This window comes from Rhodoferax sp. GW821-FHT07F03, assembly GCF_059418745.1.
In genome coordinates, this window is the sequence record NZ_JBWKQM010000009.1 from 1 (window position 1) to 222,639 (window position 222,639).

Annotated in this window: 218 protein-coding genes and 1 riboswitch (1 of these 219 only partly in view); of the genes, 93 read left to right on the forward strand and 125 right to left on the reverse strand. The window is 61.9% G+C overall.

Annotated features, from left to right (window positions below):
* The coding region (locus AC07R0_RS14590; RefSeq protein WP_495105360.1) for a contractile injection system protein, VgrG/Pvc8 family at positions 1-515 on the reverse strand (515 nt) is incomplete at its 3' end.
* A gap of 253 nt (positions 516-768) precedes the next feature.
* Between AC07R0_RS14590 and AC07R0_RS14595 the strand changes: the two genes are divergently transcribed.
* Positions 769-2,199: a sensor histidine kinase gene (locus AC07R0_RS14595; RefSeq protein WP_495105361.1), complete on the forward strand. Its 1,431-nt coding sequence runs from the start codon at positions 769-771 to the stop codon at positions 2,197-2,199.
* A gap of 20 nt (positions 2,200-2,219) precedes the next feature.
* Here the strand turns inward: AC07R0_RS14595 and AC07R0_RS14600 are convergent, their stop codons facing one another.
* Together AC07R0_RS14600 and AC07R0_RS14605 are read right to left on the reverse strand one after the other, a co-directional pair.
* Positions 2,220-2,783 (reverse strand): cytochrome b, encoded by a 564-nt coding sequence (locus AC07R0_RS14600; RefSeq protein ID WP_495076912.1) that lies wholly within the window; start codon positions 2,781-2,783, stop codon positions 2,220-2,222.
* 183 nt (positions 2,784-2,966) lie between these two features.
* Positions 2,967-3,158: a hypothetical protein gene (locus tag AC07R0_RS14605; protein WP_495105362.1), complete on the reverse strand. Its 192-nt coding sequence runs from the start codon at positions 3,156-3,158 to the stop codon at positions 2,967-2,969.
* On the opposite strand from AC07R0_RS14605, the gene AC07R0_RS14610 reads away from it, so the two are divergent.
* The gene (locus AC07R0_RS14610; protein ID WP_495105363.1) at positions 3,157-3,846 is read left to right on the forward strand and encodes a VIT1/CCC1 transporter family protein; all 690 of its coding nucleotides are present in this window, start codon (positions 3,157-3,159) and stop codon (positions 3,844-3,846) included. The two genes, AC07R0_RS14605 and AC07R0_RS14610, sit on opposite strands and share 2 nt — an antisense overlap.
* 23 nt (positions 3,847-3,869) lie before the next feature.
* Here AC07R0_RS14610 and AC07R0_RS14615 read toward each other — a convergent pair whose 3' ends face one another.
* The 3 genes from AC07R0_RS14615 to AC07R0_RS14625 form a co-directional block, all read right to left on the reverse strand.
* Positions 3,870-4,838, reverse strand: coding sequence for a bifunctional helix-turn-helix transcriptional regulator/GNAT family N-acetyltransferase (locus AC07R0_RS14615; protein WP_495105364.1), 969 nt, complete (start codon positions 4,836-4,838; stop codon positions 3,870-3,872).
* A 54-nt stretch (positions 4,839-4,892) separates the two neighbouring features.
* Positions 4,893-5,498, reverse strand: a complete 606-nt coding sequence (locus AC07R0_RS14620) for a DUF4337 domain-containing protein (protein ID WP_495105365.1) — start codon at positions 5,496-5,498, stop codon at positions 4,893-4,895.
* Between the two features lie 162 nt (positions 5,499-5,660).
* A complete protein-coding gene (locus AC07R0_RS14625) occupies positions 5,661-6,143 on the reverse strand; it encodes an Lrp/AsnC family transcriptional regulator (protein ID WP_495105366.1) in 483 nt (160 codons plus the stop codon).
* A gap of 141 nt (positions 6,144-6,284) precedes the next feature.
* Here AC07R0_RS14625 and AC07R0_RS14630 point away from each other — a divergent pair, with 141 nt between their 5' ends.
* Positions 6,285-7,472 carry a pyridoxal phosphate-dependent aminotransferase gene (locus AC07R0_RS14630; protein WP_495105367.1) on the forward strand — a complete coding sequence of 396 codons (1,188 nt, stop codon included), beginning with the start codon at positions 6,285-6,287 and terminating at the stop codon, positions 7,470-7,472.
* A 64-nt stretch (positions 7,473-7,536) separates the two neighbouring features.
* Here the strand turns inward: AC07R0_RS14630 and AC07R0_RS14635 are convergent, their stop codons facing one another.
* Complete coding sequence (locus AC07R0_RS14635) at positions 7,537-8,427, reverse strand: LysR family transcriptional regulator (RefSeq protein WP_495105368.1); 891 nt, start codon at positions 8,425-8,427, stop codon at positions 7,537-7,539.
* 109 nt (positions 8,428-8,536) lie between these two features.
* On the opposite strand from AC07R0_RS14635, the gene AC07R0_RS14640 reads away from it, so the two are divergent.
* The gene (locus AC07R0_RS14640; RefSeq protein WP_495099789.1) at positions 8,537-9,136 is read left to right on the forward strand and encodes a short chain dehydrogenase; all 600 of its coding nucleotides are present in this window, start codon (positions 8,537-8,539) and stop codon (positions 9,134-9,136) included.
* A 96-nt stretch (positions 9,137-9,232) separates the two neighbouring features.
* On the opposite strand, the gene AC07R0_RS14645 is transcribed toward AC07R0_RS14640, so the two are convergent.
* From AC07R0_RS14645 to AC07R0_RS14670, 6 genes are all read right to left on the reverse strand, one after another.
* Positions 9,233-9,517, reverse strand: a complete 285-nt coding sequence (locus tag AC07R0_RS14645) for a DUF3297 family protein (protein WP_495076920.1) — start codon at positions 9,515-9,517, stop codon at positions 9,233-9,235.
* 58 nt (positions 9,518-9,575) lie between these two features.
* Complete coding sequence (locus AC07R0_RS14650) at positions 9,576-10,001, reverse strand: GNAT family N-acetyltransferase (protein ID WP_495105369.1); 426 nt, start codon at positions 9,999-10,001, stop codon at positions 9,576-9,578.
* Positions 10,002-10,214: 213 nt separating this feature from the next.
* The gene (locus tag AC07R0_RS14655; RefSeq protein WP_495105370.1) at positions 10,215-12,188 is read right to left on the reverse strand and encodes a DUF1266 domain-containing protein; all 1,974 of its coding nucleotides are present in this window, start codon (positions 12,186-12,188) and stop codon (positions 10,215-10,217) included.
* 387 nt (positions 12,189-12,575) lie between these two features.
* On the reverse strand, positions 12,576-13,244 hold the full coding sequence (locus AC07R0_RS14660) for an isochorismatase family protein (protein WP_495105371.1): 669 nt from the start codon (positions 13,242-13,244) through the stop codon (positions 12,576-12,578).
* An 18-nt stretch (positions 13,245-13,262) separates the two neighbouring features.
* Positions 13,263-14,426 carry an ABC transporter substrate-binding protein gene (locus tag AC07R0_RS14665; protein ID WP_495105372.1) on the reverse strand — a complete coding sequence of 388 codons (1,164 nt, stop codon included), beginning with the start codon at positions 14,424-14,426 and terminating at the stop codon, positions 13,263-13,265.
* 88 nt (positions 14,427-14,514) lie between these two features.
* On the reverse strand, positions 14,515-15,501 hold the full coding sequence (locus AC07R0_RS14670) for a LysR family transcriptional regulator (protein ID WP_495105373.1): 987 nt from the start codon (positions 15,499-15,501) through the stop codon (positions 14,515-14,517).
* A gap of 123 nt (positions 15,502-15,624) precedes the next feature.
* On the opposite strand from AC07R0_RS14670, the gene AC07R0_RS14675 reads away from it, so the two are divergent.
* From AC07R0_RS14675 to AC07R0_RS14695, 5 genes are all read left to right on the forward strand, one after another.
* Positions 15,625-16,476, forward strand: a complete 852-nt coding sequence (locus tag AC07R0_RS14675) for an aldo/keto reductase (RefSeq protein ID WP_495105374.1) — start codon at positions 15,625-15,627, stop codon at positions 16,474-16,476.
* Between the two features lie 61 nt (positions 16,477-16,537).
* Complete coding sequence (locus AC07R0_RS14680) at positions 16,538-17,737, forward strand: aldo/keto reductase (protein WP_495105375.1); 1,200 nt, start codon at positions 16,538-16,540, stop codon at positions 17,735-17,737.
* Positions 17,738-17,775: 38 nt separating this feature from the next.
* Positions 17,776-18,831, forward strand: a complete 1,056-nt coding sequence (locus AC07R0_RS14685) for an alpha/beta hydrolase (RefSeq protein WP_495105376.1) — start codon at positions 17,776-17,778, stop codon at positions 18,829-18,831.
* Complete coding sequence (locus AC07R0_RS14690; RefSeq protein WP_495105377.1) at positions 18,828-19,322, forward strand: cytochrome P460 family protein; 495 nt, start codon at positions 18,828-18,830, stop codon at positions 19,320-19,322. Before AC07R0_RS14685 ends, AC07R0_RS14690 begins: the two co-directional genes overlap by 4 nt.
* Before the next feature lie 25 nt (positions 19,323-19,347).
* The gene (locus tag AC07R0_RS14695; protein ID WP_495076930.1) at positions 19,348-20,031 is read left to right on the forward strand and encodes a DUF4405 domain-containing protein; all 684 of its coding nucleotides are present in this window, start codon (positions 19,348-19,350) and stop codon (positions 20,029-20,031) included.
* Positions 20,032-20,508: 477 nt separating this feature from the next.
* Here AC07R0_RS14695 and AC07R0_RS14700 read toward each other — a convergent pair whose 3' ends face one another.
* The 8 genes from AC07R0_RS14700 to AC07R0_RS14735 all read right to left on the reverse strand — a co-directional run bounded on the left by AC07R0_RS14700 (position 20,509) and on the right by AC07R0_RS14735 (position 25,431).
* The gene (locus AC07R0_RS14700; protein ID WP_495105378.1) at positions 20,509-20,826 is read right to left on the reverse strand and encodes a hypothetical protein; all 318 of its coding nucleotides are present in this window, start codon (positions 20,824-20,826) and stop codon (positions 20,509-20,511) included.
* Between the two features lie 124 nt (positions 20,827-20,950).
* Complete coding sequence (locus AC07R0_RS14705) at positions 20,951-21,295, reverse strand: hypothetical protein (protein ID WP_495105379.1); 345 nt, start codon at positions 21,293-21,295, stop codon at positions 20,951-20,953.
* A 363-nt stretch (positions 21,296-21,658) separates the two neighbouring features.
* Positions 21,659-22,057, reverse strand: coding sequence for a hypothetical protein (locus AC07R0_RS14710; protein ID WP_495105380.1), 399 nt, complete (start codon positions 22,055-22,057; stop codon positions 21,659-21,661).
* 101 nt (positions 22,058-22,158) lie between these two features.
* On the reverse strand, positions 22,159-22,587 hold the full coding sequence (locus AC07R0_RS14715; protein ID WP_495105381.1) for a hypothetical protein: 429 nt from the start codon (positions 22,585-22,587) through the stop codon (positions 22,159-22,161).
* A 190-nt stretch (positions 22,588-22,777) separates the two neighbouring features.
* Positions 22,778-23,140: a hypothetical protein gene (locus AC07R0_RS14720; RefSeq protein ID WP_495105382.1), complete on the reverse strand. Its 363-nt coding sequence runs from the start codon at positions 23,138-23,140 to the stop codon at positions 22,778-22,780.
* Positions 23,141-23,506: 366 nt separating this feature from the next.
* Positions 23,507-24,016, reverse strand: a complete 510-nt coding sequence (locus AC07R0_RS14725; RefSeq protein WP_495105383.1) for a GNAT family N-acetyltransferase — start codon at positions 24,014-24,016, stop codon at positions 23,507-23,509.
* A 52-nt stretch (positions 24,017-24,068) separates the two neighbouring features.
* A complete protein-coding gene (locus AC07R0_RS14730) occupies positions 24,069-24,992 on the reverse strand; it encodes an alpha/beta hydrolase family protein (RefSeq protein WP_495105384.1) in 924 nt (307 codons plus the stop codon).
* Positions 24,985-25,431 (reverse strand): MarR family winged helix-turn-helix transcriptional regulator, encoded by a 447-nt coding sequence (locus tag AC07R0_RS14735; protein ID WP_495105385.1) that lies wholly within the window; start codon positions 25,429-25,431, stop codon positions 24,985-24,987. Before AC07R0_RS14735 ends, AC07R0_RS14730 begins: the two co-directional genes overlap by 8 nt.
* Before the next feature lie 278 nt (positions 25,432-25,709).
* On the opposite strand from AC07R0_RS14735, the gene AC07R0_RS14740 reads away from it, so the two are divergent.
* Entirely contained in the window at positions 25,710-26,906 is a 1,197-nt protein-coding gene (locus tag AC07R0_RS14740; RefSeq protein ID WP_495105386.1) for a methyltransferase, read from the forward strand.
* A 4-nt stretch (positions 26,907-26,910) separates the two neighbouring features.
* On the opposite strand, the gene AC07R0_RS14745 is transcribed toward AC07R0_RS14740, so the two are convergent.
* The 5 genes from AC07R0_RS14745 to AC07R0_RS14765 are packed head-to-tail and all read right to left on the reverse strand — an operon-like array spanning position 26,911 to position 30,988.
* Entirely contained in the window at positions 26,911-27,663 is a 753-nt protein-coding gene (locus AC07R0_RS14745; protein ID WP_495105387.1) for a dienelactone hydrolase family protein, read from the reverse strand.
* A 10-nt stretch (positions 27,664-27,673) separates the two neighbouring features.
* Complete coding sequence (locus AC07R0_RS14750) at positions 27,674-28,990, reverse strand: voltage-gated chloride channel family protein (RefSeq protein WP_495105388.1); 1,317 nt, start codon at positions 28,988-28,990, stop codon at positions 27,674-27,676.
* 8 nt (positions 28,991-28,998) lie between these two features.
* The gene (locus tag AC07R0_RS14755; RefSeq protein WP_495105389.1) at positions 28,999-29,706 is read right to left on the reverse strand and encodes an SPOR domain-containing protein; all 708 of its coding nucleotides are present in this window, start codon (positions 29,704-29,706) and stop codon (positions 28,999-29,001) included.
* Between the two features lie 2 nt (positions 29,707-29,708).
* Positions 29,709-30,485: a biotin--[acetyl-CoA-carboxylase] ligase gene (locus tag AC07R0_RS14760; RefSeq protein WP_495105596.1), complete on the reverse strand. Its 777-nt coding sequence runs from the start codon at positions 30,483-30,485 to the stop codon at positions 29,709-29,711.
* Entirely contained in the window at positions 30,485-30,988 is a 504-nt protein-coding gene (locus AC07R0_RS14765) for an SET domain-containing protein (RefSeq protein WP_495105390.1), read from the reverse strand. Before AC07R0_RS14765 ends, AC07R0_RS14760 begins: the two co-directional genes overlap by 1 nt.
* A 146-nt stretch (positions 30,989-31,134) precedes the next feature.
* Between AC07R0_RS14765 and AC07R0_RS14770 the strand changes: the two genes are divergently transcribed.
* Positions 31,135-34,077, forward strand: coding sequence for a DNA topoisomerase III (locus AC07R0_RS14770; protein ID WP_495105391.1), 2,943 nt, complete (start codon positions 31,135-31,137; stop codon positions 34,075-34,077).
* Between the two features lie 95 nt (positions 34,078-34,172).
* On the opposite strand, the gene AC07R0_RS14775 is transcribed toward AC07R0_RS14770, so the two are convergent.
* Both AC07R0_RS14775 and AC07R0_RS14780 read right to left on the reverse strand, forming a co-directional pair.
* A complete protein-coding gene (locus AC07R0_RS14775; protein ID WP_495105392.1) occupies positions 34,173-35,069 on the reverse strand; it encodes an amidohydrolase family protein in 897 nt (298 codons plus the stop codon).
* Entirely contained in the window at positions 35,066-36,307 is a 1,242-nt protein-coding gene (locus AC07R0_RS14780) for an MFS transporter (protein WP_495105393.1), read from the reverse strand. Before AC07R0_RS14780 ends, AC07R0_RS14775 begins: the two co-directional genes overlap by 4 nt.
* 158 nt (positions 36,308-36,465) lie before the next feature.
* Here AC07R0_RS14780 and AC07R0_RS14785 point away from each other — a divergent pair, with 158 nt between their 5' ends.
* Complete coding sequence (locus AC07R0_RS14785) at positions 36,466-37,206, forward strand: GntR family transcriptional regulator (RefSeq protein WP_495105394.1); 741 nt, start codon at positions 36,466-36,468, stop codon at positions 37,204-37,206.
* A gap of 121 nt (positions 37,207-37,327) precedes the next feature.
* Positions 37,328-37,882, forward strand: a complete 555-nt coding sequence (locus AC07R0_RS14790) for a hypothetical protein (protein WP_495105395.1) — start codon at positions 37,328-37,330, stop codon at positions 37,880-37,882.
* A gap of 90 nt (positions 37,883-37,972) precedes the next feature.
* Here the strand turns inward: AC07R0_RS14790 and AC07R0_RS14795 are convergent, their stop codons facing one another.
* Entirely contained in the window at positions 37,973-39,241 is a 1,269-nt protein-coding gene (locus tag AC07R0_RS14795; protein WP_495105396.1) for an MFS transporter, read from the reverse strand.
* Between the two features lie 160 nt (positions 39,242-39,401).
* Between AC07R0_RS14795 and AC07R0_RS14800 the strand changes: the two genes are divergently transcribed.
* Complete coding sequence (locus tag AC07R0_RS14800; RefSeq protein ID WP_495105397.1) at positions 39,402-39,857, forward strand: MarR family winged helix-turn-helix transcriptional regulator; 456 nt, start codon at positions 39,402-39,404, stop codon at positions 39,855-39,857.
* Here the strand turns inward: AC07R0_RS14800 and AC07R0_RS14805 are convergent.
* Both AC07R0_RS14805 and AC07R0_RS14810 read right to left on the reverse strand, forming a co-directional pair.
* Positions 39,854-40,495: an HD domain-containing protein gene (locus tag AC07R0_RS14805; RefSeq protein WP_495105398.1), complete on the reverse strand. Its 642-nt coding sequence runs from the start codon at positions 40,493-40,495 to the stop codon at positions 39,854-39,856. The two genes, AC07R0_RS14800 and AC07R0_RS14805, sit on opposite strands and share 4 nt — an antisense overlap.
* A gap of 77 nt (positions 40,496-40,572) precedes the next feature.
* On the reverse strand, positions 40,573-40,926 hold the full coding sequence (locus AC07R0_RS14810; protein WP_495076952.1) for a RidA family protein: 354 nt from the start codon (positions 40,924-40,926) through the stop codon (positions 40,573-40,575).
* 155 nt (positions 40,927-41,081) lie between these two features.
* On the opposite strand from AC07R0_RS14810, the gene AC07R0_RS14815 reads away from it, so the two are divergent.
* On the forward strand, positions 41,082-41,774 hold the full coding sequence (locus tag AC07R0_RS14815; protein WP_495105399.1) for an acid phosphatase: 693 nt from the start codon (positions 41,082-41,084) through the stop codon (positions 41,772-41,774).
* Positions 41,775-41,871: 97 nt separating this feature from the next.
* Positions 41,872-42,318, forward strand: coding sequence for an SRPBCC family protein (locus AC07R0_RS14820; protein WP_495076954.1), 447 nt, complete (start codon positions 41,872-41,874; stop codon positions 42,316-42,318).
* An 87-nt stretch (positions 42,319-42,405) separates the two neighbouring features.
* Here AC07R0_RS14820 and pdxR read toward each other — a convergent pair whose 3' ends face one another.
* Positions 42,406-43,899, reverse strand: a complete 1,494-nt coding sequence (gene pdxR, locus AC07R0_RS14825; RefSeq protein WP_495105400.1) for a MocR-like pyridoxine biosynthesis transcription factor PdxR — start codon at positions 43,897-43,899, stop codon at positions 42,406-42,408.
* Positions 43,900-43,980: 81 nt separating this feature from the next.
* Between pdxR and AC07R0_RS14830 the strand changes: the two genes are divergently transcribed.
* Entirely contained in the window at positions 43,981-44,598 is a 618-nt protein-coding gene (locus tag AC07R0_RS14830) for an FMN-binding negative transcriptional regulator (protein WP_495105401.1), read from the forward strand.
* A 120-nt stretch (positions 44,599-44,718) separates the two neighbouring features.
* Positions 44,719-45,303, forward strand: a complete 585-nt coding sequence (locus AC07R0_RS14835; protein ID WP_495105402.1) for a hypothetical protein — start codon at positions 44,719-44,721, stop codon at positions 45,301-45,303.
* A gap of 7 nt (positions 45,304-45,310) precedes the next feature.
* On the opposite strand, the gene eutC is transcribed toward AC07R0_RS14835, so the two are convergent.
* Entirely contained in the window at positions 45,311-46,108 is a 798-nt protein-coding gene (gene eutC / locus AC07R0_RS14840) for an ethanolamine ammonia-lyase subunit EutC (protein ID WP_495105403.1), read from the reverse strand.
* A gap of 142 nt (positions 46,109-46,250) precedes the next feature.
* The gene (locus AC07R0_RS14845; RefSeq protein WP_495105404.1) at positions 46,251-47,642 is read right to left on the reverse strand and encodes an ethanolamine ammonia-lyase subunit EutB; all 1,392 of its coding nucleotides are present in this window, start codon (positions 47,640-47,642) and stop codon (positions 46,251-46,253) included.
* Between the two features lie 68 nt (positions 47,643-47,710).
* Between AC07R0_RS14845 and AC07R0_RS14850 the strand changes: the two genes are divergently transcribed.
* Genes AC07R0_RS14850 through AC07R0_RS14860 form a run of 3 tightly spaced genes read left to right on the forward strand, consistent with a single transcriptional unit; the run spans position 47,711 to position 51,566 of the window.
* The gene (locus AC07R0_RS14850) at positions 47,711-47,965 is read left to right on the forward strand and encodes a hypothetical protein (RefSeq protein ID WP_495076960.1); all 255 of its coding nucleotides are present in this window, start codon (positions 47,711-47,713) and stop codon (positions 47,963-47,965) included.
* Positions 47,965-49,200, forward strand: coding sequence for a tetratricopeptide repeat protein (locus AC07R0_RS14855; RefSeq protein WP_495105597.1), 1,236 nt, complete (start codon positions 47,965-47,967; stop codon positions 49,198-49,200). The genes AC07R0_RS14850 and AC07R0_RS14855 overlap by 1 nt, the downstream gene beginning before the upstream one ends.
* 35 nt (positions 49,201-49,235) lie before the next feature.
* Positions 49,236-51,566, forward strand: a complete 2,331-nt coding sequence (locus tag AC07R0_RS14860; protein ID WP_495105405.1) for a bifunctional diguanylate cyclase/phosphodiesterase — start codon at positions 49,236-49,238, stop codon at positions 51,564-51,566.
* A 15-nt stretch (positions 51,567-51,581) separates the two neighbouring features.
* Here the strand turns inward: AC07R0_RS14860 and AC07R0_RS14865 are convergent, their stop codons facing one another.
* Genes AC07R0_RS14865 through AC07R0_RS14880 form a run of 4 tightly spaced genes read right to left on the reverse strand, consistent with a single transcriptional unit; the run spans position 51,582 to position 56,277 of the window.
* Complete coding sequence (locus tag AC07R0_RS14865) at positions 51,582-52,949, reverse strand: aldehyde dehydrogenase family protein (protein WP_495105406.1); 1,368 nt, start codon at positions 52,947-52,949, stop codon at positions 51,582-51,584.
* Entirely contained in the window at positions 52,946-53,758 is an 813-nt protein-coding gene (locus tag AC07R0_RS14870; RefSeq protein ID WP_495105407.1) for a gamma-glutamyl-gamma-aminobutyrate hydrolase family protein, read from the reverse strand. The genes AC07R0_RS14865 and AC07R0_RS14870 overlap by 4 nt, the downstream gene beginning before the upstream one ends.
* Complete coding sequence (locus tag AC07R0_RS14875; RefSeq protein WP_495105408.1) at positions 53,758-54,891, reverse strand: iron-containing alcohol dehydrogenase; 1,134 nt, start codon at positions 54,889-54,891, stop codon at positions 53,758-53,760. The genes AC07R0_RS14870 and AC07R0_RS14875 overlap by 1 nt, the downstream gene beginning before the upstream one ends.
* Positions 54,892-54,894: 3 nt before the next feature.
* On the reverse strand, positions 54,895-56,277 hold the full coding sequence (locus tag AC07R0_RS14880; RefSeq protein WP_495099822.1) for a glutamine synthetase family protein: 1,383 nt from the start codon (positions 56,275-56,277) through the stop codon (positions 54,895-54,897).
* Positions 56,278-56,559: 282 nt separating this feature from the next.
* Between AC07R0_RS14880 and AC07R0_RS14885 the strand changes: the two genes are divergently transcribed.
* Together AC07R0_RS14885 and AC07R0_RS14890 are read left to right on the forward strand one after the other, a co-directional pair.
* Positions 56,560-58,038 (forward strand): amino acid permease, encoded by a 1,479-nt coding sequence (locus AC07R0_RS14885; RefSeq protein ID WP_495105409.1) that lies wholly within the window; start codon positions 56,560-56,562, stop codon positions 58,036-58,038.
* Between the two features lie 84 nt (positions 58,039-58,122).
* On the forward strand, positions 58,123-58,881 hold the full coding sequence (locus AC07R0_RS14890; RefSeq protein ID WP_495105410.1) for a phosphonate utilization associated transcriptional regulator: 759 nt from the start codon (positions 58,123-58,125) through the stop codon (positions 58,879-58,881).
* On the opposite strand, the gene AC07R0_RS14895 is transcribed toward AC07R0_RS14890, so the two are convergent.
* Complete coding sequence (locus AC07R0_RS14895; RefSeq protein ID WP_495105411.1) at positions 58,813-60,264, reverse strand: tetratricopeptide repeat protein; 1,452 nt, start codon at positions 60,262-60,264, stop codon at positions 58,813-58,815. The two genes, AC07R0_RS14890 and AC07R0_RS14895, sit on opposite strands and share 69 nt — an antisense overlap.
* A 228-nt stretch (positions 60,265-60,492) precedes the next feature.
* Between AC07R0_RS14895 and AC07R0_RS14900 the strand changes: the two genes are divergently transcribed.
* The 4 genes from AC07R0_RS14900 to AC07R0_RS14915 all read left to right on the forward strand — a co-directional run bounded on the left by AC07R0_RS14900 (position 60,493) and on the right by AC07R0_RS14915 (position 65,446).
* Entirely contained in the window at positions 60,493-61,107 is a 615-nt protein-coding gene (locus AC07R0_RS14900) for a 3'-5' exonuclease (protein WP_495105412.1), read from the forward strand.
* Between the two features lie 226 nt (positions 61,108-61,333).
* Positions 61,334-61,852: a PadR family transcriptional regulator gene (locus AC07R0_RS14905; RefSeq protein ID WP_495105413.1), complete on the forward strand. Its 519-nt coding sequence runs from the start codon at positions 61,334-61,336 to the stop codon at positions 61,850-61,852.
* On the forward strand, positions 61,853-62,671 hold the full coding sequence (locus AC07R0_RS14910) for a siderophore-interacting protein (protein ID WP_495105414.1): 819 nt from the start codon (positions 61,853-61,855) through the stop codon (positions 62,669-62,671). It begins immediately after the preceding gene.
* 153 nt (positions 62,672-62,824) lie between these two features.
* Positions 62,825-65,446 (forward strand): bifunctional diguanylate cyclase/phosphodiesterase, encoded by a 2,622-nt coding sequence (locus tag AC07R0_RS14915; protein ID WP_495105415.1) that lies wholly within the window; start codon positions 62,825-62,827, stop codon positions 65,444-65,446.
* A 369-nt stretch (positions 65,447-65,815) separates the two neighbouring features.
* On the opposite strand, the gene AC07R0_RS14920 is transcribed toward AC07R0_RS14915, so the two are convergent.
* Entirely contained in the window at positions 65,816-66,319 is a 504-nt protein-coding gene (locus AC07R0_RS14920) for a Spy/CpxP family protein refolding chaperone (protein ID WP_495105416.1), read from the reverse strand.
* 233 nt (positions 66,320-66,552) lie between these two features.
* On the opposite strand from AC07R0_RS14920, the gene AC07R0_RS14925 reads away from it, so the two are divergent.
* Positions 66,553-67,515, forward strand: coding sequence for a recombination-associated protein RdgC (locus AC07R0_RS14925; protein ID WP_495105417.1), 963 nt, complete (start codon positions 66,553-66,555; stop codon positions 67,513-67,515).
* 63 nt (positions 67,516-67,578) lie between these two features.
* On the opposite strand, the gene AC07R0_RS14930 is transcribed toward AC07R0_RS14925, so the two are convergent.
* From AC07R0_RS14930 to AC07R0_RS15060, 27 genes are all read right to left on the reverse strand, one after another.
* Complete coding sequence (locus AC07R0_RS14930; RefSeq protein WP_495105598.1) at positions 67,579-68,169, reverse strand: sterol desaturase family protein; 591 nt, start codon at positions 68,167-68,169, stop codon at positions 67,579-67,581.
* Between the two features lie 182 nt (positions 68,170-68,351).
* Positions 68,352-68,891 (reverse strand): hypothetical protein, encoded by a 540-nt coding sequence (locus AC07R0_RS14935; RefSeq protein WP_495105418.1) that lies wholly within the window; start codon positions 68,889-68,891, stop codon positions 68,352-68,354.
* A gap of 268 nt (positions 68,892-69,159) precedes the next feature.
* Positions 69,160-69,717 (reverse strand): hypothetical protein, encoded by a 558-nt coding sequence (locus AC07R0_RS14940; protein ID WP_495105419.1) that lies wholly within the window; start codon positions 69,715-69,717, stop codon positions 69,160-69,162.
* 38 nt (positions 69,718-69,755) lie between these two features.
* Complete coding sequence (locus AC07R0_RS14945) at positions 69,756-70,955, reverse strand: hypothetical protein (protein WP_495105420.1); 1,200 nt, start codon at positions 70,953-70,955, stop codon at positions 69,756-69,758.
* Positions 70,956-71,008: 53 nt separating this feature from the next.
* A complete protein-coding gene (locus AC07R0_RS14950; RefSeq protein ID WP_495105421.1) occupies positions 71,009-71,626 on the reverse strand; it encodes a DUF2345 domain-containing protein in 618 nt (205 codons plus the stop codon).
* A gap of 62 nt (positions 71,627-71,688) precedes the next feature.
* Positions 71,689-72,366: a hypothetical protein gene (locus AC07R0_RS14955; RefSeq protein WP_495105422.1), complete on the reverse strand. Its 678-nt coding sequence runs from the start codon at positions 72,364-72,366 to the stop codon at positions 71,689-71,691.
* On the reverse strand, positions 72,305-72,490 hold the full coding sequence (locus AC07R0_RS14960; RefSeq protein ID WP_495105423.1) for an N-acetylmuramidase domain-containing protein: 186 nt from the start codon (positions 72,488-72,490) through the stop codon (positions 72,305-72,307). The genes AC07R0_RS14955 and AC07R0_RS14960 overlap by 62 nt, the downstream gene beginning before the upstream one ends.
* Before the next feature lie 27 nt (positions 72,491-72,517).
* Positions 72,518-72,739, reverse strand: coding sequence for a phage baseplate assembly protein V (locus AC07R0_RS14965; protein ID WP_495105424.1), 222 nt, complete (start codon positions 72,737-72,739; stop codon positions 72,518-72,520).
* 75 nt (positions 72,740-72,814) lie between these two features.
* Positions 72,815-73,915 carry an Imm71 family immunity protein gene (locus tag AC07R0_RS14970; protein WP_495105425.1) on the reverse strand — a complete coding sequence of 367 codons (1,101 nt, stop codon included), beginning with the start codon at positions 73,913-73,915 and terminating at the stop codon, positions 72,815-72,817.
* Between the two features lie 17 nt (positions 73,916-73,932).
* The gene (locus tag AC07R0_RS14975) at positions 73,933-74,148 is read right to left on the reverse strand and encodes a hypothetical protein (RefSeq protein WP_495105426.1); all 216 of its coding nucleotides are present in this window, start codon (positions 74,146-74,148) and stop codon (positions 73,933-73,935) included.
* 181 nt (positions 74,149-74,329) lie between these two features.
* Positions 74,330-74,698, reverse strand: coding sequence for a hypothetical protein (locus AC07R0_RS14980; RefSeq protein WP_495105427.1), 369 nt, complete (start codon positions 74,696-74,698; stop codon positions 74,330-74,332).
* Positions 74,699-74,707: 9 nt separating this feature from the next.
* Complete coding sequence (locus AC07R0_RS14985) at positions 74,708-75,658, reverse strand: hypothetical protein (protein WP_495105428.1); 951 nt, start codon at positions 75,656-75,658, stop codon at positions 74,708-74,710.
* 2 nt (positions 75,659-75,660) lie between these two features.
* Positions 75,661-77,133 (reverse strand): hypothetical protein, encoded by a 1,473-nt coding sequence (locus AC07R0_RS14990; RefSeq protein WP_495105429.1) that lies wholly within the window; start codon positions 77,131-77,133, stop codon positions 75,661-75,663.
* Positions 77,134-77,141: 8 nt separating this feature from the next.
* Positions 77,142-80,045, reverse strand: coding sequence for a type VI secretion system Vgr family protein (locus tag AC07R0_RS14995; protein ID WP_495105430.1), 2,904 nt, complete (start codon positions 80,043-80,045; stop codon positions 77,142-77,144).
* Between the two features lie 241 nt (positions 80,046-80,286).
* Entirely contained in the window at positions 80,287-81,270 is a 984-nt protein-coding gene (locus AC07R0_RS15000) for a DUF6976 family protein (RefSeq protein WP_495105431.1), read from the reverse strand.
* 12 nt (positions 81,271-81,282) lie between these two features.
* On the reverse strand, positions 81,283-81,498 hold the full coding sequence (locus AC07R0_RS15005; protein WP_495076980.1) for a hypothetical protein: 216 nt from the start codon (positions 81,496-81,498) through the stop codon (positions 81,283-81,285).
* A gap of 372 nt (positions 81,499-81,870) precedes the next feature.
* Complete coding sequence (locus AC07R0_RS15010; protein ID WP_495105432.1) at positions 81,871-82,605, reverse strand: aspartate/glutamate racemase family protein; 735 nt, start codon at positions 82,603-82,605, stop codon at positions 81,871-81,873.
* Positions 82,606-82,768: 163 nt separating this feature from the next.
* Positions 82,769-83,515, reverse strand: coding sequence for a GntR family transcriptional regulator (locus tag AC07R0_RS15015; RefSeq protein ID WP_495105433.1), 747 nt, complete (start codon positions 83,513-83,515; stop codon positions 82,769-82,771).
* A 23-nt stretch (positions 83,516-83,538) separates the two neighbouring features.
* Positions 83,539-84,411, reverse strand: coding sequence for an ABC transporter permease (locus tag AC07R0_RS15020; RefSeq protein ID WP_495076982.1), 873 nt, complete (start codon positions 84,409-84,411; stop codon positions 83,539-83,541).
* A gap of 1 nt (position 84,412) precedes the next feature.
* Positions 84,413-85,324 (reverse strand): ABC transporter permease, encoded by a 912-nt coding sequence (locus AC07R0_RS15025; RefSeq protein ID WP_495105434.1) that lies wholly within the window; start codon positions 85,322-85,324, stop codon positions 84,413-84,415.
* 252 nt (positions 85,325-85,576) lie between these two features.
* A complete protein-coding gene (locus tag AC07R0_RS15030) occupies positions 85,577-86,860 on the reverse strand; it encodes an ABC transporter substrate-binding protein (RefSeq protein ID WP_495099476.1) in 1,284 nt (427 codons plus the stop codon).
* Positions 86,861-86,895: 35 nt separating this feature from the next.
* Positions 86,896-87,972 (reverse strand): ABC transporter ATP-binding protein, encoded by a 1,077-nt coding sequence (locus AC07R0_RS15035; RefSeq protein WP_495105435.1) that lies wholly within the window; start codon positions 87,970-87,972, stop codon positions 86,896-86,898.
* 256 nt (positions 87,973-88,228) lie between these two features.
* Positions 88,229-88,876, reverse strand: coding sequence for a DsbA family oxidoreductase (locus AC07R0_RS15040; protein WP_495105436.1), 648 nt, complete (start codon positions 88,874-88,876; stop codon positions 88,229-88,231).
* Between the two features lie 445 nt (positions 88,877-89,321).
* Positions 89,322-90,425, reverse strand: a complete 1,104-nt coding sequence (locus AC07R0_RS15045; RefSeq protein ID WP_495105437.1) for an alkene reductase — start codon at positions 90,423-90,425, stop codon at positions 89,322-89,324.
* 62 nt (positions 90,426-90,487) lie between these two features.
* Complete coding sequence (locus tag AC07R0_RS15050; protein ID WP_495105438.1) at positions 90,488-90,769, reverse strand: YkgJ family cysteine cluster protein; 282 nt, start codon at positions 90,767-90,769, stop codon at positions 90,488-90,490.
* 53 nt (positions 90,770-90,822) lie between these two features.
* Positions 90,823-91,401, reverse strand: coding sequence for an NADPH-dependent FMN reductase (locus AC07R0_RS15055; RefSeq protein WP_495105439.1), 579 nt, complete (start codon positions 91,399-91,401; stop codon positions 90,823-90,825).
* The gene (locus tag AC07R0_RS15060; RefSeq protein WP_495105440.1) at positions 91,398-92,336 is read right to left on the reverse strand and encodes a helix-turn-helix transcriptional regulator; all 939 of its coding nucleotides are present in this window, start codon (positions 92,334-92,336) and stop codon (positions 91,398-91,400) included. Before AC07R0_RS15060 ends, AC07R0_RS15055 begins: the two co-directional genes overlap by 4 nt.
* Before the next feature lie 124 nt (positions 92,337-92,460).
* On the opposite strand from AC07R0_RS15060, the gene AC07R0_RS15065 reads away from it, so the two are divergent.
* The 9 genes from AC07R0_RS15065 to AC07R0_RS15105 all read left to right on the forward strand — a co-directional run bounded on the left by AC07R0_RS15065 (position 92,461) and on the right by AC07R0_RS15105 (position 98,653).
* On the forward strand, positions 92,461-93,252 hold the full coding sequence (locus tag AC07R0_RS15065) for a ThuA domain-containing protein (protein ID WP_495105441.1): 792 nt from the start codon (positions 92,461-92,463) through the stop codon (positions 93,250-93,252).
* Positions 93,249-94,298 (forward strand): Gfo/Idh/MocA family protein, encoded by a 1,050-nt coding sequence (locus AC07R0_RS15070; protein WP_495105442.1) that lies wholly within the window; start codon positions 93,249-93,251, stop codon positions 94,296-94,298. Before AC07R0_RS15065 ends, AC07R0_RS15070 begins: the two co-directional genes overlap by 4 nt.
* A 39-nt stretch (positions 94,299-94,337) precedes the next feature.
* Complete coding sequence (locus tag AC07R0_RS15075) at positions 94,338-94,583, forward strand: hypothetical protein (RefSeq protein ID WP_495105443.1); 246 nt, start codon at positions 94,338-94,340, stop codon at positions 94,581-94,583.
* Between the two features lie 44 nt (positions 94,584-94,627).
* On the forward strand, positions 94,628-95,125 hold the full coding sequence (locus AC07R0_RS15080) for a C40 family peptidase (protein ID WP_495105444.1): 498 nt from the start codon (positions 94,628-94,630) through the stop codon (positions 95,123-95,125).
* 67 nt (positions 95,126-95,192) lie between these two features.
* The gene (gene fliD, locus AC07R0_RS15085; protein ID WP_495105445.1) at positions 95,193-95,948 is read left to right on the forward strand and encodes a flagellar filament capping protein FliD; all 756 of its coding nucleotides are present in this window, start codon (positions 95,193-95,195) and stop codon (positions 95,946-95,948) included.
* Between the two features lie 69 nt (positions 95,949-96,017).
* Positions 96,018-97,067, forward strand: coding sequence for an NAD(P)-dependent alcohol dehydrogenase (locus tag AC07R0_RS15090; protein WP_495105446.1), 1,050 nt, complete (start codon positions 96,018-96,020; stop codon positions 97,065-97,067).
* 82 nt (positions 97,068-97,149) lie between these two features.
* A complete protein-coding gene (locus AC07R0_RS15095) occupies positions 97,150-97,617 on the forward strand; it encodes a heme-degrading domain-containing protein (RefSeq protein ID WP_495099487.1) in 468 nt (155 codons plus the stop codon).
* 26 nt (positions 97,618-97,643) lie between these two features.
* Entirely contained in the window at positions 97,644-98,123 is a 480-nt protein-coding gene (locus tag AC07R0_RS15100) for a hypothetical protein (RefSeq protein WP_495105447.1), read from the forward strand.
* A 38-nt stretch (positions 98,124-98,161) separates the two neighbouring features.
* Positions 98,162-98,653 (forward strand): GNAT family N-acetyltransferase, encoded by a 492-nt coding sequence (locus AC07R0_RS15105; RefSeq protein WP_495105448.1) that lies wholly within the window; start codon positions 98,162-98,164, stop codon positions 98,651-98,653.
* Between the two features lie 30 nt (positions 98,654-98,683).
* On the opposite strand, the gene AC07R0_RS15110 is transcribed toward AC07R0_RS15105, so the two are convergent.
* From AC07R0_RS15110 to AC07R0_RS15140, 7 genes are all read right to left on the reverse strand, one after another.
* Complete coding sequence (locus AC07R0_RS15110; protein WP_495105449.1) at positions 98,684-99,340, reverse strand: peroxiredoxin; 657 nt, start codon at positions 99,338-99,340, stop codon at positions 98,684-98,686.
* A 195-nt stretch (positions 99,341-99,535) separates the two neighbouring features.
* Positions 99,536-100,543 carry a transporter gene (locus AC07R0_RS15115; protein ID WP_495077000.1) on the reverse strand — a complete coding sequence of 336 codons (1,008 nt, stop codon included), beginning with the start codon at positions 100,541-100,543 and terminating at the stop codon, positions 99,536-99,538.
* A gap of 12 nt (positions 100,544-100,555) precedes the next feature.
* On the reverse strand, positions 100,556-102,181 hold the full coding sequence (locus tag AC07R0_RS15120) for an inorganic phosphate transporter (protein ID WP_495105450.1): 1,626 nt from the start codon (positions 102,179-102,181) through the stop codon (positions 100,556-100,558).
* A 144-nt stretch (positions 102,182-102,325) separates the two neighbouring features.
* On the reverse strand, positions 102,326-103,249 hold the full coding sequence (locus AC07R0_RS15125; RefSeq protein ID WP_495105451.1) for a DUF808 domain-containing protein: 924 nt from the start codon (positions 103,247-103,249) through the stop codon (positions 102,326-102,328).
* A gap of 166 nt (positions 103,250-103,415) precedes the next feature.
* Positions 103,416-103,694 (reverse strand): DUF2164 domain-containing protein, encoded by a 279-nt coding sequence (locus AC07R0_RS15130; RefSeq protein WP_495105452.1) that lies wholly within the window; start codon positions 103,692-103,694, stop codon positions 103,416-103,418.
* Positions 103,695-103,721: 27 nt separating this feature from the next.
* Positions 103,722-104,474 carry a hypothetical protein gene (locus AC07R0_RS15135; protein WP_495105453.1) on the reverse strand — a complete coding sequence of 251 codons (753 nt, stop codon included), beginning with the start codon at positions 104,472-104,474 and terminating at the stop codon, positions 103,722-103,724.
* Between the two features lie 15 nt (positions 104,475-104,489).
* Entirely contained in the window at positions 104,490-105,047 is a 558-nt protein-coding gene (locus AC07R0_RS15140; RefSeq protein WP_495105454.1) for an NADPH-dependent FMN reductase, read from the reverse strand.
* Positions 105,048-105,198: 151 nt separating this feature from the next.
* Between AC07R0_RS15140 and mnmG the strand changes: the two genes are divergently transcribed.
* The 11 genes from mnmG to AC07R0_RS15195 all read left to right on the forward strand — a co-directional run bounded on the left by mnmG (position 105,199) and on the right by AC07R0_RS15195 (position 117,250).
* Positions 105,199-107,172: a tRNA uridine-5-carboxymethylaminomethyl(34) synthesis enzyme MnmG gene (gene mnmG, locus AC07R0_RS15145; RefSeq protein WP_495105455.1), complete on the forward strand. Its 1,974-nt coding sequence runs from the start codon at positions 105,199-105,201 to the stop codon at positions 107,170-107,172.
* Positions 107,169-107,825: a 16S rRNA (guanine(527)-N(7))-methyltransferase RsmG gene (gene rsmG, locus AC07R0_RS15150; protein ID WP_495105456.1), complete on the forward strand. Its 657-nt coding sequence runs from the start codon at positions 107,169-107,171 to the stop codon at positions 107,823-107,825. Before mnmG ends, rsmG begins: the two co-directional genes overlap by 4 nt.
* Positions 107,826-107,855: 30 nt before the next feature.
* Positions 107,856-108,470, forward strand: a complete 615-nt coding sequence (locus AC07R0_RS15155; RefSeq protein WP_310375105.1) for a LysE family transporter — start codon at positions 107,856-107,858, stop codon at positions 108,468-108,470.
* Between the two features lie 18 nt (positions 108,471-108,488).
* Positions 108,489-109,259, forward strand: a complete 771-nt coding sequence (locus AC07R0_RS15160; RefSeq protein ID WP_495105457.1) for a ParA family protein — start codon at positions 108,489-108,491, stop codon at positions 109,257-109,259.
* 57 nt (positions 109,260-109,316) lie between these two features.
* Entirely contained in the window at positions 109,317-109,850 is a 534-nt protein-coding gene (locus tag AC07R0_RS15165) for an RBBP9/YdeN family alpha/beta hydrolase (RefSeq protein WP_495105458.1), read from the forward strand.
* 13 nt (positions 109,851-109,863) lie between these two features.
* The gene (locus tag AC07R0_RS15170) at positions 109,864-110,784 is read left to right on the forward strand and encodes a ParB/RepB/Spo0J family partition protein (RefSeq protein ID WP_495105459.1); all 921 of its coding nucleotides are present in this window, start codon (positions 109,864-109,866) and stop codon (positions 110,782-110,784) included.
* A gap of 15 nt (positions 110,785-110,799) precedes the next feature.
* A complete protein-coding gene (locus AC07R0_RS15175; RefSeq protein ID WP_495105460.1) occupies positions 110,800-111,531 on the forward strand; it encodes a class I SAM-dependent methyltransferase in 732 nt (243 codons plus the stop codon).
* An 84-nt stretch (positions 111,532-111,615) separates the two neighbouring features.
* On the forward strand, positions 111,616-112,659 hold the full coding sequence (locus AC07R0_RS15180; RefSeq protein WP_495105461.1) for a peptidoglycan-binding protein: 1,044 nt from the start codon (positions 111,616-111,618) through the stop codon (positions 112,657-112,659).
* A gap of 98 nt (positions 112,660-112,757) precedes the next feature.
* A complete protein-coding gene (locus AC07R0_RS15185) occupies positions 112,758-114,437 on the forward strand; it encodes a phospholipase D-like domain-containing protein (RefSeq protein WP_495105462.1) in 1,680 nt (559 codons plus the stop codon).
* Between the two features lie 93 nt (positions 114,438-114,530).
* A complete protein-coding gene (locus AC07R0_RS15190; RefSeq protein WP_495105463.1) occupies positions 114,531-114,884 on the forward strand; it encodes a VOC family protein in 354 nt (117 codons plus the stop codon).
* Positions 114,885-115,255: 371 nt separating this feature from the next.
* A complete protein-coding gene (locus AC07R0_RS15195) occupies positions 115,256-117,250 on the forward strand; it encodes a GspE/PulE family protein (protein ID WP_495105464.1) in 1,995 nt (664 codons plus the stop codon).
* Between the two features lie 8 nt (positions 117,251-117,258).
* Here the strand turns inward: AC07R0_RS15195 and AC07R0_RS15200 are convergent, their stop codons facing one another.
* Positions 117,259-118,683 carry an FAD-binding oxidoreductase gene (locus AC07R0_RS15200; protein ID WP_495105465.1) on the reverse strand — a complete coding sequence of 475 codons (1,425 nt, stop codon included), beginning with the start codon at positions 118,681-118,683 and terminating at the stop codon, positions 117,259-117,261.
* 63 nt (positions 118,684-118,746) lie between these two features.
* On the opposite strand from AC07R0_RS15200, the gene AC07R0_RS15205 reads away from it, so the two are divergent.
* Entirely contained in the window at positions 118,747-119,319 is a 573-nt protein-coding gene (locus AC07R0_RS15205) for a cob(I)yrinic acid a,c-diamide adenosyltransferase (RefSeq protein ID WP_495105466.1), read from the forward strand.
* A gap of 50 nt (positions 119,320-119,369) precedes the next feature.
* Here AC07R0_RS15205 and AC07R0_RS15210 read toward each other — a convergent pair whose 3' ends face one another.
* Positions 119,370-119,792 (reverse strand): hotdog fold thioesterase, encoded by a 423-nt coding sequence (locus AC07R0_RS15210; protein ID WP_495077017.1) that lies wholly within the window; start codon positions 119,790-119,792, stop codon positions 119,370-119,372.
* 97 nt (positions 119,793-119,889) lie between these two features.
* Here AC07R0_RS15210 and AC07R0_RS15215 point away from each other — a divergent pair, with 97 nt between their 5' ends.
* Complete coding sequence (locus tag AC07R0_RS15215; protein WP_495105599.1) at positions 119,890-120,792, forward strand: DMT family transporter; 903 nt, start codon at positions 119,890-119,892, stop codon at positions 120,790-120,792.
* Between the two features lie 58 nt (positions 120,793-120,850).
* Here AC07R0_RS15215 and AC07R0_RS15220 read toward each other — a convergent pair whose 3' ends face one another.
* The 3 genes from AC07R0_RS15220 to aptA form a co-directional block, all read right to left on the reverse strand.
* Positions 120,851-124,147, reverse strand: coding sequence for an ATP-binding protein (locus AC07R0_RS15220; protein ID WP_495105467.1), 3,297 nt, complete (start codon positions 124,145-124,147; stop codon positions 120,851-120,853).
* A 193-nt stretch (positions 124,148-124,340) separates the two neighbouring features.
* A complete protein-coding gene (locus AC07R0_RS15225; protein ID WP_495105468.1) occupies positions 124,341-124,643 on the reverse strand; it encodes a cupin domain-containing protein in 303 nt (100 codons plus the stop codon).
* A 5-nt stretch (positions 124,644-124,648) separates the two neighbouring features.
* Complete coding sequence (gene aptA / locus AC07R0_RS15230; RefSeq protein ID WP_495105469.1) at positions 124,649-126,001, reverse strand: omega-aminotransferase AptA; 1,353 nt, start codon at positions 125,999-126,001, stop codon at positions 124,649-124,651.
* 88 nt (positions 126,002-126,089) lie between these two features.
* On the opposite strand from aptA, the gene AC07R0_RS15235 reads away from it, so the two are divergent.
* Entirely contained in the window at positions 126,090-127,016 is a 927-nt protein-coding gene (locus tag AC07R0_RS15235) for a LysR family transcriptional regulator (RefSeq protein ID WP_495105470.1), read from the forward strand.
* 74 nt (positions 127,017-127,090) lie between these two features.
* Here the strand turns inward: AC07R0_RS15235 and AC07R0_RS15240 are convergent, their stop codons facing one another.
* Positions 127,091-128,542, reverse strand: coding sequence for an aldehyde dehydrogenase family protein (locus AC07R0_RS15240; RefSeq protein WP_495105471.1), 1,452 nt, complete (start codon positions 128,540-128,542; stop codon positions 127,091-127,093).
* A gap of 157 nt (positions 128,543-128,699) precedes the next feature.
* Between AC07R0_RS15240 and AC07R0_RS15245 the strand changes: the two genes are divergently transcribed.
* Together AC07R0_RS15245 and AC07R0_RS15250 are read left to right on the forward strand one after the other, a co-directional pair.
* A complete protein-coding gene (locus tag AC07R0_RS15245) occupies positions 128,700-129,983 on the forward strand; it encodes a D-amino acid dehydrogenase (protein WP_495105472.1) in 1,284 nt (427 codons plus the stop codon).
* 24 nt (positions 129,984-130,007) lie between these two features.
* Positions 130,008-130,916: a LysR family transcriptional regulator ArgP gene (locus tag AC07R0_RS15250; protein ID WP_495077037.1), complete on the forward strand. Its 909-nt coding sequence runs from the start codon at positions 130,008-130,010 to the stop codon at positions 130,914-130,916.
* A gap of 56 nt (positions 130,917-130,972) precedes the next feature.
* Here AC07R0_RS15250 and AC07R0_RS15255 read toward each other — a convergent pair whose 3' ends face one another.
* From AC07R0_RS15255 to AC07R0_RS15265, 3 genes are all read right to left on the reverse strand, one after another.
* Positions 130,973-131,551, reverse strand: coding sequence for a flagellar basal body L-ring protein FlgH (locus AC07R0_RS15255; RefSeq protein ID WP_495077038.1), 579 nt, complete (start codon positions 131,549-131,551; stop codon positions 130,973-130,975).
* A gap of 145 nt (positions 131,552-131,696) precedes the next feature.
* Entirely contained in the window at positions 131,697-132,197 is a 501-nt protein-coding gene (locus tag AC07R0_RS15260; RefSeq protein ID WP_495077039.1) for a cell division protein FtsI, read from the reverse strand.
* 80 nt (positions 132,198-132,277) lie between these two features.
* Positions 132,278-132,766 carry a hypothetical protein gene (locus AC07R0_RS15265; protein ID WP_495105473.1) on the reverse strand — a complete coding sequence of 163 codons (489 nt, stop codon included), beginning with the start codon at positions 132,764-132,766 and terminating at the stop codon, positions 132,278-132,280.
* A gap of 302 nt (positions 132,767-133,068) precedes the next feature.
* On the opposite strand from AC07R0_RS15265, the gene AC07R0_RS15270 reads away from it, so the two are divergent.
* On the forward strand, positions 133,069-133,686 hold the full coding sequence (locus AC07R0_RS15270) for a TetR/AcrR family transcriptional regulator (RefSeq protein ID WP_495105474.1): 618 nt from the start codon (positions 133,069-133,071) through the stop codon (positions 133,684-133,686).
* A gap of 49 nt (positions 133,687-133,735) precedes the next feature.
* On the opposite strand, the gene AC07R0_RS15275 is transcribed toward AC07R0_RS15270, so the two are convergent.
* A complete protein-coding gene (locus AC07R0_RS15275; protein ID WP_495105475.1) occupies positions 133,736-134,560 on the reverse strand; it encodes a metallophosphoesterase in 825 nt (274 codons plus the stop codon).
* A 174-nt stretch (positions 134,561-134,734) separates the two neighbouring features.
* Between AC07R0_RS15275 and AC07R0_RS15280 the strand changes: the two genes are divergently transcribed.
* Positions 134,735-134,929 carry a hypothetical protein gene (locus AC07R0_RS15280; RefSeq protein WP_490591676.1) on the forward strand — a complete coding sequence of 65 codons (195 nt, stop codon included), beginning with the start codon at positions 134,735-134,737 and terminating at the stop codon, positions 134,927-134,929.
* 16 nt (positions 134,930-134,945) lie between these two features.
* Here AC07R0_RS15280 and AC07R0_RS15285 read toward each other — a convergent pair whose 3' ends face one another.
* Positions 134,946-135,902 (reverse strand): LysR family transcriptional regulator, encoded by a 957-nt coding sequence (locus AC07R0_RS15285; RefSeq protein ID WP_495105476.1) that lies wholly within the window; start codon positions 135,900-135,902, stop codon positions 134,946-134,948.
* A gap of 402 nt (positions 135,903-136,304) precedes the next feature.
* Here AC07R0_RS15285 and AC07R0_RS15290 point away from each other — a divergent pair, with 402 nt between their 5' ends.
* The gene (locus AC07R0_RS15290) at positions 136,305-136,844 is read left to right on the forward strand and encodes a hypothetical protein (protein ID WP_495077044.1); all 540 of its coding nucleotides are present in this window, start codon (positions 136,305-136,307) and stop codon (positions 136,842-136,844) included.
* A gap of 122 nt (positions 136,845-136,966) precedes the next feature.
* Here the strand turns inward: AC07R0_RS15290 and AC07R0_RS15295 are convergent, their stop codons facing one another.
* Both AC07R0_RS15295 and AC07R0_RS15300 read right to left on the reverse strand, forming a co-directional pair.
* Positions 136,967-138,832 carry a phosphoenolpyruvate carboxykinase (GTP) gene (locus tag AC07R0_RS15295; RefSeq protein ID WP_495105477.1) on the reverse strand — a complete coding sequence of 622 codons (1,866 nt, stop codon included), beginning with the start codon at positions 138,830-138,832 and terminating at the stop codon, positions 136,967-136,969.
* Between the two features lie 423 nt (positions 138,833-139,255).
* A complete protein-coding gene (locus AC07R0_RS15300; RefSeq protein ID WP_495077046.1) occupies positions 139,256-139,408 on the reverse strand; it encodes a hypothetical protein in 153 nt (50 codons plus the stop codon).
* A 204-nt stretch (positions 139,409-139,612) separates the two neighbouring features.
* Here AC07R0_RS15300 and AC07R0_RS15305 point away from each other — a divergent pair, with 204 nt between their 5' ends.
* Positions 139,613-141,928, forward strand: coding sequence for an ATP-binding protein (locus AC07R0_RS15305; RefSeq protein ID WP_495105478.1), 2,316 nt, complete (start codon positions 139,613-139,615; stop codon positions 141,926-141,928).
* A 72-nt stretch (positions 141,929-142,000) separates the two neighbouring features.
* On the opposite strand, the gene recQ is transcribed toward AC07R0_RS15305, so the two are convergent.
* Positions 142,001-143,872, reverse strand: coding sequence for a DNA helicase RecQ (recQ, locus tag AC07R0_RS15310; protein ID WP_495105479.1), 1,872 nt, complete (start codon positions 143,870-143,872; stop codon positions 142,001-142,003).
* 173 nt (positions 143,873-144,045) lie between these two features.
* On the opposite strand from recQ, the gene AC07R0_RS15315 reads away from it, so the two are divergent.
* On the forward strand, positions 144,046-144,732 hold the full coding sequence (locus AC07R0_RS15315) for a hypothetical protein (RefSeq protein ID WP_495105480.1): 687 nt from the start codon (positions 144,046-144,048) through the stop codon (positions 144,730-144,732).
* Positions 144,733-144,734: 2 nt separating this feature from the next.
* Here AC07R0_RS15315 and AC07R0_RS15320 read toward each other — a convergent pair whose 3' ends face one another.
* A complete protein-coding gene (locus AC07R0_RS15320; RefSeq protein ID WP_495105481.1) occupies positions 144,735-145,568 on the reverse strand; it encodes an oxidoreductase in 834 nt (277 codons plus the stop codon).
* Between the two features lie 92 nt (positions 145,569-145,660).
* Between AC07R0_RS15320 and AC07R0_RS15325 the strand changes: the two genes are divergently transcribed.
* The 3 genes from AC07R0_RS15325 to AC07R0_RS15335 are packed head-to-tail and all read left to right on the forward strand — an operon-like array spanning position 145,661 to position 148,658.
* Positions 145,661-146,569 carry an AraC family transcriptional regulator gene (locus AC07R0_RS15325; RefSeq protein WP_495105482.1) on the forward strand — a complete coding sequence of 303 codons (909 nt, stop codon included), beginning with the start codon at positions 145,661-145,663 and terminating at the stop codon, positions 146,567-146,569.
* A 36-nt stretch (positions 146,570-146,605) separates the two neighbouring features.
* The gene (locus AC07R0_RS15330; protein ID WP_116607580.1) at positions 146,606-147,649 is read left to right on the forward strand and encodes a homocysteine S-methyltransferase family protein; all 1,044 of its coding nucleotides are present in this window, start codon (positions 146,606-146,608) and stop codon (positions 147,647-147,649) included.
* A 1-nt stretch (position 147,650) separates the two neighbouring features.
* Positions 147,651-148,658, forward strand: a complete 1,008-nt coding sequence (locus AC07R0_RS15335; protein WP_495105483.1) for a Gfo/Idh/MocA family protein — start codon at positions 147,651-147,653, stop codon at positions 148,656-148,658.
* 61 nt (positions 148,659-148,719) lie between these two features.
* Here the strand turns inward: AC07R0_RS15335 and AC07R0_RS15340 are convergent, their stop codons facing one another.
* The 7 genes from AC07R0_RS15340 to AC07R0_RS15370 form a co-directional block, all read right to left on the reverse strand.
* Complete coding sequence (locus AC07R0_RS15340; RefSeq protein WP_116607578.1) at positions 148,720-149,496, reverse strand: IclR family transcriptional regulator; 777 nt, start codon at positions 149,494-149,496, stop codon at positions 148,720-148,722.
* A 25-nt stretch (positions 149,497-149,521) separates the two neighbouring features.
* Complete coding sequence (locus tag AC07R0_RS15345) at positions 149,522-149,920, reverse strand: RidA family protein (protein WP_495105600.1); 399 nt, start codon at positions 149,918-149,920, stop codon at positions 149,522-149,524.
* 21 nt (positions 149,921-149,941) lie between these two features.
* On the reverse strand, positions 149,942-150,712 hold the full coding sequence (locus AC07R0_RS15350; protein ID WP_495105484.1) for an amino acid ABC transporter ATP-binding protein: 771 nt from the start codon (positions 150,710-150,712) through the stop codon (positions 149,942-149,944).
* 10 nt (positions 150,713-150,722) lie between these two features.
* Positions 150,723-151,391 carry an amino acid ABC transporter permease gene (locus AC07R0_RS15355; protein WP_495105485.1) on the reverse strand — a complete coding sequence of 223 codons (669 nt, stop codon included), beginning with the start codon at positions 151,389-151,391 and terminating at the stop codon, positions 150,723-150,725.
* A gap of 5 nt (positions 151,392-151,396) precedes the next feature.
* The gene (locus AC07R0_RS15360) at positions 151,397-152,059 is read right to left on the reverse strand and encodes an amino acid ABC transporter permease (protein WP_495105486.1); all 663 of its coding nucleotides are present in this window, start codon (positions 152,057-152,059) and stop codon (positions 151,397-151,399) included.
* Between the two features lie 97 nt (positions 152,060-152,156).
* Positions 152,157-152,993, reverse strand: a complete 837-nt coding sequence (locus AC07R0_RS15365) for a transporter substrate-binding protein (protein ID WP_495099873.1) — start codon at positions 152,991-152,993, stop codon at positions 152,157-152,159.
* Between the two features lie 257 nt (positions 152,994-153,250).
* Positions 153,251-154,177 carry a LysR family transcriptional regulator gene (locus AC07R0_RS15370; protein ID WP_495105487.1) on the reverse strand — a complete coding sequence of 309 codons (927 nt, stop codon included), beginning with the start codon at positions 154,175-154,177 and terminating at the stop codon, positions 153,251-153,253.
* Positions 154,178-154,285: 108 nt separating this feature from the next.
* Here AC07R0_RS15370 and AC07R0_RS15375 point away from each other — a divergent pair, with 108 nt between their 5' ends.
* Entirely contained in the window at positions 154,286-154,723 is a 438-nt protein-coding gene (locus AC07R0_RS15375) for a PACE efflux transporter (protein WP_495105488.1), read from the forward strand.
* A gap of 95 nt (positions 154,724-154,818) precedes the next feature.
* Positions 154,819-155,898: a YncE family protein gene (locus AC07R0_RS15380; RefSeq protein ID WP_495105489.1), complete on the forward strand. Its 1,080-nt coding sequence runs from the start codon at positions 154,819-154,821 to the stop codon at positions 155,896-155,898.
* Positions 155,899-155,936: 38 nt separating this feature from the next.
* Here AC07R0_RS15380 and AC07R0_RS15385 read toward each other — a convergent pair whose 3' ends face one another.
* On the reverse strand, positions 155,937-156,545 hold the full coding sequence (locus AC07R0_RS15385) for a Crp/Fnr family transcriptional regulator (protein ID WP_495077459.1): 609 nt from the start codon (positions 156,543-156,545) through the stop codon (positions 155,937-155,939).
* A gap of 106 nt (positions 156,546-156,651) precedes the next feature.
* Positions 156,652-156,735: riboswitch (S-adenosyl-L-homocysteine riboswitch) on the forward strand.
* Positions 156,736-156,761: 26 nt separating this feature from the next.
* On the opposite strand from AC07R0_RS15385, the gene metH reads away from it, so the two are divergent.
* The 4 genes from metH (at position 156,762) to AC07R0_RS15405 (ending at position 165,278) form a co-directional block, all read left to right on the forward strand.
* Entirely contained in the window at positions 156,762-159,509 is a 2,748-nt protein-coding gene (gene metH, locus AC07R0_RS15390) for a methionine synthase (RefSeq protein ID WP_495105490.1), read from the forward strand.
* A 170-nt stretch (positions 159,510-159,679) separates the two neighbouring features.
* Entirely contained in the window at positions 159,680-161,911 is a 2,232-nt protein-coding gene (locus AC07R0_RS15395; protein ID WP_495105491.1) for a putative bifunctional diguanylate cyclase/phosphodiesterase, read from the forward strand.
* Positions 161,908-162,999 carry an ABC transporter substrate-binding protein gene (locus AC07R0_RS15400; protein ID WP_495105492.1) on the forward strand — a complete coding sequence of 364 codons (1,092 nt, stop codon included), beginning with the start codon at positions 161,908-161,910 and terminating at the stop codon, positions 162,997-162,999. The genes AC07R0_RS15395 and AC07R0_RS15400 overlap by 4 nt, the downstream gene beginning before the upstream one ends.
* Positions 162,996-165,278, forward strand: coding sequence for an ATP-binding protein (locus AC07R0_RS15405; protein ID WP_495105493.1), 2,283 nt, complete (start codon positions 162,996-162,998; stop codon positions 165,276-165,278). Before AC07R0_RS15400 ends, AC07R0_RS15405 begins: the two co-directional genes overlap by 4 nt.
* Before the next feature lie 75 nt (positions 165,279-165,353).
* On the opposite strand, the gene AC07R0_RS15410 is transcribed toward AC07R0_RS15405, so the two are convergent.
* Positions 165,354-166,883, reverse strand: coding sequence for a YifB family Mg chelatase-like AAA ATPase (locus tag AC07R0_RS15410; RefSeq protein ID WP_495105494.1), 1,530 nt, complete (start codon positions 166,881-166,883; stop codon positions 165,354-165,356).
* Between the two features lie 273 nt (positions 166,884-167,156).
* Here AC07R0_RS15410 and glnK point away from each other — a divergent pair, with 273 nt between their 5' ends.
* From glnK to AC07R0_RS15430, 4 genes are all read left to right on the forward strand, one after another.
* A complete protein-coding gene (glnK, locus tag AC07R0_RS15415) occupies positions 167,157-167,495 on the forward strand; it encodes a P-II family nitrogen regulator (protein ID WP_495077465.1) in 339 nt (112 codons plus the stop codon).
* A gap of 35 nt (positions 167,496-167,530) precedes the next feature.
* On the forward strand, positions 167,531-169,093 hold the full coding sequence (locus AC07R0_RS15420; protein WP_495105495.1) for an ammonium transporter: 1,563 nt from the start codon (positions 167,531-167,533) through the stop codon (positions 169,091-169,093).
* A 209-nt stretch (positions 169,094-169,302) separates the two neighbouring features.
* The gene (locus tag AC07R0_RS15425; RefSeq protein ID WP_495105496.1) at positions 169,303-170,202 is read left to right on the forward strand and encodes an SMP-30/gluconolactonase/LRE family protein; all 900 of its coding nucleotides are present in this window, start codon (positions 169,303-169,305) and stop codon (positions 170,200-170,202) included.
* A 71-nt stretch (positions 170,203-170,273) separates the two neighbouring features.
* Positions 170,274-171,020 (forward strand): YoaK family protein, encoded by a 747-nt coding sequence (locus AC07R0_RS15430; protein ID WP_495105497.1) that lies wholly within the window; start codon positions 170,274-170,276, stop codon positions 171,018-171,020.
* Here AC07R0_RS15430 and AC07R0_RS15435 read toward each other — a convergent pair.
* A complete protein-coding gene (locus tag AC07R0_RS15435) occupies positions 171,017-171,655 on the reverse strand; it encodes a glutathione S-transferase family protein (protein WP_495105498.1) in 639 nt (212 codons plus the stop codon). The two genes, AC07R0_RS15430 and AC07R0_RS15435, sit on opposite strands and share 4 nt — an antisense overlap.
* 306 nt (positions 171,656-171,961) lie before the next feature.
* On the opposite strand from AC07R0_RS15435, the gene xylF reads away from it, so the two are divergent.
* The 9 genes from xylF to AC07R0_RS15480 all read left to right on the forward strand — a co-directional run bounded on the left by xylF (position 171,962) and on the right by AC07R0_RS15480 (position 181,026).
* Entirely contained in the window at positions 171,962-172,984 is a 1,023-nt protein-coding gene (xylF, locus tag AC07R0_RS15440) for a D-xylose ABC transporter substrate-binding protein (protein ID WP_495105601.1), read from the forward strand.
* Positions 172,985-173,064: 80 nt separating this feature from the next.
* On the forward strand, positions 173,065-174,252 hold the full coding sequence (locus AC07R0_RS15445; protein WP_495105499.1) for a sugar ABC transporter permease: 1,188 nt from the start codon (positions 173,065-173,067) through the stop codon (positions 174,250-174,252).
* On the forward strand, positions 174,253-175,032 hold the full coding sequence (locus AC07R0_RS15450; protein ID WP_495105500.1) for an ATP-binding cassette domain-containing protein: 780 nt from the start codon (positions 174,253-174,255) through the stop codon (positions 175,030-175,032). It begins immediately after the preceding gene.
* Between the two features lie 188 nt (positions 175,033-175,220).
* Complete coding sequence (locus AC07R0_RS15455; protein WP_495100005.1) at positions 175,221-176,378, forward strand: ROK family transcriptional regulator; 1,158 nt, start codon at positions 175,221-175,223, stop codon at positions 176,376-176,378.
* Between the two features lie 17 nt (positions 176,379-176,395).
* The gene (xylA, locus tag AC07R0_RS15460; RefSeq protein ID WP_495100004.1) at positions 176,396-177,712 is read left to right on the forward strand and encodes a xylose isomerase; all 1,317 of its coding nucleotides are present in this window, start codon (positions 176,396-176,398) and stop codon (positions 177,710-177,712) included.
* Positions 177,713-178,219: 507 nt separating this feature from the next.
* Positions 178,220-178,378 (forward strand): hypothetical protein, encoded by a 159-nt coding sequence (locus AC07R0_RS15465; RefSeq protein ID WP_495105501.1) that lies wholly within the window; start codon positions 178,220-178,222, stop codon positions 178,376-178,378.
* A gap of 5 nt (positions 178,379-178,383) precedes the next feature.
* A complete protein-coding gene (locus AC07R0_RS15470) occupies positions 178,384-179,184 on the forward strand; it encodes an IS110 family transposase (RefSeq protein WP_495105502.1) in 801 nt (266 codons plus the stop codon).
* A gap of 436 nt (positions 179,185-179,620) precedes the next feature.
* Entirely contained in the window at positions 179,621-180,520 is a 900-nt protein-coding gene (locus AC07R0_RS15475; RefSeq protein WP_495105503.1) for a DapH/DapD/GlmU-related protein, read from the forward strand.
* A 71-nt stretch (positions 180,521-180,591) separates the two neighbouring features.
* On the forward strand, positions 180,592-181,026 hold the full coding sequence (locus AC07R0_RS15480) for a GNAT family N-acetyltransferase (protein WP_495105504.1): 435 nt from the start codon (positions 180,592-180,594) through the stop codon (positions 181,024-181,026).
* A 282-nt stretch (positions 181,027-181,308) separates the two neighbouring features.
* Here the strand turns inward: AC07R0_RS15480 and AC07R0_RS15485 are convergent, their stop codons facing one another.
* On the reverse strand, positions 181,309-182,319 hold the full coding sequence (locus AC07R0_RS15485; protein ID WP_495105505.1) for a zinc-dependent alcohol dehydrogenase family protein: 1,011 nt from the start codon (positions 182,317-182,319) through the stop codon (positions 181,309-181,311).
* A 98-nt stretch (positions 182,320-182,417) separates the two neighbouring features.
* On the opposite strand from AC07R0_RS15485, the gene AC07R0_RS15490 reads away from it, so the two are divergent.
* A complete protein-coding gene (locus AC07R0_RS15490; RefSeq protein WP_495105506.1) occupies positions 182,418-183,293 on the forward strand; it encodes a LysR family transcriptional regulator in 876 nt (291 codons plus the stop codon).
* Between the two features lie 93 nt (positions 183,294-183,386).
* On the opposite strand, the gene AC07R0_RS15495 is transcribed toward AC07R0_RS15490, so the two are convergent.
* Entirely contained in the window at positions 183,387-184,301 is a 915-nt protein-coding gene (locus AC07R0_RS15495; RefSeq protein WP_495105507.1) for a glutaminase, read from the reverse strand.
* A 288-nt stretch (positions 184,302-184,589) separates the two neighbouring features.
* Between AC07R0_RS15495 and AC07R0_RS15500 the strand changes: the two genes are divergently transcribed.
* Both AC07R0_RS15500 and AC07R0_RS15505 read left to right on the forward strand, forming a co-directional pair.
* Positions 184,590-185,234: a hypothetical protein gene (locus tag AC07R0_RS15500; RefSeq protein ID WP_495099734.1), complete on the forward strand. Its 645-nt coding sequence runs from the start codon at positions 184,590-184,592 to the stop codon at positions 185,232-185,234.
* An 85-nt stretch (positions 185,235-185,319) separates the two neighbouring features.
* Positions 185,320-186,351 (forward strand): hypothetical protein, encoded by a 1,032-nt coding sequence (locus tag AC07R0_RS15505; protein WP_495105508.1) that lies wholly within the window; start codon positions 185,320-185,322, stop codon positions 186,349-186,351.
* 55 nt (positions 186,352-186,406) lie between these two features.
* Here the strand turns inward: AC07R0_RS15505 and AC07R0_RS15510 are convergent, their stop codons facing one another.
* The 3 genes from AC07R0_RS15510 to lplT are packed head-to-tail and all read right to left on the reverse strand — an operon-like array spanning position 186,407 to position 189,123.
* Positions 186,407-186,895, reverse strand: coding sequence for a glutathione peroxidase (locus AC07R0_RS15510; RefSeq protein ID WP_495105509.1), 489 nt, complete (start codon positions 186,893-186,895; stop codon positions 186,407-186,409).
* 34 nt (positions 186,896-186,929) lie between these two features.
* Positions 186,930-187,805 (reverse strand): DMT family transporter, encoded by an 876-nt coding sequence (locus tag AC07R0_RS15515; protein WP_495105510.1) that lies wholly within the window; start codon positions 187,803-187,805, stop codon positions 186,930-186,932.
* A 37-nt stretch (positions 187,806-187,842) separates the two neighbouring features.
* Positions 187,843-189,123, reverse strand: coding sequence for a lysophospholipid transporter LplT (lplT, locus tag AC07R0_RS15520; protein ID WP_495105511.1), 1,281 nt, complete (start codon positions 189,121-189,123; stop codon positions 187,843-187,845).
* A 145-nt stretch (positions 189,124-189,268) separates the two neighbouring features.
* On the opposite strand from lplT, the gene alr reads away from it, so the two are divergent.
* Positions 189,269-190,390 (forward strand): alanine racemase, encoded by a 1,122-nt coding sequence (gene alr / locus AC07R0_RS15525; protein ID WP_495105512.1) that lies wholly within the window; start codon positions 189,269-189,271, stop codon positions 190,388-190,390.
* Positions 190,391-190,451: 61 nt separating this feature from the next.
* On the opposite strand, the gene AC07R0_RS15530 is transcribed toward alr, so the two are convergent.
* Positions 190,452-190,994 (reverse strand): gamma carbonic anhydrase family protein, encoded by a 543-nt coding sequence (locus AC07R0_RS15530; RefSeq protein ID WP_495105513.1) that lies wholly within the window; start codon positions 190,992-190,994, stop codon positions 190,452-190,454.
* 95 nt (positions 190,995-191,089) lie between these two features.
* On the opposite strand from AC07R0_RS15530, the gene AC07R0_RS15535 reads away from it, so the two are divergent.
* The 4 genes from AC07R0_RS15535 to AC07R0_RS15550 all read left to right on the forward strand — a co-directional run bounded on the left by AC07R0_RS15535 (position 191,090) and on the right by AC07R0_RS15550 (position 196,674).
* A complete protein-coding gene (locus AC07R0_RS15535; protein WP_495105514.1) occupies positions 191,090-192,103 on the forward strand; it encodes a glycosyltransferase family 2 protein in 1,014 nt (337 codons plus the stop codon).
* The gene (locus AC07R0_RS15540) at positions 192,100-193,011 is read left to right on the forward strand and encodes a glycosyltransferase (RefSeq protein WP_495105515.1); all 912 of its coding nucleotides are present in this window, start codon (positions 192,100-192,102) and stop codon (positions 193,009-193,011) included. The genes AC07R0_RS15535 and AC07R0_RS15540 overlap by 4 nt, the downstream gene beginning before the upstream one ends.
* Before the next feature lie 84 nt (positions 193,012-193,095).
* Complete coding sequence (locus AC07R0_RS15545) at positions 193,096-195,051, forward strand: acyltransferase family protein (protein WP_495105516.1); 1,956 nt, start codon at positions 193,096-193,098, stop codon at positions 195,049-195,051.
* A 186-nt stretch (positions 195,052-195,237) separates the two neighbouring features.
* Positions 195,238-196,674, forward strand: a complete 1,437-nt coding sequence (locus tag AC07R0_RS15550) for an oligosaccharide flippase family protein (protein WP_495105517.1) — start codon at positions 195,238-195,240, stop codon at positions 196,672-196,674.
* A gap of 13 nt (positions 196,675-196,687) precedes the next feature.
* Here the strand turns inward: AC07R0_RS15550 and AC07R0_RS15555 are convergent, their stop codons facing one another.
* Positions 196,688-198,607, reverse strand: coding sequence for an alpha-amylase family glycosyl hydrolase (locus AC07R0_RS15555; protein ID WP_495105518.1), 1,920 nt, complete (start codon positions 198,605-198,607; stop codon positions 196,688-196,690).
* Positions 198,608-198,778: 171 nt separating this feature from the next.
* Positions 198,779-199,207, reverse strand: a complete 429-nt coding sequence (locus AC07R0_RS15560; protein WP_495099746.1) for an Hsp20/alpha crystallin family protein — start codon at positions 199,205-199,207, stop codon at positions 198,779-198,781.
* A gap of 210 nt (positions 199,208-199,417) precedes the next feature.
* Between AC07R0_RS15560 and AC07R0_RS15565 the strand changes: the two genes are divergently transcribed.
* A complete protein-coding gene (locus tag AC07R0_RS15565; protein ID WP_495105519.1) occupies positions 199,418-200,383 on the forward strand; it encodes an AraC family transcriptional regulator in 966 nt (321 codons plus the stop codon).
* A 112-nt stretch (positions 200,384-200,495) separates the two neighbouring features.
* On the opposite strand, the gene AC07R0_RS15570 is transcribed toward AC07R0_RS15565, so the two are convergent.
* The 5 genes from AC07R0_RS15570 to AC07R0_RS15590 form a co-directional block, all read right to left on the reverse strand.
* A complete protein-coding gene (locus AC07R0_RS15570) occupies positions 200,496-201,557 on the reverse strand; it encodes an ABC transporter ATP-binding protein (protein WP_495105520.1) in 1,062 nt (353 codons plus the stop codon).
* A 12-nt stretch (positions 201,558-201,569) separates the two neighbouring features.
* Positions 201,570-203,660, reverse strand: coding sequence for a glycoside hydrolase family 36 protein (locus AC07R0_RS15575; protein WP_495105521.1), 2,091 nt, complete (start codon positions 203,658-203,660; stop codon positions 201,570-201,572).
* 5 nt (positions 203,661-203,665) lie between these two features.
* A complete protein-coding gene (locus tag AC07R0_RS15580; protein ID WP_495105522.1) occupies positions 203,666-204,511 on the reverse strand; it encodes a carbohydrate ABC transporter permease in 846 nt (281 codons plus the stop codon).
* Between the two features lies 1 nt (position 204,512).
* On the reverse strand, positions 204,513-205,433 hold the full coding sequence (locus tag AC07R0_RS15585; RefSeq protein ID WP_495105523.1) for a carbohydrate ABC transporter permease: 921 nt from the start codon (positions 205,431-205,433) through the stop codon (positions 204,513-204,515).
* A 115-nt stretch (positions 205,434-205,548) separates the two neighbouring features.
* Positions 205,549-206,802, reverse strand: a complete 1,254-nt coding sequence (locus AC07R0_RS15590) for an ABC transporter substrate-binding protein (protein ID WP_495105524.1) — start codon at positions 206,800-206,802, stop codon at positions 205,549-205,551.
* 328 nt (positions 206,803-207,130) lie between these two features.
* Between AC07R0_RS15590 and AC07R0_RS15595 the strand changes: the two genes are divergently transcribed.
* Positions 207,131-207,982, forward strand: coding sequence for a helix-turn-helix transcriptional regulator (locus AC07R0_RS15595; RefSeq protein ID WP_495105525.1), 852 nt, complete (start codon positions 207,131-207,133; stop codon positions 207,980-207,982).
* 114 nt (positions 207,983-208,096) lie between these two features.
* Entirely contained in the window at positions 208,097-209,413 is a 1,317-nt protein-coding gene (locus AC07R0_RS15600; protein WP_495105526.1) for an Nramp family divalent metal transporter, read from the forward strand.
* Positions 209,414-209,488: 75 nt separating this feature from the next.
* Here the strand turns inward: AC07R0_RS15600 and AC07R0_RS15605 are convergent, their stop codons facing one another.
* The 8 genes from AC07R0_RS15605 to AC07R0_RS15640 form a co-directional block, all read right to left on the reverse strand.
* The gene (locus AC07R0_RS15605; RefSeq protein WP_495105527.1) at positions 209,489-210,298 is read right to left on the reverse strand and encodes an oxidoreductase; all 810 of its coding nucleotides are present in this window, start codon (positions 210,296-210,298) and stop codon (positions 209,489-209,491) included.
* Between the two features lie 33 nt (positions 210,299-210,331).
* Positions 210,332-211,120, reverse strand: a complete 789-nt coding sequence (locus AC07R0_RS15610; RefSeq protein WP_495105528.1) for an SDR family NAD(P)-dependent oxidoreductase — start codon at positions 211,118-211,120, stop codon at positions 210,332-210,334.
* A 51-nt stretch (positions 211,121-211,171) separates the two neighbouring features.
* Positions 211,172-212,266, reverse strand: coding sequence for an alkene reductase (locus AC07R0_RS15615; protein WP_495105529.1), 1,095 nt, complete (start codon positions 212,264-212,266; stop codon positions 211,172-211,174).
* A 77-nt stretch (positions 212,267-212,343) separates the two neighbouring features.
* Positions 212,344-213,312, reverse strand: coding sequence for an alpha/beta fold hydrolase (locus AC07R0_RS15620; RefSeq protein ID WP_495099751.1), 969 nt, complete (start codon positions 213,310-213,312; stop codon positions 212,344-212,346).
* A 147-nt stretch (positions 213,313-213,459) separates the two neighbouring features.
* On the reverse strand, positions 213,460-214,164 hold the full coding sequence (locus tag AC07R0_RS15625) for an SDR family oxidoreductase (protein WP_495105530.1): 705 nt from the start codon (positions 214,162-214,164) through the stop codon (positions 213,460-213,462).
* A 24-nt stretch (positions 214,165-214,188) separates the two neighbouring features.
* Positions 214,189-215,196 (reverse strand): NADP-dependent oxidoreductase, encoded by a 1,008-nt coding sequence (locus tag AC07R0_RS15630; RefSeq protein ID WP_495105531.1) that lies wholly within the window; start codon positions 215,194-215,196, stop codon positions 214,189-214,191.
* Between the two features lie 92 nt (positions 215,197-215,288).
* Positions 215,289-215,663, reverse strand: coding sequence for a hypothetical protein (locus tag AC07R0_RS15635; protein ID WP_495105532.1), 375 nt, complete (start codon positions 215,661-215,663; stop codon positions 215,289-215,291).
* 83 nt (positions 215,664-215,746) lie between these two features.
* On the reverse strand, positions 215,747-216,346 hold the full coding sequence (locus AC07R0_RS15640; protein ID WP_495105533.1) for a TetR/AcrR family transcriptional regulator: 600 nt from the start codon (positions 216,344-216,346) through the stop codon (positions 215,747-215,749).
* 178 nt (positions 216,347-216,524) lie between these two features.
* Here AC07R0_RS15640 and AC07R0_RS15645 point away from each other — a divergent pair, with 178 nt between their 5' ends.
* Both AC07R0_RS15645 and AC07R0_RS15650 read left to right on the forward strand, forming a co-directional pair.
* On the forward strand, positions 216,525-216,929 hold the full coding sequence (locus AC07R0_RS15645) for a hypothetical protein (RefSeq protein ID WP_495105534.1): 405 nt from the start codon (positions 216,525-216,527) through the stop codon (positions 216,927-216,929).
* 18 nt (positions 216,930-216,947) lie between these two features.
* A complete protein-coding gene (locus tag AC07R0_RS15650) occupies positions 216,948-217,385 on the forward strand; it encodes a hypothetical protein (protein ID WP_495105535.1) in 438 nt (145 codons plus the stop codon).
* A gap of 18 nt (positions 217,386-217,403) precedes the next feature.
* Here AC07R0_RS15650 and AC07R0_RS15655 read toward each other — a convergent pair whose 3' ends face one another.
* The 5 genes from AC07R0_RS15655 to AC07R0_RS15675 all read right to left on the reverse strand — a co-directional run.
* Complete coding sequence (locus AC07R0_RS15655) at positions 217,404-218,366, reverse strand: threo-3-hydroxy-L-aspartate ammonia-lyase (RefSeq protein WP_495105536.1); 963 nt, start codon at positions 218,364-218,366, stop codon at positions 217,404-217,406.
* 22 nt (positions 218,367-218,388) lie between these two features.
* Entirely contained in the window at positions 218,389-219,378 is a 990-nt protein-coding gene (locus AC07R0_RS15660) for an ornithine cyclodeaminase family protein (protein ID WP_495105602.1), read from the reverse strand.
* Between the two features lie 16 nt (positions 219,379-219,394).
* Positions 219,395-220,024 carry a helix-turn-helix transcriptional regulator gene (locus tag AC07R0_RS15665; protein WP_495099758.1) on the reverse strand — a complete coding sequence of 210 codons (630 nt, stop codon included), beginning with the start codon at positions 220,022-220,024 and terminating at the stop codon, positions 219,395-219,397.
* A 134-nt stretch (positions 220,025-220,158) separates the two neighbouring features.
* Entirely contained in the window at positions 220,159-221,541 is a 1,383-nt protein-coding gene (locus AC07R0_RS15670) for a hypothetical protein (protein ID WP_495105537.1), read from the reverse strand.
* A 175-nt stretch (positions 221,542-221,716) separates the two neighbouring features.
* Positions 221,717-222,639: the 3' portion of an MBL fold metallo-hydrolase gene (locus tag AC07R0_RS15675; protein ID WP_495105538.1), read on the reverse strand. It continues 112 nt past the right edge of the window; 923 of the gene's 1,035 nt are visible here — the last part of the coding sequence; its start codon lies off the right edge, out of view; its stop codon occupies positions 221,717-221,719.

A 222,639-nucleotide genomic window follows, 5' to 3' on the forward strand; every position in this document is an offset into this window, starting at 1 on the left:
CAGTAGCTGCGCTGGGGGGTGTTGCCCTGGGTGTTGCGCAGGAAGGGGCCAACTTCGTCGCTCCAGCGCCAGGCGGCGACGGCCTGGTAGCTTTGGAAGACGGCGTCCACGATCTGGGTGGTGGACATGTCTTGCCAGACCCGGCTGCTGCGCGACTGGCCCAGCAGCCAGATCCAGGGTGCCACGCGCAGGTGGTAGCGGGCCAGGCCGCCGAAGCTGCCCAGCTGGGCGGCTTGCACCACCAGGCCGGTGAAGGGGGTGCGGCTGCCGTCGGACAGGCTGGTCTGCAGGCTGGCGCGTTGGCCCAGCAGTTGGTCGGTGGCGATGTCGGCCTGGGTGCTCAGGGCGATGATGTCGCGGCTGCCTACGCTGTGCAGCGACTCGCTGGCCGCGAAGGCTTCTACCAGCAGGCTGGGGGTCTTACTGGAGGCGGCTTCTGGCGCGCCCAGTGTCAACTCGTACAGGCGGCTCGTGCTGGTGAATGCTTGGAGCAGGGCGGTCAAATCGGTGGGCATGGGGTGGGCGTGGACCTTGTGGAGGGCCGCAGTTTGCCGCGAAATGCGCCCCTATCCCGTGCGCCTAGGCAATTTACGAAAGCAGCTGTAACCGCTTGTCCTGCAAATGAAGGAGATTTGTGTGCAACGGGCCGCATGCGGGCCGTTTCATACGCGGGTTAAACCACAAGCTGAGCACAGGGTGAACACGTAAGCTTGGCATAGGGCAGCGTCGCTAAGATGCGCAGGTGCCCCACCCGCTAACGCCATCGCCGTGAAAATCTTCCAGCGCGAACAACGCTCGCTTTTCGGCGAAATCCTGGACTGGATGCTCACGCCCTTGCTGTTGCTGTGGCCGGTCAGCCTGGCGCTGACCTGGCTGGTGGCCCAGGGCATTGCCGGCAAACCGTTTGACCGGGCGCTGGAATACAACGTGCAGGCGCTGTCGCAGCTGCTGGTGGTGGCCCAGCCCGACCACGCGCAGTTCAACCTACCGCTGCCGGCACGCGAAATCATGCGCGCCGACGACTCCGACCAGGTCTACTACCAGGTACGTGGCGTGCGTGGCGAACTGCTCAGCGGCGATACCGACCTACCGCTGCCGCCGGCCGATGAAAGGCCCGCTGAAGGCCCGGTGCATCTGCGCGACGACGAGATGCGCGGCCTGGACGTGCGCGTGGCCTATCTGTGGATCAAGCTGGACATTGCCGGTAGCCAGCTGGCCCTGGTGCAAGTGGCCGAAACGCGGGAAAAGCGCTCGGTGCTGGCGGCCGAAATTATCAAGGGCGTGATGCTGCCGCAGTTCGTCATCTTGCCGCTGGCCGTGCTGCTGGTGTGGCTGGCGCTGGCGCGCGGCATCCGCCCGCTAAAGCGCCTGGAGGACCGCATCCGCGCCCGCACCTCGGACGACCTGAGCCCGCTGGACGAAAAGGCCGTGCCACTGGAAGTGGCGCCACTGGTCTCGTCGGTGAACGACCTGCTGACCCGTCTGAAGGACTCCATCGCCACGCAAAAGCGCTTTCTGGCCGACGCCGCCCACCAGCTGAAAACCCCGCTAGCCGGGCTGCGCATGCAGGCCGACCTGGCGCAGCGCGAAGGCACCAGCACGGCCGAGCTGAAACGTTCGCTACAGCAGATCGGCCGCTCCAGCATCCGCGCCACCCACACCGTGAACCAGCTGCTGGCCCTGGCCCGGGCCGAGAACGGCGGCGTCAGCCTGACGCTGCAGGACTGCGACCTGGCCCGGCTGACCATGGAGGTAGTACGTGACTGCGTGCCCCGCGCGCTGGAAAAACGCATCGACCTGGGCTACGACGGCGCCGAAGCCGGTAGCCCCGGCCTGCAGATCCAGGGTAACCCCACGCTGCTGAAAGAGCTGGTGCGCAACCTGGTGGAAAACGCCATCCACTACACCCCGTCCAACGAACCGCACACCGGCATCATCACCGTGCGCGCTCTGGCCAACGCCGGCCAGGGTGCCGAGCTGCAGGTGGAGGACAACGGCCCCGGCATCCCCGCCGCAGAGCGTGCGCTGGTGTTCCAGCCCTTCTACCGCGCGCTAGGCAACGAGGCCGATGGCTCGGGCCTGGGCCTGTCCATCGTGCAGGAGATTGCGCGGCAGCACAACGCCGAGGTGCTGCTGGAAGATGTGCATCCAGATGCCGTGCCGCTAGGGCTGCGGGTGACGGTACGGTTTCAAACCTGAAAACGGGCCCGTACTGCGCATCACTTGCGTCCGGGCAACATCGCCAGCAAAACCCCGTCTTTCAAAAACACGTGGTGAAAGATGGCCGCAGCGGCATGCAGGCCGGCCAGCCACATGATGGCGTCGCCCAGGAACTGGTGCACATCGCCCCAGTCAGCCAGTCCGGCGATGGCGGAGTCGGCAATCCAGGGCATGTGATCGACGCGGATGCCGCCGAGCAGCGTCAGAGGGTGGTTCTCGCTGCCCAGGGCCAGGAGGGCCGTAACTGGCAGTGCCAGCAACAGCACCCACAAGGCAATGTGCCCGAGTTTGCTGGCCAGGTGCATGGCCCCGCTCATCTCGAACTGTGGCGCGGCCGGGCGAAAGGCAACCCACAGCAAGCGCAGCAGGGTGAGCACCAGCACCAGAATGCCCAGGGACTCGTGCCAGACGATATCGATTCGCGTTGCGGGATCGACACCCTGGCGCATCATGCGCCCGAAGCCGCCGGGGCCGAGAATGAACGCGATGGTCACGACGATAGCCGTGAGCCAATGGAAAGCCTGGCTGAGACGGTCGTAGCGAGGTGTGGCTTGTTGGATCATGTTGTTTTCCTCAAAGTGAGACTATGCGTCCAGGGGTAGGTCATAGTATGGGTTTGGATCAAATGTGTGTGAACCATGGATGGCGTTCCATGGCTTCGCCGAAGGTCCGGCCAAGGCGGCGGTGAAGTCCATCCCGGGCATCCCTTGTCAGTTGTACGGAGCCAAGCAGGCATTGGATACCCCTCACATGAAGATAAGCTGAAGAAAGTCGCCGTGGCCGTTTGGATTCAGGCTGCATTCATATTCACCGCTTGTAATCCATTGCCATCGCAAGCCCTGCGCAAAGCCAGCCAAGAAACCTGGTCCTAACCATGCTGCGCACCCGGCGGCCTTTTTTTGTTTGTAATGCTCCTCTTTCCACCCAAGGAATTTCATGCGGCATATTGAACGACACAGAACCCAGCACATTGGCTGGCTGCGGGCATCCGTGCTGGGTGCCAACGACGGCATCGTCTCCACCGCCAGCCTGATCGTCGGCATCGCCGCGGCGCAATCCAGCATTGGCAACATTCTGATGACCGGTGTGGCTGGCCTGGTCGCCGGAGCCATGTCCATGGCAGCAGGAGAGTATGTGTCGGTGCACTCCCAGGCAGATACCGAGCGGGCCGACCTGGCGCGGGAACGCGCTGAACTGGAAGCCGACCCTGTGGCCGAGCGGCGCGAGCTGACGGCCATCTACACCAGCCGAGGGTTGACACCCGAGCTGGCCCGCGAAGTTGCAGAGCAACTCATGGTGCACGATGCCATCGGCGCCCATGCGCGCGACGAACTTGGCATTTCGGAAATAGCCACGGCGCGGCCTCTGCTAGCGGCCTGGGCATCGGCGGGCAGCTTTGCCGTCGGCGCGGTACTGCCTCTGGCCGTCGCAGCACTGGCGCCTGCACAGGGGCTGACGTTATGGATCGCAGGCATGTCGCTGCTCTTCCTGGCCGTGCTCGGAGCGGTGGCGGCCCGCGTGGGCGGGGCCCATCCCTGGCTGGGCGCATGGCGTGTCACTTTTTGGGGTGCGCTGGCCATGGCGGTGACGGCCGGGGTGGGTAGCCTGTTTGGTGCGGCGGTGTAGCGCCTACCAAAACCAGCAGCGCTTTAAGTAGCTGGCAGGGTGCGCACGAAGCGCTGCTCCACCACCGGCGTGCCCCATTGCTGCCCGGACCATTGCTCGGCCAATGCAAAACCAAAGGTCTCGTACAGCTTGCGCGCAGCGTCCAGCCCCTGGAAGGTCCATAAATGGGTTTCGGTAAAAGCCTGGCGGTCACAGAAGGCCATGGCTTCGGCCAGCAGTTGCCGGCCCGCGCCCAGGCCGCGTAAGCCGTCGTCGACGATGAACCAGCGCAAATGCGCCTTGTTCGACCCCAGGTCTTCACCATCCACCGCTACCGAACCCACGATGCGCCCCGCCTGCAAGGCCAACCACAGGCCGTTGCGCGGCTGCTCCAGGCGGGCACTGAACTCGGCCAGGCCACTGGCCACCCGGGCTTCGAAATAGGCGCCAAAACCCACGCTGCGGCTGTAATAGCGGGCGTGCATTTCCGTGATACGGCCTATCGCGCCGGGCTGGTAGCCCTGCACGATCTGCAAAGCCGAACCCGCTACCACCGGTATGCCCGTGCGCCGCGCCTGCAAGGCCTGGGCATAGGCCGCCAGGCCCTCGGCCACCGCCTGCTGCTGGGCTTCGGTGAGTTGCGCCAGCGCGCCCAAGACCTGCTTGCGGCCGTAGGCATGGATGGACTTGAGGCTGCGTTTGCCCTGTGCCGTCAGCGCCAGGTATTTCACCCGGCCATCGTCACCGCTGGCGGACTCCTGCAGCTCGCCCGCATCCACCAGCTTGCGCACCATGCGGCTGACGCTGGACTTCTCCAGACCCAGCACCTCGCCCAGCTGCACCGCCGTCAGCGTGCGCTGGGCACCAATCTCCAAAATAGCGTGCACTGCCGACGGTGGGTAATCCGTGGCCGCCAGAGTGGACTGCATGAAGCCGAGTTCGCGCACCATCAGGCGCGCAGCGCTGCGGATATGGTCAACGAGAGAAGCGGGGGTGCTGGATGTGGCGGGCATGGCTCAAGTTCGCTATTTCAATATAGTTGCATCATACAACCACATTAAAGCCACTCAACTTAGCAGCTTGATCAGCGCGTCCGGGTGGATACCCAACCCCACCAGGCCCGACACGCCCATCAACACACCGAACCCCGCCGGCACCAGGCTGAGCAAATACAGGCTGCTGAGCTGCGTGAGCGAGGCCACGGCCAGCATGGAGATGGCGATGGCAATCAGCGCGTCACACAGGTCGAACTGGTCGTCGCGGAAATTCAGCGCGTCGTAGCTCTTCTGGTCTTGCTCGGCCTGGGTTTTGAGCTCGTCCTTCTTCTGGTTTTCTTTCTGCGCCAGCGCCGCATAGGCGCTGATCTGCTGCTGGTAGGCGGCCTGCTGGGCAGGCGCGGTCACGGCCATGGCCTGCAGGCGCAGCTGGGCCAGCGTGGCGTTGGCAATCTCTTCGCGCATATTGCGCGCCTGGTAGAACTGCCAGTGGTCCAGCTTGTCGGCCTGGGCCTGCTGCATGCCCTGCACGATGTTGTCGTCCTTGACCTTGCAGATGCCTAAAAAGGTGGCCAGCAGCGCCACGGTGATAGCCACCGCCGGGTTCAGCCAGCGGCGCTTGGTAGGCCTTCTGGCGGGTTTGGCGTGGTCAACGATGTCTAGCGGGTCCAGTTCCATGGCGATACTCCTGTAGCGTGCCCGCCACCGAAGGGTGGCCAGGCGATACAGGCTTGTAACAGCTAAGCCCTTCGGTTTCTTAGCGCAGGCTTAAAGCTCCAGCCCCACGGCAAACGCCAGCGGCATAGCCCGCGCCAGCCAGTGATTTTTCTTACAGTGGCATCAGCCCGCTGATGCATTCGAGGGCACGGGAATACGGTGCGTGGACTTTATTTTCTGCAGGGAAATATTGGTCTGCACCGTCGCAATTCCTGTCAGTTTGCGCAGGACGCTGTCCACAAAGTTGCGGTAGTCATCCAGGTCCACGGCGATAACCTGCAGCAAATAGTCGGCCTCGCCCGTGATGCGGTGGCACAGCAAAACATGCGGACTGTTTTGTATGACCTCTTCAAACAGCCCGAACGCATTGGCGGTATGGCTCTCGAAACGGACCAGCACAAAAGCGTGGATCTTCCAGCCCAGCTTGTCCAGGTTCAGATTGGCCTGGTAGTCCTCGATATAGCCACTGCTCTCCAGCTGCCGCACGCGGCGCCAACACGGCGTCTCGCTCAGGTGCATCTGCTCTGAAAGCTTGGCATTGGATAAACGCCCGTCTTCTTGCAGGGCTTTCAAAATAGCCAAATCAACTTCATCAATACCACTCATGGGTGGAGTCTTTCTATTTCAATGTGGTTATTGGTGGTTTCCACCAAAATCTTAGGGCTGACAGGCCCCTAAAAGCAAGCACATTTCAGCGCGGCGCAAGCACAATTTGGCGGCTTTTCACCCTTGCCCCACCACCCCACCATGCTCCAACACCAACCCCTGGCCCGCCACAATGTCCAGCACATCCAGGCCTCTCGTATCCGCGCTGTGGCCGACGCAGCCGCACACCGCACGGACCTGTTGCCCTTCTGGTTTGGCGAACCCGACCAGGTCACCGCCCCCTTCATCCGCGATGCGGCCAAGGCCGCGCTGGATGGCGGCGATACCTTCTACACACCCAACCTGGGCATTCCCGCGCTGCGCCAGGCCATCGCGGACTACCTGACCCGGCGCCACACGCCGATTGGGGCCGAACGCATCGCCATCACCTCCGGTGGCATTTCCTCGCTGATGCTGGCCGCACAGCTGGTCATTGAAGCTGGCGACCGCGTGGTGGCCGTCACCCCGCTGTGGCCCAACCTGGTGGAAATCCCCCGCGTGCTGGGCGCGCAGGTGGACACGGTGGCGCTGCACCTGGACGCGCAGCACGGGTGGACGCTGGACCTGGACGCGCTGCTCACGGCACTGACGCCGGGCACGCGCGCCGTGCTGGTCAACTCGCCCAACAACCCCACCGGCTGGGTTATGCCGCCCGACCAGCAGGACGCGCTGCTGGCGCACTGCCGCCAGCATGGCATCTGGCTGATTGCCGACGACGTGTATGAACGCCTGGTGTTCGACCGCAGCGCCGACACACCGCCCCAGGCACACAGCTGGCTGGCCCGCTGCACGCCAGACGACAGGCTGATCTCCGTACACAGCTTCTCCAAGTCCTGGCAAATGACCGGCTGGCGCCTGGGCTGGATGGTGGTGCCGGAACGCCTGAGCGCCGACCTGGCCAAGCTCATCGAGTTCAACACCTGCTGCGCCCCCGGCTTTGTGCAGCGGGCGGCTGTCACCGCCATAAGCGACGGCGAGCCGCTGGTGGAGCAGTTTGTGCAACGCCTAGCCACCGCCCGCGACTACCTGCATAGCGCGCTGTCCACCATGGACGGGCTGACAGTGTCCAAACCCCAGGGCGCCATGTATCTGTTCTTTCACATGGACGCCGCAGCAGACAGCCTGGCCTTCTGCAAGGACCTGGTGCAGGCCACCGGGCTGGGCCTGGCGCCGGGCCGCGCCTTCGGGCCGGAAGGTGAGTCCTGCCTGCGCTGGTGCTTTGCCAGCAATACGCAGCGCCTGGCAGACGGTGTGCGGCGCTTCCAGCACTTCCTGCACAGTCGGCGTTGAGACACTCCAGACGCTATTGATTCAATAGCTACTTGCGCAGTATCTACCTGCGCTACAGCCCCATTTAGGCCTCAGCCCCCAACGCCTGCAGCATGTGGCTGATGAAGCGGCTGAGCTTGGGCAGCTGGCGCCGGTCCGGCAGGTACACCAGATGCGCCGGCCGGGCTGCGGGCACGCAATCGGGCAGCACGGCCACCAGGCGGCCGCTGGCCAGGTCGTCGGCCAGCAACACCTCGGGCTGCAATACCAGGCCCAGGCCCTGCAGCGCAGCGATACGCAAGCTGTCACCCTGGTTGCAAACAAAGCGCGACTGATCGGGCCAGTCCACGGTTTTGCCGTCCTCGCGCAACAAACAATCGGCACGGCTATGCCATACCGCGTGGCGCAGGCAGGTGTGCTGCACCAAGTCGACGGCACGCTGCGGTCGGCCGTGCCGCTGCAGGTAAGCGGGTGCCGCGGCAATCACCATGCGGTAGGGCTGCAGTGGCCGCGCCACCAGGCCTTCGTCGGCCACCGGGCCGATGCGCACCGCCACGTCGATGCCATCGCCGGCCAGATCGACCAGCCCGTCGCTGAGCTGCAGGTCCACCCGCACTTGCGGGTTGTCCAGTAAAAACCCGGCCACCAGCGGAGCAACCACCTGGTTGCCCAAGGTGGTGGGCGCGCTGACCCGCAGCAGGCCTTGCGGCGCGGCCCGGCTGCGCTCTACCGCCGACTCGGCCCAGCGCACCTGTTCCAGTACGCGTTTGCTGTCCTCGTAGAAGCTGCGGCCCACGTCGGTCAGGCTGTGCTGCCGGGTGCTGCGCTGCAGCAGTCGGGCGCCCAGGTGCGTTTCCAACGACTGGATGTGCTTGCCCACCATCACCGCCGAAATGTCCAGCTGCCGGGCTGCAGCGGCGAAGCTGCCGCCTTCGACCACAGCCACCATAACTTCCATGTTGCGGAATTTATCCATCGCTATTCCAAACCAATGCTTAGTAGATAGCGAAGTATTAACTACTTTATGTAGTCCTGCATTTGCAAAACAATCCAGGCTTCTTAACTTCTAAACCCAGGAACACCCCATGAAAATCCTCTTGATCGGCGCCAACGGCACCGTAGGCCAAGCAGTGAAAGCCAATCTGGCCGCCCGCCACACCATCGTCAGCGTCGGCCGCAACAGCGGCGACTACCAGGCCGATCTGGCCCAGCCCGCCAGCCTGGAGGCCCTGATGGAGCGCGTGGGCAAGGTGGACGCCATCGTCAGCGCCGCCGGTAATGTGCACTTCGGCCCGTTGAGCCAGATGACGGCAGAACAGTTCAACATCGGCCTGCAAGACAAGCTACTGGGCCAGGTGCAGCTGGCCTTGCTGGCCCAACGCTACCTGAACGACGGTGGCTCGGTCACGCTGACCAGCGGCATCCTGTCCACCGAGCCGATCCGCTATGGCGCCAACGCCACGGCGGTCAATGCAGGCATCGAAGGCTTTGTGGCCGCTGCCGCCATTGAGCTGCCACGCGGCCTGCGCATCAACGCCGTCAGCGCCACAGTGCTCACCGAATCCTTGCCCACCTACGGCCCCTATTTCGCGGGCTTCGAATCGGTGCCCGCGGCGCGCGTGGCTATGGCCTACCAGCGCAGCGTGGAAGGCGGGCAAACCGGCCAGGTCTACCGGGTGCTGTGATACCCGCAGTGCGTGTGCAAAGCCAAGGCCCGCTCACAACCTATGCAGAACGTGCCACTAGGCTGTTGGCCGACTGGCCTGCTGGTGGCCGTGGAATCAGCGGTAATAGGCTTCGACCTTGCCCTTGATCTTCATCAGCAGCGGGCGGCCATGGCGGTCGCGCGTCTTGCCGGAGGGCACCTTCACCCAGCCTTCGCTGATGCAGTATTCCTCCACGTCCGAACGCTCCTTGTCGTTCAGGCGGATGCCGATGTCATGCTCGAACACGGCAGCCACGTGGAAAGGGCTGCGTGGGTCGGCAGACAGGTGGTCGGGCAGGGCGGGAGCGGAGCTAGCGGCGTTGGTATCAGCGGTGGCGTTGTTATCGTTGGTATCGGTCATGGCATGGGCTGTGGAAAAAATCAAATGGCCCGCATTGTCCCGGATTTGCTGGCCCCGCCTACTGCGCGAGGATCTGCATCATCCGCTCTGGCTTGGCCAAGGGCTCAAAGCCGAACTGCGCATACAGCCCATGCGCATCGGCCGTGGCCAGCAGAAAGCGGCGCAGGCCCTGCAGTTCCGGGTGGGCCAATATGGTTTGCACCAGCCATTTCGACAGGCCCTGGCCCCGGTGCGCCTCCAGCACATACACATCGGCCAGATAGGCAAAAGTCGTCTTGTCGGTCACCACCCGCGCAAAGCCCACCTGCTCGGCGCCGTGGAACAGCCCAAAGCACAGCGAGTTCGCCGCCGCGCGCTGCACCCGCTCGAACACAATACCCGGCGACCAGTAGCTGCGCGTGAGGTAGGCATGGACGGCCACCATGTCCAGGCTGGCGGGGTCGGTAGCTATGCGGTAGGCACCGCGTTGGACGTTGACGTGCATGTTCTGCGGCTCCGGGTAAACAAGGCTGTGGCGCAGATAGTACCTGCGGGGGTAGCTATGAATTCAGTAGTAATTGGACAGCGATGGCATGCACAGGATCTGTAGTATTTGCGAAATATTTACTATCAAACCGGTACAAGCTGCAATGAAACGTGAAATCCCAAGAGTAAGCGCGTGTTGCATGCACACCGATCCCCTGACCCAATACGTCAATCAAAGCTGGCGTGGTTCGTCATCACCCGGCTCGTCCTGCTCAGGCTCGACAGGTGCACGCAATCTTCTGAAGCGCAGATATGCCAGCAACGCCAGAACAATGCCACCAGTGATGATCATTAAGGACTGCCGGAGTGACTTGATTGGCACAGTTGGTACGGGCTCAGACACATCTTCTGGCCAAGGTGCATGTCCGACCAAAGGCGTTCCAGCCTTTACAGCGCATTGACCGACGTACCACGGATCGTCGTACCAAGTGACGGGTTGAATATGACCCTGCAAGCGCAGGAAATAGGGACGAGCGCGCATTGGGTCATCCGAAATGCAGGCCAACACGCGCGCAGCATTGATGTTGAAAGCGTCTGGAAAGCGCGCTATGACTTCATCGATAGACGGCTTAACCTGCTCCCACGTAAAGCCCGCCTGCGCCAAAAGCAGGGCTTGTTGCAAACCGGCATTGCGTGCGAGGTGGAGTGCAATCTGTGCGCGCCGCTGTTCGCCAGAGAAGGGGCGGCTCAAAACCATGGCCTCTTCGATAAAAGCCTGCGAGACGGCCTGTGTTCCGCCCCAGACCGGATTCAGGGCTAGGGCCGTCTCCGATGCGATCGGGTCGTAATCGGGATGGCGCTTCAACGCGGTCATAGCCTGCTGATAGATCTCCGTCTTTTCACGCCCTTGCAAATTAGCGAGCTTGATACGCAGCACAGCCCAATGTGGCTCCTCGGCAACGACCTTCGGGAAAGCTCGCCCATGCACATCGACCACTTTTTCAGCAAGGCTAAGATCCCTCTGAAATGCCTGCAGCATTTCGATCGACGGTGCGGAGGGGTAGCCATTACCTCGCACGGCCCAAGCGTGAGAGATCCAATATTGCGCACGCGCCATGGCAGCCATATGAGAAGCAGGCCGTTGCTTCACCCAGCCGGCGGTCGTGCGATCCAAAGCAGACCACAGCGGATGATTGACATCGTCCGGAAACACACTTGCGATTCCGGCATATACCTGCGACCGCTTCCAGCGCCCAGCCACATCACGCGCACTGCCGCTTGCCGCTTTTCTCAGCAGTTGCTCTAGCTCAACAACGTTGCCATCGATCAATAGCGCTGCCGCCGTCGCAGCCGGGCCCGCCTGAACGTCTACCGCCCATTGCTCGATGCCCGCTCCCTTAACGTCCACAAGGTTCGGCCCGGGCCGTATCACGTTCGGATCGGGCTGCGCACCGATTGAGTCACCCACTTCCAAATCCGCAGCGCGGATTGGGGTGCGATCCAACCGTTGTCCCCATGGGTGAATCCGCCAGGCACCATCCGGCAGTGTTTTCAGGTCATGAATCGCTTTGATGAAGCCCGACTGCGGATCACCAGCCGTCGCGCCACTCCAGAAGTCACGACCAACCAGGAAGCTGGTGCCATAGGCGTCCCATGAATCAAAACTCGATTGCGCTAACCGCGCTGTTGGCATGACTAATAGCCATGCTTCACTCTGCGTCAGATAGCCAACTTGATAACCCCACCGCACAAGGTTCACATATCGACTGATGTCATAGGCAAGTACACCGGCCGAACCTAAAAGTGTCCCATCGCGTCCGACAACCTCTGCCCTGTGCTCGTTGCGTGGGTCCAGAAATTCTTCATAACGCGCCCTCAACCACGCTCGCCAATCGGCCGGTTCACGCATACGCATCTGCAACTTTTCGTAGGCCGAATGCATGCCGTGATCACGCAAATCTTGCAACCTGAGCAACAGATCCGCCCGGCTACGCACACCCCATGCCGCACGCAGCTTTTCCAGATAGATCGCTCGAACCCGAATGTCCTGCTGATACTCCCCAAAAGCGTAGCCGGACCCACCAATGTCGATCACGAACGGATCAGCGAGCGACAACGCCCAACTGCGGTCACTCGGACCAGTCACGGCCATGCTTTGCGGCAGTTGCTCCCAGCTCGGGACGTTCGCAACAGCAGGCAAGGTCATGATCGCGAACAGGTACGCTAAAAATACACAGCGAACACGTCCCGCTCTACAAGTTGCGTCGATCAAAATACTCTCTAATTCGTTCGTATTACGTCCCCGGCGCGCCTACGCTTCAACGACGGCCGACAGATGATTCGCCCTTGCCAGGGTGATCCAGCTACCACCGCAACATTTCAGTGGCACCTTTGGAGCAATCTATGTCCAACGGAAGGCCGGGCCGAAAGCATACTCGCAAGAATATGCAGTCCATTTTCTTGTTCTTGAGAGCTACAGGACTTTTGGCGGCTTCGAATGCAGCCTTGTCTTAGCTTTTGTATCAAACAGAATCAGGGCTGCAGCGCAGATATCACCTGCGCCAACTACTATGAATTAAGTAGCAAAACAAAACTACGCCCCGCCCGCAGGAAACAACGCAGCCCCTACCCGGGCCAGCGTACTGGTGGAGCCGCACATCTGCGCCACGTATTGCAGGGCCATGCGGTGCTCGGCTTCGCTGTAGTCGCCCAGGGCGTCGGCCACCATGGTCATCTGGAAGTTGCGCATATAGCCGTCTATGCAAGACACCATCACGCCGTGATGGGCAAACACGCCGCAGACGACCACCTGGTCGCGGTTCATCTTGCGCAGCAGCGGCTCCAGCTCGGTCTGGAAGAAGGCGCTGTGGCGCGGCTTGTGGACCACATATTCGTCCTCGCGCGGCGCCAGGCTGCTGGCAATTTCGCAATCTTGCGGCCGCACATGGGCGGCGTTCAGGCCGTCGCCCCAGACCGCCAGGCCCAGGCCGCGCTCGAAGCGCGAGGGCGCGCGTTCGCCGCGGCAGAACACCACCGGCAGCCGGGCCTGGCGAAAGCCGCCCAGCAGCGCCGCCACATTGCCCAGCAACGGCGCCGGGTCCACGAACAGATCGACCCAGTAGTTCTGCATGTCGTGCACCAGCAGCACGGTGCGCTCCGGGTCCAGCTTCCAGTGGATCTTGTTGTAGGCCTGGCATTCCTCGCCGGGCAGCGCATAGGGTGCAATCGGGTTGCGGGCCAGGGTTCTTTGGGTATCGATCATGGGGCTGGGTCCTGCGGTTTATTTCTTAGCCGCGCCCAGGGCTGGCACGGTGGCAATGACGACCTGCTTGCCGTTCTTCACCTCGACCATGAAGCTGTCGCGGTCCAGGTCGCCCTTGTCGTCAAACGCCAGGTCCATCAACACACCGGGCTGCTGGGCCGCCGTGATCTTCATGCCGTGCAGGGCAGCAGCCACGGCCTGGCGGTCCAGCTTGCCGACCCTCTCGATCGCGGTTTTCAGCACGTACATACCGGAATAACCTTTCATGCCGTTGTGGTCCGATACGTATTTGTATTCGCGCTCGAACTTGACACGAAAAGCCTGGACGGCCGGCAGCGGCGCGTCCACCGTCAGGTTGACGTGGGCGATGGCACCGTTGGCGGCATCGCCCGCTAGCTCGAGCACTTTCTGGGCGGTGAGGGTGCCTTCACCCACAATGGGTTTGCTCCAGCCCTGCTTGCGCAACTCGCGCAGGGCACGGGCCGATTCTTCATCGTAGGTGTAGACAAACACCGCGTCGGCATTGCTCTGCTTGGCGCGCAGCACGGCGGCCGAGAAATCGAGCTGACCGCCTTCGGTGGAGATCTCGGCCACGATTTTGGTGGGGGATTTCTCCAGCGCCTTCTTCAGCATATCCAGCCCGCCTTTGCCGAAGTCGTTGTTCACGTAGATGATGGCCAGGGTCTTCAGCTGGGCTTGCTCGCTGATGTAGTGCGCCACCTGGGGCATGGCGGTGGCCTGGGTGGCCGTGGTGCGGAAGATGTAGGGGTTGCCCTGGGCGGTGATGCTGGCCGCCTCACCACCGGTGAAATTGGGAATGCCGGCACGGCGGCTCTCGGCCATGCTGACCATGATGGAGCCCGAGAACACTGGGCCGAAGATGGCGAACACATCGTTGTCCACCGCCTTCTGCGTCAGGCCCTTGGCCACGCCGGGATTGCTCTGGGTGTCGGCATTGGTGGTCTGCACCTTCTTGCCCAGAATGCCGCCGGCGGCGTTGATCTCTTTCACCGCCAGCTCCACGCCGTTCCTGAAGTTGGTGCCCGCAGTGGCGCCTGAGCCGGACAGCTCAAGGATGTTGGCGATCTGGATGCTCTCCTGCGCGTAGCTGGCGCTGCCCGCCAGCAATGCACTGGCAGCGATGAGCGAAAGGGCGAATGGAAATGCCCGGTGAAATGGCATGCGTGTCTCCAATAACGTATGGGGTCGTGCGGGCCGCGCAAATCCGACCGGCGGAGGGGATTGTGCTTGCGAAGCAAAGGCAACCGTACTAGCCGCTCTGGCTCTTCAAGGTGCGCAACAGGCTGGGCAGCTGGCTCTTGGCACGCACAAGCTCCTTGTTTGAAAGCACAAATTGCGGACAGTCCGTGAGACGCTCCACAACAAGGTCAACGAATGCCCGGGCGCGCGCTGGTTGTGACTGCCGGCTGCCAAAGTACACGAAGTAGCTCGCAAAGTCCGACATATGGTTCAAAAGAATCGGTACCAACTTGCCGCTGCGTATGTAGGGAGCTGCGGTGACACCTGCCAACTGCCCCAGCACTTTGCCGGACAAGACCGCGTGCAGCTCCAGGGTTTCATCGTTGCTGATGATGGCGGGCACCACGGGTTGTTCGAGCAATTGCCCGTCCAGCTTCAAATGCCAGGGTGCGAGTCTTCCGGTGCCGGGGTGCCGAAACACGCTGCAGCGGTGCGCTGACAAAGCGGCCAAAGAGTCTGGCACCCCGTGGCGCTCGAAATACGCAGGCGCGCCACACACCAGCAACTGCAGCGGAAACAACTTGCAGGCAATCACGCCCTCATGGGGTGACGCGCCCAGGTGAAAGCCCACATCGACCCTATCCTCCACCCAATTGCCCACACGATCTTCCAGCAGCACATCGGGCTGGATACCGGGATAACGTTCACAGAACTCTTCTATGACGGGCCAGAGAATGGGCTGGAAGGTCGTGCGGGGGCCGGTAATGCGCAGTGGCCCCGCGATTTCGTCCTTGGTGGCCTGGGCCCGTTTCAGGGCGCGCTGCACCCCCAGCAGCGCAGGCTGAACATCTTCCAGAAGCCGCTGCCCGGCATCGGTCAGGGACATGACCCGCGTGGTGCGATGAAACAGCCGCGCCTGCAGATGCTTCTCCAGTTGGGCCAAGGCCTTGCTTGCTGCCTGCGGGCTGACGTCCAGCGCCTGTGCGGCTTTGCGCAGGCTGCCCAGCTCGGCCGCCTTGATAAATGTGGACACGGAACGCAGTTCATTGATGGCCATGGAGCGTGATCCTTTTGCTGCCAATTATCCCTTTTTGAATGCCAATCAAACAATTGATTTGCATCTATTCAGATGCGAGTTGCCTGCTTAAAGTCTGCTCCATTCGAACTGCACAGGACCACCATGGAAACAGTAACTTTGAACAACGGCGTGAAGATGCCGATTCTGGGATTTGGCGTCTTCCAGATACCGGATGCACAGGAATGCGCACGCTGTGTGATGGACGCCATCCAGACGGGTTATCGGCTCATCGACACGGCCGCCTCGTACACCAACGAAGCAGCAGTTGGTCAAGGCATCCGCCAAAGTGGCATTGCCCGCCAGGACCTGTTCATCACGACCAAGCTGTGGGTGCAAGACACAGGCTACGAGCGCACCCGGCAGGCCATCGACAAGTCGCTGACCCGCCTGCAGCTGGACTACCTGGACCTGTACCTGATCCACCAGCCCTTTGGGGATGTACATGGCTCCTGGCGTGCCATGCAAGACGCGTATCGAGAAGGCAAGCTGCGCGCCATTGGCGTGAGCAACTTCCATACAGACCGGCTGATGGACATCAAGGCCTTCAATGAGATTGCCCCTGCCGTCAACCAGGTGGAGGTCAACCCCTTTCAGCAGCAGCTGGACAGCGCGGCTTTCATGCAGGAAGAAGGCGTACAGGCGCAGGCCTGGGCCCCGTTCGCCGAAGGCCGCAACAACCTGTTCCACAACGAAGTGCTGACGGCCATCGGCGCCCGTTACGGCAAATCCGTGGGACAAGTGATCTTGCGCTGGCTGGTACAGCGCGGCATAGCGGCGCTGGCCAAGTCCGTGCGCAAAGAGCGCATGGCGGAAAACCTTGCCGTGTTCGACTTTCAGCTGAACGAGGCGGACATGGCGCGCATCGCGGCACTGGACACCAATACCAGCAGCTTCTTTTCGCACCGCGATCCGGCCATGGTGCGCTGGATGGCAGGGCGGCGGCTCGACATCTGATTGCACGCCATTTCCATCGCCCCCATGCCTCCACGTGCGTCTTCAAGATAGGAGTTTCACCATGCCCACACGCCACAAGAACACCCCCTGCGCCACAGAACCCCATGGCATGGCGCGCCGCCAATGGCTGGCCACGGCCGCCAGCCTGGGCATAGCGCCATGGCTGCTCTCTGCCTGTGCCAGTACGGCCAACACACCTACGGTCGCTCAAGCCACCACTACGCTTCGGCGCAAACTGGGAGCAGTGGAAGTATTTCCGGTTGGGCTGGGTTGCCAATGGCGGCCGGGGGCCACGCCTGGCGTGGTCGCCGACTCTTACAGCAGCACATTTGACCGGCCTCAAGCGATCCGTCTGGTTCGGCGGGCCGTGGACCAGGGGGTCACGCTGATCGATACGGCCGAGGCATACGGGCCATTCCTCTCCGAAGACATCGTGGGCGAGGCGCTGCAGGGGATACGTGACAAGATCGTCCTGGAGACCAAGTTTGGTTTTGATATTGATCCGTCAACCGGCCAACGCAGTGGTGGCCTCAACAGCCGCCCCGAACACATCAAGCGCGTGGTGGAAGCCCAGCTGCGGCGCCTCAGGACCGACCGCATCGACATCCTGATCCAGCACCGGGTAGACCCAGCGGTCCCGATTGAAGATGTAGCCGGCGCAGTGAAAGACTTGATCGCCGAAGGCAAAGTGCTGCACTTCGGTTTGTCCGAACCCGGCGTGCAAACCATCCGCCGAGCGCACGCTGTGCAGCCCCTCACCGTGATCCAGAATGAATACTCCATGGTGTGGCGCGGACCGGAAGCCCAGGTGCTTCCGATATGCGAGGAACTGGGGATTGGTTTCGTATGCTGGAGCCCCTTGGGCATGGGTTTCTTGACCGGGTCGGTCACGGCCGACACGCGCTTTGCATCCGCTCCGGTGATGGACTTCCGTGCGGTGGTGCCGCGATTCGCCCCCGACACCTTGCCGGCCAATATGGCCTTGGTCAGAGTCGTGCAAACCTGGGCGCAACGCAAAAGTGCCACGCCAGCCCAATTGGCCCTGGCCTGGTTGCTGGCGCAAAAACCATGGATCGTGCCCATTCCAGGCACCACCAAATTGGCGCACATGGAAGAAAACCTGGGCGCGACGGCGATCTCCTTTACGTCAGCGGAACTGCAACAGCTCAATGCAGAGGTGGCCGCCATCCACATCCAGGGTGAGCGCCTGCCCGCAAGAGTCATGCAGATTTCAGGGGTAGAGGCACCTCCCAAGCGCTGAAACGCTGGCTACCGGATACCGCAATGGCTGAGCACTCCATGAAGCGCACGCATTGGTTGCACCAGGCCCGGAAGCTGGCCGGCGGCGTGCTGCCCGTGCTCATGGCCATGCCTTGCAGTGACGCCAGTGAAGTGAGTGCAGCTTCCGCAGACACGGCGGCCGTCTATGCCAGGCAGCAAAGTGGTGCGACGCTGCGGCACCCCCACCTGCGCGCGGACGATAGGCTCGGCGTCCTGCTGAACCATCCTGCATTCAGGGGCTTCAGCCAGCGCATATTGCCGTGGGATGGGCGGACCTATGACGAGTCCATGCCGCTGTCTGACATAGGGAAACTCTTGCCCTATCACAGCCATGTAAGCCCTGCCGTCGTGGTCGGCGCACTGAACCGCATGGTGGACGACGCCAACACTGGCCGCACCGTCTTCTATGACTTTCGTAGCGCAGTCGAGAAACACATCGACCCGGCTTTGGAGCACACCGGCCTGTTCTTCTTTCGGGGTAAGCCCGGCGCCCCCTTCGCAGTCATTGCGCCCGGCGGCGGATTTGCTTATGTGGGCTCCGTGCACGAAGGATTTCCATACGCGGAGGAAATCAGCAAACAGGGGCTCAATGCCTTCGTCCTGAAATACCGAGCGGGCCAAGGTGGGCGCGTGGCTACAGAGGACTTGGCCGCAGCAGTGGCATACATCTTCCACAACGCCAGCGCGCTGCAGGTCAGTACGGCAGGCTATTCCTTATGGGGCAGCTCCGCGGGCGCACGTATGGCTGCAGCCATCAGCTCACACGGCATTGCAGCGTTTGGCGGACAGCCGGTACCAAAGCCTTCCGTGGTGGTTATGGCTTACACCGGCCATTCGGAGGTCACCGCATCCGAGCCACCCACTTTCGCAGTTGTGGGCAATCTGGATGGCATTGCCCCGCCCGCTGCGATGGAAGCGCGGGTGGCTGCACTACGACGCAACGGCACACCCGTCGAATACCGCAAATACCCGAACCTGGGCCATGGATTCGGCACAGGCCAAGGCACCAGCGCCCAGGGCTGGATTGGCGAAGCCATTCAGTTCTGGCAGAAAGAAACCAGGGAACAACCATGAACCTATCCAGGCAAAAAATCGCCCGCATCAGCGCGCTGGTCACGTTGATAGGCTGTGCGCTATTCACGCTTGCCCTGCAGGCGCGAGCGGAAGCCAATCGGGTCACATTCCCCAAGCTCGATGGGCTGGTGCACTACACCACGGTCCGGCGCGGCAACGTGACCGAGCACATCTCCACCACGCGCGAGGCCATTGCGGCGATCCAGAAGGGGCAACCCGTACCGAATGGCACGCACTTCGTACTGGCAGACTACCGGGACGAGAAGATCTACCGCTACTTCGTCATGGAGAAGGGCCCAGCCTGGGGCGTGGACTTCGAGGAGCGCCGCCGCACCGGCGATTGGCAGTTCCAGTGGTACTGGCCCGACCAGAAGGTCAACCTGCAGGAAAACACCGCACGCTGCATGTCCTGCCACACATCACAGAAGGGCCAGGATTACCTGTACACGGCCAACCGCCTGTCGGACTTTCGCGGCAAGCCTGTGGAATAGCCGATATTACAAATGGAGCCGCGCATTGAAGCCTGCTTTCCTGTTCAGACTGGTGTTGGACTTGATTGCCGCCGGGCTGCTGCTGTTCGCTTTTGCATACTTCTGGCAAGGCAATACGGCACATGAACTGGCAGGCATCAGCATGTTTCTGCTGATCGCCGTCCACAACATATTGCATCGGCGGTGGTTTGCCACACTGCCAAAACGAGCGCAAGAGCGACGCGAGAAATTCAACCTTACCCTCACCTTCGTACTCATGGCTGGCATGCTGGCGCTGCTGGCCACGAGCCTGGTGATTTCGGAAACACTGTTTGCTGATCTACGCCTGGCAGACGATTTCACGGCGCGGCAAATCCATGCCGGCATCGCCTATTGGTTGCTGATCATCGTGGCAATCCACCTGGGGCTACGCTGGCCCATGCTGATGGCGGTCACCAGCAAGCTCCTGGGCATCAAACGGCCCAACATGCTCCGCACGGCTTGCCTGCGCTTGATCGCCATCTGCATTGCAGTTCAGGGCACATGCAGCGTGACGGCTTTGAACCTGCGCTCCCGACTGCTATTTCAGATGACGCTGGACTGGTGGAACTTCGATGAATCGGTCGCAGGCTTCTTTGGTCATTGTGCGGCCATCGCTGGCCTATGCATATTTCTTACCTATTACTTGGTGCAATGGCAGCAACGCTATAGGTGTACGGCAGCTGTGTGATGCGTATCGACATGGCAATCAATGAGGTGCCCAGCCTTGAGGCGGTGGCATCAACTCTTGGTTTCATTTGGTGTGTGCAGCGTCCACACTTCCATCTTCAATGTCTGCTTTGGAGAGGAGTGAACGTCGCATTCGGGCCCACAAGAGACATTGCTGCAGCACGGAAGCGGACGTTCAGGAAGTTGCCTATTTCACTGGAAATCCGCATTTTGTGCACACTACGGGGAACTTCGTAGGAACCATAAGGCCAGAAATTTTTCTATACAGCAGAGGTTCACGGCAAGCTGAGCATTTGAGCGTATTACCCCAAATGCCGAAGAAGAAAGGCAGACAAAATGCAGGGATAGCCCATAAAGGCTCGTTTTTAAATAGAGCCAGGCCAATTAAAGCTACAGCGCTAAGAACAAGAAAGCCCAGCAGGAGCGAATATTTCGATTTGGTTGACATCGTTTGAACTTCGTTTCTGGCCGATTCCGCCTAGCGCATTCGCAAACCGAACCATTCGAAAGCGTGCTGCAGGATAAAAAAATACTGCCAAAGCATCAGAACAAAAACCACAAGCAATGCAATAGCTAAGACAAGGAGTACGACACGCGCGAAAGCCGGCATACGATTCCAAGTGGGCCAACTCAAAATGTTGGTTCCCACTGCTTCCAGCAAGAAGACAGTGCCCAGAGCCAAAGGAATCCGAATCATCCAGCCGACAAGTCTTGGGGCAAAAGCCTCAGCATGCTCGCCAGCGAATACGGACAATCCCGCGGCTATGACAACATATACAGCAAGAAACGCTGTCACTATGGTTATCCGACGACGAGTTCGTTGTGCGAAGAGCATTTTTGCCTACTGGGAGAAGTGGCCGAACGTCGGCTCCTGGCCGAGTTCTGCCTCATGCTGGCAAGTCTAAGTGGTTCCAAGGTAGTCAGTGTTTCAGCGGTGCTGACCGAGCCTTGATAAGGCAGTTTTTGAGCGCGGATGCTTTTTCCGGGCTTGTCCCGCGGTCGACTGCTCTTAACCACTTGTCCAGCCCGCATCGAATGACGGCCACACCTTCTTCAGTCAGGTGCGACGACCGGAGCTCGTAACTTGACCAATCTGCAGGCACATCAAATTCAGCGCAAAGCAAACCATTCGCTGATAAAAATTGATGCAAAGTGGAGAACAGTCTCACCTCATCTTCCACTGATATCCCACTGCTGCGCCTGAAGTTTTCCCCTGCACGGATGACCAAGAAGGCCGTCAGTTTCGACTCGATGGAAGTAGTCATTGAGTGCCCAAAAAATGGTAGCCCATAGTCAAAACTGCATCTGGTTGTTCAATGTCTGGTTCTGGCCGGGAGACGACTGTTCAGAACCAGTGTTCATGCATCTGCTGGAAGAATGCGGTATCCAGCGGAACGCCAGACGCTGAGCCTACAACGGCGTCGACCCCGCATTTTGGGCACAAGGCGGTTGTTCCATCATCTGTCCACTCGGCAATCTCTGTTGCGGAGTAGCTTTCAAGGCAGTAGAAGCATCGACAAACCTCACTAGATGCGAGCTGGTCGCGGTGATTGCTGCTGAAGGCGTGGGCAGAAACTACGTTCATAGATATATTCTGGCTCAATATCCGATTTTGGCCGAATTGCGATTTAGGCACTCGCGCCGCCCACTTGTCGCCGAATTACGGTGCCAATAAGCGCGAACCAAGGTAACGCCGCTAGAAATATCTGAAAAAGCAGTGCGACTACCATTCGCCACTGGTCACGCCAAGTCACAGTGTCACGTAGAAACTGAATAAACCCCACGACAGGTAAGCTAAAAAAGAGCAGGACGTGCACCCATGCAAATTCAAAATGGTTGTTTGACACCATTAAAGTCAGTGCAAGTGCAATTCCAACAGGCCAATTCAATCCAAGTGCCCCCAGTAAAACGCGACCGTCCCAATGCTTAGGCAAAACTTCATATAGAAATTGCCAAACTGGTCCATTTGCTGGGTCGTTGGGAGGGAGGTGCATGAAAGTTAGCTCATCACATATAAAGGCGACCATGGGAGGTCATTAAGCTGTCGACGCAAAAGACCGCTTCTGGCCGTATTCCGTCTGAGGGTTTCTTCGCCAATTTTGCTTGTGCTATCGATTGGCGAACTGCTCTAACCCCATTTATTCGCGATGTAGACCAACCAAAGAAATAAGATACCAAGAACCAATCCCGCGGCCCACCAAGGAACGCTTGGGCTAGACCTTGTCAACCTCGCAGTACCCATTCTCTCAAGCCGCTGTGCTCTGCGAGCGGGAGTCATCAGCATCAGCGCACTGACCAAAATTATGGGCAACACAGCTAGAACAAGGCCGATTATGAATAGCAACCCAGCGTGCAGATAAAAACTAAACCAATGTGGTCCATTTTGGGTTGCCAGATAGGCCGCCTGACCTTTGGGATGAATCCATATCTGCTCTGCTACAAACGCATCCCAGCCCGCCAGCGTAAGAAAAAATCCACCAGGAGCAAAGATAACAACGCACAAAATAAGCCGAAAGATTCCTTTGAGGCGTAATTCAGATGCAGCCAATTTAGTCATGATGCATATTCTTCTTGCCGGTCCGCAGCGGCGCGTCTTTAAGTCGTATATTGCCGCAACTTGGGGTTGCTCAAAATTATCTTGATTCGAGACTCTTCAAGTCATACCCAAAAATATGGACAACTGGCGAGCTGGCTTGAACGTCAGCTTCTGGCCGACTGTAGCCGCTCGTTAGGAAGGGGTACGGGCGTTAGACGCTATCTGCACGGCGAAAATAGGACGCGTAGAAGTCGTTTGCGTCGTCCCAATCGTCCTCAAAAGCGTCGAGGCAATGCCTGAAGTATGGCTCTCTTCGCCAATCATTCTTGGCTATCGCCTCTCTGTGAAGCCTCTCAAAGGCCACCTTCACGTTTGTCCATCGAAGTGCGTGCATGCACACCTCCATAAATTCTGGGGGTGCGACCGCCGTCATGTCCAAGAACGTTTTTTCAAAAGCTGCTTGAAGCTCTGGGTGATTGTGAATAATCGACAGAGCTTCCGTGGTGAACTGGAGAACGTCAGGCGCGTCGAACGTCTGGTCTAGCTTTGAGCCTGCAGCCTTGGCTAGCTCCATTACCTGTTCGGGAGGTGACAACTATAGCCTTCCACTGCGAGAAAATTGAACGCCGTCATGCAAAGACCGCTTCTGGCCGAACTACGTCTTTAACGCGTGCCGTCATTTTTCTTCTTTCCTGTAATTGCCGAGCCGACTATTTCGACTACGACCGACAGGCAAAAAACAAGGCCGGCGAATTTGGAAGCCCCGGAAAAAAATAGTCCAATCGCGACAAGGAGACAAGCAATCGATAAAAGATGAATAGCTTTCAAGTTTTCCCCCAAGCTATTTAGAAAAACGCTGCCCCGCATATTAGGTTTGTTAGTGTCAATGGCTGCTTCTGGCGACGATAAAAGCCTCACAAAAACCAGCCCCACTAAAAGCTTACCGCACCCCGGGCGGCGCCGGATGCAGCCGCGCCATGGCATGCGCGTCCACGTACTGGCCATGGCGCAAGGCATAGGCGCGGTGCGTGCCTTCCAGCACAAAGCCGTGGCGTTGGTACAGGCGCTGGGCGGCGGTGTTGTCGGCGTACACGGTCAGCTCCAGGCGCAGCAGGTTCAGCCAGTTGTCGGCCAGGTCGATGGCGGCTTGCAGCAGAGCCGTGCCTACACCTTGGCCCTGCAGTTCGTCGCGCACGGCCATGCCGATGCCGGCCACGTGGGCGCGGCGCGGCTGGGGCACGGGGTGGATGCCGAGGTTGCCCACCACCTCGCCATTGACCACCGCCACCAGCATGCGGTCCAACGGGCCCATGCCGGCCAAGCGTTTCTTCCACACCTCGCGCGACTGCAGCGGGATCTGCATGGTGCCGGCGGCCGCCAGGGGCTGGGCATAGATCAGGGCAATGGCATCGTAGTCGTCTGGCTCGGCGTGGCGGATGGTGGGCTGCATGGGCAGGATTCCTGGAACGGGGAAACCCATGTTAACGGGGCGTATGGCCTGCCTAGTTGGGTGGTGCGGCGCAGGGTTCGTCGCCGCGCACCGCGCCCAGCAGCAATACCCAGAGAGCCTGATGCGATTGGCGGAACCAGTCGAGGTGGCCAATGTGTCGCAGCCCGTGGTCCTGAGGCCGCAACTGGACGGCACGGCCGGGCGCTGCGGGCAATGTCTGCAACAGGTCCTGCACGGTGAAGTGCGTGGCGATGTCATCATCCTCGGCGTAAAACAGGGTGATGGGCGTGCGTACCTGCGCGTGGAAGTCCTGCGCCGAGCCCCGCCGCACAGCATTGGTGGCGTACCCCCCGGCAGCGCACCACTGGCCCCATTGCCGGGCCACACCGGCAGGCAGGTTTTCACCCAGCCCCAGCCAGGCAGTCGGTGCATAGCCCTTGAGTAGGGTACCCAGCGGCACCAGCAGGCGCAGCCCCAGGCGGGCCTTGAGTGCGAACGCGGGCCGCATGCCGCGGAACCAACCGGTGGATGCAGCCACGCCCACCAGCCGGGCCACACGGCCATGGTTGGGCAATAGACCCAGCATCTGCCCACCCGCACTGTGGCCGACCAGCACGGCCTGCGCAGCGCCGCAACGGTCCAACAGCCATTGCAAGGCCGCCACCTGGTCAAGCTGGCCCCAATCGACCAGCTGGGCCGTGCTGGCCGACAACTCTCCGTCCAGCGACAGGCCGACGCCCCGGTAGTCAAACACCAGCACCGCATGGCCCTGCCCGGCCAGCCAATCGGCGAAGCGCCAATAAAACTGCTGGCGCACGCCAGTAGCAGAGCAGATCAGTACCGGCTGCAGCTGGTGGAGGCCCCGGGCTGCAAAAAAGTGGGCTTGGAGCCGCTGGCCGTCGGCACAGTCCAGCATGACCGGCTCGAGCGCCAACGCAGGGGTGAGGGATCGGGTGGCAGTAGGCCGGTCAGACATCTTGGACTCCCAGGGTTTGCACATGCTCCAGCCAACGTGCCACGGTTTGCAGCTCGGCGTCGGTGAAAGAGTTGGTCAGGCGGTCGTTCACGCGGCCCAGCGCCTTGCGCAGTACGGGCATTTGTGCGCTGCCCCCGGGGCACAGCCACACGCGCTGCGTGCGCGCATCGCGCTCGCAGGGCCGGCGCACCAGCCAGTCCAGCTGCTCCATGCGTTGCACCAGGCCGGACACGGCCGAGGGTGCCAAGTCCAGCCCCTGCGCCAGCTGGCCCATGGTGGCACCATCGCTGCGCGCCAGGAGGAACAGCACGCCACCTTGGGCGGGCGAGGGCACGCGCTCGCCCGCCTGGGCAGCGCGCTCCTGTTCGGCGGCCATCCACTGTTGCAGGCGGCGCTGCGCGCTGTTCAGCAGAAAAATAAGACGCGGTTTAGACGCCACAAAGACTCCAATTACTTCGCATACGAAATAATTGCATGCTACTGCAAACCTTTGTGATGCAGCCACGTCCACACTGCCGGACTGCGGCCGCCTTGCCGGCAAATGGCAAGAGATGAGGCCGCCGGCATCAAGGAAATCTATATGCCAAATTGGCCTGTAGCGCAGGTATTACTTGCGCAAGAAGCTACTGAAAACATAGCAAACTAAATTCCGCCCATGATGCACATAGGGCCAGCTGTCTGGTAAAAGACTCGGTCCCCCACAGCGTGAAAGCAAGCATGCCAACCCCCACACCCGCCACGCTGTCTTCCAGCCCCACCCTGCACTGGACCGAGAACGACCAGCCGCAGTCTGCCCATTGGCACTCCGAACGCGGCGCGCCACCACCCAAAAAGGTGGTGCTGGCCGACGACACCATGAACGCCGACACCGCGTACCACCTGGCCTGCGAAGGCACGGCACTGCTGTGGCGTGGCGACTTCCATAACGCGCGCCAACTGCTGCAGGCGATGACGCGGCGCATCGACAAAACCCCGGCCCGCAAGCAGCGCAAAGCCCCCAAGGATGCAGGCACGCTGGCCGATGCCTTCCACCTGCACCGCCAGGCCCAGGCGCAGCGCGCGCGGGTGCTGAACATGCTGCTGGTACCCATGGCGGCAGACTACAGCGTGCCGCTGCGCCGCGCCCCCAAAGTGCACGCCGCCTGCCTGGCCGCCTGGGGCCCGGCGGACGCTGCAGCGGGCCCATCGGTCATCACTCTGCGCGAGCTGCAGGGCCTGACCAGCGCGCACGAATGGCGCCGCGTGGGCATCGAAATACCGGCGCTGGGCGCGGCGCCGCTGAACCGCATCCACCCGCACTACGGCGTGTTTTCGCCGGTACGGGGCGAATACATCGACCTGGTGGCAAAGGCGCCGCTGCCTACCGATACGGCGGTGGCGTTCGACATCGGTACGGGCTCGGGCGTACTGGCGGCCGTACTGGCACGGCGCGGTGTGGCCCAGGTGGTGGCGACCGACCAGGACCCGCGCGCCCTGGCCTGCGCGCGCGCCAATCTGCTGCAGCTGGGCGTGGCGCCCACGGTGCAGGTGGTGCAAACCGATATGTTCCCCGAGGGCCAGGCCCAGCTGATCGTCTGCAACCCACCCTGGCTGCCGGCCCGGCCCGGCTCGCCCATAGAACACGCGGTGTACGACGAAGGCAGCCGCATGCTGCTGGCGTTTCTGGCCGGCTTGAAGAAGCACCTGGCGCCAGGCGGCGAGGGCTGGCTGATTATTTCCGACCTGGCCGAACACCTGGGCCTGCGCACACCCACCGAGCTGCAAGACGCATTTACCCAACACGGCCTGCAGGTGCTGGGCCGGCTGGACGCCAAGCCGCAGCACCCCAAAGCTACGGACGCCACGGCTGCACTGCATGCGGCGCGGGCCGCTGAAGTGACGACGCTGTGGCGGCTGGCGGTGCTGCCTATCTAAGCGATCAGTACAGCACGCGGCGGAACATGCTCAGCGCTAGCTGGTAGCCCAGCAGCTGCAGTTCCGCATCAAAACGCTCGCCTTCGTCGCGCATGAAGGCGTGCACGCCGTTGAACTCATGCCAGGTGAAGTTGACGCCGGTGTCGCTGAGCTTCTGGTAGACCAGGGCCCGGCCTGCGGCGGGGATGTGCGGGTCTTGCTTGCCCCAGACCATTTGCAGCTCGCCCTTGATTTCGCCGGTGCGGCCCAGGCTGTCGTTGCCCGACTGGGATGGCACCATGCCCGAATGGATGTCGGTGGCATAGAAGCACGATGTAGCGGCAATCGCCGGGTTCAGCGCCGCGCGATAGGCCAGGCCGCCACCCAGGCAGAAGCCCATGGCGCCTATGCTGCCTGCGTAGTAAGGCAGGCTGGCGGCGTAGTCGATGATGACCTGGGTATCGCTGTCGTGGGCCTCCAGGGTCTTGGCCACCTTGTCGGCATTGCCCTTGTCGCGGCCCGCGTCGTCGTAGCCCAGCACGGTACCGATGGGGTTCAGCTCATGGAACACCTCGGGCACGATGACGATGTAGCCGTGGCCGGCCATGGTCTGCGCGCTGCGGCGGATCGGGCCGGTCTGCTGGAATATCTCGGAATACAAAATGATGGCCGGGTACTGCCGGGGCTTGGCAACGCCGCCGTCCTTGGGCCGGTACACATAGCAGCGCATGGGGCCGGTGGGGGTGCTCAAATCGACTTCGTGGGCTTGGATTTGCACGGCGGGTTTCCTAGGGTTGGGGGTCGTTGGCAGCAGCCTTGCGCGCCAGGTCTTGCTGGTGGGCCGCCAGGTCGCCTAGGCGTATGTTTTCAGGTGCGGCACGTAGCTTGGCATGGCCCACGCGCTGCGCTTTGTAAATACCGCTATGCCCTGAAAAAAGATAGCTGGCTACGCAGGCCAGTGCTGCGTAAACGCCGATTTCGGCACCAAACAATTCCATGGCCATCAGGGTGGAAGCCAGCGGTGTATTCGCCGCACCGGCAAACACCGCCACAAAGCCCACGCCGGCCAGCAGAGGGAAGGGCAGCTGCAGCAGCGGCGCCAGCGCATTGCCCAGGGTGGCGCCCAGGTAGAACAGCGGGGTCACCTCGCCACCCTTGAAGCCCGTGCCCAGCGAGGCCACGGTGAAGGCGAACTTGCCCAAGTAGTCCGCAATGGCCAGCGGGTGCTGGAAGGCATCCACGATGGTGGGGATGCCCAGGCCGATGTAGCGGTCTGCGCCCAGCCAGAACCAGGCCACGGTAGCCACCACCACGCCGCCCAGGAAGGGGCGCAAGGGGCTATAGGCGATGTGCTTTTTCATGAAAGCACCCAGGGCATGGGTGGCATCGGCAAACAGCTTGCCGGTCAGGCCGAACAGGCAGCCCGCCAGCACCATGGCCAGCAGCGGCCAGGCGGCCACGGGCGGCACCTGCGGCACGACGTAGTGGGTATGGTGCACGCCCCACAGCAGGCCCACCTGGTCGGCCACGATGGCGGCCACCAGACAGGGCAGCAGGGCGTTGAAACGCATGCGGCCCAGGGCCAGCACCTCCAGCCCGAAAATCGCGCCGGCCAGCGGCGTGCCGAACACCGAGGCAAAGCCTGCGCTGATGCCGGCCATCAGTACCATGCGGCGGTCTTCGGCGTGTAGACGGAACAGGCGGGTGAGCTGGTCGGCCAGGGCGCCGCCCATTTGCACCGCCGTGCCCTCGCGCCCTACGGAGGCGCCGAACAGGTGCGACACCACGGTGCCGAACAGCACCAGCGGCGCCATGCGCAACGGGATGGTCGCCTTCGGGTCGTGGATCTCGTCAATCAGCAGGTTGTTACCCGCCTCCACACGCTGGCCAAAGCGCAGGTACAGCCAGCCGACGCCAAAGCCGGCGAACGGCAGCAGCAGCAACAGCCAGCGGTGGGCGATGCGGGTTTGCGTGGCCCATTCCAGAGCAAACAAAAAGAAGGCAGACGCACTGCCCGCCAGCACCGCCACCAGCGTGGCCAGGCCGATCCACTTAGCCAGGTAGATCAGCACGTCCACGGCCTCGGGGCGTTGTAGCGAGGGCATCGATAGACTTAGTTGGCCGGGCAGGCGCGTAGCGGCTTGCCCGCCAACGCGGTCTTCAGGCCGTCGAGCTGGGTCTTCAGCGCCGCGTCCACCGCCGGCAGGCGCAGCTGCAGGCCGTGCTGCTCGGGCCGCTCGACCACCACCTTGGCGGTGCGCACGCCGCGCTGGGCCAGGTCGCCCAGGGATTTATTGGCTGCCGCCTCGTTGTCGAAACGGCCCAACAGAATGCCGGGTTCCAGTGATGCGGGTGCGGCCTCGTATTTGACGTGCAGGCCGCGCAGCTCGGCCTTTTTGCGGTCGGTGAACTCGGCCGTCTGGTAGCGGCCCATATAGACGATCCATCGGCCTGGATCGGTGGCTTCATCCAGTGTCCAGGAACCCGCTGGCAGGGCTGCCAAGGCATCGCTCAACTGCTTGCCACGTGCTGCGTCAAACAGGCCAGCCACCAAGCATTCGGTGGGCTCGTTCGCCGCTATGGCCGGGGCCGAAGCCGGCGCGCTGGCAGCAGAGGCCGCAGCTGCGGCTGCCGCCACGGCCTCGGGCGTCAGCACCACCAGCATCTCGGGGTGGATCTGCTGCTGCAGGCGTTGCGGCTCGGACTGCTGCTCCGGCGCCAGGCCATAGGCGGCCAGCAAGCCATGCGACCAGGCAAAAAACAGGGCGTTGGCCAGCACCAGGGACAGCAGCAACGCGCGCAGCATGGTCTTGCTTCCCATGGTCATGCTCCGGTCGATCCAGGTGTTGCCGGCGCAGCGGGGCGCACGCTGACCTCGGAACTGGTCACGGTCTGCATGCCCGCAGGGGTTTGCAGCAGCAGGCCGCCCTGCGCATCTACACCGCGCGCCATGCCCACGGTGCCGTTGCTCAGGGTCACCGCGTTACCGCACAGCAGGTCACGCCGGGCAAAGCCGGGCAGGAAGGGCGCCAAACCGGCCAATTGAAAGGCCGCCAAGGCCTGCAGCAGCGGCGGCGCCACGCGCAACAGGGCTTCCCCCGCATCCACGTCGGGCAGCAGCTCCTGCAGGCAGGCGGGCGGGGTGGACAGGCCCTCGGATGGACGCGGCGCGATATTGATGCCCACGCCCACCACCACCGAGCGCTGGTCGCCGGCACCGGCGGTTTCGATCAGCACGCCAGCCAGCTTGCGCCCCTGCAACCACAGGTCGTTGGGCCACTTGAGCTGGATGTCCGGGTGCAGACTCTCGGCCACGCTCACGCCCACGGCCAGCGACAGGCCAGCCCAATCCGCCGGCGCCAGCGGCAGGGAGACAGAGAAAGTCAGCGAATCGCCCACCTGGCTGTGCCAGTCACGGCCCAGGCGGCCCCGGCCGGCAGTTTGCTGCTCGGCCACCAGCAAGGTGGGCTCGCAGCGGCCAGCGCGCACGCGGCGCATCAGCTCGCTGTTGGTGGAGGCTATCTGCGGCAGCACCTCGACCGTGAAGTCCGGCCACTGCGGCGACACCGCCTCCCAGATCGCCTCGGCGGGCCAGCGCATCACTTGTGCAGCCTGCTCAGGCGGCGTTTAGGAGCCAACAGCGTGCCGCGGCAGTTGGGGGCACCGCACCAGCAGGGGTATTCGGCCTTGAGCTTGGGGGTGTAGCGCTCTTCCAGCATCAGGCCGTAGTCGTAGTTCAGCTCTTCGCCGGCGGCAATGTCGCGCAGGGCGATGATGAAAATGCGGCCGTCTTGCTCATCGGTTTCGCAGTTCGGCTCGCAGGCGTGGTTGATCCAGCGTGAGGAATTGCCGCCGTAGTTGGCGTCGATCACCCGGTCTGCGTCCACATGGAAGTAGAAGGTGTGGTTGGGCTGGCTGGGGTCGTGCGGATGCCGGTCCTGGGCTTCCTGCCAGGTGATGATTTCACCGACGTACTCGGCCACTACATCGCCGGCGGCGATGTCCTGCAGCGCAAAAACGCCCTTGCCATGCACGCCGGAACGGCGAACCTGGATGCGACGGCCTGGATTTCTAGCGGCTTTCGGTCGGGTTTTGGAAGTCACGGCAAAACTCTGTTAACTTAAATAAGGAGCCCATCCGCGAATTTGTGCGCGAAATGGGACAAAGCCGGATTGTAGAAGTGGCCCCACCCCGGTTGACGCCGCTCAGACAAAGTCCGCACAAATTCAAAAATTGGCAAAGTGAAGTTATGACAAAAACCCTGGTGATTGCCGAAAAACCCTCGGTGGCGCAAGACATCGTGCGTGCGCTCACACCGACCGCTGGCAAATTCGAGAAGTTCGACGAGTATTTCGAGAGCGAAAAATACGTGGTGACCAGCGCGGTCGGCCACTTGGTGGAGATCCAGGCGCCGGAGGAATTCGACGTCAAGCGCGGCAAATGGAGTTTTGCGCATCTGCCGGTAATTCCACCGTATTTCGACTTAAAACCCGTCGATAAAACAAAAACTCGCCTCAACGCCGTGGTCAAGCAGGCCAAGCGCAAAGATGTGACCGACATCATCAACGCCTGTGACGCGGGCCGCGAGGGTGAGCTGATCTTCCGCCTGATCGAGCAGTACGCCGGCGGCTCCAAGCCCCTGGCCAAGCCGGTGCGCCGGCTCTGGCTGCAGTCCATGACCCCACAGGCGATACGCGACGGCTTCAGCGCGCTGCGCAGCGAATCGCAGATGCAAGGCCTGGCCGACGCGGCCCGTTCGCGCTCCGAGGCCGATTGGCTGGTGGGCATCAACGGCACGCGGGCCATGACCGCCTTCAACTCGCGCGACGGTGGCTTCTTCCTGACCACGGTAGGCCGGGTGCAGACGCCTACGCTGTCGGTGGTGGTGGAGCGCGAAGAAAAAATCCGCAAATTCGTCAGCCGCGACTACTGGGAAATCCACGGCAGCTTCGACGCCGAAGCCGGCAACTACCCCGGCAAATGGTTCAACCCCGATTGGAAAAAGCCGCCGCCCGGCCCGGACGGCCAGCCCGACGCCGAGCAGCGCGCCGACCGCGTCTGGAACGCAGCCGAGGCGCAAGCCATTGCCAACGCCGCCCGCGGCAAGCCCGCCACGGTGACGGAAGAAAGCAAACCCACCACGCAGGCCAGTCCCGCGCTGTTCGACCTGACATCGCTGCAACGCGAGGCCAATAGCCGCTTCGGCTTCAGCGCCAAGACCACGCTGGCCCTAGCCCAAAGCCTGTACGAACGCCACAAGGCGCTGACCTACCCGCGTACCGATTCGCGCGCCCTGCCCGAAGACTACCTGCCGGTGGTCAAAGAAACCATGGGCATGCTGGCCAATAGCGGCATGAAGCACCTGGCACCCTTCGCCAAGCAAGCGGTGGACGGCAACTACGTGAAGCCCACCAAGCGCGTGTTCGACAACGCCAAGGTCAGCGATCACTTTGCGATCATCCCCACGCTGCAAGCACCGAGCGGCCTGAGCGAAGCCGAGCAGCGTCTCTACGACTTCGTGGTGCGCCGCTTCTTGTCAGTGTTCTTCCCCAGCGCCGAATACCAAGTCACCACCCGCGTCAGCACGGTGGCGACTGAGGGCAAGAAATACGCCTTCCGCAGCGACGGCAAGGTGCTGGTCAAGCCAGGCTGGCTGGCCATCTACGGCAAGGAAGCCGTCAGCGACGACGATGAAAAAGACGGCAAGAACCTGGTGCTGGTGAAGCCGGGCGAAGTGGTGCAGACCGCCTCGGCCGACCCCAAGGCGCTGAAGACCCGGCCACCCGCCCGCTATTCCGAAGCCACGCTGCTGGGCGCCATGGAAGGCGCCGGCAAGACGATTGACGACGACGAGCTGCGCGAAGCCATGCAGGAGAAGGGCCTGGGAACGCCAGCCACGCGCTCCAGCATCATCGAAGGCCTGATCGCCGAAAAATACATGCTGCGCGAAGGCCGCGAGCTGATCCCCACGGCCAAGGCCTTCCAGCTGATGACGCTGTTGCGCGGCCTGGACGTGGAAGAGCTTTGCCACGCCGAGCTCACCGGCGAATGGGAATACAAGCTGTCGCAAATGGAGCGGGGCCTGATCAGCCGCGCCACCTTCATGGCCGAGATCGCCGCCATGACCGAGCGCCTGGTGAAAAAGGCCAAGGAATACGACCGCGACACCATCCCCGGCGACTACGCCACCTTGTCCGCGCCCTGTCCGAACTGCGGCGGCGTGGTCAAGGAAAACTACCGCCGCTACACCTGTACCGGTGCCGATGGCCACGGCGAAGGCTGCGGTTTCTCGTTCGGCAAATCGCCCGCAGGCCGCACTTTCGAACCGGCCGAAGTCGAACAATTCATGCGCGACCGCCGCATTGGCCCGCTGGACGGCTTCCGTTCCAAAGCCGGCTGGCCGTTCACCGCCGAAATGCTCATCAAGTTTGATGAAGAAACCAAGAACTACAAATTGGAGTTCGACTTCGGCGACGACAAGGCCGGCGAGGAAACCGGCGAGCTGGTGGACTTCAGCGCCGCAGCCAACCTGGGCAACTGCCCCAAATGCGGCAGCCCGGTGCACGAGCACGGTGCCAACTATGTGTGCGAAAAGAGCGTGCCCACCCAGGCCCACCCCACGCCCAGCTGCGACTTCAAGAGCGGCAAGATCATCCTGCAGCAAACGGTGGAGCCCGAGCAGATGCACAAGCTGCTGACCACCGGCAAGACCGATCTGCTGGATAAGTTCGTCTCCATGCGCACGCGCCGCAACTTCAAGGCCTTCCTGGCCTGGGACGCGGAGGCCGGCAAGGTGAACTTCGAGTTCGCACCCAGCAAGTTCCCGCCTAGACCAGGTGCAGCTGGTGCAGCCGCCAAATCGGCGGCGGCGAAAAAAGCCGCGCCGGCCAAGAAGGCAGCGCCCGCTAAAAAGGCCACTGCCAAGAAAACCACGGCCGCCAAAACCCCGCGCAAGACCCCCACCACCGGCGGCCTGACGCCCAGCCCGGCACTGGCTGCGGTAGTGGGTAGCGAAGCCGCTTCGCGCCCGCAAATGGTCAAGAAGATGTGGGACTACATCAAGGCCAACAACCTGCAGGACGCGACCAACAAGCGCAACATCAACGCCGATGCGCTGCTGGAGCCGGTGTTCGGCAAGCCGCAGGTCAGCATGTTCGAGCTGACCGGGCTGATCGGCAAGCACCTGAGCTAGTTGGACACGGGCCAGCGCCCGTTTTCAATCCGCTATTGAATTAATAGCTGCTACCGCAGGTAATGCCTGCGCTAGCAGCTGTTTTTCTTTGTAAGTCAAAAACCGAACAGGGCGGCCGGCGTAGCGGCCAGCACCTGCTGCCGGTCCGCCGCCAGCGGCAGCCAGTGGTTCAGCGCTTCGCGCTCGGCGCTGTAGGTAGTTGTCGATTCGAACAGGGTATGCGGCCAGTCACTGCCCCACAGCAAGCGGTCCAGCCCGAAGGCCGATTGCAACAGCGGCACCGCACGCAGGGCCGTGGCCTCGCCAGCGCCCTGGCTGCCATTGCGGTAGGCGCCCGACAATTTCACCCACACCTGGCGGCTGCGCCCGCGCTCCAGCAGGTACTGGAAGCCGGGGTCGTCCACGCCCAGCTTGGGGTCGGGCCGGCCGAAATGGTCCACCACCACCAGCACACCCGCATCCAGCAGCGGATCGACCACTCCTTGCAGCGCGCCCGCGCTTTGGTGCACCTCCACCTGCCAGCCCAGCCGGCGCACCTGGCTGAGCAGCCCGGCCCAGGGCGCGCCGCGCAGGTCAGGGTTGGGCAGACCCACCAGATTCAAGCGTATGCCGACGATACCGGCCTGGGCCAGGCGGTCCAGCTCGGCCGCGTCCACCGTGGGATCGACCACGGCAATGCCGCGCAAACGCTGTGGCTGCTGCCTCAGGCAGTCCACCAAATAGCGGTTGTCGGTGCCCAGAAAACTGGGCTGCACCAGCACGCCGTGGCTCATGCCGTGGCTGTCCAGCTGCTGCAGATACGCACTCAGGGGCGCGTCATAGCCGCTGGGGGCCCGCCGCCTGTCCGGCATGGGCAAACCGCGGTGGAACACATGGGCGTGGCAGTCTATGGCTTGCACTGGGGAGTGGGACATAAGGTGGGAGCAGGCGGCCAGAGGTGTGACGGCCGTCAGACCCAACACCGTGGTGTTGAAGTCTCTACGCGAGTTCATGCAGCTTGCATTGTCAGCGCACGGCCGCGGGTTTCAGGCAGGCACAACACCGTCACCATGGCCAACCCGTAGGCAATGGCGGCGTCGATACCGATGGCTTCGCCCAGGGGCATAGACTGGCTCATATAGCCTACCAGGAAGGGGAAGATGGCGGACGCAATGCGGCCAAAGTTGTAGCAAAAGCCCACGCCAGCACCGCGCATGTCGGCCGGGTACAACTCGTTGAACAGCGAGCCCAGGCTGGCCGGAATGCCCGCCGCAAAAAAGCCCAGCGGAAAGCCCAGCACCAGCATGGCCGCGTCGCTCAGGGGCAGGTACACATAGGCCAGCACCGTGACGATGCAGCAGGCGGCAAACAGCGCGACATTGCGGCGCCGGCCGATGCGGTCAATCAGCTGCGCACTGGCCATGCAGCCGCACCAGAAGGCGATGATCACCACCGCCAGGTTACCGCCGGTGCTGAGCACAGACAGATGCCGCTCCTTGGACAGATAGGTGGGCAGCCAGGTCATGATGGCGTAGTAGCCACCGTGCGCGCCGGTGCCCAGAATGGCGCCCAGCAGCGTGGTCTTGAGCACGTCCGGCCGGAATATCTTGGCCAGGTTGAACCAGATGCCACCCACGTCGGCACCGGCCACTGCTGCGGCGCGCACGGGCTCCTTCAGGCTGCGGCGGATGTAGACCACCAGCAGGGCTGGCAACAGCCCCACGGCAAACATCACGCGCCAGGCCATGTCCGGCGGCAACCACGAGAAGGCAACTGTGAACAGCAACACGGCCGCGCCCCAGCCCACGGCCCAGGCACTTTGCACGGCGCCCATGGCCTTGCCACGGTTTTCCGCACGAATGGTCTCGGCCATCAGCACCGCACCGGCCGCCCATTCGCCGCCAAAGCCAAAACCCTGGAACGCCTTGAGCACCAGCAGCTGCGGAAAGGTCTGGGCAAAGGCGCACAAGAAGGTGAAGCCCGCGAACCAGACGATGGTCCATTTCAACGTGCGGATACGGCCAAAGCGGTCCGACAGCGCACCGGCCACCCAGCCGCCCAGCGCCGAAGACACCAGCGTGACGCTGCTGATCAGCCCGGCCTGGCCCTTATCGATGCCAAAGGCCGCAATGATGGCCGGAATGGCCAGGGTGAACATCTGCACATCCAGTGCGTCCAGCCCCCAGCCGGCAAAGCAGGCCCAGAAGGTTTTACGCTCAGTGGGCGTTCCTTGTTTGTACCAAGTAAACATAAATCTCCTTCAGGCCTTGTTATATAAACATATAGATGACTGTATGAATTTTAGAAGCCAGGCCAATATTCGAAAGCAGTAGAAACCCTAGGTAGCCCCGCATGCCGGTGCGCAGCCGCAGACTGGTACAGTCGAAATTCCTTTGAACATCTACATGAGTGCACGCCAGTTGCAAACCCCCTATGGACGACCGTCTGCCCCGCTACCAGCAAATCCGTGACGACCTGGCGCGCCGCATTGCCGCGTCGGAATGGCTGCCGGAGCAGGCGATCCCGACCGAGGCCGAGCTGACCGACAGCTACGCGGTATCCACCGGCACGCTGCGCAAGGCCATCGACCTGCTGGTGGCCGAAGGCGCGCTGACACGCAGCCAGGGCAAGGGCACCTTCATACGCCGGCCTCGCTTCGACTCCTCGCTGTTCCGCTTCTTCCGTTTCAAAAGCCGCAGCGGCGAAGCGGTAAAGCCCCGTGCCCGCGTGCTGAGCCGGGAACTGGCCCAGCCCGATACCGAGGTACGCAGCGCCCTGCGCCTGGACCCGGTGCAGAGCGCCATCCATTTGTCGCGCCTACGCCTGATCGACAACGAACCTGTGCTGGCCGAAGACATCTGGCTGCCACGCGACGGCTTCCAGGCGATCGAGACCCTGCAACTCGACGCGTTCGAAGACCTGCTGTATCCGCTGTATGAAAAAGAGTGCCGGCAGGTCGTGGCCTCGGCCACCGAAACGCTACGCGTGGAATCGGCCAGCGCTGCACTGGCGGCGCTGCTCAAGGTAGCAGTCGCCAGCCCGCTGATACGCGTGCACCGCGTGGCTTTCGACTTTGCCGGGCGGCCCATCGAATGGCGCAGCACCTGGGGTGCGGCTGACGGTTTCGAGTACCAGATCGACATCCGCTGACAAGCGCGCGCCCCATCCTCCAGATGGCGGACAGCCCTGGTACAAAGCCGCTTCCGCCAAGCCAATAGCAGGCGCATAGTGGCGGCGGTCGGCGCCCCGGGTGCCGCTACTCGGAGGTTCTATGCCCTGCATATTCCGCAGCCCTCGCCTGTGCGCTATTGCCGCACTTGTTCTGGTTCCTCTAGCCCAGGCCCAGACCGCACCTCCACCCTGGGTGCCGCCGGCCACCTGGCTGCTGTATTTCATACCGCTGCTGGCGCTGTTCGGCGCGGTGGTGGCCATATGCGTGATACGCGCGGCGCTGAAGCAATCGGTCGGCTGGTCGCTGGCCGACGCCCTGTCCGAGGAAGTGGATTTGCCGGTCTATACCGAGGTGAAGGATGCCGCCGGCAACACCACCCGCAGCCTGCAGCTGGGCCCGGATGGCAAGCCCCTGCTGGCGGCCCAGATGCGCGCCAGCAGCAGCCGCGTGATCGCACTGATGGGCATGGTGGCGATCCTGTTTCTGTTCATCGGCTTTGGCGCGCTGGCCCTGTTCTCGCTGGGCCGTACCGGCCAGGTGCCGGACAGCCTGGAGCGGGTAGTGAACTTTCTGGTCTCGGGCATGACCCTGTTCGCGCCCTACGTAGTCAACAAATTTGCTTCGCTGTTCCAAAGCCTGCCGCGGGGTAAATAAGCAGGTTCAGCCACACAGAAAGTCCACCAACACGCGCACCCGCATCTCCAGCGGCTGGCCGTCGCGCTGGAACAGCTATGAAAAAAGCCGCTAGCTGGCCTGGGCCAAGCTTGGGGCTGCCGTGCCGCGCAACTGCAGGCCCTGGTGCACCCGCCATGCCAGGAAAGCCGCCGTCAACGTGGAGCCGACCACCACATAGCCGATCACGCCGTAGTTCTGCAGCTTGCCATCCGCGCCAAACGACACGATGTGCCCGGCCACCAGCGATGCCAGCCCGCCAGCCAGCTGTTGGATGGCGGCACTGATGGCGTTGTAGGCGCCACGCTGGGTCGCCTCCGGCACCATGCTGGACATGGCCTGGAACGGAATCAGGCGCGAGAAGATACCGACAAACAGCACCACGTTGACCAGCACCAGCAGCCAGAAGGGCACAGCGGCTAGGTGGGTATAGACCAGCACCATGGCAATGGTCAAAGCGCTGCCCACGAAAAACACCGGCAGCTTGCCCCAGGTATCCGCCGCCCGGCCGACCAGCGGGCCAACAAAGATGGTGAACGCGCCGGTGATCAGGTAAATCGTAGGCAAACGCTCCATGGCGATACCCACGTTGTTCACGATGAACGCGCTGCTGAACGGCATCAGCATGTAGCCGCCGGTGGTCAGTAGCGCGGTGGTGGCAAAAGCCATCAGATAGCGCGGCTCGACCACGGTATGCCACAGGTGCATGAACGCGCTTTTCTCCTGCGGGATGCGCAGGTGGTCGGCCACCGGCTTCATGCCCAGGACGATGACCAGTCCACCGAGGCCCCCGACCACCACCATCGCCAGAAACGGGGCGTGCCAATTCCAGCGGTTAGCCAGGTACAGGCCCACAGGCAGGCCCAACACCTGGCTGGCGGCAAAGGCCGTCTGGATCACGCCCATGACGCGGCCGCGCTGCTGCGGGGCAAACAGGTCGGCCGCAATGGCCATCACCACCGAACCGATGACGCCGCCAAAAATGCCCGTCACCACACGCGCCAGCAGCAGCATTTCATAGTTCGGCGCCAGCCCGCACCACAGCGTGGCCAGCACAAAGCCGGTATAGAAAAACAGCAGCAGTTTCTTGCGGTCGAAGCGGTCCGCGAAGCCCGCCGTCAGCAGGCCCGACAGGCCGGCGCTGAAGGCGTAAGCCGACACGACCATGCCGAACTGGCGCGTGCTGATCTGCAGTGCGGGCATGATCAGCGCACCCAGTGGCGACATGATCATGAAGTCCAGAATCACGGCGAATTGCAACGCCGCCAGCAGGCCCGCCACAAAGGTCTGGTAGCGGGTGAACTTGGCCGGCGCGGCCTTGTGGGAGGTGGTGGATGTCATGCGATGGGCCACTCAAAGTACTGCGCAGTGTGCCGCGAAGGCAGGGCTGGCGCAGATAATGGCAGGTAAAGATGCTGTTGCATAGGCGATGGTTGAATTTGAAATTTAATATAGGTGCCTATATATTAATATAGCCTCCTATGTATTGTCAATACGATATATGAGCGATGACCATTTACCTCCCAACCCGCTAAAGCTCATAGGCCGTGCGCACCGCAGCTTTGCCCGCATCGCCGATGTGGAGCTGCGCGACCTGGGTTTCGCCACGGGCCAAATGCCGGTGTTGATGGGGCTCAAGGGTGGCAAGGCGCTGTCGCAGGCCGAGCTGGCCCGCATTGCGCAGGTGGAGCAGCCCAGCATGGCCCAGCTGCTGAACCGCATGGAGCGCGACGGCCTGGTGGAGCGCGTCCCCGACCCCGCGGACAAACGCAGCCGGCTGATTTCGCTGACCACCACGGCGGCCAAGCGCATGCCCAAGGTCAGGGCGGTGATGGAAGTGCTGAAGGCGCAAGCGCTGATCGGCTTCACGCCGGACGAGATCGCCCAGCTCGCCAGCTTTGTGGAGCGGATCAATACCAACATCGACCAGATGGCGGTCGAAAGAAGCAGCGCCTAGGCTACCGCCGCCTCCAGATTAATCCGAGCAGCGGCTTCATGCAATGCGAAGAAATGGGGCGTGCTGTAAATATGCGGCCGCTCCAGAAAGGACTGCAGCACGGCCCGGCGCTTGCGCCGGAATATCCAGCCCGGCACGAAAGCGTATTCAGCACGAATCTGGCGCTCGTACTCTGCAAACCGGGTAGCGGGTGCGGCCAGAATACCAAGGTCTATATCCACCAGAAGTTGCTCGTCCGTAGCCTCGGGTGCAGCGCTATGCCGCGTCGCCATGACCAGGTCATGCACGCGCTGGCATAAAGCCGGCGGCAGGGCTGCAGCCAGCAACGCATCGCGCGCCCAGTCTGCGCTTTTCTGCTCGTTGTCCGATCGCTGCAGCGCGTACACCGCATCATGGAACCACAGAGCCAGCTCGACCTCGGCCGGCTGCTGTGCCAGATGCAGGCTGGTTTCCAGCGCCTCAAGGCACTCGCGCAGATGCTGCAGGCTGTGGTAGTGGCGCTGCGGTTCGGCATAGCAAGCCAACAAGCGCGCCTGCAGCCCAGCCGCCGGTACGGCTACGCCCAGACCCCGCCAGGCGCGTTGCCAGGAGCGGTCAAAAATATCTGCAGCGTTTGGCAGTGGTGATGAATCGCTCACAGCTTTGCCCCTGGGTTTACTACAAACTTCATAGCTGCTAGCGCAGGTTTTATCTGCGCCAGCGGGCTATTTCATCATTATTTGACGGCGGCAATCGCCATGATCTCGACCTTGATCTCCGGGCGGGCCAGACGGGCCTCGACCGTGGCGCGGGCGGGGCCGATGCCGGTGGTGCCAATCCAGGCGTCCCACACCGCGTTCATAGCGGCGAAGTCACCCATGCTGGACAGATAAATGGTGGCGCTGAGGATGTGCGCCTTGTCGCTGCCGGCCTGGGCCAGCACGGTGTCGATCTGGTCCAGCACGCTCTGGGTCTGGGCGGCGATGGGCAGGCTGGCGTCTTCTGGAATCTGACCGGCCAGGTAGGCCACGCCGTTGTGGATGGTGGCGTCGCAGAGTCGGTTGCCGGGGTTGATGCGTTGCAGAGGCATGGGAGTCTTTCTGAAGAGTAGGTGGATGGAAATGCTTGATCGTACTGTCTTGGCGCCACACGCTTTTGTCCTGCAAAGCTAAAAAACGGTCTCCAAATCGTCACGCATTTGAAATATTTCCTCTATCCAATGCGGGGTTTATTTGGGAAACACCTATGTTCATCCGCCGTGCCCTGCTGGGCTGTGCCATCGCTTTAAGCTTCAACGCATTTGCCGCGGAAAGCCCCTACCTTACCCACAAGCAGCTGGACATCATCCCGTTCATGCCCGCACCCGTGGCCAACGGTAGCGCCGAGGACCGCGCCCAACAGATGCTGGTGCTGGCGGCGCAAAAAGCGGCCACGCCCGAGCGCATTGCACTGGCCAACAGCGACGCCGAAGAAACGGTGTACGCCATGTTCTCTACGGTACTGGGGGCCAACTTCAAGCCGGCCAACCTGCCCCTGTTCACCGCCATGTTCGCGCGCATGGGCGACACCGAAGACGCCGTGGTGGACCCGGTCAAGGCCTTCTTTGGCCGCACACGTCCGTTCCTGAACAACCCGGACATCAAGCCCCTGGTGAAGCCGTCCAAAAGCGGGGCCTACCCGTCGGGCCACACCTCGCGCTCCACCATGATGGCCATCGTGCTGAGCAGCATGCTGCCGGAACAACGGGCGGCCATATTTGCGCGCGCCAACGACTACGCCGAAAGCCGTGTCATCGGTGGCATGCACTATCCCAACGATCTGGATGCAGGCCGCCGTGCCGGCAGTGCCATGGCCGCAACCCTGCTGGCCAGCCCCACATTCAACACCGATTTCGAAGCGGCCAAGGCAGAGCTGCGCAAGGCGCTGGGCCTGCAGTAAACCCCGACTGGCAAATAGAGATCCCGCCAGACACTGGCCTTCGCCGCGCGAGCGGCAGACAATGGCCCTCCCTGTTTCTGTCCAAGGAGATCCGAGCATGGCTACTGGAACTGTCCGCCTGCACCGCGTGCTGAAAACCCGGCCGGAGAAAATCTACCGCGCATTTCTGGATGCCGCGGCCATCGCCAAATGGTTGCCGCCCTATGGTTTCGTCTGCAAGGTGCAGCATATGGAAGCCAAAGTCGGCGGCAGCTTCAAGATGTCGTTCGAGAACTTTTCCACCGGGCTGGGCCATTCATTTGGCGGCGAATACAAGAAGCTGATCCCCAACGAACTGATCCAGTACACCGACACCTTTGACGATCCCAATTTGCCGGGTGAGATTTTTGTGACGGTCAGCCTCAAGCCCGTCTTATGCGGCACGGAAGTGCACATCGAGCAGTCTGGCATTCCCGAGGTCATCCCCGTGGAGATGTGCTACCTGGGTTGGCAGGAGTCGCTGGCACAGCTGGCAAACCTGGTGGAGCCGGAAATTCCGGGTTAAGGCGCTGCCAGCGCCGAAACCTTGTCACGCTCCTAAATTAATAGCTACCTGCGCAGTTTCTTTGTGCGCTAGCGGCCTATTTGACCTCTAACCAGACCGGGTGGAACAGGCCGCAACCGCCGCCGCCAGAATCTGCACGCCCTGCGCAATCTGTTCGACCGCCAAGCTTGCGTAGCCCAGGACCAGGCCAGCCGGCCGGGGCCGGGTACCCGACGGTGGGCTGGCGAACAGCGGCGACACCGGGTAGACGCCTACACCCCTCGCACGGGCCGCCGCGGCCAAGGCCGGCTCGTCCTGCGGCCGCAGCGAAGGCAGCCACAGCACGGCATGCAGTCCAGCTGCCGTGCCGGCAAGACGCGCATCGCCAGGCAGGTAGCGCGCCACCGCATCCAGCAGGGCCGTACGGCGGCGCTCGTTCTCACGGCGGCTGCGCCGCACATGGCGCTCGTAAACACCGCTGTCGATCAGCGAGGCCAGCACCCGTTGCTCCAGCGCGGGCGCATGCCGGTCGGCCAGACGCTTGGCCTGGCGAAACACCGGCACCAGCTCGGCGGGCAGCACCAGATAACCCAGGCGCAGCTGCGGCGACAAGGCCTTGGAGAAGGTGCCCATGTAGATCACCCGCCCATCCGCCTGGATGGACTGCAGCGCGTCCACCGGGTGCTGACCGTAGCGGAACTCGCCGTCGTAGTCGTCCTCGACGATCCAGGCGCGCTGGCGTTGCGCCCACTGCAGCAGCTCCAACCGCCGGCCTATGGGCAGCACGCCGCCCAATGGGAACTGGTGCGATGGCGTGACATAGGCCAGGCGCACACGCTCGTCGCTGGGCAGACAGGCGGTTTCCAGGCCCTGGGCGTCCACCGGCACCTCCAGCAACGCGGCGCCCGTGGCCTCGAAGCAACGGCGCGCCATCAGGTAACCCGGATCTTCAAACACGAAGGCATCGCCCACGTCCAGCAGCAGCCGCGCGCACAGGTCGATGCCCTGCTGCGAACCGTGCACCACCAGTATCTGTTCAGCATCACAAGCCAGGCCACGCGCACGCCGCAAATAGCCCTGCAGCGCGCGGCACAGGGCCGCATCGCCCTGGGGCGGCACGTAGTACAGGCTGTGCTGCTGGCGCAGCAATTCAGTCTGGTAGGCCCGCCGCCAGGCCAGCGTAGGAAAGTCACGCGAGGCCACCGCCCCGTACAGGAAATCGATGCGGGCCGGCTCCGCCGCCGGCAGCCCCGGCATCTGCATGCCCGCCACACGGCGGCCGAATGCGGACAGCGCAGGCACCGGCTTGCCGCGCCGACCCACGGCTGTACGTGGCGTTGCGGGCGCAGCCGGCGAGCCGGCAACCCGAGCGGCCCGGCCCTTGGAGGTGATGAGAAAGCCCTCGGCCGCCAGTTGCTCGTAGGCGGCGGTGACGGTGGTGCGCGACACGCCCAGGTCGGCCGCCAGGGCCCGGGTAGACGGTGCGGGCGCGCCCGCCGGCAAAGTCGCGTCGGCCATCTGCGCACGCAGCAGGTCGTAAATGCGGCGCCCGGCACCGGGCACACCAGCGCGGCGATCGGACGAAGATTTAGACTGGCCCATGAAAAATCCACAAAACTGGCTCTTCTGATTGTGCCAGTTTTACGCGATATTCAGCCATCCCTAGCACCCCCAACCCATCCCATGTACGTCCCTGCGCACTTCGCCGAAAACCGACCAGAACAACTGCAGCGCATCATCCGCGAGCACCCCCTGGGAACCCTGGTCACCCATGCTGACGGTGGGCTGGACGCCGACCACCTGCCGTTCGAATTCGACCCCGAGGTGGGGCCACATGGCCTGCTGTCGGCCCACGTGGCCCGCGCCAACCCGGTGTGGCAGCGCTGCCCCACGGGCAGCCCGGTGATGGTGATTTTTCGCGGTGCGCAGGCCTATATCTCGCCCACCTGGTACCCCAGCAAACACGAAACCCACCGCCAGGTGCCGACCTGGAACTACGAGGTGGTGCACGCCCACGGCGTGCTAACCGTGCGTGACGATGAACGCTTTGTGCGCGGCATCGTGGCACGCCTGACGCGGCGCCACGAAGCGACTGAGCCCACGCCATGGAAGATGGGCGACTCGGCGCCCGAGTACATCGACAGCATGCTGCGCAACATCGTAGGCATCGAGATCGCCATCACCTCGCTAGTGGGCAAAGTCAAGCTCAGCCAAAACCGCGAATTGCGCGACCGCATAGGTGCTGCCGACACGCTGCCGACACGCTGCAGGCGCGCGGCCACGCAGAGCTGGCCGGGCTGATGCGTCCGGCGGAATGAGCTCCAGCGTCGTCCGTACGCGGCGAATGGGCCAAGCGGTCCATCCCTTCATGGCACTCTAAGATTGAGCCAGTTTCACCCTCCGCAGCCATTGCGATTCACCATGCCCTTTGCACCAAAGAAGCCCTCACTTTTGCGCTGGGCATTGCTACTCGGGGTCGTGGTACCGGTTGCCAGCTGGGCCTTGGTACGGCCGGTGCGCGTGATCGCGCCCACGCTAGCGGGCGTGTCCTGTCCCACCGCGTATGTGTGTGTAGATGACATGGCGCAGCTGACCCAGGCTACCGCCCTCTACCAGGAAGCCAATGCCTTTGTGACCAGCCACCTGCAAGCCTTGCAAGGCGAGCCACGCGTCATTTTTTGCGCGACCCAAGGCTGCGCGGAATCGTTTGGCCTGGGGGATCGTTCTGCCGTCACGCTCGGCACTATCGGCACCGTCATCGGCCCACGTGCCTGGAAGCCGTACTACGTGCGGCATGAATTGATTCACCAGTTGCAAGGTCAGCAACTCGGCGTGGTGCAACTGCTGTTCAAGCCGACATGGTTTGTTGAAGGTATGGCCTATGCATTGAGCCAAGACCCGCGCCCGGTGCTGGCAGAACCGTGGCAGGCCTACCGCTCACAGTTCAGCACCTGGTACGCGCAGCTGCAACAAACCCAGCTGTGGGAGTCGGCCAGCAGACTCTAGTCCCGGCTCAAGGCAGCAGAAAGTTCCGCATCGCGCCGTTGTCCGACGCCAGCACGTCCACCGTCTCGTCCTTCAAATCCACCCCCGACAGCTGGCGGCGGCGGGACTCGCGCAGCAGCATGTGCAGCTTGTAGGCGGCGTCGGAGTAGGACAGGCCCTCGGGCCGCACGTTGGAGATGCAGTTGCGCGCGGCGTCGGTCAGGCCGACATGGGGTGCCCAGGTGAGGTACAAGCCCATGCTGTCGGGCGAGCTCAGGCCGGGGCGTTCACCGACCAGCACCACCACGGTCTTCGCGCCCAGCAGCTGGCCGACCTCGTCGCCAATCGCCACGCGGCCCTGGGTGACGATGGTGGTGGGCGCCAGTGACCAGTCTTCTGGCTCCAGACGCTGCAGCAGGGCGTGGATGAAGGGCGCGGCGTTCTGCGCGATGGCCAGGGCGGACAGGCCGTCCACCACTACCAGCGCCAGGTCGTAGGGGCGGGCGGGTTGGTAGAAGGACTCCAGCAAGTCGTGCGAGGTAGCGTCCAGCCGGCGGCCCAGGTCGGGGCGCTGCAGATAGGTGCCACGGTCGTGCGCCGCGCTGGCCAGCTGGATGGCATCGGGATGGCCGGGCAGCACCTCGCCCAGGTCCTGCGCCAGCTGCGCGGTGTCCAGCGGCAGGTGCACTGCGTCACGGGCGCGGGCATGGGCCAATTGGAATTCGAGCTGCGGCGCGGTAGGCAGGCTGATGCCGGTGCGGCCCAGGGCGATGCGCGCGGCGGTCAGGCTGCGCAGGGTGTGCCAGGGGTTGGGGACGACGCTCATGGGACTCCTACAAACACAATTCTCGGGCGCATGGCAGCGTTGCGCGGTACTCGGAATCCTCATGCACGGGAGTGCATTCCGGTGTCCTGCGCTCCGTGCGCCTCACCCTGCATCCCGATAATTGCATTGCTAGGAATCCCATTTATGCCATCACCAACAGTGCTTGGGCAAACGGTTCTGGCAATGCAGACGCCAGCTGCGCTACGCCTTCGCCTTCAAAAATCTGCATGCGGCGTAACCAGTCTTCGAACTCGGGCGCCGGACGCAGGCCCAGCAGGCGGCGCGCGTACAGCGCGTCGTGGAACGAGGTGGTCTGGTAGTTCAGCATGATGTCGTCCGAGCCGGGGATGCCCATCACAAAGCTGCAGCCTGCGGCGGCCAGCAGGGTCAGCAGCACGTCCATATCGTTCTGGTCGGCCTCGGCGTGGTTGGTGTAGCAAACGTCGCAGCCCATGGGCAAGCCCAAGAGCTTGGCGCAGAAATGGTCTTCCAGGCCGGCGCGGATGATCTGCTTGCCGTCGAACAGGTATTCGGGCCCGATGAAGCCAACCACGGTGTTCACCAGCAGCGGCTGGAAGGCGCGGGCCACGGCGTAGGCACGGGCCTCGCAGGTCTGCTGGTCCATGCCATGGTGGGCGTTGGCCGACAGCGCGCTGCCCTGGCCGGTTTCGAAATACATCACGTTGTCGCCCACCGTGCCGCGGTTCAACGACAAGGCCGCACTGCGCGCCTCGGCCAGGATGGCAAGGTCGATGCCGAAGCTGCGGTTGGCCGCCTGCGTGCCGGCGATGGATTGGAACACCAGGTCCACCGGCGCACCGCGCTCTATGGCCTGGATGGTGTTGGTCACATGGGTCAGCACGCAGCTTTGCGTGGGGATTTCGTAGCGCTGGATGATGGCGTCCAACATGGTGACGATCTTGATCACCTGGGGCACATTGTCGGTCGCGGGGTTGATGCCGATCACCGCATCGCCGCTGCCGTACAGCAGGCCGTCGAGCACGCTGGCGGCGATGCCGCTGGTGTCATCGGTCGGGTGGTTGGGCTGCAGGCGCGTGGACAGGCGCTGCTCCAGGCCGATTGTGTTGCGGAAGGCGGTGATGACTCGGCATTTCTTGGCCACCAGAATCAAATCCTGGTTGCGCATGATCTTACTGACGGCCGCCGCCATTTCGGGCGTGATGCCGGGCGACACCGCGGCCAGCGTGGCGCCGTCCACCGCATCGCTGAGCAGCCAGTTGCGGAAATCACCGACTGTCAGGTGCTGGATGGGCGCAAAGGCGGCGGCGTCGTGGCTGTCGATGATCAGACGCGTGACTTCATCGCTCTCGTAGGGCACGACCGGTTGCTGCAGAAAGGTGGCCAGCGGCAGATCGGCCAGCGCCATTTGCGCGGCCACACGCTCCTGTGCATTGCCGGCGGCCACGCCGGCCAGCAGGTCGCCGGAGCGCAGCGGCGTGGCTTTGGCGAGCAACTCGCGGAGATCGCGGAAGCGGTAGCTATGGGCGCCTACCGTATGGACAAACTGGGGCATAGGCAACCTTTGGATAACTTTGGCAGCGGTAGGTCTACAAATGAAGACAGCCGCTGTAGTGGAGTCGCATGCAAACATTACTGCCCAGCAAAATTAATGCCATGCCGCATCCCAAAGTCGCACCAGCAGCGCCATCAGGATTCAACAAAAAGAACAGAGTTCTGGCAATAACACACACCGAAGGCTTTTTTGCGCTGCAAGGCATATGTAAAACATGTAACCATTTCAGTGACAATTTGTTCGCTCGCTTCACTAACTCTCACACGTTTTTACCGCTTATGCGGACCAAGCATCTGGATATCTTAAGAAGGACCGCATTTTGATGGTGTCCGAAAACACTCATACGGTGCCTTTGCTCTCTTCCCCCTCTACGAGATCACAGCATATAAGCCTTGCTTCAATACGGCATTGGTTAACTACATGCTTGTCGCTCTTGTTGTTCACTGGCTGTGCAAGCCATGTCCCCGTAGCTCCTGCTGCCAAGGAAGCTTCAACGACACCAGCCACGCGTGAAATCAACGAGCTGCTAGAACAACCAGCGATTGATCCGCTAAGCCGCTACCTGGAACGCCATGGGCCGGGTCGTTCTCCCACGCTGGACAGGGTACGGGCTGAACGCGACAAGCGTTGTGCAGCCATCGCAGACAGCTATGCCGGCCGTGAAAAAACCGCTGCCAATTTGGAAAAACTGGATACCGGCTACCGCTACTCCTGCCCTGCAGTCGTCCAGGCTTTTGCCGACCAGGTGAGTCGAGCAGGTGCAGCTCCAGGATCTGCGATGTCGACAGCCCCATCAACGTCCGCGCGCTCCGCCACAACCACGCAAGACAAAGCCGTCCTGGACAACTGCTACCTGCCGTTCGCCATCAAGAACTACCGCGAAGCCCACGCCGCGTGCCGAAAACCAGCAGAAATTGGCGATGCTCGGGCGCAATACAACCTCGGTTTCAGTGCCCGCGTACTGCAGCTATTGCCGGAAGCCGTGCAATGGACCCAGCGTTCGGCAGCACAGGGTCTGCCGGAGGCGCAACTGCATTTAGGGCAGCTGTATCTTCGCGGGCAGGGCTTACCACAGAATCCAACCAAGGCCCTGCAACAGTTCGAACTGGCCAGCGCACAAGGCCTGGCTGAAGCCCAGTTCATGGAGGGCCAGATGTACTACCAAGGCAATGGCATAAAGCGCGATCTGGCACTGGCTCTGCGCTACTTCACCCAAGCGGCGGAACAAGGGCATGGCAATGCCCAGCTGTACATGGGCAAGATGTATATCCAGGGTGAAGGCATAGCCACCGCCGATCCGGCAAAAGGCCGCAAATGGCTGCTCGCCGCCGCGGAACAAAGGGTTCCTGAAGCCCAGTACCGCCTGGGTACCCTCTATGCCCAGGGCCTGGGCGTAGATGCTGATGCCATACAAGCCTATGTCTGGCTGAGCTTGGCGGTCGCCGGCGGCCAAAGTGCAGCGGCAGCACCACGCGACGAAATTGCACGCCAACTGTCAACGGAGCAGTTGGCAAATGCACGGCAACGAGCTCGACGTGCCCAGGAAACCATGCACTGATGGGCCCCCCAATGCGTTCAACGGTTGAGGGAGGCATGAGCTCCATTAAAAAACTCATCATGCTCATCCTCTTGCTGCTGGTAACGCTGTTCCTGGCTGGCATGGGCGTGATGTCCTCGCTCAATCTGAGCTATTCCCAAGAGGCCATGTCAAAACTGCGCGCGCGCCAGATTGATGAAACCTTCCATGGCAACCTGGACCGTATCGACGCCCGCCACCAGATCATGGAGAAGAACGCAGCCGCACTAGCGCGCCTGGGCGAATTGCTCTACAGCATGAAGCAGCAGAACGGCCGTACGCGTCGGACCGAACTAGAAAGCGCATTGCTGAAAAAGATCCGTGATTTTCCCGAAGCGTCGGGCGGAGGAATCTGGTTTGCGCCGAACATCTGGCCTGCTGCCGCCTATGCAGGCTGGAAAAACAACTCCGTGCAACTGATCCCAGCGTATGCAGATGGTGCCTATACCTATTCCCAGCAAGCTTGGTATGTGGCCGCACTGCCAACGAACGATAACGACAAATCACCCGGTAAGGAAATCTTCCACTGGACTCCCATCTACTACGACGCCGTGCAAAGCGACGGCCTGGTCACGGTGGCCACACCCATGCACGACGAACACGGCCGTTTCATCGGCTTGGCCACCACCTCGTGGCGCGCGGAAGAAATCATCCGTCTGGTCAGCGGTGCCGATGTCACCCCGGGCAGCTTCGCGTTCGTGATGGACAACAACAATCGCCAGCTGTCCAGTCTGTCGCAGTCGTCCGAGTCATCGACCAACCAAACACTGATGGACGCATTGTCAACATTGGAGCTTCCCGCAACACCACCACCGGGCAGTACCTCTTTCCGCGGTGGGCAGATGCAACTGCCGATACAAACCCACCAGCTAGGTGTGCAAGGACGTAGCTATTCCATGTTCTTGTCGCGCACCCGCGCGGGCATGGTCTTCGGCATAGGTGTGCCGCAGGATGAAATTGACGCTGTACTGGAGCCCATGCGCCAGACCAACTACCAAATCGCCTTGACCACCGGCTTGGTACTACTGGTACTTTCAGGGGTCATTCTGTATGTAGTAGCCCATATTCTGAGGTTGCTGGAAACACTGTCCACTGATTCACTCACGGGCCTGCCCAATCGGGCCAAACTGCTACGCGAAACCGCGGCGCCACAGCAAGAAAGCCTCATCCAGGTCAATATCGATGCATTCAAAGAAATCAACGATTTCTATGGCCACCAATGCGGTGACCACATCCTCATTTCGATGCGCGATAAATTGCAGAAGTTTCTTGATACCGGTCTGAATAGTGGGCGTACCGCCTTGTACAAACTACCCGGTGACGAGTTCGCTATCCGGATCCATACAGCACTGGACCGTGCCGCCCTGAACACCTACCTGCATGCGCTGTCTACCTACATACACACTGCGCTTTTCCATTGGGAGGAACAAGAAATCGGGGTCAACGTGACCTTAGGCGCCGTGACTACCGAGAATGAGTCCACACAAGCAGCCCCATCTGGAGAGACATTGCTGTCGTCTGCCAATATTGCTTTGAAACTGGCTCGCCTTCAGCACCGCCATTACGCAGTCTACGACCCAGCCCTCAAGGTACGTGAAGAATATGAGCAGAACCTGCTGTGGGCACAACGCTTGAAAACGGCCTTGCATGAAGATCGCATCGTTCCGTACTTTCAGCCGATTGTTAGCAACAGCAATGGAAAGATCGAAAAATTTGAATGTCTGGTACGCCTGCTGGATGAGCACGGATCTCCGGTAGGGCCAGGGCAATTTCTGGGGATTGCCAAGAAGCTGCGCCTATATGGCGAAATCACCCGCATCATGGTGAGCAAGAGCTTCGCCGTGTTCCAGGACACGCCCTATAGTTTTTCCCTCAACCTGTCATACGAAGACCTGGTTGACCCGGAAACCACCGGCTTCATCAAACGCCGTCTCAGTGAAACCGGTATCGGCCGACAGGTCATCTTTGAAATACTGGAGTCAGAAGGTATTCAGAATTACCTCGAAGTTCGGGCCTTCATCGATGAAGTGAAAGCCATGGGCTGCAGCATCGCCATCGACGACTTCGGCAGCGGATATTCCAATTTCGACCACTTGCTGCGCCTGAATGCCGACATCATCAAACTCGACGGTAGTCTGATCCGCAATCTCGACAACAACCCCAGCGCATTGGTCATCATCCGTGGCATCGTGCAGTTCGCTCGCGAACTGGGTTTCAAAACCGTTGCCGAATTTGTGCATACCGCATCCATACAGGCGCAGATATTGGCGCTGGGCATCGACTATTCGCAAGGCGCCATGTTCAGCATGCCCACAGCAACACCGCTGACACAGCTGAGCAACGGCTAAAGCCCCGCGGCGTGCTCAAACCTGGCGTAGATGCCAGGCCTTGGGCCGGGTGAAGGTTTGTATGCCGTAGGTGGACAGGGTCAGGCCCACGCCCGAATCGCCATGGCCGCTCCAGGGCAGGCGCGGGCTGACGCGGTCGCAGCAGTTCCAGTAGACACTGCCGGCGTTCACCTGTGCCAACACGGCGCGGGCGCGCTGCTCGTCGGGGGTGAAGACGCCGGCGGTCAGGCCATAGCGGGTATCGTTCATCAGCGCCACAGCCTCGGCGTCGCTGGCCACCTTCTGGATACCGATGATGGGGCCGAAGCTTTCCTCACGCATCACGTCCATGCTGTGGTCCACGCCCACCAGCACCGTGGGCGCATAGCTATTGCCCGGCAGGCGCTTGCCGCCAGTCAGCAGGGTCGCGCCCTTGGCTACTGCATCGGCCACCTGCGCGTCCAGCACGTCCAGCTGGGCCTTGCGGGTGATGGCGCCGATATAGGTGTCGTCGGCCATGGGCTCGCCCACCTTGAAGCCGTGCACGGTGTCCACAAAGGCCGCCACAAAGGCATCGAAAATCTGGGCGTGCACATAGATGCGCTCCACCGAGCAGCAGCTTTGGCCGGTGTTGTACATGGCGCCATCGGCCAGCGAGGCGGCGGCGTTTTGCACCTGCGCATCGTCGCAGACATAGGTTGGGTCCTTGCCGCCCAACTCCAGCTGCAGCTTGACCATGCGCGGGCCCAGGGCCTGGGCGATCTTGGCGCCGGTGGCGTACGAGCCGGTGAAGAACAGGCCGTCGATGCGCTGCGCCTGCAGAGCCGCTCCCACATCACCGCCGCCGACCAGGGCCACCAGCACATCCGTGGGCACGCCGGCCGCATGCAACAGCCGCACGATGTTCAGGCCGGTCAGCGTGGCGTATTCAGATGGCTTGTACAGCACGGCATTGCCGGTCAGCAGGGCTGGCAGGATGACGTTGCAGCCCACGAACCAGGGGTAGTTCCAGGCGGAGATATTCGCCACCACACCCAGAGGGATGTGCTGTATCTGCTCGGTCATGCCGCCCTCGTTCAGCACCGTCTCGGTGGCGGTACTGGTGTCCACCTCGGCCAGGAAGAAGTCGATGCGGCCCAGCAAGCCGTTGAGCTCGTTGCGCGACATGGCGATGGGCTTGCCGGTCTCGCTGGTCATGGTGGCGGCCAGGGCTTCGAGCTCGGCCACCACGGCGGCGCGGAAGCGCAGCACGCAGGCCTTGCGCATCTCCAGCGGCGCGGCCGCCCACACGGGCTGGGCCGCGCGCGCGGCCAGGGCTTTTGCGGCGACCGAGGCCGCGTCGTCGGCCGGCACTTCGGCAATCTTATTGCCGCTGGCGGGGTTGTGGATGGCGAGGGTGGTCATGGCTTATGTGATTGGGTGTGGGCGGCCTTGGCGGCGTGTGCTGCGGCCAGAAAGTCGGTGAGCAAAGGGGTGTCGTCCAGCGTGCCCAGGGCCGGCTGGTGGAATTCAGGGTGCCACTGCACGGCCGCCACATAGGCCGGGCCTGTGCTGCGGATGGCTTCGATCACGCCGTCTTCGGGGCTGCGCGCTTCCACCACAAAGCCGGGCGCCAGGTCTTTGATGCCCTGGTGGTGGATGCTATTGATCTTGTAGCTGCTACCGTCCGGTAATAGTGCGCTGAGCCGGGTTTCGGGCACGATCTCCAGTGGGTGGAAATGGTGGTCGTAGGCATCGGCGTCGCGGTGCGCCACGGCCTCTGGGCGCTGGGTGGCGATGTCCTGGTACAGGGTGCCGCCAAAAGCCACGTTGATGAGTTGCAGGCCGCGGCACACGCCGAACACCGGCTTGCCTGCGGCCACAAAGGCCTTCACCAAGGCCTGCTCGTATTCGTCGCGGATGCGGTCACCGCTCCAACGCTCCTGCAACGGGGTTTCGCCGTAGCTACCGGGCCACACGTCAGCGCCACCGTGCAGCACCAGGCCGTCCAGCCACTGTGCGTAGTCGTCAAAGTGCACCTCGCCACGCGCGGTGTCGCCCACAGGTGAGGGCACCATTACCGGCAACGCACCGCCGGACATGATCCAGTGCGCCATGGACTGCTCAACGTACTGCAGCGTCTTCTTGGCGAAGGCCGCGCGGGTCGGGTCGGGGTGCAAAAAGCAGGCGCTGATGCCGATCTTCAAACGCTCGGGTCGGGTGGGGTTGGACATTACATCGCCGCCTTAAAAAGCATTTCGAAATCCTCCGCCGTGCAGGGACGCGGATTGGTCTGGTGGCAGATGTCGGCCGTGGCGATTTCCACCAGGCGCGGCAGGTGCTCGTAACGCACGCCATGGTCGGCCAAGCGGCCTGTGATGCCAATGTCGTGCTTGAGTTCGCGCAGCCAGGCAACAAAAGCCTTGCCGCCGCCCGGCACCTGGCAGACATGGGCCAGCTCGTCGAACTTGTGCGGCATTACCGCCTGGTTCCACACCAGCACGGTGTCGATCATCAGCGCGTTCGCCAGGCCGTGGTGCAGGTCGCACACGGCGCCCAGCGCATGCGCGCAGGAGTGCACCGCACCCAGGTCTTTCTGGAAGGCGATGGCGCCCATCATCGAGGCCATCATCATGTCGGACCGGGCCTGCAGATTACTGGGCTCGTGCACCGCCGTGCGCAGGGCGGCTGCGGCAATGCGCGTGCCCTCCAGCGCTATGCCATCGCACAGCGGGTGGTAGGCCGGCGACAGATAGCTTTCGATGTTGTGCGTGAGCGCGTCCATGCCTGTAGCCGCCGTCACGTGGGCCGGCAAGCCCAGGGTCAACTCAGGGTCGGCAAATACCACCTGGGCCAGAATCTTGGGGCTGAAGATCACGCGCTTGAGGTGGGTGTCGTTCTCGCTCACCACGCTGGAACGGCCCACCTCAGAGCCTGTGCCGGAAGTGGTGGGCAGGGCCACGAAATACGGCAGCGGTTGGTCGATAGGGCGCACCTGCGGGTGGTCCCATACGTATTCCAGAATGTCACCCGGGTGCGTGGCCGCAATGCCCACCACCTTGGCCACATCCAGTGCTGCGCCGCCGCCAAAGCCGATCACGCAATCGGCGTTGTGGTCCTTGAAAGCGATAGCCCCGTCCATCACCTGGCTGCAGGTCGGGTTGCCATGCACGCCGCTGTACAGCCCCACCACCAGGCCATTCAGGTGGCTGACGAACTCGGCCATCACCGGCAGGGCGGCCAAGGCCCGGTCGGTCACGATCAGCGGCCGCTGCAGGCCCTGGTCCAGCAGATGCTGGGCCACCAGCTTGCGCGCGCCAGCACCGAATTTGATGGGCGTGGGAAAGGCGAAATTGGTGATGGTCATGGTTCAAATGATCTCGAAATAGCGTTTCAGTTCCCAGTCGGTCACCGCGTCCAGCCATTGGCGCCATTCCCATTCACGGGTGGCGGCGAAGTGGTCCACGAAGGTGTCGCCCAGCCAGTCGCGCGCGATGGCCGACTGCTGGAACACGCGGGTGGTTTCAATCAGGGTGCGCGGTGCGCGGGCAATGTGCTCGGCACCGCCATTGGTGCCGGTGATGGGTGGGGCTGTGAGCTTCAAACCTTTTTCCACACCGTCCAGCCCAGCGGCAATGACGGCGGCCATGGCCAGGTAGGGATTCACGTCAGCGCCAGGGCAACGGGTTTCCAGACGGGTGGCCTTGGGGCTGCCAGCGATCACGCGGAAGCTGGCGGTGCGGTTGTCCATGCCCCAAGTGGGTTTGGTCGGCGCCCAGAAGCCATCCACCAGGCGCTTGTAGCTGTTGATGGTGGGCCAGATCATGGGGCCGAAATCCATCATGCAGGCAACCTGGCCCGCGAGATAGCTTTCAAACAGCTTGCTCATCTTGCGCGGCTGCTTGGCGTCATAAAACAGATTGTTCTTGCCATCGCTTAAGCTTTGGTGGATATGGCCGCTGCAACCCGGCAGGTTCGCATGCGGCTTGGCCATGAAGCTGGGCATGATGCCGTAGCGGGCACCGATTTCTTTCACGCCGGTCTTGAACAGAATGGCCCGGTCGGCCTGGGCCAGAGCCTCGCTGAAACCTATGGCCACTTCAAATACGCCAGGGCCAGTCTCGGTATGCAGGCCCTCGATAGGCACACCGAAGGCCAGCATATCGTCCATGATGGCGTTGAAGAAATCACGGTTCTGGTTCATGCGCAGCAGCGAATAACCAAACATGCCGGGTGTCAGCTTGGTGGCACCGACACCGTTTTTCTCGGCCCAGCTATGCGGCGTTTCCAGGAAGTTGAACCACTCGAATTCCATGCCCGTCATGACCTGCAAGCCCATTTTCTCGGCGCGTTTCAGCACGCGTTTCAAGGTCTGGCGCGGGCACAGCGGGTGCGGCGTACCGTCGGCAAGCACAAACTCACCCAGGAAAAAAGGCACCTGGTTGTCCCACGGCACATGGCGCGCCGTGCCCAGGTCCAGCCGGGCCAGCGCATCGGGAAAGCCGTGCTGCCAGCCGGTGACGGTGGTGTTGTCGTAGCAGCTGTCCATCATGTCCCAGCCCAGCACCACATCGCAAAAACCAAAGCCGCCGGCTGGGTAGGGTTGGGCCGCGCCCATGAATTTGTCGATGTGCAGGTACTTGCCGCGCAGCACGCCGTCGATGTCGCTGACGGCGACCTTGACCTTGGCCGCGCCAGATTGCTGGAGGGCCGCCAGGGCAGGGTGCTGGGCAGGTGTTTTCTTGGATGCCATGTTGTCTCTCACCGTTTTGTATTCCAAGGCCATGGCGCACCAAATTGGGCCGCTACGCCGTGCTTTGTGCCTGTGTTTCAGGGCTTGGGCATTGAAACGCTTTGCATCCGGCTTGTCAATTGCTCTACTGTAGATTGTTAACAATCTGCAGATTTTGCTTGTGCAGCGCGCAAATCGCGGTTACACACGCAGGGCAATTTCCATGGTCCAAATACCTGCGGAAGCATCAGGCATGGGATGTGCATATGTTCATTTTCCATTCATCCTATTCAGGAGTACTTGATGACACTTTCTGCGAACACGTCAGGCATAGCCGCCGACGACGCCAGCGTGCTGCAAAGCATGGGCTACAAACAAGAGCTGTCGCGCAGCATGAAGCCGTTTTCGAACTTCGCGATCTCGTTCTCCATCATCTGTATCTTGTCGGGTGGCATCAACTCGCTGTCCCAGGGCATATCCGGCGTGGGCGGTGCGGCCATTGGCATAGGTTGGCTGATCGGCAGCGCCATCAGCCTGGTGTTTGCACTGGGCATGGCGCAGATCGGCTCGGCCTTTCCTACCGCGGGCGGCCTGTACCACTGGAGCTCGATCCTGGGTGGCCGAGGCTGGGGCTGGCTGACCGCCTGGCTGAACCTGCTAGGTCTGGTGACGGTGCTGGGTGCCATCAATGTGGGCACGTTTTACTTCTTTATCGGTGCATTTGGCACCAGCTTGGGGTGGGAAGCCAACTTCCAGACCCAGGCAACCTTCGTCATCGGTATCACCGCTCTGCAAGCGCTCGCCAACCATATCGGCATCAAATTAACAGCGTTTTTGACGGACATCAGCGGTTATCTGATTTTTGCCACAGCAATCTTCCTGACCGTGGCGTTGCTGGCATATGCGCCCAGCTATGACTTTGCACGTCTGATCACGTTCAAGAACTACAGCGGCGCCATCGGTGGTGATGTATGGCCAGAAACCCACAGCATGTGGCTGCTGTTCGGCTTGGGTTTGCTGCTACCGATCTACACCATTACCGGCTTCGATGCATCCGCCCACACGGCAGAAGAGACCGTCAACGCCTCCAGCGCAGTACCCAAGGGTATTGTGTCGTCTACCCTGTATTCCTCGCTGTTTGGCTATCTGATGCTGTGCGCCTTCGTGATCGCCATTCCCGACATGAACAAGGCCGCAGCCAGTGGCGGCAATGTGTTCTTCACCACCATGGACGCGGTGTTGCCAACTGGCATCAAGAACGTGCTGTATTGGGCCATCACGGCCTCGCAGTTTCTGTGCGGCCTGGCTACCGTGACCTCGGCATCGCGCATGATTTTTGCCTTTGCACGCGACGGTGGCCTGCCTGCCTCGGGCGCGCTGAAAACCGTACATGCCACTTTGAAGTCGCCGGTAGCCGCGATCTGGACGGCATCCATCATCGCCATCCTGTTCACGCTGTACACCCCGGCCTACACCACCATCGTGTCGGTGACGGTGATCTTCATTTTCATCTCCTACGGCCTGCCCATCGTGCTGGGTGGCTTGGCCTATGGCGGTAGCTGGAACAAGATGGGTCCGTGGGACATGGGCCCGATATTTCGCCTGGTGGCGCTGCTGGTCGCATTGGCCGCAGCATTGATCTTGTTCCTGGGTGTGCAGCCACCAAACGATGCGGCCCTGCAGATCACGCTGGGCTTTTTGGTGCTGACGGCCGTGGTGTGGTTTGGCTTTGAGCGCCGCCGCTTCAAAGGCCCACCCGTCACCACGATGGGCAAGAAATAAACCGTTGTTGTATCGCCCCAGAACCGCTTGGATTCTGGGGCTTTTTGCCAGGTTTTTTATACAAACTGTGCTCCAATTCGGGGCATGTCTGCTGCACCCCATCCCACCATCGCCCTCCTCCAAAGCAGCTCGCTGACAAGCGTGGTGCAACAGGAAATAGAGCGGGCCATCCTGGTAGGTGAATACGGCCCCGGCACCAAGCTGATCGAAGCCACGCTGGCCCTGAAGCTGGGTGTGTCCCGGGGCCCGGTACGCGAAGCCTTTCGCATGCTGGAAGAAGGCGGCCTGCTGCGCTTCGAGAAGAACCGAGGCGTTTTCGTACGCGACATTCCCACCGATGAAGCCGTAGAGATTTTTGACCTGCGCGCCTCGCTGGACGAGCTGGTGGGGCGCCAGCTGGCCACCCACATCACAGCCGTCCAATTGAAAGAAATCAAGGGTCTGGTGACGGAGATGGAGCGCCAGGTCAAGGCCCAGGACGCCTACCACTACCACCTGCTGAACCTGAAGTTCCACGACCGGCTGGTGGAGCTGGCGGGCAATCGCAAGCTGACCGAGATCTACCGTAAGCTGATCAAAGAGCTGTCGCTGTTTCGCCGCCTGAACCTGGCCGACAGCTGGTTGATGCCCATCACCGCCAACGAGCACCGCCCCATCGTCGCCGCAATTGCCTCGGGCGACCCCGACGCCGCCGGGCGCGCCATGTTCGACCACGCGATGGACAGCAAAAACCGCACCATTGCCAACGAGCTCAGCCGCAGCAGCGCAAGCAACCTAAGCGTGGCGAAGAGCAGCATTCCCAGCGCCCCCGGCATCGCCAGCACCCGCCGCAAACGCGTGTAAGGCAGCCGCCAGCGTATCCACCACAGGCGCCCAGCCGCCGCCTGCAGGCTGGCGAAAAAGACGCATCACACCAGGATACCAAGGCGTGTCGCTACGCTCTGCCAGCCAGCGCCAGTCGGTCAGGTAGTCGGGCAGCATCACCCAGCACGGCACCGCCAGCGCACCGGCCAGGTGGGCCACGCCGGTATCGACCGAGATCAGCAGGTCCAGCTGGGCCAGGATGGCGGCGGTATCGGCAAAGTCGCGTATCTGCGGCCCCAAGGCGCGCACAGCCATGCCCGAGGGTGGCTGCGCGGCCTCGTCTTCCCCCGCACCCTTTTGCAGGCTGATGAACGTCACGCCCGACACGTCAGCCAGCGGCAACAGGGTCGCCAGACTCGCCAGCGAGCGCTCGGCATCGTTCTCAAAGCTGGTGCTGCCCTTCCACACCAGGCCCACCCGCAGATAGCCCACCGGCACCTGGGCCAGGGCAGGGTGGCACGCCCATTCAGCCAGCAGGGCCGGCTCGGCATGCAGATAGGGCAGGGGAGCCGGCACGCTATCCACCCGGGTCTGGCACAGCGATGGCAGGCTCATCAAAGGCGTCCAGCAATCCCAGGCTGTATCCGGCAGGTCTTCGTCATAGCCCACCAGCACATCCACCCCTGCCAGGCTGGCGAACAGGCGTTTCAGCGGCGGATGGCAGACTAGGGTCACAAGGCCGGCGCCGCGTGTCTTCAGCTCCGCCACATAGCGGCAGAACTGCAGCATGTCGCCATGGCCGGCCTCGTAGCCCACCAGGATGGATTGGCCTGTCAGCGGCTCGCCGCGCCACCGTGGGCAGTGCATCAAGCGGGCCATGGAGGCGTACCAGTCGCGCGACTCGAAATGCGCCCAGCCTTCCTCCCAGCGGCCTTGGCGCAACAGCAGGTAGGCCAGGTTAAAGCGGGCCTTGGGGTAGCCGGGTTCCAGCAGCAGGGCTTCGCGGCAACATTCTTCGGATTCCACCTCCAGCCCCATGCGTGCATAGACCACGCCCAGGTTGCACCAGATATGCGAGTCGTCGCGGCGCAGCCGCAGGGCCATGGCGCACGCGGTTTCGGCCTCGTCCAGCTGGTGCAGCAGTATCAGCACACCGGCCAGGTTCACATAGCTATCGACCAACGTGGAGTTGTGCGCGATCGACTGGCGGTAGCAGTCGGCGGCCTCGGGCCACGCATGCCGCAACTCCAGCACCAGACCCAGGTTGGCATGGGCCTCGGCCAGGGTAGGCGAGAGCTGCAATGCGGCGCGCAATGCGGCTTCGGCACCGGCCAGGTCGCCTTGCTGCAAGCGCTGCGTGCCGTCAAAAAAAAGCGCCTCGGCGCTGGCGGGTGCGCCCGGCACCGGGTTCAAAACGTCCATGGCTGCGCATAGTACGCCGCTACCCACGCGATGGGGCAACAGACTGCGAAAAGCCCAGCGACAAGTTGTTTTTGGCGGGCCGGCCCCTTCGCGCTGGCTAGTGTGGCGTTGCGCGCTTGATGGAACACCACACTAGAATCGCGCCCCTATGATCGACCGCTTTGCCCTGAAAAACAGCCTGCACCAGCAGCTGAACAGCTTGCAGGCGGTGTTGCCAGGGCAGGCCACATGACCCGCCTGGCTGTGATCGACTTTGAAACCACCGGCATCTCGCCCGGCCAGGGTGACCGCGCCACCGAAGTGGCCATCGTGATGCTGGAGCAAGGCAGGGTGGTAGACCGCTACCAGAGCCTGATGAATGCCGGCGTGCGCATCCCGGCGTTCATCACCCAGCTGACCGGCATCAGCAACGCCATGCTGGCCGACGCGCCCAGTGCCGCCCAGGCCATGGCCGAGGCCAGCCGCTTTGTTGGCGATGTGCCCCTGGTCGCCCACAACGCGGCCTTTGACCGCAAGTTTTGGCAGGCCGAGCTGGCGCGTATTGACCAGCCTGCCGAGCAGCCATTTGTCTGCACCTTGCTGCTGGCGCGCCGCCTGTACCCGCAGGCGCCAAACCACAAACTGGGCTCGCTGGTGGACTTCCACCGCCTGCCGCGCACCGGCCAGGCCCACCGCGCCTTGGCCGATGCCGAAATGGCCGCCCACCTGCTGGGCCAGATCCAGCACGACCTGCGCCAGCGCTGGGGCATCGCGCAGCCCCATAGCGCGCTGCTGATGGATTTCCAGCGCTGCACCAAGGCCACGCTCGGTAAACGCCTGGCGCAGCTGGCCAGCGCCCACTAAACCACAGGCGCTAGCGGCAGCCGCCGCACACCAGCTTACCGGTCTTATATGAAATATTGGCCCGCAGCGCAGGTATTACCTGCGCTAGTAGCTACAAAAACCATAGTAATTGTTCACAAACTGAGCCGGCAATGCCCCTTGGCAGTTGCAGGGTTATTCTGTTTAGACTCACTTTCGATCTAATTTAGATATATCGTAACAACATCTAAATTACATCGAGAACACTATGCGACATTTCGAAGAAGGACTGGAACGCGGTGGCCGTGGTGCCAGTCGCCACGGTGGCGGCGGCCGGATATTTGGCCACGGCGGCCTGCGCCTGGTGCTGCTGCAACTGATTGCCGACAAACCACGCCACGGCTACGAGCTGATCAAGGAAATCGGCGACCGCCTGGGCGGCAGCTACAGCCCCAGCCCGGGCGTGATCTACCCCACCCTGACCCTGCTGGAAGAAATGGGCTACACCACCATGGCCGAGAACGGCGGTGGCCGCAAGCTCTACAGCATCACCGAAGCCGGCCAGACCCACCTGGCCGAAAACCGCACCATGGCCGACGCCATGCTGGCCCGCATGCAAAGCGGACCCGAGCTGCATTCCAGCCGGCCACCGCAGGTCATGCGCGCCCTGGAAAACTTCAAGATGGCCGTGCGCATGCGCCTGAGCGGCACACCCTTGACTGAAGAACAAGCCCACGCCTTTGCCCAGGTACTGGACCAAGCTGCGCAAAACCTGGAACGCATCTAAATGGAAACTGCCACCCCCAACCGCACCCCTTCCCGTATTCGCCACGAGCTGCGCTTTCGCCTGCTCGACGTGGTCGCCACCCAGCGCCTCAGCCCGCACATGGTGCGCATCACCCTGGGCGGCCCAGACCTGCAGGGCTTCAGCAGCCCGGGCTTTGGCGACCACGTGAAGCTCTTCTTCCCCGACCCGGTCAGCGGTGAGCTGGTGCTGCCCAGCGGCCCGCCGGGCGCCGGTGCAGCGCACGACGGCCCTCGCCCCACCATGCGCGACTACACGCCACGCCGCTTTGACCCCGAAGCCCTGACCCTGGAAATCGACTTTGCCCTGCACGACGCCGGCCCGGCCACCACCTGGGCCGTCCAGGCGCAGGTGGGCCAGCGCCTTGGCGTGGGCGGGCCGCGCGGCTCCTTCATCCTGCCCACGGACTTTGACGGCCATCTGCTGATCGGCGACGACACCGCTCTACCGGCGATTGCACGCCGCCTGGCCGAGCTGCCCGCCGGCGCCCCCACCCTGGTACTGGCCGAGGTGGATGGCCCCGCCGACGAGCTGCCCATGGACAGCGCGGCCGATGTCACCATGGTCTGGGTCCACCGCCTGGGCCGTGCCCATGGCCAGTCCAACCTGCTGCTGGACCGCCTGAAGGACCTGGCCCTGCCCACCGGCGATATCTATGCCTGGGTGGCCTGTGAAACCCATGCCGCCAAGGCCTTGCGCAGCCATCTGGTTGATGCGCGTGGCGTACGCCCGGAATGGATAAAAGCCGCCGGCTACTGGCGCCTGGGCGCGGCCGACAGCCACGAAAACATCGAAGGCTGAAACGGCATACACAAGCCACGCACAGCCTGTGGTGGCACAGGCTGTTCCGTGAGAACATACAGTTCCAGCGTGGAGCCTTTGTGTGGCGCAGCGCCTACCTTCCTGTAGAAATGGACCATGGCAGAGACGTCGACCCAAGCGCCCCCTGACACGATGCAGCCACTTCCTCCGCAGGAAGACCTGCAGCGCATGGAGACACCAGCCACCCAATCACAACAGCTGCAACAACTACAAGCCTCCGAGCAGCAGTACCGCACGCTGTTCGAGAGCAACCCCTTGCCCATGTGGGTGACGGACGCGGCTGGCCACACCATCCTGGAGGTGAACCAGGCCGCCATCGCCCATTACGGCTATAGCCGGGCCGAATTCCTGGCCATGGACCTGCACACGCTGCAAACCGAGGCCTTGCCAGACCAAGAACACATCCGCGCCTTGCCGTGCAACCACCGCAAGAAGGACGGGCAGACCATCGATGTCGAGGTGTCTTGCGACAGCCTGCTGTTCAACGGCCGGCATGCCCGCATGGTGCTGGCCCACGATGTTTCCCAGCACGTGCGGGCAAAAAAGGACTTGGCGCGCCTCGGCCGCGCCCATAGCATGGTCAGCGCCTGCAATGAAGCCCTGATAAGGGCCACTTCGGAATTCATCCTGCTGCATGAAATCTGCCAGATTGCCGTGGACATCGGCGGCTATCGCATGGCCTGGGTGGGATTCGCCCAGGACAATATTGAGAAATCCATCCTGATCGTTGCCCAGGCAGGTGACCTCACTGAATACCTCACCGCCTGGCCCATGTCATGGTCTGCCGATTCGCCTTATGGGCAAGGACCCGCAGGACGTTCCATGCGATCGGGTGAAACCATCGTCGTGCCAGACATCCGCAAGGAAGCCATCTTCAAGAACTGGCTGAAAGAGTCCTGGGTAGACGACCTGCGCTCCATCGCCAGTTTGCCTCTACGTAATAAGGAGCGCACTTTTGGACTGTTCTATCTGTACGCAAACAGTACGGTGAACATCGGCTCCGAAGAAATCCCGCTGCTAAAGCAGCTGGCTGACGACATTGCCTTTGGCATAGACCACCTGCGTGCGCAAGAAAGCAAACGCCGGTCGGACGCTCACATCCATCACCAGGCCGCGCTGCTAGACCAGGCCCAGGATGCCATCTCGGTACGGACGCTAGACAAACGCCTGCTGTATATCAACAAGAGTGCAGAAAAGCTATTTGGTCGCACGGCTAAGGAGTCCGTGGGCAAATACCTGCTGAGCGAGGTCTACAGCGACCCGGCCGCGGCGGAAGCCGCGCACGCCACCGTCGTCCAGACCGGTGAATGGCAGGGGGAATTGTCCATCCGGCGGCAAGACAACAGCACGGTGGACATTGAGGTGCGCTGGACCTTGATCACCGACGTGGACAACCAGCCCCATTCCATACTTTCCATCAGCAACGACATCACTCAGCGCAAGGCCACCGAGCGCGAGATCCAGAAACTGGCTTTTTACGACCCGCTAACCCAGCTGCCCAACCGCCAGCTGCTGATAGACCGGCTGCAGCACGCCCTGGCCACCAGCGCCCGCAACGGACAGGGTGGCGCGCTGCTGTTCATCGACCTGGACCACTTCAAGACCCTGAACGACACCCTGGGCCACGACAAGGGCGATCTGTTGCTGCAACAGGCCGCCTTGCGCCTGAGCGCCTGCGTGCGGCATATGGACACCGTGGCCCGTCTGGGTGGCGATGAGTTCGTGGTCATGCTCGAAAACCTGGGCGACAACCCGCAAGCCATTGGCGAACAGGCCCGGCGCGTGGGCGAAAAAATCCTGCAAGCCCTGAGCCAACCCTACCAGTTGGACGGACATGAGCACCAAAGCACCTCCAGCATCGGCATCGCCCCTTTCAGCCACGCGCCGAACAGTGTGGGCGAGCTGCTGAAGCAGGCCGACATCGCCATGTACCAGGCCAAGGCCGCCGGGCGCAACACCCTAGGCTTTTTCGACCCCCAACTGCAGGCGGCGGTCAGCGAAAGAGCTTCGTTGGAAGCCGACCTGCGCCTGACCATTGCGCAAGACGCGCTGCGCCTGCATTACCAGACCCAGCACAACGCCCAGGGCGATATGACAGGCGTGGAAGCCCTGGCCCGCTGGCAACACCCGATGCGCGGCATGGTGTCACCCGCCACCTTCATCCCGCTGGCCGAAGATACCGGCCTGATCCTGGAGCTGGGCCGCCAGGTACTGCAACAGGCCTGTGCCCTGCTCGCGACCTGGCAGGGCCATAGCGCCACCCGGCACCTGACCATGGCCGTCAATGTCAGCTCGCGCCAATTCAAGCATGCAGGCTTTGTGCAGCAGGTGCTGGACACCCTGGCCCACACCGGCGCCAACCCGGCCCAGCTGAAGCTGGAGCTGACTGAAAGCGTGCTGGCCGAAGACATCGAGCAGATCATTTCCAAAATGGAAGCCCTGCGCGCCCACGGCGTGGGCTTTTCACTGGACGACTTTGGCACGGGCTATTCCTCGCTGTCCTACCTCAAGCGCCTGCCGTTGGACTTGCTAAAGATCGACCAGTCCTTTGTGCGCGACGTCATGACCGACCCGAACGACGCCACCATCGCCCGCACCATCATCGGCCTGGGCCAAAGCCTGGGCTTGAATGTGATTGCCGAGGGTGTGGAAACCGCTGAACAGCGCAACTTCCTGGTAGAGCATGGCTGCCTGGCCTTCCAGGGTTATCTGTTTGGCCGGCCCATGCCTGCAGAGCAGCTGCGGTTTCTATAGATAAAACCAGGCCCTAGCGCAGTTATCTCCTGCGCAAGTAGCTATCAAAATCATAGTATTTACGCAGATGCCCCCAGGCCTGACCTTGTCTTGATTCTTCTTCTATATCTTTAATTTAAAGAATAGTAGTAGTAATAAGCCCCGGGTTGGTCTGTGGATAAGCCCATTTTCTTCTTGCCAACCAGGCACTTAGCCCGTGTGGACGGCTGTGTGTGACCCTGCTTTGGGTTTGCTTCGCCAACAGGGATAAGTCCGGGCGCCGCAGTCAGCCTGTGGATAAGCCTGGTCTTATGCCAAAACTATCCACACACTTATGCGGCGCCGCACCATACCCTGCATTCACACGGATGCAGGACGGGCTGGAACGGCTTAACCCTTGTGCGAGCGGCCGTCGAGGCCGTCACGACCGTCATGGCCGTGATCGCCGGGGCCGAAGTGCGGCATGGCATTGGCGTCAAACACCTTTTGCTGCTCAGGGGTCAGCGCGGCGTAGAAGGCCTTGGTGGCGTCTGCGCGCTTGTCCATCGCGGCATCACGCTCTGCACGCAGGGCGCGCATCTTGTCGATGCGTTCGGGCGTGGTCAGCTTGGCGAATTCAGCACGGTCTGGCCGGGGGCCCGTACGAGCCACGGGCTGCATGCTGGCGGTAAACGTGGTCCAGGCGGATTCCTGGGTAGCGGTCAGTTGAAGCTTGGCTTTCAGTGCGGCCATGTGCTTGAGCATGCGCTCGTGCATCTTGGCGGGGTCATGCTGGGCCATGCCGGAGCCTGGGGGGGGAGATGGGGGCGCATCGGCGGCAAAGGCGGCGTGGCCCGCCGTGGCGAGCATGCCTGCCAGAACCAGACTCTTGAACGCTGTGTGTACGGAAGCCATATGAAACTCCTTGGTGGATCATGGAAAACCAGGGCCTACAGTCGGATGTGGCTGTAGGTTGAATGCAAGTGTGATATTCGCTTGTATACCCCCCATGACCCGCGAATATGGCTTTGTAAAGCTGGAGGTGCTAAGCCAGCAGCGACAATATCCACCCAAAGGGCCGCTGCCCGTCAATTTCCTTTGTTAGAACGTGTCCGCATGCCTTGCGGGCCTATGCAGAAAGAATTCCCGTGTTCAAAAACGTATTGGTGTACCGCATTGGGGCCGGCTGGGTCCCTGATCTGTTGAAAATAGAAGCCGAGTTGGACAAAGACCGTTTCGTCGAATGTGGCGCCAGCCAGGAAATGTCCATGGGCTGGGTCGAGCCCCGCGGCACGGCCCACGGCCCGCTGGTCGAATCCATCGGCGGCCAGCTGATCTTCAAGATCATGTTCGAGAGCAAGTCCGTGCCCGCCTCGGTCATCAAACGCAAGTCCGAAGAACGCCTGACGCAGATCGAGGCCACCACCGGCCGTAAGCCTGGCAAAAAGGAACGCAAGGAAATCGGTGAAGACGTCAAGCTGTCGCTGCTGCCCATGGCCTTCAGCAAGCGCGGCGCCACCACCGTCTGGATCGACCCGGCCGCACTGGTGCTGGTGGTGGATGCCAGCAGCCAGGGCCGGGCCGACGAAATCATCACCGCCCTGGTCAAGGCCATCGACGGCTTTGCCGTACAGCAGATCAACACCGCGATTTCGCCCGCTACCGCCATGGCAAACTGGCTGACCACCCAGGAGCCGCCTGCTGGCTTCACGGTAGACCGCGAGTGCGAACTAAAGGCCGCTGACGAATCCAAGGCCGTCGTCAAATACGCCCGCCATGCGCTGGACATCGATGAAGTGCGCCAGCACGTAGCCGACGGCAAGCTGCCCACCAAGCTGGCCATGACCTGGGAAGGCCGCGTGTCCTTCATGTTGACCGAAGGCATGCAGATTAAGAAAGTCACCTTCCTGGACGGCGTATTCGACGGCACTTCGCAGGAAAAAGAAGACAACTTCGACGCCGACGCCGCCATCTCCACCGGCGAAATGCGCCAGCTCATCCCCGACCTGCTGCTGGCCCTGGGCGGCGAGATGGCCCTGGGCTCCGTTGGCACCACGCCAGATGCTCCAGCACCTTTGCATCCGGTGAATCTGGCGGAATCGCCGTTTTAAGGAAATCGGACCCTGGTGCAGGTGGTATCTGCGCTGGGCGCTATTGAAAACGCAGCAAGAACATCAAGGTGATGTTTCTCGCTGCGCAGACTGCTTGTGTACATCGCGGAACATCAGCATGTCTGCAATGCGCTGCGACTTCTCTTCGTCAAACCCCAGATTTTGGGCACGCAGAGCAGGATTTACCCAGGTTCCAAAAAGCATGTCCCACAGAGGAAGACCATAGTTCTGAGCGTGGTGGCCATACGCCTGGTGAACCGTATGCATTTCCGGGCGCTGCACAAAAATTCCAAGCCATCGGGGTGTTGCGATGTCGCTATGCAGAAAAAGGTCAAAAACGCCGGTCAACAGGAGTGCCAAGCCGGCCGCCAAGGGTGAAGCCCCAAGGACGACATAGCTGGAGAACGCACTGATGAGCACGGCAGCCGCAGAATCCAGCGGATGCGCATAAAAAGCCGCCAGTGCTTCCACCCTCTTGGCGCTATATATCCAAGCATATTGGATGATTTTTTGGCTGAAGACATAGCCAATGAATAAGGTCGTAGCCATGGTTGCAACAGCCAAGCATGTAGAGAGGCTGAGCCAGCGATGGTCACAGTTGTTGCGTGAAGCTGGTGCAATAACTTCCCGGCAAAAAATACCGATGAAAAGCAGGGCAAAGGAGGATAGTTGTAGAACTCAATCATGCCTTGACCGCGGATGTAGAGGGCCAAAGGCACATGTTGGGTACAGCAGTGGTGTACTGCGAGTGCGGGTCCCAACCAATGCAGCAGTTCTATAGCTGACCCGCATAAAAGCCGTGGGCCGTGTTACAGGCAAAAATAGGCATGACCAATTTACACGTCATTGGCTATATCAAATTGAAAATAGCATTCAAAAAAATCACTAAATTTTTTCATTTGGTGAGTCATACTAATATTTGAATATTCAGTTGATTTTCGTCTTAAAAATCGTTTCGCGGAAAATCCGTTTAACTCGACAGCTTTACCTTCATCTGACTTACAAGATAGACATAAATAATATTCACCAGGCCCTTTTGCCGGAAGAAGAAATTCAAACTTCAGTTTTTTGAATTTTGAATTGAACCCAATTACATTTTTATTAACGATTACTATGAAATAGTTTGAATGAATATGACGAAATAAACGAACCCAACAATCTTTGTTGTAATCAAATGAGATTAACCAATTGCTGTGGACCTCCATTAAAAATGGAATATTTTTATTATCAACATGCTGAATAGACGAGGTCAGATCAGCCAGCAGATCCGGCGCATTCTCCATATATATAAGGCTGGAGTAAAAATCTTCAACAATTATACAATTGAGGTTTTCTCTGTAATGTGAATAATTGGCAAGTGATTGAACAAATGTCATCTTGTTTTAATAGGCGACTGGAATATCTTCCAGTAACCTATTTTTCCAATGCAGGCAAGGGGGTCAAACACCCCCATATGGAGTGAATATCCAGCCTGGAAACTATATTTCAGCAGCACTGCTAAGTGCTCTACGCTGAATTCCATCTGTGGGGGCAATGCTTTTCACCCGTAGCAAACGGTGCACTTTATACTTAAATCCACAAATTAAAAAGTTGAACTTGTCACGTTCGCATCATCAGGTAGGTCCCGCACTCTACGTTGCCGAATCATTTGTTTTTTATTGGCTTCTGGTTGTCCTCAAAGCACCGCTGGAGCCATTTTGCTAGTTCCAATACTGAGACCCCTGAAGGCGAGGTTGTGGATATCTCAGCGAAAATATTTTCATAAAACCAAAATACAAAATCGGGTGGCGTTCCGTTACGACCTCCTATCGCGGACACCGTCCCAAGATCATTCGGCCCTCGCAACCATGGTAAATCGACCATAGTTGTCGCATCTGCACGTCTTAAGAATTCAATGCCTGCAGAATGACTCTTGGGCGCAAAAGAAACCAGCCCGATGGTTATCGACGCCTTCTGTTTCTCGAATCGCCACGACAAGTTCGACCATCCAATTTCTATTTCCGAATTGATATCGCGTTGATCCTCAACCCAATCCACAAGCATGGGTGGCTTGGGAAAATTCTCAAAATTCAAATCAATGAATTCATCCTTCCTTTGTTTTTCAAGACGTGCATCAAAGTCCACGGCCCGCTTGAATTTCAGCATTCTTGGTGCATCAAGTGGGTTCGATGTATTATCGAAAGAAAATGCATTTGTACCCATAAATAATCCAGTAATCGAAAGTAAAAACCGCCGGTTAATCATTGCACCCCCGTCAATCCAATCTGAGGCAGTGCCCGTTTCTCAAGGGCGTCATATAGTGCATCTCGGGTATACCCCGGTGCAATAGATAGAATTGTTGCATTTGCATCGATGGCAGCAACCAAATATTGACGCAAAGTTTCTGACCCCGTATGCGGACCCGCGCACGCGTCGTGAATTTTCTTTGATGAGCTTACAAAGGCGTGATTTCCGAAAGCCGTGCGTTTTGGGTCATTATCTGCAACGAGAGGCTGAGAGTCATTGCTACTAAAGAATGGATTGTTACAAGGGCCGATGCCGACCAAATTTGTCTTGGAAATATACCCATAGGGTGCGAGGTAGAGCCAATCAGTTGCAACTCCTGCCGATCCCGCAAAAGCCTGTACAACTGCAGCTTGGTCATAGCAGTTGACGACATTCTCTTTCTTGCCTTTCCTCAGAATGTAGTTCATTAATTGGAATTTTCCACTCCCGGAACCACTCGCACCAAACTGCGAACCACCCGAAACGGTGTCGTATTTCATCCCATGTCCGGAATGGCAGTAATTGGCAATTGCTTTGACAATCGACGAGGAATTGTTAAGCCCGGTAATTTTTGCTTTCACAAAAAAAAACCTTAGTGCTTCAATCCATACGCCTGACAGATAAAAATTCAGTGGTTTGTCAAGCACAAAAAATACTTCCAACCGCGTCTTTGCCGTCAGTGGCTTAATCCCTGCCGACCCTGCATCTAGGAGCCAAGTACCATCGCCTTCAATATGCTGGCAAGTAGTAGGCGGATTCTTAATAGTCAAATTCACGGTGTGTTGACCGACGCTCGCATTGAAGTCGCCATTCATTTCAAGCGAACCCAATTTGCCTCGTAAAGTCGCTTCGCCCATTAGGCCACTCTTGATAACCTTGATCTTGACGCTCAGCGTATGCGTTCCGCTCCCTGCAGTGAGGTATACGCCAGGCCGCTTCGAGCCGGACTTAAATAACATTTTTTCGGGGTCGTCATCTTCTTGTGCGTCCTCCCCAGTCTTCCAATGGGGGGCGACAATTTTCAACTTATTTCTGGCAGCATCAATGCCACTCTTCCACTCGATCTCGAGTATTTCTGCCTCTACATTCAGCGACGATGCTAAGACGGCCTTACGCTTGGTGATTTCGACGGAGGTCATTGGCGAGGTTGCGACCGTTTTCCATTTAGCTGCCATTTGTGTTTATCCCAGGAGTTGAAGTGTCAATTGGCTCGAATCGGCGCCGCTAACTACATGGGTACGCCCTTGATCGTCTGTGACTCCTTCTTCAAATGTTCCATCCGGTAATTTGATTCGTCCGGTAATTTGATTCGATATGGCAAGCCCACCAGTTTTTCTCCAGTAACTTTATCGGTAATCACAAAGCCTTCATCAAACAACTTCACCCGCGTATCCGGCAACTTGGCCATCTCCGCCGTATCATTCCCCGGCCCCTCAAACGGATGCGCCCCGCCCTTGACCGTGAACGTCCCCGGACAGGTGAAGGTGATGTTGCCGCCATCCAGTACCACCGACGATTGCCCGGCCTGCAAGGTGACCTTGTCTTTGGCCAGGATCTGGATGTCGCCGTTGACGCTGATGACGGTGACGGCTTGGTCGGCCAGGATCTCCAGGGCGTCGGTATGGGCTTGCAGGGATACCGGGCCGTTGCCTGCGTAGGCCTGGATACCGCCTGCGTGGCTGAACAGGCTGGTGGCCTCGCCAGAGACGCTGGACAGCGTGGCACCGGCGGCCCAGTGGGTGTCGCTCTGGGTGGTCCATTGCAGCTGGTTGCCGGCGAATACAGCGGTGCTGGCCGGGCTGCGCCAGTTGGGACCGGCCAGGGCTTCGGCTACGGTCCTGTTCACTATCAAATCAGTAGCTGTTTGCGCAGTTAGCAATTGCGCTAATGAGCTATTTCTTCAGAAACTCAATTATTTTTAAATGGGCTTTCCAAGTCAGCACGTTGAATCCAACCAAAGGTGACATTTGGATTATTAGTAATCCTGCTCATATTGGTATCCACATACCGTCCATACGAATATATGCCAGCATTTTTTTGAACAACAAAAACATCATTTTGGGTAATAAAAGATTTCATGGGAGTAAATTTCCCATTGGTATTTTTATAGAAATTAGTCTTCTTCGTGGCAAATAGCAATTCAATAGCAGGTATGTTCTTTAAGATTTTAAATTCCTTCACTCCTTTTTCTTGGGGACCTAATTTGAAATTCCAGCCTACCGCTGCATTACATCCCGCGACTTGATCTTCTAACGAAACTATCCAACTACCTTCATTTTTGTAGAGCTGACCTGAAACATCTGCACTTTCATTTCTGTTTTGAAAACTCGATTCAGTATAAAAGCTAATTATTTTTTTTGGTGAAGATAGGCTTTTTTCAGACTCAAGGGTTTGAAAGAAAAACACACACGAAAATCCTGTTCGACTATTTGATGATCCGTAGTATCCATAAATTTTCCCATTTGATTCAAACCCAATAAGAGCAGGTTCTTCAAATTGAACAAATGTTCCTGCCTGTGCTTTATTAAATAAAAGCACCAGTGCAATTAGGGTGAATTTTAAAAAAATACCAAGATTTTGCGACATTATAGAAATTTTCCATTTTTTTAGGATAATCAGGATTATGTGTTTTCCATTTAGTACCGTTGTAGTTATAGGTAAAATTTTCCCACTCTTTAGCAAATAATGCTTTTAGAGTTGCATTATTCATTTTGAGAAAACCAACAAATAATTTAGCTTAACCACCTAGGCCTCGACTATGCATGCCGCGGATGACGTCGGCATGGTTGATACCAGAGTCCATGCCAGCACTGAACGGGGGCAGGTCCGAGCCGTTGTACAACTGGCCCAGCACCACGGGGCGGTCCATATCACCGTCCGCGAAGTTGACCAGCACTTCGGTGCCGATGCGCGGGGTGAACTGGCTGCCCCAGTTGGGGCCGGCGATGGCGAACCGCATGGCTGCAAGTGCTGCTAATTTAGTAGCTGCTTGCGTAGGTGCTATTTGCGCTAGGGGCCAATTCGGCTTGAAATCCTATTCGCACCAAACCCACGTAACTTCTGCACCTTTGTGCAAGGGCAGTACATCGCCCACAGCAAAAGTCTGCCGCGCTTGCAGAGCGTTTTGCACCGCCCACACGCCCGCTTTGCTGGTGCGCTCGCCGCTGCGGGCGTAGACAAGATCGTCTTGGCTGCTGGCAGCGGGGGCGCTGGCTTGCGCTGCGTGTGCAGAGGGCTTGTTGAATACATAGCCCGCTTCCTCTGCGGGAATAGTGCCGTCCAGATAGCGATCATCCTTCCACAGCAAGCGCCAAGTGGTTGGGATGGGATCACGGCCTTCACCGATATGCGGAGCGGTGGAGTCGCCGTGCAGGTAGTTCATGGCACCCACCACCTCGAACGGGCCGGTGATGGGCGGCGGTTTGAGCAGACTGAGCATACGCCGCTTGGGCGCGGGGATGTTGATGGGCTCGTAGATGCCGCTGACGGGGACGACCTCGCCAAACTTGACTAGGACGACTTCTTGGGGGTCTGGGACTTCCGGTAATTGAACGGGGAAGTGGTAGGGCGGGTAGCTTACCCCGTTAGCCCCAATATTTGCCTTGCCGTTGAAGTAGAAATCGCGATCGTAGGAGCTAAATTTGAATACTGCCGCGTCTCTGGGGTCGGACTTTTCCAGCACAAATTCGCTGTTTTCTCCCCAAGCCTCACAGACTTGTCTATGGGCCGCTTCTATCTGGTCCCAGTACGGGACTCGATCAGGATTAAACGCAATATCACCTAGTTCATAGTGATAAGCATGTTCACTCCAAGAGTCGAGTGATCTTTCTGCAACCGCGAAACACAGCAGCCCGTCATATCGAAACGGCGACTTGTTGCCTTGTCTTAGAAGCTCAATGCATTTCTCGCAAGTGGAGTAACGCTTGAGTACCAAGATAAGTTTTTGCGTGCCAATTTCGGGCTTCTCTCCGTCTACAGTGGCCTTGTCCTCCGCTTCAATCACTGACTTCTCGAATATGTCGGCCCATATTTTGTAGTAACCCAAGACCCGGTTCCAGGCCGTGTAGGAGCTGCACTTCTTGAGGTGGTAGAAGATTTTTTGGCGCTCCAGCGCTGTGGGAATGAGTTTGTTCATGGCTGTGTTGACCGTACTTATTTCTTCGACGCGGGGTCGCTGGTTTGGCTCCGCGCGCCGGCGCGGGCCGTTTGCTTTGCCACTGTGCCCGCCAGGCTGGGTTTGGTTGTTTTGGTAGCGATCTCGGTTGCACCCAAAGGTGCCACCGACACCGTGCCAGGTGTGCCACCTTCGACGTAGCCGTGCATGCCATTGGCATCGGTCCAGCCCGTGGGGCGAATCTCAAAGTGCATGCCAGACTGCGGGTCCATCCAGGTGCGGGGCTTGCCATCTTCCGCCACCAGTTTTCAGGCAAGCATGCTGAGTTAAGAAGTCCAGGTCGGTCTTTCGATATTGGGTGCAGCACATTTGCTATGTTTTAGATAGCTTTTGGTCCGGGTGGAATAGATGCAAAGTGCTTTTTTGACGTGTCAGCTATTTGTGTTCCATTGCGCTAAACGCACCCATGAGATGGCAGCTCTTGCCTTCCTGCACGTTCTCAAATGAGACGACTTCGAGCCCGTCTTTCCCGTTCCGCTCTTCGTAGTCACCGATAACTTCGGCATACCAAATGCCCTTGGCGTGGACTGGTTCACGGATGAACTTGGCCACAAGTCCCGCTTGCTTGCCTGTATCACGCAGCACGTAGGTGTTTTGAACCAGATCGCAGCGCTTCAGCACCAGAGTTGAACCCTTGATCGTCAGTGTGCCGATGTAGATGTCGCGTGAATATGCGTGACCTGATAGCAGCGTCGCCAAAACAAGCAGCAAGGGCTTCAAGCGAGAAAGATCTTTTTTAACCATTTGGTTCTCTCACAGTATGGGTTGAGTCTGATTTACATCCCACTGCCAAATAGTCGCACCGTAATTGCTTTTGAAATCGGGCATCACCGCACCTACTGCAAAAAAGCGGCGGCTATTGGCCTGTGCGGGGGTGAAGTACCAGCCTGCTTGCGAACATGCTTTGCCGCCTTCAACACGTATGCGCTGGGTGGTGGTGGCGTCAGCACTGAAGTCTGTTTTGCCGGAAGTTCCGCCCCCACTGTCAGCAATGCGTTCGACCAGGGTCCAGGTGGTATCTGGCCTAGAGGTTTCGTGCGTGGTCTTAGGGTCGTAACCCGCATGGGCACGAAAGCACTCGTAATCTTTGATTAAAACAGCGGCGCAGCTATCGTCGCATGCGGGGAGGTAAATACCGCTTCGCACGACAGGCTGGCCAGTGGTGACAGTAACGTTGTGGTTGAGGCTGTATTGAGGCCAGCTAGCGGGGGGATTGAGTGGGCCTCGATCTTCATCTTTGTAGAGCGTCGTCAAAGAGCCTAAGTTCCACCCGGCCTCTTCAGTAATAGATAGGTTGCATCCCCTTATAAAAGCCTCGAGTTGCCAATGTGAAAACTGATCCTCCAACTCCTGCGGCATCCAATCAGAAGGGTAGTCGCTAGTTTGCCCATGAAATGCACTTCGCACATTGCCACCGAACCCTAGAGCGCTTAGGTCACCACGTTTGAGTAGCACATAGCCCGCATCTAGCGATGCCAGAGTGGATCGAAAGTTGGGCAAAACCCGTTCACCCCAAACAATATCGGGTTGGTTGGACAAATGGCGGCTGCGATAGTCGCTGGGCAACTTCAACATGAACTGCTGTAATGCTTGCTCTGCCACCGCCAGCATCTTGGCCCAAGCGTCCACCATATCACGGTAGTATTCCAGCGAGCTATAGCGCTCCAACAGGTAAATCTCTTGGGGAATGAGGGGCGTAGCCATACTTATTTCTTGCTTTCATACCAGTTGTTAGTGAGAGTGGGCACGCCCACCATGTCCGTGGTTTCACCGAAGCTGCTGTAGCCCCAATTAGTGGGTTGGCGTTTACCCAAAAATTCTTTTTGTAAATCTGCCGGATCAAGCACGATTTGCCGACCTCCACCTTCAAGAAAGAACTTTTTACCGCCCGCCCCGGCGGACACCACATTACCTGCTGAATCGCTCAATTTTTGAGAACCCGTGACGCCTTCCCACACCTTGAGCGGCTTGCCGGGCGGGACTACGTAGGTCACAAACTCACCGTTGCTGTTCCAGTTGGTCCATACCGCAAAGCGACGGCGCCAGTCGTCCTTATTTTTGAGCTTGTCGAATTCGGCCTTGGTCATCCAGCAGATGCTGTTATCGGAAGAGCCAGGGTCCAGAACTCGGTAAAGCGTCGTACCCGGTGGAATCTCCATCGGTGCCATGTCGTGGAAGGTATTAAATTTATTTTGAAGGGGACGAGGCCCGGTCGATGTCACGTTCGGATAACCCGGCGGGATGGTTGGAGCGCGTTTCATTTCTGGATACTTCGCTTCGTTCAGCACATCCACCCAAGCCGGCTTATCCGTCTTAAATGCCGCAATCTCCGCATCCAGCGTGGGCTTCTGGAACTTATGCGGGTTCACCGCATTCGTGTAGGCCCGGTAGTTCATATCGGACTCAATCTCCAAGCGACGTGCAAGTTGATTCAACCAGTCTTGCAAGGGCTTGAGCACTTCACCCAGCTTCTTGTTGGCTTGGTCGCGCACGCCCTTGACCATTTTGAGCATTTCGCCCGCTTTGGTCTGCATGGCGGCAGTACCCCATTTTTGAACCATGCCGAGTAAGTCGGTCAGTGCTTTTATAACGGTGTCAAACGCTTTGGCAAGCACACCCGTGTTGACTTTTCCAGCCAATTCGCGGGCCAGCTTGGCCAGTTCTTTATAAACATTGTCCCAATGCAATGCCTTAAGTGCTCTGGCTACTTCGGGACGTGCTAAAAATTGATTGAGTTTGCCTATGCCTGCCTCCACCCAAGGCTTGGTGGCTTGCCACAGGCCAGACTCCAACCCTTTCACCCCAACCTTGAATACGCCTTTGCGCCCATAGGCAAACAAGATTTTGAAGCAGCCCTTGGCCAATGAACCAAGTACCGGAAATAGGCCCAGCAGAGTCAACGCCAACGCCAGCCAGTGGGCTTTGTTGTCGCTGTCCTCATGTATTTTTTTACTGTTGGCCACCACGTCGCGGATGTCACACAACTGGTCTACAAACGGAATCATGGAAATCACTGTTCCCGTGATTGCCTGAGCTGTACTTTGCTCCTCAGCAAAGTCACCTTGCAACACCGTCAAAATCCACTCTGCGGCAGCGCTAAGATCTTGTTTCGCACTTTCTGCCCAGCGTGCAGGTGCTGCCTTGAACCACGCAAGGCTGTTTTCGAGTTCGTCCCACATGGCTTGGCTTACCCTAGTTTTTGTTGTGCAGCGGCAATGGCTTTGTTTAGCGCATCCCAAGGCTTGTCATTCAACGGCTTGCGTGGTTCGTACTCTACGCGCAGTGCTTTGTCGGGAACACCGTCATGTCGGGCATGACCTTGGGCATCCAAGGTGCCGCTGATGACTTGTCCGCCTTCAAAAAATATCTTGTAGTTCTGACCGGCCATAGCGATCGCGTCTGCATCATGGTGGTTAATCTCGATCCAGTTCTTAAGCGTAGCCAAGTCACCAGGCAAAACCGGCACCACCGCCGCATCATTCCCCGGCCCCTCAAACGGATGCGCCCCGCCCTTGACGGTGAACGTGCCCGGACAGGTAAAGGTGATGTTGCCGCCATCCAGCACCACCGACGATTGCCCGGCCTGCAAGGTGACCTTGTCTTTGGCCAGGATCTGGATGTCGCCGTTGACGCTGATGACGGTGACGGCTTGGTCGGCCAGGATCTCCAGGGCGTCGGTATGGGCTTGCAGGGATAGCGGGCCGTTGCCGGCGTAGGCCTGGATACCGCCTGCGTGGCTGAACAGGCTGGTGGCCTCGCCAGAAACGCTGGACAGCGTGGCACCGGCGGCCCAGTGGGTGTCGCTCTGGGTGGTCCATTGCAGCTGGTTGCCGGCGAATACAGCGGTGCTGGCCGGGCTAGCCCAATGGGTGCTGGCCGGGGTTTCCAGCAGCACCAGCGGGGTAGCGAACTTTTCTACCGGTGCGCCGGTATCCAGTTCACGGCTGCCTGCGCTGGATTTGAAGGCTTGCTGGCCGTTGACGCTGCCGGGGTGCTTGCCGCTTTGCTGTGGGTCGATGGCTGTGACGAAGTCGCTGTGGGCCTGAATGGCTTGGCTGCTGTTGCCTGCGGTCTGGTGGGTGGCCGCATCGGCCAGGGCCTGGGTGAGTTGCTGGGCGCTTTTGAGCTGGGCCAGGCTCTCCGTGGCGTCCATCTGGGTGGATGCCACGCTGGTGCCTTGCTGGGGTCGGGCATGGGTGCTGAGCAGCACGCCTTCACCGCCGCGCACAACGCCCCAGGCGTCGGTGCGCAGCTCGAAGCCGCTGCCCCGGTAGCTGCCACGCTGCGCGCTGTTGGGGGCCTGGCTGACCAGGTAGCCCAGGTTGAGCTGGCTGGCGGCTGTGCTGCTGCCTAAGCGCATGCGCAGCTGGCCCGTGCTGTCGTCCACCACCCATTGGTTGTAGCCCTGGCCATCCAGGCCCTGGCTGTGCATGCCGCTGATGACGCCGGCATGGTTGATGCCAGAGTCCATGCCAGCGCTGAACGGGGGCAGGTCAGAACCGTTGTAGAGCTGGCCCAGCACCACCGGGCGGTCCATATCGCCGTCCGCGAAGTTGACCAGCACTTCGGTGCCGATGCGCGGCGTGAACTGGCTGCCCCAGTTGGGGCCGGCCAGGGCTTCGGCTACGCGCACCCAGGTGCCGCTGCTGTCGTCGCCAGGGGCATTGCCTTCTGTGTCAATGCTGTTGCCGGTGTCGAACAGGCCGCCGGGCAGGGGGCGGGTGCCGCGCTGCCAGGGGAATTGGACCTTCACACGGTGGTCGCGGTCGGTGGTCACCGCGGTATCTGGCAAACCCACAACAATGGCAGTTTGTGGGCCTAGTGCCGTGGCGCGCATGGGCCGGGCGGCTGCCAGGGGGACGATGGGTACCGTGGTCTGCACGCAGCTGAAGTGGTTGCTGTACGTTCCGCTTTCTGTACCAGCAGGCATGTTTGCCAGCAGACCGAAAGATCGCAGCGATGGGCCTCCCGCATTGCCAATGCCGATATCCAGGTTATTCACCGCGGCATGGGTGACGCGCAAGACCTTGAAGGCGTTGCTGCTGCCGTCTTCGGCATAACCGTCGTGCTGGGTGAGCTGGAAGCTGAACCCTGGCTGCAGCTGGCGTACCGCGCCTTCACCGTGGAAGGCAACGCTGTCCAATGCCAAAGCCTGCTGCATCCAGCGGGCCTGGCGATTCGCGTGGTCGGCGTCCTGCAGCTGTCGCTCACCGCTGCCGTCAAAAACTTCCAACGTTGGCACAGCCTCGGCAGTTGGAGAATTGCTGGCGCCGGCGGCGTGGGCCAACAGCTGCTGGGGGTGCCAACTGGCGCGCACCACGGCGTTGGGGCGCACGGCCTGGCTGGAGCGGAAGGCGGTGATGGCATCCAGCGATTCGGTGGCATCCATGCGGTGGAAGCGTATGCTGCCGTAGCCGCCGGGCAGGGGTGGGGCCTCGGCGGCAGCGTCCACCACCACCAGCTGGTGGCGGGCGCGCAGGCTGCTGTCGGCGTTGCCCTCACCGTCGCCGGCAGCATCTTCCTGGCTGTGGGTGAAGTACCAGCTCAGGCCTTCGGACGCCAGCAGGCGGGTGAAGAAGTCCAGGTCGGTTTCACGGTACTGGGTGCAGATCGCGCGCGGCAACAGCGTTTGCGTGGCTTGCCATTGCAGGCTGGCCTGGGGGTAGTCGGCCAGCAGCTCGGCAACGATTTGCTGGGCGGTCTGGTCCTGGAAGATGTAGCTGTCGCGGCGCAGGCGCAGGAACGCGAGAAAGGGCTCCAGCCGTAGCCGGTAGCGGGCCAGGCCGCCGTCGGTGCCCAGCCAGGCAGCATCGGTGCAGTAGCCGTGCCAGGCACGCTGGCTGCCGTCGGCCTGCAGCAGGCGCAGCGTGAGTTCTTCGCCAAGAAGGGATTCCAGTGGCAGGTCGGTGGACAGCGACAGGGCATCCACATCGAAGCAGAACAACCCGTTGACCGCCTCTGTGCCGGTGAAGCGCTCTACCGACAAGGCGGCATGGAGTCCACTGGCTTCGGAGGCCTGGATGGTGATGAGGCGGGCGTGCTGGCTGAGGCCATTGCCGAAGACGGCGGTAAGGTCTGAAAGGCTGGTCATGCGGTTCCCGTGGAAAGGGGCTGGGATGGCGCCGGACCCTTGGGGCCGCACCAGGCAGGCGAGCCAAAATTATGGGCGAGGTTGGGTGGTACTTTTTTGTGACGTATGACCCAACTAACAAACTGAAACAGATTTACTCTTGGAAACGAAAAGAGCTGCTAGCGCAATTCGGATGTGCGCTAACAGCTCTTATTTTCATAGCGTTTACTATGCTGCTGAACCGGGTTCAGCCTTGCCCGTATCAGGAAATACGGATCATCACCATGGTCTGATTCAGCAATTGGTAGGCGATTTCACCAAAGGTTACCGGCCCCTGCACACCACCGATTGCCTTGCCTTCCAGCTCTCCATACAAGAAGTTCAGGATGCAATTGCAGCCCATCACCACACCCTGGGCATCCACCTTGGCCAAGCGTCCACGGAACGCGTTTGCATAGTCTGGCACCGGCTTGGCAAAGTGGTAGTCCACACCCGGAAACACCGGCGCATACAGATTTACCACGCCTTTGACATCATCAATGTTTTGTAAAGAAACGTTGATGTGTGCACCCGCAAAGTCGCCAACCAGGGGCAACTTGCCGCCATCCAGGCCGTTGCTGCGCAGGTACTGCGCGAAATCGACTTTCTTGCCGTTCACCAGACATTCGCCTACCTGGAACGTGGTGTCCGAGAAGTGCAGTACATCGCCAGCATCGGGTTCAAACAGGTTGACGATTTCCACCGATGCAAGCTTGTCTGCAGGCAGACTGACATACGCCACGACGGCCCGGTCTTCGTGTTTGCTGGCGGTGCGGCCGTCGTAGACCTTGGGGCTTACGCGGCCCAGGTCCGAAAGATGCACACCCGAGATCCAGCCCACCGTAGGCTTCAGGAAAGCATCTGGATTGCTGGAGGCTTCGGCAGCAAAGCGCTGATGGGATTGGCTCCCGGCCGGAATGATGGTCAGGGAAAAGCCATTCTCTGGCGCATGTCCCACAATACCCGCGAGTTCCGCAGGTCCATAGCTGGCGATGCTGATGTGACCCAGCTTGGATAGATCGGTCACAAACACCTTGCCTTCGGTCACCACGGTACCGCCTCCGGCCACCATGAAATACGGGATGGTGCCGCCAATCCAATTGCCTGCGGGCAATTGATCCAAGGCGGATTCGGGACCAGCCAGGCTCAATGCAGCACCTTTACGGATGAGTTCGGCCGCCGCGGCTACGGAAATGAGTTCGTTCATGGAGGACTCCAATTAAAAAGAGGCAAGTTGAGATACTTCGGCTGGGAGTGCTCTTTCCCATTTGGCGAAGTAAGCATGCAGTTCACTGGCTTTGACAGCAAGTGAGTCCGTGCTGCGCTCGATGCGTTTCGTCATCAACTGAGTTCCCAGATGTTGGGTTTTCAGGCGGGCGATGCCGCCGCTGGCAAGACGTTGCCAGCATGGATGGTTGGAGGCGGGAACAGTCATGGGTGTATCTCCTGTTTGATAACTGCTAAATGCGGTCAGCACTGAATCAGAGGCAATTGCGGGTGATTCCGTCCGATAACTTGACCGCTGCTGCAATGGTGGACGTTGCAGGCAGTACTCAACTTGATACAAATCAAACAAACACGATTACAAATTAATCGTTTTTATCGTTAATATAAAAAATTAACGAAATTCCCCTTATTCGTTACGATATTTTTATCATTTTTTGATGATGGCGCATCAATTTACATGAGTTCATCAAATTTGAAGGCGTCATACTTTGTGCGCTAGGCACTATCCGCCGCCTGCATGTGCAAGGCGCGAAGATGCACGCTGGGCCGAGGTTGGGTTCAGGCGATCTGCAGGTGACCTTCAGGCATCCCCGGCCAAAGCCATCAGCTCCGGCGACAGACCCATCCACAAGCCTGGCAGGGCCGAGCGCGTAACTGCGCTGGCCGGGGCCAGCAAGGCCTGGCGTGCGCCGGCCAACACGCTGTCTATCACTGGCACACCCACCGCAGTCTGTACCTGGGCCGCCATGCCGGCCAAACCGGCGCCGCCAAGGATGACAGCCTGCACGCCGGTGGCTTGCGCAACATCGCTGCAGGCTTTTGCCAACAGGGCACAGGCAGCTTCTGGGTCGGCTGCCAGCTCGGCACCGGTAGCTTCCACGGTATGGATGTGGGCCAGGCTGTCGCCATAGCCCAGGCTGTAGGCTAGGCGCTGCAACATGGGTTTCCAGGCGGCGCCACCAGTGACCACGGCAAAGCGGCCATGCTGCGCGGCTTCCATGAAAGCCGCCTCGGCCAGACCGATGACGGGTGCGGCGCTGCACTCGCGCAAGGCCAGCAGGCCGGGGTCGCCAAAACAGCCTATCAACACGGCATCTGGCACCGGCCCGCCTTGGGCCAGCCACTTGGACCAGGCATCCAGGGTGGCATGGCCTGCCACGGCATAACTGGCTTCCGACGATATGTAGCGCGCGCCAAAACGGGCGGTAACGGTATGCACGGCCACATCGGGTGCGCTGGCGGCCAGCACATGGGTACGCAGCAACCCGGTCACGCTGTCGCTGGTGTTGGGGTTGATAACTAAGAGATGGCGCATAACGGAGAGATTCGAAAACCAGAGAGAAAAACACCACCCCTGTACTTATGGACGTAAGCAACCATGCACGGCATACCGCAGAACCGGCTCTGCCGGGCTGCTGGTATGGCCCCGGGGGTTGGCGGAAAGTGCATTAGCACTGGAGCCCGGGGGTGTTCATAGCTCAGGCGGCGTGGCCAAAAAGCTCGACCAGATCGGGAGGGGCTACCGAGACGGGTTCGAACTGCAGCTGGTCTTCCAGGTGGCTCAGGTGTTCGCGCATCAAGCGGGTAGCCTCTTTCACGTCGCGCAGGCGGATGGCGTCCAGCACGGCGCGGTGCTCCAGGCAGCCGCAGGCACCAGCCCGCGCACTGCTGGGCGAGAGTGCCACCGGGCCCCAGGTCATCAGGATCAGCGAGGTGCGCGATACCAGCTCGCGCAGGATGCGGCCCAGGGTTTGCTGGCCCGCGCGCTCGGCAATCAATAAATGAAAGTCGCCCGACATGCGGATGGCGTGGCGCAGGTCGCCGCTTTCACGCGCGGCCTCTTCTTCAGAAATGAAGCGTGCCAGCTCGGCGATGTCTGCGTCCGTGGCGTTTTGCATAAAGCGCTCCAGCAGCGGCGGCTCCACCAGGCGGCGGGCTTCGAAAACTTCGCGGGCTTCCTGCTCGGTGGGCTGGGCCACGCAGGCGCCGCGGTTGGGCGTGATGGTGACGATCTGCTCGTTCGCCAGACGCACCAGTACCGGACGTATGCGTGTGCGCGACACGCCAAAGGCTGCGCCCAGCTTGTCTTCCACCAGCTTGGTGCCAGGCTGCAGCCGGTGGTCCAGGATGGCGGAGACGATGCGCTCGTATATCTCGTTGTCGCTGAGCGCGGGGGCGGGGGATGGGGTCACTGTCAACGGCCTTTGTGTTGGCGTCCTGGCCATCGGGCCAGGCATGCACTATGGGTTTATTTTTTACCGGGTTTCAACAACCATACCAGCATCAGCGTGAGACCCATCACGATGAACGAGACCACCGTGGTCACCGTGCCGATGGCGTAGATAGAGGGCGTGGTGACAGTGGTGGTCAGGCCCTGCAGCTCCAGCGGCAGGGTGTTGACATCGCCAATCGCCTGCGAGGTGCGGGCAATTTCATCCCACGAAAGGGTGAAGCCGAACATGGCGATGCCGACCACCGACGGCGCAATCAGCGGCAGCACCACATGCTTGAAGGTCTGCCAGGGCGTCGCGCCCAGGTCGCGGGCGGCTTCTTCATAGGACGGGTTGAAGCGGTTGAAGATGGCGAACATGATCAGCAGGCCAAAGGGCAGGGTCCAGGTCAGATGCGCGCCCAGGGCCGAGGTGTAAATGCCCAGGGCCGTGCCGTAGCTGTCCAGCGTGTCCTGCCAGCCCAGGGTTTCCAGCACCTTCTTGATGCCGCTGTCGAGCAGGCGGAACTCCAGGCCAATGCCCAGGGACACGATGATGGACGGCATGATCAGGCTGGCCACCACGATGAAGAACAGCACGCTGCCGCCGCTGAGCTTCTTGCGAAACGCCAGGCCAGCCAGCACCGAGAGCACCACGGTGAACGCCATCACCGTCAGCCCCAGACCCAGCGAACGCGTCAGCGCGGCGCCGATGTCCACCACGCCCAGCCCTTTGAACAGCTCACGAAACCAGTGCAGCGACACGCCCCGCATCGGGAATGTCAGCCCACCATCGGGGCCCTGGAAGCTGAGCACCACGATGACCAGCATGGGGCCGTACAGGAACAGCACATAGGCTACAAAAATCAGCGCCAGCACCCAGAAGGCGGCGGGCTTTTTGTTCAGGTTCATCTCACAGCTCCTTGCGAATGTCGACCATGCGGGTCAGCGCCCAGATGATCATCAGGACCAGGGCCAGCAGAATCATGGCGTTGGCCGCGGCTAGTGGGAACTGCAGGTACGAGGTCTGCACCTGGATGATCTTGCCCACCGAGGCAATTTGCTGGCCCCCCATCACGCCGATGGTGACGAAGTCGCCCATCACGATGGTGATGACGAAGATGGAGCCGATGATGATGCCGGAGCGGCACAGCGGCACGATCACATTCCACAGTGTTTGCCAGCCCGAGGCACCGCTGTCGTTGGCGGCTTCGATCAGGCTGCGGTCGATACGCATCATGCTGTTGAAGATCGGCACGATCATGAAAGTGGTGAACAGGTGCACAAAGGCCAGCACCACCGAGAAGCTGGAGAACAGCAGCCACTCCACCGGCTTATCGACCATGCCCATGGTCAGCAGCACTTCATTCACCAGCCCGTTGCGCCCCAGCAGCGGCACCCAGGCGATCATGCGGATCACATTCGAGGTCCAGAACGGAATCGTGCACAGCACGAATAGCACCACCTGCACGCCACTGGACTTGATGTGGAAGGCCAGAAAATACGACACTGTGAAGCCGATCACCAGCGTGATCAGCCAGACCAGCAAACAAAATTTGAAGGTGGACAGATAGGTCTTGAAGGTGACGCACATATCGCCGGGCGACAAGCAGCCTTCAAACACCGCCAGGTAGTTTTTGAACGTGATGTCCGGCAGCAGCTCATACTGGTTGTAGTCCCAAAAGCTGACCATCAGCACCAGCGCCAGCGGTACCAGAAAGAACAGAAAAAACACCGTGGTCAAAGGCAAAGCCTGCCACCAGGCCGCGATGCTGCGGCCCGGCGCAGCCGTAGGCGAAGGAAGTGGTGCGCTAGGTGTGCTCATCGGTGTGTGTCCACGTTACTATCAAAATCGTAGCTGCTTGCGCAGGCAGTACCTGCGCTACAGGCCGATTTAATTCAAAAGAAGCATTCGTTTCACAACAACGGAAGTGAAACGAATGCCCCCAAGCAAGGCAAGCGAAGCGACGCCCCTTCCAGAACAACCGCGGAACTGGCTTTGCCAGGCCGCTGGTTGTGCCCCCTGCAAGGGGGTTGGCGGAAAGTGCGTAGCACTGGAGCCTGGGGGTGAGCCTATTTACGCGGCTACGAACTCATTCCACTTCTGCACCATGTAGGCGTTCTCGTCCATCACGGCGTTCCAGCAGGCGATGCCACCCATGCGGTCTTCGTAGCTGCCGCCGTCGCGGGTTTCGCCCTTCTTGGCCAGCAGATCGCCGTGCGGGCTCTTGATGTCTTGCGAAGCAGGCTTGCCTTCCATCCAGTAAGCCCATTCGTAGGCTTCCATCTTGGCTTTGGCAGTGTCCAGCACGGCGCTGTAATAGCCTTGGCGGTTCAGGTAGGCACCGGCCCAGCCGTCGAGGAACCAGTTGATGAACTCATAAGCGCCATCCAGCTTCTTGCCAGACAGGGTGGCGGGCAAACCAAAGCCGGAAGCCCAGGCGCGGTAGCCTTCCTTCAGCGGCTGGAAGTTGCAGGCAATGCCTTTGGTGCGCACGGCGGTCACGGCAGGCGACCACATGGATTGGATCACCACTTCGCCGGAAGCCATCAAATTAACGGACTCGTTGAAGTCCTTCCACAGGCTGCGGAACTGGCCTTGTTTCTTGGCTTCGATCAGGGTCTTGATCGTCAGATCAATTTCCTTCTTCGTCATATTGCCTTTGTCGGGGTACTTGTAGATGCCCATGGCTTCCACCACCATCGCAGCGTCCATGATGCCGATGGAGGGGATGTTCAGAATCGCTGCCTTGCCCTTGAATTCAGGGTTCAGCAACTCGGCCCAGGAGGAGATGGGGCGCTTGATCAGGTCAGGGCGGATGCCCAGCGTGTCGGCGTTGTACACCGTGGGGATCAGGCTCATGAACTGGGTAGGCGTGGCGGAGAACTTCTTGCTCTTTTCGCCTTCCAGGTAGATCACCTTCTTGGGCGCGGTGCCTTGGTCGCCGACCTTCTTGCCGCCGACTTCACCCTTGGTGAACAGCGTGGTGATCTTGTCGGCATTCTTGATGCGCTTGGTGTCGATGCCCTTCAGGTTGCCGGTCGGCACGATGTTCTTCAGAGAGAAGTATTCGGAGTCGATCAGGTCAAAGCTATTGGGTGCGGTAACGGCGCGCTTGGTCACGTCGTCGGTGGTCACGGCCACGTACTGGATCTTGATGCCGGTGTCTTTTTCGAACTTGTCGGCGATCTCTTTGTCCTGGTTCACCGCAGTGCCCAGGTAGCGCAGAACAATCGGGTCTGCCGCATGCACGGCCGGGAAAATGCCGGTGGCCAAAATACCTGCGGTGCCCTTGAGCAGGGAACGGCGCTGCATGGTGGCTGCGAGAGCGTTGGTGGGTTTGGGTAGTACGTCAGACATGGTGAAAACTCCTGGGGGTTGCAGTAGAAAACGACTTACGCCGTGGCGGGAACGGAAACGGGGGCAGATGCTTGGCTCAAGGAATGGGCGGCCTCCGGAGCCCATGCCAGCTGGACTTTTTCAGCGACGCTGTAGGGCCGGGCCGCGAATTGCGCCTCGGACACCATCACAGAAAATTCAGCCGTGCTGTTGGCGGTTTGCGCCACACCGGGTTTTTGCAGGCCCAACAGCACATAGGTGCCCTGGTACTCCACATCGCTGACCACGGCGCGCATGTTGTGCGGGCCGTCTGGCTGGGCCGATTCGGCGGGAATGATCTGCATGTGGTCGGTACGCACGCCAATCTTGCCGGCGGTTGTGTCCAGCACGTTGTGGCCGCCCATGAAGCGCGCCACGAATTCACTGGCCGGGCGGTTGTAGACCTCGTGCGGCGAACCCACTTGCTCGATCAAGCCGTGGTTCATCACCACCATGGTGTCGGCCAGGGCCATGGCCTCTTCCTGCGAGTGGGTCACGTGGATGAAGGTCAGGCCGAGTTCTTTTTGCCAGCGGCGCAGCTCAGCACGCATCTGGATGCGCAGGAACGGGTCCAGCGCGGACAAAGGCTCGTCCAGCAGCAGTACCTTGGGCTGGGTGATCAGCGCACGGGCCAGGGCTACGCGCTGCTGTTGACCACCAGACAATTCACCCGGCTTGCGGTCCGCCAGATGGCCCATGGCCACACGTTCCAGCAAGTCCTTGGCCTTGGCATGGCGCTGGGCCTTGTCCACGCCTTTCATCTTCAGGCTGAAGGCCACGTTGTCCAGCGCGGACAGATGGGGGAACAGCGCAAAGCTCTGGAACATCATCGCCGTGCCGCGGTCGGCCGCAGGCAGGTCGGTGATGTTGCGGTTCTCCAGCAGGATATCGCCGCTGCTGACCGACTCGTGTCCCGCCACCATGCGCAGCGTGGTGCTCTTGCCGCAGCCCGACGGACCCAGCAGGCAGCAGTAGCTACCGCTGGCGATGCGCAGATTGATGCTGTCTACCGCTGGCTTGCCCGATCCATAGCGCTTGGTCAGCGCGATGATTTCGATGGCCGAGGGCGAAGAAGTGGGGGTGGAGGCTTGCATAGGGATGCCCTATGCATAGGCCGTGCCAACTTATGTGCTCAATACAAAGCGCAGATTGTGTACAAAGTGCACCACCTATGTGCACAAAGTGGGGCGCAATTCGGCTAGCAGCGCTGGCTTGGTGCGTATCGGCTCCACGCACAGATAGAAAACGTGCCTTCCAGAAACAGCGCAGAACTGGCTTTGCCAGGCTGCTGCTGTTGCCCCCTGCAAGGGGGTTGGCGGAAAGTGCGAAGCACTGGAGCCTGGAGGTGAGCTAAGAATCAGCCGCAATTTGACGTAAAGCGCGCTCAAACACCTCGGGCGGCTGGCCGCCCGAGATCAAATGCCTATCGTTGATGATGATGGCGGGCACCGAATGGATACCGTTGTCGGTATAGAAGCGTTCGCGCTCACGCACCTCGTCGGCATAAGTGCCCGATTCCAGAATCGCTTTAGCTTGCTCAGTATCCAGGCCCACCTGACCAGCCACGCGCACCAGCAAGGCGTGCGAGCTGGGGTCTTCGCCCTCGGTGAAATACGCGTCGAACAAAGCCTGCTTCAGCGCGCGCTGCTTGCCTTCCAGCTCGGCCCAATGCAGCAGGCGATGCGCATCGAAGGTGTTGTAGATGCGGTGGCGCTTGTCCATGCGGAAGGTGAAACCCAGCTCAGCACCCCGGGCGCGGATGTTTTCGCGGTTGGCGGCGGCTTGCTCCGGGGTGGAGCCGTATTTGCGGGCCAAGTGTTCGGTGGTGTCTTCTCCCTCGGGCGCCATTTGCGGATTCAGCTCGAAGGGCTGGAAGTGCAGCTCCGTCTGGATGCTGTCGCCCACGCGGTCCAGCGCCTGTTCCAGCGACTTCAGACCCACCACGCACCAGGGACAGGAGACATCAGAAACGAAATCAATCTTCAAAGAGGTAGCCATACAGATCCTGTGTTTAAAAGCCTGTGGATAGTTCTGGCACAACGCAGTAGTTATCCACAGGAGATCATGGGTTTCAAAAGTTGTTCATATTTGCGTGACACCAAAAAGTCAGGGTCACGCACATCCAGGTACACGGCCTAAGCTGTTGATTGCAAAGCCAAAAACTGGCTTACCCACAGACAGTGCCAATGCTTACTACTACTACTATGTATTAATAAAAGATTTAGAAGAATAACCAACACCAAAGTCCGCATGCGATCCGTGGATTTCTAGCCAGGTGCCAGTAGCGGTCAAAAATTTTTTGAAATCGCATTTGCTATTTAATTGATAGCTTTCTACGCAGGTAATACCTGCGCTACAGACCGATTTTGTTGAAAACCATAAAAAAAGCCTCCACAGCGGCCAAAGGCACGCCGTGGAGGCTTTAGACGGGTTGCCGGGCGGTTTAAACCACCAGCATCGGGTAGTCGGTATAGCCCTTGGCGCCGCCGCCGTAGAAAGTCGCCTGGTCAGGCGGGTTCAGGGGCGCGTTTTCACGCAGGCGGCGTACCAGGTCCGGGTTGCTGATAAAAGGCTTGCCAAAGGCCACCAGATCGTCTCCATTGCGCAGGGCTTGCTCGGCAAGGGCCTTGGTGAAGCCGTTGTTCACCATCCAGGCGGCTTTGCCACCGGCCTGGCGGTAGGCGGTCTTCAGGGCAGCATAATCAAACGGGCGCTCGGGCAGCTCGCGTGGGCCGCCGGTGGCGCCTTCCACTACGTGCACATAGGCCAGGCCCAGCGGCGCCAATGCGCGCACCACGTAGTCGAACAGGGGCTGCGGATCGGGGTCGTGGATGTCGTTGGCTGGGGTCACTGGCGAAATGCGCAGCGCGGTGCGGCCGCCGCCGATTTCTTCGGCCACGGCGCGCATCACTTCCAGCAGCAGGCGGGCCCGGTTTTCAATGCTGCCGCCATAGTCGTCGGTGCGCTGGTTGGCGCCGCGTTTCAGGAACTGGTCCAGCAGGTAGCCGTTGGCCGCATGTACTTCCACACCGTCAAAACCGGCCTGGATGGCATTGCGTGCCGCGTGGCGGTAGTTGTGCACGATGCCGGGCAGCTCTTCGGCGTCCAGCGCACGCGGTACCGAGGTTTCGGCAAACTGGCCCTGGCCGTCCTTGATCAGATAGGTCTTGGTTTTGGCGGCGATGGCCGAGGGCGCCACCGGCGCCTGGCCGTCGGGCTGCAGGTCCACATGCGAGACGCGGCCTACATGCCATATCTGCACCACGATCTTGCCGCCTTGGGCGTGCACCGCGTCAGTGACGCGCTTCCAGCCGTCCAGCTGCTCAGTGCCGTACAGGCCGGGCACGTCGGCATAGCCCTGGCCTTGTTGGCTGATGGCGGTGGCTTCGGTGATCAGCAGGCCGGCGCTGGCGCGTTGGGCGTAGTACTCGGCCACCAGCGGGGTAGGAATGGCGTTGGGCGAACGGTTGCGCGTCAACGGTGCCATCACGATGCGGTTGGCCAGTTGCAGGCTACCGGCCTGTACCGGGTCGAACAATGAAGTCATGCGGGTTCCTGTCTTGCAAAAAGCGCAGGGTAAACCCAAACAAAAAGCCTTGTGGGATGCGCCTAAACCGGCGTTGTGCTAGGCCGGGTGGCGATTTCCAGTTGTGCCAGGAAGTGCATGGCGTGGACCTGGCTGCTGCCGCACATGTCTGCTGCGGGCTGCAACTGGCCACACACCGCCGGGCGCTCTGGCTGGCCGAAGATGCGGCACAGGTTGGCTTCGTCCAGCTGCACGCAGCGCACGCCAGCCGGCTTGCTGATGCCATTGATGACCGGCATGCCCGGAATGGGCGAGCTGATGCTGGGCGCGATGCAACACGCACCGCAACCGAGTCTACATTCCATATGCTATTAAATTGAGAGCTGCAAGCGCACGTATTACCTGCGCCAGAGGCCAATCAAGCATGGAACTTGCGGGCAGCCCACAGCACCTGGTCGATGACGGTTTGCACGCCGGTGCGGTGCGCGTCTTGCTTCAAGCTGCCGTCTTCGGCAAAGGCTTCAAAGGCGCGGCTGAGAGCGAACTGCTTGGGGCTGACCCAGCACTGCAGGTTCAGCATCAGCGGTGCCAGGTGCGACAGCGAACGCAGGCCGCCCAGGCCGCCGGGTGAGGCGCTCAGCAGGCCCACCACCTTGCCGCTGAAGGAGCGCATGCCGTCCTTCCACACCGGGTCGGTCTTGACCGGGCTGGAGGCCCAGTCCAGCGTGTTCTTCAGCAGGGCGGGGTAGCTGCCGTTGTACTCGGGCGCGCAGATGATCCAGGCCGGGTGCTCGAACATCAGCTGCTTCAGGCGCATCACGTCGGCCGGTGTGCCTTCGGCCTCCAGGTCGGCGTTGTACATGGGGATGTTGAAGTCGGCCAGCTCGATGTGTGTCACCTCGGCCCCGGCGGCGGTGGCCAGCAGGGTGGTGGCCGCAGCCAGTTTGCGGTTGTACGACTGTTGGCGGGTGCTGCCCGCGAAGATGAGGGTTTTCATGCCGCAGATTTCACCACAGCCCGGGTTTGCCGGTAGCTTTTGGGTGTTTGCCCATGCTGCGCGCGGAAGGTGTGGATGAAGTAGCTGGGGTTGGCAAAACCGCAGGCCCAGGCGACTTCTTTTACCGCCAGCGCGTTGTCGGTCAGCAGCCGGGCCGCACGGTTGATGCGCATGCGGTTGATATAGGCCACCAGGGCTTCTCCGGTTTGCTGGCGAAACAGGTGCGACAGGTAGTCTGCCGTGCAGCCGCATTGCTGGGCCAGGCCGCGCACGCTCAAATCCTGGTCGCCCAGCTGGTTTTGCACCAGCACGCGCACCTTGGTGACCCAGGTGGATTCGGGCGTGGCCTGTGGGTCCAGCGTGTCCAGCGCGCGCAGTACGCCGGAAGTTGCGGCGGCCACCAGGGCCTGTATTTGTGTGCGCGCCCAGGCGGCATCGTCCCCCTGGCCCAGGCGGGCGGCGTCGGCCAGCCAGTCGTGGATGGGCCGGGCCTGCGGGTGCTGGCGCATTTCCAGATGGCGTATGCCGGGTTGGCCAGGGTGGATTTCCTGGGCCAGATGGCAGGTCAGCGCATGGGCTTCGGCGTAGACCACCAGGTTGGCAAAGGCTTGCGGGCCGTCCGCGCCCACCTGTTCGTGGTGCAGCAGCTGCGGAGGCATCAGCAGTGCCTCACCCGGACCCAGGGTCAGCTGGCCGTAGGGAAAGCGGAAGCGGGTCCAGCCGCTGGTCTGCAAGAACAGCTCGGGACCGATATGGAAATGCCCTTCGCCGCGCGTGACCTGTGCGCTGTGCGGCAGGTGCACCCGCAGCTGGCCGGCCATGGCGCGCTGTACGAAATCACCCAGGTGTTGGCGCATGGCATGGGCCTCCGGTCCGTTGGCTGGTGCGTCGAGGCTGGCCTGCAGGCAGGAGCTGGCTTCAAGTCGGCGGTCCATGATTTTTGCTATTCATTGCGGTTTTTTGGCAGCAATCGCGCTTGAGACAGCCCGATCGCAAGCCTACAGTCTAGGCCACTTAGCTGGACAGACCGACATAAATTACTAACCCAGGAGCCTATCCGTGAAAACCCGTATTTCTGTTATTGTGTGGAACGAATTTCGCCATGAACGCGAAAACGACGCCGTCCGCGCCATCTATCCCGAGGGTCTGCACACCACCATCGCCCAGGCGCTGCAGCGCAGCCCCGGCACGCTGGCACTGGATGTGACGACGGCCACGCTGGACGAGCCCGAGCATGGCCTGAGCGAAGAGCGCCTGGCACACTGTGATGTGCTGGTCTGGTGGGGCCACAAGGTGCACAACCTGGTGGAAGACGCCATCGTTGACCGTGTGCAAAAACGCGTGCTGGAAGGCATGGGCCTGATCGTGTTGCACTCCGGCCATTTCTCCAAGATCTTCCGCCGCATGATGGGTACCAACTGCTCGTTGAAATGGCGTGAAGCGCACGAGAAAGAGCGCCTCTGGGTGGTCGAGCCATCGCACCCCATCGCTGCCGGCCTGGGCGAATATTTCGAGCTGCCGAATGAAGAGATGTACGGCGAACGCTTTGACATTCCGCAGCCGGACAGCACGGTGTTCATCTCTTGGTTCGAGGGTGGCGAAGTGTTCCGCTCGGGCTGCTGCTGGGAGCGTGGCCATGGCCGCATCTTTTACTTCCGCCCCGGCCACGAGGCCTACCCGACCTACCACGACAAAAACGTGCAGCGCGTGATCGCCAACGCCGTGCAATGGGCCGTGCCGCGCGTGAACATCGTGGACGTGTGCCCGAATGCGGCGCCGCTGGAGCCCATCAGCCACAAGCCCGGTTTCACCAATGTTGGCATCACCCAAACCAAGGCAGATCTCGTATGAGCGCAGTACAAAAATTACGCGTAGGCGTCATCGGCCTGGGCATAGGCCGGCACCACATCAAGGGCTGGCAGGAACACCCGCTGGTTGAGGTGGTGGCGATTGCCGACCCGGACGCGGAGCGGCTGGCATTGGTGGGCGATGAGTTTGGTATTGCCAAGCGCTACGCCAGTGCGGCGGCCCTGCTGGACAACGCCCAGCTGGACGTAGTCAGCGTCTGCACACCGAATAAATTCCACAAGGAGCTGACCCTGGCCGCACTGGCCGCAGGTTGCCATGTGCTGTGTGAAAAGCCGATGGCGATGAACGCGCAAGAGGGCCGCGAAATGCTGGACGCTGCGAATACAGCGGGCAAGCGGCTGATGATCAATTTTTCGTACCGCTTCTCGGCTGCTTCACGTGCGCTGAAGACGCAGGTGGATGCTGGCCTGTTTGGCGACTTTTACTTTGGCCGCAGCATCTGGCACCGGCGCCGGGGCATGCCAGGCTTTGGCGGTTGGTTCGGCACCAAGGACCTGGCCGGCGGCGGCCCGCTGATCGACCTGGGCGTGCACCGCCTGGACCTGGCTTTATGGCTGATGGGCTACCCGCAGCCGACCTGGGTGATGGGCAGCACCTATAACCCCATCGCCAGCGAGATCGCCAGCAAGGCCGGCAAGACCTTTGACGTAGAAGACTTGGCCGCCGGCTTCATCCGCTTTGAAAACGGCGCCACGCTGGCGCTGGAGGCCTCCTGGGCTGCCAACATCCAGGAGGCCGAGCTGATGGAAACCCGGCTGCTGGGCACCAAGGGCGGCCTGCTGCAGAAGAATTTGAATGAAGGCTACACCTTCGACGCCCATGTGTTCACCGAGGTCAACGGCGCGCCGGTGGATATGCACCTGTGCCCGCCCACGGCGTTGGCCAAGTCGGCCATGCACGACTACGCCGAGGCCATACTCAGCGGCCAGCCGCATCCCGCGGGGGGTGACCAGGGCCTGGTGGTGATGGAGATATTGGATGCGCTGTACGAAAGCGCGCGCACCGGGGCGCCGGTAAAGATAGGCTAAGCGCCACGGCTGCGGCATGGCGTCGGTTTACCATGCCGCATGAATGATTTGGATACCTTGCAGTCCATGGGACTGAGCTTGCCCAGTCCGGCCTATCTGGTGGGCGTGTTGCTGTTCAGCATTGTTGGCTATATCGCTTTTCGCCATGGCCGTAAGGCCGAGCGTAAGGACCATATTTGCGTGGGCCTGGCCTTGATGCTGTATCCCTATGCCGTGTCACAGACGCTCGCGCTGTGGCTGGTCGGTGCCGCGATGAGTGCCTGGGTGGTATGGAAGTGGAACTGAACAGTGCCGCTACGCATCCCAGCTGCTAGTACAGTGGGGCCGCTATGCATATCCGTCAAAGTTTTTGTATTTTTCCGTTGGCCGCCGCGCTGCTGGTCCTGGGCGGCTGCGCCAGTTCGCCCCGGGCGCCGGAGGCCAGCAGCGCCATCAACCCGGTCGATATTCCTTCACGCCTGTCGGTAGACCAGGCGAACGATGTCACCCTGTATGCACTGAGCCTGGTGGGCACGCCCTACCGCTACGGCGGCAACACACCGGACGGTGGTTTTGATTGCAGCGGCTTGATTGGCTATGTGTACCAAAGCCGCGCGGGTTTGCGTTTGCCGCGCACTGTGGCGCAACTGCAAGGTGAAGGCCAGGCCGTGCCGCGGGAGCAGCTGCGCACCGGCGACTTGGTGGTGTTTGGCCGGGGTACGCATGCCGGTATTTACGTGGGCGAGGGCCGTTTTGTGCATGCACCGTCGACTGGCGGCGAGGTGCGGCTGGACCCGTTGGATACGCGTTACTGGGCCAGCCAGAAGGTGGCCTTTCGCCGGCCGTAGCTATCTGTAGCGATAAGGACTAGACTGGTTCACTGGGCCACGGTTTTTTACGCTGCCCGGCTGCACCATGAATATCAACGACTTCGTCAAGGCCAACGCGGTAGCCCTCTACCTGGGGACGAACGCGAGCCAGCAGACCGGCAGCACGGGCCTGTCGGCACAGCCCGGCTTTCAAAGGGCTGAAAAGCGCATACAGGCGCAGGTGGACGTGGCCACGGCCCAGCTGTCCTCGTTTGGCAAGCTCAAGTCTGCGCTGTCGGATGTACAGACCGTGGGCCAAGCCCTGGCGGCGGCGTCGAGCAGTAGCAAGCCGGCCGCGCAGAAAGCCGCACTCGGCCAGTTCGTGGCGGCCTACAACTCCGCCATCGACAGCGCCAAGGCTGCCGCCTCGGTCACCGGTGATGGTGCGGCCACGCAAAGTGCGCTGCGCACCATCAAGGACCTGCTGCATGCGGTGAACGCCAAGAACGGCAGCCAGAGCGTGTTGGGCCAACTCGGTTTGGACCTGGGTGCGAATGGCAAGCTGGTGTTGGATGCAAACGCTTTTGAAGCCGCGCAAAAAGCCGACCCGATCGCCGTGGCCCAAGGCCTGGGGGCGCTGGGCCAGCAGGTGTCGGCTGCCAGCACGCAGGAGCTGGCGATGGACGGCCATCTGGGCCTGTATCTGTCCTCCCTGGCCCAGCGCGCCAGCATTCTGAAAAGCCAGCAAGGCATGTTGGCGTCCTTGGGGCTGTACAGCAGCAGCAACCAGGGCAGCAGCACGGGCGGTGCCTATGATTTTGGCCTGGCGGCCTACCGCAAGAGCCTGCAGTCGGGTGCCTGAATAACCCTGTGCTGCACGCGGTGCAGCTTAGGCCTACCATGCCCGCTTTCCCTTTCACGGAGAGCCCCAATGAGCATCGCCAAAGCCTACGCCGCCACATCCCCCACTGCCGCACTGGCGCCTCTTGATATCGAACGCCGCGACCCTGGTGAGCAGGACGTGGCGTTGGACGTGCTGTACTGCGGCGTCTGCCATTCCGATCTGCACACCGTGCGCAATGAATGGCAGAACGCCATCTACCCTTCCGTGCCCGGCCACGAGATCGTGGGCCGCGTTACCGCCGTAGGCAACTTGGTGTCCAAGTACAAGGTAGGCGACATCGTCGGCGTGGGCTGCATGGTGGACAGCTGCCAGCACTGCAGCGCCTGTGCCGAAGACCTGGAGCAGTATTGCGACAACGGCTTTACCGGTACCTACAACGGCCCGTTGTTCCCCAACGGTACCAACACCTACGGCGGCTACTCCAGCCACATGGTGGTGCGCGAATCCTTTGTGCTGAAGATCAGCCACGCCGAGGCCGACCTGGCCGCCGTGGCGCCGCTGCTGTGCGCCGGTATCACCACCTATTCGCCGCTGCGCCAGTGGAAGGTGGGGCCGGGCCAGAAGGTGGGCATCGTCGGCCTGGGCGGGCTAGGCCATATGGGTGTGAAGATCGCCGCCGCCATGGGCGCGCATGTGGTGCTGTTCACCACCTCGGCCAGCAAACGCGAAGACGCGCTGCGCCTGGGCGCCAAGGAGGTCGTGGTGTCCAAGAACGCCGACGAAATGGCCGCGCACGCCAATAGCTTCGACTTCATTCTGAACACCGTGGCGGCTTCGCACAATCTGGATGATTTCATCGGCCTGCTCAAGCGCGACGGCACCATGACGCTGGTAGGTGCGCCCGAGCACGCCCACCCCTCGCCCAATGTGTTTGGCCTGATCATGCGGCGACGCCGTATTGCCGGTTCGCTGATCGGCGGCATCCGCGAGACGCAGGAGATGCTGGACTTTTGCGCCCAGCACGGCATCACCGCCGATATCGAAACCATCGCTATGGACCAGATTGAAGCCGCCTACGCCCGCATGCTCAAAAGCGATGTGAAGTACCGCTTCGTGATCGACATGGCCACCCTCTAGATTTATAAGAAGCATGCCGCTAGCGCAGGGAATAACTGCGCTGGCAGCTATAGTAAATATAGCAACATGAAGGAAGACTTGGATGTCGCAAGCCGATAAAGACCTGCTGCCCGAGCTGCTGCGCCAGGAAGATGCGCTGCAGTTCAGCAGCTTTTCACATGCCACGGCGCTGGACCTGGGCCTGGCCGTTGTCAACGCGGCGCAGCGCGTGGGCCAGCTGGTGATGGTGGACATACGCTGGGGCGATCTGCAGCTGTTCCAGCACGCCATGGAGGGCACGACGCCCGACAACGCTGACTGGGTGCGGCGCAAGGTCAACGTGGTGCGCCGTTTTGCCCATAGCTCGTTCTATATGGGCGCGCTGTACCGCAGCAAGGGCAAGGACTTTGAAGCCGACTCCGGCCTGGACCCGCGCGAATACGCGGCCCATGGCGGCGCGTTCCCGCTGCGCATACGCGGTGCCGGCATGTTCGGTGTGCTCACCGTGTCCGGCCTGCCCCAGGCCGAAGACCACGCACTGGCTGTGGCCGTGCTGCAAACCATGGTGTGACGGTTTTTGACGAAGGAATGATGGGTATGCGTACTTTCCGTAATTTGGCGGGGGCGCTCTTGGCCGCCGCGTTGGTGGCCCTTGCGGGCTGCGCCGTGACGCCCGGCATGACACGGGATGAGGTGCTGTCGGCACGCGGCAAGCCCACGGCCGAGCTGGACCGTGCCGGCGTGCACCGCCTGCAGTACTCCACCCAGCCCATGGGCCAGTCGGTGCTGATGGTGGACATGGACGCCAGTGGCAAGGTGCAGCAGGCGCGTGAGGTGATGAACCTCAATGCGTTTTCGCAAATCGACCTGTCTGGCAGCACCACCCGCGACGACATCCTCTGGGCCTTCGGCCCGCCGGCCCAGATAGACCATGTGATGTCCTGGACCGGCGACATCTGGGCCTACCGCTGGCGCGAGGTGCAGGACATGTGGTTCTGGGTTTACTTCGACCCGCAAGGCGTGGTGCGGCGCACCCAGCAGGGTATGGACTTGACGTTCTTCCGGCTGGTGCGCTGAGCTGCTATAACAGCGGATTGTTCTTAAACCAAGATTTCATGATCAGCATCCTGCCCGCCCGTTTCCCCGAGCATCTGACCGAGGTCGTTTCCATCTTTCGTGAGTATGTGCTTAGCCCCACGGCGAGCCTGGATTACCAGGGCTATGAAGCCGAGTTTGCCAGTCTGCCTGGCAATTACGCCGATCCCGAAGGCCGATTGCTGCTGGCCTGGGTGGATGGCCGCGTGCTGGGTTGTGCCGCGCTGCGCCGGGTGGATGCGCAGATCTGCGAGCTCAAGCGCGTTTATGTGCGCCCCGCGGCACGGGGCCAGAATATAGGCCGTCAGTTGGTCGAGCGCATGCTGGACGAAGCCCGCCTGGCCGGTTACGCGCGTATGTGCCTGGATGTGCTGCCCGAGTTCAAGGCGGCCCAGGCGCTGTATGCAACCCTGGGCTTCACGGTGGCCGAGCCTGTGAGCTTCAATCCGGTGCCTGGCACCCAGTTTCTGGGCCTGGATTTGCGACCGGTGCAGGAAATATCTGCGCTTTAAGCTGTAGAAAAGATAGCAAACAAGCGGCGTTCAGCCCGGTTGCTTGGTCACGCGCAGATAGGGCTTGATGGTCTTGTAGCCGGGGAAGGCCTTTTCGGCGTCTTCATTGGACACGGCGGTGGTGATGATCACGTCGTCGCCGTTCTTCCAGTTCACTGGCGTGGCCACCTTGTACTTGGCGGTGAGCTGCATGGATTCGAGTACGCGCAGGATTTCGTCGAAGTTGCGGCCGGTGGTCATGGGGTAGGTCAGCATCAGCTTGATCTTCTTGTCCGGGCCGATGATGAATACCGAGCGCACCGTGGCGTTGGTGGCGGCGGTGCGGCCATCCGACGTGCCGGGCTCCTCGGCGGGCAACATGTTGTAGAGCTTGGCCACTGTCAGGTCGGTGTCGCCGATCATGGGGTAGGTGACCTTGGCGCCCTGGGTTTCCTCGATGTCGGCCACCCATTTGCTGTGGTTTTCCACCGGGTCTACCGACAGGCCGATGATCTTGCAGTTGCGTTTGGTGAACTCGGGCTCGATCTTGGCCATATAGCCCAACTCGGTGGTGCACACCGGGGTGAAGTCCTTGGGGTGCGAGAACAGGCAGGCCCAGCCGTCACCGATCCAGCTATGGAAGTCGATAACGCCTTGCGTGGTCTGCGCGGTGAAGTTGGGGGCGGTGTCGTTGATGCGAAGGGACATGAAAAACTCCAGTGGTGGTTGAAATGTCTGCAGCGTGGGGGCACCTTGTGGCGACCACGGCCTGCTCCTGGGCAGCAACAGCCCGGCCTGCCAGCATAGCCCGTATGCCATGCATTCTTCAAGGGCTGGCGTCCTATGTGCCGCCAGCGCACGCAGTACCTGCGCTAGGAGCTATTAAAACAATAGCAAATAGCCTTACTTCTTCTGCTTGTACACGTACCAGGCGGCAAACACCGTAAACGCCACGATGATGGCCACCACCACCCAGAAGCCGTCCGGGTGCTGGGCCAGCGGGATGCCGCCCACGTTCATGCCCAGCAGGCCGGCGACGATGTTGATGGGCAGGGCCAGCACGGTGACCATGGTCAGGGTGAAGACGCTTTGGTTCGTCTGCTCGCTCACCTGGGCGGCGATTTCTTCCTGCAGCAGCTTGATGCGTTCCTTCAGCTCCGACATGTCGCGGATGGTCAGCGAGAACTCTTCGGTTGCCTGGCGCAGCTCTTCCAGGTCGTGTTCGCTGATCCAGGGTGGCGGCAGGCGCAGCAGGCGGAACAGCGCGCCCGGCTCGGGCGCCAGCAGCCGCTGCAGCCGCACCAGCACGCGGCGCAGGCGACCCAGGTCGGCACGTCGGTCTTGCAGCCGGCCGACCAGAAACTTGTCTTCGATCACATCCACCTGCACGGTGGCGTCGCGCACGATGCGCACCAGCACATCGCCTTGTTCGTGCAGCAGGGTGTTTAAAAAGGCCACGGAGGAGGCGATCTGCCCACCGTTCTTCACATTGGCGCGCATGCGGTCGATGGAGCGCAGCGGGTGCGAGCGGGCGCTGATGGCCAGGTGCGGGCCTACGTTCAGCCATAGGCTGGCGATCTCGGCGGGGTCGAAGGCGAACTCGTAGGCCACGTCGTTGATGACGGCGATCAGCGTGTCGTGCGCGTCTTCCAGTCGGGTGGAGCGCGAGCCCTCGTGCAGCGCCTCGAAGAACTCGGGCACCACGTCCAGGTGGTTTTTGATCCAGGCCTCGGCGGCTGCGTCGGCCAGGTTGAAATGCAGCCAGAGGAAATCGCCCGGGGCCTTGGGCTGCTCGTTTTGCAGCCAGGCCACCGCGTCGGGCAGCTGGATGGCGGCGCCGGGGCCGCCGTTTTCAAAAAGGTATCCGCAGACCAGGCCGTTTTTATCGGAACCGTAGGTGCCAGTTTGCATGCAGTCCCGGGCTTAAAAGATATGCGCGAACAGCCAGTACAGCGAGCCGGACAGCAGGATGGAGGCGGGGAGGGTCAGCACCCAGGCCATCAGCAGGTTGCGGATGGTGGACATCTGCAGGCCTGATTTATTGGCCGCCATGGTGCCGGCCACGCCGGACGACAGCACATGGGTGGTGGACACCGGCAGGCCGTACATATCGGCTGCGCCAATCGTCAGCATGGCGACCAGCTCGGCCGATGCGCCCTGGGCGTAGGTGAGGTGGGTCTTGCCGATCTTTTCACCTACGGTGACCACGATGCGCTTCCAGCCCACCATGGTGCCCAGGCCGAGTGCAATGGCCACGGCCACCTTGACCCACAGCGGGATGAACTTGGTGGCGTCGTCGATACGGCCCTTGAAGGCTTTCAGATTGGTCTTGGCTTCAGCACCCAGGTGCGCATCTTCGGCCTTGTCCAGGAAGCGGATGGCTTCGGACGCCAGGTACATATCGTTGCGCATATTGCCCACGGCGGCGGCAGGCACCTTGGCCAGCGTGCCGTGCTCCTTCACCTGCGTGCCGATGTCGCCCACCACCGCGCTCAGTGCGGGCACTACCTCGGGGGTGAACTCCTTGGTGCGCAGGTAGGTGGTCAATGTTTCACGTGGATCAGATGGTGCCACCACGCTGCTGGTGGTGCGCAGTGACTGCTGTGTAACCTGGGCCATGGCGGCGAACTGCACCACCTGGTCGGCGGGCATGGCGCGGTTCAGCGCGTAGGCCATGGGCACGGTGCCCACCAGGATCAGCATGATCAGGCCCATGCCTTTTTGGCCGTCGTTGGAACCGTGGGCGAAGGACACGCCGGTGCAGGTCAGCACCAGCAGGCTGCGGATCCACCATGGGGGCGGCTTGTTGCCTTTGGGCTCGGCGTACAGCTCTTTGTTCTTTACCAGGGCACGCAAGGCCAGCAGCAGCAGGGCGGCGCAGCCAAAGCCCACCAGGGGCGACAGCAGCAGCGAATAGCCGATCTTGGTGGCCTGGGCCCAGTCCACGCCGCTGGTGCCGTCACGGCCATGCATCAGCGCGTTGGCAATGCCCACGCCCAGGATGGAGCCGATCAGCGTGTGCGAGCTGGATGCCGGCAGCCCCAGCCACCAGGTGCCCAGGTTCCACAGAATGGCGGCGATCAGCAGGGCGAACACCATGGCAAAGCCAGCGCTGGAGCCCACATGCAGTATCAGCTCCACTGGCAGCAGCGAGATGATGCCAAAGGCCACCGCGCCGCTGGACAGCAACACGCCCAGGAAGTTGAAGAAGCCCGACCACATCACCGCCACATTCGGCGGCAGGGAATGGGTGTAGATCACCGTGGCCACGGCGTTGGCCGTGTCGTGGAAGCCGTTGACGAACTCGAAGCCCAGCGCGATCAGCAGGGCCACGCCCAGCAGCAGATAGGGCAGCCAGGTGGTGGCCACAGCGCCAGCATCCTGCACATCGCTGACCAGGCTGTAGCCGCTGAACAGCAGGCCTACGGCCAGCAGACCGATGAAGATGATCGCCGTCATGGGCCCGCTTTTACGGTCCAGTTGCGGCCGCGAGGTGGGTTGGGGGTGTGCCGGCTTGAAGGGCGCGGCTGCCGAGCTTGCGGTGTTCATGGAAAGAGCCTTGTGGGGGGAATTCCCGCAAGTGTCTTTCTGGGCTGTGACAGTACCGTGACAAGCCCACCCTGGGCGTTTTTAGAAAAATGAGGCTCCAGCGCAGATACAGCCTGCGCTGGTAGCTATAAATTCAGTAGCGTATCAGTGCGCGGCCTTGGTAGGTCGCAGGCGCTGCACCAGCGTCACACCGGCCAGCACCAGGGCACCCGCCACGATGCCGGTGATGCCGTCGGCCAGCAAGGGCAGCAGGGTGGCGGCACCGGGTACGGCGGCGAGTTGCTGGGTAGCGGCCTCGACCCCGTGGTGCAGCACGGGCAGGCCGTGCGTCAAAATGCCGCCGCCCACCAGAAACATGGCAGCCGTGCCCACTACGGATAAAGCCTTCATCATCCACGGTGCGAACACCAGAATGCCCCGGCCCAGGCGCTGCTTCCAGGCGTTGGCTTGCTGGGTGAGGTAGAGGCCGCCGTCGTCCAGTTTGACGATGCCGGCCACCAGGCCGTACACGCCTATGGTCATCACGATGGCGATGGTGCTCAGCACTGTCAGCTGGGTGCTGAAGCCGCTGGTTTGCACCGTGCCCAGGGTGATGGCGATGATCTCGGCGGAGAGGATGAAGTCGGTACGCACCGCGCCCTGGATCTTGTCCTTCTCCAACGCCACCAGGTCCACCGCCGGGTTGGCCACGGCGGCCGCCAGGGCCTGGTGCTGGGCGGCATCTTCGTCCGGGCTGTGCAGGTATTTGTGCGCCAGCTTCTCAAAGCCCTCAAAGCACAGGTAGGCGCCGCCGACCATCAGCAGCGGGGTCACGGCCCAGGGTGCGAAGGCGCTGATGGCCAGCGCCGCCGGCACCAGGATCAGCTTGTTGCGTAGCGAGCCCTTGAATACCGCCCACACCACCGGCAGCTCGCGTTCGGCCTTGACGCCCGCCACCTGCTGCGCGTTCAGCGCCAGGTCATCGCCCAGCACGCCGGTGGTCTTCTTGGCCGCGACCTTGGTCAGCAGGGCCACGTCATCCAGGATGGAGGCAATATCGTCAATCAACACAAACAGGCTAGAGGCCATGGGGCAGGGTCTTTTCAGGTAAGGAGTTGCGCCAGATTGTCGCCGGGGCTGCGCGTTGGCTACCGGGGTGTGGCGGAGAATTTAAAGGAAAAAGGCCGCTCGCGCAGGAATTATCTGCGCAGGCAGCTATTAAATAAATAGCAAATTGCCTTGGGTCACGTAGGGCTTACTTGGTGCGGCCCTTGGTGGCGCGGTCGTACTTGTTCCAGTAGGTGAAGGCGTCTTCATGCACCTCGATGTCTACTTCCATCACCCGCGCCTGCAGCCGCTCCTGCACATCGCTCACGCCCTGGTTGTAGACCAGCGGCCCGATCTCTTCGAGGAAGAAGCCCAGCAGGGCGCCCGCGGCGATGTTGCCAATCTTTTCCTCCATGTTCTGCTGGAAGTAGCGCTCGATGGAGGCAATGGCTTGGGTGCGGGCTTCTTTGGGGATGGTGATGGGCATGGGGTTGGGTAGAGGATTAGGTCAGGTTTAGCGCGCCAGGATGCGCTTCGACAGAAGCTGCACCATTGCCGCCCCGCTACAAGCGATGGCGAAGGACCATGCCGTGCTCAGAGACGGCAAAGCCATGGAAAGGGTAAAGCAAAACGCTACGAAGGAATACAAGCCTGTGACCATGGCTTTTAGCAGGGCGGCGGCAAATGCCGGGCCTTGGCTGTGATGGGAGAACACGGCCAGCACGATGCCCAGTACCGGGAAGACGGCCAGCAAGCCGCTCCAGGCAGGGCTGACGTGGCCCGCGCTGAGGGTGACCGCCAAGGTCAACGCCGCGCCTGCCAGCATGCGTAAACCCAGCTCCGCGATGCCCAATTGCCGGCTCTGGGCCTTGCCGGTTTTGTGCGGAAAGCAGACCGGTGCGGCCAGTAGCGTCAACAGCGCGACCACCAGGGACATGGCCTGCGACAAGGGGCGCGTAGTCAAGCTTGTGGCGGCCGCCGCCCAGGCCAGCAGCCCCAGGGTCATCGCGGTTTGCCAGGACCAGCGCTGTGCGGCGTGGGCATAGGCAAGGCTGAACGCCACGGACGCGAACACCGCCGAGAGCGCTGCAGTCGCTGCATGGGCCGTGAATCGCGCGCCGTGTTCGAGCGCGAGGAAAAACAAAATTGGCCCGGCGACCACTGGCAAGCCCGCCAGCCACCCGGCAACCGATGGTCCCCAGCGTCTTCCTGCCAGCGTGACCAGCAGCAGGAAGAAGGGTACGAGCAAGAGCTTTAAAGCCAGCACAGGTCAGAGCGGGTGTCAGCTCAGGGGGAATGCGGGGTCTTGTCCGGCGGGACCGGGTGGCGCAGCGTACTGCAGCGCCGCCAGAGCCTGCCGAATGCTGTGTGACACCACCGGGTCGGCCACCATGGCGTCTTCGGACAGATGCGCGCCCAGCAGTGGGATGCTGATGGAGGCCGCTTCGACGATGGTGGCGGACATGGTCTTCAGCACTTCGCGCAGGGCGGCGTCGGCGATGTGCGCGCGCGGCGAGGCGTTGAATACGGCCACCGGTTTGGCCACAAAGGGCTCGAAGCTGACCAGCCAGTCCAGCGCATTTTTCATCGCGCCGCTGATGCCATGGGCGTATTCCGGGCTGACGATCAGCAGGGCGTCGGTCGCTCGCACCTCGGCGTACAGGGCGCAGACGGCAACTTGCTGGGCCGGGTCCAGATCGGGGTTGAACAGCGGCAGCTGGCGGATGGCGTCGCTGACGCGGACCTGCACATCCGGCCCGGCCAGGCGGGCCGTGGCGCGCAGCAGGGCGCTGTGGATGGACGCAGCGCGCAGGCTGCCGGACAGGGCGAGGATGTGCATGGGAATAGTGGGGGTGTGGGGAATCGGGCACCGGGGGGGCAAAAACGGCCCAGCCCACTAAAATATACAACCCCCCAGCTTGAACCCCGCACGACGCGCCGACGCGCCCGTGCATGGACCAGTGGGCGCTTGAACCGATAGAGGAATGCGTATGTTGTACCCCCAGGAATTTGATGTGATCGTGGTTGGCGGCGGCCATGCGGGCACCGAGGCCGCGCTGGCCGCTGCACGCATGGGCAGCAAGACGCTGCTGCTGACGCACAACATCGAGACCCTGGGCCAGATGAGCTGCAACCCGTCCATCGGCGGTATCGGCAAGGGCCACCTGGTGAAAGAGGTGGACGCACTCGGCGGCGCGATGGCCTTGGCCACCGACGAAGGCGGCATCCAGTTCCGCATCCTCAATTCCAGCAAGGGCCCGGCCGTGCGCGCCACCCGCGCCCAGGCCGACCGGGTTTTGTACAAAGCCGCGATCCGTCGCATGCTGGAGAACCAGCCGAATCTGTGGCTGTTCCAGCAGGCGGTAGACGACCTGATGATCGAAGGCGACCGCGTGGTCGGCGCCGTCACCCAGGTTGGCATCCAGTTCCGCAGCCGCACCGTGGTGCTGACGGCCGGCACCTTCCTGGACGGCAAGATCCATGTGGGCCTGAACAACTACGCCGCCGGCCGCGCCGGTGACCCGCCAGCGGTCAGCCTGAGCGCGCGACTCAAGGAACTCAAGCTGCCGCAGGCCCGTCTGAAAACCGGCACGCCACCGCGTATCGACGGCCGCAGCATCGACTACAGCAAACTGGCCGAGCAACCCGGCGACGGCATGCCGGGCGGTGTCGGCGACCAGATTCCGGTGTTCAGCTTCATGGGCAAGCGCTCCATGCACCCCGCGCAAATGCCGTGCTGGATCACCCATACGAATGCGCGCACCCACGAAATCATCCGCTCGGGCTTTGACCGCAGCCCCATGTTCACCGGCAAGATCGAGGGCGTGGGCCCGCGTTACTGCCCGAGCGTGGAAGACAAGATCAACCGCTTTGCGGACAAGGAAAGCCACCAGATCTTCCTGGAACCCGAAGGCCTGACCACCCACGAGGTCTACCCCAACGGCATTTCCACCAGCCTGCCGTTCGACGTGCAGTACGACCTGGTGCGCTCCATGGTCGGCCTGGAAAACGCCCATATCCTGCGCCCCGGCTACGCCATCGAGTACGACTACTTTGACCCGCGCAGCCTGAAAAGCAGCTTTGAAACGCGCCAGATCAACGGCCTGTTCTTCGCCGGCCAGATCAACGGCACCACCGGCTACGAGGAGGCGGCGGCCCAAGGCTTGTTCGCCGGCATCAATGCTGCGCTGCAATGCCGGGGTGAAGCATCCTGGCTGCCGGGCCGCGATCAGGCCTACCTGGGCGTGCTGGTAGACGACCTGATCACCAAGGGTGTGACCGAGCCCTACCGCATGTTCACCAGCCGCGCCGAGTTCCGCCTGCAGCTGCGCGAGGACAACGCCGACATGCGCCTGACCGAAGCCGGCCGCCAAATGGGCCTGGTGGACGATGCGCGCTGGGAGTCTTTCAACCGCAAGCGCGATGCTGTTTCACGTGAAACAGAACGCCTGCGTGGCCTCTGGATCAGCCCGAAGAACCTGGCGGCCACCGAGTCCGAGCGGGTGCTGGGCAAGGCCATCGAACATGAATACAGCCTGGCTGAATTGCTGCGCCGGCCCGATGTGAGCTACGGCCAGCTGATGACCTTGGCCAACGGCAAGTTTGCCGTGGAAGAGTTTTCTGCCACTGTTCCACGTGAAACAGCCGAGGCCGATTTCGTTGCCGCGGTGCTGGAGCAGGTAGACATCAACGCCAAATACTCAGGCTACATCGAGCGCCAGAAGTCCGAGATCGACCGCGCCGCGCATTACGAACACCTGAAGATTCCGGCCGACCTGGACTACCTGGCCGTCACCGCACTCAGCTATGAAGTGCGCCAGACTCTGAACAAGCACCGCCCGGAAACCCTGGGCCTGGCTTCGCGCATGACCGGCGTGACACCGGCAGCGATCTCGCTGCTGCTGGTGCATTTGAAGAAAATGGGCTGGAAGGACCGCCCCACGGTAGAAGAGGCCGTTCTGTGAGCGACCGTCTGCAAACCCTGACCCATGCCGCTGAACAGCTCGGCCTGGCTTTATCGACCGAGCAGTTGCAGACCCTGCTGCGCTACCTGGACCTGATCCTGAAGTGGAACAAGGTTTACAACCTGACGGCGGTGCGCGACCCGGACGAGGCGCTGACCCACCACTTGATCGACAGCCTGGCGGCCGTGCCGCCGCTGCAAAAGCATCTGGCGACTTTGGCGCCGGGTGGGCGCTTGCTGGATGTGGGCTCGGGCGGTGGTCTGCCCGGCGTGGTATTCGCCATCTGCTGCCCGGACCTGCAGGTGAGCTGCGTGGACACGGTGGGCAAAAAGGCCGCGTTTGTGCAGCAGGTGGCGCTGGAGCTGAAGCTGCGCAATCTGCGCGGCGTGCATGCGCGGGTGGAAAACCTGAAGGAAAAGTTCGAGGTGGTGAGCTCGCGGGCTTTCGCTTCGCTGCTGGACTTCACCACCTGGTCGGTATCGAGCCTGGCAGAGCAGGGCGTTTGGTTGGCCATGAAAGGCAAGCATCCGGACGCCGAACTGGCAGTTTTGCCCGCCACGGTGGATGTGTTTCACGTGGAACAGCTGGTGGTGCCGGGCCTGGATGCCGAGCGCTGCATCGTCTGGATGAAGATTAAAAACGCCGTCGCGTAAACTCGGCTCCTCACACGCGAGGAGTTTTCCATGTTTGGCATTGCAAATTACGGCGCATTTGTCGCTGCCATCATCGTTTTCTTGATGATCCCCGGCCCCGGTAATCTGGCCTTGATCACCTCTACCAGCAAGGGCGGCATCCGCGGCGGACTGGCCGCGACGCTGGGTGTGATCCTGGGCGACCAGGTGCTGATGTGGACCGCGGTGGCCGGCGTGGCCGCTTTGTTGGCCAGCTACCCGGTGGCTTTCGCGGCAGTGCAGTGGGTGGGGGCCGCCTACCTGGCCTACCTGGGTTTCAAGATGCTGCTGGCCAAGGCCGGCGACGCACCGATTCTGAACATCAAGCCCTCCCACTTTCTGCGCCAGGCCTTGATGATTACCTTGCTGAACCCCAAGGCCATCGTTTTCTACATGGCCTTCTTCCCACTGTTCGTCGACCCCGCACAGCACCGCGGCCTGCTGACCTTTGCGGTGATGGCGCTGACGATTGCCGCGCTGACCTTTGCCTACGGCCTGGTTGCTACCTTGCTGACCCATTTTCTGGCCGAGCGCATGCGGGCCAACCCGGTCGTGTCCCGCGCGCTGAACAAGCTGGCGGGTGTGTTTCTGATCGGCTTTGGCGTCAAGCTGGCTCTGTCTAAATAATCTGCGTCGAAAGTATCCATGGCCAAAGTATTCTGTGTAGCGAACCAAAAGGGCGGTGTCGGCAAGACCACCACCACGGTGAATCTGGCCGCCGGTTTGGCCAAGGTTGGGCAGCGGGTACTGATGATCGACCTGGACCCGCAGGGCAATGCCACCATGGGCTCGGGCGTGGACAAGCGGACCCTGGAGCTGACGGTGTACGACGTGCTGCTGGAATCGGCCAGCATCGCCGAGGCCCGCGTCAAGTCGGAGAAGTGCGGCTACGACGTGCTCGGCTCCAGCCGCGAGCTCAGCGGCGCCGAGGTCGAGCTGGTGGCCATGGAGCGGCGCGAAAAGCGCCTGCGCGCCGCCATCGAGGCCGTGGCCCAGGACTACGACTTTGTGCTGATCGACTGCCCGCCTTCTCTGTCGATGCTGACCCTGAACGGCCTGTGCGCCGCCAACGGCGTGATCGTGCCCATGCAGTGCGAATACTTTGCGCTCGAAGGCCTGACCGACCTGGTCAACACCATCAAGCAGGTGCACGCCAACCTGAACAAGGACCTGCAGATCATCGGCCTGCTGCGCGTGATGTTCGACCCGCGCATCACCTTGCAGCAGCAGGTCAGCGACCAGCTAAAGGCCCACTTCGCCGACAAGGTGTTCAACACCGTGATCCCGCGCAATGTGCGCCTGGCCGAAGCGCCCAGCTACGGCCTGCCGGGCGTGGTGTTCGACCCTTCGGCCAAGGGCAGCCTGGCCTACGTCGATTTCGCCGAAGAAATGGTCTTGCGCATCAAAACCATGTAACAAATAGGCCGTTAGCGCAGCTACTACCTGCGCAAGCAGCTACTAAATCAATAGCAAATGACATCTCCACGCGTACTCTTGCTGCCCGGCTGGCAAAACTCCGGGCCTGGCCATTGGCAAACCCTGTGGGAAACCCATTTTGGCGACCTGCGGGTCGAGCAGCACGACTGGATGCAGCCGCTGCGTGGCGACTGGATCACCCGCCTCGAAGAGGTGGTGCAGCAGCAGGACGGCCCGGTGTTGCTGGCCGCGCACAGCCTGGGCTGCCATCTGGTGGCGGCCTGGGCGGCGGTGTCGGGCAGCGTTGGCAAAGTGCAGGGCGCTTTGCTGGTGGCTCCGCCCGACGTGGCCCAGCCGGATTTCCCGCCGCAGCTGCATCGCTGGGCCCAGCCAGTGCTCAGCGCGCTGCCGTTTCCGGCCGCGCTGGTGGCATCCACCGACGACCCGTATTGCAGTTTTGAAGCCGCGGCCGGGTTCGCCGGGCATTGGGGTGCGGCCTTGCACAACATTGGCGCGCGCGGCCACATCAATGCCGAATCCGGCCTCGGCGACTGGCCGCAGGGCAGGGCGCTGTTACTGAATCAAAAATAGAAAGCACATCGATATGGCAACCCCCAAACGCAAAGGCCTGGGCATGGGCCTGGACGCTCTGCTCGGCCCCAAGGTGCAAGACCCGGTGCCGCAAGAGCCCGGCCTGCCGACCGAGCTGCCGCTGACCGAGCTGGTCGCCGGCCAGTACCAGCCGCGCACCCGCATGGACGAGGGCGCGCTGTATGAGCTGGCCGAGAGCATCAAGGTCCAGGGCATCATGCAACCCATCCTGGTGCGGCGCCTGACCAGCGGAGACAACGCCGGCAAGTATGAAATCATCGCTGGCGAACGACGCTTCCGCGCGGCGCGGCTGGCCGGGCTGGACAGGGTGCCGGTGCTGGTGCGTGATGTGCCTGACGAGTCCGCAGCCGCCATGGCGCTGATCGAAAACATCCAGCGCGAAGACCTGAACCCTCTGGAAGAAGCCCAGGGTCTGCAGCGCCTGGTGAAGGAATTCGGCCTGACGCACGAGCTGGCGGCCCAGGCCGTCGGCAGATCCCGCAGCGCCGCCAGCAACCTGCTGCGTCTGTTGAACCTGGCCGACCCGGTGCAGACCATGCTGATGGCCGGCGACCTGGACATGGGCCATGCACGCGCCCTGCTGTCGCTGGACCGGGCCACACAAATTACTGCGGCCAGCCAGATCGCCGCCCAGAAGATGTCGGTGCGCGAGGCCGAGGGCCTGGTCAAGAAGCTCAGCGCCGAGTTCTCGCTGACCGCCTCGCCCAAGGCCAAGAAAGAGAAGTCGCGCGACCTGAAGCGGGTGGAAGAAGAACTCTCCGATCTGCTCATGGCCGAGGTGGAAATCCAGATCAAGAAGCGCGTCAAGCGCCACGGCAAGATCGAGGAAATGGGCGAGATCGTGGTGCAGTTCGGCTCGCTTGATGAGCTTAACGGCCTGATCGACAAGCTGTCGCGCGGCGCTGCCCGCTAAGCCGGTTCTCCGCCCTTGCAACGCCTGCCCTGGCCCTTGCCTGCGCTGCTGGTCTGGGGTGGTGCCTGGGCGGTTTTTACCGTGTTGCTGTGGCTGGGCTTGCCGGTTCTCGGGGCGCTGGCCCTGGCAACAGCGGGCGGCGCGGCCTGCAGCCTGTTAGGCCGTAGTTGGTGGCGGCGTGGCCTGATTGCGGGGGGCTTTCCCTTGTCATTGGCCTTGTCGGGTACGCTGGCCCTGCCAGCCTGGGCCTGGTTGCTGCCCCTGGCCTTGCTGCTGCTGGTCTACCCGCTGAATGCCTGGCGCGACGCGCCCCTGTTTCCCACGCCTGCGCGGGCCTTGCAAGGCCTGGCCGAGGTCGCGCCCCTGCCCGAGGGTGCGCTGGTGCTGGACGCCGGCTGCGGCCTGGGCCACGGCCTGCAGGCGCTACGCCTGGCCTACCCGCAGGCGCGCTTGCAGGGTCTGGAATGGAGCTGGCCGCTGCGCGCTCTGTGTGCCCTGCGCTGCCCCTGGGCGCGCGTGCGCCGCGGCGACATCTGGCGTGCCGACTGGGCGCCGTACGCCATGGTGTATCTGTTCCAGCGCCCCGAGAGCATGGCCCGCGCCTGGGACAAGGCCCGTGCGCAGCAGCAGCCCGGCAGCTGGATGGTCAGCCTGGAATTTGAGGTACCGGGTGTGCGCGCCACCGGCCGCCTGCAGGCGCCGGACGGGCGGCCCGTGTGGCTCTACCGCGTGCCGCTTACGCCATAAGCAGGACGTTTTTGCCGATGGATGGGTTGCGGCGAAATGATAGTTTCGTACACTGTGACGCATTTTTCTTTTACTAACATCAGCATGCAAAACATCAAGATATCCCTCGTGGCAGCGTGTGCGGTCGCCCTTTTGGCCGGTTGTGAGACCACCGACATGAAAATGGGCAACCCTGAGGCCAAAACCGTGGCCACGGGCAGTGCCGGCGGCGCCAGCAGCGCGAATGAAAACTCGCAGCTGGAAAAATGCGCGTCGTCCCTGGGTACGGTGTCTTTGATTGAAAACGAGCAAGCCGGCTGGTACACCATCTTGCGCAACGAATACCGCCTGCCGCCCACGGCCAGTCTGTTGCGCCTGATGATCCAGCAGTCCAACTGCTTCATCGTGGTGGAGCGTAGCCAGACCGGCATGAACGCCATGAGCCGTGAGCGCCAGCTGCAAAACTCCGGTGAAATGCGCCAGGGCAGCAACTTCGGCAAGGGCCAGATGGTGTCATCTGACTACGGCCTATCGCCTGAAGTCATCTTCAACCAGAACACCGGCGGCGCTGCGGCGGCCGTGGGTGGTTTGTTTGGCGGCACGGGCAGGCTGCTGGGCGCCGTGGCCGGCCAGACCGCCACGCGTGAAGCCAGCGTGATGCTGACCATGATCGACAACCGCTCCAGCGTGCAGGTGGCGGTGTCGGAAGGCAGCGCCTCCAAGACCGACTGGGGTGGCATGGGCGCGCTGTTTGGCGGCTCCGGTGGCGGTGCTGCGGGCATGTACAACAGCACGCCCCAGGGCAAGGTGATTGCCGCGGCCTTTATGGACGCATACAACAACATGGTCCGCTCGCTGCGCAACTACAAGGCGCAAACCGTGCAGGGCCAAGGCCTGGGCGGTGGCGGCAAGCTGGGTGTGGATGGCGGCGCGGCGCCGTCGCAAACCTCGGCGCCTGGTGCGGCGTCTGCCAGCATGTCCATGAAAGCTGCCCAGGACAAATTAAACCAGCTGGGCTATGACGCCGGCGTGGCCGATGGTGCCATGGGCCGCAAGACGGTGAATGCCTTGCGTACTTTCCAGAAAGACCGCAACATCAGCCAGACGGGCCGTCTGGATGCTGCCACCATGCAGGAATTGGGCAAGTAAGCCGGGCTCGCCCGGACAGTAGCAAAAAAGGGGTTGTGCGCAGGTACAGCCCCTTTTTTTATTGTTCCCCGTTAGAGCGTTATCGATGGAGGATGCGTATGCGAACCACGGTGTCAGGGCTCGTCAAGGTGCGGGCCATCAGCGGAACCTATGTCGTCTTTCTGGCCTTCGATATGCAGGAGGCGGACGCCAAAGGCCTGATGGGTTTTGCCATCCAGCGTACCGATCTGGTGGAAGACGAAACCATCTGGCTGCGCGGCAACAAGACTTTTCCCAGCATCCGCCCACCCACCGGCTTTGAAGACGCCAACAGCCATGAGCACCCCTTCCAGTCCTTCCAATGGGCGGACTACACGGTCAAGCCGGGCTACAGCTACCAGTACCGCGTTATTCCCATGTACGGCCAGCCGGGCGCGCTGACCGAGAAGGCCGCCACCACGGTCACCATCGCCAGCGAGCCGCTGGCCGATGCCCAGCATGAGGTGCATTTCAACCGGGGCGCCATTGCCTCCCAGGCCTTCACCAAACGCTTTCCGGGGCAGACGCTGGAGCAGGCCGGCGCACCCGCCTACGAATGGCTGGGGCGCGACCTGGTGCCCGGCCTGCTGGCCTTCATCGCCCGGGCCAAGGACCGCAGCTACAGCCTGCATGCGGCCATTTACGAGTTGCATCTGCCGGAAAAGCAGCCCTGGCCCGACGTGCTGCAGGCCTTCAAGTCGGCGCACCAGGCCGGAGCGGACGTCAAGCTGATCTACCACGGCCTGGACGACGACACCGGCAAGACCAATGCCCAGGCCATCGCCAAAGCCAAGATCAAGGGCATCAGCTTTCCGCGCAGCCACACCAAGCTGATGCACAACAAGTTCATCGTGCTCAGCCAGAACGGCAAGCCGGTGTCGGTGTGGACCGGCTCCACCAATATCAGCCGCAACGCCTTGTACGGCCAGCTGAACGTGGGCCACGCCATCCATGACGCAGCGCTGGCCCAGCGCTACCTGGGTTATTGGAATGAACTCAAGGGCGACCCGGCGCCTGACGCCATCAAGGACTGGACAGAGACCAGCAATGCCCTGCCGCCCGCCACCACGGCGGACGCGCTGACGCCCATCTTCTCGCCGCACCGTGGCCGTAGCGTGTTCGATTGGTGGATTGCGCTGGCCGACGACCCCAAGCCTTTGTTCATGACCTTCCCCTTCGGCATCGTGAAAGACTTTCGCCCGGTGTTCGACAAAAACGACGGTGTGCTGCGCTTTGCCTTGCTGGACAAATATGTGAACGGTGGCAACGCCGCCTCGCGCGCCGCCGCCATTGCCGATATCGAGCGCATACGCCGCTTTCCGAACATCGGCATGGCCCTGGGCAGCAGCATCTTTGTGGACTGGATCGACGGCTGGCACCAGGAGAGCGGCGGCATCGGCGTCAACGTGAACTGGGTGCATACCAAGTTCATGCTGATCGACCCGCTGGGCAGCCAGCCGGCCGTTCTGGCGGGTTCGGCCAACTTCAGCGAAGCCAGCGTGGACACCAACGACGAAAACATGGTGCTGATCCGTGGCAACACCCGCGTGGCCGACATCTATTTCGGCGAGTTCATGCGCGTATTTGCCCACCACCGTTTCCGCGAGTCCGTAAAGCGCCACATCGACCAATACGGCTCCGCTGCCGCCGACACCTGGAAGCCGCAAGACCTGTTTGAAGATTGGAAAAAGTGGGTACCGGGCCAGTTCCGCAAGGGCTCGGAGTACGCGATCAAGCGGAGCTATTTCATCGGCGAGTAATGCCGGTCCGCAGTTCGCGGATTTATAGAAAATATGGCCCTAGCGCAGATATCTACTGCGGTAGCAGCTATTAAAAATATAGTGACTTCGATCATGGATATTGAGCAAACCGGGATCATTCTGTTCGTTGAAAACTATGAACCGTGCGTTGGTTTCTACCGGGACTGTTTGTCTTTGCCCGTTGTGCACGTTCAAGAAACCTTGACCACATTCGCTTTGGGCGCTGCCTATTTAATGGTCGAGCGGGGCGGTGTTGCTTGTCACGGTGAAAAGTCGCGTGCGCAAAATTCCACCATCTTGCGGTTCAACGTTCTGGATGTTCACAGCGCCGCCATGGAGCTACGAGAGCGGGGCGTGTCGGTCGAGATCCATGCCTTCGACTGGGGCGTTATAGGTGTGTTTCTGGACCCGGACGGGAATCGTTGTGAATTGAAGAATGCCGTCTGATACCCAGCCATCGGTATCGCGGCGAAGAGGCTTTACAGCTTGAAGATGTTTCCCAGGCTCGGAATATTCAGCAGACCAGGTGCCAAGGCGCGGTTTATCCGTCACGCTTTGTGCATGCGCCGTGCTCTTTTCACATCTGATGGGTTGTCGTTGACGGCATAGCGAGTTGCCTCACTCCGTTTCGTGGTCATTTTGGATACGGAATGCGTAAGCAGGTGGATTTTGTGACAAATTATCAAATTTCCACTCAATTTAGACGAATTGATTAAATCATTAATATCGTTTAAATCATTTTATTACAATGGGCTCTTTTAGATCGTATGCCGCCGCGATGCCAAAACGGCGGTGAACAAGTACCAAGAGCTCCAGCGATGCGTAACTTTCCAGACACCAGTCCTTTGTGCGTCGATACCAACCCGCGTTCGCCCATGGCGTCCGTGCCATTGGCGGGGGAGAGGTCAATAGCCCAGTGTTTTCGGCCGCAGAATGCCGATGCTTTGTGGGACTTGGTGACTTCACCGCATCCCGTGGTGGGTACGGCACGCCATCTGGGAGAAGCCATCGTGCAGGCGGGTTTGGTCAGCCCACAGACCATGGCGGCTTGTATGAAGATTCAGCAGGAGGAGCGGGGGAGCGGGCACCATCGCCAGCTTGGCCAGATTTTGGTCGAGCAAGGCGATCTGACCCGGGAGCAGCTGCAGCATGCGATCGATAGCTGGCTGGGCACTTACATGGTGGATCCACGAGGTTTAAATGCCGACCCGCAGGCCTTGGCTCTGGTGCCGCAAGCGGTAGCCGAACGGGAGTCCGTGCTACCGCTGATGGTGCGTGAAGATGCCCTGGTGCTGTTGGTGGCCAGCCCTTTGGACCGGACGCTGATGGATGAATTGCGCTTCTTGACGCAGCGGCGTCTGGTCACCGTGCAAGGCGCCCCAGGTACTTTGCTGCCCGCTATCCAGCAGGCTTATCGTCGCCACCGGGCAGCCGTCATGCCAGCCACGCCAGCAACGGGAGCACCCGTAGCTGTTCCGCGCGCTACTGCCCTGGAACTGGCGGGCGACCTGGGTCGCAGCGCACGCGATGTGGATGCCGAGCCATCGGATACGGTCAGCGAGTCGGATAACACCTTGGTGCGACTGATCAACTCCATCATTGACGAGGCCATTGCCCACCGCGCTTCGGACATCCATATCGAGACCGAACCCGCTCCCGCGAATGTGCGGATACGGTTGCGTGTGGACGGTGCCATGAAGCCGTATCTGGAAGTGCCGGGCCGCTTTCGTTTCTCGATTGTTGCGCGTATCAAGATCATGGCGGGTCTGGATATTTCTGAGCACCGCAAGCCCCAGGATGGAAAGATCGACTTCTCCCGTTTTGGTGGCCCGGCAGTGGAGTTGCGTGTGGTCACCGTTCCGACCGCGCACGGCCTGGAAGACGTTGTGCTGCGTCTGCTGGAAGGTGCCAAGCCCTTGCCTTTGGAGGCCATTGGCCTGAGCGCCGCCAACCTTGCTGCCTTGCGCGCCGTGGTGCAAAAAAGCTATGGCCTGATATTGGTCTGTGGTCCCACGGGCAGTGGGAAAACCACCACGCTGCATTCGGTCATACGCGATATCAATACGGATGGCCGCAAGATATGGACGGCCGAGGACCCCATCGAAATCACCCAAAGCGGGTTGCGGCAGGTGCAAGTGAACCCGCGCATTGGCTGGACGTTTGCCGCGGCCATGCGGACCTTTTTGCGTGCCGACCCTGACGTGATCATGATCGGTGAAATGCGCGATGAAGAAACCGCCAGGGTGGCTGTGGATGCATCATTAACCGGCCACCTGGTGCTCTCGACCCTGCATACCAACTCGGCGCCGGAAAGCATTGCCCGCTTATTGGAAATGGGCTTGAATCCCTTCAATTTTTCCGATTCGCTGCTGGCCATCTTGGCGCAGCGTCTGGTCCGTAGACTATGTACCGCTTGCCGCGAGCCGTATGCGGCCACGGGCGATGCGCTGCAGTCCCTGGCCACGCAGTATTTGGGCTGCGACGACGGTAGTGGCGTAACTTCCAGTGCGCATGAGGCATTGGTGCAGCGCTGGCGCGCCCAGTACGGGGCGGGGACGGGCGAGGTGAAATTATGGCGGCGCCGAGGCTGCAGCCAGTGCGAACATACCGGTTACCACGGGCGCATGGGCATCCATGAGCTGATGGTGAGTGATGAAGGCATTCGCCGGCATATCCGCCGCCAGGCCCCGGCGTCCGATATCCGCCAAGCGGCGCAGGCGGCGGGCATGCATACCTTGGCCCAGGATGGCATTGAGAAAGTGCTGCAGGGCTACACCGACATGGCCGAAGTAGCGCTGGCAAGCAATCTTTGAAAAGCAGCCTATAGGCGAAATATCTTGCCCGGGTTCAGGATATTCAGCGGGTCCAGCGCTTGCTTGATGGCGCGCATCATGGCGACGGCACCGGCGCCGGTCTCACTCACCAGGAAGTCCATCTTGTGCAGGCCCACGCCGTGTTCTCCGGTGCAGGTGCCGTCCAGCGCCAGCGCACGGTTCACCAGCGCGTGGTTGAGCTGCTCGGCCTTCTCACGCTCCTTGGCGCTGTCGGGGTCGATCAGGTAGCCGAAGTGGAAGTTGCCGTCGCCCACATGGCCGACCAGGAAGTAGGGGATGCCGGACGCGTCGGCTTCGGTAATCGAATCCAACAGGCAGTCGGCCAGGCGCGAGATAGGCACGCAGGTATCGGTGGAGATGGCTTTGCAGCCCGGGCGTGACTGCACGGCGGCGAAGTAGGCGTTGTGCCGCGCCGTCCACAGCCGGGTGCGCTCTTCGGGCGTGCTGGCCCATTCAAAGGCCTGGCCGCCGTGGTCGGAGGCAATCTCCTGCACCAGCTCGGCCTGCTCCTGCACGCCGGTGGGCGAGCCGTGGAACTCCATCAGCAGCATGGGTTCTTCGCGCAGACCGAGCTTGGAATGGGCGTTGACCATGCGCACGGTGTTGGCGTCGATCAGCTCCACCCGCGCGATCGGCACACCCAGCTGGATCACCTGGATGGTGGTGCGCACGGCGGCCTCGATGCTGGGGAAGGAGCAGATGGCGGCCGATATCGCCTCGGGCAGGGGGTAGATCTTCAGCGTGACGGCGGTGATTACGCCCAGCGTGCCCTCGCTGCCCACCATCAGCCGCGTCAGGTCGTAGCCCGCGCTGGACTTCTTGGCCCGCGTGCCGGTGTGGATGACTTCGCCGCTGGCAGTGACCACTTCGAGGGCCAGCACGTTCTCGCGCATGGTGCCGTAGCGCACGGCATTGGTGCCGCTGGCGCGCGTGGCGCACATGCCGCCGATGGAGGCGTCGGCGCCGGGGTCGATGGGGAAGAACAGGCCGGTGTCCTTGATGGCCTCGTTCAGCTGCTTGCGCGTTACGCCGGGCTGCACCGTCACCGTCAGGTCGTCGGCGTTCACGCTGAGGATGGCGTTCATGCGGCTGACGTCCAGGCTGATGCCGCCTTGCACCGCCAGCAAATGGCCTTCCAGTGACGAGCCCACGCCGAACGGAATGATGGGCGTGGCATGGGCGGCGGCCAGCCGCACCGCGTCGGCCACATCGGCCGTGCTTTCCGCAAACACCACGGCGGCCGGCGGCGGCACGGCAAAGGCCGACTCATCGCGCCCATGGTGCTCGCGCACGGCCAGTGCGGTGCTGAACTGCGCGCCAAAGCGGGCTTGCAGGGCCTCGACCAAGGCGGGCGGCACTTCGCGGATAGCCAGGGTGGGCAGCAGGTGCTGGGAGGCGGTGGGGGCGTTCATGGGCTGTCTCCGGTTCACTATAGATCGCGCACAATTCTCCCCTTATTCTGAAGGAGCAGCGCCATGGCCAACCGCCTCACGCAAATCGCCACCCGTACCGGCGACAACGGCACGACCGGCCTGGGCGACAACACCCGCGTGTCCAAGAACAGCCTGCGCGTGCACGCCATGGGCGACGTGGACGAGCTAAACAGCCATATCGGCCTGCTGCTGTGCGAACCGCTGCCTGAGGGCGTGCGTACCTTGCTGGTGGAGGTGCAGCACCAGCTTTTCAACCTGGGCGGCGAGCTGTCCATACCGGGTTTTGAGTTGCTCAAACCGGATGCCGTGCTGGCGCTGGACCAGGCCCTGGCCGAGCACAACGCCACGCTGCCGCGCCTGGCCGAATTCATCCTGCCCGCCGGCACCCGTGCCGCGTCCCAAGCCCATGTGTGCCGCACCGTGGCCCGCCGCGCCGAGCGCACCGTGGTGGCGCTGGAGCAGCAAGACGCACTGAAAGATACGCCACGCCATTACCTGAACCGGCTCAGTGATCTGCTGTTCGTACTGGCGCGGGTGCTGAACCGCGTGGACGGCGGGGATGACGTGTACTGGAAGAGCGAGCGGCTGGCGCGTGGCTCGGGTGAGGCGAGCTGATTGCTATTATTTGTGTAGCTGCTTGCGCGGGTAAATCCTGCGCCGCAGGCTTATTTAGGCTCCAACACAGCCATGGTGATACGTGACACGCACGTAGGTTTTCCGGCATCGTCCACCATGTCGATTTGCCACACCTGGGTGGTGCGGCCTATGTGCACCGGCCGCGCCGTGCCGGTGACCCAGCCGCTGGTCACGCCGCGCAGGTGGTTGGCGTTGATGTCCAGGCCCACGGCGCGGTGGCCGGGTGGCGCGGCGAACATGGCGCCGCAGGAGCCGAGGGTTTCGGCCAGTACCACGCTGACGCCGCCGTGCAGCAGGCCATAGGGCTGGCAGGTGCGCGAATCCACCGGCACGCGGGCGCGCAGGAAGTCGTCGCCCACCTCCAGGAACTCTATGCCCAGATGGGCGATGGCGGTGCCCAGGCCTGCGGCGCTGAGTGATTCGACGGTGACGGCTTGTTTCCAGATTGGCATGGTGATGTCCCTGCGGTAGCGGCCAGAGGCTGGCCTTGGCTATAGTCGTCTGCGATGGTAGCGGTTTGTCTTTTGCGCTGCCCCGACTTACCGAGTTCTGCCTGTGTCCTCCTCCCCTGTTTCTTCTGCGGCCGCGAATCTGCGCGGCATCGTCGCCATGGTGATTGCCGTGGGGGCCTTTTCCTTGATGGATGCGTCCATGAAATCGCTGACCGGCAGCTACCCGCCGCTGCAGGTGGCGTGCCTGCGCGGCCTGGCGGCCATGCCCCTGGTCTGCCTGTATGTGCTGTGGCGCAGGGAGTGGGGCGGTTTGCTGAAGGTGCGCTGGCCGCTGCATGTGCTGCGCACGGTGGTGGGTGTGACCATGCTGTCGTCATTCGTCTACGGGCTGCGGACGTTGGGGCTGGCTGAGGCCTACGCCATTTTCTTCGTGGCGCCGATGCTGATCACCATGCTGTCCATCCCGGTGCTGAAGGAGCGGGTGCGGCCCAGCCACTGGCTGGCGATTGCGGGTGGGTTTTGCGGGGTGCTGGTGGCGCTGCGGCCCAGCCAGGGGGCCTTTTTGTCATGGGGTGCGCTGGCCGTGCTGGTGTCGGCCAGCTGCTACGCTCTATCGGCCATTACCGGGCGCATTTTGAGCCGCACCGATTCCAGCGCCAGCCTGGTGTTCTGGGGCACCAGCGGGCTGGCCGTGGCCGGAGGTGCGCTGGCCTGGCCAGACTGGGTGGCGGTGCAGCCCGCGCATATTCCACAGCTGGTGGTGATAGGCATCAGCGGTTTCATCGGCCAGCTGGCGATTACCCAGGCCTTCCGCTCCGGCCAGGCCTCGGTGGTGGCGCCGTTCGAGTACACCGCGCTGGCCTGGGGCATCTTGCTGGATGGTTTGCTGTGGCAGACCCTGCCGCAGGCCCGCACCCTGCTGGGTGGTGCCATCATCATCGCCAGCGGCCTGTACCTGATACGCCAGGAGCGGGTGAAAGACCTGGTGGTGGCGCCTTGAGTGAAAAAGCCCTGTAGCGCAGGTAGTACCTGCGCTGATGGCTCCTAAAACAATAGCACTAGGTCCGCGCCGCCTGTAGCAGCGCGTCTGTCAGCAGGCTATGCGCCAGCTCGAAGTCGAAGCGTTGCATGGCGTTGTGCATGGCGTTGAAGCCGCCGGGGGCAAACAGGCTGCGGAGGCTGGCCGCATGGGCTTGCAGATAGTCCACGCAGTCGCCATCGCTGTCGGCCAGCAGCTGGGCCAGGTGGCGGCCACGGGCCTGGGCGACCAGGTCGGGTGGGGCCGGCGGGGTGTCAGCCGCATCGGGCGTGGCGGTTTCCAGCAAGGCACGCAGGGCTTCGACGGCGCGGCGGGTTTGCTGCTGCAGCTGCTCCATGGCGGCACTTACGGCGACGCTTTCGGCGGCGCTGGCCGGGCCATCTTGTTTCAGCCGGTCTTCCACCACCTGGGCGGCGGCGGCCAAGTCGGTCAGTCCGATATTGCCGGCCACGCCGCGGATGGTGTGCAGCATGCGTTGGGCGCCTTCCAGGTCGCCCTGCTGGAGCGCGATCTGGGCTTTGGTGGGGGCTTGCGCATGGCTGTCGGTGAACTGGCCCAGCAGGCGCAGGTACAGGGCTTCGTTGCCGGCCACGCGGCGCAGGCCGGCCTGGGTGTCCAGCCCGGGCTGGGGCGCCAGCCGGGAGGCGTGCGCCGCCTGCATGCTGGGCGGCGCGCTGTGCGGCGCTGCGGGCCGGGCCCAGCGCTGCACGCATTGCAGCAGGCCCACCGGGTCCAGCGGCTTGGTGATGTGGTCCAGCATGCCGGCGGCCAGGCAGCGTTCGCGTTCCTCCTGCAGGGCGTGGGCGGTCATGGCGATGACGGGCAGGCCCTGGTAGCGGGCATCGGTGTGAATGTGCTGGGCCGCCTCCAGCCCGCCCATGACGGGCATTTGCAGGTCCAGCAGCACGGCATGGTAGTGCGTGGGTGCTGCGGCGTGCAGCATGTCCAGGGCCTGGCGGCCGTTGTCTGCCAGGTCCACCACGGCGCCTGCGCTGTGCAGCAGTTCGGTGGCGATCTGCTGGTTGATGTCGTTGTCTTCGGCCAGCAGCAGGCGTAGGCCGTCCAGCCGGGGGCCATCGTATTCCGGGGGCGGCACCAGGCTGGCCGGGTCGGCCAGGCCCAGCCAGATGTCAAAGCTGAAGCAGCTGCCGTTGCCGGGTGTGGACTGCACCGCGATCTGCCCGCCCATGCCTTCTACCAGTCCGCGGCTGATGGCCAGGCCCAGGCCGGTGCCACCGTATTTGCGGGTCACCGAGCCATCGGCCTGGGTGAAGGCCTGGAATAGCCGGGCCGACTGCGCCTCGCTCATGCCGATGCCGGTATCGGTCACGGCGATGTGCAGCTGCACGTCGCCGGGCCGCTTGTCCACCACGCGTACCACCACGCTGACGTAGCCGACGTCGGTGAACTTCACGGCATTGCCCAGCAGATTGGTCAGCACCTGGCCCAGGCGCAGCGGGTCGCCGACCAGGGTGGAGGGAACCTCCGACGCCACGTCGAATACCAGGGCCAGCTCTTTGGCGTCGGCGCGGTCGGCCACCATGGCGGATGCGTGGTTCAGCACCTCGTCCAGCCGGAATGGGGTGTGCTCCACCTCCAGTTTGCCGGCTTCGATCTTGGAGAAGTCTAGGATGTCGTTGATGATGCCCAGCAGGTTCTGCCCGGCGCGGTGGATCTTGCCGATGTAGTCGCGTTGGCGCGGGTCCAGGTGAGTCTTCAGCGCTAGGTGCGACAGGCCTATCACCGCGTTCATCGGGGTGCGTATTTCGTGGCTCATGTTCGCCAGGAACATGGACTTGGCCTGGGTGGCTTCCTCGGCCACTTCCTTGGCCAGGCGCAGCTGCTCTTGCGCCTGGGTCAGCTCGGTGATGTCCACCAGCACGCCCACCAGGCCGGCCACGCTGCCTTCGGCGTTGCGGAAGGTGGTGTTGGAGTACAGCGTGGTGTGCGGCTTGCCGTCGGTATAGGTGAACACGCCGATGCGGCTGAAGCGGCCGCCGGTGGTCAGCAACTGGGTTTGCTCCCGCATCAGCGACTGGCGTATGGCCAGCGGCACGGTCTCCAGTGCCATCACGGTGGTGCCCACCAGCTCTTCGGGGCTGTAGCCAAAGGCCTCGTTATAGGCTTTGTTGCTGCCCCGGTAGAGCGCCTGCGCATCGCGGTACAGGATGGGTATCGGGATGCAGTCGATCATGGCCTGCAGAAAGTCGCTCTGCTCCTGCGTCAGCTGTAGCGCGGCATGGCGCTGGCGCAGCACCTGGCGCAGCACGCGGCCCAGCAGCAACAGCACGGCCAGGCCCATGGCAGCCACCAGCGCGCCCTGCCCGTAGTGCCAGCGCACCATGGGGTCCAGCGTGTCCAGCTGGCTGAGCGCCAGCAGCTCGTAGCCGGGCTCGGACAGGGGGCTGCGCGTCAGCAGATAGGAGTTGCCATCCACCAGCCAGTGGTCGGCATGGCGCAAGTGAGGTGGGCGCTCGATGGGGATGCTGGCCATGGCGCCGCTGGGCGGCTTGCCCTGGCTCAGCGGGCCCACATGGCGCAGCATGTATTCGGCGCGCGAGGCGCTCACCACGGTGCCGCTGCTGTCCAGCACCAGGGCGATCTGGTTGCTGGACAGCAGCGGCGCCAGCGTGCTGGCGTTGTGGTTGATGACGGCCACCCCCATGGGCACCTCGTCCTGGTCTATGCGCAGCGAGAAGAAGAAGCCCGGCTGGCTGGTGGTGTGGACGGCGGTGAACAGCTGGCCCTGGCCGTTGGCCATCGCGTCGTTGAAGTCGCTGCGGCTTTTGTAGGACTTGCCGACCATGCCGTCGGCCAGCTGCCAGTCGCTGGACGCCACCACCAGGCCGGCTACGTTGACGATGAAGATGCGCTCGTAGCCCAGATTTTTGGCCAGCCCGGCCAGGCCGTCGCCCAGCTCGCGCACATCCAGGTTGTGCAGCAGGCGCCGGCGCCGCTCACCATCGGGAAAGTAGAGCAGGGTGACTGCCTGCGGGTTGTACTGGGCGAGCACCGTGTGCACTTCGGTCTGGCGCCCCAGCAGGCGGGCCACGCTGGCCACTTCCACGAAGGTGCGGTCGATGATGTGGGCCGTGGTGCTGGTTTCGCGGCCGGCAGTGGTGGCCTCGGCGCTGATGCGCGCAGCGACGATGCTGTCCGACACCATTAGCGTCAGGCCGGCTACCAGTACCAGCCACAGGCAGGCTGCAACACCTATGCCACGGCTCAGCTGGCGCAGCTGCTGCTGCAAGGCTTGCGCGCTGTTGGCGGTGGGTGGGCCTGTGGTGTCAGGGCCTCGGTGCGTGGATGTGGGCATGCCATTTCTTGCAAGGGGGCTGCGCCCTCAGCGCGCTGCTCCCGGAACGGCCCTTGTGGGTTGTTCCCCCACCTTACTGCAGCCGTAAGCCCCTGTAAACAGGACTTGCCAGCGGTTCTGCCTGCTGCATTATTTATAGCTGCCAGCGCAAGCAATATCTGCGCTGGCGGCCTGAAATCTTTAAATTTTCAGGCTATTTGAGTTCGATTTCGACAAACACGAATTCGTGCGTGTTGGCATTCACCACGTTGTGCTCCACGCCGGTCAGCCGGGTGTAGGACTGGCCGGCGGTCAAAGCGCTGTGCACGTCGCCGTCCGGGGTCTCGAGCAGCAGGCTGCCGCTGGTCATGGGCACCACCACATAGTCCATGCCGTGGCGGTGCCAGCCGGTGTGGGCGCCGGGTGGAAAGCGCCATTCGGTGACCTTGACGCGATCGTTGTCGATCTGCACCGTGGGTACCGCCGAAGGGCGCTGCGCGGCGCTTGTTCCGCTCATCCCACTCAGGCCTGGGCGTTCAGCGTTTCGCCCAGGGCGTTCACCATGCTGTCGATCTCGGCGGGCGTAATGACAAACGGCGGCGCCAGCTGGATGGTGTCGCCACCGTAGCGCACGTAAAAACCCTTCTTCCACATCGCCATGGCAATCTCATACGGGCGGCGGGCCGGCTCGCCGGGCAGGGCGGCAATGGTGATGCCGCTGGCCAGGCCGTAGTTGCGGATGTCGGTGACATGCTTGGCGCCCTTCAGGCTGTGCACGGCATTTTCGAAATGTGGGGCAATGGCTTGCACGCGCTGCACCATGTTTTCCTGCACCAGGATGTCCAGCGTAGCCAGGCCGACCGCGCAGGCCACGGGGTGGGCCGAGTAGGTGTAGCCGTGGGCAAACTCCAGCATGTAGTCGGGGCCGCCAGCCGCCATGAAGGTGTCGTAAATGTCCTTCTTGACCAGCACCGCACCCATGGGCTGGGCGCCGTTGGTGATCTGCTTGGCCACGTTCATGATGTCGGGCGTGACGCCAAAGGCCTCGGCGCCAGTCATCGCGCCCATGCGGCCAAAGCCGGTGATCACTTCGTCAAAAATCAGCAGGATGTTGTGCGCGGTGCAGATCTCGCGCAGGCGCTGCAGATAGCCCACCGGTGGCACCACCACGCCGGCCGAGCCGGACATGGGCTCGACGATGACAGCGGCGATGTTCGACGCATCGTGCAGCGCAATCAGGTCCAGCAGCCCGTCGGCCAGCTCGGCGCCAGTCTTCGGCATGCCGCGCGAGAAGGCGTTGCTTTTCAGCTGGGTGTGCGGTAGGTGGTCGGCCTGCAGGGCTTCGCCAAACATCTTGCGGTTGGCGCCGATGCCGCCGACCGAGATGCCGCCGAAGTTCACGCCGTGGTAGCCCTTTTCGCGGCCGATCAAACGGGTCTTGCTGGCTTGGCCCTTGGTGCGCCAGTAGGCGCGCGCCATCTTCAGCGAGGTGTCGGCGGCTTCCGAGCCGGAGCCGGTAAAGAACACGTGGTCCAGGCCGTCGGGCGTCAGTTCTTTGAGCTTGTTGGCCAGCTCGAACGACAGCGGGTGGGCGAATTGGAAGGCGGGTGAGTAGTCCAGCGTGGCCAGCTGGCGGGTGGCGGCGGCCGTGATTTCGGCGCGGCCATGGCCCAGGCCACAGCACCACAGGCCGGACAGTCCGTCCAGGATCTGGCGGCCGTCGATATCGGTGTAGTAGCTGCCCTTGGCACCGGTGATGATGCGCGGGTCGGCCTTGAAGTTGCGGTTGCCCGAGTAAGGCATCCAGTGCGCGTCCAGCCAGGCGGCGTCGGTACGGGGGCGGGGGCTGAGTTGCTGGCTGTCGGTCATGTCCATGGATGCTCCAGTAAAAAGTGGATCACGCATTCTTGCGGTGTCTGTTACTCTTATAAAGCATTAAATATCCATATTCAGTTAGCAATATATGCAAGTAAAAAATCGCGCCGTCCTGGGCCAGCTGACCGATATGGACATCCGCCTGCTGCGGGTGTTCAAGAGCGTGGTCGAATGCGGCGGCATGGCGGCGGCCGAGCTGGAGCTGAACATCGGCACCTCCACCGTCAGTCGGCACGTCAAAGACCTGGAAACCCGGCTGGGCTTGACGCTGTGCCGGCGCGGCCGCAGCGGCTTTGCGCTGACCCCCGAGGGCCAGCAGATCTACACCGAGACGCTGCGCCTGCTGGCCGGCGCCGAGGCCTTTCGCGCCAGCGTGGACGCGCTGCACCAGCGCATGGGCGGCGAGCTGCACCTGGCGGTGTTCGACAAGACCGCCAGCAACCCGCAAGCGCGCATCCATGCGGCCATAGCCCAGTTTGCGCAGCAGGCCCCGGATGTGCGCCTGTGCCTGCACGTGGCGACCATCCACGCCATCGAGCGCGGGGTGCTGGACGGCCAGTTCCAGCTGGGCATCATCCCCGGCCACCGCAACGCCGACAGCCTGGCCTACGACGCGCTGTTTGGCGAAACCATGCTGCTGTACTGCGGCGTGCAGCATGTGCTGTTTGGCCAAGACATGCAGGCCATGGGTTGGGACGACCTGCGCCGCTACCCGTTTGCCGGCCTGGGCCAGCATTCGCCGAACATGGAAATCAGCCAGCGCGAGCGCTTGCCGCGCAAGGCCACGGGCTTCGACCAGGAGTCCATCGCCACGCTGATCCTGAGCGGCCACTACCTGGGCTTCCTGCCCGACCACTATGCCGAGGGCTTTGTGCAAAAAGGCCAGATGCGTGCCGTACAGCCCGCGCTGTTCCACTACGCCTGCCAGTTTCTGGGCATCACCCGCCGCACGCCCGAGCCCTCGCCGGCGACACGGCTGTTGCAGGAGTGCCTGCGGGCTGCGCATAGCTTGTAAGAATGTGCTATTGAAAATATAGCTGCTAACGCAGCCAATACCTGCACTAGCAGTCTTTTTATAAAACTTTTGCCTCAAAAAGGATAGTGCCGTGGCGTGGTCTGCACCGTGACCCAGCGCAGGTCAGTGAACGCTGCGATGCCGGCGGCACCGCCAAAGCTGCCGATGCCGCTGCCCTTGACGCCGCCGAACGGCATCTGCGGTTCGTCGTGCACCGTCGGGCCGTTGACGTGGCAGATGCCGGACTGGATGCGCCCGGCGACCTGCAGTGCGCGCGCAATGTCGCGGCCGAATACCGCGCTGGACAGGCCATAGGCGTTGTCGTTGGCGCAGGCCACGGCCGCATCGACGCCGCTGACGCGGACGATGGCTTTCACCGGGCCGAAGGATTCCTCGCTGTAGATCTTCATCGCCGGCGTCACGTGGTCCAGCAAGGTGGCGGGCATCAAGGTGCTGTCGGCTTTGCCACCGCACAGCAGCTTCGCGCCTTTGGCCAGCGCGTCGTCGATGAGTGCGTTGCAGCGCTGTACCGTGCTCATGTCGACGACGGAACCGAGCACGACAGGACCCTTGCGCGGATCGCCCAGCGGCAGGCTGGCGGCCTTGGCGGCCAGCTGAGCCACGAAGGCATCGGCGATTTTTTCGTCCACGATGATGCGCTCGGTCGACATGCAGATCTGGCCCGAATTGGCGAAGGCGCCAAAGGCGGCGGCGTTGACGGCGGCGTCCAGGTCGGCGTCGTCCAGCACCAGCAGCGGGGCCTTGCCGCCCAGCTCCAGCACCACCGGCTTCAGGTACTTGGCGCAGACGCCGGCGATGATCTTGCCCACATGGGTCGAGCCGGTGAAGTTGACACGCCGCACGGCGGGGTGGGCGACCATGGCTTCGACCACCGCCGCCGCATCGGCCGGCGCGTTGGTGATGAAGTTCACCACGCCGGGCGGTAGGCCGGCCTCTTGCAGCGCTTCGATGATCAGGCCGTGGGTGGCGGGGCAGAGTTCCGAGCCCTTCAGCACCACGGTGTTGCCGCAGGCCAGCGGTACGGCGACGGCGCGCACGCCCAGGATTACCGGCGCGTTCCACGGCGCCATGCCCAGCACTACGCCAGCCGCCTGGCGCACGCCCATGGACAGGCTGCCTGGCACGTCGGATGGAATGACTTCGCCGTTGATCTGTGTGGTCAGCGATGCGGCTTCCAGCAGGGTGCCGGCGGCCAGGTGCACATTGAAGCCGGCCCACATCGCCGAGGCGCCGGTTTCGGCGGCCATGGCGGCGATGAAGGCCGGGGCCTTGGCTTCCAGTGCGGCAGCGGCCTTGGTCAGCAGCGTGCGGCGCTGGCCTGGGCCGGTGGCCGACCAGGCGGGGAGGGCGGCGGCTGCAGCTTCTACTGCTGCCACTGCGTCCTGCACTGTGGCGGCGGGGGCGCTGGTGGCGATGCTGCCATCCAGCGGGTTGCGGCGCTCGAAGGTAGCGCCGGAGCCGGCGGGAACGGACTGGCCGTTGATGAGCAGGTGGGTGTTGGGCATGGTGTGTTTCTTGCGGCGCGGGGCCGTTGTCTCTGGGACTGCAAGCATCTCACAACAGACTCTAATTCAGAATTAGAGTTTCTAATAAACCATGGTGTTATAAATTAGGTCAACTTATATTTCAACAAGTTTCAATTTCTCACAAAGCGAGCGCCACATGAAAGTTCTGATCTTGGGCAGCGGGGTGATCGGCACCACGACCGCGTACTACCTGGCCAAGGCCGGACACCAGGTGACGGTGGTGGACCGTCAGCCCGGCCCCGCGCTGGAGACCAGCTACGGCAATGCGGGTGAGGTGTCGCCCGGCTACTCGGCGCCCTGGGCCGGGCCGGGCGTGCCGCTGAAGGCGATCCAGTGGCTGATGATGCACCACAGCCCGCTGGTGATACGCCCGCTGCTGGACCCGAGCATGTGGCGCTGGGGTATGTCCATGCTGCGCAACTGCACCGAGGCACGCTACCAGATCAACAAGGGCCGCATGGTGCGCCTGGCCGAGTACAGCCGCGACTGTCTGAAGCAGCTGCGCGCTGACACCGGTATTGCTTACGACGAGCGTAGCCAGGGCACGCTGCAGCTGTTTCGCAACCAGAAGCAGCTGGACGGCACGGCCAAGGACATCGAAATATTGAAGCAGTACGGCGTGCCCTACCAGCTGCTGGACCGCGAGGCTTACCTGGAACACGAGCCGGCACTGGCCCTGGTGAAGGAAAAGTTCGTCGGCGCGCTGCGTCTGCCTGGCGATGAAACTGGCGACTGCTTCAAGTTCACCAACCGCCTGGCCAAGATGGCCGAGGCCCTGGGTGTGGAATTCCGCTCCAGCGTGCATATCGAACGCATTGCCGCCGATGGGAACAAGATCACCGGCGTGCATACCAGCGTGGGCCTGCTGCAGGCCGACAGCTATCTGGTGGCGCTGGGCAGCTATTCGCCCGTCCTGCTGAAGCCGCTGGGCTTCAACCTGCCGGTGTACCCGGTGAAGGGCTATTCCATCACTGTGCCGATCACCGACGCGGCCTGCGCGCCCGAATCCACCGTGATGGACGAAACCCACAAAGTTGCTGTGACCCGCCTGGGTGACCGCATCCGCGTGGGCGGTACGGCCGAGCTGGCTGGCTACAGCCTGGAGCTACATGAAGAGCGCCGCAACACGCTGAACCACGTGGTAACCGACTTGTTCCCCAAGGGCGGCGATGTGTCCAAGGCCGAGTTCTGGACCGGCCTGCGCCCCATGACGCCCGATGGCACGCCGGTGCTGGGCGAAACGCCGTACCCCAATCTCCACCTGTCCACCGGCCACGGCACGCTGGGCTGGACCATGGCAGCCGGCACCGGCCGTGTGATGGCTGACCTGCTGTCGCAGCGCAAGCCGGACATTAGCATGGAGGGCCTGAGCCTGGCCCGCTACGGCAACGGATTTAGCGGTCGTACACATACCGGCTAGGCTCCTAAGGTACATTCGCCTTCCATGAGCAGTTTTGACCCCGACGCCCTTGAATGCCTTGCCGCCATTGTGGAAGAGGGGGGCTTCGAGCGTGCGGCGCAGCGGCTGAACATCACGCAGTCTGCAGTGTCGCAGCGCCTGCGCTCGCTGGAGGCGCAGGCCGGCACCGTGCTGGTGGTGCGCAGCCGCCCGCTCAAGCCCACGGCCGCCGGCCATTTGCTCATCAAACACACCAAGCAGCTGCGCCTGCTGCGAGCTGATCTGGAGCGCGACATGCAGGAGTTGGCGCCCAGCATCAACGGCGGCGCGCGCGACGAGGAGCGGGTGTCGATCGCCATCAACGCCGACAGCATCGCCACCTGGGCCATGGGCGCCTTGCAGGGCGTGGTGGCCCAGGGCTTGCCGCTGGAGATCATCACCGATGACCAGGACTTTACCCAGGAATGGCTGCGTGAAGGCCAGGTGCTGGGCTGCGTAACCACTTTGAAACAGGCCCTGCGCGGCTGCAAGGTGGTGCACCTGGGCGCCATGCGCTATGTGGCCGTGGCCCAGGCCGAATATGCACGCCGTCACTTGCCGCATGGCTTGACGGCGCACAACTTCCGCAACGTGCCATTTGTCGCCTTCAACCGCAAGGATGATATGCAGCGCGAGTTCGTCAGCCAGCAGTACGGTCTCAAGCGGGTGTCTCTGCGCCAGGTCTTCGTGCCCAGTTCCGAAGGCCAGGTGCGTGCCGTGCGCGCCGGCTGGGGCATCAGCGTGGTGCCCGAGTTGCTGGTGCTGGATTTGTTGGCCCAGGGGGAACTGGTCAATCTGGTTCCGAAAGAGGCACTGCTGATCCAACTCTATTGGCACTGCTGGAATCTGCAGTCCGAGGTGCTGGACACCTTGAGCGCCGCGCTGACCGACGCGGCGGCTGCCTCGCTGCAATAAGGCTTGGGCTCAGGTAGAGCTGCCTGCAGTAGCTTGCCCGCAGCCCAGGGGGCTGGCTACCAAAAACTCAGGCTTTTTGCCAGAATGCGCTGCATCCAGTTGCGGGACGTAGCGTCTTGCACATCGCCCTTGCCGACCAGTTCCAGCTTGGCATCCACCACATCGCCAGAGGCGACCACATTGCCCGCGGTAATGTCATACGGGTTCACCACGCCAGAGAAGCGCAGTGTGCTCATGCCGTTGTTCAACACGATGCTTTTTTCGCCGGCCACCAGCAGGTAGCCGTTGGGCATGACGTTGATCACTGCAGCCGCCAATCGGCCGCTGAACTTGCTGCTATTGCCGGCGGTGCCCGAGCCCTTGAGCGTGTCGGTGCCCGAGGCGGTTGCGTCCACGTTCATGATGCCCTTGAGGATGCTGCCCAGGGAGTTGGATTCAGATCCCGGCCCTTTTTGTGTCAGCTTGGTTTCCTTGCTGGTATTGCTGGTTTGTTCGCTGGTGGCGCTCAGGGTTTCGGAAATATCGATTTTCAGGGCATCGCCGATTTTGGTCGGCTTTCTGCGGTCTGAAAATAAGGAGGTTACCGTCATATTCGAACGGAATATCGCACCAGTGGCAACAGGCTCAATATCCATGGGCTGCTGCAAAGCCGTTACCCGTACGGGTGGCGGGACAATACTGTCCGATCCGGCGCAGGCTCCTAGCGCGCCCAATACAAATATCGCCATCAAATATGCGTGTACGCGATAGATAGTCTGTGCCATATGAATCTTTCAGGATTTAGTTTTCAAAACCGGTGAGTAAAGCAGTAACCACCGGAGCTACCTTGCTGCGTGTGGAAGACCATTTACCCATGCCATAAGTTGGGTCCAATGCGTAACTGCTCTTGGATAAAACCTTGCCGCCAGCCGTACGTAATGTCAGCGTGGTACTGGTTAAATAGGTTTTATAGTCGTTGGTAAAAGGTGGAATATCCCACTCCACATAGGCCACATAATTCAGCCAGATTTCACAGTTGCCGGGAGCGGTACCAGCTTCATATATCCGACTTTCTATTTGGTGCAAGCGCAATTCAGATTGCACCGCGGGCAGAATTTCCACCGCTTGGGATTGCGGGTTGAATTCAATACACACTTTGTCGAAAGTAGGATGGATGTGGTAGACCGTGTCCTTGGCCTTGCTGGGCCCGACCGTGATGAGCGTGCTGGCGGCTGTGCCCGAAGCCTTGACCAGTTCGAACAGCGGTACGGGCGAGAATATGGAGCAGGCGGTTTGCAGCAAACACGCTGCAACCGCAACTCCGCGCAGGCAATAGGACTTAAACAGAATATTCTCCTGGCTCGGTATTGCCGGGCTGTGGGCTAAACCAGTGCGCTAACAACCTGCGTGGCGTTCGATATGCCCGCTTGGGTATATTCGGCGGCGGCGCTGGCAACCTTGCCAATACCTTTTGCGGTGGCGTTATAGGCGGTTTTTAAACCGTCGACGCTTTCATTGGCCAGGGTTACCGTGCTATCGACCGCGGATTTGGCGGTGTTTTCTACCGCCTGTACTGCGTTGCTGGCGGCATTGCTGATACCGTTGGTCATGCTGTTATAGGCACTCTTTAATTCTTTGGCACCTTCTGCAACAGTGGATGTGGTATTTTCTGCCGCCGATTTCACGGTATTTACGGCGCTGCTGTTCAGGGTTTTAGCCGCTGTACCCGCCGAATTAGCCAGACCCATGGCATCGGCAGTGGCCGCGCTAAATGCTTTCGCACTTTTTTCATTGATGGAGGAGTTTTTGGAGACTGCCGTTGACGCTTTGGCAGTGCTGGCGGGAATGGTGGTTGCATTGCTGATTTGCATGGTGATCCTCTGGGTTGATGGACGGGCAATTAAATTTTGTCCGCCCGCCCCAGATTTAAATCACAGATAAAGCGCTAGAAAACCCACTAAGTACATTGGATTCACAAGCAAGGATGCAATGGGTACAAATGGTATATGTAGCGAAATATAAATGCGTCGATACAATCGACTTTTAAATAAAATTAAAGATAATATGGCTGAATTTTTCGAATATCCGTTGTACGCATATTGTGTTTAGTGACTTGTGGGTCTAACAATAGACCCGTAGTTCTTATTTTGTGCATCTGCACTTAAAATGCGGTATGCGCTCTTCCCCCCAACCCAAAATTTCCTTTAAGCAGCAGATGCTGCAGGCCCGCGAAGAGGCCATCGTGCAGACAGTCAACCGTCTGCTGGCCGAAAAGGGCTTTGACGCCATGACGGTGGACGAGGTGGCGCTGGGCGTGGGTATTGCCAAGGCCAGCCTGTACAAGCATTTCCCCAGCAAGGAAGACCTGGCCGCTGCCGCCATGGTGCGTGTGCTGCAGCGCACACGGGACTTTCTGCAAGCCCTGCCAGCCACCGATGCCCCTTTGTTGAAGCTGCAAGCCCTGGTGCGCTGGGCCATGCAGGTGCAATTGGCTGGTGAAATGCCTTCACTGCCCAGCCAGAACTCCAGCCTGCGTGCCAATCTGATGGGCAATAACGCCTACCTGGATGTGCTGGTGCAGGTCAGCGACCAGCTCGGCGGCTGGATACAGGCAGCGCAAACCGCTGGCCAGATCAACCCGCAGTTGCCGGCCGTGGCCGTGCTGTACACGCTGTATGCGCGTGCTTGCGACCCGGTGCTGGGCTTTTTGCAGGCCGGCGGCCAGCACAGCGACGAGCAGATCATTGAATGGGTGCTGTCTACCTGCTTTGATGGTCTGATTGCCCGTTAGCGCAGGTATTACCAGCGCTAACAGCTATTAAAACCATAGTAAACATGGTTCACAGCTGGATGCAGCGCGCCTCTTGGAAGTGCAGCTGCTCGTTCTTGCGGGCATAGCCTCTGGGGTTAGCTACGACCCGGCAACCGCGGTGTACGTAGTCGCTGGGGGCATGCAGATGGCCGTGCAACCATAGCTGCGCATGCGGCAGCAGATCGTCCAAGGCATTGCAGAAACCGGCCGTGCCCGGCGTGCGCCCGTAGCGTGGGTCAGCGCTGTGCAGGCTGGGCGCAAAGTGGGTGACCACTACCGTGGGGCCGGCAAAGGGCGTGGCCAGTGCCGTGCGCAGCCAGGCCTGGCATTCCAAGGCTTGCTCGCGGATGGCATCGGCCAGCATGGGCTGGCCGTTGCGGGTGGCCGAGTTCTTTGTCAAATAGTAGTTGGCGGCGCGAAAGGCCTTGTCACGCGCCTTGAGCTGCTGGCCGAGGGTAGCCTCGGTGGCTGTGTCGTCCGGCCCGAGTGCGTCAAAGTCACTCCACAGCGTGGTGCCTATGAAGCGTACGCCCTGCAGCTCCAGGGTTTCACGCTCCAGCCAGGCCAGCCCCAAGCGTTCGCAGGTGGCGCGCAGGCGCTGGTGGGCGGTGTCGAAATCCAGCCCGTCGTATTCATGGTTGCCGGGCACGAAAAGTACCGGCGTGGGCCAGCCCGCGTGCTGGGGCAGGGGGGAGAAGCGGGCCAGGCCGAAGTCGCTATCGTCCAGGCGCGAGCCCGCCTGGTAGGAGCCGATATCGCCGGCTAGTACCAGCACATCGGCGTCGGGCGCGGGCGTGGGTGCGAAGTCTGGGTGGGTTTCTAGGTGCAGGTCGGACAGCAGTTGGATCTTCATGGCAGGGCCAGTCTACGCGGGATCGGGCCTGTCTATAACTGCACAGAAAATGCCTGTCACAGGCGGTCTGCACGAGGTTATGCATCAAGCGCATAGCTTGGGGCTTGAATATCTAGGGAAAACCCTTATTCTTCAAGCATCGTTGTTTTTCACCGTTTGTCCGGTGGTATTTGTATGTTGAGTCTGCTCCTCCAAAAGATCTTGTTCCGTAGCGTCAGCGCAGCCGTGCCTGCCATCCGTCGCCGCAAAGACACGCCCAATGTGGCCCAGGATTTGATGGAAAGCGCGGGTGCCCGCTCTGGCACCAACCCTTACCAGTCCGCCGAACTGCGTGGCGCGGCACTGGCCTTTCTCAGCGTGATGCGCTGAGAGCGTTGACATTTTCTTAGGGCGCAAACGCCTTTTTGGCGGAGCGCGCCAAAGCCAGGCGTAGCCAAGTGTGGGCTGCGTCATGCTCCATACGCCGGTGCCATAGCGCATCGACGTGTACAGCCGGCACCGTGAATGGCAGCTCTTGCAGCTGCAGTGCATCGGCCATGCCGGTGACGCTGACGAAATGCCGTGGCAGCACCGTCAGCAGGTCCGAATTGACTACGACCCGGCCCGCGGTGAAGAATTGGTTCACCGTCAGTACCACGCGCCGCTCGCGTTTCTGGCGCGCCAAGGCTTCGTCAATAAAGCCAAAAGCCCGGCCGGAAAAGCTCACCAGCAGGTGGCGCGCCGCGCAAAACGCGTCCAGCGTCAGGCCGGCGGGGGCCAGTGGATGGCCTTTGCGCATGGCGCATACATATTGGCCGTCGTAGAGACGCTGGTGCGCATACGGCGTGGCCTTGCCCACCTGGGCGCGGGCCGTCAGGTCGCTCATCACCGCCGGGAAATAGCCTACGGCCAGGTCGGCCAACTCATCCTCTAAGAGCTTGCGCGGGTCACGTGTGGTCAGTGGCACCACGCGCAGCGAGATGCCGGGCGCCTCGGTTTCCAGAATGTCCACCAGCCCGGGTATCAGCTCCGCCGCCGTGGCGTCGGCCATGGCCAGCACAAAGGTGCTGTCCGCCAGCGCAGGTACGAAGTCACTGGGTACCAGTGAAGCCTGCAGCTGCCGCAAGGCCTCGCGTACCACCGGCCACAGCGCCAGGGCGCGCGGCGTGGCCTCCAGGCTTTGGCCGCGCCGGCGCACCAACTCGTCGTCCAGGGTTTCACGCAGGCGCCGCAGCGCATTGCTGACGGCCGGCTGGGTTAGCGCCAGGTTTTGGGCTGCCCGGGTGAGGCTGCGCTCGGCCATGATTTCATCAAACACCCGCAATAGATTGAGGTCGAAAGTGCGAAAGTTAGGCAGGCTCATGGCGGGTGGCGTAAGCGTTTGTGCAGTAATAAATGCGATGTGTTGCTTTATGGATACGGTGTGGCGTCATGGCTATGTGCAGGTACGACGTCTGATGCACGTGCCAGAAAACCGTTTTTGCATACCGCATCTTCCAACATAATTTGCTATAAAAATTAGAGCTACTTGCGCAGGGAATATCAGCGCGAGAGGCCAATTCAACCAATATCCACAGACAGGAGTGAGCGCCGGGCCCAGGCCGATTGAACTGCTCTCCTTGTATGCCGACAGCAGGCCATTCATCACCATGGTGAATGGAGATCATCACAAAGATAAAGTTGGATCGTATGGGTGTAAACCCTAATATTCGTTTGCGTCTACGGCGATCCCGTCCAGAGGACGCTAGATCCAAAGGAAATTACCATGACCAGCATTGCCCAAACCAGCTTCCCTACCGCACATGCCGGCGCAACCCGTGCTGAGTCGGCCAACGGTAGCCTGTCCCAACGTTTTGATTCCGCCAAGGGCTTGTCCACCATTTTGTTGGCCGCCATTGTGTCCGCACTGGTGGTCGCTGCCGACCAGTTGGTAGACAACTGGAGCGAAGGCCATCTGCTGGCCGCCTGGGGCGCCGTGTGGGCCGTGGGCTTTGTTGCGCTGGCACTGTTTGCTGGTACGGCCCGCCGCGCCGCCGTCCGCATCGTACAGGCTCTGGATGCATGGTCGCAACGCCAGGCCCGTGCCCGTGCTGACCAACGCCTGTGGGCCACCGCTTTGAGCGACCCCCGCATCATGGCCGACCTGCAAGTCGCCATGGGCCGCCACGCAGAAGCCGACGCTACCGTGGTGGCAGAGAAGGCTCCCGTATCAGGCCGCCTGGGCCGTGCTGTGCTGGCTGCTTTTGACCGTCTGGACGCGCAAGCTTACGCTGCTGCGCAGTACCGCCTGTCCGCACACCTGTAATCGCGCAAACCGCGCTGCCGACAAGGCCTGGCGATCAGGCACTGCCGGCCGCACCGTTGGCCGGACATTAGGCCCCAAAGCCCCGCCCATTTTGTGCGGGGCTTTTTGCTTTAGGCGTTGCTTCAAGCCGCCAGGCGCTGTTCCAGCGCCTTCTTCGTATCCACCAGAGCTTGCGGCAAGTGGTAGGCCAGCTGGGTGAACAGCTCGGTGTGCAGTACCAATTCTTGCTGCCAGGCGGCTTTGTCGATGCTGGTGACGGTGTCGAACTGCGCCGGCGTGAAGTCCAGCCCGGTCCAGTTCAGTTCGCCATAGGTGGGGCTCACGCCGAAGATGTTTTCCTGGCCTGCGGCCTGGCCTTCGATGCGGTCGATCATCCACTTCAGCACGCGCATGTTTTCGCCATAACCGGGCCAGACAAACTTGCCGTCTTCGCCCTTGCGGAACCAGTTGGTGCAGTAGATTGGGGGCTGCTTGGCGCCCGATGCAGCCAGCTTGTCGCCCATATTCAACCAGTGCTGGAAGTAGTCGCTCATGTTGTAGCCCGTGAAAGGCAGCATGGCGAACGGGTCGCGGCGCACCACACCCATCTGGCCGACGGCGGCGGCGGTGGTTTCGGAACCCATGGTGGCGGCCATGTACACGCCTTCGGTCCAGTTGCGGGCCTCGGTGACCAGGGGCACGGTGGTGGAGCGGCGGCCGCCAAAGATGAAGGCGTCGATCGCCACACCCGCGGCGTCGTCCCAGGCCGGGTCCAGCGCGGGGTTGTTGGTCGCTGGCACGGTGAAGCGCGAATTGGGGTGGGCGGCCTTGGCGCCGGTTTCACGGGCGATGGCGGGCGTCCAGTCCTTGCCTTGCCAGTCGATCAGATGGTCGGGCAGGCTGCCGCTGTCCTTTTCCATGCCTTCCCACCACACGTCGCCGTCGTCGGTCAGCGCCACATTGGTGAAGATCACATCCTTGTCCAGGCTGGCCATGCAGTTCGGGTTGGTGTGGTAGTTGGTGCCGGGGGCCACGCCAAAGTAGCCAGCTTCGGGGTTGATGGCGTACAGGCGGCCGTCGGCACCGGGCTTGATCCAGGCGATGTCGTCACCGATGGTGGTGACTTTCCAGCCGTGGAAGCCGGCGGGCGGCACCAGCATGGAGAAATTGGTCTTGCCGCAGGCGCTGGGGAAGGCGGCTGCCACGTGGTACTTCTTGCCTTCGGGGTTGGTCACGCCCAGGATCAGCATGTGCTCGGCCAGCCAACCTTGGTCGCGGCCCATATTGGAGGCGATACGCAGCGCAAAGCATTTCTTGCCCAGCAGCGCATTGCCGCCATAGCCCGAGCCGTAGGACCAGATTTCGCGGGTTTCCGGGAAGTGCACGATGTACTTGGTCTTGTTGCAAGGCCATTTCACGTCGGCCTGGCCTTCTGCCAGCGGTGCGCCCACGGTGTGCATGCAGGGGACGAAGCTGCCCTCCGCACCCAGCAGTTCGACCACGGCCTTGCCCATGCGGGTCATGGTCTTCATGTTGACGGCCACGTAGGGGCTGTCGGACAGCTCCACGCCAATGTGGGCGATGGGCGAGCCCAGTGGGCCCATGCTGAACGGCACTACATACATGGTGCGGCCCTGCATGCAACCGGCAAACAGCGGGTTCAGCGTGGCGCGCATTTCCGCGGGTTCCATCCAGTTGTTGGTGGGGCCGGCGTTTTCCTTCTTTTCAGAGCAGATATAGGTGCGGTCTTCCACGCGGGCCACGTCGCTGGGGTCGCTGCAGGCCAGGAAGGAGTTGGGGCGCTTGGCGGGGTTGAGCTTCTTGAAGGTGCCGGCGTCCACCAGTTGTTGGCAGAGGCGGGCGTATTCCTCTTCGCTGCCATCGCACCAGTACACCGCCTTGGGCTGGGTCAGGGCGGCCATGTCGGCAACCCAGGCGAGGAGCTGGGTGTTTTTGACGTAATCGGGGGCGTTGAGGTCCAGCCCCAGGTCCATGGTGCGTGCGTTCATCGAGGTACTCCTAAGTTGAAAATCGTCTTTTCAAAAAGAGGCTCGATGCGGGAGCGGCCTTTTCAGAAAACGGCTTTGCTACTCAGTCGGCGGTCGGCGCAGTCAGCGCGGGCAGGCTGGGAGTTCGATTCTAAAGAGCCAGGACAAAGTTACGGTGTGATTACACGCAAAATGTATGCAAACGTTGCATGAGGTTATGTGCCGAAATGATGGGCGTGAGAATGGCGCATATTTCCAGGCCATAGCGCATACAAATGCTGCGCCAATAGCTATAGAAAAAATAGCAAAAAAGGGTGAAGACAGGGGTGTAGATACGGCAAAAACGGCGTTCTACATTGCATAAAACGCTGCGCCGGCCTGTGGTCCAGGCGGGCGCTCTTTCAAAGTGGCGTCAAGTCCGGCCGGACTGGCGCCAAGCTGGTGTCAGGCCATGGATACGGCGATGAAGGCCAGCAGGAAGATCAGCACGCCACCAACGAGGGGCAGGACCATGGGAATCATCGGCACGATGGCTTCCACGGCATCGGCGGGAGCGTGGGCGCTGGCGCCGTGTTCGCTGGTATCAGGGCTGGACATAGATATTCCTCGGGGTGGTGTTAAAAACTTGCCCGACCGGGCAGCGCGGCAGGCCGAAACCTGCAAGTTGGACATCGTACCAATTTTCAGGATTTATCCCTATGCGGGTTCTACCGGGCATATTTCACGGGCCATGTCTTCCCATGCTTGACAGCCTGCGTTATGGTGCGGCAACAAACCACTTTGTGGCTAGGGAGCATTTCCATGGCGAAGCGCTTGGTTTCCGATTCTGCCCACGCACCGTTGATTCCGTCACCGGGGCTGAAGGCTGCGCCGGTGCTGGATTTGATGTGCTCGCACTTTGTGCTGACCCTGGTGGCGCGCCAAGGCCCCAAATTCAATGTGCGGCGCGACCTGAACAGCCTGCTGGCCATGGCCGGCAGGCACCTGGTGTGGCCGCAGCCGGTGTTGCTGCGCCTACGTGAATTCCTGCTGCGCCGCTGCAAGGACAACGAGTTCTGGCGTGGCCATGACGACCTGGGTACCACCGAGTTCCTGGAGCGCCATGGCATCTGGCGCGGCCCCTATGAAGAGGGCACGCTGTTCTTCTACCTGGATGAATACGCCAAGGACCAGCCGAAAGACCTGCTGTCTGCCCTGGCGGTCACCGGCGAATGGCTGACCCACGCGCTGAAGAAACAGTCCACCCTGGTGGAGAAGAACATCGACGCGTTGTCCGGCCTGCTGCAGTTGAACAAGGCCGAGCGTGCGCTCTTGCTCTACGGTACCTTGGCCCGCTACCAGCGTGACCTGCGCACCATCCTGGTCGAGGTCAAGGTGAACAACGCGCCCGAAGCCTATGCGGCCATTGCCGAGGTCGCCGGCGTCAGCCCGGCCGAGGTGGGCGAGGCCCTGCGTGCCGGCTCGCGGCTGGAGCGCATCGGCCTGGTGGAGAACCTCATCTCCGAACACAACATCACCGACCTGGCCGACCTGATGAAGGTCAGCGAAAAGCTGCCACCCGTGCTGATGCGCGAATACCGCGACCAGAGCGAGCTGATGGCCGTGTTCACCCGCCCCGCCACCAAAAGCGCGCTGGCATTGACTGACTTCACCTACGTGCTGGACGACACCCAGGTGCTCGTGTCCCTGCTGCGCAACGCCGTGGCGCGCAAGGAACCCGGCGTGAACGTCTTGCTCTACGGCCCACCCGGCACCGGTAAGACCGAGCTGGCCCGCGTCGTCGCCCAGGCCGCCGGGCTGGACCTGTTCGAGGTGGAATACGCCGACCGCGACGGCAACTCGCTCAGCGGGCGCGACCGCTACCGCTCGTTGCAGATCGCCCAGGTCTTCCTGAAAGGCAGCGTGCAGGCGGCGCTGCTATTCGACGAAGTGGAAGACGTGTTCCCACCCATCAGCTCCGAGGCCGCCCAGCTCATGGCGCGGGCCGAGCAGGTGGCCGCGCCCAGTTCCGGTTCGGTCAGCGGCAAGGCCTGGGTGAACCAGATTTTGGAGTCGAACACCGTGCCCACCTTGTGGGTGACCAATCGCATCGAGCAGATCGACCCGGCCTTCCGCCGCCGCTTCGCCTACCACCTGGAACTGAAGTCGCCGCCGCCCGGCGCACGCGAAGGCCTGGTGCGCAAGACGCTGGAAGGCGTGCAGGTGTCGGACGCGTTTGTGGCCAAGCTCACCGAGCGCAAAGGCCTGACCCCGGCGCAAATCCGCACCGCCGTGCGCTTCGCCGGGCTGGTTACACCGCAGACCGACACGGCCTTTGAGAGCCTGATCGAGCGCCAACTGAAGAACGCCGACCAGGCCCTGGGAAACCGCTTGGCCGATGCCGGCGAGCGCCCCTTTGTCACCCAGTACAGCCTGGACATGCTCAACGTCGAAAGCCGTTTCGAGGTGCCGCGCATCGTGCAGGCGCTGAAAGCCCGCGGTCACGGCACGCTGTGCTTCTACGGCGCCCCCGGCACCGGCAAAACCGCGCTGGCCGAGCACATCGCCAAGGCGCTGGACAAGCCTTTGTTGGTCAAGCAGGCCAGTGACTTGATGAGCAAATTCGTCGGCGAAACCGAACAGAAGATGGCCGCCATGTTCAAAGAAGCCGAGGCCGAAAAAGCCGTGCTGCTGCTGGACGAGGCCGACAGCTTTTTGCAAGACCGTCGCGGCGCCCAGCGCACCTACGAGGTCACCGAGGTCAACGAAATGCTGCAAGGCATGGAGCGCTACCGTGGCATTTTTGTCTGCACCACCAATTTGCTGGACCGCATAGACCAAGCCGCGCTACGCCGCTTCACCTTCAAGATCCAGTTCAAGCCCCTGCTGCGCACGCAGCGCGAAACCATGTTCGTGGTGGAAGCCCTGGGTGGCGATGCCAGCCGGCTGGACGACAGCCTGAAAGCCCGTTTAGCCCGCATGGACCAGCTCTGCCCCGGCGACTTTGCCGCCGTCAAACGCCAGGGTGAAATTCTGGATGCGCAGCTGGCTCCGGAGGAGTTTATGGATCAGCTGGAGGCCGAGCACCGCATTAAACCCGAGGTGCGTGAGTCCCGGGGCATGGGGTTTATGCACTGAGGGCGTGGCCCGCTCGACTTCCAAGCCAAACAGGCCGCCAGCGCATGTTTTATCTGCGCGGGCAGCTATTATTTACGTAGCAGTATCGGCGCAAACCCGCAGCACGGCTTCGCCATAGGCTTCCAGCTTTTTCGTGCCCAGCCCGCTTACGCCGGCCAGCGCGTCCAGGCTGTCCGGCGCCAGGGTTGCGATGGCGGCCAGGGTGGCGTCGTGGAAGATCACATAGGCTGGCAGGTTGTGTTCGCGGGCCACCTCGGCGCGCCAGGCTTTCAGCGCCGCGAAGCGGACCTGGGCTGCGTCGTCCAGTGCGGCCGCCACGGCGGATTTGGCGGCGCTGCTGCCGTTTTTGCCGCTGCGGTCGCGCTTGGGCTTGCGTTCCGCTGGGCCGGACAAGGACGCGCGCAGCATCAGCGGCACCTCGCCCTTCAGCACGGCGCGCGAGCCTTCGGTCAGGCACAGCGTGCTGTATTCGCCTTCCACCGCCACCCCGCCAATCGCAATCAGCTGGCGCAGCACGCCGCGCAGCTGCTGTTCGCTGTACTCCGCACCCAGGCCGAAGGTGCTGAGCGTGCTGTGGTTGAACTGGTTCACCTTGTCGGTGGTCTTGCCGCGCAAGATGTCCATGATGTGGCCGGTGCCAAAGCTAATACCGCTCATTTGCTGGATGCGGTAAATCGTGGACAGCAGCTTGCGCGCGGCCTCGGTGCCGTCCCATACCTGCGGCGGCTCCAGGCAGTTGTCGCAGTTGCCGCAGGCGTGGGAGGTTTCCCCAAAGTATTTCAACAGCCGGACCCGGCGGCAGTCGGTGGCCTCGGCCAGTCCCAGCAGTGCATCCAGCTTGCCGCGCATCACCTGCTTGAATTCTTCGCCGGCCGGGCTCTCGTCGATCATGCGGCGCTGGTTCACCACGTCCTGCAGGCCGTAGACCATCCAGGCATCGGCGGCCAGGCCGTCGCGGCCCGCCCGCCCGGTTTCTTGGTAGTAGCCCTCGATGTTTTTCGGCATGTCCAAATGTGCGACAAAGCGCACGTCGGGCTTGTCGATGCCCATGCCGAAGGCAATGGTCGCCACCATCACGATGCCTTCTTCGCGCAGAAAGCGGTCCTGGTGCGTCTGGCGCAGTTTCGCGTCCAGCCCGGCGTGGTAGGGCAGGGCGTTGATGCCGTGCTCGCACAGCATCTGCGCCACCTCTTCCACCCGCTTGCGCGACTGGCAATAGACCACGCCCGCGTCTTCGTCGTGCTCGCGCTCGATGAAGCGCAGCAGCTGCGTGGTCGCGTCCTTTTTTTCGACGATGGTGTAGCGGATATTCGGCCGGTCAAAGCTGCTGACGAAATGCTGGGCTTCTTCGAGTTGCAGGCGTTCGACGATGTCGGCCCGGGTCAGCGCGTCGGCGGTGGCCGTCAGCGCAATCCGCGGCACGCTGGCGTAGCGCTGGTGCAGCACCGTCAGCGCGCGGTATTCGGGGCGGAAGTCGTGGCCCCACTGGCTCACGCAATGCACTTCGTCAATCGCAAACAGGCTCAGTTGCCGGCGCGCCAGCAGATCGTCCAGCAGGTCCAGAAAGCGTGGCGTGGTGATGCGCTCGGGCGCCGCGTACAGCATGGTGATGTCGCCGCGCACCAGGCGCCGCTCCACGTCCAGCGCCTCGTCGAACGACAGGGTGGAATTCAAGAACGCCGCCTTGACCCCCGCCTCGTGCAGCGCGCCCACCTGGTCGTGCATCAGCGCGATCAGCGGCGAAATGACGATGGTGATGCCGTGCCCGTCCAGCTGCCGCGCAATCGCCGGGATCTGGTAGCACAGCGACTTGCCGCCGCCGGTAGGCATCAACACCAGCGCGTCACCGCCGGCGACTACATGCTCGACGATGGCCTGCTGCGGCCCCCGGAACTGCTCGTAGCCAAAGGTTTCATGCAGGATGGCGAGAGGGGACGAGGACAATGCGATGCTCTGGAATTTGTAGCTGCTGGCGCAGGTGGTGATTGCGCTAGGGGCTGATTTGAGGGGTAAACCAGCGTGGGGCTGGTGGGAAGGTGCTATTGTGCCCGGGGCTGGGGCGGGGGGAAGACGTGATGGTGCTTCTGTATATTGAGCTAAAACTCTTAGGCCCCCGCATGAAGCGCACGAGATCCACCGCTGAACTCCGGCTGCAATTGCAGGAACAACTGCATTTGCTGCAAAGTTATTGCAAGTTGTTTGATGCAGGTGATTGGCTGGCAGCAAAGCCCATGTCAACAGCGCTGCGGGTACTGCTACACCATCCGGACCGCCCCAAGCCAGGTCAAGGGGCGTTACTTGCTCAACTTAGTCTCAGAGGAGGCTTTTGGTTGGACTCTACCCGCGTCGTGGGCATGCCTCCGGCAAAAGGCGAATGGAGTTGGCCTCAGTTGCTGATGATGCAGTTAGGTGAACAAAGTACAGGTTTTCAGCCAAGGCTCTTTGGACCTGAAGTTCGTCAGCGAAGAACCTCGTTCATGGAGTGGTGGACTAGAGAGCTTGCGACCCATCCAACATACGGATCAATCAGTCGTAAGAAAATTGTTGTCGGGATGGCCGATCAGGATGGCGGAGCGCACGTAGACGGTTACGTTGATCAAAGTTACGACGCTTTTTCAAGCGGTGCTTACTTCAATATTACGATTGGCGATAAAAAAGAGTTAGCCCGAGGGGCCACGCATGCTTGTATACGCACCATAGCGCACGAGATCATACTTACCATTTATCGATATGCATCCGGGGCCGTCGTTACTCCGTATCGTTGGTCTGCGTTGGGAAGCACAGATATCAACTCTGTGCCATAAATTTAGAACTCCCCATCCGTAGTCACTGACAGAGCTTGCCAAGCCTCCAACTCCCCCCGCAGCGCCTCAATCTTCGTCCCAATCACCGCCACAGCGTCGCTACCCGCCGCAAAGCGCAGCGGTGGCTTCGGATGCGCCGCCAGCTGCAGCAGCACCGCAGCCAGCCGCGCCGGGTCGCCGGGCTGCAGGTGGTTGCGGGCACCAAAGCCTGCGCTGATCTGTGCCGACTGCGCGGCGTAGTCGGCGATGGCCTGGCTGCCAAAGCGCATCGACTGGCCGTCCAGAAAGTCGGTGCGGAACGCGCCCGGCTCCACGATGGTGACGCGGATGCCGAACGGGGCCAGCTCTTGCGCCAGCCCTTCGGAGAAGCCTTCCACAGCGAACTTGCTGGCGCAGTACAGCGAGCCGCCCGGGATGCCGCGCATGCCGGCGATGGACGAGAGGTTGAACACATGGCCGGCGCGCTGCGCGCGCATCACCGGCAGCACGGCGCGGGTGACGTGGAACAGGCCGAACACATTGGTGGCGAACTGCTGCTCCGCATCGGCCGCCGTGCTTTCTTCAAACAGACCTAGCTGGCCGTAGCCCGCGTTGTTGACCAGCACGTCGATGCGGCCAAAGCGGGCCACGGCGGCTTGCACGGTGGCCTGGGCCTGGGCGGCGTCGGTGACGTCCAGATCCAGCGCCAGCAGGCGGTCGTCGGTCTGTTGGATGCTGTCGCGCTTGCGGGCGGTGGCGACCACGTTGTGGCCGGCGGCCAGCGCGGCCTGCACGGTGTGGGCGCCGATGCCGCGCGCTGCGCCGGTGATGAACCAGGTGTGGGGTTGGAAAGACATGGGTTGCTCCTGAATGGTGAAGAGCTTGACTATCCGCGTGCCGGCCTGTGCAGCGGTAGCCTGATGCTGCGCAGCTCTTGCATAATCCTCGCATGTTGCCCTTGCCTACGCCGGACTCGCTCAAAGAGCTGTGTGCCTTGATTGCACAACACTGCCATGAGCGCCGGACCAGCACCGCCATCCCCCGCGTCGGCCTGGTGCGCTCCGATACCCCGACGCTACCCATGGGCGTGGTCTACCAGCCCATGCTGTACATCGTGGCGCAAGGTGCCAAGCAGGCGCTGCTGGGTGACAACATCGTGGAATACGCTGCCGGCCAGTATTTGGTGGTGTCGGTGGACTTGCCCATCACCGGCTCGGTCATCCAAGCCAGCCCGGAGGCGCCGTATCTGGCGTTGTCCCTGGAGCTGGACCCGGCGGTGCTGGCCGACATGCTGCTCACCCTGCCTGGTGCAGCCCAGGACGCCCCCTTGCCCGGCCTGGCGGTCAGCCCGGTGACACCGGATCTGCTGGATGCCGCCGTGCGCCTGCTGCGCTTGCTGGACCGGCCGGCCGACATCCCCATGCTGGCGCCGCTGGCCGAGCGCGAAATCCTGTACCGATTGCTGACCGGCGCCCAGGCGCCCATGCTGCGCCAGATCGCGCTGGCCCACAGCCGCATGGCCCAGGTGGGCCGGGCCATAGGCTGGATACGCGACCATTTCGCCGAGCCGCTGCGCATAGCCGCGGTAGCGCAGCGCGCCAACATGAGCGCCTCCACCTTCCACCGGCATTTCAAGGCTGTCACCGCCATGAGCCCGCTGCAGTACCAGAAGCAGATCCGCCTGCAGGAGGCCCGGCGCCTGCTGCTGGCCGGCCAGGCGGATGCGGCCAGCATTGGCTTCACCGTCGGCTACGAGAGCCCGTCGCAGTTCAGCCGCGAATACGCCCGCATGTACGGCCAGCCTCCGCTGCGCGACGCCGTACGCCTACGCAGACTGGGGCCACTGGTCGCGGTGTAGTGGGGCGGTGCCGGGGTTTCCTACAATCGAGCCCTCATGAAAACGCCCACCTACACCCGCGCCCAACAACTGCCCGCCATCCTGGCGCAACGCATTGCCATCCTGGATGGTGCGATGGGCACCATGATCCAGCGCTTCAAGCTGACCGAGGAGCAGTACCGCGGCGAGCGCTTCAAGGACTTTCACAAGGACGTGAAGGGCAACAACGAGCTGCTCAGCCTGACCCGGCCGGACGTGATCCGCGACATCCACGAAGGCTACCTGGCCGCTGGCGCCGACCTGATCGAGACCAATACCTTCGGCGCCACCACCGTGGCCCAGGAGGACTACGACATGGCCGACCTGGCGATCGAGATGAACTTCGAGTCCGCCAAAATCGCCCGCGCCGCCTGCGACAAATACAGCACGCCGGACAAGCCCCGCTTCGTCGCCGGCGCCCTCGGCCCCACGCCCAAGACGGCCAGCATCAGCCCCGATGTGAACGACCCCGGCGCACGCAACGTCAACTTCGAGCAGCTGCGCAAAGCCTATTACGAGCAGACCAAGGCCCTGGTCGAAGGCGGCGCGGACGTGATCCTGGTGGAGACGATTTTCGACACGCTGAACGCCAAGGCCGCGCTGTTCGCGGTGGACGAATACTTTGAAGACTCGGGCCAGCGCCTGCCGCTGATCATCAGCGGCACGGTGACCGATGCCTCGGGCCGTATCCTCAGCGGCCAGACCGTCACCGCCTTCTGGCACAGCGTGCGCCACGCCCAGCCGCTGGCCGTGGGCCTGAATTGCGCGCTGGGTGCGGCGCTGATGCGCCCCTACATCCAGGAGCTGCACAAGGTGGCGCCCGATACCTTCATCAGCTGCTACCCCAACGCCGGCCTGCCCAACCCGATGAGCGACACCGGCTTCGACGAAACGCCTGAAGTCACCTCGGCCCTGGTGCGCGAATTCGCCGCCGAAGGCCTGGTCAACATCGTCGGCGGCTGCTGCGGCACCACGCCCGACCACATCGCCGCCATCCACAACGCGGTGAACCCGCTGCCCGGCCGCGTACTGCGCCCGTTCTTCTACAAAGAGGCTGCCTGATATGCAAAAAGTGCGCTGGGGCGTGTTGAGTACCGCCAAGATCGGTATGGAAAAAGTCACCCCGGCGCTGCTGCGCAGCCAGTGGTGCGATGTGCAGGCGATTGCCTCGCGTTCGCTGCCCTCGGCGCGCGCTGCTGCCGACAAGCTGGGCATTCCCACTGCCTACGGCTCCTACGAAGAGCTGCTGGCCGACCCGAACATCGAGGCCATCTACAACCCGCTGCCCAACGACTTGCACGTGCCCATGACCCTGGCCGCGGCGCGCGCCGGCAAGCATGTGCTGTGCGAAAAGCCGATTGCGCTGAACGCCAATGAAGCGGCCCAGCTGCGCGAGGTGGCCGGCAAGGTGCACATCATGGAAGCCTTCATGGTGCGCTTCCACCCGCAGTGGCTGCGCACGCGCGAGCTGGTGCAAAGCGGCGCCCTGGGCGAGCTGCGCACGGTGCAGGCCTGGTTCTCCTACTTCAACCGCAACCCCGACAACATCCGCAACGATGCGGCCAAGGGCGGCGGCGCGCTGTTCGACATTGGCTGCTACCCCATCGTCGCCGGGCGCTTTCTGTTCGGCGCCGAGCCGGTGCGCGTGATGGCGCTGGCCGACATGGACCCCGAGTTCAATGTGGACCGCACTTTCAGCGCGCTGCTGGACTTTGGTGGCGGCCGGCACCTGGACTTCACCGTGTCCACCCAGTCCACGCCCTACCAGCGCGTGCAGGTGGTGGGCACGCAGCAGCGGGTGGAAATCGAAATTCCGTTCAACGCGCCACCATTTGAGGCCACCCGCATCTTCATCGACAACGGCAAGGCCCTGGGCGGAGCCAGCGCCACGGTGGAGAGCTTTGCACCCTGCGACCAGTACAGCCTGGAAGGCGATGCGTTCTCGCTAGCGGTCCGCGGTGAAGCGCCGCTGCTCTACGGCGTGGAAGATGCGGTCCAGAACATGCGCATCATCGACGCGCTGTTTGCCTCGCAGCGCAGTGGGCGCTGGGAAACCCTGGTTGCTATCTAATTAATAGCTACTAGCGCAGGTACTACCTGCGCTAGAGGCATATTTGACGGTTGTTTTGCCGTCAGGTAGCACGTAGCCTCTGCGTCAGATCGCTGGCGGTGCTGACCAGGCAGTCCAGATATTCCTTCTGATTGCGCTGCCCATCCTCACGCGGGGCGACCAGGCACAGCGTGGCGATGCACACCTTCTCGCCCTGGTACACCGGCGCTGCGAAGCACTGGGTGAAGCTGTCGACGATGCTGCCGCAGGTGAAGTACCCGGCGGTGCGGGCCTCGCGGGCTTCTTGGAGGAAGGCCTGGGTATCGAGCCAATCGCCGTTCGGCAGCTTGAAGTCTTCCTTGGGGATCAGGTTCAGAATTTCGCCGTCCGATAAATGCCCCAGCAGCAGGCGCCCGGACGCGGTCCAGGGAATCGGCATGGCTTCGCCCACGTTGGACGAGATGCGGAAAGGGCGTATGCCTTCCTTCATCAGCGCCACCGTGTATTTGTTACCGTCCAGCATGCAGAGCTGGGCGGTTTCGCGGGTTTCCTGGGTGATGCGGACCAGCGACTTTTCGCATTCGCGCATCAGGTCGAAATGCTCTGCATACGCGCTGCCCAGGAAGTGCAGCTTGCGGCCCAGAAACACCTGGCCTTCGCTGCCGGAATATTCCAGCACCCCGTGCTTGAGCAGCAGATTGATCAGCTCGTAGACGGAAGAGCGCGGCGCGCCCAGCAGTGCTGCAATTTCATTCGGCCGTGCCGGTTTGCGGTGCGATCTGAAAAAGTCGAGGATCTCGAAAGCGCGGTCCAGCCCTCTGGAGCGGCGATTGGAGAGACTGTCATCGACAACCGTCATGGATAAGGGCTTCCGTTGCTGGATTTCAGGGGTTTGTGTTGTTGCCACTTTTGCGCTTGTAGGCAATGCAATCGACTTCGACCTTGCAGTCGACCATCATCTGCGCCTGTACGCAGGCACGGGCTGGCGGATTATCCCCAAAATACCCGGCGTAGATTTTGTTGAAGGTCCAGAAGTCGCGCGGATCGTCCAGCCACACACCGACCCGCACCACGTCTTCCACGCCGTAGCCGGCTTCGGTCAGGATGGCGATGAGGTTCTCAATGGTTTTGTGGGTCTGGGCGACGATGCCGCCGGCGATGATTTCGCCGCCCTCCATGGCCACCTGGCCGGAGACATGCAGCCAGCCGTCCGCCTCTACCGCGCGGGCAAAGGGCAATGCCTGGCCGCCTGCTCCGCGCTCGCCGGCGCCGTATCGAATGATGCTCACAGATGTCCTTTCAATTTAGTTGAAGGCAGAGCTCTTGAGGAACTCGGCCAGCCGTTCGGTTTGGGGTTGGATGAACATCTCGCGCGGATTGCCTTCTTCGGCAATGCGGCCTTGGTTCATGAAGATCACCCGCGTCGAGACTTCGTAGGCGAAGCGCATTTCATGCGTGACCAGCAGCATGGTCATGCCCTCGCGGGCCAGGTCCTTGATGACCAGCAGGACTTCGTTCACCAGTTCCGGGTCCAGCGCGGATGTCACCTCGTCGAACAGCATCAGCTTGGGCTCCATGGCGATGGCCCGGGCAATCGCCACCCGTTGCTGCTGGCCGCCGGATAGCTGGCCGGGGTAGTGGTTGCGGCGCGCCAGCAGACCGACGCGGTCCAGCCAGCGCTCGGCCACCGCGACGGCTTCGTCCCGGCCCATTTTTTTGACCTTGATCAGGCCCAGCGTGACGTTCTCGGTGGCGGTCATGTGCGGGAACAGATTGAACTGCTGGAAGGCCATACCGGTGAGCGCGCGCTGGCGGGCAATCTCCAGTTCGCTCTTGCGCCGCCGCGTGCCGCCGCGTATTTCGTAGCCGATTTCTTGTCCGGCGATGCGGATCGACCCGTCGTTGAACTCTTCCAGCATGTTGATGCAGCGCAGCATGGTCGTCTTGCCGGACCCGCTGGAGCCGATGATGCAGACCACATCGCCCTGCTGCATGGCGCAGTCCACGCCTTTGAGCACTTCCACATCGCCGAAGCGCTTGTGCAGGTTGCTGATTTCCAGAATATTGCTGCTCATCAAGAGGTCCTCACGATGGAATGGTCATTTTTCTTTCCACAAAGCGTCCGAAGCGCTCGATGGAGAAATTGATGCTGAAGTACAGAAACCCGGCCAGAAAATAGAACGGCAGGTTCATGAAGGTGCGGGCAATGATTTCCTGCGAGGCCAGCAGCAAGTCGCCCACGCCGATCACCGACAGCAGGGTGGATGCCTTGACGATTTCCGCTGCGGTGTTGACCCAGGCGGGCAGCACCTGCCGCAGGGCCAAGGGCATCAGTACCGATGCAAAGGTTTGGCGGAATGTCAGGCCTATGGCCTTGGCAGCGTCCATCTGCCCCTTGGGAATGGCTTGCAGCGCACCGCGCACGATCTCGCCCACATGCGAGCTGCAAAACACCGCCAGGGCCAGCACGCCGGCCTGCAGCGGGCTGAGCCCGATGCCGATGGCCGACGGCACGTAGTAGCCGGCCAGCACCAGCACTAGCACCGGGGTGCCGCGCAGAAAGTCGGTGTAGCCACGCGCCAGCCAGCGCAGCGGGCGGCCCCCATAGGTCAGCGCCAGGCCCACGCCTATGCCCAAGACCGTGCCGAGGACGATGGCGCTGGCGGCGATCGCCATGGTCACCCCGAGCCCGTAGGCAATCGAGCCGCGGGCGATCCAGAGCTGCTGGATGAATTCTGAGAATGTGAAGTCCATGGCGGTTACCGGGGGATGGAGAGTTGCCGCTCGATGCGCCGGAACACGGCGGCCAGCACGGCGCAGGTGCACACATAGATCAGGCTGACCACCACCCAGGTCTCAATCACGCGGAAGGATTCCACGTTGATCTTGCGGGCCTGGAAGGTGAGCTCGGGCACCGCGATCACCGCCGCCAAAGAGGTGTCCTTGAACAGTGAAATCACCGTGTTGCCCAGCGCCGGCAGCACGTTTCTGAACATCAGCGGCAAGATGATGGAGGTGCGGATCTGCATCTTGCTCAGGCCTATGGTCTGGCCGGCCTCGCGCAAGCCGGCCGGCACCGACAGCAGCCCTGCGCGAAACACCTCCGCCAGATAGGCGCCTGAATAGATCGCCAGCGTGGCCACGAAGGAGGGGATTTCGTCCAGCTGCAGGCCCACATTGGGCAGCGCGAAATAGGTAAACAGCACCAGCACCAGAATTGGCGTGTTGCGGATGACCGTGACGTACAGGCCCGCGGTGCGGCGCAGCACGCCCAGCTTGGAGGTCAGCGCAAAGCTGACGACGAGGCCGATCAGCATGCCGATGGCAATGCTCTCGGCCGCCAGCACCAGGCTCAGGCCCAGCCCGTCCAGCAAGGGCATGAAGCTGCGCCAGACGGCGGCGAAATTCAGTGTGTAACCCATGTGCAGCCTCGTCTATGCGGTTGGCGGTTTGCGGTTCGCTGATGGGCCATTGCCCTGCCTGGGCAATGGTTTCCGGGTGTCTGTTCAGACGGGGGCTTTATTGGAATTCGACCGGGAAGCCGATCTTGGGCGGTGCCAGCTTGACGCCGAACCAGGTGTTGAAGGACTTGGCGTAGCTGTCAAATTCCACGCCGGTCATGGCTTCGTGCAGGGCTGTGTTCACGAAGTTCAGCCAGTCTTGGTCGCCGCGCTTGACGGCGCAGGCATAGGTTTGCGGGTTCCAGCCGTAGCCCGAGTCGATGTACTTGCCGGCGTTCTGTTTGACGAACCAGGCGATCGACGATTGGTCTGTGGCCACAGCATCCACGCGGCCGGAATTCAAGGCCTGGTAGATCAGGTCTTGCGAGTCGAACTGGGCCACCTTGGCGTTGGGCAAGGCCGCATGCACCATGGCTTCGGCATAGACGTTTTGCAGCACGCCCACCTTGACCGAAGCGTCGGCCTTTTTCAGCGCCGCGTAATTGGCATACGGGCTCTTGGCCTTGAGCATCAGGCCCACGCCTTCGCGGTAGTAGGGAATGGTGAAGGCGACCTGCTGCGCGCGCGCGCCGGTGACGGTCAGGAACTGGCAGGTGATGTCCACCTTGCCGGTGGTGATGTTGGGGATGCGCGCGTCCGACGACTGGTTGACGAATTCCACCTTCTCGGGGTCGTCAAACAAGGCCTTGGCAATGATCTTGGCCATGTCCACGTCAAAGCCCTGCAGCTTGCCGTCCTCTCCCTTGAAGTGCCAGGGCGCGTTGGTGCTGCCGGTGCCCACCACCAGACGGCCTCGCGCAAGAGCCTGTTCCAGGGTGCCGGCGGCAAAAGCCGTTCCCGTTGCAAACACGGAGGTAGCGGCCAATGCCGCCAGTGCCAGAAGTCGAAACGCCATGTTGATACTCCTAAATGCCTAAGTGATGAATAGGTTGCGTCTGCAATAATGGACATGTATCTGCAATTGCGGACGTGCTCAATTATTGTTACTTTTCAGTGACTGTCAACAAGGCGTGCGCGGGCGTTAGAATTTCTGCCACGGGAGGAAGGCAAGGGCTCGCATGCTGCAGCGTGTGCAGCCAAGTGGGTTGGATTGGGTTGCTACTGAATTAGTAGCTGCTTGCGCAGGTATTACCTGCGCTGGAGGCTGATTTCTTATAAATCTGGAGCGGTAGCCGCCAGCAGCTTGCTGGCTTCACGGCTGGCGCTGACCAGGGCGATGAAGCGCCGCGCCGCCAGGCCCAGTGGCCGCTCCTTGGACCAGACCACGTCCACCCATAGCTCCATGTGGTTGGTCAGGTTGTCAAACGGTATCTGCACCAGTGTGCCGGCGGCGATCTGGCTGCGCACGAAGGACTGCGGCAGCCAGCCCCAGCCGATGCCGGCCTCGATCAGGCCCAGCGCGGCGATGTGGTTGTCGGTGCGCCAGCAGTGCCGCGCAAAGGCAAAGCGCCGGTCTATGGTGGCCAGGTCGCGGCTGGCCACCACAATCTGGCGGGTGTTGGTCAGCTGTTCCTCGCGCAGGCCGTCCGGGCTTTGTAGGGTGCGCGCCAGCAGCGCGGGTGCCATCACCGCCACCAGGGTTTCGCTGCTGACCTCTTGAAAACCCTCGCGTCCGTCCAGGCTGGGACGCTCGAACACCAGGGCCAGATTGGCCCGGCCCGCGTGCAGCATGCTCAAAGCGTCGGCCTGCGGTGCGGCCAGCACTTCCACCTCCAGCAGCGGGTATTCCTGCGCCAGCGTGGCCAGCGGGCTGCGCCATTGCGCCGCCAGCAGCTCGGGGGCGATGGCCAGGGTCAGGCGGCTTTCCAGACCTTGCGTCAGCCCCAGAGCCTGGGCGTTCAGCTGCTGCAGCTGGCCGGCGAGCAGGCGGGCCTGCGGCTCCAGCGACCGCGCGGTGGCGGTGGGCCGGGGCTCGCGCCCGCTGCGGTCGAACAGCTCCAACCCCAGTTCGGCCTCCAGGTGGGCGACGGCCATGCTGACCGCCGAAGGCACCCGCCCCAGGGTGCGCGCCGCGGCCGAGAACGAGCCACGGTCCAGCACGGCCAGAAATACCTGCACGCTCTCGGTAGTGAATGCCATGGCTCAATCTATCAATAAAACTGACATAAGCTGACTTTATATATCAGAATTAAAGACATAAAGTGGCGGCATTCCCGGTTCCAAGGCGCCAGCGCCCCCAGATTTGCCATGCAAGGTATCAAGAGAAAAATTGTTTACGTGGGCTTGTTTGAAGCCATTGCCATCCTGGCCAGCACTTATGGTCTGTCCGGCATGTCGGGCCACGGCCTGCAGGAGGCGGGTGTGGTGGCGGTCGCGGCTTCGGCTATTGCGATCACCTGGAACCTGGTGTTCAACACCTTGTTTGAGCGCTGGGAAGCGCGACAGGCCGTGCATGGCCGCAGCGTGGGCCGGCGCATCGCGCATGCCATCGGCTTCGAGGGCGGGCTGACGGTGTTTCTGGTGCCTTTGATGGCCTGGTGGTTCGATGCCACGCTGTGGCAGGCCCTGGTGATGGACCTGGGTTTGCTGATGTTCTTCCTGGTCTACGCCTTTGTTTTCAACTGGGTTTTTGACCGCGTGTTTGGCCTGCCCAGCTCGGCAGTGCGCCAGGCGCAGCCGGCCTAGGTTCAGTGCCGACTGCGGCAATTACGTAAGGATTTGCACCCTGCGCCAAACGCTGGCGCAGTTCTAGGATGCGGCTCTCATCTCTAGGAGTTCCTATGTCCGTGTGCAAATTACTATCCGTGGCGGCCGCTGTCGCAGCCGTTGTTTCCCTGCCCCTGCCCGCTGCCGCGTTTGATGGCTGGCATCTGGATAACGCTACGGCGATTCCCGGCAAGGGCTCGGCCTGGGACTATGTGTCACTGGATGCCGCGCGCGGCCATCTGTTCATTGGTCGGCGCGGCGCGGGTCTGCAGGCCTACGATCTGGCCAAGCACAAGGCGCTGGGCATCATCGGTACGACGGCCAGCGATAGCTCCAATGGTGCCGCCGTGATTTCCGAGTTTGACTTGGGCATTTCATACAACGAAAACGGCACCATCACGCCGTTCAAGCTGTCTACGTTGCAAGCCCAACCGTCTATCAAGCTGGGTGACGATCTGGACTCCGTCCACTATGACTCCGCGACAAAGCGCGTCATTGTCAATATGGGTGCAGAAAAAGACGGTACCGAGTTGCTGGTACTCGATGTCCCCTCGTTGAAGCAGGTTGGCTCCATCAAGGTCAGCACCAAGAAGCCTGAGCACGCGGAAGCCGACGGGCAGGGCAATTTCTACATGGCCTCGCGCGACGAGAACGCGGTGTACCGCATCAACACCAAGGACCTGACCGTCACCGCCCAGTGGCCCACACCCGGTTGCGCCCAGACCAATGGCTTGGCGCTGGATGCGACCAACCACCGCATCTTCCTGGGCTGCCGTGGCAGTGCGACGGTGAAGCCATCTTTTGCGGTGATGGATGCCGACAATGGCGCGATTCTGTACACCTATGAAATCGGTGGCGGTAACGACGACGTGGTGTACGACGCAGAGTTGAAGCGGGTGTTCCTGACCAACGGTGTGAACTCGGTCATGAATGTGTTTGAGCAAGTGGACGCGAACACCTATAAGCCGTCCGAAGCGCTAGGCACCATGGCCGGCGTGCGCACCATGGCCATGGACCACAAGACCAAGAAGATCTACGCCATCACCGCCGAGGGCAGCGCCGACTACAGCAAGAAGATCACCACCAGCGTGTCGCCGTACTACGCCAATACCTTCTTTGACAACAAGTTCTACGTGCTGACCTACAGCAAGTAAGTTACTTGCGACCTAGTTTCGCCCCTTGCGGGGCGAAACTAGGTCGGCATCAGGTGGTCAATCTCTTGCTGCATGGCCTGTACCAGCTGGCTGTAGCGCTTGAGCTTTTCCGAGGTCTCGCGCAGCCGCTCGGCCACGCGCATGGAAATCGCCAGCAGCAGCTTGGCGGCGGTGTGCGGGTCGTCCTGGCTGAGCTTTTCCAGGGCGGCACGCGACAGGATGGCGCAGACCACGTTGGTGCTGGCAGTGCACGAGGCCAGCCGGGCCTGGCCGTCGATCAAGCCCATTTCACCAATCAGGCTGCCCGGGCCCAGCACGGTCACGGTAACCGGGTTGCGCCGGCTGACGATGACGTTTTCTACCGTCACCTCGCCCTCCAGCAGTAGCACCATGTAGCCGGTTTCGCTTTTGTCGCCTTCGACGATGAAGGTGGTGTTTATCGGGATGCGGCGCGGCGTCATATAGCTCACCACGGTCAGTGCCTCTTCGGGCCGCAGCTGCATCAACGCCGTGGGGGCGATGAGCAGTTCGGCTGCCCGGTTGGCGGATTCGGACCCTTCTACGGCCCGCATGCGCTGCTTGGGCAGAAGGTCTTCGGGTTGTTGACCTTGAACGGTTTTCTTGCTGCCAAAGAAGTTTTCAAACATGCTGGGGGAGGGGGGTAGAGGTAACAGATGGTCCGTGCCAGAAGTTTAGAGCTTTCTTGGGGTAGGGGGTAGGCCGGCAGGTGCGCGCATAGCCTTTAAAATCGGTGCTTCCAAGGAGCGTTGCAGCGGGGCTGGTTCCCGTCAGGCTTGGAAAGCTCTGTGTACGAGACCGCAACGACGCTCACCTGAACCATGCCCCCTCCACAGGTGAGTTGAATGTCCGAACCCGTCGCAAATTCCGTCCCCCCCATGCTGTTGTCCGGCCTGGAGCCTGTGCTCATCGGCCCCGGCACGCTGTTCGTCAACATCGGCGAGCGCACCAATGTCACTGGCTCCAAGGCCTTCGCCCGCATGATCCTGAACGGCGAGTTCGACCAGGCCTTGTCGGTGGCGCGCCAGCAGGTGGAAAACGGCGCCCAGGTGATCGACATCAACATGGACGAGGCCATGCTGGACAGCAAGGCGGCCATGGTGCGATTTTTGAACCTGATCGCCAGCGAGCCCGATATCGCCCGCGTGCCGATCATGATCGACAGCAGCAAGTGGGAGGTGATCGAGGCCGGCCTGCGCTGCATCCAGGGCAAGGGCATCGTCAACTCGATCAGCATGAAGGAGGGCGTGGAGCAGTTCAAGCACCACGCCAAGCTGCTGCGGCGCTACGGTGCGGCCGCGGTGGTGATGGCCTTTGACGAAAAAGGCCAGGCCGATACCTATGAGCGCAAGATCGAAATCTGCGAACGCGCCTACCGTATCCTGGTGGACGAGGTGGGCTATCCGCCCGAAGACATCATTTTCGACCCGAACATCTTTGCCGTGGCCACGGGTATCGAGGAACACAACAACTACGCGGTGGACTTCATCGAAGCCACGCGCTGGATCAAGCAAAACCTGCCGGGCGCCAAGGTCTCGGGCGGTGTCTCGAATGTGAGCTTCTCGTTCCGCGGTAACGACCCGGTGCGCGAGGCCATCCACACCGTGTTCCTGTACCACGCGATCCAGGCCGGCATGGACATGGGCATCGTCAACGCCGGCATGGTCGGCGTGTATGACGATCTGGAGCCGGTGCTGCGCGAGCGCGTCGAAGACGTGGTGCTGAACCGCCGCCCCGACGCCGGCGAGCGCCTGGTCGAGATCGCCGAAACCGCCAAGAGCGGCGCCAAGGACGAGAGCAAGCGCCTCGACTGGCGCGGCACGCCGGACCATCCGGTGACAGTGGAGCAGCGCCTGAGCCATGCCATGGTGCATGGCATCACCGACTTCATCGTGCCCGATACCGAAGAGGCCTACCAGGCGATTCTGGCCAAGGGCGGCCGTCCGCTGCACGTGATCGAAGGCCCGCTGATGGCCGGCATGAACATCGTGGGCGACCTGTTCGGCCAGGGCAAGATGTTCCTGCCGCAGGTGGTGAAGTCAGCCCGGGTGATGAAGTCCGCCGTCGCCCACCTGATCCCCTACATCGAAGAAGAAAAGCGACTCGACGAAGCCGCTGGGCGCGACGTGCGCACCAAGGGCAAGATCATCATCGCCACCGTCAAGGGCGATGTGCACGACATCGGCAAGAACATCGTCACCGTGGTGCTGCAGTGCAACAACTTCGAGGTGGTGAACATGGGCGTGATGGTGCCCTGCCATGAGATCCTGGCGCGCGCCAAGGTCGAGGGCGCCGACATTGTGGGCCTGAGCGGCCTGATCACGCCCAGCCTGGAAGAAATGCAGTACGTGGCCGGCGAGATGCAGAAGGACGACCACTTCCGCATCAAGAAGATCCCACTGATGATAGGCGGCGCCACCACCAGCCGCGTGCACACCGCCGTGAAGATCGCCCACCACTACGACGGCCCCGTCGTTTACGTGCCCGATGCATCGCGTAGCGTGGGTGTGGCGCAGAGCCTGCTTGGGGATGGCGCTGCAAACTTCATAGCAGAGCTGAACGCCGACTACGACAAGGTGCGCCAGCAGCACGCCAACAAGAAGCAGACCCCGCTGTGGCCGCTGGCCAAATGCCGGGCCAACAAGACGCCGATCAACTGGACCGGCTATGCACCCAAGACGCCCAAGTTCATCGGCCGCCGCGTCTTCAAGAATTTCGACCTGGGCGAGCTGGCCAAGTACATCGACTGGGGCCCGTTCTTCCAGACCTGGGACCTGGCCGGCCCGTACCCCGCGATCCTGACCGACGAGGTGGTCGGCATAGAAGCCACCCGTGTCTACAAGGACGCGCAGGCCATGCTGAAACGCGTGGTCGAGGGCCGCTGGCTTACCGCCAACGGCGTGATTGCCCTGTACCCGGCGAACACGGTGAATGACGACGATATCGTCTTCTACACCGACGAGTCGCGCAGCGAGGTCGCCATGACCTGGTACGGCCTGCGCCAGCAGACCGAGAAGCAGGCGGTCGATGGCGTGATGCGCCCCAGCCGCTGCCTGGCCGATTTTGTGGCGCCGCGCAGCAGCGGCGTGGCCGACTATGCAGGCATGTTCGCCGTCACCGCCGGCCTGGGCGCCGAGAAGAAGGAAGCCCAGTTCATGGCCGAGCTGGACGACTATTCCAGCATCATGTTCAAGGCCATCGCCGACCGCCTGGCCGAGGCCTTTGCCGAATGCCTGCACCAGCGCGTGCGCACCGACCTCTGGGGCACGGCGCCGCAGGAGGCGCTGAGCGTCGAGGACATGATCGGCGAGAAGTACACCGGCATCCGCCCCGCGCCCGGCTACCCGGCCTGCCCGGACCACAGCGCCAAGCAGGACATGTTTGCGCTGCTGCAATGCCATGAGATCGGCATGGAGCTGACCGAAAGCCTGGCCATGATGCCGGCCGCTAGCGTCAGCGGCTTTTACCTGGGCCACCCGGACTGCGTGTATTTCAACGTCGGCAAGATTGGCGAAGACCAGCTGAAAGACCTGGCCCAGCGCCGGGGTGTGGCCGAGGCCGATCTGCAACGCCTGTTGGCACCCAATTTGTAAAAACCAGGGGCTCGTCCGCATGCGGGCGCCTGGTTTTAGGTGGAAGATGGGGTACTAGAACGTAAACACGTTCTTAGCCGCTCAACTTACTACAAACTTGTACTTTGCTACAGTTTGTAAGAAACTGAGTTAACCACCCACTTAGCGCCACGCCTTCTGCCGGACTGCCCATGGATGACGATGATCTGCTTGAGTTCATAGACACCCCGTCGGCTGCCGAGACCTCTGCGGGTGCGGCCATGCCAGAGGCCTGGCGCATTGTGGTGGTGGATGACGACCCCGATGTGCACGAAAGCACCTCCTACGGCTTGCGTGGCCTGGAGGTCGAGGGTCGTGGCCTGCAACTGCTGCACGCCTATTCGGCCGCCGAGGCCTTGCAGATGCTGCGCGACGAAACCGGCGTGGCCGTGGTGCTGCTGGACGTGGTGATGGAAACCGAAGACGCGGGTCTGGCTACGGTAGGCGCCATTCGCGAAGGGCTGGGTCTGGCGAATCTGCGTATCATCCTGCGCACCGGGCAGCCCGGCCAGGCGCCCGAGATCGAGACCATCCGCCGCTATGACATCAACGACTACAAGACCAAGAGTGAGCTGACCCGCACCAAGCTCTATACCGCGCTGACCACGGCCATCCGCTCTTACGACCAGCTGTGCCGCCTGGACGCCAGCCGGCGGGGGCTGGAGCAGATCGTGGCGGCCAGCAACCAGTTCATTGCCGATGCCGGGGTGCAGACTTTCGCCCAGGGCGTGATCACCCAGATTGCCGGTCTGATCGGCATAGAGGCCGAAGGCCTGGTATGTGCCTGTACCGGCATCAGTGAGGGCACTGCGCAGTACGTGGTGATTGCGGCGGCCGGGCATCTGGCCTATCTGATGCGCCGCCGTATCAGCGAGATCGATGATCCGCACATCGTTGCCAGCCTGACGCAATGCCTGGCGGAGCGCCGCAACCTGGTCACCGAGCGCAGCATCACCTTGTTTTTCGAAGGGCGGGAGTCGGGTGACTTCGCGGCGTTTGTGTATTCGGGCCAGCCTTTGCGCGCTGTGGACATGCATTTGATGCAGGTGTTTTGCACCAATATCGCCCTGTGCGCGGCGAATGTGGAGCTGGTGGCCCGCCTGCGCGACCATGCCTATGTGGACCGCATGCTGGGTTTGCCCAACCGCACCGCTCTGATCGAACATATGGACCGGGCGATCGCTGATGGCGCGGCGCAAGGCAGCGCCCTGGGTCTGATGGACGTGGACCAGTTTGCCGAGACCAACGATATGTTTGGCCACGTGTACGGCGATCTGTTGCTGGTCGCGATCACCCGTCGGCTGCGCGCTCTGCATGGGGGCGACGCGTTTCTGGCGCGCGTGGGTGGCGACACCTTTGCCTTGTTTGGCGCCGAAACCCGGGTCCAGCCCGAGGTGCTGCGCGCAGTGTTCGAGCAGCCGTTCGAGATCGAGGACATTCAGCGTCCGGTGTCCATCTGCATCGGCCTGGTGCGTTGTGATGCGGCCGGCGGTAGCGGCCTGGAGCTGCTGAAGAACGCGTCGATTGCGCTCAAGCGTGCCAAGGAGTTGGGCCAGGGCCGTAGCGCCTACTACTCCGCTGAGATCGGCATTGCCACACGCGAGCGCACCCGCTTGCTGCATGGCCTGCAGCGGGCTTTTGACCACGAACGCCTGTTTGTTGTCTACCAACCGCAAATGTCCTTGCGCACCGGGCTGCCCATAGGTTTTGAGGCGCTGCTGCGCTGGCGTACCGAAGACGGCCAGTTTGTGCCGCCCGATCGCTTCATTCCGGTGGCCGAGCAGTCCGGTCTGATCGTGGCCATCGGCGCCTGGGTCCTGCGCACGGCGCTGCACGCCCACGGCCAGCTGCGTACCGCGGGCATACAGGGCATACGCATGGCGGTGAACGTATCGTCAGTACAGTTCGCGCAGCCCCAGTTTCTGGCCACGGTGGACGAGGCGCTGGCCGACACCGGCATGCCACCCGACTGCCTGGAGCTGGAGATCACCGAGTCGGTGGCCGTGATGGGTATGGAGCGCGTCGCCAGTGTGCTGCGTGCCATCAAGGAGCGCGGCATTGCGGTGGCGATTGACGACTTCGGCACCGGCTTTTCCTCGCTGTCCTACCTGGACCAGTTGCCCGCAGATCGGCTGAAGATTGACCGCGCCTTTGTCAGCTCGCTGGACTCGGGCCGGTTGGGCGCGCGCATTGCCGAGATGATCGTGCCGCTGGGCCACCAGCTGGGCATGCAGGTGTTGGCCGAGGGGGTGGAGACCGAGGTCCAGGCCAACATCTTGCGCAGCCTGGGCTGCGACGAGGCCCAGGGCTACTTGTATGCCAAGGCCATGGTCATCGAAGAGCTATTGCCCTGGCTGGCGCAGCGCCTGGGTAAAAAGCCGTGAAATTCTGGCCCTGGCTGTTGCTGGCAGGGCTGTTGGCAGGCTGCGGCCCCGGCCAGCCGGTGCGCATAGGCTTCATAGCCGGCTTGTCCAATCGCAGCCCGGATGTCGAAGAGGATGGTCGCAATGGCCTGATGCTGGCCATCGAGCAACGTAACCAGACTGGTGGCCTGGGCGGCCACCTGATTGAGTTGGTGGTGCGTGACAGCGGCCAGACGCCGCTGCAGGCCCAGACAGCCATGCAGGCGTTGGTGCAGGCCAAGGTGGTGGCTGCGGTGGGTTCGTTTACCAGCGCTACCGCTGCGCTGGTGGTGCCGCTGGCCGATGCGGCCCAGCTGGTGCTGGTCAGCCCCACGGTGACGTCCATGGACTTTGTGGGCAAGGACGATTACTTTTTTCGCATGAACCGCAATGCGCACGAAAACGCCAGCGCTTACGCGGCCAAGCTGGTGCAAAGAGGCCAGCGCCGCGTGGCCGTGCTGTATGACGTACGCAACAAAAGCCTGTCCAGCTCCTGGGTTCAGGAGTTCCGGGTTGCCTTTGCCGCAGCGGGCGGCCAGGTGGTGGTCGAGGTGCCTTTTGGCGCGGAGGGGCAGGGCGTGGGCGACAGCGTGCGCCAGATGCTGGCCGGCCGGCCGGATGGCTTGCTGTTCATTGCCGGAACGCTGGACGTGGCGCAACTGGCCCAGCAGGCCGAAAAGCTGGCCCCAGGCTTGCCCAAGACAGCCTCGGAATGGGCTTCTGGCGACTATCTGGTTGAACTGGGCGGGCGTGCGGTAGAGGGCATGATGACGGCCCAGGTGTTTGACCGCGCTGACACTTCCGAGCGCTACCGCCGCTTCCGGGATGCATACCAGGTGCGGTTTGCACGGCCACCCAGCTTTAGTTCCGTAGCTGCGTTTGACACGGGTACGGTGCTGCTGCAAGCACTCGAGCGGCGGTCCTGGTATGAGTCGCTCAAGGATGCCTTGCTGAAATACGGCCCCTATGAAGGGCTGCAGCAGAGCATCCAGTTCGACCGCTTTGGCGATGCCACGCGCAAGATGATGTTCACCCAGATCCAGGCGGGTCAATTCGTGCCTTTGCCATGATGGTGTTGCGGCTGCGCAGCTATCTGGGGGGTCTGCTGGTGGCCACCATGCTGGTGACACTGGTGATTGTGGGCAGTGCCATTTTGTGGATGCGTATTCCGCAGATCGAGCAGGCCAACAAGGAAGAGGTGGCCCGGGACATCGGCGAGATGGCCGCCCTGATGGAGATTCTGCTGGGCTCGGTGGAGTCGCGTGTGCAGGTGCTCAGCCAGGCGCTACGGCTGACGCCTGCGTCGCAGGCGAATGCGCTGCTGGACGAAGCCGTGGGCAACGCGCATGTGATGGGGGCCATTTACCTGGTGTCGGGGTCCGGTCGCGTGCTGGCGGCCGGTGTACCCGAGACCCTGCGCGCTCAGCGCGAGGAATGGTTGGGCAGCGATTTGTCGGCGAACCCGCTGTTTCGCGCTGCCCAAACCCGCCAGCAGTTGGTTTGGGGGGATAAATACCTGTCCGTGCTGTCTGGCGTGGTGACAGTGGGGTTGGCATATCCAGTGGATGCCCAGCGTGTGCTGGTGGCAGAGGTGCCGCTATCGTATTTGCTGCGCACCTTCCAGCTGGTGGCGGGCCAGCGCGACTCCCTCATCTGGCTTGTGGATCGGCGCGGCGAGGTGTTGGCGGATACCGAGGGTGGCGCGCTCGTGGGTCGTGTGAATGTGCTGAACCTGCCGCTGATATCGACCTTTCAGCAGGGCCAGGCCTTGCCCGATCTGTTCCGCTTCATGGACAGGAATTTTCATCCCGCTGTATCCCGCTCCATGGACCTGGACTGGTATTTCGTGGGTGGCATGCCCTCCGGCCTGGAGAACCACGAGATCCGTGGCTTGGTGGTGATTGTTTTTACGGTGTTTTTGGGGGCGCTGGTGGTGGGCTTCCTGTTGGCTCCGTTCTGGGCGTCCCGCCTGATACGTCCGCTGCGGCGGATTGTGGTGCGCGCTGGTCAGATATCGGCCGGCGAGCAGGTCAGCCCCTGGCAGCAGGGGACGATCGCCGAGTTCAACAGCCTCTCGGGTGACCTGGAAAAGATGGCGGCCACGCTGCAGGAGCGCCAGCAGAAATCACAGGCCATCTTCAACACCTCGCCGGTGGCGATGTCGGTGACCAGCACGGAATCTCCGTTCGCTTTGCTGGACGTGAATCTGGCCTGGTGCCGGGTGTTCCGGCGGCGCCGTGAAGACGCATTGGGTCGCACCGCGACGGAGCTGAATATGTGGCGCTCCCAAGACGACCGCGCGGCCATGTTTGCCGCGCTCCAGGCTGGGCATGCCACCGCCGAGGCCTGGATGCTGCGCGGTGATGGCGAGCCAGTGCTGATCCAGCTATCGCGCGATACGGTGCAGATCGGGGCTCTGCACATGATGGTCTGGGCCGGGGTGGATATCACCGAGATGTACCGTATCGATAACGCCCTGCGTGAGCTCAACGCCGAGCTGGAGGAGCGCGTGGCGCGCCGTACCGAGGCCCTGGCCAGTGCCAACGACGATCTCTCCACCGCCATTGCCGAGCTGCGCCAGACCCAGACCGACCTGGTGCGGGTCGAAAAAATGGCCGCTTTGGGCGGGCTGGTGGCCGGTGTGGCGCACGAGCTGAACACGCCGCTGGGCAACGGTCTGATGGCGGTGACCGCGTTGGGCGACGAGGTGCGCAAGTTCAGGCAGTCCATGCAGGATGGGCTGCGGCGCACCGCCCTGGAGGAGCTGTTGTCCAGTGTCGAGCAGGCTACCGATATCTCCACCCGCAACCTGTACCGCGCTGCAGAGCTGGTGGCCAGCTTCAAGCAGGTTGCCGTGGACCAGACCAGCGCCCAGCGTCGGCGCTTCGCCCTGGCCGAGGTGGTGGCCGAAATCGTCAGCAGCCTGCGCCCTTCGTTTGCCCGAACGCCTTACAAGGTGGTGGTGGAGATACCGCCCGGGCTGTGGATGGACAGCTACCCTGGGGCCCTAGGCCAGGTGGTGACCAATCTGGTGAACAACGCGGTGCTGCATGGCTTTGAAGGCCGCAACCAGGGCACGGTGCATATCACCGGCGAAGCCCGGGACGAGGGCTGGCTGCTGCTGCGGGTGGCCGACGACGGCCGTGGTATTCCCGCTGATTTGCTGGACCGCATCTTTGATCCTTTCGTCACCACCAAGATGGGCCGCGGCGGTACCGGCCTGGGCTTGCATATTTCCTATAACGCGGTGGTCAGCCTGCTGGGCGGCAGCATCAGCGTACGCAGCACGGAAGGCGAGGGGGCCGTTTTTGAGCTGCTCATGCCCAGCAGCGCGCCCCGGGCGAGTTGAGGGTGACGCTTGAGTGTTAAATGGGCTGCCAGCGCAGATATTACCTGCGCTGGCAGCTATCAAAAACATAGTAATTTAGCTGGATGCCCGCAAGGCCCGGCGGTACTGCACGGCTTCGGCAATATGGCTGGTATCGGTCGTGCCAGCGCCTGCCAGGTCGGCAATGGTGCGGGCCACTTTCAGGGTGCGGTGGATGCTGCGGGCCGACCAGCCCAGCCGGGCGGCCGTGGTGTTCAGGAACTTGGCGGCCGCGTTGTCCAGCGCCACGTGCTGGTCCATTTCCTGCCCTTGTAATGCCTGGTTGGACTTACCTTGCCGATCCATGGCCTGTTGCCGGGCGGCGCTGCTGCGTTGGCGGATGGCGGCCGTGGATTCGCCCGGCGGTGCGTTGAGCAGGTCCTGGGCCGGCAGCGCCGGAACTTCAATATGCAGATCGATACGGTCCATCAAAGGGCCGCTGAGCTTACCCTGGTAACGCAACACCTGGTCTGGTGAGCAGCGGCAGGCCTGCTGGCGTGATCCTAAAAAACCACAAGGACAAGGATTCATAGCTGCAATTAGTTGGAAGCGAGCCGGGAATTCGGCCCGCCGCGCCGCACGGGATATGGTGATGTGGCCAGTCTCCAGCGGCTCGCGCAGGGCTTCCAGAGCGGCTCTGGGGAACTCTGGAAGCTCATCTAAAAATAAAACCCCGTGGTGGGCCAGCGAGATTTCACCGGGCCGTGGCGGTGACCCGCCGCCCACGAGGGCCACGGCACTGGCGGTATGGTGGGGGCTGCAAGTGGGGCGGGTAGCCCAGCGCTCCAGGGAGAAACGCCCGCCCAGGCTGGCCACGGCAGCACTTTGCAGCGCCTCTTCCACCGTCATGGGTGGCAGCAATCCGGCAAAGCGTTGTGCCAGCATGGATTTGCCCGAGCCGGGCGGTCCGATCAGCAGCAGACTGTGGCCGCCTGCTGCGGCAATCTCCAGCGCCCGTTTGGCCCCAGCCTGGCCTTTGACGTCGGCCAGGTCAGCATAGCCGGCCGTGGTGGGTCGGGTGGTCAGCTGCAGATGGCGCCAGCCTTCGGCCGGGGCGTCGCCTTCGCCTTGCGGTAAAAACTGCTGCACCACATCCAATAGGTGCTGGGCGCAGTACACCTGCGCGCCGGGCACCAGGGCGGCCTCTTCGGCGCTGCCCGGCGGCAATACCAGCCGGGTGTGCACTTCTTGTGCGTGCAGCGCCAGGCTGGTAGCCAGCGCACCGCGCACCGGGCGCAATGCACCAGACAGCGACAGCTCGCCGGCAAATTCGTGACCGGCCAGGCGTTCTGCCGCGATCTGGCCGCTGGCGGCCAGGATGCCCAACGCAATTGGCAGATCGAAGCGGCCGGAGTCCTTGGGCAGGTCGGCCGGCGCCAGGTTCACTGTGATGCGTTTGTTATGGGGAAATTCCAGGCCGGAGTTCTGGATGGCCGAACGCACGCGTTCGCGCGCCTCCTTGACCTCCACATCGGCCAGCCCGACCAAGGTAAAGCTGGGCAGGCCGTTGGTTAGATGCACCTCAACGGTGACGGCGGGGGCTTCCAGGCCCAGTAAGGCACGACTCTGCACCAAACACAAGCTCATCGTCGTTTTACTCCCTGTATCGGTGCAGAAACGACGTCCGAAGTACACGTTTCTTTGCAATGCACCATTTATGTGCGATAAATACCAATCCAAAGCTGTGCATCGCCACGCATGGATAAGGGGTAGGTTAACAAATTGACACCAATTTGGCACGCTACATGCTTAGAGCTTCCCGATTCCCCTCATTATTTTGGAGAAGACAATGAAACTGCCAGCGCCCGAGGCTGCCCGCCTTGACGCCCACCCTCTCTATAGCCCATCGAAGGACCAGCCATGAAACTTGTCACTGCCATTATCAAACCGTTCAAGCTCGACGAGGTGCGTGAAGCCTTGTCCGGCATTGGTGTGCAGGGTATTACCGTGACGGAAGTCAAGGGCTTTGGTCGCCAGAAGGGCCATACCGAGCTGTACCGCGGCGCTGAATATGTTGTCGACTTCCTGCCCAAGGTGAAGATCGAGGCAGCCATCTCCGACGACTTGGTGGACCGCGTGATCGAAGCCGTAGAGGGCGCAGCCCGCACCGGCAAGATTGGCGACGGCAAGATTTTTGTCTACAACCTGGAGCAGGTTGTTCGTATCCGTACCGGCGAGACCGGCAAAGAAGCGCTGTAAGCGCGGCGTGCGTCATTAACGAAAGCCAAACAACCATGAAAAAACTTCTCGCATCTTTTGCCCTGGGTATGGGGCTGCTATGGGGCGCATCTTTTGCCCAAGCCCAGGCTCCGGCTGCTGAGCCGGCAGCCAGCGCGGCGGCTCCTGCCGCATCGGAGGAGGCCAAGCCAGCCGACGCAGCAGCCCCCGCACCGGCTGCTGCGGCCGCCGCAGCGCCTGCTGCCTCGGCACCGGCTGACGCCGCTTCTGCTGCACCCGCTCCGGTTCCCAATAAGGGCGACACCGCCTGGATGATGGTTTCCACGCTGCTGGTCATCATGATGACTGTGCCCGGCCTGGCCCTGTTCTACGGCGGCCTGGTGCGCAGCAAGAACATGCTGTCCGTGCTGATGCAGGTCATGGTCACCTTCTCGCTGATCCTGGTGCTGTGGTTCATCTACGGCTACAGCCTGGCGTTCACCGAAGGCAATGCCTATGTCGGTGGCTTCGACCGCCTGTTCATGAAGGGCATCTGGGATAACGTTGCGGGCACGTTTGCTACTGGCGGCACCTTCAGCAAGGGTGTGCCCATGTACGAAATTGTGTTTGCCGTCTTCCAGGCCACCTTCGCCGGTATCACCTGCTGCCTGATCGTGGGTGCTTTCGCAGAACGTATCAAGTTCTCGGCTGTGCTGCTGTTCACGGCGATCTGGTTCACCTTCAGCTATGCGCCTATCGCCCACATGGTGTGGTTCTGGATGGGTCCTGACGCCTACGCTTCCAAGGAAGTTGTTGACGCGATGAACGCCAAGGCCGGTCTGATCTGGCAATGGGGCGCGCTGGACTTCGCCGGCGGCACCGTGGTGCACATCAACGCCGCTGTGGCCGGCCTGGTCGGTGCCTACATGATTGGCAAGCGCATTGGCTACGGTAAGGAATCCATGGCACCTCACAGCCTGACGCTGACCATGGTTGGTGCCTCGCTGCTGTGGGTGGGCTGGTTCGGTTTCAACGCCGGCTCCGCTCTGGAAGCCAACGGCTTCGCTGCTCTGGCATTCATCAACACCCTGGGTGCTACCGCTGCTGCTGTGCTGGCATGGTGCGTCGGCGAATCGCTGATGAAGGGCAAGGCTTCCATGCTGGGTGCTGCATCTGGCGCCGTGGCGGGTCTGGTGGCAATCACGCCTGCTTGCGGCAACGTCGGTATCGGCGGCGGCTTGGTCATCGGCTTCGTGGCAGGCTTCGCTTGCCTGTGGGGTGTGACCGGCCTGAAGAAGATTCTGGGCGCTGACGACTCGTTGGACGTGTTCGGTGTGCACGGCGTGGGCGGTATCCTGGGTGCGCTGCTGACCGGCGTGTTCAACAGCCCCAGCCTGGGTGGCCCGTCCACCGTGGCTGACTGGGTTTCCGCTGGCATGACGCCCGCTGACGCCTACTCTGTGGCTGGCCAAGTGTGGATCCAGGCCAAGGCCGTGATGCTGACCATCGTCTGGTCCGGTGTGGTGTCTTTGGTTGCCTACAAGATTGTGGATCTGACCATTGGTCTGCGCGTCTCCGAAGAAGAAGAGCGCGAAGGTCTGGACATCAGCTCCCACGGCGAAACGGCCTACCACCGCTGAAATTGACACACCCCCAGGCTACGCACTTCGTGTCTTCGCCAACCCCCTTGCAGGGGGCGATACCAGTGGCCCGGCAAAGCCGGTTCCACGGTATCCCTGGCAAAGAGAGGTAGCGCCTGTATCGGTGAACCAGCCCGCCCGCAGCAATGCCGGCGGGCTATTTTTTTGCCCGTTCACAATACGGGCACTGCAAACTTTTACATCCCACCATGACCTGGCACACCGTCACCACCGAACCCAACCTCCTGGGCGAGTCGCCCTTCTGGCATCCGCAGGAAAAACGCCTGTACTGGGTCGATGTGCCCGGCAAGCTGCTGCAGCGCCTGGACGTGGTCAGCGGCGTGGTTGAGCGCTGGGCCATGCCCTCCGAGCCTGGCTGTATTGCCCCGGCGGCCAGCGGTGGCCTAGTGGTGGCGCTGCGCGAGGGTATTTACCGCGCGCCCGTCTGGGGTGGTGATCTGCAGCTATTGGCTGCGGCACCGTACGACCCGGCCACCACCCGCTTCAACGACGGCAAGTGCGACCCGCTGGGCCGCTTCTGGGCCAGCACCATCTACGAGCCGCGCGATGCGCGCAAGGCCGAGCTGTACTGCCTGGAGGCCGGCCGACTGAGCAGCAAGGCGGGCAATGCCATCACCGGCAACGGCCTGGCCTGGTCGCCCGACGCCAAGACCCTGTACTGGTCGGACACGCCGCACCACATCGTCCACGCCTGGGACTGGGACGCGGCCTCGAATGTTCTGTCGAACTACTGCGAGTTCCTGCAGATGGCGCCCAAGCCCGCGGGCTGGCAAGCCGGCATGCCCGGCTACGGAGGCCGCCCCGACGGTGCGGCGGTGGACGTGCAGGGCAACTACTACTCGGCCCAGTTTGAAGGCCAGCGCCTGTGCAAGTTTTCGCCGGATGGCGACTTGCTGACCGCCTACCCGCTGCCCGTGCGCTGCCCCACCATGCCCTGCTTTGGCGGTGACGACCTGCAAACCCTGTACCTCACCAGCGGCCGCCATGGTCGCTCCGATGCCGAGCTGGCAGAGCTGCCCGCATCCGGCCATGTGCTGTCCATGCGCGTGGATGTGCCGGGCCTGCCTGTGAATTTCTTCAAAGACTAGGCTTGCTATTTTTTAAATAGCTGCTGGTGCAGCTAGTATCTGCGCTGGAGCAGTATTTCTTATAAATCCCTATGCGTCGCTTACGCCATCTATCCAGCCACCACCGCACCCCGGCCACCAACCGGCTGCTGGGTGGCCTGCTGGCGTTCAACGCGGGGGCCATCAACGCCGGGGGCTTTCTGGTGGTGGGCATGTACACCTCGCACATGAGCGGTTTTGCGTCCATGGTGGCCGACAACCTGGTGCTGGGCAATTTGACCCTGGTGCTGGGGGCTTTGGGTACGGTGCTGGCCTTCACCTGCGGCGCTGCCACTACGGCGGTGCTGGTCAACTGGGCACGCCAGCACCATTTGCGCAGCGCCTACGCCTTGCCCCTGCTGTGTGAGGCACTGCTGATGCTGGTGTTTGGCCTGATTGGCGCCACGCTGAACCGCCAGACCCCGTTTGCCGTGCCGCTGACCGTGCTGGTCCTGGCCTACACCATGGGCCTGCAGAACGCGCTGATCAGCAAGATCTCCCTGTCGCAGATCCGCACCACCCACATGACCGGCGTGGTGACCGACCTGGGCATCGAGCTGGGCAAGATGCTCTACATGAACCGGCAGGGCAGCCCGCTCGAATCCCGCGTGCGGGCCAACCACGTCAAGCTGCGCCTGTACGGTACCTTGCTGGGTGCTTTTGTGACCGGCGGGCTGGTGGGCGCCACCGGCTTCAAGTACGTGGGTTTCATTTGGGTGGTGCCGCTGGCGCTGCTGCTGCTGGCCTTGTCGCTGCCGCCGCTGGTGGCGGACCTGGTACGCCCGCGCCCGGTTCGTTAAGCCACGTCCTGCGGCCGGGGGTGGCCGGGCATCAGCGCATAGGGCGCGACCCAGCCGGGCTGACCCTGGATGCGCTGCAGCCAGGCGGCAATGGCCGGGTAGTCGGCCCAGTCCACGCCGAACTCGTCTGGCCAGAACAGGTAGCCACACAGTGACAAGTCGGCCGTGGTCAGCCGCTCGCCCACTACGTATTGCTTGCCGTCCAGGTGCTGGTTCAGCACCTTCAGCGCTGACACCATGCGGCCGCGCAAAAAGGCCGTGACCGGCGTTTCACCCGTCTTGGCAAACTGCAGCTGAAAGCGTAGCGTGGCGATGTTGCTGGTCAGTTTGTGGTTGTCGAACAGGGTCCAGCGCAGTATTTCGCGGCGCTCGTCCTCGTTGGCCGGCGCCAGCTGGGGGAATTGCCCGGCCAGGTAATCCAGGATCACCCCCGATTGGCTCAGGCGCAGGCCGCCGTGCTCCAGTACCGGCACCTCGCCCATCACATTGATCTCGCGGTAGGCCGGGGTGCGGGTTTCGCCGTTGAAGAAATCCACAAAGCGCGGCGCCCAGTCGGCGCCGCACAGCTGCAGCGCCAGTGCCACCTTGTAGGCATTGCCGGATTGGGCGAAACAATAAAGTTGGTAAGCGGCCATGGGGTCTTTCGAGTGGGAGGGGCTGAAAGCGCCATCGTAGCCGCAACCCCGAGTGCTCTATTTTTAGTAGCTGCTAGCGCACATGGAATATGCGCTGGAAGGACTTTTTGCGCCATGCTGATGCGGCCAACTCCGTGCAATCCCGTATTAGGGCAAGTCCTAGTCCTTATTTTCTGGAAATGAAAGATAGTTCGTGCGGCAGTCGAACTAAGTAGTTTCGCGGAATTCCCGCCGCTGCCAAGGTGCGCTGGGCCGTCCGCCTGCAGCCGCCTCGTTGTTCCACAAAAACGGAGACAAAACATGAAGATCGCTTTCAAACAGACCCTGTCCATCCTGGCGTTGGGCTTGGCCAGCAGCGCCGCCTTGGCGCAAATGACCGTGGGCGTCAGCTGGTCCAACTTCCAGGAGGAACGCTGGAAAACCGACGAGGCCGCCATCAAGACCCAGTTGGAAAAGCTCGGTGCCAAGTACATCAGCGCCGATGCCGGTGGCTCCCCTGAAAAGCAGCTGGGCGACATCGACAGCCTGATGAGCAAGGGCGCGAAAGTGCTGATCGTGCTGGCCATGGACAAGGACGCCATCCTGCCCGCCGTCAACAAGGCCACCAAGCAAAAGGTGCCAGTCGTCGCCTATGACCGCCTGATCGAAGCGCCCGGCGTGTACTACATCACCTTCGACAACAAGGAAGTCGGCCGCCTGCAGGCCGCCGCCGTGTTCAAGGCCCAGCCCAAGGGCAACTACGTGATGATCAAGGGCTCGCCCACCGACCCCAACGCCAACTTCCTGCGCGAAGGCCAGCAAGAGGTGATCGACGCGGCCGTCAAGTCCGGCGCCATCAAGATCGTTGGCGAGGAATACACCGACGGCTGGAAGCCCGAAGTCGCGCAAAAGAACATGGAGCAAATCCTTACCAAAAACGGCGGCAAGGTCGATGCCGTGGTCGCCTCCAACGACGGCACCGCCGGTGGCGTGGTCGCAGCGCTGACCAGCAAGGGCATCAAGGGCATTCCGGTCTCCGGCCAGGACGGCGACTTTGCCGCTTTGAACCGCGTGGCCCTGGGCTCGCAAACCGTCTCTGTCTGGAAGGACGCACGTGACCTGGGTCGCGAAGCCGCCATTGCCGCCGTGGACCTGGGCAATGGCAAGAAGGTGCCCGGCACCGTGAGCTGGAACGGCGGCGAAAAGAAGATCGCCCTGGACTCGCATTTCCTGAAGCCTGTAGCCGTTACCCGCGACAACCTGGACGTGGTGGTCAAGGCGGGCTGGATCAAGAAGGATGAGCTGTGCAAGGGGGTGGCCGCAGCCAGCGCCCCGGCCGCCTGCAAGTAACTCCCCGGTGCTGAAGCGCTCCGCCCTGCAGGCCAGGGCGGGCGCCAGCCTGGAGTCCATTCTTCTTCCGGAACCCTGATATGAGCGATTCCCCCAATGCCTGGCGGCAGGCCAACATCGACTGGCGCCTTGTGCTGATGAGCCTGGTGCTGGCCGTGCTGGCCATGGTGTTTGGCCTGTTGACCGAAGGCATCTTCTTCTCGCCCGAGAACCTGTACAACATCGCCCAGCAGACGGCGGTGGTGGGTATCGTCTCCACTGTCATGGTGCTGGTCATCGTGGCCCGGCATATCGACCTGTCGGTGGGCTCGGTGATGGGCTTTGTGGGCGTACTCATCGCCTATCTGCAGTACAGCGCTAACTGGTCCTGGCCCACAGCCTGCCTGGCCGGACTCGCCGTGGCGCTGGCCGCATCCATTTACCAGGGCTGGCTGACAGCGGTGCTGGGTGTGCCCTCGTTCGTGGTGACGCTGGGCGGCCTGATGTCATTTCGTGGCGCGGCCTTTTTGGTGGCCGACGGCAAGACCCAGCCGGTGACGGACGACTTCTTTCTGCGCCTGGGCGGCGGCTACGACGGTGGCATAGGCACCACGGCCACCTGGTGGGTGACCGGCCTGGTCTGCTTGGCGCTGCTGCTGCGCGCTGTGCAAAAGCGCCGCTCGCGCCTGCGCCACGGCGTGGCCAACGACCCGCTGTGGATGGAGGCCCTGCTGACCGGTGTGCCCATCCTGCTGCTGCTGGCCTTTGCCGACACCATGAACCACTACCTCATTTCCTCCAAGACCGAGCCGCAGGGCATACCCATACCGGTGCTGATCTGGGCCGTGGTGGCCGGCGCGTTGTCCTTTATCGTGCACCGCACCCGCTTTGGCCGCTATGTCTACGCCATGGGTGGCAACCCCGACGCAGCCGCGCTGGTGGGCATACCGGTGAAGCGTGTCACCTTGCAATTATTCGCGCTGCTGGCCGTGCTGATTACGATAGCAGCTATTGTTTCCATAGCGCGCCTGAACGCCGGCACCAACTCACTGGGCACCGGCATGGAGCTGTATGTGATTGCCGCAGCCGTCATCGGCGGCACCGCGCTGGCCGGCGGCAGCGGCTCCATCTTCGGCTCGGTGCTGGGCGCGCTGATCATGCAGTCGTTGGACAGCGGCATGCTGCTGTTGGATGTGTCCATCGGCAAGCGCATGGTCATCATCGGCCAGGTGCTGATCATCGCCGTGGTGTTCGATGTTCTCTATCGCAAGTTCACGGGAGATCGATAAATGACCGACCACTCCCAACCTTTAGTCGAACTGCGCGACATCCGCAAAGCCTTTGGCGGCGTGGTGGCGGTGGACGGTGTCAGCGTCAACCTCTATCCCGGCGAGGTCGTCGCCCTGCTGGGCCACAACGGCGCGGGCAAGTCCACGCTGATGAAGATGCTGGCCGGGGCCTACCCCATCGACAGCGGCGACACCGTGATTGCCGGCCACAAGGTGCACATCTGCACCCCGGCGGAGGCCCAGGCCCAGGGCATTGAAACCATCTACCAGACCCTGGCTCTGGCCGACAATTTGGACTCCGTCGCCAACCTGTTCCTCGGTCGCGAGAAGATGACTGCCTGGAACACGCTGGACGACCACTTCATGGAGGTCAACGCCCGCAAGGTGTTTGCCCGGTTGAACAAGAACTTCACCAACATCCGCGTACCCGTGCGCCGCCTGTCGGGCGGCCAGCGCCAGGTGGTGGCGATCTCGCGGGCGCTGTACTTCAACGCCCGCATCCTCATCATGGACGAGCCCTGTGCCGCCCTGGGCCCGGAGGAAACCGCCATGGTTGGCCGCCTGGTGCAGCAGCTCAAAAGCGAAGGTGTGGGTATCTTCCTGATCACCCACGACATGCCGGACGTGTTCGGCCTCAGCGACCGCCTCGCGGTGATGAAGAACGGCAAGCTGGTTGGCACCTACAACACCGCCGATGTCACGGAAGACGAGGTGCTGGGCATGATCATTACCGGCAAGCGACCTGAGGGTAAGGCGCAGGCGGAGCGTGCACAGAACTAGACTCAGGTCTTCTTCCACCTCAGCTATTCCATCCCCACTATGCGCACAACGCACCCATTCGCCAAGATACCGTGGAACTGGCTTTGCCAGGCCACTGGTATCGCCCCCTGCGTGTCGCATCGGTTTTTGCAAACCGATGCGAGGGGGGTTGGCGGAGCGCAGCGCAGCCTGGGGGTGAGCCAAATATTATGAAGACTACCGGCGACCAACAACTCGTCAAGCGCATCAACCGCAGTGTGCTGCTGCGCCTGCTGCGCGCCCAGCCCGGCCTGTCGCGTGCCCGCCTGGCGGCCGAGAGCGGCCTGACCAAATCCACGGTCAGCCTGCTGGTGCGCGAGCTGCTGGACGACGGCTGGCTGACCGAGGCCGCCACGCCGGTGAACGACGGCATAGGCCGTCCGTCCACCCCGCTGCGCATCCACGAAGGCGTGCGCGCGCTGATCGGCGTGGAGATCGCGGTCGAGGTGGTGCGCGTGGCCTGCGTGACGCTGCAGGGCGAGGTGCTGCACTCGGCCCAGCAGCCGCTGACCAGCAACATCCCGGCCCAGGCCGCGCAGCAAACCGCGCGCATGGTGGCCACCGCCTATGAAGGCCTGCGGGCGCTGGACCTGCAGCTGGTGGGTGTGGGCGTGTGCACGCCCGGCGCCATCGACCACGACACCGGCCTGGTACTGTTCGCCCCCAACCTGGGCTGGCGCCAGCTGGACCTGCTGGACCTGCTGACCCGCGCCATGGCCAAGGCCGGCCTGCCGCCCGTGCCTGTGCAACTGCAGAACGACGCGGACGCTGGCGCCTTGGGCGAGTACGAATTTGCCCAGGGCGAAGGCGAAGACCCGCTGATCTTCGTCAGCTGCGACGTGGGCGTGGGCGCGGGCATCGTGTCCAACGACCGCTTGTTCACCGGTGCCCAGGGCATGGCCGGCGAAATCGGCCACACCATCATGCAGATCGACGGCCCGCTGTGTTCCTGTGGCCGCAAGGGCTGCGCCGAGGCCTTCATCGGCCTGCGCGCGCTGCGCAACCACCCCATGGACCTGAGCCGCTCCGGCCACTACCTGGGCGTGCTGCTGCAAAACCTGTGGACCACCTTCAACCCGCGCGCCATCGTGGTCGGCGGCAAGTCGTGTGATCGCCACCCTGAATTCTTGCAGGCCGCGCAAAAAACCGTGGCCGCCTATGCCGAAAGTGCTGGCATGCCGCCCCCTAGCATCCGCGTGGCCCGCTATGGCCCGTTGGCCGCCGCCGTGGGCGCAGCCGCGCTGACGCTGCACGAATACCTGCGGCCCATGCACCCCAATTCCGAAGCCCGGCGCGCCCGCGCAGGGCAGGCTCTTTCACCCCCCTAACTTTTTAAAGGACTTCCATGGCCTCTTATTTCTCAGACATTGCCCCCATCGCGTTCGAAGGCCCGGCCTCCTCGAACCCGCTGGCCTTCAAGTGGTACGACCGTGACAGGCTGGTGCTGGGAAAGCGCATGGAAGACCACCTGCGGTTCGCCGCCTGCTACTGGCACAGCTTCTGCTGGAATGGCTTTGACCCGTTCAGCCACGACGGTACCTTCGAGCGCCCCTGGATGCGCATGGCAGACCCCATGGAAGCCGCCCGCGCCAAGGCCGACGCGGCTTTCGAATTTTTCGCCCGGCTCGGCGCCCCTTACTACTGCTTCCATGACCGCGACGTGGCCCCCGAAGGCGCCACCCCGCGCGAGAGCCTGAACAATCTGCACGCCATGATCGACGTGCTGGGCACCAAGCAGCAAGACACCGGCATGAAGCTGCTATGGGGCACGGCCAACATGTTCAGCCACCGCCGCTTCATGGCTGGCGCCTCCACCAACCCCGACCCGGCCATCTTCGGCATGGCCGCCCTGCAGGTGCGCGCCGCCATGGACGCAACCTTGAAACTCGGCGGTGAAAACTATGTGCTGTGGGGCGGCCGTGAAGGCTACGAGACCCTGCTCAACACCCGCATGGGCCAGGAGCTGGACCAGATGGGCCGCTTCATGAACATGGTGGTTGAGTACAAGCACAAGATCGGTTTCAAGGGCACCATCCTCATCGAACCCAAGCCCCGCGAACCCACCAAGCACCAGTACGACTACGACGTCGCCACCGTCTACGGCTTCCTGTGCCGCTACGGCCTGGAAAAGGAAATCAAGGTCAACATCGAAGCCAACCACGCCACCCTGGCTGGCCACAGCTTCGAGCATGAGATCGCCACCGCCATCGACCTGGGCATCTTCGGCTCCATCGACATGAACCGCGGCGACATGCAATGCCAGTGGGACACTGACCAATTCCCCAACAGCATCCCCGACACCGCACTGGCCATGTATTTGATCCTGAAAGGCGGCGGCTTCACCACCGGTGGCGTCAACTTCGACAGCAAGGTCCGCCGCCAGTCCATCGATCCCGAAGACATGTTCTACGGCCACGTAGGCGCCATGGACGTCAGCGCGCGCTCCTTGCTGATCGCCGAAAAGATGATCAACGACGGCCGCCTGGAAAAGCACATCGCCGCCCGCTACGCTGGCTGGCAAGGCCCCGAGGCACAGAACATCCTGGCCGGCAAAGTCAGCCTGGACGCCCTGGCCGACCAGGTCCTGGCCAGCGGCGCCGACCCCCGCCCGGTCTCCGGCCGTCAGGAGTACATCGAAAACCTCCTGAACGCGTATATTTGAGTAGGTGCTATTTAAATCGTAGCTGCTAGCGCAGGAATTATCTGCGCTAGCGGGCGATTTGACTTGAACCTTTGGATTTTCTGGGTGCTGCCAGCATCCCCGGCCGGGATGTGCGCCCGGCGGCGCAGTCACCTTTCTTTGCTTCGCCAAAGAAAGGTAACCCAAAGAAAGGGCGAGCCGAAGTCGTCGCCCCCTTCGCTGCGCTGCGGGGTACGCTGCGTTGCTCGGTCTGGTCGGGGTCCCGCTCGAACTCGCTGCGCTTGTATGTTTAAGACGTCGGGTTCAAAAACTTGTATGTTGATGGTGTCGGGGTGGAGAGACCCGCTACGGGATCGGCTGCTTGCGCGGACCGACTGTTTTGAGAATTCTCCCGTCCCACCTGCCAACGTCGATCAGGAACTGAGCGGTGGCCCGTTTCAAGCCAGCCAACCGCCGATCTGAAGGCAAGCCAACGTGGCAGGTGAGCTGCACCCCGACAAGGCAAATTGTCCAATCGGAGGAGCCATCATGCAAGAGCCAACTTGTTCAAAGTTATGTATTGGCGTCGATGTTGCGAAGGCCGAACTGGTCATCTCGCTAGGGACCGGACATCGACCGCACAGCATCGTCAATGACGAAGCCAGCATCACGGCATGGTTGCGCGAACTGCCACAGCCGGAACGCTGATTGCCATGGAGTCGACGGGTCGTTATCACGCTCTGCTGGCCCACTTGGCCAGCCAAGCAGGCTTTACGGTCTACGTGCTCAACGCCCGGGATGTCTACTTCTACGCCCGCGCCCTGGGCACGCGGGGTAAGACCGATGGCGTAGACGCCGGCGTCATCGCCCGCTACCTCGCCGAACACCATACCCGACTACACCCTTGGCAAGCCGCCAGTGGCATGCAGCAACAACTGCAAGAGCTGCTCACGCGCCGAGCGCAAGTGGTCGTGCAGCGTTCGAGTTTGCGTCAAATCTTCACTGGTGTGGACGCACCAGGGTTGGCTCTAGAGATGCTTTACAACGGCTTTGATGCCTTGCTGAAATCGATGGATGACAAGGTTCAGTACTTGATCGCTGGTGACACCGAAATGGCGCAGGGTTGTCAAAGACTTTGCAGCATCACCGGCATTGGGCCGCAGACTTCGGCTTTATTGGCCACATTGCTGAGCCGCTTTGACTTTGCCAATGCCGATGCGTTAGTGGCGTACTGTGGGCTAGACCCGCGGCCCAATGACTCGGGTACCAAGCGCGGGCGGCGTCGACTGAGCAAGAAAGGGCCGCCATTGCTGCGCCGGCAGATGTACCTGGCGGGCTTCGCTGCCAGTCACAGCAAAGCGCTCAAGCCGCTGTACCTGTCGATACGGGCCAAGGGCTTTGCCAGCACAGAAGCATTTCTCATTTTGGGGCGCAAATTGTTGCGCGTAGCGTTTGCAGTTTGGAATGGAACCGAGACATTTGATCCGGCCCGTTTAAGTCCAAAAACAACTTGAAAAAAACATAGAACCTCAGACAATCGCGGGCCCTGATCCGCCCACCCCTGCGCTACTCGCCGACGCCACACGGCGTGGGAACGGACAGCCAAACAGCCAGCCCGGCTACGCCGGGCATCGCGCCCTGCACGGGCTGCGAGTGCGGGGTGTTTGCTATATAAATCGTAGCTTCTGGCGCAGGTATTCCGTGCGCTGGTGACCGATTTGGCTTGTATGCCTGCGCCAGTCGCCAAGCTGCGCCAGGCCGCGGGGGTGTAGATGCACCCGACTATAGTGACCAGTTGCTTTTATCTGCTGCTTTTTTGCTCAAGCTGTGATTGTTTTTTACCGTGTGTTGAAAACCTAGAAATCCAAGCCTGGATTGGTGTAGCAACATATCAATTTTGGCGCCGAGCTTGAGCGGGGCGGCTACAGCCATGAACCCAAGGAGATCAGAGTGACCCTTTTACGAGTCGGCCATAGGTACCGCGACGCGGAAAGCGGAAAGACCATTGATGTTTGGTATCCGCAGTCAAACAGTAAGACAAACAGAGGCTGTCTTGCTGAAAAGGTCGGACTTATTTGCTCCGACTTCATAGAAACTCGCATCGAGTCCCTCGATGACGCACCCGTATCAACGGAGGACGCGTACTTGCGCCTTCATCTTTTGTCTGAAAGGTTTGCCAAGCCGAATGAGGTCAACTTGGACGGAATTTTCGGCTTGCTTCCCAATGTGGCGTGGACGTCCGCCGGGCCGGTCTTTCCTGGGCGGGTAGAGGTGTTACGTGATCGCGTTGCCCCCGAGCACCATCACCTGACCGTTACGTCCATCGACAAGTTTCCCCGGATGACTGACTACGTGACGCCGAGCGGTGTTCGCATCGCCGATGCTGACCGTGTGCGCCTTGGTGCTCATCTGTCCGAAGGTACGACCGTCATGCATGAGGGGTTCGTTAACTTCAATGCTGGCACTCTCGGTGAATCGATGGTTGAAGGCCGAATCACCCCGGGTGTCGTTGTCGGTGCGCGGTCGGACATTGGTGCTGGTGCATCCATCATGGGAACACTGTCCGGCGGTGGAAAACATAGAACTTCCATAGGGCAGCGAAGCCTGCTTGGTGCAAACGCTGGGACCGGAATTTCGTTGGGCGATGATTGTATTGTCGAGGCCGGCCTGTATTTGACCGCCGGCACAAAAGTCCTGCTGCCAGATGGGACGGTAGTGTCGGCCAGAGCGCTCGCGGGGCAATCTGGCTTCGTCTATCGAAGAAACAGCCAGACAGGAGCCGTTGAGGCAATTTTGAATAAGGCTGCCAGCTGGGGTGGGCTTAACGATGCGCTGCACAGCAATGCGTGATTGGAGGCGCAGTTCTTTGTTTAAGCGGCCCCGCCAGTGGCGGCTCACAGCTCAGGTTCAACCTTGATCATATGGCTGCCTTCTTACTCCTCCCCGCATCCGAACACGACAAAGACTTCATCTTTGAAGCCTTTAAAATCGCTATGCGCGAGTACGTGGAATGGGCTTGGGGGTGGAACGAGGGGTTTCAGCGTGACGGCTTCTGGGCCAATTTGCCGGTACAGAAATTCCAACTGATTTGTGTTGGCGGGCAAAACGCTGGGGCGCTGTATGTCGAAGAGAGCGCGCAAAACCATTGTGTGCGCACCCTCTTTTTGAGACCGGAATTTCAGGGGCGCGGCGTCGGTTCTGCTGTGCTTACGCAAGAAGTCGTTCGCGCCACAGCTGCCAAAAAATTTCTCGTCTTGAAAGTAATCAAGATCAACCCGGCCAAACGCCTCTATGACCGCATGGGGTTTAAGGTCGTGCAAGAGGACGAGGCCACCTTCCACATGCAATGGGGCTGAGGTTGCAGGGATGGACTCGTCCACAACGTCGAAACGGGTGGCAGCTACGCGCACTGGGCCCTAGGTTTTGCTGCTGAAAAGATAGCGCCCAGCGCAGGGTTTACATGCGCCAGCGGTCTATTCTTCTTGAATTTTCAGGCCACAGCATCAAAACAATCGACAACCCCGTCCGCCCCACAAACAGCCCCAGCGCGGGAGACCAGACGCAAAGACTGAGTTGGTCGGGCACTACGGCGACGATGCCGCTTATGCCGCTCTTGCAAGACAGGGATTCAGTTTTGCTCAGCCTCCGTGCACGATGGCCAGCTTCCCAAAGTGACGCCCGCCCGCGCTGAGCTCTGCATAGGCTGCGCCGGTGTCGGCGATATCGAAGATTCGGTCAATCACCGGCACGATGCGGTGGGCGGCAATGGCGCGGGTGGCTTGGGCCAGGTCGGCGACCGAACCGGTGTTGTTTCCGACGATGCGCAAGGCCTTGACGATGATGGGCATCAAGTTGATGGACGCTGCCGTGCCGGAGAGAAAGCCCACCGTGAATACCGTGCCACCCATCGCCGCTGCGTTGAGCGAGCGGGCGATGGTGGCCTCGCCCACCGTCTCCACCACCAGGTCCGCGCCACGCCCGTCGGTGAGCTTGAGCACTTCGGCGTCCCAGGCCGGGGTGGCGCGGTAGTTGATCACGTGGTCGGCACCGAGCTGGCGTGCGCGCTCCAGCTTTGCATCGGAGGAGGAAGCGAGGATCACCGTGGCGCCCGACGCCTTGGCGAACTGCAGGGCGAAGATGCTGACGGCACCCGTGCCCAGCAGCACCACCACCGACCCTGGCCGCAGCGATGCCGAGCGCACGGCGTTCCAGGCCGTGGTGGCGGCGATGGGCAGCGCCGCGCCCTGGACGAAATCCAGGTGCGCAGGCAGGGCAACCAGGCTGTGGGCGGGCACGGCGACGTAGTCGGCCAGCGAACCCGGCAGCGTGATGCCCCGCATCGCGGCTATCTTGTGCGGCGCCATGGCGCCGTCTTGCCAGCCCGGCATGAAGTGCGGCACCACGCGGTCGCCCACCGCCCAGCCGCTGACGCCTTCGCCCAGGGCCACGACTTCGCCCGCGCCATCGGCTACCGGCACCATGGGCAAAGTCACGCCGGGTATGGCGCCAAGGGCGACGGCGACGTCGAGGTAGTTCAGTGTGGCGGCGCGCATGCGCACCAGCACTTCGCCATGGCCGGCCTGGGGGTCGGGCAGCTCGGTGCTTTGAAACGCGCTGAGGGAATGGGCGGTGAGTTGGACTGCGTGCATGGTGTTTTCTTTGCAATGAAGGAGGCCGATAGTGTTATTAATAAATTAACAGAGATAAACTGCGATTTAGTTGATAGATTTGAAATCAGGAGTGATGAATGGATGTGTTCAGTAGCATGCAGGTCTATGTGCACGCGGTGGAAAAAGGCAGCCTCAGCGCGGCCGCCACGGCCTGCGGCATTTCGGCGACCATGGCGGGCAACCACCTGCGCACGCTGGAAAAGCGCCTGGGCATGCAGCTGCTGCAACGCACCACCCGGCGCCAGCACCTCACCGCCTTTGGCGAGGACTACTACCTGCGCTGCAAGGAAATCCTCCGACTGGTGGCCGAAACCGATGCCCAGGCGCAGAACCAGCAGCTCGCGCCGGCCGGCAAGCTGCGCATCACCGCGCCCGTGAGCTTTGGCGCCGAAGCCCTGATGCCGGCCCTGTCGGACTACATGGCGCGCTACCCCGAGGTGAGTGTGGATGTGGCCTTAAGCGACCACACGGTGGATCTGGTGGAGGAGGGTTTCGAGGCCGCCATCCGCATTGGCCCGCTGCAGGATTCGCTGATCGCCCGGCCGCTGGCGCCGTACCGTCTGATGGTCTGCGCATCGCCCGACTACCTGGCGCGCCGTGGCGCGCCGGTCCGGCCCGAGGATCTGGCCCAGCATGAATGTCTGTCGTTCTCGCTCGCCGCCTTGCAGCACTGGCCCTTAACAGGGGAGGAGGGCACCTGCCAGGTACCGGTGTCGGGCCGGCTGCAGGTCAATAATGGGCAGGCGCTGCGGGTGGCGGCGCTGCACGGCTTGGGCATCGTGTTGCAGTCGGCCTTTCTGCTGCAGGCCGATGTACAGGCTGGTCGCCTGGTGCAATTGCTTCCCAGCTACACCCTGCCCAGCCGGCCGATGAGCCTGGTCTATCTGCCCGACCGCTACCGCTCGCCCAAGCTGCGCAGCTTTGTGGATTTTCTGGTGGAGCGGTTCAGCTAGTGGGGTGGTGATTGCTATCGTAAATGTAGCTATTGGTGCAGGTAGTACTTGCGTCAGCGGCCTATTTCCCTTGAATTCTCAGGCCGCCAAAGGTCAAAAGATTGACAGTCCCGTACGCGCCGCAAACAGCTCCAGCGCCTGCATGCCCAGCAGCGAATTACCGCTGCCGTCCAGCGCTGGCGACCAGACGCACAGGGTGAGCTGGTCGGGCACCACGGCGACGATGCCGCCGCCTACGCCGCTCTTGCAGGGTAGGCCGATGCGGAAGGCGAATTCGCCGGCGGCGTCGTAGGTGCCGCAGGTCAGCATCAGCGCGTTGATGCGGCGTGTCTGGCTGGAGCTAACGACGGTTGCGTCCGCGCGGTAGGGGTGGCGGCCGTCGCGGCACAGGTAGCCGGCGGCGCGGGCCATTTGCTGGCAACTCATGCGGATGGCGCACTGGTGGAAGTACAGGTCCAGCACGGCGGCCACCGGGTTGTCTAGCTTGCCAAAGCTCTTCATGAAGTTGGCCAGCGCATGGTTGCGAAAGCCGGTTTGCGCTTCGGACCGGGCCACCTCGGGGTCCAGGTGCACCGGCTCGTCGCATAGCTCGGACAACAGGTCCAGCACGTTGCCTACGCCGTTGCCGTGCGACAGCAGTCGGTCGGCCACGGCGATGGCACCGGCATTGATGAAGGGGTTGCGCGGTTTGCCTTGCTCGTTTTCCAGCTGCACCAGTGAGTTGAACGGGTTGCCCGAGGGCTCGCGGCCTATGCGCTGCCACAGCGCGTCGCCCAGGTGCTGCATCGCCATGGTCAGCGAGAACAGCTTGGACATGCTCTGGATGGAGAACGGCGTGGCGTAGTCGCCGCTGGCCGCCTCCAACCCGTCGCAGGTGCGCAGGGCGATGCCGAATTGCTGCGGCGACACGCGGGCCAGCGCCGGGATGTAGCTGGCCACCTGGCCTTGCGCGCCCAGCTGGGGCCGCACGGCAGCAACGATGTCGTCGAGGATGGCTTGGAAGTTCACACGGGGCTCCACACAGAAATGAGTCTGGATTGTCCCGCATCCTGGCTGGCTGCGTAAACGGTTTGCTATGTAAACAATAGCTGCTTGCGTAGGTGAAATGTGCACTGGGAGCCGATTTGGTTTAAATGCTTCATGCACCAGACCCTGGGTTCTGCGCCTGGTAGCGCATCCTGACAGGCTGTTGCAGGGCCACCACGTGTATGCGTTCGGTAAAGGGCTTGTCACAAAGCCTACGTACGCTGCCCATGCGCTGTTAACTGAGAAAGTCTTGCTCAGGTACCAGTCACCATGAATCGCTGGATCGCGCGTTCGCGTCAGATCCGAAACCTTCGTTTTCAGGAACCCCGTATGAAATTCATAAAGATCGCTTTGTTGTTTGTTTGGATGGCCGCCCTCAGCGGTTTTGTCGGTGCACAAAACCTCAGTTCCCTCAATACCCGCTTCGAAGGTTGGCTCGGCAAGAACCAGCGGGGCTATTACTTGGATGGGTCAGAGTGGCACTATTGCTTCAGCAACAAGGGTGGTAGCTGCGGTACCGTAGGTTTGACGACCGGCCATTCGCAGTGCAGAACCACTGGCTTCAATATCGGTGGCAAATGGGCGATCCCGACCCGGATCGGTGGCATGGAGATCAATGCCGGCGCCAACCATTCCTGGACGGCCTGCAACATCCGAAGCGAAACCGTTACCTGCGGCCCCAACGTGGGCTACAAGGGCCGTGCGGTGATCAACTTCAGCGAACGCTGGGGGCGCATGCGCGTGTTGGGTGGTAACACCTACCTCACGCTGAATTCGAGTTGCCCCGCCGGCTGGCGGTCTGACTGGATGGGGGGGTCAAGCTGGCGCTGCACATACGATGGGGGCACCAATTACACCGTCGATGGCTATCTGCCAGAGTGGCGCGGCAGCAGCTGCCAGTACTCAAAGATCTAAGCACTTCGCGAACTGAGAGGCAGCAGAAGCGTATGCCAGTTGGACGCTTCTGCCTGCCCACGCACACTATTTCCAGAGGATTGCAGTGCCTTCCAAAATCTATTTTTCCTCGCCCCGCGTACCTGTGAAAGCCATCATCGGCGGATGTTTGCTGATCGCGGCGGGGATCTACTTTTTTTCCCGTAGCGGGTATGGTGCAGACCAGGCCGAAGCGCCGCAGGCAGGCAGTTCCAGCGCCCAGCCATCCCAAACGCCAGTGGTCTTTGGTGCGCAAGCGTCTATGTCCGCTGTGCCGAGCGGTTTCCAGGGGACGCTTGTCTCCGCCGATGAACCAGACGTCAAGGTATTCACGCCCGAAGAAGCGGCTGAGAGTCTCAGGGCCTTGTTTGACAAGATCATGAAGCGGGAAGACCTGTCGTCGAAGGATGTCGAGGAACTACAGGCGCGGCTCCTGGCGTCGATAGAGGGCAACCCTGCGGTTGCCAAAGTCGTGGAGCAGTTCTATCACAACATGCCGGCCGAGCAGGGCATGGAGCGGGACATGCTGCGCTCGCTGCTGGTCGGGTCGGCGGCGGGTCGGGGCATCGTTTTGCAGGAGGCGAACGCCATCTGGGCGGGCAAGAGCGAAGCCAAGTTCGCCGAGATGTACGAGACCTACTTCAACCTGCCGGGCCAGGCGCCGCAGGAGGTGCTTACCCGAGCGATGGCCGATTTGAAGGCGGGTGCGCAAACGGATGAGCGAACTGCTGTCGCGCGGCTGAACTTTATTGGCATGCTGGAGGATCAGAAAAATAGCGATACCGCCAATCTGCGAAATGATGCCGTCCCGCTGTTGAACCAACTGGCGGAGAGCCAGGGCAGCGATATAGTGCGGGCGCTTGCCGTCCAGAAGCTGTACCGCCTGAGCTCGCCTGCGGAGGCTTCCAACATCGCCATCGCGCAGCTGTCCAAAGGTGCCTATGGCGACCTGGTGCGGGAAACACTGAGTTCGGTGAGCAGCGGCGATGTGGACCTTACGCCGAACCTGCGTGTCGCGTTGACCACCGCCGTCAAACGCCCGGCCGCCTCCGCCGAAGAGAAGCAGCAACTCAACCAAGTCCTGGCCTCGCACAGTTGAGGTACGCGTTCGCCGCGCATGGTCAAAAGCCTGGGCGGCGGAAGAAGCGCCGGCTTTAAATTGCCAATGCCGCCTCGATGTCCTTTTGCAGGCTTTGGGGCGTATCCATTGGCGCATAGCGCTTGAGTACCTGGCCGTCCTTGCTGATCAGGAATTTGGTGAAGTTCCATTTGATTGCCTTGGTGCCCAGCAGGCCCGGTGCCTCGTTGACCAGCCACTGGTACAGCGGGTCGGCACCGGCGCCATTGACCTCGATCTTGGCCATCATCGGGAAGCTGACGCCGTAGTTCACTTGGCAGAAGCTGGCGATCTCGTCGTTGCTGCCCTTGTCCTGCGCGCCAAACTGGTTGCACGGAAAGCCCAGCACCGTCAGGCCCTTGGCACCGTAGCTTTTGTGCAGCTCTTCCAGCCCGGCGAACTGCGGCGTGAAGCCGCAGGCGCTGGCCGTGTTGACGACCAGTAGAACCTGGCCTTTGAACTGCGACAGGGCGACGGGTTGGCCGGCAATGTCTGTGGCGCTGAAGTCGTAGATGGAGGTAGTCATGCCTGCGATTTAAGCAGACTTCTCTCTGACGCGTTTATTCACTGCGTGCTGCCAGCACCGACGCCAGCAGTATCAGCGCCGCTCCCACCAGCGTGCGCAGCGACAGCGTGGCCGCGCCCAGCGCCACCGAGGACACGCTGGCAAACACGATTTCGGTCAGCATCACGATGGAGCTGTTGCTGGACGACATGCGTGCCGCACCATACTGCAGCCCCATATTGCTGATGAAAAATAGCAGGCCCAGCAGCACGACGGCGCTGCCCCAGCCTAGCTGTAGTGCTGGGATAGCCGGCACCAGCCCAAACTGTCCGCCCAGGGAAGCGGCCAGCCCAGCCATCAGCACGCCGCCGCCAAACATGGCGCACATGCGCTCGGTGCCGGGCACATCCTGCAGGCGGCGTAGCAGCACATTGGTCAGCGCAAAGCTGAAGCCGCCCAGCAGGGCCAGTCCGTCCGCCGTCGAGAACGCCATGCCGGCCACCGTGCGCAGGCCGCCCTCGGGCCACAGCACCACCAGCACGCCCACCAGCGCCAGCACCAGCCGCAGCAGCGAAGCCCGCGTAGGCCGCTCGCCCAGCACCAGCCAGGCCAGCAGCACGGCCCAGCCGGGCATCAGATAGAACAGCAGCACCACGCGCACCACGTCGCCAATCGCCACCGCCCAGTTGAAGCCCACATTCGTCATGCCGGTGGCCAGCAGCAACAGCCATAGCTCCGGCCGGCGCAGCATGCCGCGTGCGGCAGCGGGGCGGGCCAGCAGCAGGCCCGCCAGGGCCACGGCGTACAGCAGGGAGGTGGACCACAGCGGATGCAGGCCCAGTTGCTGCAGCTGGCGGAACGGCCACCAGGACACGCCCCAGATAAAGGCGTTCAGCATCAGCGCGAGAGCGGGGAGCAGGGCGGCGGGCATGCGGGAGACGCGCCCTGCCACCAGGGCGGGCGCGAGGCTAGTGGGTGTTGTCGGTGCGGGCCAGCATCAAAAGATGGTCGACCTCGTCCTTGTATTTGATGCAGTTGTTGGCATGCCAGCGCTTGATCAGCCACATGAAGCCGGCCACCACCAGGCCAAAGGCGGTGATGGCGCCAAAGGACGACAGGCCCAGGCCGGTGGAGACGCTGTAGAAGGCGCCCAGGGCCAGGATGCACAGCTGCTCGTTGAAGTTCTGCACAGCGATCGAGCGGCCCGCGCCCATCAGATTGTGGCCGCGGTGTTGCAGCAGGGCATTCATCGGCACCACCATGAAACCGCCCAGGCCGCCCAGCACTACCAGGAATGGGACGGCCAGCCAGACGTTGTGGATGAAGTTCATCAAGATCACCAGCAGGCCCATCAGCAGGCCCAGTGGGATGACCTTGGTGGCGGTGTCCAGCCGCATGCGCATGGACGCTGCCACGGCGCCAGCAGCGGTGCCTATGGCGACTACGCCCAGCAGGCTGGTCGATTGGGTGATGCTATAGCCCAGCGCGGTGGCGCTCCAGGCCAGCACGATGTATTTCAGGTTGCCGCTGACACCCCAGAACAGGGTGGTGGTGGCCAGGGTAATCTGCCCCAACTTGTCGGTCCACAGCCGGGAGTTGCAGCGCCAGAAGTCGGGCAGCAGGGCCAACGCGTTGCTTGGCATGGGGCGCATTTCCACCCCGGTATCGGGAATGCGGGTGTTGAACCAGGCGGCCAGCGCGTAGACGGCGATGAGCACGCTCACGGCGGCTTGCGGCGGGGTGCTGATGCCGGTGTCAAAGAAGGGGAAGTCCAGTGCCAGCAGTTTGGCCGACACCGCCGGCCCTACCAGTTGCCCGCCAAACAGCACGCCCAGAATGATGGATGCAATCGTCAGACCTTCGATCCAGCCATTGGCCTGCACCAGCTGCGAGGCCGGTAGCATCTCGGTCAGGATGCCGTACTTGGCTGGCGAATAGGCCGCCGCACCCAGGCCCACCACGGCCGTGGCCAGCAGGGGGTGAATGCCAAACAGCATCATCAGACAGCCCGCCATCTTGATGGAATTGCTGGCCAACATCACCTTGCCCTTGGGGAACGCGTCCGCCAGCGCACCCAGCCAGGGGGCCAGGATCACATAGAAAAGCGCAAACATGGGAACCAAGGCGGCCTGTTGCCAGGGAGCACCTCCGGCACCTCGGATCATCGCAATGGACGCCACAAAAAGCGCCTGGTCGGCCAGTGACGAGCAGAACTGGGCCGACATGAGGGTAAAGAAACCGCGCTTCATTAAATGCTTGTGGCGGCATCAGTCTGGCTGATGCAGGTTGATTTAAGACAAGTCTCCAGAGACAGCGGGTTATATCACGCGGTGGAATGCCAAAATCCCGGAAAAGCCCTCAACCCTGCCGCATCGCCCCTACCGGAACCCACCCATGCCGCGTCCCATCCAGGCCACCATCCACACCGACTCCTTGCGCCACAACCTGGCCCGCGCCCGCGCTGCCGCGGGGGATGCCCGGGTCTGGGCGGTGGTCAAGGCCAATGCCTACGGCCATGGCATCGAGCGTGTTTTCGAGGGCCTGCGCGGTGCCGATGGCTTCGCCCTGCTGGATCTGAACGAGGCCGAACGCGTGCGCGCCCTGGGCTGGCGCGGCCCGGTGCTGCTGCTGGAAGGCGTGTTCGAGCAGCGCGATCTGGAGCTGTGCTCGCGCCTAGACCTGTGGCACACCGTGCACTGCGATGCCCAGATCGACATGCTGGCCGTGCACAAGACGAATGTGCCGCATCGCGTGTTCCTGAAAATGAACACTGGCATGAACCGCCTGGGCTTTAGCCCTGAGCGCTACCGCTCGGCCTGGACCCGGCTGAACCTGCTGCCCCAGGTGGACGAAATCTCGCTGATCACCCATTTCAGCGACGCAGACGGTCCGCGTGGCATTGCCGAGGCCATGGCGGTGTTCAACGCCGTGACCGCCGACCTGCCCGGTGAGCGTAGCGTGGCCAATAGCGCCGCCACCCTGCGCCACACCCCCGGTGCGCCCCTGCAGCAGCCCGCGCTGGCGGCCCAGGTGGCGGGTGACTGGGTACGCCCCGGCATCGCCATTTACGGCAGCGCACCCGACTTTCCGGCCTATACCTCGGCCGATTGGGGCCTGCAGCCGGCCATGACGCTGACTGCAAAAATCATAGCTACGCAAGACCTGCAGCCGGGCGCTACCGTCGGTTATGGCTCCAACTTTGCGGCCGAGCAGGCGATGCGTATCGGCATCGTGGCCTGCGGCTATGCCGATGGTTATCCGCGCATCTGCCCCACCGGCACCCCGGTGCTGGTGGACGGCGTGCGTAGCCGCACCCTGGGTCGCGTCAGCATGGACATGCTGGTGGTCGACCTGACGCCCACACCCCAGGCCCACATCGGCACGCCCGTCACCCTGTGGGGCCGGGCTGCGAATGGCGTTGTGTTGCCGATTGACGAAGTAGCACAGCAGGCCGGCACCGTGGGCTACGAGCTGATGTGCGCTCTGGCCCAGCGTGTGCCGGTGGTGGTCGAGTAAGCCAGGTTACTCTTATTTTGATAGCTGCCAGCGCAAGTATTTACTGCGCTGGAGGTCATTTTCACACTTTGGTTTCGCTGGCGAGAAAATTGTCCTTTACCCGCACATAGTGCTCGGCCGAATAGCGCAGATAGGCGATTTCCTCGGGGGTGAGCGCCCGCACCTTGGCGGCCGGCCGGCCCATGTACAGGTAGCCGCTCTCCAGTACCTTGCCCGGGCCGATCAGGCTGCCCGCGCCGACCATGGTGCGCGCCGGTACCACCACGTCGTCCATGACGATGCTGCCCATGCCGATCAGGCACTCGTCGCCAATGCTGCAGCCGTGCAGGATCACCGAATGCCCGATGGTCACGTAGTTGCCGATCAGCAGCGGCGAGCCCTCGGGCTTGCTGGCGCTCTTGTGCGACACATGGCCCATGCTCAGGTCCTGGATATTGCTGCTGTGGCCAATGCGGATGCGGTTTACGTCGCCGCGCAGCACGGTGTTGCACCAGACCGAGCTGTCGGCGTCGATCTGCACGTCGCCAATCACCTGGGCCGAGGCGTGGATGAAAGTGCGTTCGGCCAGCACAGGCCGGGTATCAAGGTAAGAGGAGGTTGCCATGGAATGTGTTTGTATACAAAGCAAAGGTCCATCATAGGACAGCCCAGGCCAGGACCCGTCTTAGAATGCCGCCACGCTGTCCCCTGGAACCCCTTATGCCTGCAAGCGACGTCTCGGTCGTGATTCCTGCCTACAACGCCGCCCATTTTCTGGCCGATGCATTGCATGGAATTGCTGAGCAAACGCTGCAGCCGCGGGAGGTGATCATCGTCAACGATGGTTCCACCGACGATACGGTGCAAACCGTGGCGGCCTGGATTGCCGCCCATCCGCAGTCATACCCCATCCATTTACACAACCAGTCCAATAGCGGCATTGCGGCAACGCGCAACCAGGGCATTCGGCTGGCGCAGGGCGAGTGGCTGGCCTTTCTGGATGCCGACGATATTTTCGAGCCCGAGCACATTGCCGAGCTGATGCGCGCACTCGCTGCGGAACCCAAGGCCAAAGGCGCGTACGGCGCCGGCCGCTTGTTGGCCAAGGGCGTGCTGCAAGACATGCTTTACGACGACTACTGGGACAGCCCCTCGCGCAAATTCGGCACACCCATTGCGGGCACCGATTTCTACCGTATCGACAAGCAGATACTGCCGCGCATGATCAAGGGCAATTTCATCAAGCCGTCCAGCCTGGTCGTTTCCAGGGCCCTGGCCAACGAGGTGGGTTTGTTCAATGAAAAGCTAGCCACAGCCGAAGACCGGGAGTTTCTGGTGCGCCTGCTGCTGAAGGCCTGCTTTGTGTACGCCCCGGTGGCCATCACGCAGTACCGCTGGCATGACGACAACGCATCGCATGTGCGCAACGCCCGCCGCAATGCGGAAAACGGGTTGTTGGCCATCAAGATCATCCGAGACAATCCAAACATAGGCCTGGGGCCCGTGGAAATCGGGGCTTGCCAGGACGCGATTGCAAGCACCCTGCAAGAGTACTTCTATATGTGCAGCCAGCACGGTGTAGCGGCCTATGCGCAAGGCATGCGCTTTGCGCAGCGGCATTTCGGCTGGGCTTCGGCGCATGCCTCCTTGCGGGTCAAAAATATGGTGCGGAGCGTGGCTGCCCTGTTCGTGGACCCGCTCAAAAATCCAGCCAAAGACTATCCAGATCTATGAATCCAAGAGACATTGCGGGTGTGAACTCCGCCGGGGATGCGCCCTTGGTCAGCGTCATCATTCCCACCATGGCTTCTGCCGCGCGGGCCGAGCTTCTCCAGCGTGCGGTGAATTCCATCCGCTCTTCCTCTTCCCAGCCCGTGCAGATTATTGCGGTTGTGAATGGCAACCGTTCTGATGCTGCTGTGTGCGACTGGTTGAAGGCGCAGCCAGACGTCCATTTTGAATATGTGGCCAAGCCCTCGGCCCCGAATGCCGTGCTGCGTGGGCGGGAGTTGGTCACCACCGCATTTTTCTCGGCATTGGATGACGACGACGAGTATCTGCCTGGCAGTACCGATCAGAAATTGGCCGCGCTGCAAGCAGACCCGCTGGCGGATCTGGTCGTTGGCAACTACTACCAGCACCGTGCCGGTCGGCAGGTTTTGTCCTATGACCGCTTGGCGGACGTACCCGCTCGCCCATTGGACACGCTGATGGAGTTCAACTGGTTGCACAACGGCAACGCGTTGTTTCGCTCGGCCTCTGTGGGCGTGGGCTATTTCCAGAATTACCACGACTACGCAGAGTGGACGCTGGTGGCTTTTAGGCTGGCGCTGGATGGCAAAAAGGTGGCGGTCGTGGATGCACCAGTATTCCGTTGCAATGAAGAAACACCAGGGTCCTTGTCCAAATCGGCGGCTTATTTCCAGGCCTACATTCCGCTATTCCAGCGCATGCTGGGGTTGGCGCCACCGCGACGAATTGTGCGCATGATCCAACGCAAGATCGGCGCGGCACACCATGATGCATCGGTAGCCGCGCTGGGAGACGGTGAACGCACAAGGGCACTGTTGCACCATTGGAAAAGCCTGGTGCATGCCGGTGGGTTGCGCTACCTCAGCTATACCCGGCGGTTGATTTTGTGATTTTGCTGCATCAGCGCTAGCTTATGTGGGTTGCATATTGCATCGGTGCACGTGCTTATTATTGGCCGTAGATAACTTTTTAATATGCACCTCACAAACCCCACCGCGCATCATCTTAAATATCGCTCCGATATCGATGGACTGCGTGCCGTTGCCGTTCTTGCTGTGGTGGGTTTTCACGCATTTCCATCCTGGGTGCACGGTGGATTTGTCGGTGTCGATATATTCTTTGTCATTTCCGGTTTTTTGATTTCTTCCATTATTTTTCTGAACCTGGAAAAAGATAAATTCAGTATTATTGATTTTTACGATAAGCGAATTCGAAGAATATTTCCGGCTTTGCTGGTGGTGATGCTGGGTAGTTTGGTATTTGGCTGGCATTTGCTGTTGGTGGATGAGTACAAACAGCTCGGAAAACATCTTGTAAGTGGCGTTGCATTTATTACCAACTTTATTTTGTGGAAAGAAAGCAGCTACTTTGATAATGTGGCAGAAACCAAGCCCATGCTGCACTTGTGGAGTTTGGCGGTGGAAGAGCAGTTTTATATATTCTGGCCCATTTTGCTAAGTTTCTTCTGGGGGCAGAGACGGGTTTTGGGGCTTGCTATTGCATTGATATTGGCAGGCTCTTTTTGGATGAATATATATTGGACCAGCAACCATCCCGATGCAGCATTTTATTTGCCGATGCCGCGTTTTTGGGAGTTGCTGGCCGGGGCCGTGCTTGCATATATCGCCATGTACAAGCCGGCGGTACACCAGCGGTACCCAAACGAACAGTCTTTCGCTGGCGCGGCGTTATTGGTGGTCGGTCTTGTTTATATCGACAAGACGCAACATTTTCCGGGCTGGTTGGCATTGCTTCCGGTCATCGGCGCATTTTTGCTTATTTCAGCTGGGCCCAACGCATGGGTCAATAGACATGTTCTAGGCTCCAAAGTATTGGTGTCGATTGGCTTGATCAGCTATCCGCTGTATTTGTGGCACTGGCCTTTGCTGTCATTTGCCCATATTTTGGAGTTGAATAGCCCTGAAATTAAATTGGCAGCAGTTTTCCTGTCATTTGTGTTGGCGATTGCCACCTATTTCTGGGTAGAGAAACCGGTTCGCTTTGGCGCGTACGGCAAAGAAAAATCCTTTGCCTTGCTGGGTAGCATGCTGTTGGTTGGTGTTGGTGCTGGCTATATTTATGCGCAGAATGGATTGGCCCGAATTGACGGTGGTGCGGTGGACCGGCCTGAGTTCTACAGGTATTTCTCTAATATTCCCAATGGCCGATTGGTGGAGGTGTTTGAGAAGAACTTCCGCCATGACTGCAATTTCTCTGATATTCAAAAAGAAATTTCGGGCGATAAAAACAGAACTCCCAAAGATGAAATCCCCAGCAGCTGCTACGCCAGAGACACCGCCAAATATGACAAAGCGGTATTCATATGGGGTGATTCGCATGCGCAAATGCTGAATTTTGGTTTGACCAAGAATCTGCAAAGCAACTGGCAGGTATTGCAGGTGGCTAGCTCGGGTTGCAGACCATCGGTGGATGTAGCCTCCGATTCATCTACCAGCTCTTGCGTCCGGTCCAACTGGTTTGCTCTGAAGGCGATTGCGCAGGCACGTCCTGATGTGGTCGTCGTGGCGCAACGTGCAGGGCATTCCGAAGTTGCGGCGCAGCTAATCAAGGCAAAACTGACGCAGCTCGGCGTCGCCAAGGTGGTTTTTACCGGGCCGACACCGGAGTGGGATTCCGATTTGCCCAAAATCATTGTTCGAAAGCTATGGAACGATACGGCGCACAGGAGCTTGGAAGGAATCGATGCAACGATTCTTGAAAAAGATAGGCTGTTGAAAAAATCGTTCAACGACACGCGGCTGCTGTATGTGAGCTTGGTCGATGTTTTTTGCAGTGTTGAAGGCTGCATGACATTTATCGGCGACGACCGAAAAAATGGCATTACAACCTGGGATTACGGCCACCTCACACCGGTCGCCTCCGACTATCTTTCTCGGTCGGTGCTGGCGCGTGCGGTGGCTGGCAATTGAGCCAGCGCAATGGCTCGGCTGGCCGCTTCCTCGGCGCGCTTGGTTTTCACGGTCTGCAGCGGGGCATTCGGCTGCCCAGATGTTTGACGCTGTCTCCGATTCTTCGGTCCCTTGTCATGCATGGTTGCATGGCCTAATACGGCCTTCTTGCGTGCGCGTTGTTCTGCAAGCTATGTATTCCACACCATGTCCACTCGTAAATCTTTAGTTTTCTCGTTTCTGGACCGCTATGCGAGTTTGGCGATGTCCATCGTTTCGTCCATGGTGATTGCCCGTTTGCTCACACCTGCGGAGATCGGGGTGTTTTCCGTCACCATGGTGTTGTTGATGTTCGTGGCTTCGGTGCGGGATATGGGCGCCGGCTCCTACCTGGTGCAGGAAAGAGAATTGACGACCGAGCGCATCCGGGCGGTGTGGGCGGTGCAGCTGGGTTTGGGTGTGGGTCTGGCGCTGCTGGTATTGCTGGCCAGCTACCCGGTGTCGTTGTTTTACAAAGAACCCCGCATGCGCGACATCATGCTGGTGATCGCCTTGAACTATGCGGTCAATCCGTTTGGCTCTTTGACCTACGCCTGGTTAATGCGCGAGATGCGTTTTGACAGTGTTGCGCTGATGCGTTTTGCTTCTGCACTGAGCGGTGCATTGGTGTCCACCTTCATGGCCTGGAAGAACTTCGGCCCCATCAGCCTGGCCTTTGGGTCGTTGACGTCCACGGTGGTGAATGCGCTGATGGCCACGTATTTTCGGCCGAAGTCCTTCCCTTGGCTGCCCGGGGTGGCGGAAATCCGGCGTGTGCTGGCGTTCGGCTCGCGCTTGTCCGTCAGCTCCATCGTCGGCGTGGCGGCTGGCGGTGCGCCCGAGCTGCTGCTGGGCAAATTGCAGAGCCTGGCGTCGGCGGGCTTGTATTCGCGTGCAAATGGCCTGGTGCAGATGTTTACCCGCCTGGTCACGGATGCTGTGGGCTCGGTATGTTTGCCCTGGTTTTCCAAGCAGTCGCGCGAGCAGGGCGATTTTGTGGAGCCCTTTGTGAAAGCCACGGCCTATGTGTCGGCGGTGGGCTGGTTTTTTTGCAGCATGGTGGTGTGCATGGCCCACCCCATCATTCACGTGCTCTACGGCACGCAGTGGGACGAATCCGTGATCCTGGCCCGGCTGCTGGCGGTGGGCACAGCGCTGAGCGTGCCCACCTCTTTGTGCGGCGTCGCCTTGCTGTCGTCGGGGGCAGTGAGCACGATTGCCCGCTTGACCATCGTCAACGCGCTGATGACCATATGCCTGGTGGCCGTGGGCGCAATGCAGGGGCTGGTGGCGGTGAGCTGCGCGTCGATTCTGGGCTCTGGTGTCTACGCCGCGTACAGCATGCGCCTGACGTCCAAGCACATCGGCCTGGACCTGTCGATGTTGTGGCCTGTCCTGGCGCGGAGTGGACGCGTTACGCTGTTCGCGGCCATTGGGCCTGTGCTGGCCCTGGTGTTGTTTGGCCCCACCCCCGAGCATTCTTTGCTGGTTGTGGTGTTTGCTGGCTTGCTGGGCCTGGCGGGTTTTGTGACGGGCGTGTTCTTTTTCAAGCACCCGCTGCAAGAAGAGCTGCAGTCGGTTTGGGCCAAGATTCGCCGTCGTTGATAGGGCTGAATTTCTAGACCTGTCCGGCCCCGCCACAGGCAAGCCACAGCACCTCATACGCTGCCAGCGTCACGCCGCCCTGCAGGGCCAGGGTTTTGCCGCTCAGCACATCCACCGTCGTATCCGGCTGGGCCGAGAACACCCGTGCCGGGCAGTGCTGTGCTTGTTCGCTGAAGTTGGCCAGCACCAGCACATGCGTCCCCGGCGCGCCGCGCATATAGCCCAGCACGCTGGGGTTATCGGCGCGAAAGCCGGTGAGTTGGCCACCAGCGAATACCTCCAGCGACTGGCGTACTTCGACCATGCGGCGCAGGCCCTGGTAGATCTGGCCGGGCACACTGTTCTTGGTGGTCCGCTGCGCGTAGAGGCTTGCGACGCGGGCCGGGCGGTGCACCCAGCGGCTGTCGCCGACCTTGGCCGGGTCGCTCAGATAGCTGGGGTCGTTCGGCGTGCCTACCTCATCGCCCAGGTAGATCAGCGGTATGCCTCCGGTACTCAGGGCCACGCTGTGCAGCAGCAGGATGCGCGCTGGCGCCAGCGGATCGCCTTGCTCGATGCCAGCCAGTGAGGCGCAGGTGCCGCTGATGCGGCAGTCGCCGGTCGCAGGGTTGTCCTGGAACGGCACGCCGCGGGCGAAGCTACCCTCGAAGCGGTTCACGTAAAAGCGGTTCAGAAACTGCCGGTGTGCAAAGCCGTGGATGCCGAGCTGGATCGCGTCCTCGTCGGCGAATGTCCAGCCTATGTCGTCGTGGCTGCGCACATAGTTGACCCAGCTGGTGTCCGGGTCCAGGTTGTGGCGCTGCTCCAGCGCCTGCTGCAACAGGTTCACCTCGCGCGTGGCCAGGCTGTTCCACAGCAAGGCCATCTGCAGCGGGTTGTACGACAGCTGGCATTCCTGCGGTGAGATGTACTTCACCACGTTGTCCGGGTGCACGATGGCCTCGCTCTTGAACAGCATGCTGGGCGCGGCGATCCGCACCAGCGCGCTGAAGGCGCGGATCACCGTGTGTGCTTCCGGCAGGTTCTCGCACACCGTGCCGAGTCGCTTCCACACAAAGGCCACCGCGTCCATGCGCAGGATCTCGGTGCCCAGGTTGGCGATGGCCAGCATCTCGGCGGCCATGGCGGTGAACACCGCGGGGTTGCTGTAGTTCAAATCCCACTGGAAGCTGTTGAAGGTGGTCCAGACCCAGCGGCCATCGGCCAGCTGCGAGAACGCGCCCGGGTGCTGGTCGGGGAAGATCTCGCGCACGGTTTGGTCATACGCATCGGGCAGCGTGCGGTCGGGGAACAGGTAGTAGAAGTCGGCGTACTTGGGGTCGCCGGCCACGCAGGCGCGGGCCCAGTCGTGCTCATCCGAGGTGTGGTTGAAGATGAAATCCAGCACCAGGCTGATGCCCTCGGCGCGCAGTGCGGCGGCCAGGGTCTGCAGGTCGGCCATGGTGCCCAGGGCCGGGTTCACCTCGCGGTAGCTGCTGACCGCGTAGCCGCCGTCGCTGTTGCCGTCCGGGCATTTGAACAGCGGCATCAGATGCAGATAGGTCAGGCCCAGTTCCTTGAAGTACGGGATCTGCTTCAGCAGGCCCTTCAGATTGCCGGCGTACAGGTCCACGTAGCACACGCCGCCCAGCATCTTCTGCGACTGGAACCAGCGCGGATTCTTCTCGCGCTGTACATCCAGCGCCTGCAGATCGACCGGGCGCGCCAGCCAGGCGTCGAAGCCCACAGCTAGCAAGTCGACCAGGAAGTCCAGAAAGTCCGCCCGCGCGCCGTACAGCTGGGCCAGCTCGGCCACCAGGGTGGGGAAGTGCGCGTCCAGCCGGGTGGCAAAGGTCTTCCAGGACTTGCGTGCGGCCTTGGCTTCCGGGCGTGCGGCCAGCTGGGCCGTGACGTGTTGCTGGGCGAGCTGGGTTTGGTGGGCGAGGGACAGCATGGGCGGCGTATTCCGGTGGTCAGAATCAGGTTTTCAAAGCGCTTTGAATGTAGCAAAGATTGAAACCTGCTTGTGCCTACAAGCACACAGGGGAAACACCGAGGCGGCCCGCCCCAGGAATACACAGGCAGGTCTCAGAATTCCTTCCAAGAGCTGCCTGTGCACGCGCCCTCAGTCGATGGCCAGACGCTGCGAGCTGGTGGCCGCTTTCTTGGGCAGGGTCAGGGTTAGCATGCCGTTGTCGTACTTGGCTTTGGCCTGGCCCGGGTCTACCTCTTGCGGCAGCTGGAAGCTGCGCGCCACCGCGCCGTAGTAGCGTTCGCTGCGTAGCAGTTTTTCGCCGTGGGCTTCACGGTCTTCCTGCTTTACCTCGGCGCGCAGCGTGACCGTGCTGCCTTCCAGAGACACCTGGATGTCCTCCTTGCGCACGCCGGGCACTTCGGCGTTGACGGTATAGGCGCCGTCGGTCTCGTGCACGTCCAGCTTGATCTGGGCGGGCGAGGGCAACGGGTCGCCATGCAGGGGGCGGACGTACAAACTGGGCACCACGTCGCGAAAGAATTCATCGAACAAGCTGCCGCGGTTAACCAATGCATTCATGGGATTGCTCCTTTCTTACTGGTGGTGGCGACACCCCCGTGGTGGCGCCATACTTCTCAAATATTGGCCGTTGGCGTAGTTTCAAGAGCTGTTTGCACAATCGCAGATGTGACTTTTCGTTGAGCCAAGCGCTATAAAGAAAACAGGCCGCTGGCGCACATGTTGCGTGCGTCTGCAGCTAGCAATTCAATAGCGCTACACTGCGCCACCATGTCCTTGCCCCTTTCGCCGCGCAGCCATGTTGCCGAGTACACCCAGCGCATGAACCGGGTGCTGGACCACATCGACCGGCACCTCGATACCCCGCTGGACCTGGCGGGCCTGGCCGATATTGCGCACTTCTCCGCCTTCCATTTCCACCGCGTGTTTGCCGCCTGGATGGGCGAGACCCTGGGCGACTACCTGCGCCGGCGCCGACTGGAGGTGGGTGCGCTGCAACTGGCCCGCCTGCCGCAGGCACCGGTGCTGCAGATTGCGCTGGCCGTGGGCTTTGGCTCGGGCGAGGCCTTTGCGCGGGCCTTCAAGCTGCGCTTTGGCTGCACGCCCAGCGCCTGGCGCGCGGCCACACCGCAACGCTGGGCGGACGAGTTGGTCCATGTACGCCGCCAGCAAGACCGCAATCTGGATCAGGCCCAGCGCAAGCCGGATCAGGCGGCCCACCGTGTTTCTGGGAACCATCAAGGTCTCAACAACCTGGAGCCTCTCATGCACGTCAGCATCGCCACCCTGCCCCCTACCCGTATTGCCTATATGCGCCACATTGGCCCTTACGGCGCCACTATCAGCCGCTTCTGGGCCGAGCAGTTCATGCCCTGGCGTAGCGCCCAGGGGCTGGATGGCGCGGCCTGCTACGGCATAGGCCGCGACGACCCCCACGTCACCCCGCCGGCCCAGTGCCGTTACGACGCCTGCGTGCAGGTGCCCGACGACTTTGTAGGCCGCAGCCCGGTCAGCGTGGCGGAACTGCCCGGTGGGCGCTACGCGTTGGGCGAGTTCCGTGGCACAGGCGTACAGATCGGCCTGGCCTGGAGCGAGATGCTGCGCGACTGGCTGCCCGCCAGCGGCATGCAGGCCGACGCGCGGCCGTTCTTCGAGTACTACCCTGTCGGCAGCTATCACGACCCCGCGACGGGCGTGTTCTCCTGCCAGATCTGCCTGCCCGTGCGTCGGTTGTAGCGCTGAAAGAAAATCGGGTCCTGGCACAGGAAATACCTGCGCTAGAAGCTATCTAAATAGTAGCAAACGGCGACTGCAGGCCATCGACAGCAGACCTGCAACACATGGTTGTTCAGCCTATGCGCAGCCCTGTGGTGGGGTCGAATAGCATGGCTTTCGCAGCCGCTGGCAGCAGCTTGATGCGGTCGCCGGGATGTGCGGTCAGGCGGTCCTTGAACACGGCCAGCACGGTCTGGCCGGCGATCTTGACGTGCATCTGCGTTTCTGCGCCGGTGGGTTCGACCACGACGATCTCTGCATCCACCCCCCGTTGTGCGTCTATCTTGAAATGTTCGGGGCGTATGCCGCAGACCACCTGGCCGGGTGCCGTGGCAGCCAGGCCGTCCAGTGGCAAGCGCGTACCGCCGCCCAAATGGAACAGCGTGCCATGGGCTTCGACCTCGCCCTGGAGGAAGTTCATCGACGGCGAGCCGATGAACCCGGCAACGAACATGTTGCGCGGGTTGTCGTACAGGTCCAGCGGTGCGCCGATCTGCTCGATGACCCCTTCCTGCATCACCACCACCACGTCCGCCATGGTCATGGCTTCGATCTGGTCATGGGTCACGTAGACGGTGGTCACCTTCAGGCGCTGGTGCAGTTCCTTGATTTCAGCGCGCATCTGGATGCGCAGCTTGGCGTCCAGGTTGGACAGCGGTTCGTCGAACAGAAACACCTTGGGGTTGCGTACGATGGCCCGGCCCATGGCGACCCGCTGGCGTTGCCCGCCGGAGAGCTGTTTCGGGGAGCGTTCCAGCACTGGCTGCAGGTTCAGGATGCGTGCCGCGTTCGCCACCTTTTCGGCAACCTCGGCCTTCGGCATGCCGTTGATCTTGAGCGAAAACCCCATGTTTTCAGCGACGGTCATGTGCGGATACAACGCGTAGCTCTGGAACACCATCGCGATATTGCGTAGCTTGGCGGGAACGCCGTTCATGCGCTCGCCGCCGATCAGCAGCTCACCACCACTGATGTCTTCCAGTCCGCTGATCAAGCGCAGAAGGGTTGATTTGCCACAGCCGGACGGCCCGACCAGGGCCACGAACTGTCCGTCTGCAATGTCCAGCGAAATGCCGCGCAGTATCTCCGTCGGGCCGATTTTTTTGGAAACGTTTTTGAGTTGCAACGAGGTCATGGATTCTTCTTTCTAGCGGATACGAAACAACCGTGCGCAGTACGGTGCCGGCAATGCGACGCTGAGGCGTCCGCTGGTGTCACTCCATTGGTAGTCGCAAGCGTAGCCGTGGGGGTAGACCAGTTCGGCCTGCCTACCCTGACCGGCCAACAGAGGCAGGTCGATGCTGTATTGCGTGGGGCCGTCCATGCGCCAGACGGCTAGGTAGCACGCAGAGTCGCACACCAACGCAAACGACATCCAGGGGCTTTGCAGCGTCGGAATGCCCTGCGGCCAGAACGGGTGGGCGCGTGGTATGACATTACGCAGCTCCTTGTAGACGGCAATGCCCTCCTTCACCAGTGCGAATCGTTCCGCGTCAATGTCCACCAGATGGCCGCTTTGGTGGATGCGCAGCAGCATGGCGTTGACCATGTTGAACACCACTTCTTCGCGGTCGCCGTCGCGCAGAGGATACGACCACACCGCCAACTGCTCCGGCGTGCACAGCGACGCGGTAGAGGCTGCTATGACGCCGTTCTTGCGGTAGTCGGTCTGGTCGCTGCTGGACTGGATACTGTGCCGCTGCAGCAGCGCGTAGTCCATGCGCAGGCCACCGCTGCCGCAGTTCTCTATAACGAGCTGCGGGTGGCGCGCAAACACGGCGTCTAGCCAGCCCAGGTAGGCTCGGGTGTGCTGTAGCAGGCCTTCGCCAAAGCTGTCGGCGTCCACGCCCGTGCCTATGCCGGCGTTGATGTTGTAGTCCATCTTGATGTAGCCGGCACCGTATTCCAGCACCAGGCGGTCCAGTACAGCATCTGCGTAGCGTCGCACGTCGGCGTTTCTGAAGTCCAGCTGGTAGCGGCTGTTTTCGGTGACACGCTTGCCGTGCCGCATGAAGAACCAGCTATCGGGCAGCTGCTTGGCCAGGGGGCAACGGATGCCCATGACCTCGATCTCCAGCCACAGCCCGGGCACCATGCCGCGCATTCGGATATGGTCCAGCACCTCCTTGATGCCGTCCGGGAAGCGCGCCGCAGACGGCAGCCATTCGCCCACGCTGTCCCACCACCAGCCGTCCGAATACCAGCCGCAATCGACACAGAAATACTCGCATCCCGCCTCTGCCGCGCGGTCGATCAACGGCAGTAATTTGGCGGTAGTGGGGTCGCCAAACAGACAGTTCATGTAGTCGTTGAAGATCACCGGCAGCCATGTGTTGTCGTGGTTGGGGCGGCGTATGTCGCGGCGGTAGTCGGTGAGCGCCGCGATGGCGGTGTTGAAGCCGCCATCCACCAGACCGACGCAGGTGGGCACCGAAATGAAGGATTCGCCGGGTTGTAGGTTCTTCCACCAATGGTGTTCGGTTTCGGTCGGGCCGCTGAGCCGCAAATACAGCATGTTCGAGACGTCGCTGATTTCCCATTGCCAGGGGCCGTTGTTTTCGATTTGCCAGAACAAGGTGCGGCCTGTTTCGGTGTTCTCCAGCATGGCCATCGGTGCATACTGCGCGGTGGACCAGGTGCCAGTGGCGCCTATCTGGATGCGCTTCATGGAGAACTCGTTCACATGGCTCAGACCCAGCTCTGGCAGGCGGTAGCTGCGCCACTGCGCTTCACCAAACCAGGTGCTGTGCGGGATGTGCAGGCACATCTTTTCGTCCCGCGCGGTAAGCCCGCCTAGGTCCAGCCCAGTCAACGCAAATGACGACAGGTATTCGATGCCCTGTGCCGCACTGCCAATATTGCTCACCTCGGTCCAGCTGCGCACGATGGGCGCCACCATGGAATGCACGAAATGACTGAGTACCACCGTGCCGCTGCGCTCGTCGCGCTGCGTGATGGTCAGCGTGCCCGCTGCATCGTCCTGTGCCCAGTGCGTCAGCCGCAGCCGCTTGCCGGGGTTGCTGGCGATGCGCTTGCAATCATGGTTGGCCTCGTAGTTTTCGCCGGAGTGATGGACTTCTACCACCCGAAAGGCTTGGTGGTTCTTCTCTGGCAAAGCATCCCGTGTGTCGTCGGCTGGACGCAGGGCCAGCAGGCGGACATCGCCGTCGGTATCGACATGGAAAACCAGGCTCAGGAAGTGGGAAGAGAAGGTGCGGATATCGGTGTCTAGGGTCATGGTGTTCAGCCCTTGACCGCGCCAGCGGACAGGCCTTCGATGAGGAAGCGTTGGAGGTACAGAAACATGGCTGCAACGGGAAGAATGGCCAGTACTGCCGCGGCCATCAGTCCGCCCCAGTCGGTGGCGTACAGGCCCTTGAACAGCATCACGCCTGGGGTCAGGGTTCGGTGCGCTTCATCGTTGATGAGCACATAGCCAAACATGAATTCGTTCCAGGCGTTTATGAAGGCAAACACCCAGGTGGACAGAATGCCCGGCGTGGATAGCGGCAGCACGATGCGAAAGATGGTGCCTACCAGGCTGCAGCCGTCGATCTCGGCCGCGTCTTCCAGCTCCACCGGAATCGCGTCAAAGTAGCCTTTCAACATGAAGGTGCAGACGGGCAGCATGAAGCTGGTGTAGACCAGAATCAGCGCGCCGTAGCTGCTTAGCAGGTGCAGGCTTTTCACCAGCATGTACAGCGGCACCAGCAGCAATACGCCGGGAATCATTTGCGACGCCAACAGCGCGCCGCTTACCAGCTTCACAGCTTTTTTCTCGCCCCAGCGACTCATGGCATAGCCGGTGAACACCGCCACCAACATGGTGAAGATGGTCGATGCCACGGCCACGATCAGGCTGTTGCGAAAGAAGACCAGAAAGGCCGTATCGAACAGCACCCGCCGAAAGTTTGACAAGGTGGCGTTGGCAATCATGAAGGTGGGCGTGGTGCTTCGGATCTCGTTGGCCGGCTTGAACGCTGTGTCCACCATCCACAGGAAAGGGAACAGGCAGTACACGGCAAATGCCAGCAGCACCAGATAGGTCGCCGTTTTCAGCACTTTGGATTGGTTCTGGAATGCGGACATCTCAGTCCTCCTTCTTTCGGGTGGCGCGGCGTATCAGATGTGAGCCAACAAACATGGCGCTCATGAACACCAGCATCAGTGTCGCAACCACCGATGCGGCACCCACGTCAAAGGTGCGCATGGCGTAGTGGTAGATCAACAGCGGCAGCGTCTGGGTGGCATTTAGCGGTCCGCCCTCGGTCATGACGTAGATAAAGTCGAAATTGATCGCCGTCCATATCAGGTGGATGAAGATCAGCGTCAGCGAAATCGTCTTCAGATGCGGTAGCGTGATGTGTATGAAGCAGCGCGTGCTGCCGGCGCCGTCCACGGCGGCGGCCTCATACAGATCTTTGGGGATGGCCATCAGGCCGGCCAGCAGGCTGATGGTGTAGAACGGAAAGCTGCGCCAGATGTTGACGAAGATCACCGTGGCCAGCGCCGTGTTCTCGCGTCCCAGCCAGTAGTAGGGTTGGTCCACCAGATGCAGCTTGAGTAGCCAGTAGTTCACGATGCCGTAGTCGGGCGTCAGCATCCAGGTCCAGATGAGACCGGCCACCGCGATGGGGATGATCCACGGAATGGTGATGGCGGCGCGAAAGAAGGCCCGGCCCTTTATGTTCTTGGCCAGCACCAGCGCTGAGGCCATGCCCAGCACATATTCGCCAGCTACCGAGAAAATGGTCCACCAGACGGTACGCCACACCGCCGGCATGAACTCCTCGTCCTCAAATACGGCGCGGTAGTTGTCCAGGCCGGCGAAACCGGCGGCGCCGGTATTGACCAGGTTGACGTTTTGGAAGCTATCCCAGATGACCCGCAGCAGCGGGTAGGCGATCAGCAGCAGCAGCAGGGCGGCAGCGGGCAGGACGAAACATAGCGCGGCCATGCTGCGCCGCTTTTCCGTGCTGTAGCTGGGTTGGGGGCGTGGAGGTGTGGTCATTGCGGTCATTCTTGGCGCTGCAGGTGCACGTCTTCACGACAACCATACGGTGTCGGGCATGCTGGCGGCTATGCGCAGGACGGGAGTAGGTCTGTCCTGCGCAATGGATGGCGGTTTACTTGGAGCTCAATTGCCCGGATTTGCGCAAGTCCTGGTTGATAGCCTTGGCCAGCCAGGCGGCCACCTCTTTGGGCTGGTCCTTGCGTATCAGCACGCGGCCTACGGCATCGGTCATGTTCTTGGATATCTGGCCCAGCGCGACTGGTGGGAACACAACGCCCGTGGGCGCCAAATCGGTGAAGCCCTTGCCCCATTGGGCGTGGCCCAGCACGTCGGCGCGTGGTGAGTTGTCCGGGCGTATGTCCTCCTGCCATTCCTTGGATAGGATGTAGCTGGCGAACTTCCAAGTCTCTTCGGGGTGTTTGGAGCCCTTGAAGATGTACAGCGGGCTGACTTCAAAGAACGTGGCGGGCTTCAGCTTGTAGGGAGGTGGGGCGACTTTGGCGTCCTGCATGGTGGCGCCGTTCTGCGTCGCCAGGTTCTGCATCCACGGGCCATCGACCACCATGGCGTACTGGCCCAGCGCGAAGTTGGTGTCCTCTTCCTGCCAGCCCCAGCTGGCGGCGTCCGGTGCAATCAGGCCTTTGTCCAGCATGTCCTTGTAGAAGGTAAACACTTCTACGGCACGCTGCATTTCCGCCGGGTCGGTTTGCCAGGTGTTCTTGTATTTGCCATCGGTCTGGGGGCGGGCAATCAATACATCGTTCTGGGCGAGAAAAGCAATCAGCTCCTGTGGTGCGCGTACGCCAGTTCCGGCAATACCGAACGCATATTTGCCGGTGGCGGCCTTCACTTTTGCGGCCATGCCCAGCATGTCGTTCCAGGTGGCAGGCGGCGCGTTGTAGCCCGCTTTCTTCAGCATGTCGTCGTGGTAGACCAGGGCCCGAAGTCCTATGTACTGGGGCAGCGCCAGCAGCTTGCCGTCCACTGTCAGGGAGGCGAGCACATTGGGGCGTATGTTGGCGTGGTCCGGCCACTTGTCGGCGTAGGGACTCAGGTCGAGCAGGGCGCCCATTTGGCGCAGTTCGCCAAACCACTCGGACAGACCCCAGCTCACGTCGGGAGCATCGCCACCGGTCACGGAGGTCACCAGCTTGTCGTGCAGCATGCCGAAGGTGATGACCTGCACATTAATCTTCACGCCCGGGTGGCTTTTTTCATAGCTTCTGATGCGGTCCATGGATTTGGTTTCTTCCGGCGTTCCCGGTGTCCAGGAAGACCAGTAGTTGAGGGTTACCGTGTCGGCCCGGGCGTGCCCGACCATTGCCATCACTATGCCGGCCATTGCGGCCCATTTTTTCAGTTTCATAGTTGTGTCTCTGTTGTGGTTTTAGGCACCACCGTGCGTGCACCGTGGCGTGTCTCCTGCCGGAGTTGGTCGGGGCTGGGCCTTTGCAGACCTGGGCTCCCCTTCCTGCTCCACGCGTTGCAAATATCGCCCATGCTCTAGCCTCCAACAAGAGTAGAGCGGCGTCAAAAAGGGTAATTTTGTGCTCTAAAGATCTAGACAGATGGCACAAATTCCAGGGCTTGCTGCCGGTCGCGATACCATCACGGCCTTAGCGTTCGCACTCGGACGCGTTGAACGAAAACCTTGCCGAAATTGGGGGACACCGGTGTTTTCTCAGCTTAGAAAGTTGAATTCGGACGCGCGGTTACTGGTGCTGCCCAAGCCGGTGCTGCCGACCACGGTCAGCGTGAATAGCGCGGCCTACGAACATCTGGAAAATGTCTCCTACAAATGGGACGGTGCACGCCGCCGCATCCCGTTTGCGCTGGTGCAGCACACCATCTCGGGTTGCGGCCATCTGCGCTTCGAGGGTCAGCGCATCAAGCTGGATGCGGGTACGACCATGCTGCTGCAGTTTCCCCACGACAACAGCTACTGGTTGGAAGAGGGTGGGTCTTGGGAGTTTTTCTGGATGGCCCTCAGCGGGGAGGAGGTGCTGGCGCTGTGGAAACGCTTGATACTGACCCGTGGTCCGGTGCACTACCTCCCGGTGGAGGTGGGCCAGCAACTGGGCGACAAGCTCATCGACATTCTGGGCATGCAGGTCATTCACGCCGCGCGGCTCACGCGTGAAGCAACCGAGATATGTAGTCTGCTCAGCACCGTGCTGACCGGCCACATGCCCGGCGATATGGCGACCCATGCGCCACGGCTGGAAGAAGATCTGCGACTGGCGGTTGATTTGATGCTGGACTACAAGGGCAAGCAGCTGCCCATCTCCGACATAGCCCGGTCGCTGGGCTATAGCAGGCACTATTTCAGCCGGGCCTTCAAACGTCAATACGGCATGTCGCCAGTGGAATACCGCGATGCACAGCGCATGGCGCATGCACAGGCACTGCTGCTGCAGACCGACAGCAAAATCAAGCTCGTGGCAGATGCCTGCGGCTTTGAAGACCCCAACTACTTCGCCAAGGCGTTCAAGAAGCGGTTTGGCATCGCGCCCCTGGCCTACCGCTCACGCAACGGCGGGCACTGACGGCGAATTTATAAGAAATGGGCTATTGATGTAGATAGAAACTGCGCAGGTAGCTATCACAAACATAGCAATTTCGCATCATGCTTTGCTGCCCGCAGTTCTAAACTGGACCGCATGTTTTCACTGCCCCGCACCGCCACCGCTCCCTTTTGTCCGTCGGAAGTCAAAGGCTCGGTGGGCGACGCCATGGGGCTGCCCCTGCACAAAAAGCTGCTGCGTTACGCCGGGCCCGGGCTGCTGGTGTCAGTGGGCTATATGGACCCCGGCAACTGGGCGACGGACATTGAATCCGGCTCCCGCTTTGGCTACGGATTGCTGTTCGTGGTGCTGCTGGCCAGCCTGGCGGCCATGCTGCTGCAAACCCTGTGCGTGCGCCTGGGGCTTGTGGCGCAAAAAGACTTGGCGCGCCTGTGCCGCGAGCAGTATTCGCCAGGTGTGAACCGCTTCCTGTGGCTGGGTGCCGAGCTGGCCATTGTGGCCTGCGACCTGGCCGAAGTGCTGGGCAGCGCGCTGGCCTTGCATCTGTTGTTCGGCGTGTCGGTGCCGGTGGGCATTGGCATCACCGCGTTGGACACCGTACTGGTGCTGGGCTTGCAGGGCGCGGGCTTCAGGCGCGTGGAGGCCATTGTGCTGGGTCTGGTGCTGACCATCGCCGGCTGCTTCATGGTCGAGCTGGCCATGGCCCAGCCCAACTGGCTGGGCGTGGCCATCGGTTTTGTGCCCAGCCTGGAGCGGCTGCAGCAGCCCGGCGCACTGTATTTGGCGATAGGTATCGTTGGCGCCACGGTGATGCCGCACAACCTGTACCTGCACACCAGCATCGTGCAGACCCGTCGCGTGCATGCCTCCGAGGCGGGCCTGCGCGAGGCGCTGCGCTTCACCACGCTGGACACCCTGGTGTCCCTGTCATTGGCCTTGCTGGTCAACGCCGCCATCATGGTGCTGGCGGCCAGCGCCTTCAACAGCAACGGCCACCGCAGCGTGACCGACATTGCCGATGCCTACCACCTGATCGAACCCGTGGTGGGCAGCGCCCTGGCCGCCAGCCTGTTTGCGATCGCCTTGCTGGCCTCGGGCCAAAGCTCCACTTTCACCGGCACCATCGCCGGCCAGATCGTGATGGAGGGCTTTCTGGACCTGAAGATACCGTGCTGGCAGCGCCGCTTGTTGACGCGGGTGCTGGCCCTGGTGCCGGCCTTCATCGGCGTCTGGTGGCTGAGCGAGGACGCCATCGGCAAGATGCTGGTGCTCAGCCAGGTGGTGCTGAGCTTTCAGCTGCCCTTCGCCATGGGACCGCTGATCCGCTTCACCAGCAGCCGCGCGCTGATGGGTCGCCACGCCAATGGGCCCATGCTGAAGCTGCTGGGCTGGGCCTTGTTTGCCATCATCAGCGCGGCCAATGTGTGGCTTGTGGTGCAGGTGCTGGCGTAAGAACATGTTCAAAGAAGAGCCCGCACATGGCGGGCTCCAGCTTTTGCCCGCAACGCCTGTGCGTGCAGGGGGCCACTACGCCAAGCCGAACTGCTTGTGCAGCACCTTGTCGAACAGAGAGCGCGGCAGAAAACGCCGGGCAAATGCACCCTGCCGAGCAGACTTGCCGGAGGGGTAGCGCAGGTGCGGAGTTTGATCGCGCGCCGCGAGGACGATGGTGTCGGCGACGCTTTCAGCGGTATCTGCTACGGCCATGGCGCGCTCAAACGCGACAAGATACTTTGCGCGGCTTGCGTTGTAGGCGGCGAGCGGCGTATCGGAGAGGACCGTGCTGGCTTCAAAGGATGTCCGGGTGGCTCCGGGTTCTATGACTGCGACACGCACGCCAAACTCGCGTACCTCATGGTCAAGCGCCTCGGAATAGCCCTCCAGCGCATGTTTGGTCGCCGAGTAATGGGCGCTGTACGGTGCAGGAATAAAGCCCAGCCCGGAGCCCACATTGAGGATGCGCCCGCGTCCCTGTCCACGCATGATGGGCAGGACCGCATTGGTCACTCGGACGACGCCGTGGTAGTTGGTTTCGAACAGAGCGCGGACTTGTTCGATCGAGCATTCTTCGGCAGCGCCCGTGATCCCGGAACCGGCATTGTTGACCAGCACATCAATCTGCCCTTCCAGCCTTTGCAACTCGCTGACGGCAGCTGCGACGGAGGCGTCGTCGGTGACGTCAAGCGCCAGCATCGGAAAAGGCCGCTGACCCGATTGAGCTCCGCGTCGGCTGGTGCCGTAGACCGTGTAGCCTGCTGCCAACAGCTTGATGGCTGTGGCTTCACCGATGCCTGATGAGGCGCCCGTCACGAGCGCCACAGTTTTATCTTTTTTCATAAAAGTCCTGTTGTAGCCTTATTCCCGTTGGGCCTACGAGGCAACCTGGTAACGCTCCGCCGCATGTGCCTGACGGATGTCCGCCAGTAGTGCTTGCCGTGCGGCGTCCAGGGCATCCCAGCGTGCGGCGTCCTGCAGTGGCGGGATCGTCACCGGCTCTCGGCGATCGAAGCCAATCAGTGCGGCATCCACCAACTCGCCCACTTCCATCACCTCGGGCAGGGTATTCACGTCGATGCCTGCACGCCCCCAGATTTCCGTGCGGGTTGCCGCCGGCAGTACGGCCTGGATATACACCCCCTTGGGCAGGAGTTCCAGACTCAGTCCTTGCGACAGGAATAACACGAAGGCTTTGGTGGCACCGTAAACCGACATGCCGAATTCCGGCGCCAGTCCCACCACGGAGCCGATATTGACGATTGCGCCATTGCCGGCCTGCGCAAGCCGCGGCGCGATGGCGCTGGCGAGTCGAACCAGTGCGGTGGTGTTGAGCGCGACGATGCGGCCAACGTCGTCGGTCGCCTGGTCGATAAAGCTGCCGGACTGGGTGGCCCCGGCATTGTTGATGAGGATGCCGATCCGGGCGTCATCGCGCAAACGTGCTTCAACCGTGGCCAGGTCGGCGGTCTGTATGAGGTCGGCCTGCAGGATATCGACGGTGACGCCATGCGCCTGGCGCAGGCGGGTTGCGAGCGTATCCAGACGTGCTTTGTTGCGGGCAACCAGTACGAGGTTGTGGCCGCGTTGTGCAAAGCGCTCGGCATAGGTGGCGCCGATGCCGGAAGAGGCGCCGGTGATAAGGACGGTGGAAGGGGTGGTCATGTGTTTACTCTCTGGGTTGGGTGAATCTATGTGGAGGTGCAGGCGGCCTCGTCAGTCCTTGCGGGTACCTTCGTTGGCAAGGCTTGGGTAATCGGTATAGCCCTTGGGGCCTGGCGTGTAGAACGTCTCCATGTCTACGGCGTTCAGCGCTGCATTGGCCTGCATACGTTGCACCAGATCGGGGTTGGCGATGAACGGGCGGGCGAAGGCGATGAGATCTGCCTGGCCTGCCTGGAGTGCCGCCTCCGCTCCGGCAAGATCGAAACCACCGGCTAGGATGAACAAGCCCCGAAACGCAGCACGAAGACGCGATTTCAACTCAGCCGGCACCGGCGGTGCACCGAGCGCCGAGTGGTCTAGCACATGGAGGTACAGCAGGCCCAACTTCGAGAGTTCCTGGGTCAGTTCCAGGTACTGGGTTTCCAACTCAGGGTAGGCACCCATGTTGTTGAACACGCCGTAGGGCGATAACCGGATGCCGACGCGGTCGGCACCGATGGCGGCCACCGTGGCGCGGGCTACTTCCAGTGCAAAGCGATTGCGGTGGGCGATGCTGCCGCCATAGGCGTCGCTGCGCTGGTTCACATTCGCGTTCAGGAACTGCTCGATCAGATAGCCATTTGCTGCATGCAGTTCGATCCCGTCGAATCCCGCTTCGATAGCGAGTCGGGCAGACTGGGCGTACTCCTCCACGGTGTGGGCAATGTCGGCTTCGGTCATCGCCCGGGGCATGCTGTGTGGCAGCATGCCCTGCGCGTCTGTGTATATCTCGCCAGGGCACACGTCTGCCGTCGACCCGAGTACACCCGCGCCCGCTGGCAGATTGGCAGTCTGGCTCACGCGGCCGGTATGCATGAGTTGTACGAAGATCTTGCCACCCTTGGCATGGACCGTATCGGTGATTGCTTTCCATCCGCGCACCTGGGCATCATTGAAGAGCCCAGGTATGCGTGCGTAGCCCAGTCCGTTGGGAGAGGGCGAGGTGCCCTCGGTGATGATCAGGCCAGCCGTGGCACGCTGACCGTAGTACTCTGCCATCAAGGCATTCGGTGTATTGGCATCGACGGCGCGGTTGCGCGTCATGGGAGCCATGACGGTGCGGTTGGCGAGTTGAAGCGAAGCAGCAATGAGAGGTTCGAAAAGCATGGTGGTCCTTTGATCTTGGAAGCAGTGAAGCGGGGGTGAATGGTTGGGCTTGGCCGCGACAAGCCAGGCCCAGTTCGCTAGCGCACGAGGAAGTCGAGCGCCTTGGGTACAAAGTCGGCGTTGTGTTGAAACACTCCGCCATGACCGGCATCGGGATAGATGACGAGGGTGCTGTTCGGCAGGCGCCGCGCCAGGTCGTGCGAATTGGGTGTCGGGACCATCCGGTCCTCGTCACCGTTGACGACGAGAACCGGTTGCTTGATCACGGAGAGGTCCACGGGCTTCTTTTGGCCCCATGCGCTCAATGCCTGCAACTGCGCTACATAAGCACCGACGGCGATCTCTTTGTCACGCCCCTGTGAACGCTCCTTCAAGCGCTCGAGGAACGCCTTGCCAGCCTCAATGCCATGGGGTGTGCGGGTGAAGAACAAGTACTGCTTCGGGTCTTGGCCCGTGAACGTTGCGCGGAGCAGGTCGTAGTTTGCGACGCCAGCGACCGTGCTGATACCTTCACCACCGGCGGGCCCCGTCCCGGCCAGAATCATCTTGCGAACGAGTTGTGGATCCTTAAGCACAATTTCCTGGGAAATCATTCCACCCATGGAAAAGCCAAAGAGGTCCACTTGTGTGAAGCCCATCCCTTTGATGAAGGTGATGGCATCGTCCGCCATTTGCTCCATCGAATTTGCGGGCGAGCCGGTGGACGCGCCGACGCCACGGTTGTCGAACACGACCACGTGGTGTTTTGCAGCCAGGCCATCCACGACCCGTGGGTCCCAGTTGTCCAGTACCGCGGCCAGGTGGTTCAGAAGCACCACCGGCGTCCCGCCATTGTGCTGTCCGAGTTCGCGGTAGGCGAAGTCCACGCCTCCAGCGGAGAGCGTTTTCGTTGGCACCTGGGCCCAGGTGATTCCCGCCGCTTGCGACGCTGCCGTTTGGCGGGTCTGGGCTGGGTCAGGCTGGCTGTCACCCGCTGTCGCCGCCTGTGAGGCGAGCGGTACGATCAATGCGACGGTCAGGGCGATTGCTTTTAATGGATTGCGCATTGGCGGATGTTCCAGGTTGAAGTCTGCTTGACAGGGGCGGCTGTGTTGGCAGCCACGCCATGTCGTTTTGAGCACGAGGTCTGCGCCCCTTGGGGGGCGGTAAGGGTCATTCGGGAATGGATCGTTGACGGAGGGATTGAATCGATCTCACGCGCTCTGTGGCAGGTAGCTGGGCCTGGCTGCCGTCATCCCCTGCTTGACCTGCTGGGTGAGTTCGTCGGCCAGTACCTCGTCGAGGCCCGATTCGAGTCCGTCCAGCGCGCGCTGAACGATTGCCTCCGGGCTGGATTTCGGCACATCGAACCCGCGCGTGAGGTCGGTATCAACGTAGGCCATGTGCAGGCCCAGCACCTGGGTCTTCTGCACCGCCAGTTCGTTGCGCAGTGCATTGGTGAGTGACCAGGCTGCAGACTTGCTGGCCGAGTAGGCAGCCAAGTCGCCACCGTTGACCCAGGAGGCAACGGACAAGACGTTGAGCAAGGCACCGCCGCCATTGGCCTTGAGGATAGGCGCGAAGGCCTTGCTCATGCGCAAGACGGCGAAGAAGTTGGTCTCGAAGATGCGCCGTGCGACATCTTCGCTATCGGCGTCAAGAAAACCTCCGGGCTGGGCAATACCTGCGTTGTTGATCACCAGCGTGACGTCCGATGCCAGCGCTGCGGCGGCGGCCACATCTTTCAAATTATTGACGTCGAGCCGCAGGGCTTGAACACCGGGCTGGGTCACGGTGGAGGGGTCACGCGCGGCCGCATAGACCTTGCGGGCGCCTCGGGCCAGCAGTTCACGTGCAAATGCCAGGCCGATGCCGCGATTGGCACCTGTAACGAGGACAACAGAATTCTCGATCTTCATAGCAAGCTCCAAAAATGAGGGAAATCAGACAGACTTGACCTTGACGACGACCTTGCCTTTGGCGCGGCCTGCTGCGACGTAGGCCAGGGCCTCGTTGGTTTGTGCGAACGGGAACACCTTGTCGACCACGGGGCGGATGACGCCCGCATCGATGAGCTGGCTAATCTGCCGCAGCTGGCTGCCGTTCGCCTTCATGAAGAGGAACGAGTAGTCCACGCCCCGGCTCTTGGCCCTGCGGCGTATGCCCGCGCTCAGCATGCGCATGACCAGCCGCACGAACCCGGGGGCGCTGATCTCTTGGCCGAATGCCGGGTCCGGTGGCCCGGAGATGGAGATGAGTTTGCCGCCGGCCTTGAGCACGCGCAGGGACTTTTCCAGCGTCTTGCCGTCCTGGCTGTTCAGCACCACGTCGTAGTCTTTCAAGACATCTTCGAAATCCTGTGTCTTGTAGTCCACGACCACGTCTGCGCCGAGGCTCTTCACCAGTGCGACATTGCCCGCGCTGGTTGTCGTGGCGACGGTGGCGCCCAGATGCTTCGCCAACTGGATGGCGAACGTGCCGACCCCGCCGGAGCCGGCCTGGATGAAGACCTTCTGCCCCTTCTTCAGCTGGGCCTTTTCGACCAGAGCCTGCCATACCGTCAATGCCACCAGGGGAATAGAGGCGGCTTCCTCCATGGTGAGGTTCTTGGGTTTGAGCGCCAGAGACGCTTCCTTGACCGGGACAAACTCGGCGAATGTGCCGATCCGGAAATCATCCGGCCGCGCATAGACCTCGTCGCCCGGCTTGAACTGTCGCACGCGCGGGCCGACCTTGACAACCACCCCGGCCACATCGTGGCCCAGGATCAGGGGCAGCTTATAGGGCAGGATGAGCTTGAACTCACCGTCGCGGATCTTCGAGTCGATCAGATTCACGCCGGCGGCATGTACCTGCACCAGGACCTCGTCGTCGCGCAGCGTTGGCTCGGGCATGTCTGCGGCCCGCAATGTGCGCTGTTTGCCGTATCTCTCAAGAATGAATGCTTTCATGGTTTTCCTTGTTGCTGGTGAATCCAGCGGGGTAAACGGTCCTGTCAGCCTGCGCTGCAAGGTGTGTTCTTTGTTCGGTGATGGGTGGTGAATTACCTGGTACGGGCGGCATGTAGAAGCGCTACAGCGAGTACGGTGTCGATGGCGATCGCCGCCAGGATGTCGGGCCGCGCATGGTTGTTGACAAGCTCCGCGGTGCCCAGCGCTGCAAGCAGCAGGCAGGTGACGAATGCACCCCTCAGCATGGCCGTGCGGGCTGGCGACGGCGCGGCATTACGTGCCAGCAAGAACATGACACCCAAGCCCGCATACAGAGCCGCCGACCTGCGTCCCACCAGATTTGCCTGGTTGGCAAGATCAACGCCCCAGCTAGATGGCAGCACGTCCGGCGCGAGTATCCAGGTCAGTGCCAGGGTGAGGAATATGGCTGCGGACACCATCGCTACGCCGCGAAAACTGGTTTTCATGCTGTGTATCCTTCAGCTCGTGATTTACGTATGATGATCGTCATATTTTTAGGCGTGCGAAAAGCCAGCGTGTTCCAGCGGCTTCAGGCAGGGAGCAGGTGTTTCAATGCGGCCGCGCACAGGTTGTCGGACAGCGCGGGTTCGTCCACCGCACGGGCCAACAGCAGGGTGCCAACCATGGTGGCGATGGTCACCAGCGCACGCTCGTGCGCAGCGGGCTGTCCCCAGTCGGGCGACTGGCGGGCGGCCAGATCGACCATGGCCTTGACGTGCCGGGTAGTCACCCGGCGGACTTCGGGGGCCTGGCGTGGCGTCTCCGAGCCCAGTGCGGCCAGCGGGCAGCCCAGCTCGATTTGCTGTAGGTGCTCTGGGGACAGATAGGCGTGCAGCATGGACGCCAAGGCCTGCTCGGGCGGCACATTGGAGACGACGTTGCTTGCTATAGCGGCGGATTCCGCACAGGCCCGATCTGCGGCTTCGGCCAGCATGGCTTCGCGCGAGGGGAAATGGGCGTAGAAGGCGCCATGGGTCAGGCCGGCCTCCTTCATGATGTCGGCGACACCTGTCCCGTCATAGCCGCTACGGCGAATGGCCCGCGCGGCGGCCGACACGATGCGCTCGTGAGAGGCTTCCTTGGCCGCTGACCTAACGTTGTGTTTCGAATTTCGCATGACGTTAATCATACAAGATTTAAAAAACACGTGGTGATGTATTTGGCAAATCCGATCGTTCGTATGGCGAAAGACCGACGGATCGGTGGGAGGCCGGGCGCGGATATTGCGCCACGGGCTATTTTCCCGGCATATGGCCTGCAGCAGAATCGACATACGCTATTCATTGCTTTGCACAACGGAGTTGCCCATGCCGCGCCTTCTTGCCGTTTCCATCCGCTCCCTATCCTTCGCCAGGTTTGCTTGCCGGCACAACCTGGTGCCTGTGGCCAGCCATGCCTGCGAGTTCGGTCACGACAGGAACCGCGGCATGGCTTTGGCGTGGGGGCTGTTGGCGGCACTGCTGCACGGCCCGGTGCAGGCCGACTCCGCCTGCTGGCCCGAGCGCGAGCTGCTGGGCCAGTGCGCCGAAGCGCTGGTCTGGGGCAGCTCCGAGGCTGGCCAGCAGCCGGTGCAGCTCTACACCGCCCAGGGTGCCCAGCTGGCGCGGCAAGGTTGCCAGGCCCTGGCCTATTTGCGCGGCGACTGCACTGGGGAATATGCGTTCTTGCCCCTGGCCTGGAGCACCCAGGTGGCGGGGTTGGCCCAAGCGTAACTGGCCAACGGCCAAGCTGTGTGGCTGAAGCCGCAGGCGCTGGGCCGGGTGCAGGCTCTGTTGCCCATGGGCCGCTCCGGTTTGGCGCAGCCTGCAGATGCGCGCATCGCCGTGGTACCCAGGTCCGCGGCCGCCACAGCGTCCATACCGGCGCCCGCCCGACAGGCACTGCAGGTCTTCATCGCCGCCCAACATTTGCCCGAGGTGCCCACGTTGGAGCAGGTGTTGCAGCAGCGTGCCGACGGGTCATTGCCACCGTTTTTTCGGCAACTCACCGTGCAGTCTTTGCGCCGCAATACCGAAGGCACCTGGGCACGGGTGCAGGAGCGGCTGGTGTATTCCCCTGACGCTGGCCTCACGCGCGTCCAAGGGCCGGTAATCCGCAGCGGCTACCTGCTGCACCGTGACGGCCAAGGCCTGGTGCGGGCTGTGGTGGAAGACGCCTGGTGCGATTAAGCGCCATGCAGTTTGGTCTTATCCCGCCAGCAGCGCGGCGAAGCGGTCCAGGTCCACGTTGCCGCCGCTGATGATGATGCCCACGCGCTGGCCCTGCAGCTGGGCCTTCAGTTTGCGTGCGGCGGCAAAGCCCAGGCAGCCGGTGGGTTCGACCACCAGCTTCATGCGCTCGGCGAAGAAGCGCATGCCGGCCACCAGCTCGGCATCGCTGACGGTGTGGATGTCGTCCACATCGCGGCGGATCAGCGGGAAGGTGTAGTTGCCCAGGTGCTGCGTCTGTGCGCCGTCGGCAATGGTTTTAGGCGTGTCTATGTGCACGATGCTGCCACTGCGAAACGACTGCTGGCCGTCGTTGCCGGCTTCGGGCTCCACGCCATAGACCTTGCATTGCGGCGCCAGTGCACGCGCCGTCAGGGCCGAGCCCGACAGCAGGCCGCCGCCGCCCAGGCAGACAAATAGCGCGTCCAGCGGGCCGGTCTCTTCGAACAACTCCAGCGCCGCCGTGCCTTGGCCGGCAATCACGTCTGGGTGGTCGTAGGGCGGTATCAGGGTCAGGCCGTGCTGCTCGGCAAGCTGGCGGCCGATCTGTTCGCGGTCTTCGGTGTAGCGGTCATACAGCACCACCTTGCCGCCGTAGCCCTTGGTGGCGGCGACCTTGGCGGCGGGTGCGTCCTGCGGCATCACGATGGTGGCCGGCATGCCCAGCAGCTGGGCGGACAAGGCAATCGCCTGTGCGTGGTTGCCGGACGAGAACGCCACCACGCCGGCGTGGCGCTGTTGCGCGTTGAACTTCGACAGCGCATTGAAGGCGCCACGGAACTTGAAGGCGCCCATGCGCTGCAGGTTCTCGCATTTGAAAAACAGCTGTGCGCCCAGCTCGGCATCGGCCGTGCGCGAGCGCAGCACGGGTGTGCGGTGGGCATGGCCGGCCAGGCGCTGGGCGGCGGCGGAGACATCGACAAAGGTAGGGAGGTTTTGCATGGTCTGTGAGGCAGGTGAAGGCTTACCAGGGCCAGTGGATGCGCGTGCCGGCCTGCGTGGCCGTGGCGCGCTGCTGCAGCATCTGGGCTACGGTCAGGTCCTGCAGGGCGATGCCGGTGGAATCGAAGACGGTGATGTCGCCGGGCTGGCGCGTGAATTGCGCCTGGCCGGTCAACAGGTCGCCAATCTCGGTGCAGGGCGTGGAGGGCGCCCACTGCAGTTCGCCCAGGGTGCTGGCCTGGGCCTGGTCGTCCACAAACAGACGTGCGCGCGGCAGTAGCCCATCTGGCAGCTCGCGCTTGCCACGGGTGTCGCTGCCTATGCAACTGAAGTGGGTGCCGGGCTGTACCGCTGCCAGGTCGAACAATGCGCCGCCGCCGGTGGTGGCGGTGATGACCACGTCGCTGGCGGCGACGGCCGCATTCACGTCGCGCGCGTGAACCAGGTCGCAGCGCGTGCGGTAGCGGGCTTCGAAGGCGGCATTCGGCTCGCCGTTCGAGGTGGCGTAGCGCACCTGCTGCAGCTGGGGCAGGAGCAGTAGCGCGTAGTCCAGCTGGATGCGGCCCTGTACGCCGGTGCCGAACAGGCACAGGTTCTCGCTGTCGGGCCGGGCCAGCAGCTGCAGACCCATGCCACCGGCGGCACCGGTGCGCAGGGTGGTTACGGCGTTGCCGTCTACCAGGCACAGCGGCCGGCCGGTGGCCGGGTCTATCAGCAGGATGGTGGCCTGGTGCTGCTCGCTGGCCAGCGCGCGGTTGCCGGGCCAGAAGCCGGCTGCCTTGAAGCCCAGCACGTTCTGCGTGGCAATGTCGCCGGACTTGATGCCGAACACGCCGCCGGTGTGCAGGCGCTCGCGCACCAGGGGGAACACGCGGCCCTCGCGTCGGCTGTGCAGCGCAAAGGCTTGGTGCACCGCGTCCAGCACCGGCGCCAGCTCCAGCAGGGCCTCGACCTGGTGGCTGTCCAGCAGCAGCAAATCGGTGTTTTTGGTGGCGGATATGGTGGCGGCCATGGTGGCTATGGCGGGCTTATTTGGCATAGCTGTACACGGTGGCACGCGACACGCCCAGGTGCAGTGCCACGGTTTCCATGGCGCGGCGGATGTCCATGTAGCCGGCGTCTTTCAGCTCGCGCAGCAGCGAGCGGCGCTCTTCGGCTTTCAGCGCGCGCGGCGTGGTGGACAGGCGGGCGGCGAACGCGTCGATACGGCTGCGGATGGCGTCGGCGCCGGCCGGGTCCAGCGACTCCTTGGGCGCCTTGGTGGCGTCCACGCTGCCGAACTGGCCCAGCACATGCTGCACGCTGCGGATCTGCGTCAGGTCCACATTCATGCACAGCGCGGCGATGTATTGGCCGCTGCTGTCCTTGATGCCGATGGAGGTGCTCTTGGCCTGGCGGCCATCGGCAAACTGGTTGGCGTAGTTGCTGATGACTTGCGGGTAGCCGGGGTCGGCAATGCGGGCCAGCCCGAGTTCGGTGGTCGGGTCGCCGACCTGGCGGCCGGACAGGTTGTTGTGGATCGCCAGGATGGAGTGGCTGGGCGTGCGCAGGTCGTGCAGCACCACCTCGCAAAACGGCGCAAAGGTGGCGGCCAGGCCCTGGGCCACCTGCTGCATCTGGGCCAGCAGGTGCTGCTGCTCGGGCGTGGATTTTGTCATCTGGATAGTTTATCCAGAACTAGACAATTTGCAAAGATGCTGGTTTGCGAAGCCATTTGGGCTACCAGCGCAGGTTTTATCTGCGCTGGCAGCTATCTAATGCATAGCATTTGTTCGAATGGGCGGTGCGGGCCTCACGGCCTGGCTTCGCCTTCTTCCAGCTTTTTCTTCTCTTTTTCCTTGGCGGCGCGGGCTTTTTCATCCACGCCGTGCTTTTGGCCCTCGGCGCGGCGGGCGGCTTCCTGGGCCGCTCTTTCCTGCTGCGCTTTCTGCATTTGCTGCTGTTGCATCTGCATCTGGTGTTGTTGTTCCATCTGCATTTGCATCTGATGCTTTTGTTGCTGCTCCATCTGCATCTGGCGCTGCTCTGCTTGCTGTTGCTGTTGCTGCTGCTGGGCGCGCGCCTTTTCCTGCGCGGCCTCGGCCTGCGGGGGCGGAGGAGGAGGCGGTGCCACGGGCTTCATGGCTTCTGCCGGTCTGGGCATTTCCATGGGGCGCCGCTCGGCTTCATTGGGTCGTGCCGCGCTGGCCGGGGGCTGGGCGGCTGGCATGGGCAGGAAGTGTTGCGGCGGCGTGGCTTCGACGTTCGGCAGGTTGGTGGCGGCACGGGCCGGCGCCGGCTGGCCGGGCGGGTGTTCTGCCGCGGCGGCTGGTGGTGGGGGTTTGGCGGCGGGTGGCGGCGCCGGCATGCGGACCACGGGGGCCTGGGCAGCGGCCAGGTGGGCCAGGGCCGGCACGTGGGATTCGAAGGCCTGGCCGTTGGCGGTAGCGCCGGGCGGGGCTACGATGGTTACGTTCGTGATGTTGGTGACATTGGTGATGCGCTGCGCGTTATTTACCGTGTTGTTGTTGACGGTGTTGGTGGTGTTGTTGCTGTTCACCTGGCTCTGGATGTGCATGCCCACATGCGTCACCGGCGGTGCGCCCACCACCACGGCCGGCGGCGTGCCTATGGGTGCCGGGATGATCAGGCCCAGGCGCGAGCCGGGGGGCGCGGGCACGAACACGCCGGACGGCCCCTGCGGCCGCGGCCCGCCGATGTTGATGGCCACATTCAGGCTCAGCGTGGGCGGCGGCGGTACAAACACCGCGCCGGGCGGCGCCCAGTGGCCGGTAATGAAGACCACTACGCCGTCGCGGTTCTCGTAATAGGGGTGGACCCAGTGGTATTCGGGCTGCGGCGGCGGTGCCCAGCGCCCGGTGGCCCAGACCCAGCGGTCCTGCCAGGCCCAGTAGCCGCCGATCCAGACCGCGCCGGCAAACGGCATGGGCGGTGGCGGCTCGACCAGCATCGGCGGCGGTGCCGAGGCAATCACCACGGGCGCAGGCTGGTACAGGGGCGGCTCCACATAGACGCTGACCACCGGCGCGGCAGGAGCGGGGGCTGGCGCATAGGCCACGGGCGGCGGTGGGGGGCTGACGTAGACCCGTTGGGGCGGGGCTTGCACCACGCAGCCGGCCACCGCGAGGGTGGCCAGGGCGAGTACGGTGGGGCGGAGCAGGTGGGGTCGTTGCATCGGTGGTGGTCAGAAGTGGACTTGCTCTTCCAACGTGCCGCAGCGCCGGCGCGCCGACCGCTTTGCGCCCTGTTCACCAGGACTTTACCTCTGTGAGTTTGTGTGAGAACGTATAAGAAACAGGCCTCTGGCGCAGGATTTACCTGCGCAAGCAGCTATCAAAATTAGAGCTAATTCACGTGCCCGCTGTACGCCACCAGTGGGTGGACGGCGCGGGTGCCTGCAGGTCTAGCCGCTCGCCCATGCGCGGGGCGACTACGGGCACCTGGGCGGTGGCGGCCAGGGCTGTGATGCGCTCGAAGGGCTCGGTCCAGACATGCAGCGCCAGGTCGAAAGTGCCGTTGTGGATGGGCATCAGGTGCCGGCCTTGCACGTCGATGTGGGCCTGCAGGCTTTCCTCGGGCTGCATGTGCACGTCGGGCCATTCTTCGTTGTAGGCGCCGGTTTCGACCATGGTCAGGTCAAACGGGCCAAAGCGCTCGCCGATCTTCTTGAAGCCGTCAAAGTAGCCGGTGTCGCCGCTGAAGAACACGCGGGTATCGGCCGTCATCAGCACCCACGATGCCCACAGCGTGCTGCTGCCGTCCGACAGGCTACGGCCCGAGTAATGCTGGGCCGGCGTGGCCACCAGGCGCATGCCGCCCAGCGTCGTGCCCTGCCACCAGTCGAGCTGCTGCACCTTGGCTGCCGGCACGCCCCAGGCGATCAGCCGGTCGCCCACACCCAGCGGCGTGATGAAGTGCGCCACCTTGGGCGCCAGTTGCAGGATGGCCGTGCGGTCCAGGTGGTCGTAGTGGTCGTGCGACAGGATCACGCCGGTGATCGGCGGCAGGTCGGCAATGCCCATGGGCGGCGCGTGGAAGCGCTTGGGGCCGATGAACTGCAGCGGCGACGCACGCTCGGCAAACACCGGGTCGGTCAGCCAGAACTTGCCGTCCATTTTCAGCAGCATGGTCGAGTGCCCGAAGCGCCACAGGCTTTTGTCCGGCGCGGCCAGCAGCTCGGCCTGGGTCAGTGCTTGCACCGGCAGCGGCTGGGCCGGGGAGGCCAGCGCCGGCTTGTCCACAATGAAGCGCCACAGCAGGGTTAGCGTCTTCC

What these genes read in the sequence shown, in the direction of transcription:
- AC07R0_RS14600 (WP_495076912.1), bottom strand. Translation starts at nt 2,783, where the DNA reads ATGATCCAACAAGCCACACCTCGCTACGACCGTCTCAGCCAGGCTTTC.
- AC07R0_RS14610 (WP_495105363.1), top strand. Translation starts at nt 3,157, where the DNA reads ATGCGGCATATTGAACGACACAGAACCCAGCACATTGGCTGGCTGCGG.
- AC07R0_RS14605 (WP_495105362.1), bottom strand. Translation starts at nt 3,158, where the DNA reads ATGAAATTCCTTGGGTGGAAAGAGGAGCATTACAAACAAAAAAAGGCC.
- AC07R0_RS14615 (WP_495105364.1), bottom strand. Translation starts at nt 4,838, where the DNA reads ATGCCCGCCACATCCAGCACCCCCGCTTCTCTCGTTGACCATATCCGC.
- AC07R0_RS14620 (WP_495105365.1), bottom strand. Translation starts at nt 5,498, where the DNA reads ATGGAACTGGACCCGCTAGACATCGTTGACCACGCCAAACCCGCCAGA.
- AC07R0_RS14625 (WP_495105366.1), bottom strand. Translation starts at nt 6,143, where the DNA reads ATGAGTGGTATTGATGAAGTTGATTTGGCTATTTTGAAAGCCCTGCAA.
- AC07R0_RS14630 (WP_495105367.1), top strand. Translation starts at nt 6,285, where the DNA reads ATGCTCCAACACCAACCCCTGGCCCGCCACAATGTCCAGCACATCCAG.
- AC07R0_RS14635 (WP_495105368.1), bottom strand. Translation starts at nt 8,427, where the DNA reads ATGGATAAATTCCGCAACATGGAAGTTATGGTGGCTGTGGTCGAAGGC.
- AC07R0_RS14640 (WP_495099789.1), top strand. Translation starts at nt 8,537, where the DNA reads ATGAAAATCCTCTTGATCGGCGCCAACGGCACCGTAGGCCAAGCAGTG.
- AC07R0_RS14645 (WP_495076920.1), bottom strand. Translation starts at nt 9,517, where the DNA reads ATGACCGATACCAACGATAACAACGCCACCGCTGATACCAACGCCGCT.
- AC07R0_RS14650 (WP_495105369.1), bottom strand. Translation starts at nt 10,001, where the DNA reads ATGCACGTCAACGTCCAACGCGGTGCCTACCGCATAGCTACCGACCCC.
- AC07R0_RS14655 (WP_495105370.1), bottom strand. Translation starts at nt 12,188, where the DNA reads ATGACCTTGCCTGCTGTTGCGAACGTCCCGAGCTGGGAGCAACTGCCG.
- AC07R0_RS14660 (WP_495105371.1), bottom strand. Translation starts at nt 13,244, where the DNA reads ATGATCGATACCCAAAGAACCCTGGCCCGCAACCCGATTGCACCCTAT.
- AC07R0_RS14665 (WP_495105372.1), bottom strand. Translation starts at nt 14,426, where the DNA reads ATGCCATTTCACCGGGCATTTCCATTCGCCCTTTCGCTCATCGCTGCC.
- AC07R0_RS14670 (WP_495105373.1), bottom strand. Translation starts at nt 15,501, where the DNA reads ATGGCCATCAATGAACTGCGTTCCGTGTCCACATTTATCAAGGCGGCC.
- AC07R0_RS14675 (WP_495105374.1), top strand. Translation starts at nt 15,625, where the DNA reads ATGGAAACAGTAACTTTGAACAACGGCGTGAAGATGCCGATTCTGGGA.
- AC07R0_RS14680 (WP_495105375.1), top strand. Translation starts at nt 16,538, where the DNA reads ATGCCCACACGCCACAAGAACACCCCCTGCGCCACAGAACCCCATGGC.
- AC07R0_RS14685 (WP_495105376.1), top strand. Translation starts at nt 17,776, where the DNA reads ATGAAGCGCACGCATTGGTTGCACCAGGCCCGGAAGCTGGCCGGCGGC.
- AC07R0_RS14690 (WP_495105377.1), top strand. Translation starts at nt 18,828, where the DNA reads ATGAACCTATCCAGGCAAAAAATCGCCCGCATCAGCGCGCTGGTCACG.
- AC07R0_RS14705 (WP_495105379.1), bottom strand. Translation starts at nt 21,295, where the DNA reads ATGACTACTTCCATCGAGTCGAAACTGACGGCCTTCTTGGTCATCCGT.
- AC07R0_RS14710 (WP_495105380.1), bottom strand. Translation starts at nt 22,057, where the DNA reads ATGGTCGCCTTTATATGTGATGAGCTAACTTTCATGCACCTCCCTCCC.
- AC07R0_RS14715 (WP_495105381.1), bottom strand. Translation starts at nt 22,587, where the DNA reads ATGACTAAATTGGCTGCATCTGAATTACGCCTCAAAGGAATCTTTCGG.
- AC07R0_RS14720 (WP_495105382.1), bottom strand. Translation starts at nt 23,140, where the DNA reads ATGGAGCTAGCCAAGGCTGCAGGCTCAAAGCTAGACCAGACGTTCGAC.
- AC07R0_RS14725 (WP_495105383.1), bottom strand. Translation starts at nt 24,016, where the DNA reads ATGCAGCCCACCATCCGCCACGCCGAGCCAGACGACTACGATGCCATT.
- AC07R0_RS14730 (WP_495105384.1), bottom strand. Translation starts at nt 24,992, where the DNA reads ATGTCTGACCGGCCTACTGCCACCCGATCCCTCACCCCTGCGTTGGCG.
- AC07R0_RS14740 (WP_495105386.1), top strand. Translation starts at nt 25,710, where the DNA reads ATGCCAACCCCCACACCCGCCACGCTGTCTTCCAGCCCCACCCTGCAC.
- AC07R0_RS14750 (WP_495105388.1), bottom strand. Translation starts at nt 28,990, where the DNA reads ATGCCCTCGCTACAACGCCCCGAGGCCGTGGACGTGCTGATCTACCTG.
- AC07R0_RS14755 (WP_495105389.1), bottom strand. Translation starts at nt 29,706, where the DNA reads ATGGGAAGCAAGACCATGCTGCGCGCGTTGCTGCTGTCCCTGGTGCTG.
- AC07R0_RS14760 (WP_495105596.1), bottom strand. Translation starts at nt 30,485, where the DNA reads ATGCGCTGGCCCGCCGAGGCGATCTGGGAGGCGGTGTCGCCGCAGTGG.
- AC07R0_RS14770 (WP_495105391.1), top strand. Translation starts at nt 31,135, where the DNA reads ATGACAAAAACCCTGGTGATTGCCGAAAAACCCTCGGTGGCGCAAGAC.
- AC07R0_RS14775 (WP_495105392.1), bottom strand. Translation starts at nt 35,069, where the DNA reads ATGAACTCGCGTAGAGACTTCAACACCACGGTGTTGGGTCTGACGGCC.
- AC07R0_RS14780 (WP_495105393.1), bottom strand. Translation starts at nt 36,307, where the DNA reads ATGTTTACTTGGTACAAACAAGGAACGCCCACTGAGCGTAAAACCTTC.
- AC07R0_RS14790 (WP_495105395.1), top strand. Translation starts at nt 37,328, where the DNA reads ATGCCCTGCATATTCCGCAGCCCTCGCCTGTGCGCTATTGCCGCACTT.
- AC07R0_RS14795 (WP_495105396.1), bottom strand. Translation starts at nt 39,241, where the DNA reads ATGACATCCACCACCTCCCACAAGGCCGCGCCGGCCAAGTTCACCCGC.
- AC07R0_RS14800 (WP_495105397.1), top strand. Translation starts at nt 39,402, where the DNA reads ATGAGCGATGACCATTTACCTCCCAACCCGCTAAAGCTCATAGGCCGT.
- AC07R0_RS14810 (WP_495076952.1), bottom strand. Translation starts at nt 40,926, where the DNA reads ATGCCTCTGCAACGCATCAACCCCGGCAACCGACTCTGCGACGCCACC.
- AC07R0_RS14815 (WP_495105399.1), top strand. Translation starts at nt 41,082, where the DNA reads ATGTTCATCCGCCGTGCCCTGCTGGGCTGTGCCATCGCTTTAAGCTTC.
- AC07R0_RS14820 (WP_495076954.1), top strand. Translation starts at nt 41,872, where the DNA reads ATGGCTACTGGAACTGTCCGCCTGCACCGCGTGCTGAAAACCCGGCCG.
- pdxR (WP_495105400.1), bottom strand. Translation starts at nt 43,899, where the DNA reads ATGGGCCAGTCTAAATCTTCGTCCGATCGCCGCGCTGGTGTGCCCGGT.
- AC07R0_RS14830 (WP_495105401.1), top strand. Translation starts at nt 43,981, where the DNA reads ATGTACGTCCCTGCGCACTTCGCCGAAAACCGACCAGAACAACTGCAG.
- AC07R0_RS14835 (WP_495105402.1), top strand. Translation starts at nt 44,719, where the DNA reads ATGCCCTTTGCACCAAAGAAGCCCTCACTTTTGCGCTGGGCATTGCTA.
- eutC (WP_495105403.1), bottom strand. Translation starts at nt 46,108, where the DNA reads ATGAGCGTCGTCCCCAACCCCTGGCACACCCTGCGCAGCCTGACCGCC.
- AC07R0_RS14845 (WP_495105404.1), bottom strand. Translation starts at nt 47,642, where the DNA reads ATGCCCCAGTTTGTCCATACGGTAGGCGCCCATAGCTACCGCTTCCGC.
- AC07R0_RS14850 (WP_495076960.1), top strand. Translation starts at nt 47,711, where the DNA reads ATGCAAACATTACTGCCCAGCAAAATTAATGCCATGCCGCATCCCAAA.
- AC07R0_RS14855 (WP_495105597.1), top strand. Translation starts at nt 47,965, where the DNA reads ATGGTGTCCGAAAACACTCATACGGTGCCTTTGCTCTCTTCCCCCTCT.
- AC07R0_RS14860 (WP_495105405.1), top strand. Translation starts at nt 49,236, where the DNA reads ATGAGCTCCATTAAAAAACTCATCATGCTCATCCTCTTGCTGCTGGTA.
- AC07R0_RS14865 (WP_495105406.1), bottom strand. Translation starts at nt 52,949, where the DNA reads ATGACCACCCTCGCCATCCACAACCCCGCCAGCGGCAATAAGATTGCC.
- AC07R0_RS14870 (WP_495105407.1), bottom strand. Translation starts at nt 53,758, where the DNA reads ATGTCCAACCCCACCCGACCCGAGCGTTTGAAGATCGGCATCAGCGCC.
- AC07R0_RS14875 (WP_495105408.1), bottom strand. Translation starts at nt 54,891, where the DNA reads ATGACCATCACCAATTTCGCCTTTCCCACGCCCATCAAATTCGGTGCT.
- AC07R0_RS14880 (WP_495099822.1), bottom strand. Translation starts at nt 56,277, where the DNA reads ATGGCATCCAAGAAAACACCTGCCCAGCACCCTGCCCTGGCGGCCCTC.
- AC07R0_RS14885 (WP_495105409.1), top strand. Translation starts at nt 56,560, where the DNA reads ATGACACTTTCTGCGAACACGTCAGGCATAGCCGCCGACGACGCCAGC.
- AC07R0_RS14890 (WP_495105410.1), top strand. Translation starts at nt 58,123, where the DNA reads ATGTCTGCTGCACCCCATCCCACCATCGCCCTCCTCCAAAGCAGCTCG.
- AC07R0_RS14895 (WP_495105411.1), bottom strand. Translation starts at nt 60,264, where the DNA reads ATGGACGTTTTGAACCCGGTGCCGGGCGCACCCGCCAGCGCCGAGGCG.
- AC07R0_RS14900 (WP_495105412.1), top strand. Translation starts at nt 60,493, where the DNA reads ATGACCCGCCTGGCTGTGATCGACTTTGAAACCACCGGCATCTCGCCC.
- AC07R0_RS14905 (WP_495105413.1), top strand. Translation starts at nt 61,334, where the DNA reads ATGCGACATTTCGAAGAAGGACTGGAACGCGGTGGCCGTGGTGCCAGT.
- AC07R0_RS14910 (WP_495105414.1), top strand. Translation starts at nt 61,853, where the DNA reads ATGGAAACTGCCACCCCCAACCGCACCCCTTCCCGTATTCGCCACGAG.
- AC07R0_RS14915 (WP_495105415.1), top strand. Translation starts at nt 62,825, where the DNA reads ATGCAGCCACTTCCTCCGCAGGAAGACCTGCAGCGCATGGAGACACCA.
- AC07R0_RS14920 (WP_495105416.1), bottom strand. Translation starts at nt 66,319, where the DNA reads ATGGCTTCCGTACACACAGCGTTCAAGAGTCTGGTTCTGGCAGGCATG.
- AC07R0_RS14935 (WP_495105418.1), bottom strand. Translation starts at nt 68,891, where the DNA reads ATGACATTTGTTCAATCACTTGCCAATTATTCACATTACAGAGAAAAC.
- AC07R0_RS14940 (WP_495105419.1), bottom strand. Translation starts at nt 69,717, where the DNA reads ATGGGTACAAATGCATTTTCTTTCGATAATACATCGAACCCACTTGAT.
- AC07R0_RS14945 (WP_495105420.1), bottom strand. Translation starts at nt 70,955, where the DNA reads ATGGCAGCTAAATGGAAAACGGTCGCAACCTCGCCAATGACCTCCGTC.
- AC07R0_RS14955 (WP_495105422.1), bottom strand. Translation starts at nt 72,366, where the DNA reads ATGTCGCAAAATCTTGGTATTTTTTTAAAATTCACCCTAATTGCACTG.
- AC07R0_RS14960 (WP_495105423.1), bottom strand. Translation starts at nt 72,490, where the DNA reads ATGAATAATGCAACTCTAAAAGCATTATTTGCTAAAGAGTGGGAAAAT.
- AC07R0_RS14965 (WP_495105424.1), bottom strand. Translation starts at nt 72,739, where the DNA reads ATGCGGTTCGCCATCGCCGGCCCCAACTGGGGCAGCCAGTTCACCCCG.
- AC07R0_RS14970 (WP_495105425.1), bottom strand. Translation starts at nt 73,915, where the DNA reads ATGAACAAACTCATTCCCACAGCGCTGGAGCGCCAAAAAATCTTCTAC.
- AC07R0_RS14975 (WP_495105426.1), bottom strand. Translation starts at nt 74,148, where the DNA reads ATGCACTTTGAGATTCGCCCCACGGGCTGGACCGATGCCAATGGCATG.
- AC07R0_RS14980 (WP_495105427.1), bottom strand. Translation starts at nt 74,698, where the DNA reads ATGGTTAAAAAAGATCTTTCTCGCTTGAAGCCCTTGCTGCTTGTTTTG.
- AC07R0_RS14985 (WP_495105428.1), bottom strand. Translation starts at nt 75,658, where the DNA reads ATGGCTACGCCCCTCATTCCCCAAGAGATTTACCTGTTGGAGCGCTAT.
- AC07R0_RS14990 (WP_495105429.1), bottom strand. Translation starts at nt 77,133, where the DNA reads ATGTGGGACGAACTCGAAAACAGCCTTGCGTGGTTCAAGGCAGCACCT.
- AC07R0_RS14995 (WP_495105430.1), bottom strand. Translation starts at nt 80,045, where the DNA reads ATGACCAGCCTTTCAGACCTTACCGCCGTCTTCGGCAATGGCCTCAGC.
- AC07R0_RS15000 (WP_495105431.1), bottom strand. Translation starts at nt 81,270, where the DNA reads ATGAACGAACTCATTTCCGTAGCCGCGGCGGCCGAACTCATCCGTAAA.
- AC07R0_RS15005 (WP_495076980.1), bottom strand. Translation starts at nt 81,498, where the DNA reads ATGACTGTTCCCGCCTCCAACCATCCATGCTGGCAACGTCTTGCCAGC.
- AC07R0_RS15010 (WP_495105432.1), bottom strand. Translation starts at nt 82,605, where the DNA reads ATGCGCCATCTCTTAGTTATCAACCCCAACACCAGCGACAGCGTGACC.
- AC07R0_RS15015 (WP_495105433.1), bottom strand. Translation starts at nt 83,515, where the DNA reads ATGGCCAGGACGCCAACACAAAGGCCGTTGACAGTGACCCCATCCCCC.
- AC07R0_RS15020 (WP_495076982.1), bottom strand. Translation starts at nt 84,411, where the DNA reads ATGAACCTGAACAAAAAGCCCGCCGCCTTCTGGGTGCTGGCGCTGATT.
- AC07R0_RS15025 (WP_495105434.1), bottom strand. Translation starts at nt 85,324, where the DNA reads ATGAGCACACCTAGCGCACCACTTCCTTCGCCTACGGCTGCGCCGGGC.
- AC07R0_RS15030 (WP_495099476.1), bottom strand. Translation starts at nt 86,860, where the DNA reads ATGTCTGACGTACTACCCAAACCCACCAACGCTCTCGCAGCCACCATG.
- AC07R0_RS15035 (WP_495105435.1), bottom strand. Translation starts at nt 87,972, where the DNA reads ATGCAAGCCTCCACCCCCACTTCTTCGCCCTCGGCCATCGAAATCATC.
- AC07R0_RS15040 (WP_495105436.1), bottom strand. Translation starts at nt 88,876, where the DNA reads ATGGCTACCTCTTTGAAGATTGATTTCGTTTCTGATGTCTCCTGTCCC.
- AC07R0_RS15045 (WP_495105437.1), bottom strand. Translation starts at nt 90,425, where the DNA reads ATGACTTCATTGTTCGACCCGGTACAGGCCGGTAGCCTGCAACTGGCC.
- AC07R0_RS15050 (WP_495105438.1), bottom strand. Translation starts at nt 90,769, where the DNA reads ATGGAATGTAGACTCGGTTGCGGTGCGTGTTGCATCGCGCCCAGCATC.
- AC07R0_RS15055 (WP_495105439.1), bottom strand. Translation starts at nt 91,401, where the DNA reads ATGAAAACCCTCATCTTCGCGGGCAGCACCCGCCAACAGTCGTACAAC.
- AC07R0_RS15060 (WP_495105440.1), bottom strand. Translation starts at nt 92,336, where the DNA reads ATGGACCGCCGACTTGAAGCCAGCTCCTGCCTGCAGGCCAGCCTCGAC.
- AC07R0_RS15070 (WP_495105442.1), top strand. Translation starts at nt 93,249, where the DNA reads ATGAGCGCAGTACAAAAATTACGCGTAGGCGTCATCGGCCTGGGCATA.
- AC07R0_RS15075 (WP_495105443.1), top strand. Translation starts at nt 94,338, where the DNA reads ATGAATGATTTGGATACCTTGCAGTCCATGGGACTGAGCTTGCCCAGT.
- AC07R0_RS15080 (WP_495105444.1), top strand. Translation starts at nt 94,628, where the DNA reads ATGCATATCCGTCAAAGTTTTTGTATTTTTCCGTTGGCCGCCGCGCTG.
- fliD (WP_495105445.1), top strand. Translation starts at nt 95,193, where the DNA reads ATGAATATCAACGACTTCGTCAAGGCCAACGCGGTAGCCCTCTACCTG.
- AC07R0_RS15090 (WP_495105446.1), top strand. Translation starts at nt 96,018, where the DNA reads ATGAGCATCGCCAAAGCCTACGCCGCCACATCCCCCACTGCCGCACTG.
- AC07R0_RS15095 (WP_495099487.1), top strand. Translation starts at nt 97,150, where the DNA reads ATGTCGCAAGCCGATAAAGACCTGCTGCCCGAGCTGCTGCGCCAGGAA.
- AC07R0_RS15100 (WP_495105447.1), top strand. Translation starts at nt 97,644, where the DNA reads ATGCGTACTTTCCGTAATTTGGCGGGGGCGCTCTTGGCCGCCGCGTTG.
- AC07R0_RS15105 (WP_495105448.1), top strand. Translation starts at nt 98,162, where the DNA reads ATGATCAGCATCCTGCCCGCCCGTTTCCCCGAGCATCTGACCGAGGTC.
- AC07R0_RS15110 (WP_495105449.1), bottom strand. Translation starts at nt 99,340, where the DNA reads ATGTCCCTTCGCATCAACGACACCGCCCCCAACTTCACCGCGCAGACC.
- AC07R0_RS15115 (WP_495077000.1), bottom strand. Translation starts at nt 100,543, where the DNA reads ATGCAAACTGGCACCTACGGTTCCGATAAAAACGGCCTGGTCTGCGGA.
- AC07R0_RS15120 (WP_495105450.1), bottom strand. Translation starts at nt 102,181, where the DNA reads ATGAACACCGCAAGCTCGGCAGCCGCGCCCTTCAAGCCGGCACACCCC.
- AC07R0_RS15125 (WP_495105451.1), bottom strand. Translation starts at nt 103,249, where the DNA reads ATGGCCTCTAGCCTGTTTGTGTTGATTGACGATATTGCCTCCATCCTG.
- AC07R0_RS15130 (WP_495105452.1), bottom strand. Translation starts at nt 103,694, where the DNA reads ATGCCCATCACCATCCCCAAAGAAGCCCGCACCCAAGCCATTGCCTCC.
- AC07R0_RS15140 (WP_495105454.1), bottom strand. Translation starts at nt 105,047, where the DNA reads ATGCACATCCTCGCCCTGTCCGGCAGCCTGCGCGCTGCGTCCATCCAC.
- mnmG (WP_495105455.1), top strand. Translation starts at nt 105,199, where the DNA reads ATGTTGTACCCCCAGGAATTTGATGTGATCGTGGTTGGCGGCGGCCAT.
- AC07R0_RS15155 (WP_310375105.1), top strand. Translation starts at nt 107,856, where the DNA reads ATGTTTGGCATTGCAAATTACGGCGCATTTGTCGCTGCCATCATCGTT.
- AC07R0_RS15160 (WP_495105457.1), top strand. Translation starts at nt 108,489, where the DNA reads ATGGCCAAAGTATTCTGTGTAGCGAACCAAAAGGGCGGTGTCGGCAAG.
- AC07R0_RS15165 (WP_495105458.1), top strand. Translation starts at nt 109,317, where the DNA reads ATGACATCTCCACGCGTACTCTTGCTGCCCGGCTGGCAAAACTCCGGG.
- AC07R0_RS15170 (WP_495105459.1), top strand. Translation starts at nt 109,864, where the DNA reads ATGGCAACCCCCAAACGCAAAGGCCTGGGCATGGGCCTGGACGCTCTG.
- AC07R0_RS15180 (WP_495105461.1), top strand. Translation starts at nt 111,616, where the DNA reads ATGCAAAACATCAAGATATCCCTCGTGGCAGCGTGTGCGGTCGCCCTT.
- AC07R0_RS15185 (WP_495105462.1), top strand. Translation starts at nt 112,758, where the DNA reads ATGCGAACCACGGTGTCAGGGCTCGTCAAGGTGCGGGCCATCAGCGGA.
- AC07R0_RS15190 (WP_495105463.1), top strand. Translation starts at nt 114,531, where the DNA reads ATGGATATTGAGCAAACCGGGATCATTCTGTTCGTTGAAAACTATGAA.
- AC07R0_RS15195 (WP_495105464.1), top strand. Translation starts at nt 115,256, where the DNA reads ATGCGTAACTTTCCAGACACCAGTCCTTTGTGCGTCGATACCAACCCG.
- AC07R0_RS15200 (WP_495105465.1), bottom strand. Translation starts at nt 118,683, where the DNA reads ATGAACGCCCCCACCGCCTCCCAGCACCTGCTGCCCACCCTGGCTATC.
- AC07R0_RS15205 (WP_495105466.1), top strand. Translation starts at nt 118,747, where the DNA reads ATGGCCAACCGCCTCACGCAAATCGCCACCCGTACCGGCGACAACGGC.
- AC07R0_RS15210 (WP_495077017.1), bottom strand. Translation starts at nt 119,792, where the DNA reads ATGCCAATCTGGAAACAAGCCGTCACCGTCGAATCACTCAGCGCCGCA.
- AC07R0_RS15220 (WP_495105467.1), bottom strand. Translation starts at nt 124,147, where the DNA reads ATGCCCACATCCACGCACCGAGGCCCTGACACCACAGGCCCACCCACC.
- AC07R0_RS15225 (WP_495105468.1), bottom strand. Translation starts at nt 124,643, where the DNA reads ATGAGCGGAACAAGCGCCGCGCAGCGCCCTTCGGCGGTACCCACGGTG.
- aptA (WP_495105469.1), bottom strand. Translation starts at nt 126,001, where the DNA reads ATGGACATGACCGACAGCCAGCAACTCAGCCCCCGCCCCCGTACCGAC.
- AC07R0_RS15235 (WP_495105470.1), top strand. Translation starts at nt 126,090, where the DNA reads ATGCAAGTAAAAAATCGCGCCGTCCTGGGCCAGCTGACCGATATGGAC.
- AC07R0_RS15240 (WP_495105471.1), bottom strand. Translation starts at nt 128,542, where the DNA reads ATGCCCAACACCCACCTGCTCATCAACGGCCAGTCCGTTCCCGCCGGC.
- AC07R0_RS15245 (WP_495105472.1), top strand. Translation starts at nt 128,700, where the DNA reads ATGAAAGTTCTGATCTTGGGCAGCGGGGTGATCGGCACCACGACCGCG.
- AC07R0_RS15250 (WP_495077037.1), top strand. Translation starts at nt 130,008, where the DNA reads ATGAGCAGTTTTGACCCCGACGCCCTTGAATGCCTTGCCGCCATTGTG.
- AC07R0_RS15255 (WP_495077038.1), bottom strand. Translation starts at nt 131,551, where the DNA reads ATGGATATTGAGCCTGTTGCCACTGGTGCGATATTCCGTTCGAATATG.
- AC07R0_RS15265 (WP_495105473.1), bottom strand. Translation starts at nt 132,766, where the DNA reads ATGCAAATCAGCAATGCAACCACCATTCCCGCCAGCACTGCCAAAGCG.
- AC07R0_RS15270 (WP_495105474.1), top strand. Translation starts at nt 133,069, where the DNA reads ATGCGCTCTTCCCCCCAACCCAAAATTTCCTTTAAGCAGCAGATGCTG.
- AC07R0_RS15275 (WP_495105475.1), bottom strand. Translation starts at nt 134,560, where the DNA reads ATGAAGATCCAACTGCTGTCCGACCTGCACCTAGAAACCCACCCAGAC.
- AC07R0_RS15280 (WP_490591676.1), top strand. Translation starts at nt 134,735, where the DNA reads ATGTTGAGTCTGCTCCTCCAAAAGATCTTGTTCCGTAGCGTCAGCGCA.
- AC07R0_RS15285 (WP_495105476.1), bottom strand. Translation starts at nt 135,902, where the DNA reads ATGAGCCTGCCTAACTTTCGCACTTTCGACCTCAATCTATTGCGGGTG.
- AC07R0_RS15290 (WP_495077044.1), top strand. Translation starts at nt 136,305, where the DNA reads ATGACCAGCATTGCCCAAACCAGCTTCCCTACCGCACATGCCGGCGCA.
- AC07R0_RS15295 (WP_495105477.1), bottom strand. Translation starts at nt 138,832, where the DNA reads ATGAACGCACGCACCATGGACCTGGGGCTGGACCTCAACGCCCCCGAT.
- AC07R0_RS15300 (WP_495077046.1), bottom strand. Translation starts at nt 139,408, where the DNA reads ATGTCCAGCCCTGATACCAGCGAACACGGCGCCAGCGCCCACGCTCCC.
- AC07R0_RS15305 (WP_495105478.1), top strand. Translation starts at nt 139,613, where the DNA reads ATGGCGAAGCGCTTGGTTTCCGATTCTGCCCACGCACCGTTGATTCCG.
- AC07R0_RS15315 (WP_495105480.1), top strand. Translation starts at nt 144,046, where the DNA reads ATGAAGCGCACGAGATCCACCGCTGAACTCCGGCTGCAATTGCAGGAA.
- AC07R0_RS15320 (WP_495105481.1), bottom strand. Translation starts at nt 145,568, where the DNA reads ATGTCTTTCCAACCCCACACCTGGTTCATCACCGGCGCAGCGCGCGGC.
- AC07R0_RS15325 (WP_495105482.1), top strand. Translation starts at nt 145,661, where the DNA reads ATGTTGCCCTTGCCTACGCCGGACTCGCTCAAAGAGCTGTGTGCCTTG.
- AC07R0_RS15330 (WP_116607580.1), top strand. Translation starts at nt 146,606, where the DNA reads ATGAAAACGCCCACCTACACCCGCGCCCAACAACTGCCCGCCATCCTG.
- AC07R0_RS15335 (WP_495105483.1), top strand. Translation starts at nt 147,651, where the DNA reads ATGCAAAAAGTGCGCTGGGGCGTGTTGAGTACCGCCAAGATCGGTATG.
- AC07R0_RS15340 (WP_116607578.1), bottom strand. Translation starts at nt 149,496, where the DNA reads ATGACGGTTGTCGATGACAGTCTCTCCAATCGCCGCTCCAGAGGGCTG.
- AC07R0_RS15350 (WP_495105484.1), bottom strand. Translation starts at nt 150,712, where the DNA reads ATGAGCAGCAATATTCTGGAAATCAGCAACCTGCACAAGCGCTTCGGC.
- AC07R0_RS15355 (WP_495105485.1), bottom strand. Translation starts at nt 151,391, where the DNA reads ATGGACTTCACATTCTCAGAATTCATCCAGCAGCTCTGGATCGCCCGC.
- AC07R0_RS15360 (WP_495105486.1), bottom strand. Translation starts at nt 152,059, where the DNA reads ATGGGTTACACACTGAATTTCGCCGCCGTCTGGCGCAGCTTCATGCCC.
- AC07R0_RS15365 (WP_495099873.1), bottom strand. Translation starts at nt 152,993, where the DNA reads ATGGCGTTTCGACTTCTGGCACTGGCGGCATTGGCCGCTACCTCCGTG.
- AC07R0_RS15370 (WP_495105487.1), bottom strand. Translation starts at nt 154,177, where the DNA reads ATGGCATTCACTACCGAGAGCGTGCAGGTATTTCTGGCCGTGCTGGAC.
- AC07R0_RS15375 (WP_495105488.1), top strand. Translation starts at nt 154,286, where the DNA reads ATGCAAGGTATCAAGAGAAAAATTGTTTACGTGGGCTTGTTTGAAGCC.
- AC07R0_RS15380 (WP_495105489.1), top strand. Translation starts at nt 154,819, where the DNA reads ATGTCCGTGTGCAAATTACTATCCGTGGCGGCCGCTGTCGCAGCCGTT.
- AC07R0_RS15385 (WP_495077459.1), bottom strand. Translation starts at nt 156,545, where the DNA reads ATGTTTGAAAACTTCTTTGGCAGCAAGAAAACCGTTCAAGGTCAACAA.
- metH (WP_495105490.1), top strand. Translation starts at nt 156,762, where the DNA reads ATGTCCGAACCCGTCGCAAATTCCGTCCCCCCCATGCTGTTGTCCGGC.
- AC07R0_RS15395 (WP_495105491.1), top strand. Translation starts at nt 159,680, where the DNA reads ATGGATGACGATGATCTGCTTGAGTTCATAGACACCCCGTCGGCTGCC.
- AC07R0_RS15405 (WP_495105493.1), top strand. Translation starts at nt 162,996, where the DNA reads ATGATGGTGTTGCGGCTGCGCAGCTATCTGGGGGGTCTGCTGGTGGCC.
- AC07R0_RS15410 (WP_495105494.1), bottom strand. Translation starts at nt 166,883, where the DNA reads ATGAGCTTGTGTTTGGTGCAGAGTCGTGCCTTACTGGGCCTGGAAGCC.
- glnK (WP_495077465.1), top strand. Translation starts at nt 167,157, where the DNA reads ATGAAACTTGTCACTGCCATTATCAAACCGTTCAAGCTCGACGAGGTG.
- AC07R0_RS15420 (WP_495105495.1), top strand. Translation starts at nt 167,531, where the DNA reads ATGAAAAAACTTCTCGCATCTTTTGCCCTGGGTATGGGGCTGCTATGG.
- AC07R0_RS15425 (WP_495105496.1), top strand. Translation starts at nt 169,303, where the DNA reads ATGACCTGGCACACCGTCACCACCGAACCCAACCTCCTGGGCGAGTCG.
- AC07R0_RS15430 (WP_495105497.1), top strand. Translation starts at nt 170,274, where the DNA reads ATGCGTCGCTTACGCCATCTATCCAGCCACCACCGCACCCCGGCCACC.
- AC07R0_RS15435 (WP_495105498.1), bottom strand. Translation starts at nt 171,655, where the DNA reads ATGGCCGCTTACCAACTTTATTGTTTCGCCCAATCCGGCAATGCCTAC.
- AC07R0_RS15445 (WP_495105499.1), top strand. Translation starts at nt 173,065, where the DNA reads ATGAGCGATTCCCCCAATGCCTGGCGGCAGGCCAACATCGACTGGCGC.
- AC07R0_RS15450 (WP_495105500.1), top strand. Translation starts at nt 174,253, where the DNA reads ATGACCGACCACTCCCAACCTTTAGTCGAACTGCGCGACATCCGCAAA.
- AC07R0_RS15455 (WP_495100005.1), top strand. Translation starts at nt 175,221, where the DNA reads ATGAAGACTACCGGCGACCAACAACTCGTCAAGCGCATCAACCGCAGT.
- xylA (WP_495100004.1), top strand. Translation starts at nt 176,396, where the DNA reads ATGGCCTCTTATTTCTCAGACATTGCCCCCATCGCGTTCGAAGGCCCG.
- AC07R0_RS15465 (WP_495105501.1), top strand. Translation starts at nt 178,220, where the DNA reads ATGCAAGAGCCAACTTGTTCAAAGTTATGTATTGGCGTCGATGTTGCG.
- AC07R0_RS15470 (WP_495105502.1), top strand. Translation starts at nt 178,384, where the DNA reads ATGGAGTCGACGGGTCGTTATCACGCTCTGCTGGCCCACTTGGCCAGC.
- AC07R0_RS15480 (WP_495105504.1), top strand. Translation starts at nt 180,592, where the DNA reads ATGGCTGCCTTCTTACTCCTCCCCGCATCCGAACACGACAAAGACTTC.
- AC07R0_RS15485 (WP_495105505.1), bottom strand. Translation starts at nt 182,319, where the DNA reads ATGCACGCAGTCCAACTCACCGCCCATTCCCTCAGCGCGTTTCAAAGC.
- AC07R0_RS15490 (WP_495105506.1), top strand. Translation starts at nt 182,418, where the DNA reads ATGGATGTGTTCAGTAGCATGCAGGTCTATGTGCACGCGGTGGAAAAA.
- AC07R0_RS15500 (WP_495099734.1), top strand. Translation starts at nt 184,590, where the DNA reads ATGAATCGCTGGATCGCGCGTTCGCGTCAGATCCGAAACCTTCGTTTT.
- AC07R0_RS15510 (WP_495105509.1), bottom strand. Translation starts at nt 186,895, where the DNA reads ATGACTACCTCCATCTACGACTTCAGCGCCACAGACATTGCCGGCCAA.
- AC07R0_RS15515 (WP_495105510.1), bottom strand. Translation starts at nt 187,805, where the DNA reads ATGCCCGCCGCCCTGCTCCCCGCTCTCGCGCTGATGCTGAACGCCTTT.
- lplT (WP_495105511.1), bottom strand. Translation starts at nt 189,123, where the DNA reads ATGAAGCGCGGTTTCTTTACCCTCATGTCGGCCCAGTTCTGCTCGTCA.
- alr (WP_495105512.1), top strand. Translation starts at nt 189,269, where the DNA reads ATGCCGCGTCCCATCCAGGCCACCATCCACACCGACTCCTTGCGCCAC.
- AC07R0_RS15530 (WP_495105513.1), bottom strand. Translation starts at nt 190,994, where the DNA reads ATGGCAACCTCCTCTTACCTTGATACCCGGCCTGTGCTGGCCGAACGC.
- AC07R0_RS15535 (WP_495105514.1), top strand. Translation starts at nt 191,090, where the DNA reads ATGCCTGCAAGCGACGTCTCGGTCGTGATTCCTGCCTACAACGCCGCC.
- AC07R0_RS15540 (WP_495105515.1), top strand. Translation starts at nt 192,100, where the DNA reads ATGAATCCAAGAGACATTGCGGGTGTGAACTCCGCCGGGGATGCGCCC.
- AC07R0_RS15545 (WP_495105516.1), top strand. Translation starts at nt 193,096, where the DNA reads ATGCACCTCACAAACCCCACCGCGCATCATCTTAAATATCGCTCCGAT.
- AC07R0_RS15550 (WP_495105517.1), top strand. Translation starts at nt 195,238, where the DNA reads ATGTCCACTCGTAAATCTTTAGTTTTCTCGTTTCTGGACCGCTATGCG.
- AC07R0_RS15555 (WP_495105518.1), bottom strand. Translation starts at nt 198,607, where the DNA reads ATGCTGTCCCTCGCCCACCAAACCCAGCTCGCCCAGCAACACGTCACG.
- AC07R0_RS15560 (WP_495099746.1), bottom strand. Translation starts at nt 199,207, where the DNA reads ATGAATGCATTGGTTAACCGCGGCAGCTTGTTCGATGAATTCTTTCGC.
- AC07R0_RS15565 (WP_495105519.1), top strand. Translation starts at nt 199,418, where the DNA reads ATGTCCTTGCCCCTTTCGCCGCGCAGCCATGTTGCCGAGTACACCCAG.
- AC07R0_RS15570 (WP_495105520.1), bottom strand. Translation starts at nt 201,557, where the DNA reads ATGACCTCGTTGCAACTCAAAAACGTTTCCAAAAAAATCGGCCCGACG.
- AC07R0_RS15575 (WP_495105521.1), bottom strand. Translation starts at nt 203,660, where the DNA reads ATGACCCTAGACACCGATATCCGCACCTTCTCTTCCCACTTCCTGAGC.
- AC07R0_RS15580 (WP_495105522.1), bottom strand. Translation starts at nt 204,511, where the DNA reads ATGTCCGCATTCCAGAACCAATCCAAAGTGCTGAAAACGGCGACCTAT.
- AC07R0_RS15585 (WP_495105523.1), bottom strand. Translation starts at nt 205,433, where the DNA reads ATGACCACACCTCCACGCCCCCAACCCAGCTACAGCACGGAAAAGCGG.
- AC07R0_RS15590 (WP_495105524.1), bottom strand. Translation starts at nt 206,802, where the DNA reads ATGAAACTGAAAAAATGGGCCGCAATGGCCGGCATAGTGATGGCAATG.
- AC07R0_RS15600 (WP_495105526.1), top strand. Translation starts at nt 208,097, where the DNA reads ATGTTTTCACTGCCCCGCACCGCCACCGCTCCCTTTTGTCCGTCGGAA.
- AC07R0_RS15605 (WP_495105527.1), bottom strand. Translation starts at nt 210,298, where the DNA reads ATGAAAAAAGATAAAACTGTGGCGCTCGTGACGGGCGCCTCATCAGGC.
- AC07R0_RS15610 (WP_495105528.1), bottom strand. Translation starts at nt 211,120, where the DNA reads ATGACCACCCCTTCCACCGTCCTTATCACCGGCGCCTCTTCCGGCATC.
- AC07R0_RS15615 (WP_495105529.1), bottom strand. Translation starts at nt 212,266, where the DNA reads ATGCTTTTCGAACCTCTCATTGCTGCTTCGCTTCAACTCGCCAACCGC.
- AC07R0_RS15620 (WP_495099751.1), bottom strand. Translation starts at nt 213,312, where the DNA reads ATGCGCAATCCATTAAAAGCAATCGCCCTGACCGTCGCATTGATCGTA.
- AC07R0_RS15625 (WP_495105530.1), bottom strand. Translation starts at nt 214,164, where the DNA reads ATGAAGATCGAGAATTCTGTTGTCCTCGTTACAGGTGCCAATCGCGGC.
- AC07R0_RS15630 (WP_495105531.1), bottom strand. Translation starts at nt 215,196, where the DNA reads ATGAAAGCATTCATTCTTGAGAGATACGGCAAACAGCGCACATTGCGG.
- AC07R0_RS15635 (WP_495105532.1), bottom strand. Translation starts at nt 215,663, where the DNA reads ATGAAAACCAGTTTTCGCGGCGTAGCGATGGTGTCCGCAGCCATATTC.
- AC07R0_RS15640 (WP_495105533.1), bottom strand. Translation starts at nt 216,346, where the DNA reads ATGATTAACGTCATGCGAAATTCGAAACACAACGTTAGGTCAGCGGCC.
- AC07R0_RS15645 (WP_495105534.1), top strand. Translation starts at nt 216,525, where the DNA reads ATGCCGCGCCTTCTTGCCGTTTCCATCCGCTCCCTATCCTTCGCCAGG.
- AC07R0_RS15655 (WP_495105536.1), bottom strand. Translation starts at nt 218,366, where the DNA reads ATGCAAAACCTCCCTACCTTTGTCGATGTCTCCGCCGCCGCCCAGCGC.
- AC07R0_RS15660 (WP_495105602.1), bottom strand. Translation starts at nt 219,378, where the DNA reads ATGGCCGCCACCATATCCGCCACCAAAAACACCGATTTGCTGCTGCTG.
- AC07R0_RS15665 (WP_495099758.1), bottom strand. Translation starts at nt 220,024, where the DNA reads ATGACAAAATCCACGCCCGAGCAGCAGCACCTGCTGGCCCAGATGCAG.
- AC07R0_RS15670 (WP_495105537.1), bottom strand. Translation starts at nt 221,541, where the DNA reads ATGCAACGACCCCACCTGCTCCGCCCCACCGTACTCGCCCTGGCCACC.